Source organism: Micromonospora sp. NPDC023869 (genome assembly GCF_055559695.1).
Genome location: NZ_JBVHKD010000007.1, coordinates 57672 through 284755, shown reverse-complemented (window position 1 = coordinate 284755; position 227084 = coordinate 57672). Strand labels below are relative to the sequence as shown.

Sequence of the window (227084 nt, the reverse complement as noted above, 5' to 3'; positions counted from 1 at the left end):
CACCGCGCCCCGTTGTGCCCGGCCCCGACCCCGGCCCGGGGGTCCCCCCGGCCGCACCCCCCCCGCCCCCCCTGGGGCACGCGGGGGGGCGGGGGGCCGGCCGCCCCCCCGCGACGTCGGGACGACGATCAGCTGCCGAAGAAGACCTCGGCCTCGGCGTACCGCTCCAGCGGCACGGTCTTCAGCTCGCGGGTGGCGTCGGCGAGCGGGACGCGGACGATGTCCGTGCTCTGCATCGCGACCATCTTGCCCCAGTCGCCCTCGTGCACGGCGTCGATCGCCTGCAGGCCGAGCCGGGTGGCGAGCACCCGGTCGAACGCGGTCGGGGTGCCGCCGCGCTGGATGTGCCCGAGCACGACGGTGCGGGCCTCCTTGCCGGTCTTGGCCTCCAGCTGCTCGGCCAGCCACTGGCCGATGCCGCCGAGCCGGACGTGACCGAACGAGTCCAGCTCCTGGTTCTGCAGGACCATCTGGCCCTCCAGCGGCTGGGCGCCCTCGGCGACCACGACGATCGGGGCGTACTGGTGCTGGAAGCGCTTCTCGACGTAGCCGGCGACCTGCTCGACGTCGAACTGCCGCTCCGGCAGCAGGATCACGTTGGCGCCACCGGCCAGCCCGGCGTGCAGGGCGATCCAGCCGGCGTGCCGGCCCATCACCTCGACGACCAGGGTGCGGTGGTGGCTCTCGGCGGTGGTGTGCAGCCGGTCGATCGCCTCCATCGCGATGTTCACCGCGGTGTCGAAGCCGAAGGTGTAGTCGGTGGCGCCGAGGTCGTTGTCGATGGTCTTCGGCACGCCGATGACCTTGACGTCCAGCTCGTGCAGCTTGGTGGCGACACCGAGGGTGTCCTCGCCGCCGATGGCGATCAGCGCGTCGACGCCCTGTGCGGCCAGGTTCTCCTTGATCCGCTCGACGCCGTTCTCGATCTTGAAGGGGTTGGTCCGCGAGGAGCCGAGGATGGTGCCGCCGCGCGGCAGGATCCCCCGGACCTCCGCGATGCCCAGCGGACGGGACAGACCCTCCAGCGGGCCCTTCCAGCCGTCCCGGAACCCTACGAACTCATGGCCGTAGCTGGCGACGCCCTTACGGACCACCGCCCGGATGACCGCGTTGAGACCCGGGCAGTCGCCGCCGCCGGTGAGCACGCCGATACGCATGATCCGCTCATCCTCCTGGGAGCAATTCGGTCAAGCCCGATCAAGCCCCAGGATAAGTGTCAGGTCAGACCTCGGCACCGTTGCCGGCCCGGGGCGGGCCGTCCCTCCGAACTGTAGTCGCCGTACCGGCCCACCTCACACCGCGCCCCGGTTACCAGTCAGTAGCCGTCGTCGCCGGTGGACGCCGGGCCACCGCCCGGGGCCGAGCCGCCCCGCCCCAGCAGGGCCACCGGGCGGCCGTCCCCGGCGGCCCAGCACCGGGCCGCGGTGACGTGCACCGCGACCAGCGTCAATCCGCTCGTCGTCACGCCATCCGGGAACCACCCGGCCAACCCCGGGTGCCACAGCCGCTCGGCCCGCGCCCGGTCGTAGTCGTCCCGGGCGGTACCCGACATCGACGCCCAGACCTGCCCGTCCGGGTCGTGGAGGCCCACCTCGACCTCCGCGTTGACCCGCAACTGGCGGACGGTCGACGACCCGGCGTACGCGAAGAACCACAGCTCGCCGTCGAAGTCCGCGCGTTGCAGGACCATCGGGCGGCCGACCAACCGGCCGTCGAGGGAGGTCGTGGTGAGCGTGCCGACACCGACTGCCCTGATCAACTCGGTGATCCGGTGCCGGGCGTCCCGGACGGTCAACACCTCGTCACGCTCCCTCGCCTCGGCACCGTTGGCCACACCGATGCCCGGGGCAGAACGGGTCAAACCACCGATCGACCGCAGCGCGGGGACACCGGCGCTAGGAACCGGTGATCGCCCGCCACCGGGCCAGGTTGTGCCGGGCGTCGACCAGGGCGTCGTGGCGGGCCGCGTCGGCGTTCGGCAGCCGTGGCCGCCCCCGCTCCTCCCAGAGCTGCCGCAGCTCCTTGGTGTAGCGCGGGATCTCCCGGGGCAGGGCCGGCATGGCGCCCCAGAGCTGCGCCAGCGCCACGTGGTCGTACGCGGCGTACCAGGCCCAGAGCTCCAGCTCCTCGCCGGGCCGGTCCCGGATCGGCTCGACCAGGAAGTCGTACAGCTCGTCGCGGATGCGCTCCCGCGAACGCCACGCCCGGTCCGCCGGGGACGGCAGCTTGTCCAGCACGTTGCGGCGTACCCAGGGCACGGCGCGGCTGGCGTCGAACTCGGTCGAGACCGCATAGAACTCGCGGTCGTACTCGTCGACGACGCCGATCGAGACCAGCTCGACGGTCCGGCCGTCCTCGATGAATTCGCAGTCGTAGAAGTAGCGGTAGGCCATCCTCGCCATCCTCGCCGACGCCCGACGGGGCCGTCACGCCGGGTCTCCCACGCCGGGAGCGTTTCCAATCGTCCCGATTGGGAGACATCCGCAGCTCGAAGCTGTCACGGAAGTGATTTGAGGGGTGTACAGCAAGCGACCGGACCGTCATGATCTGATGTGTACCGCTGCCGGACGCCGCACGGGTGTCAGACCACCTCGTCAGGGGCCGCCAGGCTCACCCGGTGAGCGAGTTGGGTCCTTTACCGGGGAGGGGTGGGGCCGTGGAGATGCGCCTGCCGGAGCCGGGCGACGCGCTCACGGGTGTGGAGATGTTCGCCGGGCTGGAGCCGGAGGTGCGTCAGCGGGTCATCGCCGCTGCGGTGCCCCGGACGTACCGCAAGGGTCAGTTGCTGTTCGTGGAGAACGACCCCGGCGAGTCACTGATCGTGCTGCGACGGGGTGCCGTGGCCGTGTTCCGCACCGCGCCGACCGGCGAACGGGCCGTGCTGTCGGTGATCCGACCGCCGGACGTCCTCGGTGAGGTGTCGTTGCTCGACGCCTCCACCCGGTCCGCCTCGGCGGAGGCGATCGAGGACTGCACCGCCCTCGCCCTGTCCCGGGGCGCCTTCATGGAGCTGGTGCACTCCAACCCGCGGATCCTGGACGCGGTGATGCGCTCGTTGGGCGCGCTCATCCGCCGGCTCACCGAGCAGAACGCCGACCACGTCTTCCTCGACCTGCCCGGTCGGGTCGCCAAGACGCTGGTCCGGCTCGCCGGAGAGAGTCAGGCTCCGATGATCACCATCGAGCTGAACCAGAGCCAGCTCGCCGAGATGGCCGGTGGCTCGCGACAGAGCGTCAACCAGGCGATCGGTTCGTTCGCCAACCGGGGCTGGCTGCGTACCGAGGGTCGGCGGATCGTCGTCACCGACGTGCCGGCGTTGCGCCGCCGGGCGGGCATGAGCGACCGCTGACCCAGCGCGACGACGCGGGCACGACAAACGGGCGGGGCCGGGGACGATCGTCCCCGGCCCCGCCCGTTGCACCCGTCCAGGTCAGGGCTTGGTGCTGCCCGGACCGGCCCAGTCCGTACCGCCCGGACCGGCCCAGTCGGTGCCGTCCTTGCCCGACCCCGGCACCTCGCCGACGATGCCCTGCGCCTGCAGGAGCGCGAGGGTGGCGGCGTCCACGTCCACCGAGTCACCGGCGGGGTGGGTGACTCCGTTACCGTCGGTCCAGTCACTCTTCAACATGACGTACACCATGAGGCTGTCCCCCTGCTCAGCGTTGTCCACTAGATCGGCTGCCTGAATCTAGCCGTTCGGCACGCGGCGGACCGCCCGGAGGAGTGTCCACAAGCCAACAGCCCGGTACCCGACAGTCCACCGGGCAGCGATACTCGGACCTGCGCCCCCGGGCGTCGGGGCTCGCCAGTGGAGGGTGTCATCGCCGCACAGTGTGATCGCTGTGGACGCACCGCCGCCGACGGCGACCGCTTCTGCGGTGGCTGCGGTGCGGAGCTCGGCGCCGTCTGCCCGCACTGCCTGAACCCGCTCGCTGCCGACGTGGCCTTCTGCACCTCCTGCGGCACACCCCGGGCCGGCAGCGACCGTCCCGCCACCATCGGCCAGGAGGACCGGCGCCGGGTCAGCGTCCTCTTCGTCGACCTGATCGACTTCACGCCGTACGTCGAGCGGGCCGACCCGGAGCTGGTCCGGGGCATGCAGACCGGCTTCTTCTCCGCCGCCCGCCGGGTGGTCGGGCAGTACGGCGGGGTGGTGGAGAAGTACATCGGCGACGCGGTGATGGCGTTGTTCGGCGCGCCGGTGGCCACCGAGACCGACGCGTTGCGCTGCGTCCGCGCCGGTCTGGAGCTGCAACGGGTGCTGACCCGGTTCACTCCCACCGGCACCGACGGACTGCGCTTCCGGGTCGGCGTGGCGACCGGCGAGGCGCTCGTGGACGTGGCCGCGGCCCGCGACGGCGGGCAGGCGATCGTCGCCGGCGACGTGGTGAACACCGCCTCCCGGTTGCAGTCGGTGGCACCGCCCGGTGGGGTGCTGGTGGACGGGACCACGCATTCGCTCACCCGGGACACCATCCGCTACGACGAGCAGCCCCCGGTCACGCTGCGCGGCCGGTCCGCGCCGACGGAGGTGTGGCTGGCGCTGTCCGCGGTACGCCAGCAGGCCACCGACCGCGAACCGGACACCACGCCGCTGATCGACCGTGAGCACGAGCTGGGCATGCTGGTAAACGCGCTGCACCGCAGCCTGCGCGACCGCCGCCCGCAGGTGGTCACCGTCTTCGGCCGGGCCGGCATCGGCAAGAGCCGGCTGGTACGCGAACTGCACCGGCACACCGGCCGGCTGGTGGACGAGCCGCTGACCTGGCGGATCGGGCGCTGCCCGCCGTTCGGGGAGAATGTCACGTTCGCCGCGCTGGCCGACATCGTCAAGGCCGAGGCGGGCATCCTGGACACCGATCCGGCCACCAGCGCCGCGCAGCGGCTCGCCGGGGCGGTGGCCGAGCTGGTCGGGCCCGGCGAGCGCGACCGGGTCGCCGACGCGCTGCGTCCGCTGGTCGGTCTGGCCGGTACGCCGCTGCCGGCCGAGGAGGCCGAGTCGGCCTGGCGGCGTTTCCTGCTGGCGCTGGCCGCGCGTCGACCGACCGTGCTGGTCTTCGAGGACCTGCACTGGGCCGACGACGCCATGCTGCGCTTCGTGGAGCTGCTCGGCGCGGCGGCCCGGGACGTGCCGCTGCTGCTGCTCTGCACCGCCCGCCCCGAGCTGGTCGACCGCGATCCGAGCTGGGCGGGGACGATCACCGGCTCGGTGACCATCACCCTGCCGCCGCTGCGGGACACCGGCATCGCCGCGTTGTACGCGCACATGTTCGGGCAGGCCGCCTTCTCGGCCGACCTGTTGACCCCGCTGATCGAGGTGGCCGGCGGCAACCCGCTCTACGCGCACGAGTACGTCCGGATGCTCATCGAGCAGGGCGCGTTGCGGCAGTCGGGGCGGGGCTGGTCGCTGGAGAAGCACCTGGACCTGCCGATGCCGGAGAGCGTGCACGCGGTCATCGCCAACCGGGTCGACCTGCTCGACCCGAAGGACCGGGCGGTGCTGCTGGCCGCGGCCGTGGTCGGTGTGCAGTTCTGGCCCGGCGCGGTGGCCGCCGCCGTCGGGCAGCCGGTGGAGGCCGTCGAGCGCGCCCTGCGTCGGCTGGAGCAGCGCGACTTCGTGCACGAGCAGGCCGCGTCCACGATGGCCGGCCAGCCGGAGTACCGCTTCCGACACGTCCTGGTCCGCGACGTGTGCTACCAGCGGCTGCCGCGTACCGAGCGGGTGGCCCGGCACGACCGGACGGCCGACTGGCTGGACACCCTGTCGCAGAGCCGGGACACCGACCTGGCCGAGGTGCTGGCCCACCACCGCTGGGCGGCGCACGAGATCGCCCGGTCACTGGACCTGGAGACCCGTCGCTACGCCGGTCCGGCCCGGGCCGCGCTGCACCGGGCCGCCCGCCGGGCGTACGCGCTGCACGGGTTGGACGCGGCCGCCAGCCACGCGGCCCGCGCGCTCGGTCTGGCCGACGACTCCGACCCGGTCGGCCGGCTGCAACTGGAGCTGCTCAGCACCGAGATCTCGTTCTACCGGGACGGCAACGCGTTCCTCTCCGGCGGCGGGCCGGAGCAGGTGCAGACGCTGGCCGACCGGTTGCTGGCCTGCGGCGACGAGGCGTGCGCGGCCCGGGCCTGGACGCTGCTCGGCCAGGCGGCCTGGCTGCGGGCCGACCGGCAGGCCGCACTGGTCTGCCTGGACCGGGCGGTGCGGTTGTTCGAGCCGCTGCCGGACAGTCCCCAGAAGGCCGACGCCTTCGCCGAGCTGGGCCGGCTGCACATGCTCAACTACGAGCGCGATCCGGCGGTGGCGGCGGCGGCCACCGCCGCCGAGATCGGCGAGCGGCTCGGGCTGACCGAGACCCGCACCAACGCGCGGATCACCGCGGCCACCGCCCGGTACCAGGCCGGTGACCGGGCCGGCCTGGACGAGCTGCACGCGCTGGCCGAGTTCAGTCGCGCCGGCCAACTCCTGGCGCTGCCCCGGGCCACCCAGAACCTCGCGTACGCGGTCCGCGAGGAGGGCGACTGGCTGCGCTCCGACGCACTGCTCTCGGCGGCGCCAGCCCGCACCGCCAGCGGGCAGACGCTGACCACCAGCTACTCGGGCGAGGCGATGCGCGCCTGGTTCGAGGGGGACTTCCCGCGCCTGCTCGCCGCCGCCGAGGCGTTCGTCGACACGCCCACCGGAAGTTGGGACATGCAGGTGCGCGGGCTGCGGTCGTGCCTGCTGGTGCTGCGGGGCCAACCGGTACCGCCCGCCGCCGGACCGCCCGGGCAGCCGGGTGAGGGCGCCGAGGCACCCGGCGACGACGTGGCCGCCGCGCTGGACACCGCCCGACGCAGCGGCTTCCACCGGCTGCACTGGACGATGGTGGCGATGGGCGCGCTGTGCCGGGCGTTGCAGGAGCGCACCGAGGAGGCCGCGGCGCTCGTCGACGAGTTGGCGGAGGCGTGGACGTCGGTGCCCGCGCTGGCCAGCGGCGAGTGGATCGCCGCCGCCGGCTGGGCGGCCACCCTGTCCGGACGCAAGCCGGCGGCCCGGGTCCGCGGCATGCTGGACCAGGTGGGGCACCGTACGCCCTGGTCGGAGGCGGCCCTGCGGACCGTGACCGGTGCGCTGGCCGGTGCCGACGGCGACCACCGACGCGCGGCCGAGCTGCACCTGGCCGCCGCCGAGATCTACGCCGGGATCCCCGACGTGACCGACCGGATGCTGGCGCTGACGTTCGCGGTACGCGAGCTGGCGTCGGCGGACGACCCGGCGGCGACCAGCGGGCCGCTGACCGAGGTACGCGCGTTCGCGCACCGCAACGGCGCACCCGGTCTGCTCCGCCTGGCCCACCCGTCGGAGGCTGGCACCCGGACACTGGCCTCCTGACCACCGCCCGGGTCGGCTCAGGCGGCGACCGAGGCGGCCGGTGCCGGGGTGGGCATGGTCTTGAGCTTCTGCGCGTACACGTCGACGTACTCGCGGCCGGAGAGCTCCATCAGCTCGTACATGATCTCGTCGGTGACGGCGCGCTCGACGAAGCGGTCACCGGACATCCCGGCGTACCGCGAGAAGTCCAGCGGCGGGCCGAAGCGGATCCGGACCCGCGCGAGCTTCGGGACGATCGTGCCCGGCGGCTGGATCTCGTCCAGGTTGAGCATCACCGCCGGCACCACCGGCGCGCCGCTCTCCAACGCCAGCCGGGCCACGCCGGTCTTGCCCCGGTAGAGCCGCCCGTCGGGTGACCGGGTGCCCTCCGGGTAGATGCCCGCGATGCCACCGGCGCGCAGCACGCTGAGTTGGGTGTCCAGCGCGGCGCGGGCGGCCTGCCCGCCGGAGCGGTCCACCGGGATGGTGCCGGTGCCGACGAAGAACATCTTCGTCAGCCAGCCCTTGAGGCCCTTGCCGGTGAAGTACTCGGCCTTCGCCACGAAGGTGACCTTCCGCGGCACGATCAGCGGGGTGAAGATCGAGTCGGAGAAGGAGAGGTGGTTGCTGGCCAGGATCACCGGGCCGGTCGCCGGTACGTGGTGCAGGCCCTCCACCTGCGGCCGGAAGATCACTCTCAGCAGCGGGCCGAGGAACACGTACTTCAAGAGCCAGTACAGCACCGGCGTCCTTTCGGCGAGGCGGTCGTCGTCGCGACGGCACGGCCGCGTGGCAGGAAGCCTACGAAGCTCCACCGCCCGCCACAACGCCCGAGCGGACCGACCGACCCGCCGGGCGGAGCGTGTCGCCGACCGTGTCCCCTGGCACGCTCCGAGCAAGAACGGACATAGGGGTACGGCCGCGACCAGCGGCACGGACACCGACTTCGTACCCCACGCCACAAGGCACTCCCCGAACCGACCCCGGACGTGTCACGATTCAGAGCACGGCGTGCGGGGGTGCGCCGAGGAGCTGGACGCGGGGCGCGCCGGCGGCGCGATGAGGAGGATGGTCCGGTGTCAGCGGGTGGGGCCCGCCGGGGACGGCGGGACAACGGGCTCGACGCCAGCGAGTACGCCATCGCCGGCGACGTCGACCCGCGCGTCGGTGAGCACCTGCTCGACGTGCTGGCCGCCGGCGGCATCGCCGCCTATCTGCAACCCTCGGCCGACCTGAACCCGGTCACCCGCACCACCACGGTCCCGGCCCGGCCGGTCGACCGGCTCTACGTGGACCGCTCACACCTGAGCACCGCTCGGGACTACCTCAGCCAGCTCGCCGACGAGTCCGGCACGGCCCGCCCCGAGGAACCGGACATCGACGCCGAGTGGGAACGGATCGTCGCCGGTTTCCACAACTCGCCGGGCAGCGGGGACCAGCCGTGGCCCGCCGCGGAGAACGTGGACGACCAGGCCGACGGCGGCAGCAGCACGATCACCACCCCTCGGCCGACGCCCGAGGAGCCGACCGGCCCCACCGCCACCGACGTACGCCGGCTGCCCTACGCCGCCGACGTCTCCGGCGTGTCGGTGGGACGCGGGCCGCGTGACGGCGACGGACCGTCGCTGCTGGAGGGCCTGGACACCTTCGGTGCCGACCTGACGGACGACCCCGACGACGACGAGCGCTACGTCCCGCCCCCGCCCCCGCCCCTGCCCCGGGTGTCGAAGTACGCCGTGGCGGGCGTCCTCGCCGTGGTGCTCGGCTTCGTGTTGTTCCTCTTCCCGGACCTGCTCCCCGCCGACCCGAGCATCGTGACGCTGCTCGGCTTCACCGGCATCCTGGCCGGATTCGTCACGCTGGTCTGGCGGCTGCGTCCCGGCGACGCCGAGGACCGGGGGCCGGACGACGGCGCGGTCGTCTGAGCCGACCGGCGTCTGCGTCCACCGCGCACCGTAGCCGCCCGGATACCGGGACGCGCACCGCCCACGCCAGGGGACGTGACAGTGGTGTAACTTACTGTCAGTAGGAATACCGCAGTACGTCACGTCACCCGCCGACTGCCCGGTTGTTCCTTTCCTCGTGGGCGGTCACTCCCCCTGCTGATCGGAATGCCCGAGATGCGACAGAGTTCTCTCGTGGTGGTGGCCAACCGCCTCCCCATCGACGACAACGTGGCGCTCGACGGCGCCTGTGAGTGGCGCCGCAGCCCCGGCGGGCTGGTGAGTGCGCTACACCCGCTGTTACGACACACCCCGGCGACATGGGTCGGTTGGGCGGGCGGCACAGGCCCCGCACCCAGCCTGCCGGACGTCGACGGGGTGCGGATGCACGCCGTGCCGCTGAGCGGCGAGGAACTGCGCGACCACTACGAGGGGTTCGCCAACGCGACCCTCTGGCCGATCTATCACGACGCGGTCGAGCAGCCGGAGCACCACCGGCGCTGGTGGGACGCATACCAACGGGTCAACCAGCGGTTCGCGGAGGCCACCGCCGAGGTCGCGGAGCCCGGTGCGGTGGTCTGGGTGCAGGACTACCACCTGCAACTGGTGCCGGGTCTGCTCCGTACGCTCCGACCCGACCTGCGCATCGGCTTCTTCCTGCACGTGCCGTTCCCGCCGCCGGAGCTGTTCATGCAACTCCCCCGCCGCGCCGAACTGCTGCACGGCATGCTCGGCGCGGACCTGGTCGGCTTCCAGCGGGCGCAGGCCGCGCACAACTTCGCCCAACTGGTCTCCAAGGTGTTGGGCCTGCCGGCCACCGACCGGCGGATCGCGGTCGAGGACCGGGTGGTCCGCATCGGCGCGTTCCCGGTCTCCATCGACACCGCCGAGATGGCCGCGCTGGCCGGCCGCCCGGCGGTGGCGGACCGGGCCCGACGGCTGCGGCACGACCTCGGCAGCCCGGACCACGTGATCCTCAGCGTCGACCGGATGGACTACACCAAGGGCATCGAGCAGCGACTCAAGGCGTACAGCGAGTTGCTGGCCGGTGGGCACGTCAAGGTCCGAGACACCGTGTTGGTGCAGGTGGCGGTGCCCAGCCGGGAGCGGGTCGGCCAGTACCAAATCCTCCGCGACCGGGTCGAACGCGAGGTCGGACGGATCAACGGCGAGTTCGGCCGGGTCGGCGAGCCGGCCATCCACTACCTGACCCAGCCGTTCGACCGGGCCGAACTGGCCGCGCTCTATCGGGTCGCCGACGTGATGGCGGTGACCCCGCTGCGGGACGGGATGAACCTGGTCGCCAAGGAGTACGTCGCCGCCCGGGTGGACGACGCGGGCGCGCTGCTACTCAGCGAGTTCGCCGGAGCGGCGGCCGAGCTGCCGCAGGCGTACCTGGTCAACCCGCACGACCTGGAGGGGCTCAAGCAGGGCCTGCTCGCGGCGCTGCGGGCCGACCCGGCGGACGTCCATGCCCGGATGCGGGCCATGCGCGAGCACCTGCACCAGCACGACATCCGGGCCTGGGCCCGGTCCTACCTGTCCACCCTGGACCAAAGCGGCGACCTGGTCACCCACCTCACCAGCGGCTGAGGTGGGTGGGCCCGGCCCGGGCCCGCACCACGCGGACCGGGCCGGAAGGTCGCGCGTTCCGGGCCGGTCGTCGCGGACTCAGGCGCGGTCGTCGCGGACTCAGGGCCGGTCGTCGCGGGCCGGGCCCTTGTCCAGCCAGTCCAGGATCGCGTCAATCGGCTCCTGCCACCGCGCGTCGAGCATCAGGTCGTGCCCCATGCCGGGAAAGAGCAGCGGTGCCGAGTCGTACCGGCGGGCCGCACCGGTCAGCGCCGACGGCGGCACCACCCGGTCGTCCGGACTGCCCAGCACCAACACCGGCGGACGACCCACCGGCGGCTCCGGCTCGGCCCCGGTCAGCAGCCGCCACTGCGCCCGCCGGGCCGCCCGACCCAGCCGGCCGGTGTAGCGCCGGGCGTCGGCCTCGGGCAACTCGCGGCTGAACAACTGGCGGCGGTGCAGGCGCAGCCCGCCGCCGAAGACCGCCGGGAGAGTGCCGAGCGGGTTGCGCCGTACCGCGGCACCGAACGTCGCCCACCCGCCGAGGACCGGTGCCACCAGCACCGCCGCCCGGGCCGGATACCGGGCCAGGGCGTGCGCGACCACCAGGGCCCCGGCGCCGTGCCCCACCAGCACCGCCTGGCGCGGCAGGCCCGCCGCCACCTGCACCACGTCGTGGGCGTACGCGCGCAGCGTCGCGTCCGGCGCCGGACCGCTGTCGCCGTGCCCCCGCAGGCTCACCGCGTACGCGGGGAAACCGCGCGCGGCGGCGTGCCCGAGCCAGTGCTCGGCGTACACCCAGGCCCCGTGCCCGAAGCCGGGCACGAACAGCAGGGGTGGCCGCCCCTCCTCCAGCTCGGGCGTGGCGCTGAGCACCTCGCGGCGTACCGGACGAACCGGCCGCGCCCACTCCCAGGCCCGCATCACCCGCACCCGGTCGCTCACGCCGCCGCCTCGCTTCGCTCCCCGGCAGCGCGAGACACACCCGCACCGCACCCGATGGTTCGCTCGCTCCGCTCGCTCACGCCGCCGCCTCGCTTCGCTCGCTCACTTGGCCTCCAGGTCGCGCAGCGCGCGTTCCAGCACCCGCAGGTAGTCGGCGTGGCCGACCTCGAACCAGTGCCGGGTCGAGTCCTTGACCTGACCCGAGTAGCGCTCCCCCGCGCCGGCACGAACCCGCGCGGCGAACGCCGTCGCCCGCTCCGGCCGGGTGGTCCGCAGCCGCAGCAGCCGGGCGAAGAGCACCGCCTGCCAGTGCGACAGGGTGAACACACCGGAGTCCGGTTGGAGCAGCCCGGTCACCGCCAGGGTGGGGTGCTCCGGCACGAAGGCGTTGAGCCACAACCGGGGCCGGCCCACGCCCTCGTCGTCGCCGAGGATCTTCGCGTCCAGGAACTCGAAGCGCGGCAGGTAGCCGGTGGCGCAGACGACCACCTCCGGGTCGATCTGCCGGCCGTCGGTCAGCTCCACCGAGTGCGGGTGGAACCGGGTCACGTCCGGCACCGGCGTGATCGCGCCGTGGCCGACGTAGTAGACGAGCTGGCTGTTGGCGATCGGGTGCGTCTCGTACACCCGGTGGTCGGGCCGGGGCAGGCCGAAACGGGTCAGGTCGCCGACGGTCAGCCGCAGCGTGCGGTGATAGAGCCACTGCCGGACCCGCAGCGGCACCCGCAACGCCAACAGGGTGTCGTTGACCTGGTCGGCGGGACGGCCGAAGACGTACTTCGGGGCGTACCAGTAGCCCCGGCGGGTGGAGTGCCAGCAGCGTGCCGCCTGCTGCGCGGCCTCCACCGCGATGTCGCACCCGGTGTTGCCGGCGCCCACCACCAGCACCCGCTTGCCCCGCAACTGGGCCGGGTCCTTGTAGGACGACGCGTGCATCACCTCGCCCCGGAACTGTTCCAGTCCCTCGTAGCGGGGCAGCTTCGGCGACCAGTTGTGTCCGTTGGCGATCACCACGGCCGCGTACCGGGAGGTGCGCTCCGGGCCGTACCCGCCGGTGCTGCGGGTGGTGACGTCCCAGCGGTCGTCGGCGACCGGCTCGACCCGCACCACCTCGGTGCCGAACCAGATGTGCCGGCGCAGGTCGAAGTGGTCGGCGTACCGCTCGAAGTAGGACAGCAACTGGCTGTGGTGCGGGTAGTCGGGCCAGTCGTCGGGCATCGGGAAGTCGGGGAACTGGGTGAACGGCCGCGACGAGATCAGGTGCGTGCTGGCGTACACCGGGCTGCGGTCGTGCCGCCAATTCCAGGCGCCGCCGATGCCCGTCTCGCGCTCGTAACAGTCGACGCCGAAGCCGTGCTCGGCGAGGTTCTTGACGGCGGTCAGGCCGCTGGCGCCGGCGCCGATGACGCAGACGGTGTCGCCGCGGTCGGAGACCGGGCGGCCGTCACTGCTGCGGGCGAGGGGGGTCGTCTCCGGTTCGGACCGACCGTGGTGCGCGGTGGGGGTGGGCACCGGGGTCTCCTTCGTCTCGGCACGGGTGCCGGGTCGCGCGAAATCCTCTCCACAACGGAGCGGGATGTCCAGTCCGCCGGAGCGCCGAAGGTCAGTCGACGGCGGGAATCAGCAGGTCGACCATGATTGGAAAATGATCGCTGGCACGGCGGGTCAGCGGGGTGTCCAGCACGTCGTAGTCGACCACGGTGATCCGGGGGTCGACGAAGAGGGCGTCGATGCGTCGCCGGGGGTTCGCGCAGGAGTAGGTGAGCAGGTCGGCGCGGTCCGCGGCCACCGCCGTGTCGGTCAGCCCCTCCGCCACGGTCCGCCAGGCCGGGTCGCCCGGCTCCTCGTTCAGGTCGGCGGCGGCGATCACCGGGTACGGCGCGGCGGCCAGGTCCCGCCGGAACAGCTCCGCCTGACCGGGCCGCTCGGTCGGATCGGTGGACAGGTGCGAGCCGGCCACGGTGAACCGGGCGGACCGGCCCACCACGCAGTCGGCGTACGCGGCGCCGCGCAGGTGCCGCCCCGGGGTGAGCGGGAACCGTTGGCAGCGCTCGCCGGTCACCCGTACCCGCAGGTCGGTCAGGACCAGGTTGCCCAGAGCGGGCAGCCCACCAGCGGCGACCACCAGGCCGAACGACTCGGCCAGCGCGGCCGACTTCTCCCGCCACCGGAAGCGACGCGGGCCCTCCTGGACCACCACCACGTCCGGCGCCGTGGTGCGGACCACCTCGGCCAGCGCGGCGGTGTCGTCGCGCTGGCCGTGCACGTTGTACGACACGACGCGCAGCGGCACGCCGGGAGCGCTCATCTCAGATCCGTCGGGCGAGGTCGGCCGCGCCGATGACGCCGGCGGAGTTGCCCAGCTCGGCGGGGCGGATGTCGGCCACCGGCAACCGGCTGCGCTGCGCCAGCGCATCGGTGAACGAGCGCCGGGTCGGGCCCATCAGCAGGTCACCGGCGTCGATGACGCCACCGCCGACGACCAGGACCTGCGGGTCGAGGATCTGCGCCATGTCCGCCAGGCTGGTGCCGAGCCAGCGGCCTACCTGGGCGAACGCCTCGGCGGACACCGGGTCACCGCCCTTGGCCGCGGCCGTCACCATCGGGCCGGTGATCGCCTCGGCCTCACCGTCGGCGAGCTCCAGCAGCGCGGTGGCGCGATGCGGCTCCTGCCGGGCGGCGGCGCGGGCGAAACGGACCAGGGCGCTGCCGCTGGCGTACTGCTCGATGCAGCCCAGCCGTCCGCAGCCGCACTGGTGGCCGTCGGGCACGGTGAGCATGTGTCCGAGTTCGGCGGCGATGCCGTTGGCGCCCCGGACCAGTTCACCGCCGAGCACGATGCCGCCGCCGACACCGGTGCCGATGGTGAACATGACCATCGAGTCGTCGGCCTGCCGGGCGGCGCCGTAGCGGAACTCGGCCCAGGCGGCCACGTTCCCGTCGTTCTCCACGATCACCGGCAGCCCGACGGCCGCGCTGACGTACGCGCGCAGCGGCTCGTCGCGCCAGGCCAGGTTGGGGGCGAACAGGACGGTCGAGCGGCCGGCGTCGATCCAGCCCGCCGCGCCGATGCCGACCGCCTGGATCTGGTGTCCGGAGGCGAGCTCGGTGACCAGTTCGATGATGACGTCCCGCGTCTTGCCGACGTCGTCGGCGGGGGTGTCCCGTCGGGTCTGCACGAGAACCCTGCCGGTGTCGTCGACGACACCGCCGGCCACCTTCGTGCCACCGACGTCGACTCCGATGGTCAGCGTCACCGCCGCCACTCCCCTCTGCTGTGCCGCCCCGCGCACCTGCCCTCGCCGGTGGTACGGGTCCTCCCTGGTCAGGCCCCGTCGCCTGGCTCGCCCTGCGGCCTGCCGGGCACGGCCTCCGCCTCCGCTGCGGGCTCGTCACCCGACGCGGGCGCGCCGTCGGGCACCCGCGAGGCGGGCACCACCGGGCGGTCGCCCGGCGTGCGGCGTGCGGTCGGCCCGACCGGCCCGGCGGCGTCGACGGGCGTGGCGACCGGCGCGGCGGGGTCCTCCGCCCGGGTGGCGGCGGACCAGACGTCCCGCTCCGGTGCCGGCTGAGAATCATGCCCGGTACGGGTGGCCTCGCGCCACACGTGATCGCTGTCCGGGCTGCGCCCGGCGGGCGTGGACGGGCCGGCGGTGGACGCCGGGGGGTCGGACGGGGACCCGGCGTGGCCGGGGTCGGGCCGGGGCGGGGCGGAGGGCGGTGCGCTGGGGTCGGAGGGCGGGTCGGTCGGGGTGAAGGCCCGCAGGAAGCTGGCCAGACCGGCGGCGAGGTCCCCGGCGCCGGTGGCCAGCCGCTCGGCGAACTCCGGACTCGGGTCACGCAACGCGGCGATACCTCGACAGACCGGACAGACACAGCATTCTGCGGCACCGGTGGCGAAACCGACGCTGGTCGGTTCGGCGTGACCAGCCCGGCCGCCGGGGGCGTCCTTGTGACCGAGGACACTGGTCACCATCCCACCGAGCGGGCCGAACGGCCCGGCGCCGGGATTGGCGGCGGCCAGCCTGACACCGGCCAGCAGAGTGGCGACCAGCCGCTCCGCCTCTTCCCGGGCCGTACCCGGATCTGTCGCACCCATGCTGGGCTCCTCTACCGTGGCGACCGGGTCGCCGGACGCGTCACTGCGCCGCACCGAGTGCTTCTACCCGGCGCTTGAGCTGCTTCAACGCGGCGTCCATGATCATCTTCTCGGCCTTGCGGCGGAACATCCCGAGCATTCCGACCGCGAGGTCCACCTCCAGCGTGTACGTCACGGTGGTGCCCCCGTCGGCGTCGGCCACCAGGTCGTACGAGCCACGCTGGGACCGCTGCATCTTCGAGGGGGCCACCAGGTGCCACTCGATGTGGGACAGGTCCTCGGAGTAGCCGTACTCGAGCACGTACTCGTCGGCCATCACCCCGGCGTCGAGGACGAACCGGACCTGGCTGGCATAGCCGTCCTCGTACTCCTCGACGACCTCGGCCTGCCGGACCGCGTCGGCCCACTCGGGATAGCTCGGAAAGTCACAGATCACCGCCACCACCCGGTCCGGTGGCGCGCCGATGGTGATCGACTGGGTGGAGGAGTCCGCCATGGGGGGAGGCTACCCGTCCCGAGGCGGGCCCCGCGCCGCGCCGCCCCACCTGCAATGTGCTCGTACGCGGGTCAGACGGTAGGTTTCACTCCAGCCGCCCGGGCGGCAGATCCGGCCAGCGAGCACGAGGGAGTGCAGGTGCGCGAGTTCTCCGTCCCGCCGATCGTCACGGTCGGCGATTCCGCCAACCTCACTGATCCGGTCTGGGACAACGCCGAAGCCGCCCCCGACTCGGTCCAGTTCGTTCGGCGCGACAGCTCCGGCGGGTGGGTCGACGTGACCTGCCGGCAGTTCCGCGACGAGGTGGTGGCGGTGGCCCGGGGCCTGGTCGCGGCCGGGGTCCGCCCCGGTGACCGGGTCGCGCTGATGAGCCGCACGCGGTACGAGTGGACCCTGGTCGACTACGCCATCTGGGCCGCCGGCGCGGTCACCGTGCCGATCTACGAGACCTCCAGCGCCGAGCAGGCCGCCTGGATCCTGGCCGACTCCGGTGCGGTCGGCGTCGTGGTGGAGACCACCGCGCACGCCACCCTGGTGGCCGGCGTCCGCGACGACCTGCCCGACCTGGCGCACCTCTGGCAGATCGACCTCGGCGGGGTGGACGAGCTGGTCGCCGCCGGCCAGGCGGTGGAACCGACCGAGATCGACCGCCGACGCGCGGACCTGCGCTCCTCGGACGTCGCCACGATCATCTACACCAGTGGCACCACCGGCCGACCCAAGGGCTGCGTGCTGACCCACCGCAACATGTACGCCGACATCGCCAACGCGGTCCCGGTGCTGCCGAACCTGTTCCGCCCGAACGCGTCGACGCTGCTGTTCCTGCCGCTGGCGCACTCCTTCGCCCGGCTCATCCAGATCGGCGTGGTGCACGCCCGGGTCACCATGGCGCACTGCGCCGACCCGAAGCACCTGGTCGCCGAGTTGCAGGAGGTCAAGCCGACCTTCGTGCTCTCCGTGCCCCGGGTCTTCGAGAAGGTCTACAACGGCGCGAAGCAGAAGGCCGAGGCCGCCGGCAAGGGCAAGATCTTCGCTCGGGCCGAGGCGGTCGCCATCGCGTACAGCGAAGCGCTGGAGACCTCGACGGGTCCGGGCCTGGGCCTGCGCGTGCAGCACGCGCTCTTCGACCGGCTGGTCTACGGCAAGCTGCGGGCCGCGCTGGGCGGCCGGTGCCGGGACGCGATCTCCGGCGGCGCCCCGCTCGGCGCGCGGCTGGGGCACTTCTTCCGGGGCGTCGGCGTCACCGTCTGCGAGGGGTACGGCCTGACCGAGACCTCCCCCGCCGCCTCGGCGAACCTGCCGGACTTCACCCGGATCGGCACCGTCGGTCGCCCGCTGCCCGGCGTGACCATCCGGATCGCCGACGACGGCGAGGTCCTCATCGCCGGTGACCTGATCTTCCAGGGGTACTGGCACAACGACGCGGCCACCGCCGAGGCGATCACCGCGGACGGCTGGTTCCACACCGGTGACCTCGGCTCGCTGGACGGTGACGGCTACCTGACCATCACCGGCCGGAAGAAGGAGATCATCGTGACGGCCGGCGGCAAGAACGTCGCCCCGGCCGTGCTGGAGGACCAGGTCCGGGCGCACCGCCTGGTCAGCCAGTGCCTGGTGGTCGGCGACCGGCAGCCGTTCATCGCCGCGCTGGTCACCCTCGACGAGGAGGCGCTGCCGGCCTGGCTGGAGTCGGCCGGGCTGCCGGCCGGGACCGACGTCGAGGCGCTGCGCGAGAACGAGGCGCTGCGGGCGGAGATCCAGGCCGCGGTGGACAAGGCCAACCAGTCGGTCTCGAAGGCCGAGGCGATCAAGGTGTTCCGGATCCTGCCCCGCGACTTTACCGAGGCCACCGGTGAGCTGACCCCGTCGATGAAGGTCAAGCGTCAGGTCGTCCACAAGACGTACGCGGCGGAGATCGCCGACATCTACGGCGCCTGACTACGATCCGTCACGTGCCCGCCTCGACATCGGCTCTCGCCCGCTCCCACCCGCTCGCCGCGGCGGCGCGGGTGGTCGTCCTCGCGCTGGTCGCCGTCCTCACCCTGCTGGCCACCCGCGACGTGGCGCAGCTGTGGTGGATCGCCCTGCTGGCGGTCGCCGGACTGCCCGCGCTGCTGGCGCCCCAGCACCGCCTGGTCGGGCCGCTGAGCCGGGTGGCCGAGGTGATGGTGCTCGGCCTGGCCGCGAGCCAGGTCGCGGCGGTCGCCACCGTCGGCGGCCACGTCGGCGGGCTGGGCGCCTCCGCGGTGCTGCCCTACCTCGCCGTGCCGGTCACCGTGACCGCGCTGCGGCGGCGCTTCCGCGAGGGCGCCACGCTGATCGCGGTCGTCGCCGGGACCCTGCTGGTCGCCGGGGCGCTGACCGAGGTCGGCGGGGTACGCCAGCTCAGCCAGCCCGGTTACCTGGCGGTCTGTGCCCAGTGGCTGATCCTGGCCGCGCTCGGCCTGTACGCGGCCAGCACCCTGCACCGGGTGATGCAGGTCCGGCAGGAGGGCAAACCGCAGCCGTACGCCGAGGCGACCCGCCTGCTCACCCAGCTCCGGACGGTGGCCCGGCAGTTGCCCGGGGCGACCCTCGACCCGGGCGGCATCTCCGAGCACCTGCTGGAGGAGTTGCGCACGGTGGCCCGCACCGACCGGGGTGCGGTGCTCTCCGCCAGCGGCGGCGGTCGGCTGGTGGTGCTCGCGCAGATCGGCGCCGACCGGGTCGACTGGGAGACCACGCTCGACGCCGACTCGGCCATCGCCGACGCCTGGGCCAGCCAGCAGCCGCAGACCGCGGCCCGCTCGCAGTCCCGCACGCACCGGGGCAACGACGTCTCCGCGCTGATCGTGCCGCTGGTCGCCGGGCTGCGGACGGTCGGGCTGGTGGTGCTGGAGGCCGACGCCGGGCAGGCGTACCCGCCCTCGGTGGTCTCCCAGGTGACCGCGCTGACCGGCCCGGCGGCGCTGCGGCTGGAGGCGGCGCTGCTCTTCGACGAGGTGCGTTCGCTGGCCACGAACGAGGAACGGCAGCGGCTGGCCCGGGAGATCCACGACGGGGTGGCCCAGGAACTCGTGATGGTCGGCTACGGCATCGACAACGCGCTGGCCACCGTGCACGACGACGCCGAGGAGACCGCCGACTCGCTGCGCACGCTGCGCCAGGAGGTCACCCGGGTGATCACCGAGCTGCGGCTGAGCCTGTTCGAGCTGCGCAGCGAGGTGGATCGGCACGGCGGCCTGGCCGCCGCGATCGCCGAGTACGCGCGGACCGTGGGCGCCTCCGGCGGGCTGCGGGTGCACCTGTCGCTGGACGAGTCCACCGCGCGGCTGCCCGCCGCCACCGAGGCGGAGCTGTTGCGCATCGCCCAGGAGGCGGTCACCAACGCGCGTAAGCACGCCGGAGCGTCCAATCTCTGGGTCACCTGTGAGGTGGATCCCCCGTACGCACAGATCGAAGTGTCGGATGACGGTCACGGCATAGGTGACCAGCGCTCGGACGGGCACTATGGTCTTGCGATCATGGCCGAGAGAGCGGAACGTATCCGAGGCCGGTTGGAGATCAGGCCGCGACAGCCGAGCGGGACGACCGTAGCGGTGGTGGTCGGTTCGTCACCCCGGCGCGATAACGTTCGCGGTAGCGCCGCCGCAGCAGCAGAAGGGGAGTAACCCGAGGATGACCACAAGCCCGACACCGGCCACCCGTACCAAGGTCCTCCTTGTCGACGATCACGACTTGATCCGCAAGGGCCTGCGCCACGCCTTCGAGCGTGACCGGCAGTTCGAGGTCGTCGGCGAGGCGGCGACGGCGGCCGAGGGTGTGCGGCAGGCCGGCGCGTTGCAGCCGGACGTGGTGATCATGGATCTGCGGCTCCCCGACGGCAGTGGTCTGGAGGCCACCCGCGCGCTGCGCAAGTCCAGCGCCACCATGGGCATCGTGGTGCTCACCATGTACGCGGGCGACGACCAGCTCTTCGGCGCCCTGGAGGCCGGGGCCAGCGCGTTCGTGCCGAAGACCGCGCCCGCCGACGAGGTGGTCGCCGCCGCCCGGCACGCCGCCTCCTCCCCCAGCGCCTTCACCGCCGCCGACCTGGCCGAGGCGATGAAGCGGCGGCTCGCCCCGTCCGGCCCGCAGCTCTCCCCCCGCGAGGGTCAGGTGCTGCGCCTGCTCGCCGACGGGATGAGCGTCGCCGGCATCGCCAAGCAGCTCTTCGTCAGCGAGTCCACCGCCAAGACCCACATCTCCAAGCTGTACGAGAAGCTGGGCGCGGCCAACCGGGCCCAGGCGCTGATGACCGCGCTGCGGCTCGGCCTGCTCGAAGCGCCGGACGCCCCGAAGTTCTGACCCATCCGTCGCGGCACCCGGCGTCGAGGCACGTCCTCGCCGCCGGGGCGCCCGGGTACCCGCGACGGGAAAACGCATCTCCGCACGTCAATCGCCATCCCGGTGATCGCGCTATGGCCTCCCGCGCCCAGGCGGGGCAGAATACCGGCCGGGGCGGTGTCGCCCCGGCTGGCGCGAAGGGGTGTGGCATGCAGCGGCCGGACTGGTCACCCGAGACGATCGACGTCGAACGACCCAGCGTCGCCCGCATGTACGACTACTATCTCGGCGGCTCGCACAACTTCGCCGCCGACCGGGCAGCGGCCCGGGCGATGATGGCGCTGGTGCCGGAGGCCCCGCTGATGGCCCAGGCCAACCGCGCGTTCCTGCGCCGGGCCGTGCAATATCTCACCGCCGCCGGAGTCCGGCAGTTCCTGGACATCGGGTCGGGCATCCCGACCGTCGGCAACGTGCACGAGATCGCCCAACGGCACGCTCCCGACTCCCGGGTGGTCTACGTCGACGTCGACCCGGTGGCGGTGGCGCACAGCCGGGAGATCCTGGCCGACACCGAGCGGGCCACCGTTGTGCAGGAGGACTTCCGTCATCCCGAGCGGATCCTCGCGCATCCCGACGTCAACGCCCTGCTGGACTTCTCCCGACCGGTCGCCGTACTGGTGGTCGCCGTGCTGCACTTCGTGCCGGACGACGACCGCCCGGCCGACGTGCTGCGGACGCTGCGCGAGGCGCTGGCGCCCGGCAGCCACCTGGTGCTCTCGCAGGCCAGCGACGACGGCCGGGACGAGGCCCAGCGGGCCGAGGCCGAGGAGGTCTACCAGCGCACCGACAGCCCGCTCTGGGTGCGCAGCCGGGCCGAGCTGACCGCGTTCTTCGACGGTTTCGAGCTGGTCGAGCCCGGGGTGGTGTGGGTGCCGCAGTGGCGTCCGGAGACTCCGGAGAGCGCCGAGAACGCCGAGCAGGCGGTCTTCCTGGGCGGGGTCGGGCGGCTCGGTGGTTGAGCCACCGGACGGCCGGTCCTGCGCCGGCACGTTCGCCCGCGCCTGGGCCAAGGCGGTCTCCGGGACCAGCTACCTGCCGATGCCGCACGCCCAGCTGGAGATGCTGTTGCAGCGGCTCACCGACCAACTCGCCGAGGCGCTGCGGGCGGAGCCGCTCGACCTGCGGGTGGGCCACCGGGTCGCCAACGAGTTGGTCGCCGCGCACGTCGCCTCCGCCGAGGCGCTCGGCCGGACCGTGGAGGTGATCCAGCTCCGGCTGGTCCGCGACCTCGACCTGGTCGCCGACGACATCGAGGACCGGATGGCCCGGCTGCTGGCCGCGATCGCCACCGGTTACGCCCGCGCGCTGCACGACCGGACGCTGGACGAGCAGGAGTCGATCCGCCGGGCCGCGCTGACCGCCCGGGTCGACGCGGAACGGGCGTTGCGGGCCAGCGAGGCCCGGTTCCGCCACCAGGCCACCCACGATCCGCTCACCGGTCTGCCCAACCGCACGCTGTTCGCCGAACGGCTGGTCGCCGCGCTGGACGGCACGGGCGGCGCCGGACGGCGGGTCGGGCTGTGCTTCCTCGACCTGGACCGCTTCAAGCGGGTCAACGACTCGTACGGCCAATCGATCGGCGACCGGGCGCTGGTGGCGGCGGCCCGGCGGCTGTCCCGGGCGGTGGAGCCGCACCTGGTGGCCCGGCTCGGCGGGGACGCGTTCGTGGTGCTGGTGGAGCGCTCCACCGGCACCGGTGACGTGGTCGCGGTGGCCGAGGCGGCCCTCGCCGCGCTCTCCGAGCCGGTGGTGGTCGGCGGGCACGACGTGACGGTCACCGCCAGCGTCGGGATCGTGGAACGGCGGGCCGCCGACACCTCCCCCGACGACCTGCTGCGCGCCGCCGGCAGCACGTTGCACTGGGCCAAGATGGCCGGTGGCGGCGGCTGGGCGCTGTACGACGCCGAACGCGACAGCCGCGAGCAGGCCCGTCAGGCGTTGAGCGCGGCGATCCCCGCCGGCCTGGAGCGCGGCGAGTTCTACCTCGACTACCAGCCGCTGACGTCGCTGCACGACGGCTCGGTGCTCGGCGTGGAGGCGCTGGTGCGCTGGCGTCACCCGGACCTGGGCGTGCTGCGGCCGGACAGCTTCATCGGGCTGGCCGAGGAGACCGGGCTGATCGTGCCGCTGGGCGCCTGGGTCCTCGCCGAGGCGTGCCGGGAGGCGGTCGGCTGGACGGCCGCCACCGGCGAACCGCCGTACGTCAGCGTCAACCTCGCGGTACGCCAGGTCCGCCGGCCCGGCCTGTTGGAGGAGGTACGCGCCCTGCTGCGACGGACCGGACTGCCGCCGCACCGGCTGCAACTGGAGATCACCGAGAGCACCATGATGAGCAGCGCCGAGGAGCCGGTACGCGCCCTGCGCGCCCTGGCCGACCTGGGCGTACGCATCGCCATCGACGACTTCGGCACCGGCTACAGCAACCTGGCGTACCTGCGTGACCTGCCGGTGACGGAGTTGAAGGTGGCCGGTGAGTTCGTCCGGGGGCTGCGCTCACCGGACGACCGGGCCAACGAACGCATCCTCGCCTCACTGGTCTCGTTGGCGCACGCTCTGGACCTGACGGTGACCGCCGAGGGGGTGGAGACCGTCGGGCAGGCCGAGCGGCTGCGCGCGATCGGCTGCGACGCCGGGCAGGGCTGGCACTTCGGCCGTCCCGCCCCCGCCGAGAACATCCTCGCCCGCATCCGCTGACGCGCCACGCCTGGTCCGCCGAGGCACCGCGCCGCGTGCGCTCGGTGTCGCGCCGCGTGCGCTCAAGTGTTAGGAGGGGTCCCCTGCTATACACCAGGCGTTAGCCGGGGACCCTTCCTTACATCGGGGCGGTGAGCAGGTCGGTCAGGCGGCGGGCCTGGGTCTCCCAACGCCACTCCTGTTCCACCCAGGCACGACCGGCCGCCCCGAACTGGCGGGCCAGGTCCCGGTCGGTGAGCAGGGTGACCAGCCGGTCGGTCAGCTCGGCGACGTCGCGACCGTCCACCACGTACCCGGTCTCCCCCTCGCGGACCGCGTCGGGCGCGCCGCCGGAGTCGCCGGCCACCACCGGCAGGCCGGCCGCCGACGCCTCCAGATAGACGATGCCGAGCCCCTCGACGTCCAGTCCCCGGTTACGGGTACGGCAGGGCATCGCGTAGACGTCACCGGCCGCGTAGTGCGCCGGCAGCTCGGCCGCCGGGACCGAACCGGTGAAGACCACGTCCCGCTCCACCCCGGCCTGCCGGGCCAGCCGGGCCAGCGTCGCCCGGTACGGGCCGCCACCGACCACCAGCAGCGCCGCGTCGGGCACCCGGCGGCGGATCAGCGGCAGCGCCCGGATCAGCATGTCCTGCCCCTTGCGCGGCACCAGCCGGGACACGCAGACCACCACCGGCCGGTCGGAGAGCCCCAAGCGGTGCCGCACCCCGCTGCCGTCGACCGCCGGGTGATAGAAGTCCACGTCCACCCCGGGTGCGAGCCGGCGCAGGTCGGTCAGACCGTCCAGCGCCCGCGCCAACCGGGTGCGGGTGTACTCGCCGAGGTACGTCACCACGTCGGCGCCCCGACCGATGCGCCGCAGCGCGGTCCGGGCCACCGGCAGCGCCGCCCAGCCCACCTCGTGCCCGTGGGTGAGAGCGACCACCCGCCGTACCCCGGCCCGCCGCCGCAGCCCGTTGGCGAGCAGGCCGAGCGGTGCCGCCGCGCCGAACCAGATCGTGTCGCAGTCGTACGCGCGGGCCAGCCGGGCCGCCCGTCGGGCGATCAGCGGGGTGGGCAGCAGCACCTTGGTGCGTTCGCGCACCACCTCGTACGGCTGGTCGGCGTCGAACTTCTCGGCGTCGGGCCAACTCGACGCGTAGACCACCACCGAGCCGGCGGGCTGGTGCACCGCGAGGTTGTGCACGAAGGACTGGATCCCACCCGGCCGGGGCGGGAAGTCGTTCGTGATCAACAACGTGCGGCTCATCGGCCGGCCTCTCGGGCGTAGGCGCGGGCGGCGGCGATCCGCTCCACGGTGGACGGGTGCGTGGCGGAGTAGAGGTACTCCCAGCGGGGCGGGTCCGGGTCGCCGAGGTTGATCGAGGAGATGCGGCGTTGCATGGCCTCGAACGCGGCCGGGTCGCCGGTCAGCGCCAGCGCGTGCGCGTCGGCACGCGCCTCCAGTCGCCGTGACATCAGCGCCTGCATCGGCGTGAACACCAGTCCGGCCACCGTGACCAGGGCGAGCAGCAGCGGGAAGGCGCGGGGCTGGGCGACCGAGTCGACCCCGGCCATGCGCAGCAGCGGCGGCCAGGAGCCGATCAGATAGAGCGCCACCACGGCCGCCGCCGCGCCCAACGCGCCGGTGAGCGTGAAGATGGGTACGTCCCGGTCGCGGGCGTGGCCCAGTTCGTGCGCCACCACGGCCTTCACCTCGGCCGGGGTCGCCTCGCGCAGCAGGGTGTCGTAGACCACCACCCGCCGGGTCGGTCCGATCCCCGAGACGTACGCGTTGACCGCGCGGGTGCGGCGGGACGCGTCGGCCACCAGCACGTCGCGCACGGGTACGCCGTCGCGGGCGGCCAGTTCCATCAGCTCGGTCCGCAACGGACCCGGTTCCATCGGGCTGAACCGGTTGAACACCGGCTCGACGAGCACCGGCAGCACGAAGGAGAGCAGCACCACCAGGGTCGCCGCACCGGCCGCGCCGAACGCCCACCACCAGCGGGGCGCCAGCCGGATCACGGTGTAGAAGCCGAGCAGGGCCACCGCGCCGATCACCGCGCTGACCGCGTACGACTTGAGCAGGTCCACGGTCCAGCCACCCCACCCGTTGGTGGCCAGCCCGTAGCGGGTGAGCACGCTGTGCCGCCAGGCGGAGAAGGGCAGCGTCAGCAGGTCAGCGACGAGCACCACGGCCAGCCCGCCGACGATCGCCTGGGCGATCCAGTGCCCGCCGAACGGGCGCCCGCCCAGCTCGACCAGGCGGCTGCCCAGCGGGGTCAGCCCGAGCGCCAGCGCCACCAGCAGGCCGATGCCCAGCGCGGCCCAGCCGCCGGGGCGCAGTGCCGACCGGAACTCCCGGGCCCGCTCGACCTGTTCGGCGGGCAGGTCCCGCAGCGCCGCGAGCTGGTCGGCCCGGGGTGCCGGCGGGCGCTGCCAGGGGATCAGCACCAGCGCGGCCAGCACCACGGCGACGCCGAGGAAGACCAGGGTGAGCAGCGCCCAGCCGCGCGGACTCACCGCGTCACCCCGCCGTCGCCACGGCCGGCACCGGGTCCGACGCCCGCCGTGCGCCTCATCTCGCCGCTCCTGTCGCCATGGGCGCTCATCCTATTGCCCGCCACGACCGGGACCGCGCCCCCGCCGACCGCACCGAGGCCGCCGGGTCCGCGCCACGCCGGGCCGGCGGCGATCACCCCGGCCCGGTCAGGAGCGGGACAGCCGCCGCAGCAGCGAGTCGGCCCCCAGCGGGTACGCGCCGTGGCGGCGTACCCCGTCGGCGACCTCTCGGTCCGAGGAGACCACCACCACCGCCCGGCCGGGCGGCTCGGCGCGTACCAGCCTGCGGATCAGTTCGTCGGCGGTCTCCCCCTTGCGGGAGAACAGCACCCGGACCCCGCGCGGGGTGGGCGGCAGGCCGTGCATGCGTTCGGCCCCGTCGAAGACGACGGTGACCTCGTCACCGGTCTGCGCGGCGATGCCGCCGAGCCCGGTGATCAGGCGCTTGCGCTGCTGTTCCAGGGACATCTCGCCGAAACCGCGCTTGGTCACGTTGTAGCCGTCGACCACCAGGTGGGCCCGGGGCAGCGCGAGCAGTTGGTCCAACCGGCCCGGGTCGTCGGTGTCCTGGGCGCGGGCGGCGGCACCGGCCGGGGTGGCCGCCGACGAGTCGGCGTAGGCGTCCGCGACGAAGTCGGCCGGCAGCTTGTCGACCGGATCCAGGGCCAGCTCGCGGCGCAACCCGAGGGCGGCCTGGCCGATGGTCTCCAGCAGCAGCCACAGCCGCGCGTCGTCGACCGAACGGGCCTCCTTGGCGCTGGACCGGGCCACCCCGGCCGCCGCCTCGGCCTCGGCCAGTCGGGCCCGGGCCCGGCGCAGCTCGGCGTCGGCGTCGGCCGCCGCGCGGGCGGCCCGCCCCCGCTCGGTGGCGAGCAGTTCGGCCGCCCGGCGCTCGCGGGCCTGGGTCTCCCGGAGCGTACGGGCCAGTTGGCGGGCCTCCTCCCGGAGCTGGCCCATCTCCTCGCGGACCCGGGCCACCTCGTCGCGCAGCTTGTCGGCCTCGACCCGGGCCACCGCCCGGTCGTGCTCGGCACGGGTGGCCCGTTGCTCGGCCAGGCGGACCAGTTCGGCGACCACCGCGCTGTCCGCCTCGGCCCGGACCGCCGCGCCGCTGGCGTCGATCAACTCACGCCAGCCCCGGGGCCGGGCCAGGTAGGCCAGGGCCGCCACCTCGACCGGGTCGGCGGCGGCGGGTGCGGTCCCCTCCACCACGGCGGTGCCGAGGTCACCGGCGTCGGCCAGGACCCGGGCGGTGACCCGCTGCCGGAACAGCGGATCGGCCGCGAGCTGGGTGGCGATCACGGGCGCGCCGAGTCGGGCCCGGCGGTTGGGGGCGAACTTGGCGACCCGGCGCAGCGGCACGGGCACCTCGTCGGAGGGCAGGGAGGGCAGCACGGCAGCGGTGAGCGAGACGATCCGTTGGCGGACCGGCTCCGGCAGGCTCGGCTCCGGCTCCGCCGGCTCTCCAGCGGTCGCCGCCCCGTCGGCAGAACCCGCCTCACCAGCAGCCGGCACCGCGACGACCTGCTCCTCCTGCGGGAGATTGTCGTCGGACGGCTCGGTGAGGGGCATGTGGCAAGTCTCCCACCGCGACCGGGCCCACCGCCTGGTGAGTGAGCCGATCTCTCATCCTAGACCGGTGCTGACGCGCGGGGCCGGTGGGACGGCTGGGACCGGAGTGTCGCACCGGCCGGTTAGCGTGCCCGCGATGGCACAACAGGAGTACCTCCAGCCGGCGCTGGCCGGGCTCGACCCGACCGTCGACGGCATCGACCCGGCGCTGCCCCTGTACGCGACGACGTTCGTGGTGGTCGACCTGGAGACCACCGGCGGCGCCCCGGACGGCGGCGGGATCACCGAGATCGGCGCGGTGAAGGTGCGCGGCGGCGAGGAGCTGGGCGTGCTGGGCACGCTGGTCAATCCCGGGGTTCCGATCCCGCCGTTCATCACCGTGCTGACCGGGATCACCCAGGCGATGCTGCTGCCGGCGCCACCGATCGAGCAGGTGCTGCCGAGCTTCCTGGAGTTCGTCTCGGACGCCGTGCTGGTGGCGCACAACGCGCCGTACGACGTCGGTTTCCTCAAGGCCGCCTGTGGCCGGCACGGCTACCGCTGGCCGAACCCCCGGGTGCTGGACACCGCCGCGCTGGCGCGTCGGGTGCTGCTGCGCGACGAGGTGCCCAACCGCAAGCTCGCCACGCTGGCCGCGTACTTCCGGGCCGGCACCCAGCCGACCCACCGGGCGCTGGACGACGCCAGGGCCACCGTGGACGTCCTGCACGGGCTCATCGGTCGGCTCGGCGGTCACCGGGTCGACACCATCGGCGACGCCATCGAGTTCTCCCGCGCGGTCACCCCAACCCAGCGCCGCAAACGTCACCTCGCCGAGGGTCTGCCCCGGTCCCCCGGTGTCTACATCTTCCGGGCCGCCGACGACCGGCCCCTCTACGTGGGGACCTCCCGGGACATCGCCACCCGGGTCCGCAGCTACTTCACCGCCGCCGAGAAACGCGCCCGGATGTCGGAGATGCTGGCCGCGGCCGAACGCGTCGAGGCGGTCGAGTGCGCGCACTCGCTGGAGGCCGAGGTCCGCGAGCTGCGGCTGATCGGGGCACACGCGCCGCCGTACAACCGACGGTCGAAGTTCCCGGAGCGGATGGTCTGGCTGAAGCTGACCGACGGCCCGTACCCCCGGTTGTCGGTGGTCCGGCAGATCTCCCCCGACGACCGCGCCTACCTCGGCCCGTTCACCTCGCGGCGCACGGCGGAGCTGGCCGCCGCCGGCTTCCACGACGCGGTGCCGCTGCGCCAGTGCACCCACCGCCTGTCACTGCGCACGATCACCCCCGCCTGCGCGCTGGCCGAGCTGGGTCGCTGCCCGGCGCCCTGCGAGCACCGGATCACCCCCGAGGAGTACGACGAACGCGCGGTGCAGCCGTTCGCCACCGCCACCACCGGTGACCCACAGCCGGTGGTGGACGCCCTGCTCGCCCGGATCGAGACGCTCGCCGCCGCCCAGCGCTACGAGGAGGCCGCGACGCTGCGGTCCCGGCTGGCCGCGGTGCTGCGGGCCACCGTCCGCATGCAGCGGCTCGCCGCGCTGAGCGGGATCGCCGAGCTGGCCGCCGCCCACCCGGCCGCCGGGGGCGGCTGGGAGTTGGCGCTGGTGCGGCACGGCCGGCTGGCCGGTGCCGGAGTCTCCCCGGCCGGGGTCCACCCTCGACCGACCCTGAGCGTGATCCGGGCCACCGCCGAGACGGTGTCGCCCGGTCACGGTCCGGTCCCGGCGGCCAGCCCGGAGGAGTCGGAACGGATCCTGTCCTGGTTGGAACGGCCGGAGACCCGGCTGGTCGAGATGTCGGACGGTTGGGCCTCTCCGGTGGCCGGCGCGGGCCGGTTCCGCGACCTGCTGGACAAGGCCGAGAGCGGCGCTTCTCACCAACTCTGGTCCGAACGCTCATGAGCAACTGTCCGATCGGACTACGTCGGCTCACTTACTCTGTTAAGGAAGTGCAGTCCTGCCCGTTTCGAGGGTCTGCTCCCGGTTGCCGGTCTCCCGGCGTCTGCGGGGTGGGCGTGAGGGGGTGTCCCAGGTGGACGTCGACGCCGGACATGGCGGCGCCCTGGGCGGTGCGCTCCCGACACAGCCGGGCGAGCTGCCCCTGGCCCGCAGGCTCCGCTCCCTGCTGACCTGGCCCACCGCCGAGACCGAACCGGTCGGTCATCTGGTCCGCACCCACCGGGCCATCCACACCGGTGCCGACCCGGCGGTGCTGCGCCGGGCGTACACCATCGCCGAGAACATGCACCGGGGGCAGTTCCGCAAGAGCGGGGAGCCGTTCATCACGCACCCGCTCGCGGTCGCCGAGATCTGTGCCGACCTCGGCATGGACACCACCACCCTGGTCGCGGCGCTGCTGCACGACACGGTGGAGGACACCCGCTACACGTTGCAGGCGCTGGCCGAGGACTTCGGCCACGAGGTGGCGCACCTGGTCGACGGCGTGACCAAGTTCGACAAGGCGTTCTACGGCAAGGCCGCCGAGGCGGAGACCATCCGCAAGATGATCATCGCGGCCGGCAAGGACGTCCGGGTGCTGGTCATCAAGCTCGCCGACCGCCTGCACAACATGCGTACGCTGGGCGTGCGCTCGGCGGCCTCACGGGAGCGGATCGCCCGCAAGACGCAGGAGGTGCTGGTGCCCCTCTGCGACCGGCTCGGCGTCCAGACCCTGAAGCGCGAGCTGGACGACGTGGTGCTGCTGCACCTGGAGCCGGACGAGCACTCCCGCATCGCCCGGCACGTGCACGACCGCCCCGGATGGGACGGCTACCTCGCCGAGGTGGTGGCCCAGTCCCGGGTGGCGTTGCGCCGGGGTCGGGTGGACGCCACGGTGGCCCCACGCCCCCGCCACCTCTACTCGATCTGGAAGGACACCGTCGCCGGCGGGCACACCGTCCCGTACGACCTGCCCCGGATCACCGTCGTGGTGGACGGCCCGCCCACCGACTGTTACGCCGCCCTCGGCGCGATCCACGGGCTGTGGCGGCCGGTGCCGGGCCGGTTCAAGGACTTCATCGCCTCGCCGAAGAACAACCTCTACCGCTCGCTGCACACCACCGTCTGCGGCCCCAAGAACCGTACGGTCGAGGTGCTGATCCGCACCGAGGAGATGCACCGCTCCGCCGAGTACGGCGTGGTCGCCGACTTCCGCTTCCCGCGCTCGGGCACCGCCCGCGCCGAGCAGCTCGACTGGCTGCGCCGGGTGCTCGACTGGGAGCAGGACGCCGCCGACCCGGCGCAGTTCCTCCAGTCGCTGCGCTGCGACCTGTCCGAGGCGCAGATCCAGGTGGTCGCCGACGGCCGGCAGATCGTGCTGCCCGGCGGGGCCACCCCGGTCGACCTGGCGTACGAGCTCGGCACCGACCGGGGTGACCGGTGCCTGGCCGCCCGGATCAACGGCCGACTGGTGCCGCTCTCCTCCGAGTTGGAGGAGGGCGACGTGGTCGAGATCTTCACCGAGACCGATGCGGAGAGCGGCCTGGACGCCGAGGTGGCTCCGCGCGGCCCTCGCCGGGAGTGGCTCGGCTTCGTCAAGTCGCCGCACGCGCAGATGCAGATCAACCGGTGGTTCGCCGACCACAGCGAGCCCGGCATCTCGATCAGCGACAAGGTGCGCCTCGGCCGGGCCACCATCGGGCTGGCCCTGCGCCAGCACAATCGGGGCCTGGCCAGCGACCTGCCGCTGCTGCGGCTCTCCGAGGAACTCGGCTACCCGGACCTGGAGACCCTGCTGGTCGCGGTCTTCGATCGGGTGATCGAGCCGGACACCGTGGTGCGCCAGCTCATCGACCTGGTCGACCACCGGCAGTGACCGGCCCGCCGTCCCGCGGCGCGCGCCCGGCGTACGGCCACTAGCCTGGAACCATGATCCCCCGCTCGCGCCGCGCCGCACGCGCCGTCGCGTACCAGGTCTTCTACCGGCTGCCACTGCCGGTACGTCGTCAACTGGTCCGGATGGCGGTACCCAAGTACATCGTCGGCGCCGTCACACTGCTGCGCGACAGCGAGGCCGAGGGTGCCGGTCGGCTGCTGCTGCTGCGCCAGCCGCCGGGTCGCGGATGGACGCTTCCCGCCGGGCTGCTGCAACGCGGCGAGAACCCGGCGGTCGGCGCGGCCCGCGAACTGCACGAGGAGACCGGCGTCCGGCTCGCCCCGGCCCGGCTGACCCCGGCCACGCCGAACGCCATCGTGCACGCCAAGGGCTGGGTCGACATGGTCTTCACCGCCGAGGTGCCGGCGTCGACCACCGAGCTGAAGGTGGACGGCGCGGAGGTCTTCGAGGCCGTCTGGCACCCGCTGGACGACCTGCCGAAGCTGACCTGGCCCACCGCCCGGCTGCTCGCCTACTACGGCATCGGTCCGCTGACCGACCGGTTCCCGCCGCCGCTGCCCGACACGGCGCCGTGAGCGGCCCGAACGCCGGCCCAGACACCGGCACACCGGCCGGCGGGATCTGCGCGGTGGTGCTCGCCGCCGGGGAGGGCACCCGGCTGCGCCCGCTGACCGAGCAGGTGCCCAAGGCGCTCTGCCCGGTGGGCAACGTGCCGCTGCTGGACCGGGCCCTGGCCCGACTCGCCGGGCTCGGCCTGACCGGGCCGGAGACGGTCGCCGTCAACGCCAGCTACCTCGGCGAGCAGGTCGTCGAACGGGTCGGTACGCGCGCCCACCTCTCCGTCGAACCAGACGGTCCGCTCGGCACCGCCGGTGGGGTGGGCACGCTGCGGGACTGGATCGCCGGACGGGGCGTCCTGGTCGGCAACGCCGACGCGTACCTGGCCGACCCGGCCGCACCACCCGGGCCGGACATCGCCGCGCTGCTGCGGGACTGGGACGGCGACTCCGTACGCCTGCTCGGCCAACCCGCGCCGGACCCCACCGCACCGGGCACCTTCGACGGCCACGTCTTCACCGGCTTCTCGCTGCTCCCCTGGCGGCTGGTCCGCGACCTGCCGCCGGTCTTCGGCGACCTGGTCCGGGCGGTCTGGCGGCCGGCCGAGGCCGACGGCCGGCTGACCGTGGTCCCCTACCGGGGGACCTTCGTCGACACCGGCACCCCGGCCGACTACCTCGCCGCCAACCTGCACGCGGCGGGCGACGGCAGCCTGGTCGACCCGACCGCCACCGTCACCGGCGGCTGCCACCGCAGCGTGGTCGGCGCGGGCGCCACCGTGGCCGGTGAGGTGACCCGGAGCGTCGTCTGGCCGGGTGCCACGGTCGAGACCGGCGAACGGCTACACGAGGTGATCCGCACCGCCACCGGCCTCACCGTCCCGGCCGCCTGACACCCGGTATCGGCGTACAGGTCCGAGTGCAGAGGTAGGCACGGCTGCAAGTGCACACCGCGCCGAGCTTGGCCTGCGTCCGGCGACTTGGCCCCTCGGCCTGGCGGCGATCCAAGTCGGTGACGTCGCGTGACGGGGTGTTCCTGAGCCCAGCCGTTCCCTCGACATACGGATCTGCCGATGTGAGTAAGTCCGGGCAGGCACATCCCGCTTCATCAGGCAGGCAAGTGACCTTCATGGCGTGCCAAGGTAGGAAGCCGATGCTGGCGCAGGCTGCTGCAGGGGCAGCATGGAGCTTCTATCGAGTGCTCACCACTCTGGAACACAGACACCCAACGTGGAAGGATGCATGCATTGAAGGATAGGACTCGGCACGCTGCAGGAAGCTGAAGAACGAAGGTGGCCAACCTCCGGTGAGCCTAGACTCCCGCACAAGCTCGCCAGACATATCTTCGCCGAGCCGCGCAGATCCCTCACATCCTATCTCCGTCAAGGTACAAAAGTGGATGGTGTTCAGCGTCTTCCTGGCAGGGGTAGGCGTAGGTTCCGACGTTATCGCCACATTGATGAACGGGGAACGACTCTCCGGCGTACAAGTTCTTGGCAAGGGAGAACTGTACATGGTGAGCATCGGAATGCTGCTAAGCGCCAGCGGAGAGCTTCTTTATGATCGCACGCGAATGGAAGCGGCAGCCGCTTGGCACATCAGCACTACCTTCCTCACGATCATCTTTGGCGTCCTCGTGGCCATTATGTACGGATATGCAAAATCGGGTAAGTCTTCGGCAGAGTTCGTGATGAGTTCCTCGCTATTTCTCGTAGGTATCTCTCTGCTTTGGGGGCTATGCGTCGTCATTCTCTCATGCAGGAGCAGGGTGCCAAATGTTTGAGAATCTGGATCGCCTTTCGTTTTTGGCCGCGATCGGGACCGCCATCCTGGGACTGGTGTCAGCGATATACGTTGCCCTTTCAACGCGACCGAAGAGCCAATCTCGCGGGGAACCCCGCACGCAGGCAAGGCAAAGGGTTCGCCGTGACATCGCCATACTTTGGCTGTCCATCGAAGCCGTCATGTTGAGCATGGCGGTCGCGGCAATAACTCAAGCAGACTGGAGCATGCTGGTTTGGTCAATGGCGCTGGCGGTGGCTATTCCGGCTTGGCTTCTAGCTTTCTACGTGCCTACGGTCTGCGGCGTTAAGACCGTACGCGGCAATGCATGCATGAATATGACTCAGGGCTTGCTATTTGGTTGCGGTCGAGCTAATCACACATGGGCGAAATTCTTCGCACGATTTGGTTGGCGTACTCAGCCGAGCCTCGAACCGAGCGAATCGCCAGCGGACGGGACGGCGACGACGGGCTCAAGTTTGGTCCAAGTGCGAATTGCGGAGCCGCGTCAGAACACTATCACCTTTTGGCTCGCGATTGCTGGCACGCTGGTGGGGCTCGTGTCCGCGGTGGTTGACACCACTACATTCCTGGGAAATAGGTGAGGGCACCTCTCGGCTTGCGTGCCACGGAGACGCCCACATTTGTCACAGGTCATCACAGGCATGGATTGCGGGGTTGAACGACCTGGAGCCAGCCTGGCCCGACGCGAACGGTGCTGCCATCCCTTGGATCAGTGACGTGCAGTACCGGCGCCGCGTTGAGCAGGCCGATCGTCCAAGCCTAGAACGCCGAGTGCCCACACAGGGATATCCGCACACGCCGCGATCCGCGCGTTGCGGAGCGTCATGTCAAGCAAATGCACCCGGCGACTCAGATAGCCTCCGAATAGATCGAAGCGGGTTCGACGCCGAGTTCCATATCTGTCAACTCAATTGCATCTAAGGTTGGCTCCTGGTCTTCGAAAAGTGTGACTTCACCTTGAATCCATGCGGCGTAGAAAAAGCTTCGATACTCTGGAGCATCTCCCCATTTATCCTGTCGTGCGTACTGCTCCTCAACCTCAACATCGATACGGATTGTCCCGGATAAAGATCTTGACCATGCGTCATGCTGAACAGCGCCAATTACTTGAGCCGGGCCTGGTCGGACGAGGGTGTTCTGCAATTCCCACTGAGCGTCCGGACCTATGCCAAGGTCAATCTCCCACCAGTTATGGCGGTAGCTGAGGTCGGCAAGGTTGACTAGTTCGGCATCCGACATGTCGGGCCCCGCAAACAATTTGTTAACCATAGTAGCAAATCTGACGCTCTGCGCGTCGTTCGCCTCTGCGGTTTCCTCAAGGAGGTTTCGAATCTCGCCAAGATTTTTAGCGATCCTGGGGAGGTCGATGCCCAAAGAGTCACAGGTCGCAGCTACAGCGCCACTGTCGCCAGTAACAAAGACCAAGCCGTCGCAATCTCCATCGTTGTAATCAATGATCGACCGGATCCAAGCGCTGTCTGCAGCACCTGTCTTGATCTCCTTCTTTCGAGACGCGGGCCCTCGAAGCAACACTTGATCTCGAATGGCGAGAACCGCCGCCTCGCCATCAAGGGGCACTATGGTGGCACCAGCCCGCTCGAGGCGACTAATCACTTCGGCATCGTCTATAGGCGGCGGCTCGGTAGTCGCCGGAAAGCCCCATTTACGCCGCCTAGTGTTGTGTGTTCGAACCTCGCGCTCGATCCGCTCGCATTCCTGCACTACCCGCTGAGCCAATTCCCATGCAACGACCTCAGGAATCCACAACTCGGCTTCGTGCCTTTCACACGCCGCAAACCAGTTATTGATCGTGGCGACACTTGGCTCAACGTTCGCTCCGAAGACATTCGCATCGAAGACGATAGCCCGAATTTTACCGATTCCCTCCACGGCGTGATGTTACCAGGAACATCAACGGACATTTGCGGAGCTTTCGCATAGTGATCAGCGATTTCCTGCGGCGAGCAGTCACCCATATGTCGCCGACAACGCGCGGCGCTTACCCGATTACTCGTCCCCATCTGTACGGAATGCCCTGAACGGCGACCACCGCCCGACGGTGGTCACGTCCTGCGGAGCCGCACCCGCGCGGGACGTTCTCGATCCAGATCGACGACTCCAGCGCGCTCCAGGACGACGGCCACATAGTCCGCTGTCTGCCGTTTGACGAATGTCTTGAGATACCCGTCCAATGTGCCTTGGTTGCTGTGAACATCTCGGTTCGCCCCAACCCGAACCCAGCCGCGTCCGTGCAGGTACCCCGGTATGCCCTCAAGGCAGGACCAGCTGAAGGCCGTTCGAGTCTGTTTCGTCCCGAAGAGCAAGACCAACCCGGCTACGGAAACGTCGTCGACCTCGAAGATGGCGCGACCGGTCGGCGTAGGGAGGCGCGTACCCGCCCCAACCCGAGCTCGAATAGCCGTCTCGACCTGACCTGGCATGACTGCATCGTGCATCCCGCTGGTCTGCGACGCCACGCACCCGCAGACGGCGATGAAGAAGGCAAAGGCGTCGCGGTCCGCTACGATGATCCACTGCAGGCTCATGCCGCGAGTCGGGCCATGTTCGTGGGTCGGTGCGGGTGCGTAGGTCGTATGGCTAGGGTCGCCTCATGATCCTGACGGATGCTGAGGTTGCTGTTGAGGCAGTTCTCGCGGGGGCCGAGGTGGTTGTTCGGGACTACGGTGCGGACCATGTTCGCTTCGCGAGGTCTGCGACTGACTTCGCGACCGGCACGGATCTGGAGGCGGAGGCCGCGATCCTTGGGGTCCTGGCGCGTCATCGTCCCGCCGACTCATGCACCGGCGAGGAGACCGGGGGTTCTGGCACTGGGGCAGGGAGGCGACGCTGGCTCATCGACCCGCTCTGCGGCACGGTGAACTTCGCTGCCACCACACCTCTGTTCGCGGTCAACGTCGCGCTACTGCAAGACGGGACAGTCTCCGCCGCCGCCTGCGCCGACCCGATCGCCGGCGAGGTCTTCTGGACCGACGGGTCGGCTGCCTATCTGCGCGCCGACGGCATGGACCGGCCTTTGGCTCCGTCTGCGGTCTCCGGCCTCATCGAGATCAACTGCGACGGCCCCCTCGATCGGCCGTTCGTCGGCGGACAACTCGTTCATGATCCTCAGGTGCGCGGTGCTTACGGACCCCGCGTCATCTCCTCTACGTTGGGCGTGGCCTGGGTAGCAGCCGGCCGAAGAGCGGCATACGTTTCCGACGGCACCTTCCGCGAGAACCTCCACTTCGCGGCCGGAATCGCCATCGCCGAGGCGGGAGGTTGCACGATCAGCGATCTGGCGGGGAACCCGCTGCACACCGGACGTGGCCTCATAGTCTCGGCCGACGCGGCCACACACCACGCAGTACTGGCCCTCGTCGAGCCCCACCTCGAAGCAGTCATCAAAGCGAGCTAACGCTGCGCCCCTCGTTTCCCGAAACGCGCCCGAGCATGGATCCTGCACTCGTAGCCGTGCCTACAGCCGCCGGTGACGAGGACCAACGAATGTCCGAGACCAACCAGTAATCGAAGCGGTGGCGATACAGCTCATGCCGCACCGAAAGCGGCGGCCTGATGTGCTGCGTTACCGCTTCTGTGCTCGGTACGTCCGGAGCAGCGCCGTGATCTTGGCGTAGTCATGGGCACCGTTCAGCTCATCGAGCAACTCGTCTGGGCAGAGCTCATACAGGTCGCCCCACCATCGACGAGCCCGGTTATCCCAGATCCGGTATCCGCCACCGACGCCCCTCGCCACGTACCTTCGCCTCGCCACCGGCGGCAAGATAGCAATCCCGTCACCTGACTGCTCATGAATCGCGGCCATCCACTTCGCCACGCTCATCTGCCGCCGAGAAGGTGCAGCGCTGGGGGCCTTCGTGGGCTGCCGTTCCTGGCGTGGGGAGCTGGCGGGTGGTTGCGGGCAGAATGCCTGCCAGCGTGATCAGGTGCACGAACCTGGTTAGTGGTTGTTCCGGGCCGTTTGCCACGCTGCGCCGAGTAGCGCGAGTATCCGGTACAGCGCGTACAGCGCCCACCAGGTGGCCAGCGGCAGACCGATGAGGATGACCGCGCCGCCCAGGTAGTGGGTGCTTTCCAGCATCCAGCCACCGGTGAGCAGGACGGAGCCCACGACGACGGCCCAGGCCAGGATGCGGCCGGCTTTGGTCAGCGACATCCACAGACGGGCGTTGTCGGCGCCGTCTGGCTCCGTCGGGTCGCCGACCTGGGACTGCGTGGCGAGGCTGTCGATGTCCCGGGCGGCGGCCCGGTCGGTGGCGTGTGGCGACCCGCGCAGGACGGCGGAAAGGGCGTGCAGGTCGTCGTGGTGGCGAAGCTGTCCGGTCCGTGGATCGCCAAGTAGCGCCACGGCGTGCGGGAACCCGAGCAGCCATGCCTTGCCGTACCCGCGTTTCGCCCCCGGTGGCAGCACCACGACTGTGCCGCCGTGCATGTCGGCGCGGTCAATGCGGTCGCCGATCACCCGTACGAGTTCCGTGCCGGCGATCGTCACCTCAGTGTCGACGAGGGCGGTGGCATGGCTGAACAGCGTGACGAACTGGGCGTACGCGGCGAGGACCGCGAGCAGGCCCAGGACCGCGACCGCGGCACCGAGCAGTTCGTGCAGTTGGGCCGTGACGCCGGTGAGCAGCAGCGCGGGGACGACGGCGAACAGGTACCAGCCGACGAAGAGCAGGAAGCGCCGCCGGTTCAGCCAGCGCCGCGTTCGCGCGCCCCGCGTGCCAGGTGGGAAAGCGGGGAGCGTTTTCCCGCCGTTGCGCCGTTGTCGAGCGTCCTCGCTCAGCAGCATCGCCTTGAGGCGGTGAACCCGAACCTCGAGGCGGTCACCGGCCAGACCAGCCAGGTCGCGGACGAACTGCCTCTCCTCGATCTTCGGGTCGGTCAGGTCGAACAGCAGCACCGCCGGTCGCCCGTCCACGGTGGCCCGCAGGTCACGCGGCGCGTCCAGGCTAACGCCCCGGTCTGGCACCAGGTAGAGCGCGGGAACCGACCGGCGGTGACCCCGCCCCTCGATCTCCCGGTTCTCGATCACCACCGCTGAGATCTCGGCCCACCGCAGATCACGTCGGTACCGGCCGATCCGCACCGCCCAGCCGTCCCGGTCAACATCAACCTGAAAGCGCTGCAACGCGTACCGAAGAAAGCTGACCACCACGAGCAGCACGATCAGCGAGATCCCGCCGACGCAGAGCCGCCCGGACACCGAGCCGCCGACAGTGAACTGCAAACTCACCAGATAAGCGCCGAATCCCACCAGCAACGCCGCGACAACCACCGCGAACACGCGAGAGCCGACTGGACGGCGCAGATACACCCACACATCATCAACGAACCAGGCAACTCCACCACGGCCCCGTCCTCCGTGAACCGCATGGCAGCCCGGCGGCGAAAGCCGAAATAGTCGACCTCACGCCCGAGGTCTTCACTCTCATGCCGCGATCCGGTGCGAGCGCGGCAGACCCTGGCAGTAACGGAGTGTAGTCACCGAGGCGGCCTGCCGCGCGACATGGAGGCCTGCTCGACAGACGTCGTTAAATCCTTCTGGTACGTCGATCTCTGTACGCTCCGACGTACCTACCCGCGCACTCGGGCCGGTACGCCGACACCCGGCGAGGCTCCGGTACTCGGGGGCGGGTCCGGCACTCCGGCGCAGGTCCGGTGGGCAGGCCATAGCATGGGCAACGACGCCGACGAACGGAGAGACCTGCCGTGATCACCGCGATCGTCCTGATCGACTGCGCCACCGACTCGATCCCCGAGGTGGCCGAGGCGCTGGCCGACCTGCCCGGGGTCAGCGAGGTCTACTCGGTGGCCGGGCACGTCGACCTGATCGCCATGGTCCGGGTCCGCGAGTTCGAGGAGATCGCGCAGATCATCGCCGGCAGCATCTCTAAGGTGCCCGGGGTGCTCAACACCGAGTCGCACATCGCGTTCCGCGCGTACTCCCGGCACGACCTGGAGGAGGCGTTCGCGATCGGTCTGGGCGCCACCGACTGAGGCGTCACCACGCCGGTCCCGGCCCCGACGCCGAGGTCCTTCGCGGCCCCTTCGCTCTGGGGAGCCCGAGGTCCTTCGCGGCCCCTTTGCTCTGCTTCAACCCACGCAACGACTCGCGCCGAAAAGCAGTGCGTCGGTTGAAGCAGAGCAAAGGCCGCACAGAGAACTAGCTGGAGTCCTCAGCCGAGGCGAAGTCGAGGCGAAGTCCAGGCGAAGTCCAGGCGAAGTCGAGGGGCGACGACCGGTCGCCCCGGGACTTCGACCAGGGCTCGGTGGGGCGAGGGCACACCCGTGCCCGGTACCGAGGACGCGGTCTGCTTCCTGCCACGACGGGGCGAGCCGGTCCATCCCGTAGGACGGACCGACTCGCCGCGTTCACCGCCGGATCAGCTCTGCTGCGGCACCGGGACCTCGGTGCCACCCGGCACCGGCGACTCGGTGGGGCCACCCGGGGTCTCCTCGGTGACGCCCGGAGCCGGGGTGGTGCCACCCGGGGCCGGCACCGTGCCACCCGGGCCAGGCGTACCGCTGGCGCTGGTCTCCGGGACCGGGATGCCCAGTTCCTCGGCCAGCGTCACCAGAGCGTCGTAGTGCGCCTGCAGCACCGGCAGCGCGGTCTGCGCGAGCTGGACCACCTGCGGCTCGGTACCCTGCGAGATCTCCGTCTGGGTCGCCTGGATGGCCTGCAGGTGGCCGGCCAGACCCTGGGTCACCCAGAGCCGGTCGAACTCCTCACCACTGGCGTTGTTCAGCTGGTCGAGAGCCGTCCGCTGATCAGGGGTGGGCTCGTTCGGCAACTGGACGTTGAGCTGCCCGGCCACGTCCTGCACCGACTGGTCCAGCTCGGTGTGGTCCGTGACGAACTGCTGCGCCAGGTCCTTGACCTGCTGGTTCTGACCCTTCTGCTGGGCCAGCTCACCGGCGGCGATCTCGTACAGGTTGACCTGGTGCACCGCCTGCAGGTACTGCGTGTCCTGTTCCGAAGGCTGCGCCGCCGCCTGCGCTGCCGCAGCGGGCGCGACACCCACCAGCACCAGTGCGGCCAGCAGGCCGAGGCGTTTGATACCCAACATGCTTCCTCCCCGTTGAGACGTTGGACCGCACGGATACCCGGCTGGCCGGGGTTATTCCTGCGATCCGACGACGGGCGGGAAGCCCCGGCGGCGGTCCGGAAGGCCCAGAACGGGCGTGGCGCCCGCCGGAGGACTCCGGCGGGCGCCACGTCACGTGGTGACGGACCTCAGCGGCGGGACTCCCCGCTGCCGATCTCCTCGCGCTCGGCGCGCGGCTCGACGGGCGGGTGACCCGGCGACACCGGCGCCTCGGCCGGCTTCTCGATCGGGTAGAAGAAGCCCCGGATCGCCGGGCCGAGGGCACCGAGCCGGTTCATCTTCTTCGGCACCACCCAGCCCGCGTACTCCAGTTCGGTGTGTCCGTGCTCGTCCGGCGTGGTCAGCGGCTGGTGCACCTCGACGAACCGACCGTCCGGCAGGCGCCGGATGATGCCGGTCTCCACGCCGTGTGCCAACACCTCCCGGTCGTGCTGCTGCAGACCGAGGCAGATCCGGTAGGTCACGTAGTACGCCAGCGGCGGCAGGAGCAGCAGACCGATCCGGCCACCCCAGGTCATCGCGTTCAGGCTGATGTGGAACTTGTCGGCGATGACGTCGTTCGCGCCGGAGAGCGTCAGGATCACGTAGAACGTGATGGCCATGGCGCCCAGGCCGGTGCGGAACGGCACGTCGCGGGGACGCTGGAGCAGGTTGTGGCTCCGGTAGTCCTTCAGGTAGCGGGCCTCCATGAACGGATAGAGCGTGGAGAGCCCGACCAGGATGCCCGGTAGCACCACCGTCGGCCAGAACAGCGGCGGAATCACGTATCCGTCGCCGATGGGTATGTTGATCTCCCAGTCCGGCATCAACCGCGTCGAGCCGTCCAGGAACATCACGTACCAGTCGGGCTGGCTGGCCGCCGAGACCACCCACGCCTCGTACGGGCCGAACAGCCAGAGCGGGTTGATCTGGATCAGGCCACCCATCAGCGCGATCACGCCGAAGACGACCATGAAGAAGCCGCCCTGCTTGATCGCGTACCGGGGGAACATCCGCTCGCCCACGACGTTGTTGTTCGTCCGGCCCGGCCCCGGCCACTGGGTGTGCTTCTGCTTGAAGACCAGCCCCAGGTGGACGCTGATCAACGCGACCAGCAGACCCGGGATGAGCAGCACGTGGGCGATGAAGAACCGGCTGATGATGATCGTGCCGGGGAACTCGCCGTCGAAGACCGCGGCGGTGACCCAGGTGCCGATCACCGGGATGGACAGCATGATCGCCGAGGCGATCCGCAGACCGGTGCCGGAGAGGCCGTCGTCCGGCAGCGAGTAACCGGTGAAGCCGGCCAGGAAGCCCACCCAGAACAGCAGCGAACCGATGATCCAGTTGGTCTCACGCGGCTTGCGGAACGCGCCGGTGAAGAAGATCCGGAGCATGTGCACCACGATCGCCGCCATGAACAGCAGTGCGGCCCAGTGGTGCATCTGCCGCATGATCAGGCCGCCACGGACGTCGAACGAGATGTCCAACGTCGAGGCGTACGCGGCCGACATCGGCGTACCCCGCAGCGGGGCGTAGCTGCCGTTGTAGATGACCTCGGTCATCGTCGGCTCGAAGAAGAAGGTCAGGAAGACACCGGTCAGCAGCAGCACGATGAACGAGAACAGCGCGATCTCGCCCAGCAGGAACGACCAGTGGTCGGGGAAGACCTTGTTGAGCAGCTTGCGCAGGGGGGTGGCCACCTGGAAGCGGTCGTCGACCGCCCGGGCGGTGTTGCCCGGAACCGCTGCTACGTCAAACTTGCGCCGCTTCACGGCCGCTCCCAGAAGTCGGGCCCGACGGGTTCGGTGTAGTCGGACGTCGCCACGAAGTAGCCCTCGGAGTCCACCTCGATCGGCAGCTGCGGCAGCCGCCGGCTGGCCGGACCGAAGATGGGCTTGGCGTTGTCGGTGATCAGGAACTGCGACTGGTGACACGGGCAGAGCAAACGGTTGGTCTGCTGCTCGTAGAGGCTCGCCGGGCAGCCGGCGTGCGTGCAGATCTTCGAGTAGGCGGCGTAGTTGCCCCACATGTAGTCGCCGTGACCCTCGCGCTCGTTGTTGCGGCGCGAGGTCTCGGCGTCGGCGTCACGCAGGTGGATCAGCAGGGTCGGCGAGTCGGCGTACCGGTTGCTGACCCCGTGCTCGATGCCCGGGAAGACGGTGATCTGGCCACCAGCGCTGATGTCGGCGGGGCGGATCGGCCGACCGTCCTCGCGGACCAGCCGGATCTTCTGGCCGTCCTGCGGGGCGAAGCCGGTGGTCATCATCTGGTCGTTCGCGTGCGGGTCGGAGATCAGGCCACCGACCAGCGGCGCTGCGGCGACCGCACCGACCGGCACCAGACCGGCCAGCAGCGACATGCCGAGCAGCGGGCGGCGCTTCACGCCGAGCTCGTCGGCCATGTAGAGCATGGTCTGCCCGGTGATCGTCCGGTCCTCGCTGGCCACCACGCCCTCGTGCCGGTCCTGGATCGACACCTCCTTGGGCAGCAGCTTCTTGCCCCAGGTCAGGATGCCGAAGCCGATGCCCAGCAGGGCGATGCCGAGGGTCGTGCCGAGTAGCGGGGTGAAGTACTTGTCCCCGCCACGGCCCGGCTGGTACTCCCAGGGCCACCAGATGTAGACCGCCAGGAAGGCCGTCGCGGCCAGGCCGGTGACCAGGAACATCGCCGCCACCGTACGGACCAGCCGGCGCTCGGCCTTGCTGCCCGGGGCCACCTGCTCCTCGTAGTGGACGATCTCGATGTCGTCCCGACGGGCGCCCTCGCGGACGATGTCGAACCGGCTCAGCGCCGGGTCGTTCACGTCCACCGTTTCGTGGCCCGGGTGGGCCGGCTGCTCGGTGTGGGTGCTCATTCGCTCGGTCACGACTTGCCCGCAATCCACAGGCTGGCGAAGACGAGCGCGACGATGCCGATCAGGAAGATCGCCACACCCTCGGTGGAGGGTCCGTACCGGCCCAGGTTGAACCCGCCCGGGTCGCCGTCCGACTTCAGCGTCTGCTGGATGTAGGCGATGATGTCGGCCTTCTGCTCCGGCGTGATCTGGTTGTCACCGAAGACCGGCATGTTCTGCGGGCCACTGAGCATCGCGGCGTAGATCTGCCGGTCGGTAGCCGGCGCGAGGCTCGGCGCGTACTTGCCGGAGGAGAGGGCGCCGCCACCGCCGCTGAAGGCGTGGCACTGCGAGCAGTTGATCCGGTACAGCTCGCCGCCGACCGCGATGTTGCCGTCTTCGTGCAGGTTGTCGCCGGCCGGCACGACCGGGCCGCCACCGAGCTCCTGGACGTACGCGGCGAGCTGGTCGATCTCGTCCGGGCTGAACACCGCGGGCTTGCGGGCCGCCTGGGCCTCCTGTCGGGCCATCGGCATCCGGCCCGAGCTGACCTGGAACTCGACCGACGCCGCGCCGACGCCGATGAGGCTCGGCCCACGCCCCTCGACCCCCTGCGCGTTGCGACCGTGACAGGTCACACAGCTCACGTCGAACAGCGCCTTGCCGTCTGCGGCTGCGCTGCTCAGCGGCGGGTTTTCCTGCGCCGACGCGCTCGGGGCGAGGACGGTGTAGGCACCGCCGGCCAGCATCAGCGCGGCGACCAGCCGGACCGCGGCACCCAGCCGGCGGCGGCCCCTGCTGGGCGCCGCGGGCCGCCCGCGCAGCCGCGCGAGCAGGCCGCGTCGGCGGTCGTTGTCAGAAGTCATGACCTGTGTCCTTAACCGGTTGGACCTTGTCTGCGGGGGTAAAGCAGCGGCACGGCGCGAGACGCGCCAAGATCACTGAAGCCAGTAGATCATGGCGTAGAGCCCGATCCAGACCACGTCGACGAAGTGCCAGTAGTACGACACGACGATCGCCGAGGTGGCCTGGGCCGGCGTGAACCGGCCCATGGTGGTGCGGATCATAAAGATCACGAAGGCGACCAGGCCTCCCGCCACGTGCAGGCCGTGGAAGCCGGTGGTCAGGTAGAACATCGACCCGTAACCATCCGCGTTGATCTTGATGCCGTGGTGGACCAGCTCGCGGTACTCGTTGAGCTGACCGAGCAGGAAGATCAGGCCCATCACGAAGGTGATCGTGAACCAGCGCCGCAGCGCGTGCACGTCACCCCGCTCGGCGGCGAAGACGCCGATCTGGCAGGTCACCGAGGACAGCACCAGGATCGTCGTGAACGTCGTCGCGTACGGGATGTTCAAGACCTCGGTGTGCATCGCCCACTGCTCCGGCGCCGCCGCGCGGATGGAGAAGTACATGGCGAAGAGCGCCGCGAAGAACATGAGCTCGCTGGAGAGCCAGACGATCGTCCCGACGCTGACCATGTTGGGCCGCGTCAGAGAGTGGATCCGGCTCTTGTCAATGGCTGGGGCCGCAGTCACGCGGTCATTATTGCCGTTGACCACGGCCGGCGATCAGCGGGGGGTGAAACCCGTGGTCCAAGTGGCCCGATCGGTACCGTCCGGTTCGCCTGACCTAGGCTGATTGGCGTGCTGGAAACCGACCCGATCACGCTGGCCGTGACGGCCGCGCCGCCGCTGACGGCGGGCGCGATCAGCCCGGCGACGGCCCCGGTGACCGGCGGCGCCGGGTGGCTCGCGGCCGACGCCGGCCCGCCGCCCTTCCAGATCACTGCCGTGGTCACCGAGGCCAAGCTGGACAACTGGCTCGCCGTCGTCCTGGTGGTCGCCGCCGCCCTCTACCTCTACGGAGTGCACCGGCTGCGGCTGCGCGGGGACCGCTGGCCGATCGCCCGGACGGTCTTCTTCCTCGGGCCCGGCCTGGGCGGCATCGCCTCGGTCACGGTCAGCGGGCTGCACGCGTACGACACCACGCTGTTGTCGGTGCACATGGTGCAGCACATGGTGCTCTCCATGATCGCGCCGATCTTCCTGGCGCTGGGCGCACCGGTGACGCTGGCCCTGCGTACGCTGCCGACCCGCCCCCGCAAGCGACTGCTGGCGGTGCTGCACAGCAGGGTCGTGCGGATCTGGACGTTCCCGCTGGTGGCGTTCGCCATCTTCGTGGTGAACCCGTTCGCGCTGTACTTCACCGACCTGTACCGCTACACGCTGGAGAACGTCTGGGCGCACGAGGTGGTGCACGCGCACTTCATCATGACCGGCTGCCTGTTCTTCTGGCCGCTGGTCGGCCTGGACCCACTGCCCGGACGCTGGCCGTACCCGGGCCGGGCCCTGCTGATGCTGCTGTCGGTGCCGTTCCACACCGTGCTCGGGCTGACCGTCATGCAGAGCAGCACCCTGTTCGGCGGCGACTGGTACCCCTCCCTCGGGCTGACCTGGGCCGACCCGTGGGACGACCAGGTCCTCGCCGGCGGCATCCTCTGGGCCGGCGGCGAGTTCGTCAGCGTGACGATGCTCGGCGTCCTGGTGGTGCAGTGGATGCGCGCGGCCGAGCGGGAGGCCCGCCGGGTCGACCGCGAGCTGGACCGCCAGGAGGCCCGGCAACGCGCTGCGGAGACCACCACCGGCTCGGCCACCTGAGCCGGTCGGCGGGGCGCGCGGGGCGGCGTGTCCCGGGCGTCGGCACGACCGGTACGATCGGCGGCGCAGCTACGAGGTGGGAGCAAGTCTGACCATGAGCGAGCGCGAGCGAGTCATCGGACTCGGTGCGGTGGTGCCAGCGGACGGCACGGAGCGAAGCGGAGTGTCGGCATGAGTGAGCGTCTGTGCACCGTCCTGCTCTACAGCGACGACCCGCAGGTGCGGGACAGGATGCGGCTCGCCGTGGGCACCCGCCCGGCGTCCGACCTGCGCGTCGAGTTCGTCGAGGCGTCCACCTACGCCGAGTGCGTCCGCGTGGTCGACGACTTCGAGATCGACCTGATGCTGCTCGACGGTGAGGCCAGCCCCGGTGGCGGTCTCGGCATCGCCCGGCAGATCAAGGACGACTACGAGAACTCCCCGCCGACCTGCGTGGTGATCGCCCGTGCCGCCGACCGCTGGCTGGCCGCGTACGCCGAGGTCGACGCCACCCTGGTCCACCCGCTCGACCCGGTGACCACCGCCGCCACGGTGGCCGAGGTCCTGCGCACGCACGCCCCCGCCTGACGCACGCCCGACTCCGGCACCGCCACGGCGCCGGGCGAGCCGGCGCCGGTCCCGTCCCACCCGCACTCGTCTGCTCGGGAGGCCCGTCATGGGCGATCGGACCTGGCCACACCTGCTCACCGCGCTGCTGCGCGGCGAGGAACTCTCCGCCGCCGACACCGCCTGGGCGATGGGCGAGATCATGTCCGGCTCGGCCGCACCGGCCCAGATCGCCGGCTTCGCCGTGGCGCTGCGCGCCAAGGGCGAGACACCGGCCGAGGTGAGCGGGCTGGTGGAGGCGATGCTCGGCCAGGCCGTCCCGGTCGAGCTGCCCGAGGAGGTACGCGCCACCGCCCTGGACGTGGTCGGCACCGGTGGCGACCTGGCGCACACGGTGAACATCTCGACGATGACTGCCCTGGTGGTCGCCGGAACCGGGGTACGCGTCGTCAAGCACGGCAACCGGGCCGCCTCGTCCTCCTGCGGCACCGCCGACCTGCTGGAGTTCCTCGGCATCCCGCTGGACCTCGGTCCGGAGGGGGTGGCCCGCTGCGTCGAGCAGGCCGGCATCGGCTTCTGTTTCGCCGCCCGCTTCCACCCCGGCATGCGGCACGCCGGTCCGGTCCGGCGTGAGTTGGGCGTACCCACCGCCTTCAACTTCCTCGGCCCGCTCACCAACCCGGCCCGTCCCCGCGCCGGTGCGGTCGGCTGCTTCGACTCGACCATGGCACCGGTGATGGCCGCCGTCTTCGCCGCCCGGGGTGACTCGGTGATCGTGATGCGTGGCGAGGACGGCCTCGACGAGTTCACCACCGCCGCGCCCACCCGCTTCTGGATCGCGCAGGACGGCACCGTCAGGGAGACCGTGGTGGACGCCACGGACCTCGGGGTGCCCCGGGCCACCCTCAGTGACCTGCGCGGCGGTGACGCCGCCTACAACGCCGACGTGGCCCGTCGGCTGCTCGCCGGCGAACCCGGCCCGGTACGCGACGCCGTGCTGGTCAACGCTGCCGCCGCCCTGGCCACTCAGGGCCCGCTGGACGGTGACCTGACCGACGCCCTGCGCGCCGGCCTGGCCCGGGCCGCCGAGTCGATCGACTCCGGCTCCGCCGCCCGTACGCTCCACCGCTGGATCGAGGTCGCCACCGCCTGACCCGGCCGTCGGAGGTCGTGGCGGTGGCGCTCAGACGTGTCGGCCCGCCCCCCGTCGAAGGTCCGTCGCCGCTCGCGGATGTGTCGGACAGCCCGTCGGAGGTCGGTCGCCGCTCGCGGATGTGTCGGACGGCCGTGGGAAACTACAGGTGAGTAGTTCCCCACACGGCCGCCGGCCGGCACGCGCGGGAGGAGACGCCCATGTTGGTACGTGAGCTGCACTGTGAGACCTGCGACGGCATTCGCGCCTTCGAGATGCCGCCCTGCCCCGACGGCCACGGTCCGGACTGCCCCGAGCTCCTCTGCACCGGATGCGGCATGGCGATCTTCGTCGCCCCCTACGCCTCGCTCTCGCGGGCCACCCCGCCCGCCCGTCGGGCGCTGCACCCACGCCACGCCGCCTGACGCTGCACCCACGTCACCCCGCCCGACGCCGCACCCACGTGCCAGGTCGCCGTTCAGCGGGCCCTGGGTAGCCACGGCCGCGGCGGCGTTGACCAGCAGGCACTCTGGCCCAGTGCAGCATCCACGCCACGCCCTGCGGCCCGGCACACCGCCCACGCCACGCACTGCGGCCCGGAGTCTCCGCCGAGCTACCCGGCGGAATCCCTGGCGACGGCCGCAGCGCTCCGCGAAACGACCTCCCCGTACCCGGAGCCGTCGGCACCGTGGCACTACTGTGCCCGAGGTATCCCTGCGCACCGGCCGTGGCGGGCGGGGAGGCAGCAACTTCTTGGATATTGCTGCCTTAGACCCGACCTGAGACAGCAATATCCAAGAAGTTGCGCGGATCATGAGGGTGACGGCGATCGAAGCCGTCCGGGGGTGCGGCACCACACGCTACAACCACGTCCCGGCCCGACCCCAGGGAGACAAGGGCGTCCTCCTCACCCTCGCCGCTCCGGTCCAGAGGCACGCGACACCCCTCACCCGCCACTCGACGGCGGACGCGACGCTGGACCGGCCGAGCAACGGCGAGGCCCGGCTGATCTCCGCCACCGCAGACGCAGACGCTGCCGGCCGGCCTGCTCGTCTCCCCGGCCCGCAATACTCGACGTACACATCGCTCCGGTCCCGCAGCACGCGACACCTACCCGCATCCCCGCATCCGCAGGCACGCCGCACCTCCCCGTGTCCCTCAGGCACGCGACACCTGCCCACATTCCCGGATCCGCAGGCACGCGACATCTCCCCGCATCCCCCGTCCGCAGGCACGCGACACACCTCATCCGCCGCGGCGACCGCACGCACGGACACGGACACGGGAAAGCCCGCCTCCCTGAGGGAGGCGGGCTTTCACCAGGTCGGTGCGCCGATCAGTGCTCGGCGGTGCGCCGGGTGCCGCTGTAGTACTCGAACAGCAGGCCGCAGGTGGCGAAGACCACTGCCACCATGCCGGCGACGAGCAGCCAGAGCTGCCAGAACACCAGGCCGAGGCCGGCGATGGCGGCGGCCAGGGCCAGACCGAACGGCCAGTAGCTGCCGGGGCTGAAGAAGCCGATCTCGCCCGCGCCGTCGGCGATCTCACCGTCGGGACGGTCCTCGGGACGCAGGTCGATCCGGCGGGAGACGAACCAGAAGAAGCCGCCGCACATGGAGCAGAGCAGGAACGACAGCAGCAGGGCCACGGTGCCGATCCACTCGACCCGACCGCCCGAGTCGGCGAAGGTCCACCCGCCGTAGAGGGCGGTGGCGAACAGCAGGAACGCGGCGATGATGAGGAAGATGCGCCACTCGGTCTTCATCCGGGGTTACCTCAGTTTCCCGCGCCGGCCGTGGTGCTGGCCTGGTTGAAGTTGTCCTGGGTACGGCGCGTCTCGAACGGCTTGGTGGTGATCGCGTACGGCTCCTCGCCGATCGCGGTCAGCGCGTCCTGGGTCGACGCCCCGTCCTGCTTGGCCGCGAGGAACCGGTCGAAGTTCTCCGGCGAGACGACCCGCAGCTCGAAGTTCATGAAGGCGTGGTAGCTGCCGCACAGCTCGGCGCAGCGGCCCACGTACGCGCCCTCGGACTCCAGCGAGGAGACCTCGAAGACGTTGCGGATGCTGCCCGGCATCACGTCCCGCTTGAACAGCATCTCCGGCACCCAGAAGGAGTGGATGACGTCGCGGCTGGTCTCCTCGAACCGGATGGACCGGTTGCTCGGCAGCACCAGGATCGGGATGACCTCGCTGGTGCCCAGCACGGAGGCGGTGGTGTTGGCGTCCACGCCCTGGCCGTCGCGGTAGTTGAACTGCCAGTTCCACTTGAAGGCGACCACCTCGACGGTCACGTCGGGGTTGTTGGTGGTCTTCACCACGTCGGTCTGCACGACCGCGGTGTAGTAGAAGAGCACGGCCACGACCAGCACCGGCGCGATGGTGTAGAGGAACTCCATCGGCAGGTTGTATCGGGTCTGCACCGGCAGCTCGTTGCCGCGCTTGCGGTAACGCACCACGCACCAGAAGATCAGGCCCCAGACGAAGACGCCGACCACCAGCGCGGCGATGCACGAGGCGATCCACAGGTCGTACATCCGCCGGGATTCCGGCGTGATGCCGCCCTGGGGCCAGCCGAAGCCGCCGAACGCCGCGCCGACGTCACAGCCCGTGAGCAGGACCAGCAGCGCCGCCCCGCCGAAGCCGAGCCCGGCAAGACGCCCGGCGCGACGCCCCCGACGCCCGACGGCTCCTGGGGATGCGCTGCTCCGCACGGCCGTCGGCCGTACCTCCGAACTCCTTGCGACCACCTGGTCCTGCCTCCCTAGCGCGCCGCGGTGCTTCCTCGGTCCGGCCGGCTCCGCCGAGCGGAACCACCACACCAGCGGCAAAGGCGTCACCGACGGTCGCAGATTACTCGACCATGACGGGCTCGACCCGGTTGGGGTCAGTCTCCGCCCTGGACGGGGGATCTTGCGCGGACCGAGGCGATAGCGTGGGCAGACGTGATTCCTTCCCCGGTCTACCTGGACGCGGCCACCGCCGCGCCGCTGCATCCGGTCGCTCGGCAGGCGCTGCTGGTCGCCCTCGACGACGGTTGGGCCGATCCGGATCGGCTCTACACCCAGGCGCGCCGCGCCCGCCAGTTGCTCGACGCCGCCCGCGAGGCGGCGGCGGACACCCTCGGCGTACGCCCCGACGAGCTCTCCTTCACCCCCAGCGGTACGAGCGCGGCGCACGCGGCCGTGCTGGGTGGCCTGGTCGGCCGGCGGCGTGTCGGGGCGGGGCTGGTGCACTCGGCGATCGAGCACTCGGCGGTGTTGCACGCCGCCGAGCAGCACGTGGCGCGGGGCGGCACCACGACCGAGGTGCCGGTCGACCGGTCCGGCCGGCTGGACCTGGACGCCTGGTCGGCGGCGGTGGCGGGGCCCGGGGTGGCGCTGGCCGCGCTGATCGCCGCCAGCCACGAGGTGGGCACCGTGCAGCCGATCGAGGACGCGGCGGCGGCCTGCGCCGAGGCGGGGGTGCCGCTGCACGTCGACGCCGCCCAGGTCGTGGGGCGGGTACCGGTGCCGGCCGGCTGGTCGGTGTTGACCGCGAGCGCCCGCAAGTGGGGCGGTCCCCCGGGCGTCGGGCTGCTGGTGGTCCGCAAGGGCACCCGCTGGGAGTCGCCGTGGCCGTCGGACGAGCACGAGTCGGGGCGTACGCCCGGCACGGTCAACCTGCCGGCGGTGGTCGCGGCGGCGGCAAGCCTGCGCGCGGCGGCGGCCGACGCCGACGCCGAGGCGGCCCGGCTGGCGCCGCTGGTGGACCGGATCCGGGCCCGGGTGGCGGCCGACGTGCCGGACGTCGAGGTGGTGGGCGATCCCGAGCGGCGGCTGCCGCACCTGGTCACCTTCTCCTGTCTCTATGTCGACGGCGAGGCGCTGCTGCACGCGTTGGACCGGCGGGGCTTCGCGGTGTCGTCGGGCTCCTCCTGCACCTCGTCGACGTTGCGCCCGTCACACGTGTTGGAGGCGATGGGGGTGCTGTCCCACGGCAACGTCCGGGTCTCATTGCACCGGGGCACCACCGAGGCGGACGTGGACCGGTTCCTCGCCGAGTTGCCGCAGATCGTGGCCGACCTGCGGGCCGAGGCGGGGGTGGTGGGGCTGTGACGACCCCCGACGAGGTGCTCGACTGTCTCGGCCAGCGGTGCCCGCTGCCGGTGATCGCGCTGGCCCGCCGACTGCCGTCCCTGCCGGTCGGCGCGGTGATCCGCGTCCTCGCCGACGACCCGGCGGCAGCGGTGGACATCCCGGCCTGGTGCCGGATGCGCCAGCAGGAGTTCCTCGGCGCCGCACCCGGCCCCGGCTATGACGTCCGCCGCTCGGCGTGAAGGGCAACATCCGCCGGACGCGGTGAAAGGAAGGGCACCTTATTAACGCCTCGTGCATAGGAAGGGCCCCCTGCTAACACCGCACCTAACACCGCGACGGCGCGTCGACCCAGAGCAGTCGCAGCCGACGACCGGTGCAGGAGAAGATGCGTACGGCGGTCTCCGGGCTCCGGAAGCGCCCGGTGAAGGCACTGTCCTCGCCACAGACCAGGGCACGGCCGTCAGGGAACGCCAGGCCCCAGGCGAAGATGCCGCCGTCGGCGCGGTCGCCGTACTCCTCGCAGATCGCAAACCGTCGTGGCGCGCACTCGTCGACCAGCTCGACCAGCATCAGGTGAAACTCCTCGGGCGAGCCGAGGGATGGTGAGTCGCCCACTGGACCTCCTTCGACAGGCGTTGCTATACGTATAGCTCTTTGCCTTGCCCAATGGAAGCGCCTACGCCATGATGTTCGTGTCGCACGAAGAGAGGCAGGCGATGGCAGCACGTAACGACCCCTCCGCGCTGCGGTGGTTGATTGGCGCGGAGTTGGGCCGATACCGGCGGGAGGCGGCGATGACACTCACCGAGCTGGCCGACCGCACCGGCATCGGCAAGCCGAAGCTCGGCCACATGGAGACCGGGCGCTACCAGCAGTTCCCCGACGACATCGCGGCCGTGTTGAGCGCCTGCGGCGGGGACCAGCCTGCGATCGACCGGCTCACCGCGCTCGCCACCCGGTCGGACGCGAAGACCTGGTGGGCACCGTGGGCCAATGTGATGCCGGACTGGTTCAAGACGTACGTCGGCCTGGAAGGTCTCGCCGACGGCGCGTTCGTCTTCGAGTCGATGGTGATCCCCGGCCTGCTCCAGACAGAGAGTTACGCCCAGGCCCTGACTCTCGGCACCGGCTTCGTCCGTCCCGATCATGCCGAGCGTTTCGTGTCGTTCCGGCAGACGCGGGCGCAGCGGTTGACCGACGACGATCCGCTGACCCTGCACGCGGTGGTCGGCGAGGCCGCGCTACGCCTGCGGGTCAACGGGGACGAGACGCGGCAGGCCCAGCTCGTCCACCTGGCGGCCATGTCGGAGCTGCCGAACGTGACGGTGCAGGTGCTGCGCCCCGAGGACGGCCCGCATGCCGCAACTCCGTTGGGCAAGTTCGTTCTGCTGGACTTCGCCCACGTTCGGCCGATCGCCTACACCGAGGTCCTCGATGGGGCGATGTACGTGCAGGACCCGGACGGCGTACGGACTTATAAAATGGTGGCCGACAACCTGCGCCAGGTCGCCCTCTCGCCCGCCGAGTCGCGCGCATTGATCAGGGAGTTGGCCGGCGCGGCCTAGCCCCGGAGGCCAACCGTGTCCACCCCCGACCTCTCCGCCGCCCGTTGGTTCACCAGCAGCCGCAGCGCCAACAACGGCGACTGCGTCGAGTGCGCGATCCTGCCCGATGCGATGGCGGTACGGGACAGCAAGGATCGCTCCGGCCCGGTGCTCGTCTTCTCGTTCAGACAATGGTCGGTCTTCGTCACCGACCTCAGCACGCGGCGCCGGCCGACCGATCTCGGGTAACCGTCACGACGATCGGCTCTCGATCCCGTCCGCCGTAGCGGAACCGCTCGGGATCGAGAGCCGAGACACCGTGACGGTGCAGTGGTCAGGGCAGCAGGTGCGGGCGGACCTCGTCGGCGGCCTCGTCGCCGTACGACTCGGCGAGGCGCTTGACGAACAGGTCGCGGCGCACCTGGTACTCCTGGGTGCCGACCGTCTCCAGCACCAGGGCGGCCAGCAGCGAGCCGACCTGCGCGGCGCGCTCCAGCCCGACGCCCCAGGAGAGCGCGGTGAAGAAACCGGCACGGAAGCCGTCACCGACGCCGGTGGGGTCGATCGCCTGGGCCTCGCGGGCGATCGGCACGTGGATCGGGGCGAAGTCCCGCCCGGCGATCTCCACTCCGTGCTTGCCCAGCGTGGTGACCCGGATCCGGACCCGGTCCAGCAACTGCGCGTCGCTCAGCCCGGCCTTGCTCTGCAGCAGCGACTTCTCGTAGTCGTTGGTCATCAGGTACTCGGCGCCGTCGATCAGCGACACCACGTCCTCGCCGTCCATCCGGGCGAGCTGCTGGGACGGGTCGGCGGCGAACCGGTAACCGCGCTCGCGGCACTCGGCGGAGTGGCGCAGCATCGCCTCCGGGTCGTTGGCGCCGACCAGGACCAGGTCCAGCCCGCCGAGCCGCTGCGCGACGGGGTGCAGCTCGATGTTGCGCGCCTCGCTCATCGCGCCGGCGTAGAACGAGGCGATCTGGCACATGTCGGTGTCGGTGGTGCAGACGAAGCGGGCGGTGTGCGCCACCTCGCTGATGTGCACCGAGTCGCAGTCCACCCCGTGCCGTTCCAGCCAGGAGCGGTAGTCGGCGAAGTCGGCGCCGACGGCCCCGAGCAGCACCGGACGCAGGCCGAGTTGTCCCATGCCGAACGCGATGTTCGCCGCCACTCCGCCCCGGCGCAGCACCAGATCGTCCACCAGGAAGGAGAGCGAGACCTTGTGCAACTGGTCGGCGATGAGCTGGTCGGCGAACCGGCCCGGGAAGCTCATCAGGTGGTCGGTGGCGATCGAGCCGGTCACGGCGATCTTCATGGCAACCCTCGGGGTCGGGATCAGGGCGCGGTCAGCCTACCGGCAGCACGCCTGCCCAGCGACCAGCCCGCTCAACCTCGCCCACCGCCCACTTACCCACCCACCACCCCAAACCATCCTGCCCCCGGCCAACCCACCAACCACACCCCCGTACCCACCCCGGCCGGCGAGGTTGATCAAGGAGTTTTCGCCCTCCCGGCCGCCTCACGTGACCAAAACCTCTTGATCACCGCCGGCAGGCGGGGGCGGGCGGGAGCGCGGAGCGCGGGTGGGGTGGGGTGGGGTGGGGGTAGGGCGGGGTGGGGGTAGGGCGGGGTGGGAACGCGCGACGGCGGAACGGCCGGGGGGCCGTTCCGCCGTCGGAGGTCGGAGACTCAGCTGAAGGAGTCGCCGCAGGCGCAGGAGTTGCCTGCGTTGGGGTTGTCGATGGTGAAGCCCTGGGCGTCGATCCGGTCGGCGAAGTCGATGGTGGCGCCGGTCAGGTAGGGGGCGCTCATCCGGTCGACGACCACCTCGACACCGTCGTAGTCGGTGACGACGTCACCGTCGAGCGAACGCTCGTCGAAGAAGAGCTGATACCGCAGGCCGGAGCAGCCACCCGGCTGCACGGCGACGCGGAGCCGCAGGTCGTCGCGGCCCTCCTGCTCGATCAGGGCCTTGACCTTCTGCGCCGCGACGTCGGTGAGGACGACGGACGTGGGGGCCTTAGCCTCGGTCGACTCGGTCTGCGCTGGCGTGGTCACGTGGAATTCTCCCTGCGCGCGTTCGAAGAAGTGGTCTTCCCCTGGCCAACGTCGTTCGCCGGTCAGCGATTCCCACAGCGGTCCAGCTTCTGATTGTAGGCCGCCGAGCGCCGGGTGACCCGGCAGCGTGACCGGCCCCTCCGACGCACGCCGGACAGCAGGGCGGTCCGGGGACGACCTGCGGTCAGCGGCTCCACTGCCGGGCCAGTCGGGAGCCAAGCTCCCGCAACCCCTCGGCCGGACGCTCCATCGCCGCCGCCAGCCCGCCGCGCTCCTCGCCGCCGAAGTGCTCCACCAGGCTGTACGCGTCGGTCACGCCGACCGACGCCGCCTCGCGCCGACCGGTGCTGACCTGGCCGGCGAGCACGACGCAGGGTACGCCCCGGTCCCGGGCCGCGCCCGCCACACCGGCCACCACCTTGCCGCGCAGCGACTGGTGGTCGAACTTGCCCTCGCCGGTGACCACCAGATCGACCTCGTCGAGCACGGTCTCCAGCCCGATCGCGCGGCTGACCAGTCCGATGCCGGATTCGCACCGACCGCCGAGGGCGAGCAGTGCGGCACCGACACCGCCGGCAGCGCCGCCCCCGGGCAGCGCGCCGAGCCCGCTGGGGCAGCCCGGCAGGTCGCGTTCGAGCACCTCGGCCCAGCGCCCGAGCGCGGCGTCGAGCAGCAGCACGTCAGCGCGGTCGGCGCCCTTCTGCGGCCCGAAGACGTTGCTCGCGCCGTGCAGCCCGAGCAGCGGGTTGTCGACGTCGGTGGCGGCGATCAGGCGGGCGTCGCGCAGCCGGGGCGCCCCATCGAGCGTGGCGGCGGCGGCCAGCGCGGCACCGCCGTACGGCAGAGCGGCGCCGGTGTCGTCCAGCGGGACGGCACCCAAGGCGGTGATCATCCCGGCGCCGCCGTCGTTGGTGCCGGAGCCTCCCAGCCCGACGACCACCGTCCGGGCGCCCGCCTCGACCGCGGCGGCGATCAACTGGCCCAGCCCGTACGACGTGGTGGCCCTGGGGTTCCGTTCGGCGGGGTCGAGCAGGTGCAGTCCGCACGCCTGGGCGCTCTCCAGCCAGGCGGTCGCGCCGTCGTCGGTGAGCAGGATCTCACCGGTGACGGCACGGCCCAGGGGATCGGTCGTCGGCACCGGCACCCGCCGGCCGGACAGCGCGCCGGCGAGCACGTCGAGGAAGCCCGGCCCGCCGTCGGCCAGCGGCCTGACCAGCAGATCGTCGCCGGGCGCGATCTCCCGCCAGCCGTCGGCCACCGCAGCGGCGACCTCGGGGGCCGGCAGCGTGCCGGCGAACTTGTCCGGACAGAGCAGTACGCGCATGCCTGGCAGTGTGGCAGCCCACACCGGCTCGGGCGGCACGCTGGTCATGCTGTGGGACCATGGTCAGCGTGACGTCGACCTGGGTTGAGCCCTCCAACACCGCGACTGCGCTGCTGCTTCTCGGCCGTGGCAGCGACCCCGCCACCGAACGTGGCGTGGAGTGTCCGGGTGACCTGCCGGCACCGAGCGACCCCGATCTGGTGTCCCGGGCGGCGGCGGCCAAGGCCGCGCTCGGCGACCGGGTCTTCGTGCTGGGGCACCACTACCAGCGCGACGAGGTGATCCAGTTCGCCGACGTGACCGGTGACTCGTTCAAACTGGCCCGCGAGGCGGCCGCCCGGCCGGACGCGGAGTACATCGTCTTCTGCGGTGTGCACTTCATGGCCGAGAGCGCCGACATCCTCACCTCGGACGCGCAGCAGGTGATCCTGCCGGACCTGGCGGCGGGCTGCTCGATGGCGGACATGGCCGCGCTGCCGCAGGTCGAGAGCGCGTGGGACGTCCTGACGGAGCTGGGTATCGCGGCACAGACGGTGCCGGTGACCTACATGAACTCGTCGGCCGACATCAAGGGCTTCGTCGGTCGCAACGGCGGGGTGGTCTGCACCTCGTCGAACGCCAAGCGGGCCCTGGAGTGGGCCTACGAGCAGGGCGAGAAGGTGCTCTTCCTGCCCGACCAGCACCTGGGCCGCAACACGGCCGTGCTGGAAATGGGCTTCTCGCTGGACGACTGTGTGCTCTACGACCCGCACAAGCCGGGCGGTGGGCTGACGCCCGAGCAGCTTCGCGACGCACGGATGATCCTGTGGCGGGGGCACTGTTCGGTGCACGGCCGGTTCACCCTCGACAGCGTCAACGACGTACGCGAGCGGGTGCCGGGCGTGAACGTGCTGGTGCACCCCGAGTGCCGGCACGAGGTGGTCAACGCCGCCGATCTGGTCGGTTCGACGGAGTACATCATCCGTACGATCGAGGCGGCTCCGTCCGGTTCGGCATGGGCGGTCGGCACCGAGCTGAATCTGGTCCGCCGACTCGCGCTGGCGCACCCGGACAAGCAGATCATGTTCTTGGACAAGGCCGTCTGCTATTGCTCGACGATGAACCGCATCGATCTGCCGCACCTGGTGTGGGCGCTGGAAGAGCTGGTCGCGGGTCGGGTGGTCAACCGGATCACCGTCGACGCGGACACCGCGCACCACGCGCGGGTGGCGCTGGACCAGATGCTCGCGCTACCCGGCGCCTGATCACTCTCGGCAACCATTGCCGTACACAAAAGTGCCGGATCACCGATAAATGCCCCCAGGGGTAGTGTGACCGGATCCATTCTCATCACAGAGGGCTATGCTGCCGGGCGGACGAGACACCGCGGGCGTGTGCGTTTGGCCGCGACCGCGCCGTGGGTAGCCACCTGCGGTGACCCAGATCGATACGGCAGCACGCACGCGCTGGAGGTTGCGTTGACCGACGACGTCCTGGTCGTACACGGAGGCACCCCGCTTCAAGGGCGGATCCGCGTGCGCGGTGCGAAGAACCTGGTTTCCAAGGCGATGGTCGCCGCCCTGCTGGGCGACAGCCCGAGCCGGTTGTTCGACGTACCCAAGATTCGCGACGTGGAGGTGGTCCGGGGCCTGCTCGGGCTGCACGGCGTCAAGGTGACCGACGGCCTCGAGGACGGCGAGCTGGTCTTCGACCCCGCCAACGTGGAGAGCGCCAGCACCGACCAGATCAACGTGCACGCCGGTTCCAGCCGCATCCCGATCCTGTTCTGCGGACCGCTGCTGCACCGCCTCGGGCACGCCTTCATCCCGGACCTGGGCGGCTGCCACATCGGCCCCCGGCCGATCGACTTCCACCTCCAGGCGTTGCGGGAGTTCGGTGCCACGGTCGAGAAGACCCCCGAGGGGCTGCACCTGTCCGCCCCGAACGGGCTGCACGGCACCAAGTTCTCGCTGCCCTACCCGAGTGTGGGCGCGACCGAGCAGGTGCTGCTCACCGCCGTGATGGCCGAGGGCGTCACCGAGCTGCGCAACGCCGCCGTGGAGCCGGAGATCATCGACCTGATCTGCATCCTGCAGAAGATGGGCGCGATCATCAAGGTGCACACCGACCGGGTCATCGAGATCCAGGGCGTGCCCCGACTGCACGGCTACACGCACCGGCCGATCCCGGACCGGATCGAGGCGGCGAGTTGGGCCGCGGCGGCCCTGGCCACCCGCGGTCACGTCGAGGTGCTCGGTGCCGAGCAGGCCGACATGATGACCTTCCTGAACGTCTTCCGCTCGGTCGGCGGCGAGTACGAGGTGACCGACGCCCGCCCGCCGAAGCTGGGGCACCCGGGCCAGGAGGGCGGCATCCGGTTCTGGCACCCGGGCGGCGAGCTGAACGCGGTGGCCCTGGAGACCGACGTGCACCCGGGCTTCATGACCGACTGGCAGCAGCCCCTGGTGGTGGCGCTGACCCAGGCGCGGGGCCTGTCGATCGTCCACGAGACGGTCTACGAGCAGCGGCTGGGCTACACCGAGGCGCTCAACACGATGGGCGCGAACATCCAGGTCTACCGGGACTGCCTGGGCGGCACCCCGTGCCGCTTCGGCCGGCGCAACTTCAAGCACTCGGCGGTGATCGCCGGGCCGAGCAAACTGCACGCGGCCGACCTGGTCATCCCCGACCTGCGGGCCGGTTTCAGCCACCTGATCGCCGCGCTGGCCGCCGAGGGCACCTCCCGGGTGTACGGCGTCGACCTGATCAACCGGGGCTATGAGGACTTCGAGGCGAAGCTCGCCGACCTCGGCGCGCACGTCGAGCGACCCTGACCTCGACCGGGGACTCCGGCCCCTCCCGCACGGGTCCGGTGCACCGATGTGCACCGGCCTCGTGGCGTTGGCTACCCTTGCCGCGTGCCGTCGCTGTTTCGTCGTAAGTCCGCCGACCTCGCCGATCCCGTCACCGAGCCGGAGACCCCGGCCGAGGAGGAGTCGGAGTCCACTCGTGCGCGTGGTTACACGCCGGGCAAGGGACGGGAGACGCCCAAGCGGCCCGTCACCGGCCGTCGGCCGGCCGGCGCGACCAAGCCGCTGAGCAAGGACGAGGCCAAGGCGCTGCGTCGCCAGCGGCGCGCCGAGGCGTCGGCGGAGTTCCGGCGCGAGGGCGGTCCGCGCGACCGCGGGCCGGAGCGGCTGCTCGCCCGCAACGTGGTGGACTCCCGACGGACCGTCGGCACCTGGTTCTTCGGCGGCGCGCTGGTCGTGCTGATCGGCTCCAACCAGGCGATGCCCCCGGAGATCCGGCTCGCCTCGAACCTGCTCTGGGGCGCGCTGGCGCTGGGCGTGGTGATCGACTCCGTGCTCATCTCGCGCAAGATCAAGAAGCTGGTCCGGGAACGCTTCCCCCGCACCGACCAGCGGATGGGCTCGCTCTACTTCTACGCGATCATGCGGTCGATCACCTTCCGCAAGCTGCGTACCCCGGAGCCGCGGGTCGCCCTCGGCGACCCGGTCTGACCCGCCGGTCGCCGCCGCGCGGCGGCGACCCTCTCCGGCCCGCGACCGGCACCGGTCACGGCACGCCGAGCAGGCGCAGCACCGCAGCGGTGCCGGCGGCGGCGAGAACCACCACCACGAACGGCGCGCGTCGCCAGGCCAGCGCCACCCCGACCAGCACCCCCGCCGGTCGAGCCCAGCCGGCGAAGCCGCCCGCCTCGGTCAGCGCCGCGGTGGCCGCCAGCGCCGCCAGCAGGGCCGCCGCGCCGACCGGCAGCAACTGCCGCGCCCACGCCGGCAGGTCGAGCCGGTCCCGCAGCAGCACCCCGGCGACCCGGAAGGCGTACGTCCCGACGGCCAGCGCCACGATCGCCGCGATCAGCACGGCTCCTTCTCCCCTCGCCCGGCCGGCACCGGATCGGCCCCCGGCACGTCGACCGTCGGTGTGTCGACCGGCTGCGTAGCGATCTGCGGCCGATTGCCCGACTCGGGTGCCTCCAGCGCGTCGCCCGGCATGGAGTTCTGCGGCGTACCGCCCGGCGCGGCGGTCTGCGCTGCGTCGACCCGCGTCCGGCCGGTCCGGATCCGTTGGACGGCCAGCAGGCCCGGGCCGGCCAGGGCGAGCAGCACCGGCAGGCCGGCGGGGAGCAGCGGCGTGGTGAGTACCGCCACCACGGCACCGGCCAGCGCCATCCGCCGGGTCTCGGGATCACGCAGGCTGGGCAGCAGCAGGGCGATCAGGCCGGCCGGGAAGGCCGCGTCCAGGCCGAGTGCGGCCGGGTCACCGGCCACCCCGCCGGCCAGCACGCCGAGCACGGTGCCGGCGTTCCAGGCCAGGAAGAGCAGCACCCCGGCGAGCCAGAACGCCCGGCGGCGGTCGGCACCGGGCGGCCGGGCCAGGGTGAACGCGGTCGCCTCGTCGGTCATCAGGTGACTGCCGAGCAGACGGTGCCGCAGTCGGCGGCCGATCGTGTCACCGAGGGTCAACCCGAACGGCAGATGCCGGGCGTTGAGCAGCAGCCCGGCGAGGACGGCGGCGACCGGGTTGCCGGCGGCCAGCAACCCGACCGCCATGAACTGCGCGCCGCCGGCGTACACCAGGACCGACATCGTCACGGCGGCCCAGCCGGGAACTCCGGCCGCCACGGCGACCGCGCCGAACGAGGCGCCCACGGCGACCATCGCCGCCGCGATGGCGGCGACGTCCCGGAGTACGCCGGCCCCCGGTGTTCGTTCTGGCGTACGCATGGTTCATCATGATGAACACGCCGCTGATGTTCGTCAAATAGAACAGCATGACCGACGGAGCGAACCATGGCCCCCGAACCCACTCCCCCGTTGGCCACCATCGCCGCCGCCCTCCGCTACGAACGGCAACGGGTGGGCATCTCCCTCACCGAGCTCGCCCGGCGGGCCGGCATCGCCAAGTCGACGCTGTCGCAACTGGAGTCCGGTGTCGGCAACCCGAGTGTGGAGACACTGTGGGCGCTCGGAGTGGCGCTCGACGTGCCGTTCAGCCGGCTGGTCGAGCCGCCGGCCACCACGGTCCGGGTGGTCCGGGCCGGGGACGGCCCCCGCATCCGTTCCGAGCACGCCGACTTCGTCGGCACGCTGCTGACCGCCGGAGCCGCGCACGCCCGCCGGGACGTGTACCTGATCGAGCTGGAGCCGGGCCGGGTACGTACCGCCGACCCACACACCCCGCGCAGCGTGGAGCACGTGGTGGTGGGCGCCGGTCGACTGCGCTGCGGCCCCGAACAGGACCAGGTGGAACTCGGCCCGGGAGACTACGCGACCTTCCCGGGCGACGCCCCGCACCGCTACGAGGCCCTCGCACCGGGTACGTTCGCGGTGCTGGTGATGGAGCATCCCTGACTCGCGACGGGTGCCGCGACGGCGAGTTGACCAAGGGTTGCGGATCGCGGGAAGTCCGACCCGATCAAAGCCCTAAATGTCCTGATCAATAGGATAACGTTTGAGTTCGACGAGGGTGCCGCAGTGGCGGTGAACGAGCCCACGCCGCTACCCTCCATGCGCAGCCATTCGGTGCCGGGACGAGCGACTTCACCGGCCCGCAGGGGTGCCCAGCGCGACCATTTCCGACGAGGTGACATCGGCGTGAGCGAGCGGACGCGAGCCGACCACCGGGGCGCGCCCGTGCACGGGCGGACGTCGGTCCCGTGGTCTGCCGTGACCTTGCCTTCCGGTGTCGCGCCGTCCGTCGGGCCGGCCCGAGACCGCCATGCCGCAGCCGGCGCCGCCACCCGGCGACGTCCCGGCCGCAGCGACGGGCCCTGCGGATGAGTCGCGGCTACGCCGACCGGTGGCCGGGCCCCGCCGATCCGTCCTGGGTCGTCGAACCGACGGCCGAGTGGCAACCCCAGTTCCCGGGCCAGCGATACCCGGGTGACATCGGCCTCGACCACCAGCCGCCACCCGGCCGCAGCCGGTCCAGCGCGGTCGGCCGCGCCGAGGTGCCGCCACTCGCTCCGACCCGGCCGGACGGCACGTACGTGGGCCGGTCCTGGGACGACGAGCCGGACGGTCGGCCGGGACGGCAGGAGATCCCGGAGCCCCGACGCCACGACGGGCCCACCAGCGCGCCACCGTACGACCGGTCGCTCGCCGGTGCGCGTCCGGAGCGACCCGGCCCCGAGGGCCGATGGTCCGAGCGCGAACGGGACGGGATCACCTGGTCCGAGATGGGCGCCCAGGGTGCCGCCGGTACACCGACTCGTCACGACCAGCGCGACCCCGACCGGTACCCGCCGAGGGACCCGGACCGCCGCGACCGGTACGCCCCGCCCGACCCGGACCGCCGCGACCCACGGGAACCCGACCGCTACGCCCGACGCGACCCGGACCGCCGCGACCCACGGGAACCCGACCGGTACGCCCGACGCGACGCCGACCGCCGCGACGCCGACCGCTACGCCCGCCGTGACCCGGACCGACGCGACCCCGACCGACGGGACCCGGACCGACGGGACCGGGACCGTTTCGGCTGGGACGCCCCCGAGCGCGGTGACGCCGACTGGTATGACCGCGATCCGGACCGACGCGACGCCAACCGACGCGACGCAGACAGGCGCGACCCAGACAGGCGCGACGCAGACCGGCCTGCCCCGGACCGGCGCGACGCAGACAGGCGCGCTCCGGACCGGCGCGACCCGGACCGGCGCGACCCGGACGGCCGTGACCCGGACCGGTACGCTCGCCGTGATCCGGACCGACGCGACGACCGAGACCCCGACCGGTACGCCCGCCGTGGGACTGACCCACGCGACCCGGACCGCTTCGCCCGACGCGATCCGGACCGACGCGACGACCGTGACCCGGACCGCTATGCCCGACGCGATCCGGACCGACGCGACGACCGGGATCAGGAGCGCTATGCCCGGCGTGGCCCGGACCGGTGGGACGAGCGCGACCCCGACCGCCACCCCCAGCGCCCACGTCGGTCCGAACCCGTCGGGCGCGACGGCCGCTGGGACCGGGATGCGCCGATCTCCCCGGCCGGACGCGCGGAGCCCGGTTGGGCCGCAGAGCCGGACGACGACCGGCGTCGGCCCTCCGCCGCGCGTCGACCGGCCGAGGACGCCGACCGGCGGCCGACCGGTGAATCCTCCTCACGGCCCCGCTACCAGTGGAGCAGCCACCCTGGCGAGCCGTCGGTCGACGACCGGCCGTCGGTGGAGCGGTACGACTACCGCGAGGACTTCAGCGTGGGCGACCCGGACAGCGCCCCGTACCCGGACGGCTACGTCGACGAGGAGCCGATCCGCACCCGCGACGAGTGGGAGCGTCCCGAACCACCGGAACGGGATGCGGCACCCACGAGCGGGGACCTGCCATGGCCCGCCCCCGGGCCGCTGCGCCCGAGCACCGGACGGGACCACCGCGAGTACCAGCGACCGGCGGCTCCCGAGCCCGGTACCGACCGGCACCGACCGGACGAGCGTCGCCGCGCCGACGAATTCCCGGACCCGGCGGGGCCCGAGCGGTTCGACTCGGACCGCCCGGCCGCCCGACGGCCCGACCTCGACCGACCCGTCTCCGCGGCTCCCGACGACGACGTCCTCCGGACTGGCCGCCCCCATCTGTCGGTGGTCCCCGACCGACCGGTCAGCCCCGCGCCGGACTCGGACCGCCCGGTGTCGCCCGCCGCCGGTCGCGCCCGGCCCGTCTCTCCCGCACCGGAGCGTGGTCGGCCCGACGTCACGCACCGGGACCGGCCGCTCACCGTGGTCCCGGACCGGCCCGACGACACCGACCGCGATCGGACCACCGGCGGTCGCCCAGATCGGGAACGTCCCGACCGTCCGGACCCGAACCGGGACCGGCCCGCCGCAGCCGCCGGGAACCGCACGCCGGCCGGGGACACCGTCCGGCCGGCACCACTGCACCAGCACGAGGTACGCCCGGCTCCGCTGCACGAGCACCAGGTTCGTCCCGCACCCCTGCACGACCAGCCGGTCGTCGCCACCCCGCCGCCGACCCCGGCACCCTCGGTCGCGGCGGCACCACCCGCCGCCGGTCCGTCACCGGTGCGTCCGGTCTCCGCGCCGCCGACGCAGCGCGCCGTTCCGCCGCCACCGGCCCCCGCCACGCCGCCGGTCTCCGCACCCCCGAGCCACCGACCGGTCAGCGCGCCGCCGAGCCACCGACCGGTCGCGACACCGCCACCGACCTCCGCACCACCCAGCCACCGACCGGTCAGCGGACCACCGAGCCACCGACCCGCCGTTGTCCCGCCGCCGGTCTCCGCGCCACCGTTCTCCGCGCCACCGAGTCAGCGTCCAGTCAGCGCACCGCCAGCAGCCTCGGCATCGCCGAGTCACCGCCCGGTCTCCGCACCGCCCACGCACGCGCCGACGACCGCCGGGCCGGCACGCCCGCCACTCGACCGCAGGCCGATCGAACGGCCACCAGCCGACCGCCCACCACTCGACCACACGCCGGTCGAGCGGCCACCGGTCGAACGGTCCGGGTCGGAGAGGTCGGAGCCACGGCCCGCCACCCGGAAGCCGACCCGTTTCCTCCCGCCGCCGGCCGAGCCGGCCGCACACTCGCCGTCCCCGGCACCGACGGAGAGCGGAGCCGGATGGTTCGGGGCAGCCGATCCCGGTCCGGCGGTCACCCCCGACCGGCCCGCCCGTCACGGTTCCCCCGAGGCACCTGAGCCGTCGTGGTTCAGCGCCGGGCCGGCCGAGACGACGGACCGGCCGATCTCGGCACCGCCGACGCCGTCCCTCTCGACGCCGTCGTTCCGCGCCGATGTCGACATGTCGGCACGCCCGGCCTCCGGGCCACCCGCGACACCGGTCTCCGGACCACCCGCACGGCCGATCTCCGGACCGCCGGACCGACCCGTCTCAGGAATCCCGGACCGGCCGGTCTCGGGACCGCCGGCCCGACCGGTGTCCGCGCCCGTGTTCCCGGAGACGTCCGTGGTGTCCGCCGCCGGGCCGTCCGATCCTTACTCGACGGACCCGGTACCGCAGCTCGCCATCCCGGTCTCCGCGCCGCCGGTCCTCGACACCTCGACGCCGGTCTCCGCACCACCCGGACCGCGCCCGGCGGAGCGGGACTTGCCGGCACCGGTCTCCGCACCGCCCGTCGCCCCGGTCTCCGCCGTGCCCGCCGCCCCGTCGGTTCGGACGAGCGTCACGGGCACCTCGCCGGAGACGGAGAGGTTCCCGGACCTCGACGACTCGTCGACGCCCGCCGCGCCGGTGTCCGCACCGCCGCACGACCCGACCACACCGTCGGACACCTCAGCGCCGTCGGATACCTCAGCGCCGTCGGACACCTCAGCGCTGTCGGACGACGCGGCAGCACCGACCACCGGCACCACGCCGTCCAGCGCCGGTACCGCGCCGTCGGACACCGGGATGCCACCGGCGGACACCGACGACATGCTCTCCGGGACCGACCGCCCGGCCACGGACGCCGGCTCGGCCGCATCGGACGACGAGCCGGAGCCCGACGAGGCACCAGAGCCGGAGGACGAGCCCGAGGCACCGGCCGACCCGGAGCAGGTGCTGGCGCACTACCCCTGGCGGCTCGACCCGACGACGCTGCGCGAACTGGTCGACGATCCCGAGGAACTGCGGGAGCTTCGGCAGGGGCTCACCGACAAGCTCGCCTCCGCCCTGGACAACCGTTCCCGCGCCCGGTTGCTGAGCCTGCGGGCGGTGGCGTCGCGCGTACTCGGAGATCTCGACGACGCGGTGGACGACGGCCGGATGGCGCTGACCTACGCGGAGGCGACCGGCGAGCTGCGGCGGTCCGCGCTGGCGCAGGCCCGGTTGGCGCACGTGCTGCGCTGGCGGGGCGAGTTCGCCGAGGCCGACCGGTTGTTCGCGGAGGCCAACTCGGTGGAGCTGCCCGACCGGTTGCGCGCCGCGTTGCACGAACACGCCGCGCGCTCCTGCTATGACCAGGGCCGCCTGATGGAGGCGTGCCACCACTTCGAGCGCGCCCTCGACCTGCGCGGCGAGGGGGACGCCGAGTTGCTGGCCCGGGTACGCGTCGGCCTGGACGCGATCGCGGCGCGCGCCGAGGAGGGCGGCTTCGGGCCGTACCCGCGAAGTTGGGACGAGGTGTTGGAGCGGGAGCGGCCGCCGGTGCCGGCCCGCGACGGCGACGAGGGCCTGTGGGGGTACGCGGACGGCGAGGGTGACCTGGTCGTGCCGGCCCGGTACGCCGAGGCCCAGCCGTTCCGGGAGGGTCTGGCCTGGGTACGCGGCACGCAGAGCGACCGGTGGTCGTTGATCGACCTGACCGGCGAGACAGTGGTCGAGTCGACCTACCTCGCGGCCCGGCCCTTCTCCGACGGGCTGGCCTGGGTGGTGCGCGACGACAGCGGCTGGCTGGCGGTGGACACCGCCGGTGCGGTGGTGGTGCCGCCCGGCTTCGCCGAGGTGCGGCCGTTCCGCCGGGGCGTGGCGGCGGTCCGGCGGGACGGGTGGGGTGCCGTCGACCGCACCGGGCAGATCGTGGTGCCGACCCGCTACCACGGTTTCCACACCACCCTCGCCGACGGCCGGTACGTCGACGGGTTCACCGACGAGGGGCTGGCCGTGGTCGACCTGGCCGGACGCAAGGGTGTGGTGGACCGGACCGGTCAGGTGCTGGTCGCCCCGGCCCACCCGGTGCTGCTGATCCATCCGGTGGCGTTCCTGGCCACCAACGGCGTCGGACAGTGGGGCGCGCTGGACCGGCGCGGCGGGTCTCTGATCGCCCCGGTGTTCCGCAACCCGGACGAGGTCGTCGCCGAGATCGAGGGACTGCTCAGCGACACCAGCCCGATGCTCTGACCTGGACGGACCGCTCGTCGCGACCGAGGTGCGGTGGTCGTCCGCAACCGGCACGCCACCGACGACGGTGGCCACGTCGGCCGGTGCGTCGAGAATCGCCCTGGCCGTTCGTACCCCCGGTGGGGCTAGGGTCGTGGCATGGAATTCCGACACCTGGGCCGCTCCGGCCTGATGGTCAGCGAGATCTCGTACGGCAACTGGATCACCCATGGCTCGCAGGTCGAGGAGGACGCCGCGTTCGCCTGCGTCCGAGCCGCCCTGGACGCCGGCATCACCACCTTCGACACCGCCGACGTGTACGCCGGCACCCGCGCCGAGGACGTCCTCGGCCGGGCGCTGGAGCAGGAGCGGCGCGAGGGCCTGGAGATCTTCACCAAGGTGTACTGGCCCACCGGTCCGGGCCGCAACGACCGGGGCCTGTCCCGCAAGCACATCATGGAGTCGATCAACGGGTCGCTGCGCCGGCTGCGGACCGACTACGTCGACCTGTACCAGGCCCACCGGTACGACTACAGCACGCCGCTGGAAGAGACGATGGAGGCGTTCGCCGACGTCGTGCACTCCGGCAAGGCGCACTACATCGGGGTCTCCGAGTGGAAGGCGTCGCAGATCCGCGAGGCCCACGCCCTCGCCCGGGAGCTGCGTATCCCGCTGGTCTCCAGCCAGCCGCAGTACTCGATGCTCTGGCGGGTCATCGAGAGCGAGGTCGTACCGACCAGTGAGGAACTGGGCATCGGTCAGATCGTCTGGTCCCCGATGGCACAGGGCGTCCTCACCGGCAAGTACCTTCCCGGCCAGCCGCCGCCCGCCGGGTCCCGGGCCACCGACGAGAAGTCCGGCGCCGGCTTCATCGCCAAGTGGCTCACCGACGACGTGCTGACCCGGGTGCAGCAGCTGCGGCCGCTGGCCGACCAGGCCGGGCTGACCATGGCCCAGCTCGCCGTCGCCTGGGTGCTGCAGAACCCGAACGTCTCCTCGGCGATCATCGGCGCGTCCCGCCCCGAGCAGGTGCACGACACCGTCAAGGCGGCCGGGGTCAAGCTCGACGCCGGTCTGCTCAAGGCGATCGACGAGATCGTCGAGCCGGTCACCGAGCGGGACCCGGCGCGTACCGAGTCGCCGGCCGAGCGGCCCTGACCCGGCCCGTCCCCGGCCGAGGCAGGCACGTGCCCCGGCCGGGGACGGCGGTTCAGCTCTGCCAGAAACGGACCAGGTCCAGGCCGGTGGCGTAGAGCCAGGGCGGCAGGCCCAGGACGTCACCGATGGCGAAGACCGCGCCGAAGAACCAGCCGCCGATCGTCGGGTTCCACAGCAGCGCGAACAGCAGGATGAAGCCGTACGGCGCGAAGAGGTCGTACATCTTCCGGTACGGCGGGCTCAGCCACGGCTGCATCATGTTGCCGCCGTCGAGCCCCGGCACCGGGAGCAGGTTGAGCAGGCTGGCGGTGACCTGGAGGAAGGCGAGCAGGGCGACGGCGGCCCAGAACTCCACCGGCCCGCCGCCCGACGAGCCGAGACGCAGCACCGCCACCAGCACCAGCGCGAACACCACGTTGGTGGCCGGGCCGGCGAGGCTGACCAGGGTGTGTCGCAGTCGTCCGGCGATCACGTGCCGGTCCACCCAGACCGCACCGCCGGGCAGTCCGATGCCGCCGAGCAGCACCACCGCCACCGGCAACGCGATGGAGAGCAGCGGGTGGCTGTACTTGAGCGGATTGAGCGTCAGGTAGCCGCGGTGGGCCACCCCCCGGTCACCGAACCGGTACGCGACCACGGCGTGGGCGTACTCGTGCAGGCAGAGCGAGACCAGCCAGCCGGTGACCACGAAGCCGAACACGGCGAGTCGGACGTTGCCCACCCCGTGCCAGGTCAGCAGCGCGCTGGTGACCAGCAACGCGACCAGGGCGAGGAACACCGGGCTGGGCCGGAACGCGGCCCGGGGTACCCCCAGCACCAGCGGCTCGGGGTCCCGGGGTGGCATCACTGGGCCGGAGGTTGGAGGCTCATCCGGTAGTCCACCCGGTCGTCCTCCAGCAACGTGACCGAGGTGACGCCGGACGCCGCGAGCTCCCGCCAGGTCTGGCCGATCCAGGACTCGGCGTCGGCCTGGCTGCCGAACGACTCCCCCGGCCCGTCGACCGACTCGCCGTTCGCGCCCTCGTACCGCCAGCTCCACGCCATGTGCGCGTCTCCCCTCGCCGCTGATGTCCCGCTGGGACGGGACCCCCGCCAGCGTAGTCGCACCGCACCGCCGACCGCCCGGCCACGGGCGTCGATCGAGGGCGGACCGGTGCGCGGTCGGTGGTTGACCGTCGCCGGGCCGGGTATCTCCGGGGGAACCGGATCTTCACGGAGGCGACGATGACGACACCCATCCCGGAGATGGACACGGCACAGCTTCGCGACATGGCGGTACGCGGCGGTATCCAGGGCGCACGGGAGATGGACCGGGAGGAACTGGTCGACGCCCTGGTCGCCCGCCCCGGCGAAGGTGCCTGGCAGGAGGACCCGAAGCCGGCGGACGTCAACCCCAACGACTACATGTACCAGTCCCCCGAGCCTCGGTGAGCTGGCGCGGGAGCGTGGCCCTGCGGTGCCGCTCCCGCCCGGACGGCCGTTAAGGTACGAGCCATGTCCCTAGACGGGTGGAACACGCTCCTGGTGCTCGGCGGCATCCGCTCCGGCAAGTCGGAGTTCGCCGAGGCCCTGGTGGCCGACGCGGTCACGGTCCGGTACGTGGCCACCGCCGCCGGCGGAGGCGACGACGACGCGGAGTGGGCGGCTCGGATCGCCACGCACCGGGAGCGCCGGCCGGCGACCTGGAGCACCGAGGAGACGGCGGACGACCCGCGCCGACTGGCCGACGTGATCGCCAGCGCCCGGCCGGACGAGACGTTGCTCGTCGACGACCTCGGCGGCTGGGTCACGGTGCTGCTCGACCCGGCCCACCAGCCGGCCGACGACACCGCGACCGTCGCCGAGCTGGCCGCCGCCGTCCGGGACTGCCCGGCACGGCTGGTGCTGGTCAGCCCCGAGGTCGGGCTCTCCCTGGTGCCGACCACGCCGCTGGGTCGGGCCTTCACCGACGCGCTGGGCGCGGTCAACCGGGCCGTCGCCGACGCCTGCGACACCGTGGTGCTGGTGGTCGCCGGCCAGCCGGTCCGGCTGAAGCCGGCCACGCCCGAGCCGGCGCCGACCGTCGAGACCTCGCCGAGCCCGTCCGCCGCCGTCAACGGCACGGCGGTGCCCGCACAGGCGGGCCCGATCGGCTCGCGGCCGGCCGACGGTGCCGTGGCGCTGCCCGCGTCGCCTCCGGTGACCACCCCGGAGGTACCAGCCGCACCGGCGCCGGTCCCGGCCGCCGACGACACCGGGTGGACCGCGCCCACCATGACGCTGCCGGTGGCCGACACCGGCCTGGTCATCCAGCCGGGCATGGACCTTCCGATGCCCGACGACTACGCCGGTCCGCAGGCGGTGGACCGGCTGGCCACGCTCGACGTACCCGGCACTGGGCTCGGCGTCTTGGAACAGGTGGTCTCGTTCGCCGCCGCCACCCAGGGCACCCCGACCCCGGCACCCTGGCAGTCGGTCCGGGTGCTGCTGCTGCACGGCGACCACGACGGCGGAAGCTCCGCCGGCACCCGGCCCGGGGAGTCGGCCCGGCGTGCCGAGGCGACCCGCGCCGGTCAGGGTGTGCTCGCCCGGCTGGCCGCCGAGAGCGGGGCGAGCCTGCAGGTGGTGGAGGCGCCCACCGCCGCCGCCATCGAGCACGGCCCGGCGCTCACCGCCGAGCAGGTCGACGCCGCGCTGCGGTACGGCTGGCGGCTGGCCGAGGAGGCCGTGGACTCCGGCGTACAACTGCTGGTGGTGGCGGCGTGCGGCGCCGGTACCGAGGCCGCGGCGGCGGCGGTGCTGGCCGCGACCGCCGGTGCCGAGGCGCCCGCCGTGCTCGGCCGGGTGGTCACCTCCGACGGCGAGATCGACGACGTGGCCTGGATGGCCCGGTGCGCAGCCGTCCGGGACGCCCTGCACCGCACCCGGCGGGCCTCCCGGGACGCCAAGGACGTGCTGGCCCAGCTCGGCGGCGGCGACATCGCCGTGGCCACCGGCCTCCTGCTGGGGGCGACCGCGCGCCGCACGCCGGTGCTGCTGGACGGACCGGTCGGCGTGGCCGCCGGCCTGGTCAGCCGGGACCTGGCCGGGCAGGCGCGGCACTGGTGCATGCTGGCCGACCACGGCGGGCACCCGGCCGTCAAGCTGGCCTCCGACGTGCTCGGCCTGAGCCCGCTCGCGCAGCTACGGCTGGACCTCGGCGAGGGTGCCAACGCGTTGACCGTGCTGCCGCTGCTGCGCTCGGTGCTGGCGCTGGCCGCCGCGCTGCCGCCCCGCCCGTCGCACGACACGGCCGACGACGTGGACGAAGCCGGCGACGGGGACCCGACCGATGAGCCGGAGCCGGTCGAGGAGGACGAGCCGGACTTCCGCGAGCCCGAGCCGGCGGGCCCGGGACCGACCAGCACCGAACCGGCGGAGCAGGGCACGCGTGCCGGCTGAGCCCCGGCTCGGCGACGGGGCGCGGCTGGCCCTGACCACGTTCACCATCCTGCCGGTACGCGCCGGCCGGATCGACCGGACCACGGCCGGTACGGCGATGGCGCTCGCCCCGCTGGTCGGCGCCCTGCTGGCCGTGCCGCTCGGCGCTCTCCTGCTGCTGCTCGACGCGGTCACCGCGCCGCTGGTCGCCGCCGGGGTGACCGTCGCAGCAGGCGCCCTGCTCACCCGGGGTCTGCACCTGGACGGGCTGGCTGACACGGTGGACGCGCTCGGGTCGTACCGGCGGGGGCCGGCCGCGCTGGAGATCATGAAGAAGCCGGACGTCGGGCCGTTCGGCGTGGTCGCCCTGGTGCTCGTCCTGCTGGTGCAGGCCGCGGCGCTGGCGGAGCTGGCCGGCCGGTCCCGGCCGACAACGTTCGCGGCGGTGCTGGCGGCCGTGGCGGCCGGTCGGCTCGGGGTCTCGCTGGCCTGCCGGCGGGGTGTCCCGGCGGCCCGTCCGGACGGGCTCGGCGCACTGGTCGCCGGCACCGTCGGGCCGGTCACGCTGGCCGTGGCGACGGTCGCCGTGGCGCTGGCGGCGGTCCCGGCCGTGCCGGATCGCCCCTGGCAGGGACCGCTCGTCGTGCTCGCCGCGCTGGCCGTCGCGGCCGGGCTGCTGCGACACGTGGTACGCCGCCTCGGCGGCATCACCGGCGACGTGCTCGGCGCCACCGTGGAGCTGGTCACCACGCTGGTCTACCTGGGTCTGGTGCTGTCCGGCTGAGCCGTGCGACCACCGGCGGGTAGCGTTCCTTGTCGACAGCACCGGCGCGGCCACCCTGGGGACGACATGCTCATCACCGACGACTTCCTGCCCGTACCGGTCCCGGAGTCGCTCACCGCGACCTATCTGGTGCCGACGGTGGGGCTGCCGTCGGTGACCGCCCGCACGGCGGTCCGTGGGCTGGCCGGTCGACTGGCCGAGCCGGTGCACGGGCTGGCCGTGCAGATGCTGGACAGCCCGCTGATGAGCGTCGACATCCGCCCGATCGGCGAGTTCCCCGAGCTGCCGCCGGACCTGCTCACCGCGTTCGGCGCCACCGAGGAACAGCTCGGCCGGCTGGCCGCCGCGAGTCACCTGGTGGTGGTGCAGGCCGAGTACCGGCCGGGCTGGCCGCCGGCCCACGAGTGGGCGGCCCGGGCGGTGGCCGCCGCCGTGGCCGAGGAGGTCGGCGGCGACGTGGTCGACGTGTTCGGGTTGCAGTTCCTGGACCCGGCGGCGGCCCTGCGCTCGCTGCCCGACGCCGAGGGCCGGGTCCGGCTGGTCGACTGGGTGCTGGTGCCGTACTCCTCGGACGCCGAGGGGCTCTGGTTCACCACCAAGGGGCTGCGCCGCTTCGGTCTACTGGAGTTGCAGACCCAGGGCGTGCCGGACCACCTCACCCGGGCCTGGGGCGCGGTGATGACCGGCGCCGCCCGCCGACTGCTGCGGGACTGGACCGACGGGCTGGCCGGCGAGGAGGTGCCGGCGTTCGTGCCGCTGCCGGTGCTGGCCACGGTCACCGGGCACGACATCGCGGTCGCGTACGGCAATCCGGAGCAGCACGGCGCGACCGCGCCGGTGCTGCTGCGGCTGGAGCTGGACCCGGCCACCGACCCGGACGCCGACTCGTTCCTGAGCCTGCGGCCCCCGGCCGGGCACCCCGGCCCGGACGGGCGCTACTTCGCCGCCGCCTGCGGCACCCTGTTCGCCGGTATCCAGCCCGACGTGCGGTACGCGCGCTCCGGCGACGCGATGAGCCGGGCGGTGGCCACCGCCCGCGCCGGACTGGGCGACGTCCGGGCCCGGTTCCGCGCCGGAGCGCTCCCGTCGGAGACGCAGCTCGTGGTCAAGTACGGGCTGCCCGGCGACGACGGCCCGGAGTACGTCTGGGCCGGGGTGTCCGCCTGGGACACGCCGGAACGGATCGTCGGCACCAGCGCCAGCGACGCCAACACCGACCCCTCGATCCGGATCGGCTCGCCGGTGCAGGTCGAGACCGCCGACGTCGTCGACTGGGCCGTCCTGGACACCTCCGGCGTCATCGAGGGCGGCTGGACCCAGGCGGTCCTGGACGCCGGGGAGCCGCCCCGCCCCTGAGGTCACCGCACGCGGTCGCCGGTCACTTCACCGAGGGGTCGACGAACGGCGGCCGGGCCAGCCGGACCGGCAGGCGACGACCGCGCACGTCCACCTGGAGTTCGGTGCCGTCGGTCAGGGCCGGGGCGGTGTCGACCAGCGCCAGGGCGATGCCCTGCTTCCGGGTCGGGCTGAACGTGCCGCTGGTGACCGTGCCGACCCGGGTGTCACCGTCGTACACCGCCATGCCGGGGCGCGGGATGGCCCGGTCGACGGCCTCCAGGCCGCGCAGCGTACGCGCCGGACCGGCGGCCTTCTCCGCGAGCAGCGCGTCCCGGCCCCAGAAGGCCGGCTTGTCCCAGCCCACCGCCCAGCCCGAACGGGCCTGCACCGGGCTGATGTCCAGCGACAGGTCCTGCCCGTGCAGCGGGTACCCCATCTCGGTGCGCAGGGTGTCCCGGGCGGCCAGCCCGCAGGCGCGCGGCGCGGGCTCGGCGGCGAACAGCGCGTCCCAGACGGTCACCGCGTCGGCCGCCGGGACCACCAACTCGAAGCCCAGCTCACCGGTGTAGCCGGTGCGGCACACCGTCAGCGCGACGCCGTCGAGGGTGGCCGGCGAGAAGCTCATGTAGCCGTGGTCGGTGGGCAGGCCCAGCCCGGCCAGCAGCGCCGCCGAACGCGGTCCCTGGACCGCCAGCACCGCGTACGCCTCGTGCTCGTCGGTGACCGTGACCTGCTCCGGCGCGGCGGCGCGCAGCCGGCGCACCACCTCGGCGGTGTTCGCGGCGTTCGGGATCAGGAAGACGTGGTCGTCGGCGTACAGGTAGGCGATGATGTCGTCCACCACGCCGCCGGTGGCCTCGTCGCAGCAGAGCGTGTACTGCGCCCGGCCGGGCCCGATCCGCCCCAGGTCGTTGCTGAGGCAGGAGTTCACGAACTCCGCCGCGCCCGGCCCGGTCACCCGCACCTTGCCCAGGTGCGAGACGTCGAACACGCCGACGTCGGTACGCACCGCGGTGTGTTCCCGCAGCACCCCGCCACCGGCGTACTCCAGCGGCATCTCCCAGCCGCCGAACGGGGCGAACTTGGCACCGAGTGCGGAGTGTCGCTCGGCCAGCGGAGAACGACGCAGCCGGGTCTCGGCGGCGTCGGTGGTCACGTCGGTCATGGGTGGGAACTTACCGGGGCGGACCGGTCTGGTTAGCATCGGCGGGACCCACCGGAGGAACCGGCGGGGCAGCACCGACGTCCGACGGGTACCTCATCCGCCGGCACCAACCGAACCGCCGGTACGCCACACGCGGCCGGCCCGGCCCGCCCGGGAGCAGCTTCCGTGACATCGCCCAGCACCACCCTGAGCCTGGTCGACACCGACCCCGCCGAACTCGCCGTCGACGCCATCGTGATCGGCGTGCACAGCACGACCGGTGAACAGGACGCCACCAGCGGCCTCGCCGGCACCCTGCTGCTCGCCAGCGGCGCCGAGAGCATCGCCGCCGCCTTCGACGGCAAGCTGACCGAGACGCTGGCACTGCTCGGCGCGACCGGCGGCCCCGGCGAGGTGATCAAACTGGCCACCCTGGGCACCGTCACCGCCCCGCTGGTCGCCGCCGTCGGCCTCGGCCCGGAGCCCACCGGCGCGGCACCCGCCCCGGAGACCCTGCGGCGGGCGGCGGGGGCCGCCGTACGGGCGCTGGCCGGTGCGTCCCGGGTGGCGCTCGCGCTGCCGCTGCCGGACGACGCCGACGGCCCCGCCGCGCTGCGCGCGGTCGGCGAGGGAGCGCTGCTCGGCGGGTACCGGTTCGCCGGCTACAAGACCCGCCCGCAGCCGACCCGGCGCGAGCCGGTGGCCGAGGTGCTGGTCGCCGTCCCGGACGCCGCGGACGCCGGAGCGCAGGCCGAGGTGACCCGGGCCCGGACGGTGGCCGCCGCGGTCCGGCAGACCCGCGACTGGGTCAACGTGGCGCCGAACGAGCTGCGCCCGCCGGTCTTCGCCGACGCGGTCGCCGAGGCCGGCCGGGCGGCGGGCCTGGAGGTCGAGGTGCTCGACGAGGTCGCCCTGCGCGAGGGCGGCTACGGCGGCATCATCGCGGTCGGTCAGGGCTCGGAGGCCCCGCCGCGCCTGGTCAAGCTGACCTGGACGCCGGAGGGCGGCGGCACCGGCAAGCGGGTGGCGCTGGTCGGCAAGGGCATCACCTTCGACACCGGCGGCATCTCGATCAAGCCGGCGCAGGGCATGTGGGAGATGAAGTCGGACATGGCCGGGGCGGCGGCGGTGGCCGCCACCATGCTGGCCGTCGCGGAGCTGAAGCCGGCGGTGACGGTGACCGCGTACGTGCCGATGGCGGAGAACATGCCGTCCGGGACGTCGTACCGGCCGGGTGACGTGATCACCATGTTCAACGGCAAGCGGGTCGAGGTGCTCAACACCGACGCCGAGGGCCGGATGATCCTCGGTGACGCGATGGCCCGGGCCTGCGCGGACGGCTGCGACTACCTCTTCGAGACCTCCACCCTCACCGGCGGGCAGGTGGTGGCGCTGGGCAAGCGGATCTCCGGTCTGATGGGCACCGCCGAGCTGTGCGAGCGGGTTCGCGACGCCGGTGACGCGGTCGGCGAGCCGGCCTGGCCGATGCCGCTGCCGGACGACGTGCGCAAGGGCATGGACTCGGACGTGGCCGACATCTCGCAGGTCAACGCCGGCATGGACCGGGCCGGTCACATGCTCCAGGGCGGTGTGTTCCTGCGCGAGTTCGTCACCGACGACGTCGCCTGGGCGCACATCGACATCGCCGGTCCGTCGTACCACGCGGGCGAGGCGACCGGTTACTGGACCAAGGGCGGCACCGGGGTCCCGGTCCGCACCCTGCTGCACCTGATCGACGACGTCACCGCGAACGGCTGATCGGGTAGGGATTCGTGCAAGGAGGGGTCCCCTGCTAACGCCTGGTGCATAGCAGGGGCCCCCTCCTAACATCCGAGCAGCGCGGCGTGTGCGGGCGCGGCGCGGTGGGACGGGTCAGTACTGCTCGGGGCGGCGCTTGCGGCGCTCGTTGTAGTCGCGCATCCGCTGCGGGTAGCCCATCAGGGCGATGTCGTAGACGGGGATGCTGACCCGGTACGCGAAGCGGCGCGCCCCGTCCGGCCCGTCGATGCGGCGCCGGGTCCACTCGCCGTCGTCGGCGATCAGGATGACGGTGGTCTCGGTCACCGTGGTGCGGGGTTCGATGAACGCCTCGACACCCTTGCGGGTCCGGACAAAGTTCTCCAAGTGCTCCAGATCGGCGCGATTGGCCGTACGGTCGGAGTCAACCGCGCGTGCCTGCTTGCGTCGCCGGAACAGTCCCACCGAGCCGTCTCCCCACGCGTCCGTCGTCGAAGGCAGTGCCAAGGGTACGTGGCGGCAACGTGTCGTTGGGCACCTCGGTACGCGGCTTCCGCACGGTGGTGACAAGATGGCCGAGGTGGGGTGTGTCCCTGTTACCCCGCCGTGACCCCCGATGCAGCGACGCGACCTGGGAGTTGGACGTGAGCGAGCCGAACGACGCAACCTTCGACATCGTCATCCTCGGAGGTGGCAGTGGCGGCTACGCGACCGCCCTGCGCGCCGCCCAGCTGGGCCTGAACGTCGCGCTGGTCGAGAAGGGCAAGCTGGGCGGCACCTGCCTGCACAACGGCTGCATCCCGACCAAGGCGCTGCTGCACGCGGCCGAGATCGCCGACCAGACCCGCGAGTCGGAGCAGTTCGGCATCAAGGCCGAGCTGGTCGGCATCGACATGGCCGGGGTGAACGCGTACAAGGACGGCGTGATCTCCCGCCTCTACAAGGGCCTGCAGGGCCTGGTCGGCGGCTCCAAGAACATCACCTTCGTGGCCGGGGCCGGCAAGCTGGTCGCCCCGAACGCGGTCGAGGTGGACGGCAAGCGGTACACCGGCCGCAACGTGGTGCTGGCCTCCGGCTCGTACGCCAAGAGCCTGCCGGGCCTGGAGGTCGACGGCGAGCGGGTCATCACCAGCGACCACGCCCTGACCCTGGACCGGGTCCCGAGTTCGGCGATCGTGCTCGGCGGCGGTGTGATCGGCGTCGAGTTCGCCAGCGTCTGGAAGTCCTTCGGGGTGGACGTGACCATCATCGAGGCGCTGCCCCGCCTGGTCGCCGCCGAGGACGAGGAGTCGTCGAAGGCGCTGGAGCGGGCGTTCCGCAAGCGGAAGATCAACTTCAAGGTCGGCAAGCCGTTCGAGAAGGTCGAGAAGACCGACAACGGCGTCAAGGTGACCATCGCCGGCGGCGACACGGTCGAGGCCGAGCTGCTGCTGGTCGCCGTCGGCCGGGGCCCGAACACCGCCGACCTCGGCTACGAGGAGCAGGGCGTCAAGACCGACCGTGGGTACGTGCTGACCGACGAGCGGCTGCGCACCAGCGTGCCGAACGTGTACGCGGTCGGCGACATCGTGCCCGGCCTCCAGCTCGCCCACCGCGGCTTCCAGCAGGGCATCTTCGTCGCCGAGGAGATCGCCGGCCAGAACCCGGCCGTGATCGACGAGGCGGGCATCCCCCGGGTCACCTACTCCGAGCCGGAGCTGGCCTCGGTCGGCCTCACCGAGGCCAAGGCCAAGGAACAGTACGGCGCCGACAAGATCAAGACCTACAACTACAACCTCGGCGGCAACGGCAAGAGCCAGATCCTCAAGACGGCCGGCTTCGTGAAGCTCGTCCGGGTCGACGACGGCCCGGTGGTCGGCGTGCACATGGTCGGCGCTCGGGTCGGTGAGCTGGTCGGCGAGGCGCAGCTGATCTACAACTGGGAGGCGTACCCGGGCGAGGTCGCGCAGCTCGTGCACGCCCACCCGACGCAGAACGAAGCCCTGGGCGAGGCGCACCTGGCCCTCGCCGGCAAGCCGCTGCACGCGCACGCCTGACCACGACAACCCGCGGCGTCCGGCGACGGGCGATGATCCCCCCACCAGGGAAATGAAGGAGTCTGGAGAACATGCCGGTATCGGTCACCATGCCCCGGCTCGGCGAGAGCGTCACCGAGGGCACCGTCACGCGCTGGCTCAAGCAGGAGGGTGAGACCGTCGAGGTCGACGAGCCCCTGCTCGAGGTTTCCACCGACAAGGTCGACACCGAGATCCCGTCGCCCGCGGCCGGCGTGCTGACCCGGATCGTGGTGGGCGAGGACGAGACGGCCGAGGTCGGCAGCGAGCTGGCGGTGATCTCCGGCGAGGGCGAGTCGGCCGGCGGCGAGGCCGCCCCGCAGCAGCAGGAGGCCCCCGCCCAGCAGGCCGCCGAGGCGGCCGAGGAGCCGCAGGCCGAGGCGGAGCAGTCGGCCGTCGAGGAGCCGGCCGAGCAGCCGGCCCAGGCCTCCGCGCCGTCGGGCGAGGGCACTCCGGTGCAGATGCCGGCCCTGGGTGAGAGCGTCACCGAGGGTACGGTCACCCGCTGGCTCAAGCAGGTCGGCGACAGCGTCGAGGTGGACGAGCCGCTGCTGGAGGTCTCCACCGACAAGGTCGACACCGAGATCCCCTCTCCGGTCGCCGGCACCGTCCTGGAGATCAAGGTCCCCGAGGACGAGACCGCCGAGGTCGGCGCCACGCTGGCCGTCGTCGGTGCGGCCGGTGCCGCCCCGGCCGAGGCCAAGCCGGAGCCGAAGCCCGAGCCCAAGGCGGAGCCGAAGGCCGAGGCCAAGCCCGAGCCGAAGCAGGAGGTCTCCGAGCCGACGCCGGGTGCCTCGTACAACGAGCCCGCGCCGGAGGCCGAGCAGGCCCCGGAGCCGGCAAAGGCCGAGCAGGCCGCCCAGCCGGCCACTGCCGCTCCGCAGCGCGCGGCGGCCCCGTCGAACGGCGGCGAGCAGGCGGCCGGCTACGTGACGCCGCTGGTCCGCAAGCTGGCCGGTGAGCACGGCGTCGACCTCGCCTCGGTGAACGGCACCGGTGTCGGCGGGCGGATTCGCAAGCAGGACGTGCTGGACGCGGCCGAGAAGGCCAAGGCCGCCCAGGCCGCGCCCGCCGCGGCGCAGCCGGCCGCCGCCACGGCCCCGGCCAAGCCGGCCGCCAAGCCGCAGCCGAGCGCCAAGCGCGGCACCACCGAGAAGCTGCCCCGGATCCGTTCGGCGATCGCCAAGCGGATGCAGCAGTCGCTGCACGAGATGGCGCAGCTCACCACCGTGATCGAGGTGGACGTCACCAAGATCGCCAAGCTGCGGGCGCAGGCCAAGGACTCGTTCCTGGCCCGGCACGGCGTCAAGCTGTCGTTCCTGCCGTTCTTCGCCCTCGCCGCGATCGAGGCGCTCCAGACGTACCCGATCGTCAACGCCCGGATGGACCTCGACGGCGGGACGATCACGTACCCGGACGCCGAGAACCTCGGCATCGCCGTGGACACCGAGCGCGGCCTGCTGGTGCCGGTCATCCACAACGCCGGTGACCTCAACCTGGGCGGTATCGCCAAGCGGGTGGCCGACCTGGCCGAGCGCACCCGGACCAACAAGATCAGCCCGGACGAGATCGCCGGTGCGACGTTCACGCTGACCAACACCGGCAGCCGGGGCGCGCTGTTCGACACCCCGATCGTGCCGTCGCCGCAGTCGGCGATGCTCGGCACGGGTGCCGTGGTCAAGCGTCCGGTCGTGGTCAACGACGCGGAGCTGGGCGAGGTCGTCGCGGTCCGGTCGATGATCTACCTCGCCCTCTCCTACGACCACCGACTGATCGACGGTGCCGACGCGGCCCGCTTCCTGGTCGCGGTCAAGGAGCGGCTGGAGGGTGGCAACTTCGAGGCCGAGCTGGGCCTGTAACCCCAGTCAGCAGCACGAGAGGGCGCCCCGGTCGACGACCGGGGCGCCCTCGCTCGTCGGGCCTACGGGTTTCAGCCCGCCAGGGTCTGCTCGCTGACCTGCCAGAGCCGCTGGGCGGCCGCCGGGTCGACGGCGTACGCGGCGACGCCGGTGCGGGTACCGGGCTCGTGCGGCCCGGCCTGCTGGTAGTCCTCGAAGTAGCGCCCGCCGACACCGTCGAGCAGCGGCGAGGTGGCCACCAGCACCGACGTGGCGGCGCCCTGCTCGGGCGTCTTCCAGGGGGCGGCCGGGCCGCTGGAGGCGCGCAGGATGCCGTCGTCGGCCCAGCGGCGGCTGGCCTCCACGGCGAAGAGCACGTTCGCGGTCGTGGACTGCCCGTACGCGGTCCACGGCTCGTACCCGCGCCGCGCGAAGTGGATGTCGTCGAAGTCGACGGGTGAGCGCAGGTGCGCCGCCGAGACGACGTGTCCGCATCTCGGGCGAGGCCATCATGCCGGCGTTGTTGACCAGGATGTGCCGGGGTCCGTCCCAGTTCGCCACGAAGGCGGCGACCGAGGCCGGGTCGGCCAGGTCGAGGGCGGCCACCGCGATCCGGTCGTTGCCGGTGGTACGGGTGATCTCCTCGGCCGCACGATGGCCCTGGTCGACTCGGCGTACGGCCAGCGTGACGTCGGCTCAATCGACTACCTGACCACCAAGCGGGAGATGGCCGACGCCCTCCGGCTGGTGATCGCCTGCGGCGCCAACCCGTACGCCCAGAGCTGCGACCGTCGTCGGCGCGATCGGCCTGCTGCTGGAGGCCGGCGCGGCGGCTGGCGCCGTACATACCGACGTCGACCCCACCGACGTACTGGTCGGACTCAGCGGCGTCAGTCTCGCCTCTGGCGGCCGAGACCAGCGTGACCAGTCACGACGGCTGCTGGACCTGCTGATGGACGGATTGCGGTACCGCCCGGCGGGCTGATCCGAAACGCGCCCCTCGCGACCTGCGCCACTGCGAAACTCAGGCCGTGGACGACAGGCGCCGGCGGCAACGGCTGGGACCGGCGGTCGGGATCGCACCGGGCGCCCGGGTCGACAAGTTCGAGATCTTCTTCGACCTGGTCTTCGTCTTCTCCTTCTTCAACATCGCCCGGGCCACCGCCGCCAACATCAGCGACCGGCAACTGCTGCACGCCCTGCTGGTCCTCGCCGTGCTGTGGTGGTGCTGGGTGGTGCACACGGTGGTGGCCACCCGGGTCCGCATCGGCGAGGGCTTCGTACCCGTCCTGATGATCGCCGGGATGGCCGCGCTGTTCTGCTTCGCGCTCGCGCTGCCCCAGGCGTTCATGGACTCCGGCGGCACCGAGGCCGGGCCGATCGTGGTGGCGGTCAGCTACGTGGTCATCCGAGCCGTACACCTGGCGCTGTTCCTGCACGCCGTCCGCGACGACCCGGTGGAACGCCGCCAGTTGGTCCGGTACGCCCCCGAACTGACCCTGAGCACCGCCCTGCTGCTCGTCGCCGCCCTGCTGCCCGGCCACCTACCCGACGACGACATGGCGGCGCTGGTCCGCGACGGCCTGTGGATCAGCGTCGTGCTGCTCCAGTACGGCACCGGACTGCTGGCCCGTACCTGGGGCTGGGGGGTCACCTCGGCCGAGCACTGGACCGAACGGTACGACCTGATCCTGATCATCGCGCTCGGCGAGTCGGTGATCTCCATCGGCCTGGGCAGCAACCTGCTCGGCCAACCGCCCACCCTGCCGGGGGTGACCGCCGCCGTGCTCGGGATCGTCTTCAGCGCCGCCATGTGGTGGATCCACTACGACGTGATCGGCCCGGCCGCGCGGATCGCGCTGCACGCCAGCCAGGGCCGCCCCCGGGTGCTGATGGCCCGGGACGCCTACGCCTACCTCTACCTGCCGATGATCGTCGGCATCCTGCTGTTCGCCCTCGGCGCCGAGGGCATCGTGCACGACATCGCCGAGCCCGGTGTCCCGATCAGCCAGCCGGCACGGGGGCCGGACGTACCGCTGCTGTTCTCCGGGGTGCTCTGCTATCTGGCCGGGAACATGCTGTTCCAGTGGCGCACCCTGCGCACGCTGTCCTGGCTGCGGCTGGGCACCGTGGTCCTGCTCGCGCTCGGCATCCCGATCGCCATACCGCTGCCCGGACTGCTCGCGCTCGGCGTGCTCGCCGTGATCCTGGTCGGCATGATCGTCGTCGAGGTGGTGGTGATGTCCGAGGGACGGCACGCGTTGCGCGCGGTGGTCTTCGAGGAGCGCACCGCCCACGAGGCGGCCGAGGCCGCCTACCGTGCCCGCTGGCACGACAACCCACCCGACCCACACCCGTGACATGCGTAGCACTTTGTAGCACCCATGGCTAGAATGGGTGGGTGGCTGAGCACGCCCATCGGGAGATCACACAGCGAGAGTTGCGCAACGACTCCGGCGCGATCATGCGGGGGGTGGAGCGCGGAGACTCCTACGTCATCACCCGCAACGGCACCCCCATCGGCAAGCTGATCCCGCTTCGGCGGCGCACCTTCGTTCCGCGCGCCGAAGTGATGGCCGCATTCGCCACCGCGCCCCCGCTCGACGCGGAGCGATTCCGCCGAGATCTCGACTCCGCCGTCGATCAGGACCCATTCGATCGTGAGTGGTGAAACCACGGCCCGGGGCCTGATCGACACGAACATCGTGATCCTCCTCGGCGCGCTGGACCCGGACGAACTGCCGGAGGAGATGGTGATCAGCGCCGTGACGCTCGCGGAACTGTCCGCCGGCCCGCACCACGCCGACGATCACGCCGAACGAGCCCGCCGGACCAGCGTGCTCCAACACACCGAGGCCACCTTCGACCCGCTACCGTTCGACGCCGAGGCGGCCCGAGCGTTCGGGATGATCTCCAGCGCCGTCCTCGCCACCGGCCGCACCACCCGCCGTCGGCTCGCGGATCTCATGATCGCCTCGGTGGCCCATGCCAACCGCCTACCGCTCTACACGACCAACCCGAACGACTTCGCCGGTCTGACGGAACTGGTCGACGTCCGGCACGTGCGCCGCCCCTGACCTCGCCCTCCGAAGGCCCCTGTCGGGTCACCCGAGACATCGGCGTGACCGACTCGACCCAGCCGGACGGGTGCGCGTACCCGAAGATGTCTGTATGCGGATCCTGATGGCCGGCGCGTCCGGCTTCCTCGGCACCCGGCTGGTCGACCTGCTCGTGGCCGACGGGCACCAGGTCACCCGGCTGGTCCGGCGACCACCGCGCCGGCCGGACGAGCGGCAGTGGACGCCCTCGGCGGCGCAGCTCGACCCGGCGCTGGTCGCGGAGGCCGACGCGGTGGTCAACCTGGCCGGCGCCGGGGTGGGCGACCGCCGCTGGAACGACCAGTACAAGCAGCTCATCCGCTCCAGCCGGGTGGACACCACCAGCACCCTGGCCATCACCATCGCCGGCCTGCCCGGGGCCGACCGGCCCAAGGTGCTGCTGAACGGCTCGGCGATCGGCTGGTACGGCAACACCGGAGACCGCGTGGTCGAGGAGGACGCGCCGGCCGGTGAGGGCTTCCTGGCCGACGTGGCCCGGGTCTGGGAGGCGGCCACGCGCCCGGCCGAGGACGCCGGGGTACGGGTGGTGCGGCTGCGCACCGGGCTGCCACTGCACCGCGACGGTGGACTGCTCAAGCCTCAACTGCTGCCGTTCAAGCTGGGCATCGCCGGTCGACTCGGCAGCGGACGCCAGTGGATCCCGTGGATCTCGATGACCGACTGGCTGCACGCGGTCACGTTCCTGCTGGCCCACGACGACCTGAGCGGCCCGGTGAACGTGGTCGGCCCGGCACCGGTCACCAACGCCGAGTTCACCCGGGAACTGGCCCGCCAGTTGCGCCGTCCGGCGATCATTCCGATCCCGGCGTTGGCCCTGAAGGCGGTCCTCGGCGGCTTCGCCCAGGAGGCGCTGACCAGTACGCGGGTCCTGCCCGGCGTACTCAACCGGGCTGCCTTCACCTTCCGTCACCCGGACCTGCCCACCGCTCTGCACGCCGCCCTGCACGACTGATTCTCGCTTCCCCGCCGCCACCCCGTCCGGCCGTCGTGCCTTGCTGAGGTGTTAGGAAGGGTCCCTTTACATGCACCAGGCGTTAGCAGGGGACCCTTCCTTACAAACGACGGGTCTGACCTGAGGTGTCCGGTGAGGTTGGTAACGTCCGCTAGGTGCCCAGCTCCCCGTCCTCGGCGTCCGTGACCACCTCGCCGCCGCGCGTCACCCGTGACCGCCGCGCCGACCTGATCGTGGCGTTGATCGCGCTGGCGCTCGCCGTCTGGGTGACCAGCGGGCTGTGGCGGGACCCGAACGGCCGCGCGATCACGGTCAACTCCAGCGACCAGGCGCTGTTCGAGTGGCTGCTGGCCTTCGGCGGGCACACGGTCAGCCACGGGGAGAACCCGTTCTTCACGTACCTGATCAACGTGCCGGACGGCGTCAACCTCGCGGTCAACACCTCGATCACCGTGTACGCGGTGGTCTTCGCCCCGCTGACGTACCTGATCGGGCCGCCGGCCACGTTCCTGGTGATCCTCACGCTGAACCTGGCCGCCACCGCCGTCGCCTGGTACTGGCTGCTCTCCCGGCACCTCGTCGGCAGCCGACTCGCCGCCGCCGTCGGCGGACTGTTCATCGGCTTCTCCCCCGGCATGGTCTCGCACGCCAACGCCCACCTGAACTGGACCGCCGGCTGGCTGGTGCCGCTGCTGGTGTGGCGGCTGTTCGTGCTGCGTCGGTCGGCGCACCCGCTGCGTGACGGCGCGATCCTCGGCGTACTCGTGGCGATCGCCTTCTCCATCGCCGCCGAGGGGCTGTTCTTCACCGCGTTGGGGCTCGGCCTCTTCGTCGCCGTCTGGGCACTGCACCCGGCCAACCGGGTCGAGGCCCGATCCGTGCTGCCGTCGTTCCTGCGCGGTCTCGCGGTGACCACCGTGGTCGCCGGGGTGCTGCTGGCGTACCCGCTCTGGCTGCACTTCGCCGGACCGCAACGCTTCCACGGCACCGGATTCGACTCGGTGATCCACTCCGAGGACATCGCCGCGTACGCCGCCTACCCGCGCCGCTCGCTGGCCGGCGAGGCCGGGCTGGGCACCTCGCTGGCGCCGAACCCGACCGAGGAGAACTCCTTCTTCGGGCTGCCCCTGCTGCTGCTCACCGTCGCCTGCTTCGTCCTGCTGTGGCGGTCGGCCACGCCACGACGCCGGGCCACGCTGTGGGGGCTGGGCGTCCTCGCGGTGGTCTTCGCCGCCCTCTCCTTCGGGCCGGTGGCGAAGGTCAACGGCCACCGCACCGATTTGCCCATGCCGTTCGACCTGCTCGGGCATCTGCCCGTCGTGAACGCCGCGCTGCCGGCCCGACTCGCGCTGGTGGTGACGCCGGTGATCGGGCTGCTGCTGGCGTTCGCGGTGGACCGGCTCCGCCAGCACCGCCCGGGTCGGGCGGCGGCGGTGGCCTGGACGGCCGCCTTCGCGATCGCGCTGGTGCCGCTGGTCCCGACGCCGCTGCTCACCATCGAACGGGAGCCGATCCCGCGCTTCATCACCTCCGGCGCGTGGCGGGACTACGTCTCCCCGGGCGGGGTGCTGACCCCGGCGCCGCTGGCCCTCGACGTCTATCCGGACGGCCAGCGCTGGCAGGCGTACGCGCTGGCGAACCGGCAGGGTGAGTTCGCCATCCCGTCCGGCTTCTTCCTCGGCCCCGGCGGGCCCGACGGCCGTGGCCGGATCGGGCCGGTGCCGCGTCCGTTCGGCGCGCTGCTCGACCAGGCGGCGCGCAGCGGCCTGCCGCCGATCGTCACCGAGGGCACCCGCGAGGAGGTACGCGCCGACCTGGAGCACTGGCGGATCGAGACGGTGGTGCTCCCCGACGAGGTGCACGGCGCCAAGTGGCCGGTCGACGAGGAGGCGGTACGCCGGACGTTGACGCTTCTCTTCGGCGAGCCGGAACGGGTCGAGGACGTCTGGCTGTGGCGGGTCGGGCAGCGGTGAGCCGCCCGGCCCGTGAGCCGGCTCACCGGAGGTGACCAGCGAGTACGGGTCTAGGCTGGTGAGCGTGACCGCGACGACCTCCGGCCTGACGGCCGTACGTGCCGGCGTCCTCGACTACACCGCCGCCTGGGACGAGCAGCGCCGCCTGCACGAGACCGTGGTCGCCGGGGAGCAGGGCGACACGGTGCTGCTGCTGGAGCACCCCAGCGTCTATACCGCCGGCAAGCGCACCGAGCCGTGGGACCGGCCAATGGACGGCACTCCGGTGGTGGACGTGGATCGTGGCGGCAAGATCACTTGGCACGGTCCGGGGCAACTGGTCGGCTACCCGATCCTGCGCCTGCCCGACCCGGTCGACGTGGTCGCGTACGTCCGGCGGGTCGAGCAGTTGCTGATCGACGTGTGCGCCGAGCTCGGCCTGACCGCCTCCCGTGTCGACGGTCGCAGCGGCGTCTGGGTGCCGGCCGACGGGCGGGGGCCGGACCGCAAGGTGGCCGCCATCGGCATCCGGGTCGCCCGGGGCGTCACCCTGCACGGATTCTCGATCAACTGCGACTGTGACCTGACGTACTTCGACCGGATCGTGCCGTGCGGCATCCGGGACGCCGGAGTCACCTCGCTCTCGGCCGAGTTGGGCCGCCCGGTCACCGTGGCCGAGGTGCTCCCCGTCGTCGAGCGCCACCTGCCGACCATCGTCACCACCTGACCGCCGGAGCCGTCGCACACCGGCGGACTTCCCCACACCCCCTCTTGAGCGACTGCTTAAACTCGGCTACCTTTAAGCAGTCGCTCAAAACGGGGGTAGGCATGCGGTCCGTCTATGTCGAGACGCTGGTCGACGCGCCGATCGAGCAGGTCTGGCGGGTGACCCAGGATCCTGCGGAGCATCGCCGGTGGGACCTGCGCTTCAGCCGGATCGACCCGGTGCCGGGCACCCGACCCGCCCGATTCCGGTACGCCACCACCCTCCTGCCCGGGCTCACCGTGCGCGGATGGGGTGTCCACGCCGGTGAGCGGCAGCGTCCCGACGGCACCCGCACCTCGGCACTGCGGTTCGGCTCCGACGACCCCCGGTCACTGGTCGCCGCCGGCTCCGGCCACTGGCGCTACCTGCCCGGGCCGCACGGCGTCCGGTTCCTGACCGGCTACTCGTACACCCCTCGGTGGGGTCTCCTCGGTCGGCTCGCCGACCTCGCCTTCCGGCCGCTGTTCGGCTGGGCCACCGCGTGGTCCTTCGACCGGCTGCGGCTCTGGCTGACGGCCGGCGTACCACCGGAACGGGCCCGGGCCAACGCGATGCGCGACGTCGCCCTCCGGCTGCTCGCGGTGGTCGCGGTCACCGTGGCGGCCGGGGCCGCAGGCCGGACACCGGCCGCGCTGGCGTTGGTCGTCGCCGCAGCGGTCGCCTGCCTGGTACCCCCGCATCCGCACACTCCGGCGGCCCGACGCTGCCGGCGTCGCCCACCGGACCGCCTCGCCGCCCGGCCACCCCGCCTCCTGGAGCACCTGTGACCTCCGTCTTCCAGCATGCCCTCGGTGCCGACTTCGACCGTCTGCACCCGCACCTGCGCCGCCGCTTCGCGGTCGACGGCGACACCGACCTCGGCTGCGTCGGCACCGGGACGATGGACCGCGTGTGGCGCGGCGGCGCCTTCACGTGGCCGTTCCTGCGCCTCGGCAGCCTGCGTCACATCCTGTTCCCGGAGACCGGCCGGCAGATCCCGTTCACCATCGAGAACTACGCCTACACCGACACGTACGGCCGCCCCACGCTGACCTTCGTCCGTACCTTCCAGGTCACCCCGCACCGGCGGCGACGCTTCGACGCCACGATGGTCTGGAGCGCCCGTCGCGGGGTCCTGGTCGACTATCTCGGTACGCACCAACACCTCGCCGTCGACCTGCACCTCTCCGTCGACGCCGCCGGTGGGCTGACCATCCGCAGCGGGCTCCAACGGTTCCCGAACGGGCTGACCTGCCCCGCCGCGCTGACCGGCGAGGCACGCGTACGCGAGTGGTACGACGACCGGGCCGACCGGTTCCGCATCGAGGTCAGGGTCACCAACCGCCGGTTCGGTCCGCTCTTCGGCTACGAGGGCAGCTTCACCGTCGACCACGTCCCGTCGCACCGGGCACCGGTGCCCGCCGCCGTACGGCCGCTGCGCGAGAATCCCCGGGAGTAGACGAGAGGACATCATGGCCACCCGGGACAAACTGATCGACGGTGCCATCGCCGCGATCCGTGAGCACGGCATCGCCGGCGTGTCGGCGCGTACGATCGCGGCCACGGCCGGAGTCAACCAGGCCCTGGTCTTCTATCACTTCGGCAGCGTGGACGACCTGCTGGCCGAGGCGTGCCGGAGCGTCACCGCCGCCCGGGTGGCCGTGTACCGGGCCCGCCTCGCCGACGTGTCGTCCCTGCGCGAGCTGCTCGACGTCGGGCGCACCCTGCACCGCCAGGAACAGGCCGAGGGCAACCTGGCGGTGCTGGCCCAACTGCTGGCCGGCGCACAGAACGACCCCACGCTCGCCGAGTCCACCGCAGCGGCCCTGCGGATCTGGACGGTGGAGATCGAGTCGGTGCTGCACCGGCTGCTCGACGGCTCGCCGATCGCCCCGGTCGTCGACCCCGCCGGGCTGGCCCGGGCCGTCAGCGCCGCCTTCATCGGCCTGGAACTCTATGACGGCGTCGACCCGGAGGGCGCCAGCGCCGCCTTCGACGCCCTGGAACGGCTCGCCGTACTGGTCGAGGTGATCGACGACCTCGGCCCTCTCGCCCGCCGCGCCGCCCGCGCCAAACTCCGCCACCTCACCTGACCAACCCGCCGCTCGCCCGCCGCCTGGTCCGTCTCCCGGCTGGGCCGCTGCCCCTCCCCCGCGATCATGGAGTTGTGGTCGGAGCAAAACGGAATTACATCCGCGATTCCAGTGCCACAACTCCATGATCGACGCGATCGGGCGGCGGGCGGGTCAGGAGGGTGGGGCGGTCAGGGAGTGAGGCGGTGGAGGTCGCGGGGGAAGGCGGTGACCTCGCGGACGTTGGCGGCTCCGGTCAGCCGGGCGACGAAGCGTTCCAGACCGATGGCGAAGCCACCGTGCGGCGGCATGCCGTGCCGGAAGGCGTCGACGTATCCGGCGTACGGCTCGACCGGCTCGCCCCGGTCGGCGAGTGCGGCCAGGTAGTCGGCGTGCCGGTGCAGCCGCTGCCCGCCGGTCACCAGTTCCAGGCCGCGAAAGAGCAGGTCGAAGCCGTTCGAGTAGTCCGGCCGGTCCGGGTCGGGGTGGGTGTAGAAGGGCCGCTTCGCCATCGGGTACCCGGTGACGAAGACGAAGTCCGACCCGTGCTCCCGGCGTGCCCACTCGCCCAGCGCCCGTTCGTGCGCGGGCGCCAGGTCCGGTTCGTCGGCGGGCGCCCCGGCGATCCGCAGCGCCTCGGTGAAGTGCACGTCCGGGATCTGCGTCGGCACGTCCGGCGGTCGTACGCCGAGGGTGGCCAGCGCCGCCCCGGCCCGGTCGTCGACCGTCGCCATCATGCCGGCCAGGGTGTCCCGCAGCACCGCCATCACGTCCCGGTGGTCGGTGACGAAGCCCAGTTCGGCGTCGAGAGAGGTGTACTGCGCCAGGTGCCGTACGGTGTCGTGCGGCTCGGCGCGGAACACCGGCCCGACCTCGTAGACCCGCTCGAAGACACCGACCATGAGCTGCTTGTAGAACTGCGGCGACTGGGCCAGGTACGCCGGGCGGCCGAACCAGTCGAGCGCGAAGACGTTCGCCCCGCTCTCGGTGGAGGAGCCGACGACCTTCGGGGTATGGATCTCGACGAACCGCTGGGCGTCCAGCGTGGCCCGGAAACCGGCCACCGCCGCCGCCGAGATGCGCAGTGCCGCCGAACGGCTCGGGTGGCGCAGCGCGACGGGTGCGTGGTCGAGCTGGGTGGGCAGGCTGGCGGTGAGCGTCGGCCGGTACAGGTCGAAGGGCGGCGGCACGGCGGGCGGCCCGAGCGGGCGTACCACCGGGTCGGTCAGCTCGACCCCGGCGGGCGCGGTGGCGTTGGCGACCACCGTGCCGTCGACGGAGACGACGCTCTCTTCGGGCAGCGCCTCGATCTCGGCGCGGACCGCCGGGTCGGTGACCACCACCTGGGTGAGACCGGCGGCGTCCCGGACGATCAGGAAGGCCACCGACTTGAGCAGTCGGCGGCGGTGGACCCAGCCGGCGATCCGGACGGTACGGCCGGTGTGCGGGGTGAGTCGGTCGGACAGGATGCGTTGCACGGTTACCTCCTCGTCAATCGCAACGCGATCCCCGGGAGGTGTGGGCGAGCGGGAACCTCGCGGTGCCACCACACCTTCGCCCCCGTCGAGACGGGGGCCTCATTCGTCGCCTTTTCACCGGGGCCAGCCGGGCGGGCTCTACTAGGCGCGGATGTTAGGCGGGGTCCCCTGCTCTACCGCAGGCGTTAACAGGGGGCCCTTCCTTACACATCGCACGCCGTTCTTCCCGCAGCTCGGGAGGGTCTTCACGGCCCGACGCCAGACCGCCTCGCAGCAACCGGCGGCTCTCTTCAACTGGCGGATCGGGGCGCTACTCGGCTCCGTCGTCGCTCTCGAACGGCAACGCTAGCACTCGACGAGGCCGTCCTGTGACGCGTAATTTCCGCCCTCGGTGTCCGGCGTCACAGGATTTCCCAGGTGACGGCGGTCGCCCGCAGTTCATCGACGGCCACCATCCGGCGTAGGCTCGTTTTGTGACGATCGAGCACTCCGCGCCGACGACCGGCCAGGCCGCGCGTACCGCGACGCCCGCCCCCGAGGGGCGGCGACTGCTGCGTATCGAGGCCCGCAACGCCGAGACGCCGATCGAGCGCAAACCCCCGTGGATCAAGGTCAAGGCCAAGATGGGCCCGGAGTACACCCAGTTGCGCGGGCTGGTCTCGCGCGAGGGGCTGCACACCGTGTGCCAGGAGGCCGGGTGCCCCAACATCTACGAGTGTTGGGAGGACCGGGAGGCCACCTTCCTCATCGGCGGCGACCAGTGCACCCGCCGCTGTGACTTCTGCCAGATCGACACCGGCAAGCCGGCCGAGTTCGACGCCGACGAGCCGCGCCGGGTCGCCGAGTCGGTGGTCTCGATGGGTCTGCGGTACGCGACCATCACCGGCGTCGCCCGGGACGACCTGCCCGACGGTGGTGCCTGGCTGTACGCGGAGACCGTCCGGCAGATCCACGCCCTGCAACCGGGCTGCGGCGTCGAGCTGTTGATCCCCGACTTCAACGCGGTCCCCGAGCAGCTCGCCGAGGTGTTCGGTGCTCGGCCCGAGGTGCTGGCGCACAACGTCGAGACGGTGCCACGGATCTTCAAGCGGATCCGGCCGGCGTTCCGCTACGAGCGCTCGCTGGACGTCATCAGCCAGGCTCGCGCCGCCGGCCTGGTCACCAAGAGCAACCTGATCCTGGGGATGGGCGAGGAGCGCGCCGAGGTCTCCCAGGCGCTGCGCGACCTGCACTCCGCCGGCTGTGAGCTGATCACCATCACGCAGTACCTTCGCCCCTCCCCCCGACACCACCCGGTGGAGCGCTGGGTCAAGCCGGAGGAGTTCGTCGAGCTGCGCGAGGAGGCCGAGGAGATCGGCTTCGCCGGCGTGATGAGCGGGCCGCTGGTGCGCTCGTCCTACCGCGCCGGCCGCCTCTACCAGCAGGCCCTGGCCGCCCGGGAAAGCGTCGCCGTCGCGAGCTGAGCTTGACCTCAGCCGGGTCGCCGGCCGAGCCTGCGGCCGGTCCCAGGGAATCGCCGGCTGCGCCTGCGGCCGGTCCCAGGAAGTCGCCGGCTGCGCCTGCGGCCGGTCCCAGGGAATCGCCGGTTGGGCCTGCGGCCGGTCCCAGGAAGTCGCCGGCTTGCCGGCGGGCGACCGCACGGACCGAGGTCAGGACGGGTCGGCGAGCAGCGCTCGACGGGCAGGACCGGACGGGGATCAACCGCACGGCGGGCGACCACTAGACTTGCCCGCATGGCAAAGCCCCAGGAGAAGGTCTCGTTCGGCCAGCGGCTGAAGCAGATCGGGTTGGTGTTCCGGTTCACCGCCAAGCAGGACAAGTGGTTCGCGCCACTGGCGGCCGGCGCGGTGCTGATCCCGCTCGCGCTGACCGTGGTCGCGGTCATGATCTGGGGCTGGCTCTGGTTGCCGCTGGGCATCCTCTTCGCCCTGCTCGCCCTGCTGATCGTGCTCAACCTGCGGTCGAACCGGGCGATGATGAACGCCGCCGAGGGGCAGCCGGGCGCCGCCGCGCAGATCATGGAGAACATGCGGGGCGACTGGCGGGTCTCCCCCGCGGTCAGCTCGACCACCCAGATGGACATGGTCCACCTGGTGATCGGCAAGCCGGGCGTGATCCTGCTGGCCGAGGGCAACCCGCAGCGGGTACGCGGGCTGCTCGGCCAGGAGAAGCGCCGGCTCGCCAAGGTGATCGGCAACGCACCGCTCTACGACTACGTCATCGGCCAGGACGAGGGCGAGCTGCCGATCCGCAAGCTGCGGATGACGCTGATGCGGCTGCCGCGCAACCTCAGCGGCAAGGACGTCAACTCGCTGGACAAGCGGCTCAAGGCGCTCACTTCCGCCAAGCCGCAGATGCCCAAGGGCGCCATCCCGAAGAACCTGCGCCCGCCGCGCGGTGCCTTCCGGCAGAGCCGGGGCCGCTGAGGTCGGGTCGGGCGGTCAGCGCCCAGCGCGTACGGCAGGGACGACGACCGCACCACTCAGGCGGTCGTGCAGGCCCCGACGGTGCTGGTCCATCACCAGCGCCGGGACGACAAACGCCAGCAGTACGCCGCGCAGCAGCGCCCGGACCAGGCCGATCCGTCCGCCGTCGGCCCAGGCGACGCAGCGGATCCTGGTGATGAACATGCCGGGCGTCTGCGCGAACAGGCCGAGGAAGAAGCCGTACATCACGATCAGCACGACGACAGGTGCCCACGGGTCGCCGGTGGGGCTGGCGAACAGGCCCGACGCGAGTAGGCAGAGCACCCAGTCGATGACCAGTGCCCCGAACCGGCGGCCCAGGTCGGCCGGGACGAAGGTGGGGTCGGTGGCGGGCGGCGGCGCGTGGTGTGGCTCGGTCGTCACAGCGGACAAGACTAGCCAGCACGCTGGTGCGGGCCCGGCGCAGGTCCGGCACGTGATACCGAAAAGGGTCAATAGCAGCAATCTTCACTACACTGGCACCGCCGGACCAGTCCGTCGCGTATCGGGTCCGTCCCACCAGGGAACATGACACAACGCGAGGGACGTAACACGGCAGAAACACTGGAGACATGGCCGGGCAACCGCACGGCCATAGCGTCGCCAGGAGCCTAGCTACCCCGTGGACGTGCCAGGAGGACGAGTGTTCGCCAATCCCGAGGAACTCCTGCGTTACCTCAAGAACGAGGACGTGAAGTTCGTCGACGTACGTTTCTGTGACCTGCCCGGTGTGATGCAGCACTTCAATCTGCCGGTGGAGTCTGTCGACGACAACTTCTTCACTGATGGTCTCGCGTTCGACGGGTCGTCGATCCGGGGCTTCCAGGCGATCCACGAGTCGGACATGCTCCTGCTCCCGGACGTCGCCACCGCCTTCATCGACCCGTTCCGGGCCCAGAAGACCCTCGCGTTGAACTTCTTCATCCACGACCCGTTCACCCGCGAGGCCTACTCCCGCGACCCCCGCAACGTCGCCAAGAAGGCCGAGGCCTACCTCGCCGCGTCCGGCATCGCCGACACCGCCTACTTCGGCGCCGAGGCCGAGTTCTACATCTTCGACTCCATCCGTCACGAGACGTCCGCGCACCAGTCGTTCTACTACATCGACTCGATCGAGGGCGCCTGGAACACCGGCCGTGAGGAAGAGGGCGGCAACCGGGGTTACAAGACCCCCTACAAGGGCGGCTACTTCCCCGTCCCCCCGGTCGACCACTACGCCGACCTACGCGACAGCATCGTCCGCCGGCTCATCGACACCGGCTTCACCGTGGAACGCTCCCACCACGAGGTCGGCACCGCCGGCCAAGCCGAGATCAACTACAAGTTCTCCACCCTGCTGCACGCCGGCGACCAACTCCAACTCTTCAAGTACATCGTGAAGAACGAGGCCTGGGCCAACGGCAAAACCGCCACGTTCATGCCCAAGCCGCTGTTCGGCGACAACGGCTCCGGCATGCACACCCACCAAAGCCTCTGGCTCGGCGGCGAACCCCTGTTCTACGACGAGACCGGCTACGCCGGCCTGTCCGACACCGCCCGCTGGTACATCGGCGGCCTCCTGCACCACGCCCCGTCGCTGCTGGCGTTCACCAACCCGACGGTCAACTCCTACCGCCGGCTGGTGCCCGGCTACGAGGCGCCGGTGAACCTGGTCTACTCCCAGCGCAACCGCTCCGCCTGCACCCGCATCCCCGTCACCGGCAGCAACCCGAAGGCCAAGCGGGTGGAGTTCCGGGTGCCGGACCCGTCGGCGAACGTCTACCTCGCCTTCTCCGCCATGATGATGGCCGGCCTCGACGGCATCAAGAGCAAGATGGAACCGCCGGCGCCGATCGACAAGGACCTCTACGACCTCCCGCCCGAGGAGTGGGGCGACGTCAAGCAGGTCCCCGGCTCGCTGCCCGCCGTCCTCGACTCGCTTGAGGCCGACCACGACTACCTCCTCGAAGGCGGCGTCTTCACCCCCGACCTCATCTCCACCTGGATCGACTGGAAGCGCGCCAACGAGGTCGACCCGGTACGCCTACGCCCGACCCCACACGAATTCGCCATGTACTTCGACTGCTGATACCGGCCAACGCCGGTCGGGCCGGCTCCGCTACCGCGGAGCCGGCCCGACCGTGTTGCGGGCAACGGCATACCTTCGCGTCCGATATATTCACGGAAATCGTCGGCACGTACCTCGACCTCGCCGATCCGGGACGGCGCTGGCCGTCCGTCGCGGACGCCGCTGACCTCGTGCGGGGTGGCCTCCGCCAGCGCCTCCGGGCCGCCGGGGCCGGCGAGGTGGTCCCCGGCGTACGTCTCGCCGCCCTGCTCGCCCTGGCCACCGCCGCCTTCCTCGCCGCCTTCTGGACGCTCGCCGAGGTGCAACCACCACCGGCCGCGTGGGGTGTCCCGAGCTTCGGGCCGTTCGTCTCGGTCGGCATCGTCGCGTGGCTCGCCTGGCTGGTCGCCGCCGCCTCGCTGCTGCTCGTCGCTCCGGGCCGACCCGCCCGGCTCGGGATCACCGTGGCGGTGCTGGCGACCACGGCGGTGCCGGTGGCGAGCCTGGTCGCCGACGTCGGTCGGCCCCCGTTGTACGTGCTGGTGCCGCAGCTCGCCCTCGGGGCACTGGCACTCGCGGCGGACACCCGGTCGCCGCTGCCGGCGCGGGCGCTGCCGACCGTGGCGGCGCTCGGCGGTGCCGCCACCGCCTCCGTCATGGTCGGACAGTCCTACTGGGGCTGGTACGGCTGGACGGCCGAGCAACTCCTGCCGGCCACCGGCGGCGTGCTGCTGGCGGTCGCCGTGCTGCTCGCCGTCGGGCTGACCATGCGCCAGGACCGGCGAGGCCAGTGGGCGGTGGTGGCCCTGTTCACCCCGATTGGCCTGCTCAACGTGCACATCCTGGCCGGCATGGTGGACGGTCTCGGCGGTGCGCCGCGCCCGACCCACCCGACCATGGTCGCCACGGCCCTGGTCGTCGGCCTCCTCGGACCGGCCCTGCTGCCGATCATGGTCGCCCTGCGCCGCCATCGCACCCCCGCGCTTGCGGCGTCCTGCCCGACCTGCGGCGCACACGGCTGACCCCTGCCCGCCTTCTCTGTCCGCACCCTCCGCCCCCTGCGCCCTCCGCCTCTGCGCCCGTGCGTGCCACGCAGGGCGGCGTTGGTGCGCGGGCTGGTTTGCCGGCCTGGGTAGAGATGGTGGCCCGATGGTGGCCGGTCTGGGCCGAGCCTGGGCCGTGGCCGCGCCGCGCCGTGCGGGGGCCGCGCCGTGCGGGGGCCGCGCCGTGCGGGGGCCGCGCCGTGCGGGGGCCGCGCCGTGCGGGGGCCGCGCCGTGCCGTCGTCAGAGATTGCGGCGCGGCCGGTGGGGCTGACGTTGTCCGCAGGGGCAGGTGGGTAGATCTGTTGTCGCTGGAGCGACAACAGATCTACCCACCTGCGGCCGCCGAGTGGCGTGCGGCTCGGGTTCGCGGCAACTGGGCTCAGCGCGACTCGCGGTTCCGGTGCATCCGGGACAGGAACCGGACCGCCAGGACGACCACCAACAGGGTCATCGCCACCGCGCCGGGCGCCTTCACCAGCCGGGCCACGTTGGTGCCGTCCGGCAGGGCGAGGAAGGACGCCGCCGCGACGGGCACCAGGAACCAGGTGGTCCGAGTCGCCGCCAGCGCGAGCAGCGCCAGCGGCCAGGTCGCGTACCAGGGATGGAACACCGGCGCGAGGACGACGGTGAGGGCCAGCGCCAACCCCGCGCCGAGCAGCACCGAACGGTGACGGCTCACCCCCGCGCTCACCGTCGACGGGCCGACACCGACCGCAGCAGGCGGGCCGTTGCCGGTCGCACTGGCAGCAGGCGGGCCGGATGAAGCGGCGTCGCGGGAGCCACCCAGCGTCCCCGCCGGCGCGGCGTCACGGAAGCCGCCCAGCGTCTCCGGCGGCGCGGTGACGCGGGAGCCGTGCAGCGTCGACCAGGTACGCCACCAGAGCAGCACCAGCAGCACCGCCAGCAGGATCAGCGCCACGATCCGGGCCACCGGCACACCGACGGGCGGCAGCCCGACCGCTTCGCCGAGGTAGTCCACGAGCATGCCGACGGCAGTCGGCGGCGACGTCCACTGCACGGTGTCGCCGCTGCTGCCCAGTCCACCGATCCAGCCCAGCCCGAGACCGGACACCAACGAGGACACCAGCAGCGCGCCCAGCACACCGGCGGCGAGCAGACCGCCGTCGCGCAGCAGGGCCGCGACCGTGTACCGGCCACGGACCGCCGCCAGCGCCGCGAACGGCAGCACCACCACGGCGGTCGCCTTCACCGAGACCGCCAGGCCGAGCAGCACCCCGGCGACCAGCAGAGCTCCGACCGCAGGCCACCCCGCGACGCCCGCCGAAAGCCCGCCGCCCGGCGACCCAGCGACGCCCGGCGACACCCTGCCGGTCGACGGCTGACCCACGCCGGACGTCCCCCCGCCGGTCGACGGCCGATGCGCGCCGGACGTCACCTCGCCGGTCGACGGCCCAGCACCGCCGGGCAGAGCAGCGACCCCCGACGTCCCAGCGACCCCCGACGACCCAGCGACGCGCGGTGATACGCCAGCGGCCGACGTCGGGCGGCGGACGAGCAGCAGGAGGCCGAGCAGGAGCAGGCCGAGCATCACCGCGTCGTTGTGGGCGCCGGAGACCAGGTGCACGCCGACCAGTGGGCAGGCGAGCACCAGCCAGGTCGCCCGGGCGGGTGGTACCCCGGCCGCCCGCGCCAGGCCGGGCAGGCAGAGCGCGGCCAGCAGCAGCGCGGACACCGCCAGCACCCGCAACAGCACCAGCGTGCCGGCCATGCTGCCGCCGAGGACCACCGCGAGCGCGGCGAGGAGGACGAAGAACGGGCCGTACGGTGCGGCGGTGTCCCGCCACACCGGGGCGACCGCGTCCAGCCATGGACAGCCCGCCTCGGCCACACCGGTGGCGTACGGGTCACCGCCCTCGGCGTACACCCAGCCCTGACAGGCGTACGAGTAGACGTCCCGGCTGCCCAGCGGCACGCTGAACAGCAGCGGCACGGTCCACAGGGCGGCGGTGCGCACCGCCCACCCGGTCGACGGGGCGCCACCACGCAGCGTCCACCAGGCGCCCACCATGGCGGTGGTGCCGAGCAGCCAGAGCAGCACGGTCGGCACGGGGTGCCAGAGCCGGGCGGTGGCGTCGGGCAGGGCGCCGCCGGCGTACGCGGAGACGGTGAGGGCCACCGCCCCCAGCAGGCCGACGTACCGGACGCGACGGTCACGGGTGGAGGCGGGTCGGACGCCGGTCTCGGTCACCGGCGTGCCTCTCCTCAGTCGACGGGTACCGGGCGGCGGGCCGCCCGAGCCGACCGTACCAAGCGGACCGCCACCCAGATCACGAACAGCGTCATCAGCGGCGCCCCCACCGTCTTGGTGTACCGGGGCAGGCCGGTGCCGTCGGCCAGCACCTGGAACGCGGCGAACACCGTCACCGCGCTGAACCACCAGGTGCGGTGGGCGGTGGCGGCGAGCAGCGCCAGCGGCCAGAACCAGTACCAGGGGTGGAACAGCGGCGCCAACGCGACCGTGGCGGTCAACGCCAGCGCGGCGTGCCAGAGCGGCTCGCGGTGACGCGCCCGGAACCACAGCCACACCAGCAGCGCCGCCAGCACGGCCATGCCGATCGCCCGGGTCACCGGCAGCGCGTCGACATGCAGGCCGAACGGCAGCAGCACGTACCCGACGGTCTGCCCGACGGCGGTCGGCGGCGAGGTCCAGGCGATCACCTCGTTGCCGTGCGACAGCCCGGTGATCCAGCCGAGGTTCAGCCCGGCGCCGAGGGTCACCGCGATCAGCGTCGCCACCGCCCCGCCGACCACGGGGGTGCCATGCCGCAGCAGCCCGCGCAGGGAGAACCCGCCACCGATCGCGAGCAGCGCCGCGAACGGGACCACCACCAGCGCGGTCACCTTGATCCCGGCGGCCATGCCGAGCACGATCCCACCGGCCAGCAGCGGCCACGGCCGGGCCGGTCGGCTGACCACGATGGCCAGGCCGGCCACCATGAACCCGACCATCAGCGCGTCGTTGTGCACCCCGGAGATCAGGTGTACGCCCACCAGCGGGCCGGCCAGCGCCAGCCAGAGTGCCCGGCCGACCGGTACCCCGCAGTGGCGGGCCAGCACCGGCAGGCTCACCGCCGTCAGCAGCACACCGGCGACCGCGAGTACGCGGAACAACGCGATGCTGGCGATCAGCGATCCGGTCGCGGCGACGATCGCGCCGGAGAGCACCACGAACAGCGGCCCGTACGGCGCCGGGGTGTCCCGCCAGATGAAGGACATGGTGTCCAGCCACGGACACGGCAACGTGGAGACGCCGTACTCGTAGGGGCTGATGCCGTTGGCGAAGCTCGCCCCCTGACAGGCGTACGCGTAGGCGTCCCGGCTGCCCAGCGGCGGCGTGAACAGGAACGGCACGAGCCAGAGCCCGGCGGTGACCAGCGCCCAGCGCGCCGACGGCACCCGGTCCCGCAACGTCCACCACGCGACGGCCATGGCGGCCGTGCCGAACAGCCACAACGCGATGATCAGCGGCCCGTACGGCCCCTGCCAGATGCGCAGCGGAGTGGGCCGCAGATCGCCGTCGGGCAGGGCGCCGCCGAGGAACGCCGCCACGGCGAGCATGATCGATCCGGCCAGTCCGGTCCAGCGCACGAGGTGATGGGGCACGTCCGACATGCTGCCAGTACCGTGAGCGCGGTACGGAGGTGGGCAGGTTTGTCGGACGATCACCGGACTAACAGTGGTCGGACGGTGTCAGGCTGCTGGTGACCCTGAACGTGCCCGGCGTGCGCACCTGGACCATGGCCCAGTCGTCTGCACCACGGCGTAGGCATCCGTCCCCTTCCGCCAACGACAGCCAGCGGGACCAGCGAACCCGGACGAGCACGTCGGCCGGAGTATCGGCCGTGAAGCGGACCCCCCCGGTGTCGGACGCGTCCAGCCGTGCCGGCGCGGAGACCAGGGGCTCGGGGTCGCGCACCTCGTAGAGCCGCCACTGTCCGGGGCTGCCGATCTCCCGCAGGTACGGCTGACCGGCCAGCACCAGCGTCGCCTCGTCCCTGCCGTAGCGATCGAGCGCGGCGTCAGGGGCCACCGCGACGTAGTCGACCGCGTTCTGGCGTAACCAGTCGCCGTACCTCTCGGCGTCGAGACGGTCGCGGTAGAACAGGTCGTTGCGTCCCACGTCGGTCTGACGCTCCCAACCACGGGCCAGCGGTACGGCAGCCGCCACGTACACGCTCTCCCAGTGGTCGCGCAGCGGCACCACCTCAACCCTGCCCACCGGTGCCCGCCGGTCGAGTTCGTCCAGCAGCGGTCGATAGAAGGCGGCGTACGCGGGTGCCGAGCCGCGACGGGCGATGTCGTTGGTCATCACCGGGGACTGCCACCAGAACAGCGCTACCAGCAGCCCAGCGAGCCAACGCCGGGACAGCACAACGTACGCGGCGACGATCGGAAGGGCGAAGAGCATCGGTAGGCGCAGCGCGTTCGAACCGATCGGACTGGGCACGTGATAGGCCACGACCAGGAGGACGCCAGCGAGTGCCGCACCGATCCGCAGTGCCCGGAACGGGACGAGTACGAGCACCATCACGGCGAGAGCGAGGTTGATCCGCATTGACTCCGCGCTGAACGGCTGTCGGCCACCGTTACCGAAGAGCACCGCCATCGGCGCCACCGTCACCAGCGGCGCCAGACACAGGACGAGGGCGGCAGCGCCGGGCCGCCGGTCCCGCCAGAGGTCGAGGACCAGAAGTGCGCCTCCGGCGAGGCCGGTGAAGAGCCCCGCGACCGGACTGGCGGCGGTCGCGAGCACCGCAGCCGCGCCTGCCGCCGAGAGCCACACCCAGCGCGGCCCGCGAGGAACGGCCACCGCGCAGAGCGCCAACAGTCCCCACATCAGCCCGACGGCGAAGGTGATACGGCCGCTGGCCAGGTTGCCGACGAGCACGATCGCGCCCAGCAGAGCGCCGAGCAACGGCCGACGAGCACCGGTGACCACGAGGAGCCATGCGAACGCCGCAGCCGAGACGACCGCTGCCAGGGCACCTGTCGGCCGTACTCCGACGAGGGCGCCGAGCCACTGCGTGTAGAGGCTGTAACCAAATTGGTTGACCCCGCCGTACCAGGAGAAGTCGAGCGGGGCGAACCCGTTGCGCTCGGCGAAGGCCGCGCGGGCCACCTGTGCGGAAAGATCGGTTCCCATCGGCGGAGCCAGCAGGAACGCTACGGCCAGCAACAGCGACGCCACCAGCGCGCCGAGCACCGGCCGGGTCCAGCCACACCGACCGTCGGCTGAGGGTTCCGCGGCACCACACTGGTCCGAGGCTAGGGTACGGCGGGATGTCGGCACCGAGCAGTCGTACCACGCTGGTGGACCGGCAGTGGTTCCGGGTGCCGTCGAAGGCAGGGGTCTAGCCGAGGAGCCTGTCGAGCTGAGAGCGAAGACGGGTCACGCGCTCGGCCGGACCACGCGCCACCTTCCGATGCGTTTCCGCCGTCAGCTCGACAGCGCCCGTAGGTGCCCCCTGGCCGCTGAGCCGGCCTGCATCGCCCGGTACGCCGACGCAACGACCTGCTCACCGGCGCCGGCACGTACACCCTGGTAGTTGATCGGGCGCTGCGGTCGTCGGGTGTTAATAAGGGGCCCTTGCTCTACCGGAGGCGTTAATAAGGTGCCCTTCCTTACATCTCCAGGACGCGTTCCATGGCGGTGCGGGAGCGGCGGCCGGTGCGGAGGTACTCGTCGAGGAACTCGCCCGGGTCGTCGCGGCCGAGCAGCCGGACCACGCCGGCCAGTTCCACGCCGTGTCGGGGCAGTTGGTCGCCGGCCCGGCCCCGGACCAGCATGAGGGCGTTGCGGACCTGGGCGGCCAGGGTCCAGCCGGCCGTCATCGCCTCGGCGTCCGCCGGGTCGATCAGGCCGGCGTCGCGGGCGGCGGAGAGGGCGTCGAGGGTACGGGTGCCGCGCAGCGACTCGTGGGCACCAGCGTGCTGCAACTGGAGCAGCTGCACCGCCCACTCGACGTCGGCGAGGCCGCCCCGGCCCAGTTTGGTGTGGGTGGCCGGGTCGGCGCCCCGGGGCAGTCGTTCGGTCTCCACCCGGGCCTTGATCCGACGGATCTCGATGATTTGTTCCCGGGTGAGGCCGTCGGCCGGGTACCGGACCGGGTCGACGAGTTGCTCGAACCGGGTGCCCAGGTCGGCGTCGCCGCAGACGCAGCGGGCCCGCAGCAGCGCCTGTGCCTCCCACACCCGCGACCAGCGGGCGTAGTACTGCTGGTAGGCGGCGAGACTGCGGACCAGCGGCCCCTGCCGGCCCTCGGGGCGCAGGTCGGCGTCGACGCCGAGGGCCGGGTCGGGTGCCGGCATGCCGAGCAGGCGGCGCAGTTCCTCGGCGATGGCGTGGGCAGCGGCGCTCGCCGCGCTCTCGGCGACGCCCTCGGGGGCCTCGTAGACGAAGAGGACGTCGGCGTCGGAGAGGTAGTTCGACTCGTACCCGCCGAGGCGGCCCATGCCGATCACCGCGAACTTCAGGTCGGGCATGGTCGGCTGTGCGGCGCGGGCGGTCCGCAGCGCGGCGGCTAGCGTGGCGTCGGTGACGGCGGCCAGTGCGGTGCCGACGGTGATGATGTCGCCGAGCGTCGAGCGATCCGTGTCGGGGCGGGTGGGGGTCAGCGAACCGGCGTGGCTGAGCACGTCGGCGCAGGCGAGCCGGAGCAGTTCCCGGCGGCGCAGCGCGCGGACCGCCCGGATCGCCTCGACCGGGTCGGTGTGGCGGGCGGCCGCGGCGGCGAACCCGTCGCCGAGCACCTCGCGGGGCCGGGGGGTCAGCTCGCTCTCCTCGGCCAGCAGACGCAGCGACTCGGGTTCCCGGCTCAGCAGGTCGGCGACGTACCGCGAGGAGGAGAGCACCCGGGCCAGCCGGCGGGCCACCGGGCCGGAGTCGCGCAGCAGGCGCAGATACCAGGGGGTGCTGCCGAGGGAGTCGGAGACCTGGCGGTAGTTGAGCAGGCCACGGTCCGGTTCCGGGGCGTCGGCGAACTCGCTGAGCAGCACCGGCAGCAGGGTGCGCTGGATGGCGGCGGTGCGGCTCACCCCGCCGGTGAGGGCCTGGAGGTGACGCAGGGCCCCGGCCGGGTCGGCGAATCCGAGGATCTCCAGCCGGTTGCGGGCCGCCTCCGGGGTCAGCCGCAGGCCGTCGGCGGGTACCCGGGCCACCGACTCCAGCAGCGGCCGGTAGAGCAGTTTGGCGTGCAGTCGGCGTACCTCGGTGGCGTGGGTGACCCACTCGGCGCGGAACTCCTCGACGGCGCTGCGTCCCGGCGTGGCGGTGTAGCCGAGCGCGGTGGCGAGCCAGCGCAGCGCGCCCGGCTCGGTCGGCACGGTGTGGGTGCGCCGCAGGCCCTGGAGTTGCAGGCGGTGCTCGACGCCGCGCAGGAAGCGGTAGCCGCGCAGCAGCGCCTCCCCGTCGGCCCGGCCGACGTAGCCGCCGGTGACCAACGCCCGCAGGGTGGGGATGGTGCCGGGTGCGCGCAGGGACTCGTCGCCCCGGCCGTGCACCAGTTGCAGCAACTGCACCGCGAACTCGATGTCGCGCAGGCCGCCGGGGCCGCGCTTGATCTCGCGTTCCTGCTCCTTGGGCGGGATGTTGTCGATGATCTTCCGACGCATGGCCCGGACGTCCTCGACCGCCTCGGGCCGCTCGGCGGCGTGCCAGAGCAGCGGCGCCAGCTCGTCGATCCACTCCCGGCCGAGCGCCAGGTCACCGGCGGCCGGACGGGCCTTGAGCAGCGCCTGGAACTCCCAGGTGCGGGCCCAGCGCCGGTAGTACGCCAGGTGGCTGGCGAGGGTACGCACCAGCGGCCCCCGGTTGCCCTCGGGACGCAGCGCGGCGTCGACCGGCCAGGCGACCAGCCCGCAGATGTGGATCAGCCGGGTGGCGACGGTGGTGGCCGCCGCCAGGTCGTCGTCCTCGGCGGCCACGAAGATCACGTCGACGTCCGAGACGTAGTTCAGCTCGCCGCCGCCGCACTTGCCCATCGCCACCACGCCCAGGCGGGGCTTGCGGGTGCCTTCGGGCAGCTCGGCCACGGCGGTCGCGTAGGCGGCGGAGAGGGTGGCGTCGGCCAGCGTGGAGAGCGCCGCCATGGTCTGCTCCAGGCCGCGTCCGCCGGTCAGGTCGGCCGCCGCGACCCGCAGCAACGCCAGCCGGTACGCACGGCGCAGCACCGCCACCGGGTTGCCCTCGCCGGTCAGGTCCAGCCGCCCGTCGGCGGTCGGGGCGAGCCCGTCCGCCTCGGTACGCAGCACCGACCACTGGTCCGGGTTGGCGACGAGGTGGTCGCCCAGCGCCGAGGAGGCGCCCAGCACGGCGATCAGTCGACGGCGCAGCCCCGGGTCGTCGTGCAGCGCGCCCAGCAGCTGCGACCCGACGCCGATGCCACCGGTCGGTGCGGCGACGGCCGGGCCACCATCGCTGGTGGCGGTGGCTCGTCCCGGTCCGGCGCCGCGTTGGCGTACCGCCGCACCGGTGCCGCCGTTCGGGTCGGCCACGGCACGGCGCTCGGCCTCCACCATCCGGTGCAGTTGGCGCAGCGCCAGGTCCGGGTCGGCGGCCCGGGACAGCGCGGTGAGCAGCTCCCGGGCCTGGTCGCCGGCGGGTTCCTGGTTCTGCGGGCGCCACAGGTCGAGCCCGTCCGGGCCGAGCAGGTCTGCGGCGCGGGCACCGGCGTCGTCGTCGGTGATGCCGAAGCCGTACCGGGCGAGCCGGCCGGTGGCGTTGCTCGGGCGGCCCATCAGTGCCCGAGCAGCGGCAGGCTGCGGCGCGACCCGCTGTCGTCCAGTTCACCCAGGGCCAGGGCGGCGAACCTGGCGGCGAAGGGCTGCCAGACGTCCTCGATGTCGGCCAGCACCGCGGCGCAGGCGGCGACGACCAGCTCCGGGTCGTAGTCGAGCTCGGCCAGCACCGCCGAGTCGGTCGCCCACTCGGCGATCATGTCGGCGTCGCACTCGATGTGGAACTGCAGGCCCCAGGCCCGGTCGCCGAGGCGGAACGCCTGGTGCGGGAAGCGGGTGGAGGCGGCCAGCAGCGTCGCGCCGGCCGGTAGTTCGGTGATCTCGTCGGTGTGCCACTGGAGCACGTCGGGGATCAGCGGGACGTACCGGAACAACGGGTCGTTCTCGGCGGCGTCGCGCCGGCCGACCACGGCGGGGCCCACCTCCGGCCCGGATGTGCTGCGCTCGACGGTGCCGGCGTGCGCGGTGGCGAGCAGTTGCGCACCGAGGCAGACCCCGAGTGTCGGGACGCGGTGCCGGACGGCCTTGCGGAGCAGCCCCTCCACCGCCGGCAGCCAGGGCGCGCCGGGCTTGCCGTCCGGGTACGGGTAGGCCTGCTGGTCGCCGCCGAGCACCACCAGCGCGGCGTACCCGTCGAGGTCGGCGGGGAGCGGGTCGCCCGCGTGCGGGCGGGTCACCGACAGCTCCAGACCGGCCTCGGTCAGCCACTCGCCGAGCCGTCGCGCATCGTCGGTCGGGTCGTTCTCGATCACCAACGCGGTTGCCACGCCGTCGAGGCTATCCGGTCCCGCCGACGGACCCGGCGCGCGGGACTAGGCTCTGCCGCTGTGTCCCACCACACCGCACCCGATCACGTCGTACGCCCGCCGGCGCTGCGTCCCGGCGACACCGTGATGCTGGTCTCGCCGTCCGGGCCGACCCGTCCGGAACGGGTGGCCCGGGGCATCGAGCTGCTCACCGGCTGGGGCCTGCGGCCGGTGCTCGCCCCGCACGTCTATGCGCGGCAGGGCTATCTGGCCGGCACCGACGCGCTGCGGGCCGCCGACCTGAACACCGCCTTCGGCGACCCGACGGTACGCGGGGTGATCTGCACCCGGGGCGGGTACGGCGCGCAGCGGGTGGTGGACGCGATCGACATGGCGGCGGTACGTCGCGATCCCAAGGTGGTGGCCGGGTTCTCCGACATCACCGCGCTGCAACTGGCGCTGTGGCGAGGTGCCCGACTGGCCGGGGTGCACGGGCCGGGGGCGGCCTGGCGGGACGAACGCACGCCGTTGGCCTCGGCCGAGTCCCTGCACGCGGCGCTGACCACCACCGCACCGGTCACCGTGCGCGCGGTCGAGAGCGAGGACACCTTCCCGGTACGCACGTCGGGCCGGGCCGTCGGCCGACTGCTGGGCGGCAACCTCTGCCTGGTGGTGGCCTCGGTGGGCACCCCGGACATGCCGGACCTGACCGGGGCGGTGCTGTTGCTGGAGGACGTGCAGGAGCCGCCGTACAAGGTCGACCGGATGTTGACCCAGTTGCGTCGGGCGGGCGCGTTGGACGGGCTGGCCGGGGTGGCGGTGGGTCAGTTCACCGACTGCGCGGACGGCTGGCCGGTGGGGGTCGCCGACGTGCTCACCGAACGCCTCGGCGATCTGGGCGTACCGGTGCTGGGCGGGCTGCCGATCGGGCACGGGCCCGGTCAGCTCAGCGTGCCGGTGGGCACCCGGGCCGTCCTCGATGCCGACGCCGGCACGTTGACCGTCGACCCTGCCGTCCACTGACCCGCCCGGATACCCGGTTTGGCCGGAATTCGGGCTGACATTGCCAGCTCGCTGACAGGTTCGCCACGGCTCGACCTCAGCCAGGCTGGTCACTGTCGGTGACGTCATCGCATCACCGACCAGTTGGAGGACCGATGTCCCGCACGATCTCGAAGAAGCACCTGCTGGCCGGACTGGCCGCCGCAGGTGTCCTCGGCGTGGGGATCGCCGCCCCCACGGTGGCGCTCGCCGACGACAAGGCCACTCCGAGCGCCAGCGCGAGCGCCGAGCAGCAGGACGAGAAGCGGCCGGAGCTGGGCGCGCACCGGACGCAGTTCGCCGAGGCCCTGGCCGAGGAGCTGGGCGTACCCACCGAGCAGGTGACCGAGGCGCTGGAGAAGCTCCGCGAGCAGCGCAAGCAGGATCGCCCGGACGGCGAGGGTCGCGAGCGTCCCGACGGGGACCGTGGCCCGAAGGGTTCCGCCGAGGACCGCAAGGAGGCGCTGGCCGAGCGGTTGGCCAAGGCGGTCGAGGACGGCAAGCTCACCCAGGAGCAGGCCGACGCGATCACCACGGCCGTGGAGGCCGGCGTGTTCGGCGGGCCGGGCGGCTGGGCCGGCCGGGGCGGCCCCGCAGGGACCCCCGGGAAGTGACACCGCGCGGGGCGGCATCCATCCGGATGCCGCCCCGCGGTCGTACGGGTCGGCTCAGGCGATACAGGCGCAGACGATCAGCGCGGCGCCGAAGTGGGTGGCGGCGCTGACCTTGGCGACCGGGTGCGGCTCGTCGGAGCAGATCACCTCACCCAGCTTGCCGGGGGTGAGCAGGTCCAGCACGAAGAAGGCCAGCGCCATGATGCCCAGGCCGATCACTCCGAACAGGACGGTCGAGGCCAGCCCCTTGGCGAAGTCGCTGTAGCTGGTCAGGATCGCGGTGAAGACGATCCCGGCGACGCCGAGCTGGTTGGCGGCGAGCAGCAGGCCGGCGTTGGCGTTGCGGCGTATCCAGATCAGGTCCCGCAGCTTGCCCGGGGTCAGCAGGTCGACCAGGACGAAACCGGCGGCCATCAGCCCGACGCCGACCACCCCGAACACCACGCTCTGCCAGGCTCCGCTGAGCAGATCCTCCAGCACCGACTGCCTCCCCACCGTCTGCGGCCGGCGGGCGCCGGCACGGTGATCGAGACGATAGCGGCACCGCGCAACGCCCGCCGGAGGCGGTGGTGACGGCCCTACAGCGACAGGTACCGCTGGCGCTCGTACGGGGTGACCTCGCGGCGGTACTGCTCCCACTCGGCGCGCTTGTTGCGCAGGAAGAAGTCGAAGACGTGCTCGCCGAGCACCTCGGCGACCAGCTCGGAGCCGGCCATCACGTCGATCGCCTCGGCGAGGTTCTCCGGCAGCGGCTCGTACCCCATGGCGCGGCGTTCGGCGCTGGTCAGCGACCAGACGTCGTCCTCGGCGCCCGGCGGCAGCTCGTACCCCTCCTCGATGCCCTTCATACCCGCGCCGAGCAGCACCGCGAAGGCGAGGTACGGGTTGGCGGCCGAGTCGGGCGAGCGGACCTCCACCCGGGCCGAGTTCGGCTTGCCGTACGCCGGGACGCGGACCAGCGCGGAGCGGTTCAGGTGCCCCCAGCACACGTACGCCGGGCTCTCGGTGACCCGGTCCGGCAGCGCCTGCGGGAAGAGCCGCTTGTAGGAGTTGACCCACTGGTTGGTGACCGCCGTGTACTCGCGGGCGTGCACCAGCAGCCCGGCGATGAAGGCCCGGGCCACCTTGGAGAGCTTCATCGGGTCGCCCGCGTCGTGGAACGCGTTGCGCTCCCCCTCGAACAGCGACAGGTGGGTGTGCATGCCGCTGCCGGGCTGGTCGGTGAAGGGCTTGGGCATGAAGGTGGCCTGCACGCCGGTGGAGAGCGCCACCTCCTTGACGACGTGCCGGAAGGTCATGATGTTGTCGGCGGTGGTCAGGGCGTCGGCGTAGCGCAGGTCGATCTCCTGCTGGCCGGGGGCGACCTCGTGGTGGCTGAACTCGACCGAGATGCCGATCCGCTCCAGCGACAGCACCGCCTGGCGGCGGAAGTCACGGGCCACCGCGTGCGTGGTGTGCTCGAAGTAGCCGCCGCTGTCCACCGGCACCGGCACGCTGCCGTCCATCGGGCCGTTCTCCAGCAGAAAGAACTCGATCTCCGGGTGGGTGTAGAAGGTGAAGCCCTTCTCCGCCGCCCGGGACAGCGCCCGGCGCAGCACGTGCCGAGGGTCGGCCCAGGAGGGCCCGCCGTCGGGGAGCAGGATGTCGCAGAACATCCGGGCGCTCTCGCCGCTGACCCCGCCCTCGAACGGGAAGACCTGGAAGGTGGTCGGGTCGGGCATGGCGACCATGTCCGACTCGAAGACCCGGGCGAAGCCCTCGATCGCCGAGCCGTCGAACCCGATGCCCTCCTCGAAGGCGGCCTCCAGCTCGGCAGGGGCGACGGACACGCTCTTGAGCGTGCCGAGCACGTCGGTGAACCACAGCCGGACGAAACGGATGTCCCGCTCTTCGAGCGTGCGGAGGACGAACTCCTGCTGACGGTCCACTGCCCCAACCTTCCGCGACACGCTATGTCCGGCTTCGGACGGTGATTACCCGACCTGACCGACCAGTCTCCACCGACCCGATTACGCAGACGTTAACCGACCCACGGCCACTGCGTCCCGCCCAGTCCCGACCCACGGTCGCCGGGTGGCGTGGTCTGCGCGGACACCACGTGTCGAGGCCGCCCGCCGTGGGCAAGATGAGGACATGCCCACCCTGCGTCTCGCCCTGTGCCAGGTCAACCCCCGGGTCGGCGACATCGCCGGCAACGCGGAGATGATCCGCTCGTGGACCCGGAGATCCGCCGACGCCGATGCCCGACTCGTGATCTTCCCGGAGCTAGCGCTGACCGGCTACCCGGTCGAGGACCTGGTGTTCCGGCGGTCCTTCGTCGCGGCGTCGCAGGCGGCGCTGCACCGCCTCGCCGCCGACCTGGCCGCCGACGGGCTGGGCGACCTGCCGGTCGTGGTCGGCTACCTCGACGCCGACGGTCCGCCCCAGGTCAGCCCGGACGCCGAGCCCGGCCGGGGCGCCCGCAACGCCGCCGCGCTGCTGCACCGGGGCGAGGTGGTGGTCACCTACTTCAAGCACCACCTGCCCAACTACGGCGTCTTCGACGAGGACCGCTACTTCGTGCCCGGCGACACGCTGACCGTCGTCCGGCTCGGCGGGGTGGACGTGGCGCTGACCATCTGCGAGGACCTGTGGCAGGCCGGCGGCCCGTTCGCCGCCGCCCGCGACGCCGGGGTCGGGCTGGTGGTCAGCATCAACGGCTCGCCGTACGAGCTGAACAAGGACGACCTGCGGCTGCCGGTGGTCCGCCGCCGCGCCGCCGAGGCCGAGGCGACCATCGCGTACGTCAACATGGTCGGCGGCCAGGACGAACTGGTCTTCGAGGGCGACTCCTTGATCGTCGCGGCGGACGGCACGCTGCTGGCCCGCGCACCGCAGTTCGTGGAGCACCTGCTCGTGCACGACGTGGAGTTGCCGGAGACGGGCAGCGGTCCGGGCGCCACCCTCGGGGGCGCCCGCGACGGCGCGGAACTCACCGGCGGGCTGCGGATGGTGCGGCGCGCGATCGACGGCCTGCCCCCGGCACCGGACGGCCCGCCGGCGCACGGCGGGATCATCGAGCCGGTCGCCGACGAGGCCGAGGTCTGGCAGGCCCTGGTGCTGGGGCTGCGCGACTACGTCGACAAGAACGGCTTCCCCTCGGTGGTGCTCGGGCTCTCCGGCGGCATCGACTCGGCGGTGGTGGCCGCCATCGCGGTGGACGCGCTCGGTCCCGACCGGGTGGTCGCCCTCTCCATGCCCAGCCAGCACTCCTCCGAGCACAGCCGCGACGACGCCGCCGACCTGGCCAAGCGCACCGGTCTGGACTACCGGATCGAGCCCATCCAACCGATGGTCGACACCTTCCTGGCGAACATGTCGCTGTCCGGGGTGGCGGTGGAGAACCTCCAGGCCCGGGTACGCGCCGTCATCCTGATGGCCCTGTCCAACCAGGAGGGCCACCTGGTGCTCACCACCGGCAACAAGAGCGAACTGGCGGTCGGCTACTCCACCCTCTACGGCGACTCGGTCGGCGGCTTCAACCCGATCAAGGACGTCTGGAAGACGCTGGTCTGGCGGCTGGCCACCTGGCGCAACGCCGAGGCGACCCGGCGGGGCGGCACGCCGCCGATCCCGGAGAACTCGATCGGCAAGCCGCCCAGCGCCGAGCTGAGCCCCGGCCAGCTCGACAGCGACGCGCTGCCCGACTACGACGTACTCGACCCGATCCTGATCGGCTACATCGACGGCGACCTGGGCCGCGACGGCCTGGTCGCCTCCGGGCACGACCCTGCGGTGGTGGACAAGGTGCTCCGGCTGGTGGATACCGCCGAGTTCAAGCGCCGCCAGTCCGCTCCCGGGGCGAAGATCTCGATGAAGGCGTTCGGGCGGGACCGCCGGCTGCCGATCACCAACCGATGGCGCGAGGACGGCTGACCACCGGCGAGTGACATCCTCCACTGCGCCCTGCCGCGACCGGGGCCGCCGGTGCGACGATCGCGGCAGAGCCCGGGGACCGCGTACGCGGCCTCGAGGAAGGAGACAGTCATGGTGGAGTCCACCCCGGCCGAGGTGACCGCCCTCTACGGCGGCCCGGTCACCCGGCGGGTCCGCACCCGCGACCTGATCGCCGCCAAGGAGCGCGGCGAGAAGTGGCCCATGCTCACCTCGTACGACCAGTACAGCGCCTCGATCTTCGACGCCGCCGGCATCCCGGTGCTGCTGGTCGGCGACTCGGCCGCCAACAACGTGTTCGGCTACGAGACCACCCTGCCGGTGACCGCCGAGGAGTTGCTGCCGCTGGTCCGGGCGGTCGTCCGGGCCACCCGGCAGGCACTGGTCGTCGGCGACCTGCCGTTCGGCTCGTACGAGGAGGGGCCCACCCAGGCCCTGCGCACCGCCGTCCGGTTCATGAAGGAGGGCGGCTGCCACGCGGTGAAGTTGGAGGGCGGCCGGCGCTGCGCCGACCAGATCGCCGCCATCGTCGGCGCCGGCATCCCGGTGATGGCGCACATCGGGTTCACGCCGCAGAGCGAGCACACCATCGGCGGCTACCGGGTGCAGGGCCGGGGCGACACCGCCGAGGACGTGCTCGCCGACGCGCGGGCGGTGGCCGAGGCGGGCGCCTTCGCGGTGGTGCTGGAGATGGTGCCCGGTGAGGTCGCCAAGCGGATCACCGCCGAGCTGAGCATCCCGACCGTGGGCATCGGCGCCGGTCCGGAGACCGACGCCCAGGTGCTGGTCTGGCAGGACATGGCGGGGCTGCGTACCGGCCGGACGCCCCGGTTCGTCAAGCGCTACGCCGACCTCGCGGGCGTGCTCGGCGAGGCCACCCGGCGCTTCGCCGACGAGGTACGCGGCGGCGAGTTCCCCGGTGCCGAACACACCTTCTGAGCAGGACGCCGGTGCGCGTCACGGCCTGTGACGCGCACCGGCCCTGCGGCGGCACCTCCTCGGAACCGGGCAGCGGGATCCCGGGAAGGCGGCTAACGTACCGGCCCGTGAAGCGAATGCACACCTCCGTCCTGACCCTGGCGTGCGCCTGCCTGCTGGCGCTTTCCGCCTGCGGCGGGGACTCGGCCGACACCGCCGCCGACACCGCCCCGTCCGCCGTACCGCCCTCCTCGGCCACCTCCGCCGCACCCGACGCCTCCGCGCCGTCCACGGCCAGCGCCGCCGACGTGGTCGGCGACAAGAAGCTGTGCCAGTCGGCGCAGGTGGCCAGCGACGAGATGCGGGTGGCCTTCGTGAAGGCCGTCCAGTCCGGCGACACCTCGGCGGCCACGATGAAGAAGATCCTGGGCGGGCTTGAGGAGAAGATGACCGAGCTGGCGTCGCAGGGCGGCGGCGACAGCAAGGTGGCCGCCGCGCTCGGGAAGTTCAGCACCGAGGCGGGGCGGGCGGCAGCCGCCAAGGATCCGGCCGCCGCCGCCGACAACCCGACCTTCGCCAAGGCCGGCGTCGACCTGACCGCCGCCTGCAAGACGGCCGGCGTCAGCGTCACCTTCTGACCTCTGCGTACGCCAGCGGCCCGCCGGAACTCCGGCGGGCCGCTGCTTCGTGCGGTCGCTCAGACGTCGGTGACGCGGACGCCCGCGTGCGCCTTGTAGCGCTTGTTGATCGCGATCAGGTTGGCGGTGAACGCCTCGATCTGGTGCGCGTTGCGCAGCCGACCGGCGTAGATGCCCCGCATGCCGGGGATGCGGGCGGCGAGCGCGCCGACGATCCCGACCAGCTCCCGTTCCTCGGTGCAGATCAGCACGTCCAGCTCGATCCGGTCGATCTCCGGGTCGGCCAGCAGCGGCGCGCTGACGTGGTTGAACGCCGCGCAGACCCGGGAGTCGGGCAGCAGCGCGGCGGCCTGCTGGACGGCGCTGCCCTCCGCCACCGGCAGCGCGTACGGGCCCTGCTTGTCGAAGCCGAGCGGATTCACGCAGTCGACCACGATCTTGCCGGCGAGCGGTGCGGCGAGCGCGGCGACGATGGCGGCGTGCCCGTCCCACGGCACCGCGATGATGACCACGTCGCTGCGGCGGGCCACCTCCTCGTTGTCCGCCCCGGTCACGCTGCCCTCGGCCGGTACCCCCGGCAGGGCGGCGATCTCCGCCGCCGACTCGGCCGCGCGCTGCGCGGAACGGGATCCGATGAGCACCGTCTGACCGGCCCGGGCGAACCGGTAGGCGAGCCCCCGGCCCTGGTCACCGGTGCCACCGATGATGCCGACGGTGAGCCCGGAAACGTCGGGCAGGTCGCTCGCGTCATATGCCATGGTCGCCATCCTCGCAAATCCAGCGGCCGCGCAGCAGCGCCCTGAGCTGTGACAAACCCCCTTGGGTGGGTCCGTCGGCGACCGCGCGCAGCGACTCGACCACGCACCGCCGCACCTTCGACGGCCGGGTCGGGTACAGGTGGTCCAGGGTGGCGGGGAGCCGCTCCCGTAGCGGGTCGGCTCCGCGCCGGGCCGGTTCTCGTGGCGGGTCGGCTCCGCGCCGGGCCGGTTCTCGTGGCGGGTCGGTCAGGCGAGGTCGAACGTGACCGTGCGGGTGGTCGGGTCGGCCGTGACCAGCCGGACCCGGACCCGGGTGCCGGGCGTCAACTCACCGGTGCACCGGGCCCGTACCGGCGGATCGTCGAGGGCCACCGCACCACCGGGTGGACGGTTCGCGCGCCCCTTGCCGTTCGGCGGCGCGTCGACGTCGAGCACCGCCGCGTCGAACGTCTCCCCCACCCGATGCGCCAACAACACCGCCTCGGCCAGGTCGATCGCACCTCGGCTGGCCGCCGACGCGGCCCGGTCCGTCGTCGACATCACCGCCGGCAACCGGGGCAACGCCTCCCGAGCCCAGTCCGGCACCGCGCGGCCGTCGTGCAGGGCCAGACAGACCTCCGTGGCGTACCGGTCGGCCAGCCGACGCAGCGGCGCCGTCACATGCGCGTACGCGGCCGCCACCCCACCGTGCGCCGGCTGCTCCGGGACCTCGCCGTCGAACGCCGTGTACGCCGCCGACCGCATCAGCTCCGCCGCCTGGTCGACGAAGGCGGCGGCCCTCGGTTGCGCCGGGTCCAGCCCCAGCAGCAACTCCCCGACACTCATCCCCTCCGGCCAGTCCACGCCCAGCGGCCCCGCCGCCGCCCGCAGCCGCTGTACCGCCTCCGGCTTCGGCGCCGGCATCGTCCGCAACAGGCCGATCCCGCCGGCCAGCATCAGGTCCGCCGCCGCCATCCCGGTGAGCAGCGAGATCTGCGCGTTGTGCTCCTCCATCGGCACCGGCGCCCGCAGCACCAACCGCCACCCGTCGCCGTCGGCCTCCACGTCCTGCTCCGGGATCGGCAGGTTGATCGCACCCCGACGCAGACCCCGGGCGGTCAACAGCGCACCGATCTCCGGCAACAACGCGATCGGCTCCGGCAACCGACCCGCATCCGCGTCGGCCTGCACACTCGGATAATCCAACTGGGCCCGGCTGCGCACCAGCGCCCGCTCCAGCGAGACAGCCGTGGTCGCGCCGTCCGCGTCCAGGTCGATGGTCCACAGCACCGCCGCCCGGTCCACGTCCGGCAGCAGGCTCGCCGCCCCCTCGCCGAGACTGTGCGGATGCAACGGCACGTTGCCGTCGGGCAGGTAGACCGTCTGCCCCCGCCGCCAGGTCTCCTCCTCCAGCGCACCACCCGGGCGTACGTGCGAGGCCACGTCCGCGATCGCGTACCGCACCCGGAACCCGCCACCCGTACGGCGGCTGAGGTGCATCGCCTGGTCCAGATCCCGCGACCCCGGCGGGTCCACCGTGACCAGCGGAACGTCCGTCCGGTCCACCGCCGGTCGGGGCGGCGCGGCAACCGCCTCGTCGGCCTCCCGCTGCGCCTGCTCGGGGTACGCCTCAGGCAGCCCCAACTCACGACGTAGCCCACCGAAGTCGATGCGAGGTGCGACAACCCGTCGGATGACCATGGGCCAATCCTGACAGCCTCCCGCACACCCCGCCCTCCCCCGACCGACCCCCCGCCACTACACGTCCGCGGCGGGTCCGGCGAGCCGCCTGGCGCAGACGCCGACCAGGGGTGGGCGGGCAGCCCTCCATGCCCCGCGGTGTCCGCCCGACCGGCCGCCCGCACCTGCCCGACCCTGCTCACCTGTGCAGCTCGGGCCGCGAAGATCCGCACAACATCCTTGATACTGCTGCCTCAACTGGGCCGCGAGGCAGCAGTATCAGGGATATTGCTGCCTCGCACGTGGCCACAGCCCTCCGACGGCACCCGAAGGGACCAACTCACAGCCCAGGACAAGCCTCCTCCGAGCGCACCCCGTGAAGACGACCCGCCGACGCCGTGGCCCCCACACGCCGTAGCCCACACACGCCGTAGCCCGCACACGCCGTAGCCCGCACACGCCGTAGCCCGCACACGCCGTAGCCCGCACACGCCGTAGCCCGCACACGCCGTAGCCCGCACACGCCGATCATGGAGTTGTGGCTGTCGCTCTGTCCACTTTCATGGCTTTCGCGGGGGCCACAACTCCATGATCGTGCGTCGGTGACCGGCCGGGGTGGGCGGGCAGGGAGACCTGCTCAGCGGAGGACGCTGGAGGCTGGGTCGAGGTCGGCTACTTGGCGGGGGTGGCCTTGCGGGCCGAGGTCGCCGAGGTCGTCGTCCGCTTTGCGGTGGACTTGGCCACCGGACCAGTGGACTTGCGGGCACGACTCGCGGCGCTCGTCGTGGCCTTCTTCGCCGGGGCCGTGGACTTGCGGGCCGCCGCCCTGGTCGTCGCGCTCGCCCTGGTCGTCGCGCTCGCCGTGGACTTCCGGGCCGGGGCGGTGGACTTCTTCGCCGGGGCGGTGGACTTCCGGGCCGCCGTACCGCTGCTCGTGGCCTTCGCCGCGGACTTCTTGGCCGGTGCGGACTTGCGCGCCGCTGTGGCCCGGGTCGTCGTCTTCTTCGCTGCGGTCGCCGTCTTGCGTGTCGCGGCCGGCCGGGTCGCGGTCGCCTTCTTCGCCGGAGCGGTCTTCCGCGCGGGAGCGACGCGACCAGTCGCCGCCTTCTTCGCCGGATTGGCCTTGCGGGCGGAAACGGTCCGACCGGCCGTCGTCTTCTTCGCCGGAGCGGCCTTGCGCGCCGGAGCGCCCCGACCAGTCGAGGCCTTCTTGGCGGGAGCGGTCTTACGGGCCGGAGCGGCCCGACCCGTTGCCGTCTTCTTGGCGGGAGCGGCCTTGCGGGCGGAGACGGTCCGAGCAGCCGTCGTCTTCTTCGCCGGGGCGGCGCGACCCGTGGACGCCTTCTTCGCCGGGGCCTTCTTCGCGGGTGCCTTCGCCGCCGTCGTACGGGCGGGGGTCCGGGTCGACGCCGTGGTGGTCTTGCGCGCGGGGGTGCGGGTCGACGCCGTGGTGGTCTTGCGCGCGGGGGCCTTGCCGGCCGCTGCGGTGGTCTTCGTGGCCGGGGCCTTGCGCGCGGCGGTGGCCCGCGCCGTCGTCGTCTTCCGCGCGGGAGCGGTCTTACGCGCGGCGGAAGCGGCCTTGCGCGCAGGAGCGGTCTTGCCCGCAGCAGAAGCAGCCTTCCGCGCCGGCGCAGTCTTGGAGGCAGCAGAAGCAGCCTTACGGGCCGGCGCAGTCTTAGACGCAGCAGAAGCAGCCTTGCGCGCGGGAGCGGTCTTGCGCGTCGGGGTCGCCGCGCTCCTGGACGCCTTGGCGGCCGTGGTGCGCGCCGCCGTGCTTCGGGCCGCTGCACTGCCGGCCGCCGCACTCCGAGTGGTCGTGCTCCGGGTACCCGTGCTGCGCGCCGCCGTGGTCCGGGCTGCTGTCGCCGTCGCTGTCGTGGCCTTGGCCGGTGCCCGCTTGGCCGCCGTCGTCGTGCGCGCCGGAACCGTCCGACCCTCGCTCGATCCGGCCCGCGCCGAGGTGGTCTTCCTCGCCGCACCGGCAGCGGCAGCCGTCGTCTTCGCCGCAGCGGTGGCGGCCTTCCGGTCGGCAGCAGCAGTGGTCTTCCTCGCCGCAGCGGTGGTGGCGGTGGCGGCGGCGGTGGACTTCGCACCAACGGCACGCGCAGACTTCGCACCGGCAGGCGCAGACTTCACACCGGCGGCAGGTGTGGACTTTGTGCCGACGGCAGCCGCAGCGGACCCGGGCGCGGTCTTCCGACCGGCAGCCGCAGGGGTCGCTGCGGTGATCTGGCTGGCGGGGGCCTTCACGGCGGCGCGCTTGCGCGCCGGGGCGGTCATGCCATCTGACGCGGTCGCCTGCGGGGCCGGGGTCGCCGTGGTGGTGCTCCTGGTGGCCGGGGTCGTGGCGGTGGTGCGCTTGGAGGCCGGGGCCCGGCCGGCACCACCGGACGCGGTACGGGTGGCCGGGGCGGTGCCGTTCGCGCGACGTGTGGTCGGCGTACGGGTGAGGCCGGCGGTGCGATCCGTGGCGGCAGTCTGCCGGGCAGGTGTACGCGTCGCGGCCGGTCGGGTGGCCTGTTGTGCTTCGGCCATCTCGGTTCCTCCTTGGGGACGTGCCACCGCCCTCGCGGCGCACGTGGTGTCGCGACGCGAGGTCGTCCCGCGTCGGCTACTTCTCCTCCCCGTCCTCCTCGGCCCTACGGGCGTCCTCGGCCTCCCATGCTTCGTTGCGCTCCCGCACCTTCTGCAGGGCGTTCTCCGCGTCGGCTGCCGAGGCGTACGGGCCGAGGACGTGCCGGGCAGGGCACACGTCGGCTTCGTGCTCGACCCGGTGGTGCCGCGTACACCAGAAGTAGCGCCCATGTCCGATGTCGTTCATGGGATCACTGTGCATCGGGATGCGACCGCCCGCCACCGGAACACTGCAAGTCACCAGGCTTTTCCACAGTAGACCTGCATGTGGCTTTACGTGCGAAAACAGCGAAAGACACAAAATGTCGCAGCAGGCCTATCACTCTCCGTACACGAATGAATGTCACTGCGACGACGGACGCGGACGCCTGCCGCGCGAATGTCGGCGCGCCGCGACGGTGCGCGCACCGAGCGCGTCCGAGTAGTCGAAATCCAACTCTGCCAGGGGAATCGGGTCACTCGTCACTTCGTCCTGACCGGATGCAAGGGCCGATCGGCACCCGGCTAAGGTCGCCGGATGGGCGTACCGGAATACATCCTGCGGATGCGTGAACACGTCGGACACGAGCTGATTTGGCTACCCAGCGTCAGCGCGGTGGTCCGAAACGACGCGGGCGAGCTGTTGCTCTCCCGACTCGCCTACGACGGGCGATGGTCGGTGGTGAGTGGCTTCGTCGAGCCGGAGGAGCAGCCGGCGAGCGCGGTGGTGCGCGCGGTGCTGGAGGAGACCGGCCTGGAGGTCGAGCCGCTGCGCCTGAGCAGCGCGGTGACGCACCCGCGCACGTACCCGAACGGGGACCGCTGCGAGTACCTCAACCTCGGCTTCCGCTGCCGTCTGCTCGGCGGCGACCTGCGGGTCGACGACGACGGGTCGCCGGACGTGCGGTGGTTCGCCCCGGGGCAACTGCCCGACCTCGACGAGCACGCCCGAATGGTGATCCGGCACGCGCTGGGCACCGAGGTCTCGGCGTACTTCCTGCCCGCCGGGATGCGCTGGGGAGCGCCGGGCGAACTCGAACATGCCTGACGCGCCGCTGCGCTACCTGACCGATCTGGTCGCCGCCGCCCGCGAGGTGCTCGGCGAGGACCTGGGCGGGGCGTACGCGGCGGGCTCGGTGGGGTTGGGCGCGTACCAGCCGGGGCGCAGTGACGTGGACGTGGCGCTGGTCTGCGGCGGCCCGCTGGACCGCGCGGTGGCCGGTGAGCTGGTGGCGCGGCTGCGGCACGAGGCGCTGCCCTGCCCGGCGCGCGGGCTGGAACTGGTGGTGTACCGGTGGGAGGTGGCCCGATCGGGCACGCCCGAGCCGGGGTTCGAGGTGGAGCTGAACACCGGCGCGGCAATGGACTTCCGGGTGTCGTACGGCCCGGCGGACCGGCCGCCCGCCGACGGCCTGTTCTGGTACGGCCTGGACCGCAGCATCCTGCACCAGAGCGGGCGGGCCCTTCTCGGCCCGCCCGCCGCCGACGTCTTCGCCGACCTGTCCCCCGACGACCTGCGGCGGCTCGTGGCGGAGGCGCTGCGCTGGTGGCTGGCGCTGCCGCTACCGGCCGGCGACGTGCCCGCACCCGGAGCGGAGGACGCCGTGCTCGGCGCGTGCCGGTCCTGGGTACGCCTGCACCACGGGGTGTGGCTGCCCAAGGTGGCCGCCGGCCGGCGGCTGCTGGACGGGGCCGGACCGCTCGTCGACGCCGCGACCACCGACCTGGTGACCCGGTCAATCGCCGCCCGCGACGGCGGCCCACCCCCGTCCGGCCCGCAGGCCCGCGCCTTCCAGCGCAGGGTGTTGGCCGACCTCACCGGTACGCCGACCTGAGCCGTCAGGCCGCGACCGGCTCCACCGGGATCCACAGCTCCGCGTCGGCACGGCTGCCGTCGGCCGAGATCCGGGTACGGGAGATCTCCGGCCCGGGCCGGGACCGGTACGGGTTGGACGGGAACCACTGCGTGAACACGTCCCGCCACAGGTCCTGCACCGCCTCCGGAACGGTCCCGGAGCTCTCGAAGACCGCCCAGGTGCCCGCCGGCACCGGCATGGCGTCCAGGTCGTCGGGCGCGTCGGCGCCGGTGACCACGCCGTACCAGTAGTCCAGTTCGGTGCCCTCGGCGCGGCTGTCGGCGAGGCCGTCGCCGACGTTGACCACACCCGCCGGCTCCTGGTCGGACAACGCCTCGATCCGGTCCCGGGTCGCCGGTTCGATGCTCTTGACGAACGCCACGATGGCCGGGTTCATGCCCTCGTGCACCAGCGGCACCCGGGCCTTCCGACCGACGAGCCGGAACGGCTCCTTCTGCACGATGCGGTATCGCATGCTGCTGCTCCCTTCGACGATCAGTCGGAAGGACATCCGGGGCTGGGCCTGCAACAGCGCGCCGGTACGCCGGGCCTCGCCGGGCCCGACCCCGTGCACCGCCTTGAACGCGCGGGCGAACGCCTCGGCCGAGCCGTACCCCCAGCGGACCGCGATGTCGAGCAGCGTCCGCTCCCCCGCGACCACCTCCGCGCCCGCCACGGTGAGCCGGCGACGCCGCACGTACTCGGAGAGCGGAACGCCGGCCAACGCGGAGAACAGCCGCCGGAAGTGGTACTCCGACGTGACCGCGATCCGCGCCAGCTCACCGGCGTCCACCGGCCGGTCGAGATGCCGCTCGATGTGCTCCATGGCCTGGTTGAGTCGCTCCAGCACCCGGTGCCTCCTTCCTTTGCGCCACCCAAACTATGGGCGCGACGGCACCCGGCACCCGACATGCTGTGCCCGGTGCGGTCGGGTGGTGAGCGGTGGTACTCCATGCTCGCGCCCGGATACCCGCCACCGCCCCGGAATGAGGTCGACCGGCCAGGGATGCCCAGGTCGCGGACTGAGTAGCAGACGACATCGGGACCGAGACATCAGCCGCAGCGACGAACTCGTCCGGCCCGCCGGTCACCGAGCGTGGCCCGCTCAGTCCGATCGCGCTGCCCCGGGTGCACAGCACGTGTCGCGTGTGCCACCCTCGTCCGAGATTTCCTCACCCGGGGCCCGGCCCCCGGTGACGACCACGAGCTGGCGCGGACTCGGACGCCAGTCGAACCTGGAGGCACCATGGCCAACCTCGACACCGCCCTCAAGGACGCCATGACGATCGACGGCGCGATCGGCGTCGCGCTCGTCGACTACACCAGCGGGATGACACTCGGCGTCGCGGGCGGCACACCGGAGATCGACCTGACCGTCGCCGCCGCCGGCAACACCGACGTGGTACGCGCCAAGATGCGGACCATCGAGATGCTCAAGCTCAACGACGAGATCGAGGACATGCTGATCACCCTCGGCGGTCAGTACCACATCATCCGGCCGCTGAACGGCGCCAACGGCAAGGGCCTGTTCCTCTATCTGATGCTGAGCAAGACCCGCTCGAACCTGGCTCTGGCCCGGCACCAGTTGCGCAGCATCGAGGAGCGCCTCGAACTGTGAGCGAGACCTTCTTACCGCGCCGCACCGCGCAACGCCCGGCCGCCCCACCACCGCCCCGGCTCCCCCCGTCGCTGGCCGGCAACCCGAAACTGCCGTACCCGGCCATCGGCACCGAACTCGCCGAGCTGCGCCTCCAGATCCCCGGCGTACAGGGAAGCGTCCTCGGCGGCGTGGACGGCCTGCTCATCACCCACGACGTACCACCAGGGCTGGACCCCGACGACCTGGCCGCGATGGCGGCGGCGACCTTCGGCCTCGGCCGGCAGGTCAGCCTCCGACTCGGCCAGGGCGAGTTCCAGCAGTCCACCGTCCGCAACCAGGGCGGCTACTTCTCCGTGTACGCCGTCGGCCCGCAGGCCCTGCTCTCCGTGGTCGGCGCCGACGCGATCAACGTAGCCCGCCTCCACCTGCACGCCCCACCCGTGGCGGAACGCCTCGCCGCCCTGCTCGCGCAGGTCTGACCCCGGTTGCCCGCCCAGGTCTGACGTTCTGCCGCAAGCCGGGCTCACCGCCATCGTGTGCGCCACGCGCCGCGCGTGATTCCTCGCCACACGATGGCGGTGAGCCCACCACCCTAGCCACCCGTCGCGTTCATCGCCCGACGACGATCGTCCCGCCCGCGCGGAGTCCGCACCCACAGCGGAGCGCCGATCAGCACCCGGTCGACCGACGCCCGTTCGGTCCACCAATCCGGGACGAGCACCACGTCGCTGTAGATCTCAGCGAACCACTCCGAGTCGGTCACCTGGTCGAAGCTGAACTCTGGCTGCTCCCGGTCACGCCGCGACGGCCTGCCGCCGCCCGCACCGTTGCCGAACGCGACGGCCACGGCTTCGCGCGAGACCGACTGCGAGTCGACCGGCCCGGACCAGTCCTTCGGGAACCCGCTCACCAGCCAACCGCTGATCGACGACTCCGACGAACTGCCCCCTCCACGGTGGCCGGCGTGCTGCTCACCCGCGCTCACGAAGCCGGCGAGGTTGTCCGTACTGCCGAAGAGGCAGACGGCGACGCGGCTACCGTCGGACGCCACCGACCGGACGCCGACGACGACGCGCGGCGGCTTGCAGCCGACCAGACGCGTGAACTCGACCTGGCCCCGCCCCTTGGCGAAGCGGACCGTCGGCGGTGTCACGAAGTCCTCCACCGCCAGATCCCCGATCCCGCGCTCGATCCGGTCCGCGATCTCGTTCCGAAAGAGCGCACGAGGCTCCCGCCCGAACTCGGCAGTGGAGCTGAGTAGCGACACCGAGAGGGCCACCTTCGACCACCACCGTGGCCTGAGGTCGATCCCACCGTCCTCGGCGATGGACCGCACCCGCCGCTCCGACCAGTACGCGTACCGGGTGAGGTCGCCTCTCTCGCCCATCCCGCCAACCCTCCACCAGTCCCGCACCTCGGCACGGAAAGCCCACTCGCGTCCGTCGAACTGTCTACCGCACGAACGCCAGCAGCCGCCGCCCTCAGCACGCGGAGCAGGCGTAGTTTCATGCGTCGGACTCGCGTCACGTCACGTCGGTGGCCATTCTCAGACCGGCGACGAGGACAAACACCGACCGCCGCTCGACGGCCACGCCTCGTTTGTCGAGCTGGTAGCCCTCAAGCCAGATCCAGCCGTCGAACGTCGTCCAGTCGAGAACCTTGATCAGTCGGAAGTGGATCGGTCTGTGGAACTGCGGACTGGCCGCCCGGGTGAGGTAGAGCAGTTCTCCCGACCGAGGTACGCCAGGCGTTGACGGTCGCTGCGGCGTCTTCGAGCCTCGGGCAGGCGGTGTGCGGCTGACAGCGCGTACAGACGCCCTTGTGGTGGGCGTCGATGACCGACCACGCGAGTTCGACACGGAACGGGACCTCAGGCCGGGTCATCGGCAGAGCCGTCCGGCCTCTCGCCAGAACCTGGACGGTGGTAGGGACGCTGGCTCGTCGGCCCGCTGCGCGCCAGTCCAGCTCGGACGCGCTCTTGATCGACCGAGGTCACCTGCCAGACGACGTCGATGGGCTCGTCCGGCCTATGGAACCACTTCGACCGTGTCACGGGCTGCCTCCGGAAGTCGTAGGGGGCAACCGACACGGACACCTACCCCTAGGTCACTCTCCGTGCCGGTTGCATCGCAACACTAAACCCGTCCAGTCAGCCTGTCTAGACAGGCTCGCCGAGGGGTGCGGCGCAGAAGAGACTCCGGAAGATCGGCGGTACGGTGGCGGACGTGCCTACCCCGCACCCAGAGCCACCCCGATACCGGTTGATGGCGGAAGAACTGCGCCGCCGGATCATGTCCGGCGCGATTCCGCCCGGGGCGCTCCTGCCGAGCGAATCGACCCTGATGGCCGAGTTCTCCGTGGCGCGCGGAACGGCCAGGGAGGCGCTCGCCCTGCTGCGCGCCGAAGGCCTGGTGGTCACCGAGATGGGACGCGGGACGTACGCGCGGCCCACTCTGCCCGTACGGCGTCTCGGCTCCGACCGCTATCGCAAAGAACTCGACCAGGTCCGCTCTGGCGAACTGGGTACGTCGTTCACGGCGGACCAGCAGATCCCGTGGTCGGCGTACACCCTGGACAAGACCTTCCAGGAGACGCCCGCGAGCGAGACGATCGCTGACCTCTTCGGCGTCGAGCCGGGCACGATGCTGCTCGAACGCCGCTTCGTCTTCCGGACACACGGCACGCCGCAGCAGATGTCGATCTCATACCTGTTGTTGGAGATGGTGGCCGGTACGCCTGTGGCCGACCCCGCCAACGAGCCGTGGCCTGGTGGCAACACCGCGCAACTTCACAGCCTGGGCCACACGATCACCTCGGTGCGGGAGCAGGTCCGGGCGAGGATGCCCGCACCCGACGAGGTCGACACCCTGCGGATTCCCGGCGGCGTGCCGGTGGTCGTCGTCACCCGGCAGACCTACGCCGGAGAGCGGGTGCTTGAGGTCGCGGACATCACCATCCCCGCCGACAGGGTCAGCCTGGACTATCGAATCGACCTGGGTTAGGTCGCTGCTGGATGCCGGCGGAGTATTTCACCGGCACCTACCGCCACGAACGAGAATGCTCGCCGACCGCCAGCGCGAGCCGCCCTCCATGGTTCGAGGCGAGGGGCAGCGCTTTGGCCATATCGGCTCACCGTGGCCAGCGGTGAATGCGGTGGTGTCGGTCGCGGGCGGCTCGGTACTGTCCGGGCTCACGATCGACGGGAGCGGCGGGGTCGAGATGAGCAGTGGCGTGGGTACGACGGTGTTGTGGCGCCCGACCGGGCCGCAGGAGCTGGAGCTTGTCCGCGCCTCGGGGTGGCGGCAGTGGCCGCCGCGCCTGCCAGATCAGCCGATCTTCTACCCGGTGTTGAACGAGGACTACGCGATCAAAATCGCCCGGGACTGGAACGTGCCCGCGTCCGGTTCGGGGTACGTGACCCGCTTCCACGTCGAGACGGACTTCCTGAGCCGCTACCCCATCCGCCAGGTCGGTGGCGACACCATCTTGGAGTTGTGGGTACCCGCCGAGGAACTGGACGAGTTCAACATGCACATCGTCGGTGCGATCGAGATCGTCCACGAGTTCCGGTCGCAGTGATCAGCAGGGACGGCGGTTAGCGGACGTCCCATCCTGCATCGCATCGAAGCCACTCGTCACATCGGTTGAGAACGGCTCTCGGAGCCAGCTCAGAGCCTCAACTAGAGCTGGTAGGCGACGGACGAGTCGACCTGTATGCCGGATTATGACGGTGAAACGCCCACTGACCTGGGGCCAAGCCGAACAAAGACTACTTAATGGAAGGACTTCACCAAGGCTGCCAACTGTCTTCCTTCCACCGCCATCTTCGATGAGCCCGAACGAACAAAAGCCTGGTCCCGCACGAATGAGATTTCCTTTTGAGCCGGAACACGCACGCGGATGACCGACAGCCCGCGATAGTCAATCGTATCAATACTGGCTAGCAGTCCAGTGCTCAGCGGTTCGCTAAGTCCGGAATTACGGAACCAGCTCACGATTTTTTCGACATATGCCTCGACAGATATTCCTTTAGCCCTAGCTTCCCGGTCGATGCCTACAACGTGATAGCTGCCGACCACCTTGGTCGCCACCTTATCTAGGCTTTCGATTCGCCGCGCGTCCTTTTCAGTGTCAGCCACTCCGATTAAGAGGTACCCATCAGAATGAGGATTGGTATTCGCAATCGCGCAGACCGTCTCTGCCAGCCGGTCAGGCAATGACTCCTCCCAATCACGGGCATGATCAAGCCCGAGAACGCCTTGCTTGAACTCATACTTCGCGGTCTCGATCTTTGACCGACGAAGAGCATTTTCGAAATCCATCGCAAGGCCAGGCCCATGACCGAACACCGGTGGAACCTTGTGGGCAAAGAACTCTTCAATCAAGCCCACCACAAGCTTGATGTTCTTCTTCCTGTCGTCAACGGAGACGTAGTGCCTGCCGGTGGTAAGGCGTCCACTTACGTTCGAGAGCGCGTTAACGATGCCCGAGTAATCAGCCGGAGCCTTTTCCTGCTCAACAATCAGTTTATAGAATGCCATAAATATGGCATAGAAAGGCGTCTTGATTGGGTTCGAGCCCGACCCCCGAACAAGATTTCGCAGGCCGTTCTGCCCAGGAAGAGCGGTCTCAAGGACGTCACTTAGAACCGAAAATACGGCCTCAAGCTCACCCGACAGCTTCTCCGGCCCATGCGCAGCAAGGCGCGTCAGAAGTCGCTCATACTCCGCAGATTCCGGATTATACAGGTCATCCAAAAGTTCCTTGCTAACCGCCAGCGGTTCACCAAAGAGCACAGATGCAGCAATATCTGCGATCATCTGCTCGTCTTCGCCCTCCCGAAGCTGCTTCACCGCCAATACGCCCTGCTGACACCAAAGCGTTTCATCCGCCTTGACGCCGTACTGCTGCCGCTCTCGCACGGAGTCAATTGACACAGAAGGCATCTGGCGCAGCAAGAGAAGGTCTGCTGAGACGTCACCGCGCAGACTACTCGCAATGCCCCTGACGAGCTCCGTAAATGGGTTGATCACTCCCGCTTGACGCTTTTCTTGCGCGCTAAGCTGACGCCCGCTAGCGTTGATTCGACTAAAGACTTGGGTGATCTGCTGCTCGATAGAAGCCGGATAAACAGTAACAGCAAGCTGATAATCCAGGATGTCGGCACACTCTTTCGGACTCAGCGTATGAGCTAATAATTGAGGCGAAAATCCCCCCTCTTCCGCCGTCTGCTTCGCCCTGGCGTTCTGCTCAACATCGAAGTATCGCCCCCTGAACGCGAACCTTTGTTCTATAAACGAGAAGATCGCATCGAGGCGCTGCATGCCGTCGATAATCGCATACTTCCCTTTGCCGTGACTCTCGGGGCGCTCAGCAAACAGGATCAGTGGGATCGGGTAACCTTCAAGGATGCTCTGAATGAGGAGTTCCTTCTCAGACACTGTCCATACGAGCTTGCGCTGATAGCGACGGTCGACAAGAAGAACGTCATCTCGGAAAAGCCGGTAAGCTTCTTGAACACTCATGCCTCTTGGCGTAATGCTCAATCCATCCACCCCATCTGCTACCCCAGAATCCCCACGTGCACAGGCAATCGATCGTGCATTTTGTACGCCGTTGAAGCAAGTTTGACACGACAGATTTTCAGTTGCTGCCCACCGGGCCCGGAGGCTTGCCGAGTCTTGCCTGACGCTGACACTCGCCTTGCCGCGTCACTGCCGAATCCTTCTATTTGATCAAGGCGTCGCGCTCCGTGCGGTGCGGGGCGTCGGCGATGAGCCACCGACGGCCGCCGGGACACCGCCCCACCGCACAGGAGGAACCAGCCCCAGCGAGGCCATGACGGAAGCCGGCGGGTCGGCCTGACCGAGTAGTTGGGGCTTCCGCCTGCCGCGCCAAGAGGTACCCGGCTCCTTCCCCCACGTCGCCCGCCGTTGATGAAGACTAGGCCGCCGCAGAGCCCCACCAAGGCCACCGCCAAGGATCGGAGAGTCAGCGTTTTCCGGGCCGTCTCTGGGCCATCAGACGTCGCCAACGATGACCAAGGTCAATCAACGGCACCAGATAAACGACCAGCTCAGAGCCTTGATCGGGGCTCTGAACTGGTGGGCGACGGACGAGTCGACCTGTACGCCGGATTCTGTGCGCGGCACGTACCCCTCTTGCGGGGGTTCGCACCGGCGGCGGCCATCCATCTCGGCCTGCCGTCGCCGACAGGCTCGTGCGGCCTACCCGCAGACATCGGGCGGGCAGCCCTCAAGCGTCTGCGCAGGTCGTCATCTTGCGGTGACGGCCCTACTTGGCCTTGCTCCGGGTGGGGTTTACCGAGCCACCCCGGTCACCCGGGGTGCTGGTGGGCTCTTACCCCACCGTTTCACCCTTACCGTCCCCGTTGGGGGTCGGCGGTCTGTTTTCTGTGGCACTGTCCCGCGGGTCGCCCCGGGTTGCCGTTAACAACCACCCTGCCCTGTGGAGTCCGGACGTTCCTCGGCGGCGGGCCGCAGCCCGCCGACGCGACCGCCCGGTCGACTCGTCCGTCGCACGCTCATCCTAACGACACCGGGTCGCCGCCTATTGCGCCGGCAGGACCGCAGGCCGGTCGTCCGGGGGTACGCATAATGGGCCGATGACGACGCTGCCGCCGTTTCCCGAGCCTACGGTCCCGGCCGACGGACGGGCTGAGGTGTTCCTGCGCTACCTCGACTATTTCCGGGAGAGCGTGCTGACGAAGGTGTCGGCGCTGCCCGAGGCGGAGGTGCGGGCGAGCCGGTTGCCGTCGGGCTGGACTCCGCTGGAGCTGCTGCGGCATCTGCGCTTCGTCGAGCTGCGCTGGATCGAGTGGGGCTTCCAGGGGCAACCGGTGCCGGAGCCGTGGGGCGACTGGCGGAACGAGCGCTGGCACGTACCGCCGGAGACGGGTCTGGCGGAGCTGGCGGACGAGTTGCGCGCGCAGGGCACCCACACCCGCACGGTGGTGCAGAGCGCCGACCTGACCGCCGTCGGCGCCCCCGGCCCCCGCTGGAACGGCGCAGACCCGGCCTCCCTGGAGCGGGTGCTGTTCCATTTGGTCCAGGAGTACGCCCGCCACCTAGGCCACCTGGACATCGTCACCGAACTAGCCAACGGCCCCCTCGGCGAGTAACACTCCCACCCCCCGTACCCCCTGGGGTTGATCAAGAGGTTTGGTGGTGATTCACCGGCGAACGGTGACCCAAAGCTCTTGATCAACCGCGCAGGCCGACCCCGGCTGGTTAGGGGAGGTAGGGGGTTTCGTTGACGGAGCGGACGGCTATGCCGCCGTCGGGCCAGCGGTCGAGGATGGAGATGCCGGCGGCGTCGAGGTAGAGGCGGTGCAGGAAGGCGTCGGTAGCGGCGAGCGCGTCGCGCAGCATCAGCTTGATCGGCGAGACGTGCGAGACCACGACCACGGTCTCACCGGGGTACGCGGCGAGCAGTCGCTCCACCACCCGCGTGCAGCGTTGGGCGACCTCGTCGAAGGACTCGCCGTCGGGTGGGGCGATCCGGGGCGAGGCCAGCCAGGCGTCGAGTTCACCGCCCCACTGTTCGCGTACCTCGGCGAAGGTCCGGCCCTCCCAGGCGCCGAAGTCGCACTCGATCAGCTCGTCGTCGCGGCGTACCGGGATGTCGCCGATCGCGGCGGCGATGGCCTCGGCGGTCGCCGTGCAGCGGGACAGCGGTGAGCTGACCACGGCGGCGGTGTCGGGGGCGAGCGCGGCGACCCGGGCGGCGGTGGCCCGCACCTGGTCCTTGCCCTTCGCGGAGAGCGGGATGTCGCCGCGTCCGGAGTAGCGGCCCTGTTCGGTGTACTCGGTCTCGCCGTGCCGGACCAGGATCAGCCGGGTTGCGGTGAAGCTGGGACGCGGCTCCCAGGAGACCGGGGCGCTGCTCGGGTCGGTGCCGGGCGACTCGGCGCGGGCGGCGACCTGCCTCGCGCCGCCGCCGGCCGGTTCCGGACCGCCGAGGCGGCGCGGTGACTCGACGGTACGCGGTGGCGTGACGCTCGGTGTGGCGGTGCCCGACGTGGCGGCGGCGTCCATGGCGGCGTTGGCCAGCCGGTCGGCGTGGGTGTTGCGGTCCCGGGGGATCCAGGTGAAGCGGACCGCGTCGAACCGGCTGACGATCTGGGCGGCCTGGGCGGCGAGCGGACGCAGCCCGGGGTGCTTGATCTGCCAGCGGCCGGACATCTGCTCGACGACCAGCTTGGAGTCCATCCGGATCTCGACCTCGCGGGCGCCCAGTTCGGCGGCGGCGGTCAGACCGGCGATCATGCCCTGGTACTCGGCGACGTTGTTGGTGGCGGTGCCGATCGACTCGCTGCACTCGGCCAGCACCTCGCCGGTCGCCTGGTCACGGACGACCGCGCCGTAGCCGGCCGGGCCGGGGTTGCCCCGGGAGCCGCCGTCGGCCTCGACCAGCACGGTACGCGGTGCCACCGGCTACAGCCCGGACTCGTTGGTGCGGACCATGATCCGGCGGCAGTCCTCGCAGCGGACCACCTCGTCGGGGTCGGTCTTGCGGATCCGGGCCAGGTCGGCGCCGGAGAGGTCCAGGCGGCACCCGCCGCAGCGGCCGGCGGTCAACAGCGCGGCACCCAGCCCGGTGTCGGTGCGGATCTTGTCGTAGAGCTGCACCAGATCGGCGGGGAGATCACCGGCGAGCGGCTGCCGGGCGGAGCGCTTGAACTCCTCCTCGCGGCCGATCTCGGCCAGGGCCTCGTCGCGGCGCTGCTCGGTGGCGGCCCGCCGCTCGCGCACCTCGGCCAGCCGCTGCTCCACCCCGTCGAGCGTCGACTGGGCGGTCTCCCGCTGCTCCATCAGCTCCAGCTCGGCGTCCTCCAGGTCGCTCTGCCGGCGGTTCAACGAGACCAGCTCGTGCTGGAGCGCCTCCAGCTCGCGGGCCGGACCGCCACCGGCGGCGAGGCGGTCCTCGTTCTTCTTCTTGCGCGCGCGGACCTGGTCGACGTCCTTCTCCAACCGGGCGATGTCACGGTCCAGGTCGTCCACGGCCACCTGGGCGCGGACCCGCTCGTCCTCCAGCGACGACAGCTCCCGGGCGAGGGCCTCCAGTTCGGCGCGCTCGGGCAGCGCCCGGCGGCGGTGGGCGAGCTGGGCGAGGGCGGTGTCGATCGCCTGGAGGTCGAGCAGGCGGCGCTGGACCTGGGGGTCAGCCTTCACGGTCGGGGCTCCTTGTCGTCCGCTGCGGATCGCTCCGGGGCGGCGGGTGAGGCGGCGTGTACGGTCCACGGGTCGGTGTCCAGGTCGGACACCAGGGTCTCGACGCCCGGCAGCGTGGCGCGCAACCCGGTGGCCAGGTCGTCGAGCCAGGGCCGTTCGGTGGCCCAGTGGGTGGCGTCGAGCAGCGCCGGTCCACCGGTGGCGAGGTGTTCGCCGGTCGGGTGGTGACGCAGGTCTGCGGTGAGGTACGCGTCCACCCCGGCGGCGGTCGCGTCGGCCAGGAAACTGTCCCCCGCACCGCCGCAGACTGCCAGCGTACGCACCGTGCGGTCCGGGTCGCCTGCGGCGCGTACGCCGATGGCGGTGGCCGGCAGCACGGCGGCGGCGTGCCGGGCCAGCTCGGCCAGGGTCAGCGGCTGCGGCAGCTCGCCGATGCGCCCGGCGCCTCGGCCCTCACCGGCGGCGGGGCTGCCCGGCCGGGACGGTTGCAGCGGGCGCAGGTCGGTCAGGCCGAGCCGGTCGGCGAGGGCGTCGGAGACTCCGGGTACGGCGACGTCGGCGTTGGTGTGGGCGACGTAGAGCGCGACGTCGGCCTTGATCAGTTGGTGGATGATCCGACCCTTGTACGTGGTCGGCGCCACCGACGAGACGCCGCGTAGCAACAGCGGGTGGTGCGCGATGATCATGTCGGCGCGGGCGGCGAGGGCCTCGGCGACGGTCTCCGGGACCACGTCGACGACGCAGAGGATCCGGCGGACCGGGGCGTCGGGCTCGCCGAGCACCAGCCCGACCTTGTCCCACTCCTCGGCCCAGGTGGTCGGATAGCGCCGCTCCAGCTCGGCCACGACGTCGGCGACGGTCGGCACGGCTGCGGTTGTGCTCACGGCGCGCCAGCTTACCGGCGTCGGCGGCGCTCCGGGACGTCACCCGGCCGACCCCGGACATCTCACCCGCCTCCGCAGGCACTACCGGCGTCGGCGTCTCGGCGGGCGCGTTCCCGGCGGGGTGTCGTCGGGGACGCGCCCGGGCCGTGGCGGTGGCCACGGCCCGGGCTGCGGGGTTGCAGGTTGCGGCATCCGGGGTGGTGGGGTGATTGCAGGGGACCCCTGTACTACCGGAGGCGTTAATAAGGTGCCCTTCCTTTCACCAGGCCCACCCGGCGTGCCGCCCGAGGTTCACCCGGTCCGGCAGAGCTGGTCGCGCAGGGCGGTCAGCGGCAGGGCCCAGGGGAAGGCGTGCTGGTGGCGTTCTCCGGTCCCGGGCGGGTGCAGGGGGAAGACGTCGTCACCGAAGAGCACGGTCACCCCCCACTCCGCCAGTCGGGCGATCCCGGTGCGGAAGGCCGGGTGGGCGGCCATCGCCGCGTTGGTGTACGGCACGGCGACCAGTGGCACACCCCGTCCCTGTGCCTCCACCAGCAACCCGAGGGCGAGGGTGTCGGCGATGCCGGCCACCCACTTGTTGACCGTGTTGACGGTGGCCGGGCAGACGATGATGGCGTCGGCCGACGGCAGGACGTCCGGGTCCCCCGGGTTCTTGTAGTGCGTACGCACCGGGTGGCCGGTCTGGCGGGCCAGCGAGGTGCGGTCGACGAACTTGGCGCCGTCCGGCGTGGTGATCACGCAGACGTCCCAGCCGTCCTGTTGGGCCAGCTCCACGAGCCGGCCCACGTCTCGGGCCAACGGCGAACCGCAGGCGATGATGTACAGCACCTCTTGGTGCCCGTCGTGGCGGTGCGAACCGGTCATGCCGGCTCCGAGTTCATACTCCTACTCCCATGTGCTCAGCCAACTCCGCGATCGGAGAAGGCGGCGCACCCCGTGTGCGACGCAGGACCTCGGACATGACCTCGTGGGCGATCGGCCGGCAGCGGATCTCCGACGCCGCCAGCCGGTCACCGCGCAGCAGCATCTCCCCGGCGTTGGCCATGTCGCCCATCTGGTTGTAGGCGCGGGCCTGGTCGAGCAGGTGATGGGCGCGGCGTTCGGGCAGCATGGCGTCGAACGGCAGGTTGACGATCCTGGTGCGGTGGATCTCGACGGCCCGCCCGCCGTCGCCCAGCTCGACGGCGGCCGCCGCCCGGTGCAGCTCGACGTTGGTCGGCCCGAACGACGTCCAGTAGTGGTTCTGGTCGCTGCCGAGTTCGAGGGCGGCCTCGCGGGCGCCGGCGAGCAGGTCCGCGCAGGTGGAGGTGTCGCCGGTACGCGCCGCGGCCATCGCGCCCTGCAACAGCAACATCCCGTAGACCGAGACTCGGTCGGCCTTGCTGTCGTTGCCGCCGCCCGGCGCGATCCGGTCGGCGATGCGGACGTTGAGTTCCAGCGCGGAGCGGGGACGCCCCATGGCGAGCAGGGCGTTGCAGACCCGGGTGGTGGCGATCCCGGCGAGCAGTTGGTCGTCGGCGCGTTGGGCGACCGCGATGGAGCGGTCGGCGGCCAGCCAGGACAGGTCGCACTCCCCCAGCTTGCGCAGCACCGAGGAGGCGATCTGATAGACCTGCCCGAGCAGGTTCGCGGCGCGTCGGGCCTGTTCACCGCCGTACGCGGCGTCAGCCGCCTGGGCGTCGCGCAGCAGCTTCGGCAGCGCCCGGGTCAGCATGCCGTAGCGGCCGTACTGGTAGGTGAGCCAGGCGTGGGTGACGGCCTTGCCCATGTCGGCGAGCGGCGGCGGGTCCGGCTTCGCGTCGAAGTAGGCGCTGATCGAGTCGTACCGCTCCAGGGCGGCCCGGATCTCCTCGACCTCGACCTGGTCGATGCAGTTCATCGTGTCGGTACGCCGCTCCGGGTCCTTGCCGAGCAGCAGTTGCACGTCGATCTGGAGGATGTCGGCGATCTCGTAGAGCACGGAGAACTTGTCCAGCCGCCGCACGCCGCGCTCGATCTTGTCGACCCAGCTCTTGGACTTGCCCAGTCGGTCGGCGAAGACCTGTTGCGACATCTTGCGCCGCCCACGCCAGTAGGCCACCCGCCGCCCGATGGGCAGTTCGTCCATGTCGCCAGTCCTCCCCTTGCTGCTGGAGCCCTGGCCAGGAGCCGGGGGCTGATCCGCGGGTGCGGCCATCCATCCGTACGTCAGGTTTTCGCTGGTCGCACTGCTTGTGCGTCAGCCGTACGGCCGATCCTCGTACTTTTCGTGCAAGTTGCATCGGCCACTTTGTCAAATAAACGATCGCAGACCACGGCAGTGACGCTGTTCGACGTATGTGCTGGTGCCGGTCGGCCCGGCGAGGGGAGATGGCACCAATGTGGGGGAATGTCGCACCGAGCGTGGCACGACTGTCGCCGTTGGAGCGGGTCCGGCTGCGCCGCGTCGCGGTGCGGTACGCGCTGCACGGCTGGGAGGTGACCCCCGGCGCCTGCCTGGCGCGCAGTCGCTTCGTCTGCGGCCGGGCCGGTTGCCCGACGGTCGGCTGCCACCCGGCGTTGGAGGACTGGGAGCACGCGGCCAGCGCCGACCCGGCCCGGGTGGCCACCTGGTGGCGGTCCCGCCCGCACGGCATCCTGCTGCCCACCGGCCGCGCGTTCGACGTGCTGGAGGTCGCCGCCCACCTGGGCCGCCGGGTGCTCGACGCGGTCCGGTCGCACCCGGTCGGTCCCGGCGTACGCGGACCGGTGCTGGTCACCCCGATCGGACGCTGGATGTTCCTGGTGCGCCCCGGTGACCCGCTGCGCCCCGAGCTGGAGCACTGTTTCCACGTGGTGCGGCACGGGCCCGGATCGTGGGTGCCGGCACCACCCACCCGGCTGCCCGAGGGGCCGGTCCGCTGGGCGGTCGCGCCGGAGCAGGCCCGCTGGCAGCTCCCCGACTCGTACCTGGTGCAGAACACGCTCGTCGACGAGTTGCGGGCCAGCGGCGTCACGCTGACCTCCGCGCTGGTCCCGGGCCACCTGCCGCTGCCCCGACGCGGCCGCTGAGCCACCTGACGACTCGGTGGGGTACCCGACAGCGACGCCCGACGGGAATTGCTCGTTGAGCACCACGACGGCGCGCCCGCGCCGGGAGCGGGGATCCGATGTCCACCGACCACACGGAGCAGCACCAGGGCGGGGCCGAACCGCCTCGCCGGCACCGGCCCGGACGCCGCTGGGCGGCCACCCGACCACCGGGCTCGCGTCCCGGGCGTCCCCGGCCGCTCGGCTCCCGGCCCGCGATCCTGCACCGACCGGCCCGCTGGCCCTGATCGCCCGTCCCACCGGTCAGTCGGCCAGCGGCAGGTCGGTGGAGCGCAGGCAGCGGGCGTCCTCGGTGACCACCGCGTGCCGGTGCCCCGGCAAACGGTCCACCCAGCCGATGCCGGTCACCCCCATGGCCAGGGCGGCGGTCGAGTACGCGTCGGCCAGCCCCAGGTCGTGTCCGACCACGGTCACCGACCGCAGCCCCTTCGCCGGTGCGCCCCGCCGGGGGTCGCGCACGTGGTGACCGCGTTCGTAGACGCCGGAGGTGGCCACCGCCAGGTCGGTGCCGGCCAGCACCAGGCAGACCGCCGACGGGTCCCACGGGTGCCGCACCCCGATCCGCCACGGTCGCCCGGTCGACGAGTGGCCGCGTACCCGCACGTCCCCACCGGCGTTCACGCAGTGGTTGACGGCACCGGCGGCGAGCAGCCGGTCGGAGGCCACCTGGGCGGCCCAGCCCTTGACGTACCCGGACGGGTCGAGCCCGCCGGTGGCGTACGCGTCGAAGAAGCCGTCGGTGTCGCCCCACAGGTCGGCGCAGCGTTCCAGCACCCGCCGCAGGTCCGCCGACGCCTCGGAGAGCAGCAGCTCACCCCGGTCGAAGCGGCACACCTCGCTGTCCGGGAGGTACGTGCTGAATCGCGCGTCCACCTCGCGCAGCCAGCCGAACACCTCGTCGGCGAGGCGGGTCAGCTCGGCGGCGGGCAGGTCGTCGGCGATGTCCAGGCTGATCGGCGTACCCATGACGTGCTCGACCCGGCGCAGGCCGGGGCGGGTCGCGGTGCCGGCGGCCATCAGCGGGCCCGGTCGATCGCGGCCTGTAGGGACTGCCGGTAGGACTGGCTCGTCGCGGTCGCCCCGGAGACAGTGTCCAGGTCGGCGCTCTGCCGCGCGACCACCAGTCCCGCGACACCGCTGTACCGGCTGTCGACCAGGTCGCTGCGGTGCTCGGACTGGGCGGTCCGTTCCGGCAGTTCCAGCGCGACCGCGTCGGTGATACGGCTGCCGGTGAGCGTGATGCGCACCTGCACGTTGCCGAACTCGTTGCCGACCACCGGCCCGGTGACGGTCCGGGTGGTGGGCCTTGGGGCGGCGGTGGTGGTGCGGGGGGCCGAAGGGGTCCGGGGTGCCTCGGACGAGTCCGTGCGGCGCGCCGGGGCCTCGGGGCTGCGCGCGGGCTTCGGTGACCGGGAGGCGCGGGGTTCACGGCTCGGTGCCGCCGACTCCTCGGCGTCCACCGGGGGCGTCGGCCCGTCCGTGGTCGGTGCCGTGCCGGGCGGTGGCTCCTGGGCGACCTGACCGGTGCCCGGGGCGGCCTTGAGCACCACCATCGCGGTGGTGCTGGCGGCCAGGCCGGTGATCGCGAACAACGCGCGACGCATCGGGGCGGTACTCCTCTGCCTAGAGCTCGAAGGTGCCGGCGTGGATCTGGCGGCGGGGCACGCCGACCCGGCGCAGCAGCCGACGGCTCTGCGCGACCAGGCCCGGCGGGCCGCAGAGGTAGACGTCGCGGCGGGCCACGTCCGGCACGAGCCGGCGCAACCCGTCCGGCGACATCACCTGACGCGGGCCGGGGTCGTTGCGGGAACCGACGACGTACCAGATCCGGACGCCCCGGGCCTGGGCCAGCCAGTCCAGTTCCCGGTGCAGCAGCACGTCGGCCGGGGTGCGGGCCCGGTAGATCAGCGCCGCGCCGGGCGGCAACTCCTCCAGCATCGCCCGCAGCGGGGTGATGCCGCTGCCACCGGCGATCAGCAGCGCCTGATCGCGGACCCGGTGCGCGGCGGTGAAGGTGCCCGACGGCCCCGCCGCCCAGACCCGTACGCCGGGGTCGAGGTCACGCAGGTCCCGGGTGTACGCACCGACCACCTTGACGGTCAGCCGCAGCCAGCGGCCGTTGGCGGCGGCGGAGACCGAGAACGGGTGCGACTGCCACCAGCAGCCCCGGGTCAGGAAACGCCAGCGGAAGAACTGTCCGCCGAGCAGGTCCAGCCGGTCCAGCCGGGTGCCGGTCAGATAGATCGAGACGGTGTCCGGGCTCTCCGCCACCACCTCGGCGACCCGCAGCCGGTGCCGCAGGTTGAACACCATCGGCCCGACCAGCCGCCCCCACACCAGGGCGGCGACCACCAGCCCGTAGCAGGCGATCCAGCCGGTGCGGACCGGGCCGGGGCGGAACAACTGGGTGCCGTTGCTGAACTGGTGCGCGAACCCGAGCAGCAGGACCGCGTACCCGGCCAGGTGGGTGGCGTGCCACAGCTCGTAGGGCAACGCCCGGCGTACCGCCCGGACGCTGGTCAGCCCGACCAGCACCAGCAGACCGGCGGCGGCGAACGCGGAGACCATGTCCTGGTACTCGCGCAGCATCACCCCGGCCTGGTCCCACGGCGAGCGGCCGGTCAGGCCGCCGTAGCCGACCAGGACGAAGGCGGTGTGCGCGAGCACCGCGACCAGCAGGGTGACCCCGAGGTCCCGGTGCCACGCCGCGATCCGCTCGCCGCCGGCCACCCGTTCCAGCACCGGCAACCGGCTCATCATCAGCACCTGCACCAGCAGCAGGTAGCCGGCGAGCAGGCCGGTGATCTGACCGGCGGCGGTGGTCATCGCGGTGGCGTCGGTGAGCGAACCGGCCGGGGTGTCGAGCCACCAGGGCAACACGCTGGCGACCAGGCCGACCAGGAACAACCCGGTCAGCAACCGCCGGCCGGCGGGCCCGCGCCGGGCCACCACGGGCGGCGACGGCGCGGGCGGACGACCGTCGGCGCGCGGGCGCTCGGACCGGCGGTCGGCGTACGCGTGACGGGTCACGCGTACAGCTTCATCGGGGCGTACTTCATCCGGGGGAAGATCTTGTCCACCTCCGCGTTGGTGAGCCCGAACCGGCCCTGGGCCACCGAGCCGTAGACGTTGAACATGTTGTTGTACTCGGGGACGTCTCCGGAGTCGAGTGCGTTCAATCCGTTCCAGGTGCCGAGCAGCGGACCGGCGAGCTTGCGGCCGGACAGGATGGTCACCACCCCGCCGTGCCCGTGGTCGGTGCCGCCGCTGTTGGAGGCGACCCGCCGCCCGAACTCGCTGGACACCATGACGGTCACGTCGTCGGCGGCGTCACCGAGGTCGGTGAAGAACGCGGCCAGCGCGGCGGCCAGTTCGTTGAGCCGTCGATAGAGCTGCCCGCCGTCACGGGTGCCCTGGTTCTCGTGGGTGTCGTACCCACCCATGCCGACGGTGGCCACCCGGACGTTCGCGCCGCCCTTGATGAGCTGCGCGAGCTGCTGGAAGGCGAAGCCGACGCCCCGGTACTCCACGCCTTCGGCCGGCCGGTACGGCTCGGCGGAGAGCCGGCGCGCGGTGGCCAGCGCACCGAGCCCGGAGCGCACCGCCTCCTCGACCGGGTGGTTGATGCCGGTGAACAGGCCCCGGATCGCCTTCTCGGTGGCCTCCCGGTACCGCTCGTCACCGGCGAGGCGCAACGAGCCGACACTGTTCAGCGAGATGGCCCCGTTGTTGCCGACCAGCGAGCGGGGCAGCGTGCTGCCGACACCGACGCTGCGGAACGCGGTGCCCTTGCCGAGCGCGTCGACCAGGCTGTCCAACCAGCCCCGCCCGCCGGTCTCGCCGGGCAGCCCGCCGAGGTTGCAGGCGTCGGCGGCCTGGAAGTGGCTGCGGGACAGCCGCTCGTCGGAGACGCCCGGGACGAAACCGAGCTGCCCGGCGCGCAGCCACCGCTCCAGCGGCCGGAACGCGCTGGTCAGCTTGAAGCCCCGGCCGAGCGCCAGCGAGTCGTCGGGCAGCAGCAGGTCCGGGCGGGCCCGGTCGAGCACCGGGTCGTCGTTCGGCGCGACCAGGCTGAGCCCGTCCAGGCCGCCGTAGAGGAAGACGTGCACGAGCGTGCCGGTCTTGGTGGCCGCGAACGACGCCGAGGTGGTGACGAACTGGGCGGTGGCCAGCGCGGTGGCGGTGGCGGCGGCACCGGCGACGAAGGTCCGCCGGGTCACCCCGCGTCCGTCCTGCTGGGCCTCCTCCAGCTCCTCCAGCCGCCGGTAGCGGTCCGCCTCGGCGGCGTTCTCGGCGGCCACCACGTCGGCCTCGGCCCGTAGCAGGGCCTCGGCCGGGTTGTCGGCCAGTCGCCGTACGTCGGGGCATTCCGGGTGCAGGGGGTACGAGTACACGGGCTCCTCCATCGGGTGCCTCAGCGGAGGTGGTGCTGGGGGGAGGCGAGGATCGCCCGCGCGACGGCGGTGATCGCCCCGTCGAAGTTCGCGTCGACCCTCGTGCCGGCGGAGACCCCGGCCACGTCGAGGATCAGCGCCCGTTCCCGGTCGGACAGCTTCTGCCGGACCAGCCGTCGGGCCAGCGCGTCCACGTACGCCCCGGCGGTGGCGGGCGGGTCGGCCACCAGCTTCTCCGGCCGGGTGTGGGTGAACACGGTGCGGTTGGCGGCGAGCAGTTCGTTCGCCTCGTTCCAGCCGTTGACCATCGTGCCCGCCGACGTCCAGGCCACGTAGACGTCCGGGTAGCCGTCCGGGGTGGGCTGACCCATCGGGTGGTGGCCCAGCTCGCGCAGCTTGTCGGAGACCTGCCGCAGGCCGCGCGCGTACGGGGTGCGGCGGTTGTCGCCGTTGGCGTGGCCCGGTGCCGCGTCCGGGGAGACGCCGAGGGTGCGGTACGTGGCGACCAGGTACTCCAGTGGGCGGCGCACCTTCTGCCCCACCGCCGCCCAGAACTCCGAGGAGCTGAACAGCGTCATCAGCACCGGCTTGATCTGGCCGTGGTTCGCGGCGTAGGTCTTGGCCAGCCGGTCCACCAGGGACTTCGGTGGGGTGTCCGAGACGAACCGGACGGCCAGGTTCTGTGCCACGTACTTCGCGGTGGACGGGTGCAACGCGATGTGGGTGAGGTACGCGTCGATCGCCGCCTCGGCCCGCTTCGGGTCCGCCGAGTCGTTGGCGTGGCGGAAGCCGAGGATCTTGACCTTGCCGACGTAGTGGCGCTCGGGGCGGAAGACGTACGCGCCGTCCTGGACGCCCCGGCCGGTCTGGAGCAGCGCGGCCTGGCGGACGTCGGCCTCGGTGTAGCCGCCGTCGACCCCGACCGAGTACAGCTCCAGGTTCTCCCGGGCCAGGTTCTCGTTGACCGCGTCCGCCCGGGAGTCCACCTGGTTGAGATAGAGCAGCAGGGCCGGGTGCCGGTTGGCGGCCAGCAGCATCTGCGGGTAGCTGCCCAGCGCGTGTTTGCGCACCACGTCCCGGTCGAACGAGTTGCGGTACACCTCGCCGCCGTCGAACTCGGCGGCCACGTGCAGGAAGTCGTTCCAGAAGTCGACCATCACCTCGAGGAGCTGGCGGTCCGACCAGATCTGCCGGGCGACGGTGGCGTCCACCATCTCCCGCTCCGGTTGGGCGCCCCGCTCGTTGAGCTGGTCCCGCTGCTCGCGCAGTTCCTCGACGGAGAGCTTCAGGGTGGGCAGTTCGGCGAGCTTGAGTTCCGCCCGGGTCGGGGCGATCTTCTCCGGCTCCAGTTGCCAGCGCACCCAGCCGTCGATGCCGCGCTGTTTGATCTCGGCGAGCACGGCGGCGGTCGGCCCGAAGGTCAACCGGCGGGCCAGGTGCGTCGCCGGGTCCTTGCTGAGCACCGTCTTGACGGTCACCTTGGTCTCCGCCGCAGCCTGCGCCGGACCGGAGTAGACGCGACCGCCGGTGGGGGCGTTCTTCTTCAGCACCTCACCGGCGCGGGAGCCCATGTAGCTCTCGTTCTGCTCGGTGTAGGTGCGGACCGTACTCGGCCGCTGCCCGCTGGGACGGGCCGGCGTACCGTCGGTCGTGGTGGTCCCGGTGGCGTCGCCGGCGACCGCCGCGCCGTCGCCGAAGAGGCCGCGCACCTGCGGCGTCATCGCCAGGGCCGCGCCACCGGCGACCACGGCGGCGGTACCGCCCAGCGCGGCCAGCGCCCGACGCCGGCCGACCCGGCGACCATCGTCGTCGTCACCGTCCGCATCGGGCGGTCCGCCCACCGGCATCGGCGGCACCCCGTGCCCGTCCGGCCCGATCCACTGCGGGCGACCGTCATGGCCGTACGGGTCCACCTGGTACTGCTGCCGGGGTGCGGCGTAGGGGTCGGCCGGGTGCGGCCCGGGCCGGGGGTACGGGTCGACCTGGTGCGGCCGGGGTGCGGGGTGCGGGTGGGGCTGGCGGGATCGGGGGTACGGGCGGGGGTCGTGTCCGCGTTCGTCGCGGCGGGGTGGCACATGCTGGTCTGCCATACCGTTCCCGTTTCTACCCAGCGTCGCGCTCACGGCCGAGCGGGGGTGGTGAGGTGCGACGACTGCTGCCGGAGGGGGTTGCCCCGGCAAGGTAGTCAGCGGCATGTGACCCGACAAGACAGGCCGTCCCGCCCGCCCGGGGCGACTTAAGGCAACGCTCAACGCGAACGGAGATCGCCTACCGCACCAGTCACCCGGGTACGCACCTCGCGAGCAGCACGGACGACCCGAGCCACCGACCGCAGGTGACAATCCCACCTGCCCGGTCGAGGTCGGACCGGTTCGACCCCACAGGCAGATTTAAGGCAGGACTAAGGCGGCGCTCAGGCGTCCGGACGCGCTACCGCCGCCGTTGTTTCGCGCTTGCGCCGCGCTCCCGCCGGTGCGGGCGACCGGACCGGCCAAAGTAGGACCAGCAGGAGAGCGTGAGCCGTCTCCGCAGTGGGTATTCCGCCGCGCCGTTGCTGAACGCGTGAGGGGAAGGCACATGCTCAGCAAAGAGGACCAGCGCCGTTTCGAGCAGATCACCCGCAATCTCCGGGAGAGCGATCCGGCGTTCTTCGCCCGGCTCGACAACCGCTCCCGGATGCGACGCGGCCGGATGCTGCTGTTGATGACCATCGTGTTGTGGGCGGCCCTGCCGGCCACGACCGTACTCGCCGGCCGACTGGCCGGGGCGGTGTACGCCGTCCTGCTGGTCGTCAACACCGCCCTGATGTGGCGGTACCGGCACCGCTGGGTCTGACCGGCGGTCCGTTCACTCGCCGAGCTGCCGGTACGCCTGGCGCAGACGCTCGGCCAGACCCGGCCCGCCGATCGCCGGTGCGGGTGCGCCGAGTTGCCGCAACAACAGGTCCGGCCGGCTCGCCAGGCTCGGCGGGCGGTCCGGCAGCGGCACCGGCGGCAACCAGAACCGGTCGACCGTCTCGGCGAGCGGCGGGGCCGGCAGATCGGTGAGGACCCGTGCCGCACCGGCCGCCGGGAGACCCACGTCGCCGCCGGACGACCGGTCGGCAGCACCGTTCGCTGCCGGGCCGCCTGCCGGCTGTGCGCCTGCTGTCGGGCCGTCTGCTTGTGGGGCGGCGTCGGTGGCCACGGATGGTGGGCCGACGTGGACGGACCCGGTCGGGGTGCCGCGCAGCTCGCGCAGTCGGGCGAGCAGGTCGTCCCGGCTGCGGCCCCGCCAGTGCAGCAGGGCGAACGGGTCCGCGTCGAACGCCTCGGCCAGCAGATAGAACGTGGCCGCGAGGTGTTTGCAGGGCACCGCCGCGTCCGGGCAGGAGCAGTGCTGTTCCAGGTCGCTCACCGCAGCGGGGAACAGCGGTGCGCCGAGCGTGGCGAGCAGCTCCTCCAGCTCGGCCGGCAGGTCACCGGCGAGCAGCCGGGCGCTGAAGAACGCCTGGGCGGCCAACTCCGTCTCGATCCGGGTCCAGAGGTCGGCCGGGAACGGCGGCAACGCCACCCGGACCTGGTACGGCCGGGGTCGTGAACCCTGCACCACCGCGTCCACGCGTCCGGGGTGGACGTCGAGGCGTACCACCTGGCCGGCCCGTGCGTACGCCCGGCCCCGGGTCAGCCGGGTGCCGAGCGCGAACGACTCCAGCACCTCCAGGAACCGCCGCGACCACCAGGACACCCCGATGGCGCCCCGGGTGCTGCGGGCGCGCAGCCCGCCGTCGACCCGACGCGGCGGACCGTAGTCGGCGAACCTGCCCTCGGTCACTCGGCCACCGCCCCGGCCTCCAACGCGAACAGCTCCCGCAACTGGGTGGTGGACAACTCGGTGATCCACTGCTCACCGGTGCCGACGACCGAGGCGGCCAGGCCGCGCTTCTCGGCGATCAGCGCGGCGACCTTCTCCTCCACCGTGCCAGCGCAGACGAACTTGCGGACCTGGACCCGGCGACGCTGCCCGATCCGGAACGCCCGGTCGGTGGCCTGGTCCTCCACCGCCGGATTCCACCACCGGTCGACGTGCACCACGTGGTTGGCGGCGGTCAGCGTCAGGCCCGTCCCGCCGGCCTTGAGGGAGAGCACGAACAGGGCGGGTCCGTCGTCGGACTGGAAGCGGGCCACCATCTCGTCCCGCTCGGCCTTGCCGACCCCGCCGTGCAGGAACAGCACCTCCCGGCCGAACCGGGCCGCAAGGTGACCGCGCAGCATCCCGCCGAACTCGGCGTACTGGGTGAACAGCAGCGCCTTCTCCCCCGCCGCCAGGACCTCGTCGAGAATCTCCGCCAACCGGGCCAGCTTGCCGGAGCGTCCGTCCAACGGGGAACCGTCGCGCAGCAACTGCGCCGGATGGTTGCAGACCTGCTTGAGCCGGGTCATCGTGGCCAGCACCAGACCCCGCCGCTCGATGCCCTCGGAGGACTCGATCCGGGCCAGCATGTCGTCGACCACCACCCGGTAGAGCGCCGCCTGCTCGGCGGTGAGGTTGCAGACGACCTCCATCTCCAGCTTCTCCGGCAGGTCCGAGATGATCGACGCGTCCGTCTTGAGCCGACGCAGCACGAACGGGCCGGTGATCCGGCGCAGCCGCTCGGCGGTGTCGGCGTCGCCGTGCCGCTCGATCGGCTCGGCGAACCGCTTACGGAAGGTCGCGGCCGGACCGAGCAGCCCCGGATTGGCGAACTGCATGATGGACCAGAGGTCGGCGAGCCGGTTCTCCACCGGCGTACCGGTCACCGCCAGCCGGTGCCGGGCGGGCAGCAACCGCACCGCCTCGGCCTGCCGGGTGGCGGCGTTCTTGATCGCCTGCGCCTCGTCCAGCACGACCCGGTGCCAGTCCACCCCGGCCAGGTCCACCGCGTCTCGCGCCGCCACCGAGTACGTGGTGAGCACCAGGTCCACCTCCTGCGCGGCGGCACCGACGTCGTCACCCCGCGCCCGCTGCGCGCCGTGGTGCACGTGCACACGCAGCTCCGGGGCGAACCGGGCCGCCTCCCGCTGCCAGTTGCCGACCAGCGACATCGGGCAGACCAGCAGGGTCGGCCCGGCCTCGGCCGGGTCACCGGCCAGCAGGGCCAGCAACTGCACCGTCTTGCCCAGCCCCATGTCGTCGGCGAGCACCCCGCCGAGCCCCAGCGACTGGAGGAACGCCAGCCAGGCCAGCCCCCGCCGCTGGTACGGCCGCAGCGTGCCGTGGAACGACGGCGGCGGGTCCAGCGGCGTGAGCCGACGCTCCACCGACCCGGCGAGCAGGTCACCCAACGCCCCGTCGGCGGTCACCTCCAGCACCGGCAGGGCGTCCGGTTGCGTACCGTCGGCGAGCCCGAGCCGCAGCAGGTCGGCGACGGTCAGCTCGCCGGTGGACCGCAACAGGCGCAGACCGGCGGCGAGCCGCTTCGGGTCCAGCTCGACCCACTGTCCACGCAGCCGCACCAGCGGCGTCTTCACCTCGACCAGCCGGGCCAACTCCTCCTCGGTCAACGGATGGTCGCCGAGCGCCACCTCCCACCGGTAGTCGACCAGGGCGTCCAACCCGACCCGGTCGGTCGGTCCGCTGACCGTGCCGGGCGCGGCCCGCGAGCCCGCGCGCAGCCGCGCGCCCAACCGCGACGCGGGCCGCTGCCACCACGACGGCAGCAGCACCGTGAACCCGGCGGCGTGCAGCATCGGCGCGCCCTCGCGCAGGAACCGGTGTGCCCCGTCGGCGTCCAGCTCCAGCGCCTCCGGGGTGGCGGTCCGCAGCGCCGTGTCCAGCTCCGGCCAGAGGCGGCTGGCCCGGCCCAGCTCAGCCAGCAACGTCTCCTGCGGCTGGGCACCCGCGACGGCGCCGCCCTCGCCACGCCACACCTGACCGGCGTCGACGTGCAGACCCGACTCGTCGGCCGCGCGCAACCCGAACTCCACCCGCCACCCGCCCGGGTCCGCCACCGCCGCGTCCAGGTCGAGCGGCACCACCGTCACCGGGCCGGGCACCTCCTCGGTCGGCGGTTCCACCAGCCGGAAGCTCGCCCGTACCGTCCCGCCCGCGGCGTCCCGCTGCCAGGCGTCCAGCTCGGACCGGAGCAGGTCCAGCGCCGCCGGCTCGGCCGTGAACTCACGGTGCGGCCCGGTCAGCGCGCCGAGCCAGGACGCCACCGCCGTGCCCGGGCGTACGCCCTTGGCCAGCGCGGTCTCCGGCAGCGCCGCCCGCACCGCCGCGTCGGTCACCACATCCAGCGCATCCCCCACCACCCCACCCGGACGTAAGGAAGGGCCCCCTGTTAACGCCTCAGGTAGAGCAGGGGACCCCTGTTCACTTTCACGCCGGGCGGTGCGCGCCGAGCCGCTCGTCCGGCGCGCCGGGGAACCGACGACACTGCCGGGCGTCGGCAGGGCGGGCAGGTCCGTCTCGACCACCGCGCGGGCGACCGGCGGCAGGGCCAGCGCCAACGACCGCGCCCAGGCCGCGTCGGTGCCGGTGAGCAGTGGACGCCACACCGCACGCGCGGGCACGCCGTCTCCCGGTCGCCCGGTGCCGGCCGCCGTCGACCGGGTCCGGGCACTGGACCGTCGTTTGGGCTGGTGGGTCTGGTGGGCCTGGTGGGCCAGGTGGGCCAGGTGGGCCGGGGAGGCCGGGTGAGGGGTCGGCGGGGCGGCGAGGCCGGGCAGGACGCGGCCCCGGCCGGCCAGGTCGACGGCGAAGGCGGCCACCTCGGCCAGGTGTCGCAGGGCGGCACCCGGCACGGCGGACACGCCGTCGAGGCCGCGGAGCAGCACCAGGGCGGCGTCCGGACCGTACGCCAGCACGGGCACCCGCCAACCGGCCAGGGTGACCCGGCCCCGGGCCGGTGCCACGACGCTGGTCCGGACCAGTTCCGGCGAGTCCACCGGCGCGCCGCCCCGGGTGGGCAGGCTCAGCAACACGGTGCCGAGGTCGGCCGGTTCGGCGGCCTCGCCCGCCACGGCGGTCAGCGCGGCGTGGTCGGCGGCGAACGGGTGTGGCCGTTCCCGGGGTGCCCGCCCCGGTCGGCGCGGCGTCTCCGGGTCCCGGGTGCTGTCCTCGGCCCAGACGGCGAGACCGCGACCAGGCAGCCACACCCCGTGCACGACCAGCACGCCACGCCCCCTCGTCGAGTAAGGAGGGACCCCTGCTAACGCCTCCGGTAGAGGAGGGGTCCCCTGCTAACAACCGGGTCAGCTTAGGCGGCACCGCACGGCTACCGTCGACGCCATGTACGACCTTCTGGTGATCGGTGGACTCGGTGTCGACGTACGGGTGCGGGTGCCCGGATTGCCGCTGCCGGTTCTCGACTCGGTCACCGTCGACCCGATCGACCTGCGGATCGGCAACACGGGTGCCGGGGTGCTGCTCGCCGCGCACGCGCTCGGGCTGCGGGTGGCAGTGATCGACACGATCGGTGCCGACCCGGCCGGGGACGTGGTGCGCGCCGCGCTGGCCCGGGCCGGCGTCCACGCCGAGCTGGCCGAGGACCCGGCCGGTACCCGCCGCTCGGTGAACCTGGTCGATCCCACCGGACGCCGGATGGCGCTGTACGACCCCCGGGCCTCGGACGGTCCCGCGCCGTTCCGCATCGAGCGGCTGGCGGCGCTGGTCGAGGACGCCACCCACGTCCACCTGTCGATCATGAGTTGGGTCCGGGACCTGCTGCCCGCCCTCGCCGGCATACTCGCCGAGAGGGTGAGCAGCTCCACCGACCTGCACGACTGGGACGGGCGCAACCCCTATCACCGGCCCTTCGCCGAGATCGCCGAGCTGGTCCTGGTCAGTGGCGCGGCGCTGGGCGACCGGGCGGCGGCGACAGCCGCCACGTTCGCACCGGGCCCGGTTCTGGTGACGCGGGGCGCGGACGGCGCGGAGCTGCACCTCGGCGGCCGCGTCCACCGGGTGCCGGCCGCCGTGCCGCCCGGCCCGGTGGTCGACAGCAACGGCGCCGGGGACGCCTTCGCCGCCGGGGTCGTCGCGGCCCGATCACGCGGCGCGACCTGGGCAGAGGCTGCCGGGTACGCGGCCGGGGTGGCCGCCGCCGCCTGCACCCACGACGGCATGGAGTACCCGCCGGGGCTGCTCCCCCTGCCCTGACGGCCGCCCGGCCGTCGATGCCGCGCGCGTCGTCCGACCGCGGGCGACGGTCAGAGGGCGCCGGTGGTGCCGTCGGTCAGTTCCCGAAGGATGTCGGCGTGCCCGACGTGCCGTGCGGTCTCCTCGATCATGTGCACCAGGATCCAGCGCAGCGACACCTCACCGAGCTGCGGTTGCGGCACCACGTGGTCCAGGTCGAAGCGGGCCGCGATCTCCCGCGACCGATCACACGTCCGCTCGTAGTCGACGGCCAGGCTCTCCACCGTGTCCGCCTCGTCCAGGGTGAAGCTGGCCAGCGCCGCCTCCTCCGAGGTGGGGAACACCTCGCCCGGTGCCGGATCGAGCAGGAAGTGGAACCAGTTGCGTTCGATCTCGGTGAGGTGTTTGACCAGCCCGGCGACCGTGGTCGCCGAGGGCAGCAGCCGACGGGCCGCGTCGGCGTCGGAGAGGCCGCGCAGCTTGCGCAGCAGCACCGCCCGGTGGAAATCGAGGAACGATTCGAGGATCTCCCGTTCGCCGGCCACCCGGTTGACGACCGGGCCGAGCGTCGGGTCTATCGCGATCTCCGCCATGACCGGAGATTAGCCCCTTTCCGACCCATCGGCTGTCCCCCGTGCCCCGGCTATCCACTGCACGGCGGCGGCGGGCGGGGCAGGATGGGCGCATGGCATCCTCGGTTGAGATCCCGCTGGTAGGTGGCGAGGCGGACGGACAGCAGGTCACCGTCGAGCTGGACCCCAACGGCCGTCCCCCACTGACCCACCACCATCTGGGCTCGGGCGGCCTGGCCGGGGCAGACATCTACGAGCTGGAGTCGGTCGACGCCCAGAGCCAGCAGTGGCGCTACTGCTGGCGCGGCCCGGCCGTCTGATCCGCCCGACGCGCGACGCGGCCCACCGACCGAGCACACAGGTCAGGCGCCGACCTCGACCAGGGACCGGGTGCGCAGGTTCTCCAGCACCGACCGGGTGACCTGCGAGGTGCCCCGGGCCTCCTCGCAGACCTGGGCGACCCGCTGGGCGGTGGTCTCCCGCCGCTGGTCACGCTCGTCCCACAGTTGGTCGACCTCGGCCAGCAGCGGCCCCTCCACCTCCCGCTCCACGCCGCGCAGCGCCGGCACCCCGAGTCGCTGGGCCAGGTCGAAGACCTTTCCGGCGTACGGCAGGGGCAGGAACGGCGTACCCATCATCGCGGCGAAGATCAGGAAGTGCAGCCGCATGCCGACGGCCAGGTCGAAGTGGCGCATCAGCCCGAGTACCTGTTGCGGCGAGTAGGTGCCGTGCAGGATGCGGCCGCGCTCGGCAGCGATCATGTGCGAGAGCACCCCGTGCGAGTGCCGGATGTCGTCGCGCTCCATCGGAACGAACAGCACGTGCGCGTCGATCCGGTGCACCAGGAAGTCGCCGATCTGGGCCAGCAGCCGGTGGTAGCCGTCGACGTCGAGCCGTTCGGCGGCCCGGCCGGGTTCCCGTACGCTCATGCCGACCAGCCGCTTGCCCGCCGGGACGCCCTCCTCGCGCAGCAGTTCCGCCGGGAAGTCCTCCGGTTCCAGCAGGAACGCCGGGTCGGCGGTGACGGTGATCGGGTTGAGCAGTCCGGCCTCCTCCAGCACCATCCGCGACTCCTGGTCGCGGACGGTCACCTGGGTGGCGCCGGCCAGCGTCTCCCGCACCATCCCGGTGTCGACCATCTCGCTGAGCGGCCCCACCCCCACCGCGTACGTCAGCAGTGGCAGGCCGCGTTCCTGGGCGACCCGCACCACGCGTAGGTAGCGGCGGGCCTCCTTGTCGTAGAGGATGCCGCCGCCGCCGAGGATGAGCAGGTCGAGCTGCGACAACACCAGGGCGGAGTCGGTACGGCTGACCCCCTCCCACGGCACCGCCTCGACGTCCGGGTGCGCCGCCGCAGTGTGCGCCGGGTTCCGTGAGAAGACGATGATCCGGGCGTTCGGCTCCTGTTCCCGCAGGTCGGCCAGCAGGCCGGTGAGGATGGCCTCGTCACCGAGGTTGCGCCCGCCGTACGAGCCGAGCACGCCGATGGTCAGTCCGGCACGCGTCATCCGTCGCTCCTCCCCAGGTGCGTCCGCATCGACGTCTTCCCGCTGCACCGGCGAACAGTCCTCGCCGCGCCGGGGGCACCGCCCGAGCGGCGATCGGGGTTCAGGAGGGCTCGGCGGACAACCGGGACACCAGGGCGACGACCACGTCGTCGGGGTCGAACCCGGCGTCGATCGAGGGGGTGAGCAGGTCGAGCAGCAGCCCGTCCACGGCGTACCGCAGCAGGGTCACCTCGAACGCGCCACCGGGCAGGCCGGCGGCCAATTGGTGCGCGACGTCGTCGCGGTAGCCCTGCCGCAGGGTGGCGCCGAGGATCCGGGCCAGGTCGGGACGGCGGGTCGCCTCCAGGCGCAACTCGATCAGGGCGCGGGTGAGTTCCGGCTGCCGGGTGGTCCGCTCGACGATGTACCGGACGTAGTCGGTCAGCAGGGCCGTGGAGGGTTCCCGGGCGGCCAGTCCGGCCAGCACCGTCTCGTCGGGGGCGAACCGCTCGAAGATCCGCTCGCCGAGCGCGCCGAGCAGGGCGTCCCGGGAGCGGAAGTAGTTGGAGGCGGTGCCGACCGGTACGCCCGCCTCGGTGTCGACGGCCCGGTGGGTGAGCCCCCGCGCGCCCTGCGCCGCCAGTACCCGCAGCCCGGCGTCTGCCAGGGCCGCTCGTCGCTCGGGGTTGCGTGCCATGGGGAGCACCCTAGCAACAACCACGACAGGTGTTGTAGTTTAAGGTCAACCACAACATCCGTAGTGATTGGAGTACCGCTTGCGATCCCTCGTCTACTACGTCGCCAGCACGATCGACGGCTTCATCGCCGCCCCCGACGGGGCGTTCGACTTCTTCGGCCCCGACCCCGAGGTGGCGCAACACCTCGCCACGCACTGGCCGCAGACCTTCCCGACCTTCGCCCACGCACAGCTCGGCATCGACCGCCCGCAGGGCCGGTTCGACGCCGTCCTGATGGGCCGGGCCACCTACGAACCCGCCCTGAAACTCGGTATCGCCAGCCCGTACGCCCACCTGAAGCAGTACGTCTTCGCCCGCTCGCTGCCGCCGTCGGAGGATCCGGCGGTGGAGATCGTCTCCGACGACGCGGTCGCCTTCGTCCGCGACCTCAAGCAACAGTCCGGCGGCGACATCTGGCTCTGCGGCGGCGGCCAGCTCGCCGGCCAACTGCTGCCCGAGGTGGACGAACTGATGGTCAAGGTCAACCCGATCGTCGCGGGCAGCGGCATCCCGCTCGCCGACCGCTCGTTCGACCTACAGCACTTCGCCCTGGCCGACGCCACCCCCATCGGCGCGGGCGTGGTCATGCTGCACTACACCCGATAGACAGGGCTCGCCGGGCAAGTCGGCGAGGTGTCGGCGGCGCGGTCAGTCGGGGGTGTTCAGGGTGTGGGTGAGGAACGGGAGCACCACCGTCGGCAGGGCGGGCGAGTCCACGATGTCGTAGTGGGTGAGCCCGGGCAGGACGGCCAGACGGGCGTCCGGCCGGTCCGCACCGTCCCAACCGGCGTCCCGGTGGCCGCCGCCGAGCAGGCCGAAGAACTCCACCATGTGCGCGGGACGGATCGAGTCGGCGTCGGCGAAGACCAGCAGGGTGGGGGTGGTCAGCGCGGCCACCTCCGCGGACCAGTCGTACTCGCGGCGCAACAGCTCACCGGTCCGGGCCCAGAGCTTGGGCCAGTCGTCGGGGCGGGGCGCGACCTGCCGATAGAGCTCGTACGCGGGGATGCCCCGCATCCGCTCGCCGGCCGCCTCGTCGGGCTCCGGCATCCCGGCGAGTACCTCGGGGAACCAGCCCTGACGTCGGCACGGCGCGGAGACCACCACCAGCCGGCGGAGCAGGTGCCGGTGCTGGACCGCCAGCCGCAGGCCGACCCCGCCACCGAGGGAGAAGCCCAGCACGTCGACCGGCCCCAGACCCAGGTGGTCGATGAACGCGGCCACGTCGTCGGCCATCGACTCGTACCGCATCGGACGGTCGACGTCGGCGGTGCGTCCGTGACCCGGCAGGTCGACGCTGATCACCCGGCGGCGCTGCGCCAGCGCGGGCCGGATCGCGGCGAAGGTCTCCACCGCGCCGAACCCGCCGTGCAGCAGCACCAACGGCCGCCCGGTGCCGTGTGTCTCGTACCAGAACCGCACGTCGGCGACCTCGGCGTAGCCCACTCGCGCACCTCCCCGTCCGCGTCGGCATCGACCCGACGACGACGGTACGCGGCACCCGTCCGACTCGGCTCCGATTGCCCGAGACCGCACCCCTGTCATCACGCGGTCGATGAGGGTGGCCCGGCCCGTGCCCGATTGGCGCTCGGGACCTGGCCGACAGCACGGTGGGCGCCTGTCGAGCTGAGAGCGTTGACGGATCGCGTGGGATGGTCCCGGCCTGCGGCGCCCCGTGCCCGGAGGTGCGACAGCGCCGACGGTTCAGCTCGACAGGCGCCGAACTAGGAACCAAGGAGGTCGCCGCCGACGTGCATTTTCGTACCCGAACCGCACGTCGGCGACCTCGACGTCTGCCTAACCACCCCAGCGCTCTGCCGGTCTGTAGTCGAAGCGCCGGGTTCGCCGTAGACGACGCGCGATACGGACTCGGCCCGGAGAAGTGGTCTCCGGGCCGTCGTTGGATCTGGTGGGCGCGGCAGGTTTCGAACCTGCGACCCCTCGCTTGTAAGGCGAGTGCTCTCCCGCTGAGCTACGCGCCCGGGACACCGTCCGGCCGAGCCGGCGGTTGGCAAGCCTACCCTGCCGCCCACCGGCCCAACCGGACGGTTACCACCGTTCGGGACGGGTCAGGCGCTGGCCTCGGCCAGGGCCTTGCGCCACCCGTGCTGGTCGCGCGGTTCGCCCGGCATGTTCATCTCGGCGAACCGGACCACGCCGTTCTTGTCGATGACGAAGGTGCCCCGGTTGGCGATGCCGGCGACCTCGTTGAAGACGCCGTACGCCTGAGCGACGGCACCGTGCGGCCAGAAGTCCGACAGCAGCGGGAACTGGTATCCCTCGCGGTCCGCCCAGATCTTGTGGGCGTACACCGAGTCGACGCTGACGGTGAGCACCTGGACGTCGTCGCTGACGTACTCGTCGAGGTTGTCCCGCACCTCGCACAGCTCGCCCTGGCAGATGCCGGTGAAGGCCAGCGGGTAGAAGACCAGCAGGACGGTACGCCGGTCACGGAAGTCGGCGAGCCGTACCTCCTGGTTGTTCTGGTCCTTCAGCACGAAGTCCGGCGCCTCGGCACCAACCTCGATCGGCATGCGAGCTCCTTCGGGAGTCAGGTCGGGTCGGCCTCAGCCTGTCACACCGCTGAGCAGGGTCACTTCTTGCCCTTGGCGCCCCGGCGCAGCACGAGACGGGCCCCGCTCCAGTCCTTGCCGGCGTTGATGGTGGAGGTCTGTTGCAGGCCGGCGGTGGGTGCCGACTCGGCGACCTCGCTCGGCTCCACGTGCCCGTCACGGCCGGCCTTGGGCGTCAACAGCCACACGACCCCGTTGTCGGCCAGGGGGCCGAGGGCGTCGACGAGGAGTTCGAAGAGATCACCGTCGCCGTCGCGGTACCACACCAGCACCGCGTCGACCACCTCGTCGGTGTCCTCGTCGACCAGATCACCACAACGGTCCGTCAGGGCGTCTCGGAGATCGGAGTCGACGTCGTCGTCGTAACCCATCTCCATGACGACCATCCCCGGCTCGATGCCGAACCGGTCCGCCAGGCTGCGTACCCCGTCGGCAGCCTGACCAGCGGTCGCGCTCACTGTCGCGTGCCTCCTCATCTCGTGGCGAGTTCGCGGCGTCCCCTCCGAACGCCGTCAGGCAAAGTCCACACAGTTGTGCCCTCCGGCGCAAGTGGCGCACCGGGTGGAACGAAATTTACCGTGCCAGCAGCGTACGGGCACCCTGGGTGATGGCCTCCTCGGACACTAGGACCTGACGGGCAGCCGGACCTAATGGTACAAATGAGTCAACTGCTGCCACCCGTCGTGCCGCACCGACATAACCGGCATCGACCAGGGCAGCCAGCACTCCCTCACCCACCCCGCCGGAGCGCCGGGTCTCGTCCACCACCAGCACCCGGCCGGTCGCGGTGGCCTCCCGGATGAGATCGGCCACCGGCAGCGGAGCCAGCCACCGCAGGTCCACCACCCGGGTGCCGACGCCCTCGTCGGCCAGCGCCGACGCGGCCCGCAACGACATGCGTACGCCGTTACCGAACGTGATGATGGTGACGTCCTCGGCCGAGCCGACGCCGTACACCCGGGCCCGCCCGACCGGCACGTGCGCGCCCGCCCAGGCGCCCGGCTCGGCGTACCCGGCCAGCCACTCCCCGTCGCCGTCGGTGTAGAGGTCGCGGGTGTGGTAGAGCCCGATCGGCTCCAGGAACACACAGACACTGCCGTCCACCGCCGCGCTCGCCAGGCAGGTCCGCAGCATCGCCGCCGCGTCGTCCGGTCGCGCGGGTACGGCGACCACCAGCCCGGGCACGTCCCGCAGCACCGCCACCGAGTTCTCGTTGTGGAAGTGCCCGCCGAAACCCTCCTGGTACGCCAGCCCGGCCACCCGCACCACCATCGGGTTACGCAACGCGCCCTGCGAGAAGAACCTCATGGTGGCCGCCTCGCCACGCAACTGGTCCTCGGCGTTGTGCAGGTACGCCAGATATTGGATCTCAGGCACCGGCAGCATCCCGGCCAGCCCGGCACCGAGCCCCAGGCCGAGGATCGAGGTCTCGTCGAGCAACGTATCGAAGACCCGGGCGACACCGAACCGGTCCCGCAGGCCCTTCGTCACCCCGTACACCCCGCCCTTGGCGGCGACGTCCTCGCCGAAGACGGCCATCTGCGGATGGTCGAGCAGCCCGTCGGTGAGCGCGGCGTTGATGCTCTGCGCCAGCGTCAGCGGGCCGACCAGCTCCGGCGGCTTGCCGCCGAACGCCTCGACCCGCGCGCCCGCGCCCGGACCGGCCGCCCGGTCGCCCGCCTCGGCCACCGCACGGGCCACCCGCAGCGGTCGGCGGGGCGCCAGCGGGGCGACCACCTCGGCCGGGCTGGCCAGCTTCGGCTCGTCGAGCACCCCCTCGGCCAGCCGACGGATCCGCCAGCCGACCTCGTCGTAGCGGTCCAGCAGCTCCGCGCCGCTGGCCAGGCCCGCCTCGACCAACCGCCGGGCGGTGGCCACCAGCGGATCCCGGTCCAGGTCGGCACGGATCTCCCCGGCCGACCGGTACGCGCTCTCGGCGTCCGCGCCTGCGTGCCCCATCAACCGCACCGTGGTCAGGTGCAGGACGGCCGGACGCCGGTGCCGACGTACCCAGGCCGCCGCCTCGACCGCCACCTCGTACGTCTCGACCAGGTCCGTGCCGTCGGCAGCGAAGTACCGCACCCCCGGCTTCGACCGCAGCGCCGTCGCCACCCAGCCCTGCGGGGATCGCAGGCTCAGTCCCAGGCCGTTGTCCTCGCACACGAACAGCACCGGGATGCGCAGGCCGGTGTGGTCGTACCAGCCGGCGGTGTTGAAGGCGGCGGTGGCGCTGGCGTGGTTGATCGAGGCGTCCCCGAACGAGCAGACCACGATCGCGTCGGGTGCCCACGTCGCCGCCGGTGTCTCTCCCGGCCGGGTCGGCTCCTGCCGCGTCTCCAGCCGACGCAGCCGCTCCACCGCGAGACCCATGCCGACCGCCCGGGGCAGGTGCGAGGCGACCGTCGAGGTGGTCGGCACCACGGCGAGGTCGGCCCGGCCGAAGACCTTGTGCCGGCCTCCGGCGATCGGCTCCTCCCGCGAGGCCACCATCCCGCGCAGCACGTCCCGGGCCGCGTCCGCGTACCCCGGGTCCACCGCCCGCGCGCCAACCGACCCGCCACCCGCCGTCCCCGGCACCGCAGCGCCCTCGGCGGGTTCGGCACCGTCGGCCGGTTCGACATCATCCGCGGGCGCTTCGCCCTCCTCAGCCGGTTCGACATCGTCCTGGGTCGGTTCGGCGTCCTCGGCCGGACCCGGATCGCCGCCCACGGGTGTGGTGTTCTCGGCGCGTTCGGACTCCCCCGTCATCCCGACGATCGACGGAGGCGGTGTGGCGAACGCGTTCGAGGGTTCGCCGTCGCCTCCGGGCGGGTCCGCGTCGGACTCCCGGCCGGTGTCGGGCTCCGCGTTGCGGGCGGCCTGAGCGGCCCGTACGCAGTAGAACGCGCCGGAGCGGTAGTGCAGCAGGGCCGGGTCGGTGGGGCGCAGCGCTGCGGCGACCCCGGCGTTGCCTTCGTGCCCGGCCGAGCCGATCGTGTAGTAGCCCTCACCGAAGCTGCGGAGCCAGCGCCCGGCGAGGTCGAGTTGGCGGCTGGTGACCTGGGCGTCGAAGAGGTCCAACAGCTCTGCGCCGGTCAGCGTGGCACCGTCGGCCACCGGCTGTGCCGGGTCGGCGCGGCGCCCCGGCGCGGCGAGGGCGGCCAGGGCCTCCCGGAACCGGTCGTCGAGATCCTGCGGGGTGGTCACGTCCGACAGCATTACCGACCGAGGCACGCCTCGCCCACCTGAGCACGTTTCACGCACCTGGGACGGCGCGGCGCATCGGACCGTACGGCCCAGGTGGTGGCACCCACCAGGGGTGGGCCGTCCGTCGGGTGGAGGATGCCCGGCCCACCGTTGGCCCGAGTGACCGGCCTCAGACGCCGAACTGCTCAGGGCAGCCGCCGTCGGAGACCTTCCAGACCAGCTTGCCGAGGACCACCAACTCCTCCGTGCTGAGCCCGGCCAGCAGTCGTGAGTCGGACAGCACCTCGTGGACGCGGTCCCGCATCCGCCGACCCGCCTCGGTCACCACCAGCGTCCGCTGCCGCCGGTCGGCCGGGTCGGCGCGGCGCTCCACCAGCCCGGCCCGCTCCAGCTTGTCGACCAGCGCGGTCACGTTGGACCGGTCGCAGCGCAACTGCTCGGCCAGCTCGCGGGCGGGCAGCGGGCGATCCGGGTCCAGCTCGTAGAGCGCGCGGGCGACCGCCGGGGTCAGCCCCAGTGCGGCGATCTCGGTGTCCTGGTGGTGCCGCAGGGCGCCGGCCACGTGCATGATCCGCCGGACCGTGTCGCCGGCCACCCGGGACCGGTCGGCCCGACCCGGGCCGACCAGGGTGACGGGTGGTCGCAGCATGCTCGGATTCTACGTTCCGGCCGGATTCGGGCAGCTCCGCCGTTACGCCGGTGTGGTGGTCAGCCGGGCAGGAAGGAGAAGCGGACCTGCCGGCTGGTGTTGTCGCCGTTGGTGTCGACCAGGCAGACCGACTGCCAGGTGCCGAGGGCGAGCCGGCCGCCGAGCACGGGCAGCGTCGCGTACGGGGCGACGAAGGCGGGCAGCACGTGGTCGCGGCCGTGCCCGGGCGACCCGTGCCGGTGCTGCCACCGGTCGTCGGTGGGCAGCAGGGCGTCCAGCGCGGTGAGCAGGTCGTCGTCGGAGCCTGCACCGGTCTCGATGATGGCCACCCCGGCGGTGGCGTGCGGCACGAACACGTGCAGCAGTCCGTCGCCCTGCCCGGCGAGGAACTGCTCGGCCTCGGCGGTGATGTCCCGGACGGTCGGCCGGGAACCGGTCCGGATGCTGATCACCTCACTACGCATACCCCTCATTCTGCCCGGTTACGAGATCTTGTACCGGCGCGCTCGGTGGCGTTTCCTGGCAAGATCGTCTACGACCCGTCGCAGCCTGCGCGACGACCTGAAGTTACTGGTCGGTACGTGTGTCGCGCGTCGCCCTTGGGCCGGGTGGACGTGACGGCGAGTGCCGCGACGGGGCAGGATGGCGCTAGAGACCTATCCCACACACAACCGAGGGAACGCCTGTGGCTACGGAACGCAAGCGCCCGGTGATCACGGCCGGACTGCCGAGCCAGCTTCCGGACATCGACCCTGAAGAGACCAGCGAATGGGTCGAGTCGCTCGACGGTGTCATCGATGATCGTGGCACCAAGCGGGCGCGTTACGTGATGCTGCGCCTGTTGGAGCGCGCCCGTGAGCGCCAGGTCGGCGTACCGTCGCTGACCACCACCGACTACCTCAACACGATCCCGCCGGAGCGCGAACCCTGGTTCCCGGGTGACGAGCACATCGAGCGCCGGATCCGGGCGTACGTGCGGTGGAACGCGGCGATGCTGGTGCACCGGGCGCAGCGTCCCGAGATCGGCGTCGGTGGGCACATCTCCACCTTCGCCAGCTCGGCCTCGCTGTACGAGGTGGGCTTCAACCACTTCTTCCGGGGCAAGAACCACCCGGGTGGCGGCGATCAGCTCTTCTACCAGGGGCACGCCTCCCCCGGTATGTACGCTCGCGCGTTCCTTGAGGGCCGACTGAGCGAGAACCAGCTCGACGGCTTCCGGCAGGAGCTGTCGCACCCCGGCGGCGGTCTGCCGTCGTACCCGCACCCCCGGCTGATGCCGGACTTCTGGGAGTTCCCCACCGTCTCGATGGGGCTCGGCGGACTGAACGCCATCTACCAGGCCCGGTTCAACCGCTACCTCCAGCACCGGGGCATCAAGGACACCTCCGACCAGCACGTCTGGGCCTTCCTCGGCGACGGCGAGATGGACGAGCCGGAGACCCTGGGCGCGATCGGCGTGGCCGCCCGGGAGGAGCTGGACAACCTCACCTTCGTGATCAACTGCAACCTCCAGCGCCTGGACGGTCCGGTCCGCGGCAACGGCAAGGTGATGCAGGAGCTGGAGGCGTTCTTCCGGGGCGCCGGCTGGAACGTCATCAAGGTGGTCTGGGGCCGGGAGTGGGACCCGCTGCTCGCCGCCGACACCGACGGCGCGCTGGTCAACCTGATGAACACCACGCCGGACGGCGACTACCAGACCTACAAGGCAGAGTCCGGCGCGTACGTCCGGGAGCACTTCTTCGGTCGGGACGCGCGGACCCGCAAGATGGTCGACGGCCTGAGCGACGACGAGATCTGGAACCTCAAGCGGGGCGGGCACGACTACCGCAAGCTCTACGCGGCCTACAAGGCGGCGACGGAGCACACCGGGCAACCGACGGTGATCCTGGCCAAGACGATCAAGGGCTGGACGCTCGGTCAGCACTTCGAGGGCCGCAACGCCACGCACCAGATGAAGAAGCTGACGCTGGACGACCTCAAGATGTTCCGCGACCGGCTCTACCTGGACATCCCGGACTCGGCGCTGGAGGACAACCCGTACCTGCCGCCGTACTACCGGCCGGACGAGAAGTCCGACGAGATGCAGTACCTGCACGAGCGGCGCAAGCAGCTCGGCGGCTACCTGCCGAGCCGGCGGACCAAGGCCAAGACCCTGGCCATTCCCGGCAGCGAGCGCTTCGCCGACGTCAAGCGGGGTTCGGGCAAGCAGAAGGTGGCCACCACGATGGCCTTCGTCCGGCTGCTCAAGGACCTGATGAAGGACAAGCAGTTCGGCAAGCGCTGGGTGCCGATCATCCCGGACGAGGCGCGCACCTTCGGCCTGGACTCCATCTTCCCGACCGCCAAGATCTACTCGCCGCACGGCCAGCGGTACACCTCGGTCGACCGGGAGCTGTTCCTGTCGTACAAGGAGTCCACCACCGGTCAGATCCTGCACGAGGGCATCAACGAGGCCGGTTCGGTCGCCTCGTTCACCGCCGCCGGCTCGTCGTACGCCACGCACGACGAGCCGATGATCCCGATGTACATCTTCTACTCGATGTTCGGGTTCCAGCGCACCGGCGACGGTTTCTGGGCGGCGGCCGACCAGATGGCCCGCGGCTTCGTGCTCGGCGCCACCGCCGGTCGCACCACGCTCAACGGTGAGGGCCTCCAGCACGAGGACGGCCACTCGCTGCTGCTCGCGGCCACGAACCCGGCCGTCGTCGCGTACGACCCGGCGTTCGCGTTCGAGATCGCGCACATCGTGGAGAACGGCCTGCACCGGATGTACGGCGAGGAGCAGGAGAACGTCTTCTACTACCTCACCATCTACAACGAGCCGATCCACCAGCCGGCCGAGCCGGAGGGTGTGGACGCCGAGGGCATCGTCAAGGGCATCTACCGCTACGCGGCGGCCCCGACGGTGGAGGGTGACGCCCCCCGGGCCAACGTGCTCGCCTCCGGCACCGGCATGCAGTGGGCGCTCAAGGCGCAGGAGCTGCTCGCCCAGGACTGGGGGGTGGCCGCCGACGTCTGGTCGGTGACCTCCTGGACCGAGCTGCGGCGGGACGCGGTCGAGTGCGAGGCGTACAACCTCCTGCACCCGGGCGCGGAGCAGCGGGTGCCGTACATCCAGCAGAAGCTGGCCGACGCCGACGGGCCGAAGGTCGCGGTCAGCGACTGGATGCGCGCGGTGCCGGACCTGATCTCCCGCTGGGTGCCGGGCGACTGGACCTCGCTGGGCACCGACGGCTTCGGCCTGTCGGACACCCGGCACGCGCTGCGCCGGCACTTCCGCGTCGACGCCGAGTCGATCGCGGTCGCCACGCTGCGGCAGCTCGCGCTGCGTGGCGTCGTACCGGCGCACGTACCGGCCGAGGCGGCCAAGAAGTACGCCATCGACGACGTGAACGCCGCCCCGGTCGGCGAGACCGGCGGCGACAGCTAGTACCGCACGCACTGAGAGAGGGCCTGGCGCATCGCGCCGGGCCCTCTGGCGTGTCGGTATGACACAGGCGATATCGGGAGGCGACTTCCCCCCGCAACATCACCAATCCACAATCGTCGATAGGCATCCGGCTTCCGCACGGGCACCACGCCGGCCCGGTGGACTCCCCTGTCGCGCCGTCCTCCGCCGGCTCGGACGCCGTCCGCCCCCGCGCGACGAGAGGGAGCACAGATGCGAATCGTCCGGATCGGCCTGGCCCTGGCCGTCGGCGCCCTGGTGGTGTCGACGCTGGGGCCGGGCTCGCCCTCGGTGGCACACGACCCCGCCACCCCCGCCGGGCGGGCCTCGGCCCAGGAGTTCATGGCACAGCGTGAACCGACCCAGCAGTTGGTCGCCGCCGCCGCGACGGCCTGCACGAACGGCCAGGCGGCGGGTTACCCGTGCCGCAACGTCGACCTGCTGTCGTTCCTGCCGCTGACGAGCATCGGCGGCAGCCAGGCGAACGACATCTGGGGCTGGACCGACCCCCAGACCCGCAAGGAGTACGCGATCGTCGGTCGTCGCAACGGCACCTCCTTCGTGGACATCTCGAACCCGACCGCGCCGATCTATCTCGGCAACCTGCCCGCATACCAGAACCGCACGGCGGTCTGGCGGGACATCAAGGTCTACCGCGACCACGCGTACGTGGTGGCGGACGTGTCCGGGCACGGCATGCAGGTGTTCGACCTGACCCGGTTGCGCGGCGTCACCACGCCGCAGACCTGGACGACCAACGCGCAGTACAACCAGTTCGGCAACTCGCACAACATCGCCATCAACGAGCAGACCGGCTTCGCGTACGCGGTCGGCACCAACACCTGCAGCGGCGGCCTGCACATGGTCGACATCCGGACCCCGAAGTCCCCGACATACGCCGGCTGCGTCAGCAACGACGGATACACCCACGACACCCAGTGCGTGGTGTACCGGGGTCCCGACACCGCCCACACCGGCCGGGAGATCTGTGTCAGCTCCAACGAGGACACCGTCACCGTGGTGGACGTGACCAGCAAGTCCGCTCCGCGGCAGTTGGCCCGCATCGGGTACACCGGCCGGGCGTACACCCACCAGGGCTGGTTCACCGAGGACCAGCGGTACTTCCTGCTCGACGACGAGCTGGACGAGTCCCGGCGCGGGGTCAACACCCAGACCTACATCTGGGACCTGGCCGACCTGGACGCACCCCGGCACATCGGCACCTACAGCGCGCCCTCCGGTGTCGCCGCCACCGACCACAACCAGTACGTCAAGGGGAGGTACAGCTACCAGGCCAACTACCGGGCCGGGTTGCGCATCCTGGACCTCACCGATGTGGCCGCCGGTCGGGCCACCGAGGCCGGCTTCTTCGACGTCTACCCGTCCAGCAACAGCTCCTCGATGAACGGGGCCTGGAGCACCTACCCGTACTTCCCGAGCGGTGTCGTCGTGGTCAGCGGCATCGAACAGGGGCTGTTCGTGTTGCAGCCCCGGCTGCCGTGACGACGACCAGCCAGGGGCCGACGGCGAACGCCGTCGGCCCCGTCGACGTGCCGCCCGATCCGGAGTACGCGGCCGGTCCCGGCGTCCCGGTGCCGACGGCCGGCCCGGGGACCCGTTACGCGGCGATCGCGCTGGTGCTCGCGCTGTCCCTGACGGTCGGCTTCTTCGCCGGCCGGGCCGGTGGTCCGAGCGGCGGTCCGGCCCGGCCGACCGCCGCCATGGCGGGCGGGCACGCGGGCCACGGTCCGGGTGGGCTGGAGGTCTCGCGGGACGGCTGGACGCTGACGCTGCACACGCCGGCCCTGACCGTCGGCGAGCCGACCGAACTGGCCTTCCAGATCACCGACCAGACCGGTGTCGCGCTGACCGCGTTCCAGGAGAACCACGAGCGCCGGATGCACCTGATCCTCGTCGGGCGTGACCTCTCCGGATATCAGCACCTGCACCCGGAGATGTCGCCCGACGGCACCTGGCGGGTGCGGGTGACACCGTCGGCACCCGGCCCGTTGCGGGTGATCGCCGACTTCTGGCCGCTCGGCGCCCAGGCGGGGGTCACCCTCGGGACCGACGTGCCGGTTCCCGGCCGGTACGCGGTCCGGCCGCTCGATCCGCCCGAGGAGACGGTCCTGGTCGACGACTACACGGTCACGCTGGACGGCGGCCTGCGTGCCGGCGAATCCCACCAGGTGCTGGTCTGGCTCGGTCGCCTCGGGCAACCGGTGAACGACCTGCAACCACATCTGGGCGCGTACGGGCACCTGGTCGCGTTGCGTCAGGGCGACGTGGCGTACCTGCACGTCCATCCGGCGGCGGCGAGCCAGGCCAGTTCGGTGGTGGCGTTCGGCATCACCGTGCCGTCGACGGGCACCTACCGATTGTTCTTCGAGTTCCGGCACCTCGACCAGGTACGCGTGGCGGCCTTCACCGTGTTCGTGTAGGGGGCGTCGAAAACGGTGGCGGCCCGGGTGCACCTGGTCGGGACACCGGGGCCGCCACCGCATCGTGGGTGACGCCAGGAGGTGGTCGGTCAGCCGACGGCGGCCAGGTCGGTCAGCCGAGCCAGCGAGTCCTCCAGATCGGCGCCGACCCTCCGCAGGCCGAGCCGGAGCAGCGCGGCCTTGACCGGGCCGGCCGGCCAGCGTACGACGATGAGCCGCACGACCGTCCCACCCTCGTCCTCGTCCGGGGTGAGCTGGACGTATATCTCGGTGCGCGCCTCCGCTCGGGCACCGGCGCCCTTGGCGCGTTCCCGCCAGCCGATCAGGGTCGGCTCCTGGTAGGCGATCACTTCGGCCTCATGTGCGGCACCGCGCCCGGCCTGGACCAGTTGCCGTCTGCCGAAGCCCTCTCCTGAGAGGACCTCGGCCGCACGGACGCCGGCCAGCCAGGCCGGCAACTGTTCAGCGCGCTGAACCACGTCCCAGACCGCGTTCACCGGTGCCGACACGTGCGCGCTGCGTTCCACGAGGATCATTTCCGTCTTCCTCCAGTGAGGACATCCCACAATATTCGGAACTGTATGCGCAAAAACGGACGTATGTGGACGGGTTTGACGAAGACACGCCGAAAGGTATTGCCATCGACGCCTCGGCACCCTATGGCGCAGCGCTCCCACGACCCCTAGAGTTCCGAACACGTTTCGCGTTTCGCCGGGAGGGCGCATGCAGACCGCTCCGATGCCCGACTTCCCCACCGGATTCCGCTGGGGCGTCTCCACCTCCGCCTACCAGATCGAGGGCGCCGCCGACGCGGACGGTCGCGGACCCTCCATCTGGGACACCTTCGCCCACTCCCCCGGACGCATCCTCGACGGCAGCACCGGCGACGTGGCCTGCGACCACTACCACCGCTACGCCGAGGACGTCGCGCTGATGGCCGGGCTCGGGGTGACCGCGTACCGCTTCTCGGTGTCCTGGCCCCGCGTGCTGCCCACCGGCACCGGTCCGGTCAACGCCGCCGGGCTGGACTTCTATGAGCGGCTGGTGGACGAGTTGCTCGACCACGGCATCGACCCGGTCGCCACGCTGTTCCACTGGGACCTGCCGCAGCCGCTCCAGGACGCCGGCGGCTGGCTGCACCGCGACACCGCGCACCGCTTCGCCGAGTACGCCGACGTGCTGGCCGCCCGCCTCGGCGACCGGGTCAAGCTCTGGATCACCCTCAACGAACCGTTCATCCACATGAGCCTCGGTCACGGCACCGGTGAGCACGCACCCGGCAAGGCGCTGCTCTTCGACGCCTTCCCGGTCGCCCACCACCAACTGCTCGGCCACGGTCTCGCGGTCGCCGCGCTGCGCGCCCGCAGCAACAGCCCGGTCGCCATCGCCAACAACTACTCGCCGGTACGCGTGCTCGGCGACGACCCGGCCGACGCCGCCGCCGGGTACGCCTACGACGCGCTGCACAACCGGCTCTTCACCGATCCGCTGCTCGGCCGCGGCTACCCGACCGAGCTGGGCTTCGACACCAGCGTGGTCCGCGACGGCGACCTCGACGTCATCGCTGCCCCGCTGGACGTGCTGGGCGTCAACTACTACAACCCGACCGGCGTACGCGCCCCCGAGGAGGGCTCGCCGCTGCCGTTCGAGCTGGTGCCGCTCACCGGGTACCCGCGTACCGCCTTCGACTGGCCGGTGGCGCCGGACGGGCTCCGGGACCTGCTCGGCTGGCTGCACCGGCAGTACGGGTCGCACCTGCCCCCGATCCAGATCACCGAGAGCGGCTGCGCGTACGACGACACCCCGGACGCCGAGGGCCGGGTGCCGGACCCGGACCGGATCGCCTATCTGGACGGTCACCTGCGCGCGGTGCACGCGGCGATGGCCGACGGGGTCGACGTGACCGGGTACTTCGTCTGGTCCCTGCTGGACAACTGGGAGTGGGCCGAGGGCTTCACCAAACGCTTCGGGCTGGTGCACGTCGACTTCGCCACCGGAGCGCGTACGCCCAAGTCGTCGTACTCCTGGCTGCGCGAGGTCATCGCGGCGGCCCGCCGGGAACCTCCCCGGTGACCACCATCGACCCGACGCCGACCTCGCTGCCGGCGGCGCTGGCGGAGCCGACGGTCCCGGTGCGGCGCGGCTGGATCGCGCTGCTCTTCGCCGCGAACCTCGGCGTCTGGATGGCGTTCTTCACGCCGATCCAGGTGCTGCTGCCGCAGCAGCTCGGGCAGATCGCCCCGACCAACAAGGAGACCATGCTGGCAGTGGTCACCGGCCTCGGCGCGTTGGCTGCGGTGATCGTCAACCCGGTGGTCGGGGCGCTGTCGGACCGGACCTGCCTGCGGATCGGCGGCCGGGAGTTCGGTCGCCGGCACGTCTGGACCCTCGGCGGCGCGGTGCTCGGCGCGCTGTCGCTGGCGCTGCTCGCCCAGGCGCAGACCGTGCTCGGCGTGGTCGTCGGCTGGATCGCGGCACAGACCTGCTTCAACGCGATGCTGGCCAGCCTGACCGCCGCCGTACCGGACCGGGTCCCGGTCGCCCAACGCGGCGGCGTCTCCGGCTGGGTCGGCATCCCGCAGGCGCTCGGGCTGGTGCTCGGCGTCGTGCTGGTCACCGCCGTGGTCACCGGCAACGCCGCCGGGTACCTGGCGATCGCCGCCGCGGTGCTGCTGTTCGCGCTGCCGTTCGCCCTGCGCACCACGGACGACCCGCTGCCGCGTACGCACCGACCGGCGCTGCGGGGACTGCTGGCCGGCATGTGGGTGTCGCCGCGCCGGCACCCCGACTTCGGCTGGGCCTGGATCACCCGGTTCCTGGTCCAGCTCGGCAACGCCTTCGGCACCCTCTACCTGCTGTACTTCCTCACCGACGAGGTCCGGGTGGCCGACCCCGAGGGCGGCCTGCTGGTGCTGATCCTGCTCTACACCGCCGGGCTGATGGCCACCACGGTGGTCGCCGGGCGGCTGTCGGACCGCTCGGGCAAACGCAAGATCTTCGTGATCGTCGCCGGGATGGTGATCGCGGTCGCGGCCCTGCTGCTGGCCGTCGCCCCCACCTGGCCGATGGCGATCGTCGCCGCGCTGCTGCTCGGTGCCGGTTACGGGGTGTACCTGTCGGTGGACGCCGCCCTGATCACCCAGGTGCTGCCGAGGGCCACCGACCGGGCCAAGGACCTCGGCGTGATCAACATCGCCAACTCCGCGCCGCAGGTGCTCGGACCGGCCATCTCCGCCCCGATCGTGGTCTACCTGGGCGGCTACCCCGCCCTGTACGCCACCACCGCCGTGGTGACCGTCCTCGGCAGCGTCCTGGTGCTGAAGATCCGCTCCGTCCCCTGACCCGCTGTGATGTAAGGAGGGGACCCCTGTACAACACCAGCCGATAGCAGGGGACCCCTCCTAACATCTGTACGCTGGGGGCCGTGACGGTACGTGTGCGATTCGCCCCCTCCCCGACCGGTATGTTCCACGTCGGCGGTGCCCGCTCGGCGCTGCAGAACTGGATCTTCGCCAAGCAGCAGGGCGGGGTGTTCGTGCTGCGCATCGAGGACACCGACGCCGCACGCAACAAGCCGGAGTGGACCGAGGGCATCCTGTCGGCGCTGGACTGGATCGGCATCGAGCGGGGCAGCTACGAGGGCCCCTGGTTCCAGTCCTCGTACGCCGACGAGCACCGCGCCGCCGCCCGCCGGCTGCACGACACGGGTCGCGCGTACTACTGCGACTGCACCCGCGAGGCGGTGCAGGCCCGGACCGGCAACCAGTACACCGGTTACGACGGCCACTGCCGCGACCGTGGCCTGCCGCCCGGCGAGGGTCGCGCGCTGCGCTTCCGTACGCCCGACGAGGGCACCACGGTGGTCGTGGACCTGATCCGGGGCGAGCCGACCTTCGAGAACAAGCTCATCGAGGACTTCGTGATCGCCCGGGGCGACGGGTCCCCGGTCTTCCTGCTGGCCAACGTCGTCGACGACATGACGATGGGCATCACCCACGTCATCCGGGCCGAGGAGCACCTGCCCAACACCCCGAAGCAGCAGTTGCTCTGGGACGCCCTCGGGGTGAAGCCGCCGATCTGGGCGCACGTTCCCGTGGTCGTCAACGAGAAGCGACAGAAGCTCTCCAAGCGACGGGACAAGGTCGCGCTGGAGGCGTACCGGGACGAGGGTTACCTCGCCGCCGCGATGCGCAACTACCTGATGCTGCTCGGTTGGGCGCCCTCCAACGACCGGGAGATCGTGCCCTGGTCGGTGATCGAGGACGAGTTCCGGCTGGACGAGGTGAACCCGTCGCCGGCCTTCTTCGACGAGAAGAAGCTGCGGGCGTTCAACGGCGAGTACATCCGGGCGTTGTCGGTCGAGGAGTTCGTCGAGGTCTGCGGGCCGTGGCTGACCGGTACCGGCAGCATCCCGCCGCCGCCGTGGCAGCCCGACGAGTTCGACCCGGCGACGTTCGCCGCGGTGGCGCCGCTGGCCCAGACCCGCATCGCGGTGCTCAGCGAGATCGTCGCGAACGTCGACTTCCTCTTCCTCGCCTCCCCGCTGATCGACGAGGCGGCCTGGGCCAAGGCGATGAAGGAGGGCGCGGCCGAGCTGCTGGACGACGCCATCGCCGCCTACGCGGCGGTGACCTCGTGGGACGCGGCGACGCTGAAGACCACCCTGGAGGAGGTCGGCGCGGCGCGCGGTCTCAAGCTCGGCAAGGCGCAGGCGCCGGTACGCGTCGCGGTCACCGGCCGGACGGTCGGGTTGCCGCTGTTCGAGTCGCTGGAGTTGCTCGGCGCCGAGCGCACCCTGACCCGGCTCCGCGCCGCCCGCGCCCGCCTGTTCTAAGGCTGTCGGATGTAAGGAGGGGTCCCCTGCTAACGCCTGGTGCATAGCAGGGGACCCCTCCTTACATCCGTGGACGGCGAGAGGCACGCCGGCGGATCAGGCGGACGGCGACCAGCACGACGAGCAGCACCAGGGCGACGATGCCCGCCCACCAGCCGGCGCCCGACGAGTCGCCGGACCGGGGCATCGGGGTGGCCACCAGCGGACCGGACCTGCTCGGGGTGGGCGTGACCTCCGTCGGTGCCGGGGTGGTCGGTACCGCGGTGGTGGCCCCCTCGGCGGGGGCAGCCGTCGTCGCCGAGGAGGTCGGATCGGCGGGCGTACCGGTGGTCAGCGTGAACCGGACCTCGCCCGAGATCGGGTGGCCGTCGCCGGAGACGATCTCGTACCCGATCACGTACAGGCCGGCCCGGCCGGGGGTGAACGGCGCGCTGATCCGGTTGCCGGAGACCCTGGCCGGCCCGCCGAGCGCGTCCACGTCGTCCGGTCCGGTGACCGTGAGTGTGGTGCTCTCCTCGTCGAGCCGAGCGAGGAAACGCAACTCGACCCGCTCGGGCGCGGTCGCGACGCGGGCGCCGTCGCGGGGGTTGCTGCTGGTCAGTTGGTTGTGCGCGGCGGCCGGCGTCACCGGCAGCAGCAACGACACACCGAGCGCCACGCCGAACACCACTGTCCAGGACCGCGTCGTACGCGCTACCCTGCCCCCCATCACGGCCTCCGCACCGGTAAGATCCGCCCCGCGTGTCCACGGCTGATCATTGGTCGATTCGCGATCGCAGATAGTTCCAATTAGTGTTTCACCAGCTGCAACCGATCGTCGTTCCACGGAGTCTTTGTGGTGGGTACCCGTCCTGTGGGCACGGTCACCGCCGTCGGCCCTCCAACGCGTGACCCCTGCAGCACAGCCGACCATCGACGGGGCGAGGAGGCGGCATGGTCCGACGGATGAGGCGACTGGCCACGATAGCGGTCGGTGGAGTCGCCGCGGTGTTGTTGTCGCTGGCCTTCGTCGAGCCGGCCAAGGCCGCGCCGAAGGCGCCGCCGGCCGGCGTCGACATCACCGGAGACGGGTTGGCCGAGCCGTTGCGCCTGCGCCACGACACCAGCCCGGAGCAGGTGACCGCCGTCATCGACCAGGTGAGCCGATCCCTGGCGCGGGCGAGCGCGCCCAAAAAGGCCGACCTCGGTCCGAAGTACACCGTGGTGGTGCTGGCCGGTGACACTCCGAAGCAGACCTACGACCTCTATCCGAAGGCCGTCGGCGGACCGCGCGTCTATCGGCCGGCCAAGCAGCCGGACGCCCGCAAGACCACCGCGGCCTGGTTCCTCGGGCGGATGACCATGTCGGAGACGCTGCGCACCGTCGGGGTGCCGCTGGAGCGGACCTACGAGGCGGTCAGCGGCGGAGTCGGTGGCGGCGAACGGATCATTCCGGAGGACGCGCTCAACCCCGCTCAGGACATCAACGAGGCCTTCAGCGATCTGCGCCGCCTGCTCCTGCTGAACGTCGCGGTGATGCTGGTGATCACCCTCGGGCTGGCCGGGATCGCGCTGCTGGTCCGCCGCCGGACCCGCTGAACCTCCGCACCAGCACCGCCGGACCGAAGCCTCAGCACCAGCACGACCGGACCCGGGTGCGCCTCAGCACCAGCGGCGCGGGGGCCGTTCCCGGCGTACCGACCGCAGGGCCGGGCGGACCGGGCCGTGCCGGTGGGCGCCGGCCCAGCCGGGCAGGTCGCTGCGACAGCCGCCGGTGACCGGCTCCGGCACGGCGGTCTCGCCCGTACGCTGACGCGGCACCACGGGGTCGACGGGGCGCGGGCGTACCGGAGCGACGTCCTCCTCGAGACGCTCGGCCGACCGTCCCGGCGCGGCTTCGCCCGGGTGGACCAGACCGATGAGCCGGCGGTGGTGTTTGGCGGGGAACGGCTGCTCGTGCGACCCCGGTCGGCAAGGTTCTCCCTGGGCGCAGCCGTGCTCAGCCTCCCCGTGCGCCATCGGTGTCTCCTCACGCTCGCCCTCACCCGCCGGTGCCCACCCGACGTGCCTCGTTACCGTACTGGCCGGCCCCGACGGCCCGTGCAGCGCGTACCGGGTGGGTGCTGTCGGTCCCGCCGACGCCTGCCGGCGAGGTCCAGCTCAGGACATGTCAGGCTAGGCGGGTGAGCGAGTCGGGCGGGACGGACCTGTCGGCAACGCTGCGCCGGATCGAGCGGGCCGCCGGTGCGCTGGCCACCGACAGCGTGGCCCGGATGGACGACACCCTGCCCTGGTTCCGGGAACTACCCGCCGACCAGCGGTCCTGGGTCATGCTGGTGGCGCAGGCCGGCGCGCGCTCCCTGGTGCAGTGGTTGCGCTCCGACGGCGGCCCCAACAAGGGCACCCAGGAGGTCTCCGACGAGGTGTTCGCCACCGCGCCGCAGGCGCTGGCCCGGTCGATCACCCTCCAGCAGACCGTCGCCCTGATCAAGGTGACCATCGACGTGGTCGAGGAGCAGGTCGACGACCTGGCCGCCCCGGGCGAGGCGGCGCAGTTGCGCGAGGCGGTGCTGCGCTACTCCCGGGAGATCGCCTTTGCCGCGGCCCGGGTGTACGCCCGGGCCGCCGAGTCGCGCGGTTCGTGGGACGCCCGCCTCCAGGCCCTGCTGGTCGACGCGTTGCTGCGGGGCGACTCCCCGGACGTGCTGGCCAGCCGGGCCGCCGCGCTCGGCTGGACGGACGCGCCGCCGGTCGCGGTGGCGGTCGGCCCCTCCCCCGGCGGCGAGGTCGCCGCCGTGCTGCACACCGTCTACCGGCAGGCCCGGCGGGTCGGGGTCGAGGTGATCGGCGGTGTGCACGGTGACCGTCTGGTGATCGTGCTGGGTGGGGCGGCGGACCCGGTGGCGGCCACCGCCGAGCTGCTCTCCGCCTTCGGTGACGGCCCGGTGGTCGTCGGCCCCTCGGTGCCGAGCCTGGACGAGGCCACCGAGTCGGCCCGGGCCGCGTTGGCCGGTTACCGGGCGGCCCCGGCGTGGCCGGCCGCGCCCCGGCCGGTCTACGCCGGTGACCTGCTGCCCGAACGGTCCCTGGCCGGCGACGCGGAGGCCCGGCGGCGGCTGCGGCACGACGTGTACGCGGTGCTGGTGCGGGCCGGCGGTGAGCTGCTGGAGACGCTGGACGCCTTCTTCGCCGCGGGCGGCACGCTGGAGAGCGCGGCCCGGGCCCTGTTCGTGCACCCGAACACGGTGCGTTACCGGCTACGGCGGATCTCCGACGTCACCGGGTTCAGTCCGTTGTCGCCCCGGGACGCCTTCGCGTTGCGGGTGGCGCTGACCGTGGGTCGGTTGGATCCGGTGGTGCCGACCCCGACATTGGCCCCACCGACCGGTAAAAGATCACAGGTCGGCGATGATCAGCACCAATCTTTGTAGGATCTCTCCAAAGGTCCTAGTGCGGTTTGGTACCGGTCGGCACAGCGCAACCGGTGGGTATCCGGGAGAGTCATAGACGTGCTCGCCGTACTCTGCCCCGGCCAGGGTTCTCAGAAACCCGGCTTCCTGACTCCCTGGCTCGACCTGCCCGGCGCCGAGGCGCGGTTGCGTCACTGGTCCGCGCTGGCCGGCGTCGACCTGGTGCACCTGGGCACCGAGGCCGACGCCGACGAGATCCGGGACACCGCCCGCACCCAGCCGCTGCTGGTGGCCGCGGCCCTGCTCGCCGCCGAACACCTGCCGATGCAGGACGTGGCGCTGACCGCCGGGCACAGCGTCGGCGAGCTCGGTGCGGCGGCGCTGGCCGGCGCGCTGCCGGCGGACGCCGCGATCTCCCTCGCTGGGGTACGCGGCCGGGAGATGGCCGCCGCCTGCGCGCTGAAACCGACCGGCATGGCTGCGGTCCTCGGCGGCGATCCGGACGAGGTGCTCGCCGCGATCGAGGGGCACGGGCTGCACGCCGCGAACCGCAACGGCGCCGGGCAGGTCGTCGCCGCCGGTGCGGTCGACGACCTGGAGAAGCTGGCCGCCGAGCCGCCGGCCCAGGCGCGGGTCATCCGGCTCCAGGTGGCGGGTGCCTTCCACACCCCGTACATGGCTCCTGCGGAGGCGGCGCTGGCCACGGTGGCGGCCGACGTCACCACCGCCGACCCGACGCGGATCCTGCTCTCCAACCTCGACGGCACCGCCGTCGGACAGGGCGCGGAGATGCTCCAGCGGCTGGTCCGGCAGGTCACCGCCCCGGTCCGCTGGGACCTGTGCATGGCCACCCTCGCCGACCTCGGGGTGACCGGCGTGATCGAGCTGCCGCCCGCCGGTACGCTCTCCGGCCTGGTCAAGCGCGAGCTCAAGGGCCCCGGCCTGCCGGAGATCGTGACCCTGAACACCCCGGACAAGCTGCCCGCCGCCCGCGACCTGATCGCCCGCGTCGCCGGAGGGCAGGCGTGAGCGCCGTCCGCCTCAGTCCGTCCGACTCCCGTGCCGAGATCGACCGTAGGAAGGGCTCGTCATGAGCGGCAGTCGCATCCTGTCCCTGGGGCACTACCAGCCGTCCCGGGTGGTGACCAACGACGAGATCGCCCAGTTGGTGGAGACCAACGACGCGTGGATCCGGGACCGGGTCGGCATCGCCAGCCGGCGGATCGCCGGTGACGAGACGGTCGCCGACATGGCCGCCGCCGCCGCGGACAAGGCGCTGGCCAACTCGGGGCTGACCGCCTCCGACATCGACCTGGTCGTGGTGGCGACCTGCACCTCGATCGACCGCAGCCCGAACGTGGCCTGCCGGGTCGCGGCCAAGCTGGGCATCGACGCCCCGGGGGCGTTCGACCTGAACACGGCCTGCTCCGGGTTCGCGTACGCGCTGGGCACCGTGGACCACGCGGTCCGCGCCGGTGCCAGCCGCAACGCCATCGTGATCGGCGCGGAGAAGCTGTCCGACTTCATCGACTGGAACGACCGTTCCACCTGCATCATCTTCGGCGACGGGGCGGGCGCCGCGGTGGTCACCGCCGCACCCGAGGGCGAGCCGGCCGGTATCGGCCCGGTGGTCTGGGGCTCGGTGCCGGAACGCGGCGACGCGGTACGCATCGAGGGCTGGCGCCCGTACGTCGCGCAGGAGGGTCAGACGGTGTTCCGCTGGGCCACCACCGCCCTGGCGCCGCTGGCCCTACAGGCTTGCGAGCGGGCCGGGGTCGACCCGTCGGAGCTGGCCGCGTTCGTTCCGCACCAGGCCAACACGCGGATCATCGACGGCATCGCGAAGCGGCTGAAGATCCCGCAGGCGATCATCGCGAAGGACCTGATCGAGTCCGGCAACACCTCGGCGGCCAGCATCCCGCTGGCCCTGTCGAAGCTGGTGGAGCGCCGCGAGGTGCCCTCCGGCGCGCCGGTGCTGCTGTTCGGTTTCGGCGGTGGCCTGACCTACGCCGGTCAGGTCGTCCGCTGCCCCTGAGACCCCCTCGGCGCGCAGGCGCAGAGGTGTGACGGACGGCGTCGCCGCCCGTCGAGAAATTCCGATGAGAGGAACCCACCGCAATGACCCGTGACGAGATCACCACCGGCCTCGCCGAGATCCTCGAAGAGGTTGCCGGGGTGAACCCGGACGACGTGGCCGAGGGGAAGTCCTTCACCGACGACCTGGACGTCGACTCGCTCTCCATGGTGGAGGTCGTGGTGGCGGCCGAGGAGAAGTTCGGCGTCAAGATCCCGGACAACGAGGTCCAGAACCTCAAGACGGTCGGGGACGCCGTGAGCTACATCGAGGCGCAGTCCTGATCATGAGTCGTCCTGACGTCGTCGTCACCGGGCTCGGCGCGACCACCCCGCTGGGCGGGGACGTCGCGTCGACCTGGGACGCCATGCTCGCCGGCCGCTCCGGGGTGAGTGCGCTCACCCAGGAGTGGGCCGGTCAGTTGCCGGTCCGGATCGCCGCCCAACTGGCGGTCGATCCCTCCACCGTCCTGGACCGGGTGAAGCTGCGCCGGCTGGACCGCTCCGAGGCGATCGCGTTGATCGCCGCCCACCAGGCTTGGGCCGACGCCGGCCTGGTCGACGCCGGAGCGGACCCGGAACGGATCGGGGTCAGCATCGGCTCCGGTATCGGTGGCGCGGTCACCCTGCTCAACCAGGACGACATCCTGGAGGCGTCCGGTCCCCGGCGGGTCTCCCCGCACACCGTGCCCATGCTGATGCCCAACGGTCCCGCCGCGTGGGTGGGTCTGGAACTCGGCGCCCAGGCCGGTGTGCACTCGGTGGCCAGTGCCTGCGCGACCGGCGCGGAGGCGATCGCGCTGGGTCTGGACATGATCCGGGCCGGTCGGGCCGACGTGGTGGTGGCCGGTGGCACCGAAGCGGTGATCCACGCGCTGCCGATCGCCGGTTTCGCCTCGATGCGGGCCATGTCGACCCGCAACGACGAGCCCGAGCGGGCCTCCCGGCCGTGGGACAAGGGCCGGGACGGCTTCGTCCTCGGCGAGGGCGCCGGCATCGTGGTGCTGGAGCGCGCCGAGCACGCCGCCGCCCGGGGCGCCCGGGTGTACGCGCGGCTGGCCGGTACCGGTATCACCTCCGACGGCTACGACATCGTCCAGCCGCACCCGGAGGGCGCCGGCGCGATCCGGGCCATCGCGAAGGCGATCGCCGACGCGGACGTGGAGCGGGCCGACATCAGCCACGTCAACGCCCACGCCACGTCCACCCCGGTGGGCGACATCGCCGAAATCAAGGCACTGCACGCGGCACTCGGCGACCACCCGGTGCTGACCGCCACCAAGTCGATGTCCGGGCACCTGCTCGGCGCGGCCGGTGCGCTGGAGTCGATCGCCACGATCCTGGCGATCCGCGACAGCGTGGTGCCGCCGACGATCAACCTGGACGACCCGGACGACGGCCTCGACCTCGATGTCGCCGCCGGCAAGGCCCGCCACATGGACATCCCCGCCGCGCTGAACAACTCGTTCGGCTTCGGCGGTCACAACGTGGCGCTCGTCTTCACCCGGGCCTGAGCCACCCCGGCAGCACCGCCCCGGCCCCGCCGACGCACCACGCGTCGGCGGGGCCGAGGCGTGTTCCGGCCGGTCGTCGGCGGGTCAGCCGCAGGTGGTGGCGGGCAGTCCGGAGACCTTCACCGGGGACCGTCCGCGCGGGGCGGCCTTGCCGGCGAGTACGTCGGCGAGCGCCGTCATCGAGGCCCGGCTCGACGAGTACGTGGCCAGCAGCGTCGGCGAGTTCGCCTGCGCCAGCACGTACGGGGTGTCCATGGCGACGGTGACGGCGGCTCCGGAGCGCAGGTCGCCGGCCCCGTCGCCGTACCCGACGAGGTGCACGACCGTGCCGCCGCTGGGCACCACCTCGACCCCGGCGGCGGTGAGTGCCTCGGTCAGCGCGGTCCGGGTGTGCGCCCGCCCGCCGGAGGAGGTGACGGTGACCGGGCCCTTGACCCCGCTGGTGTCGCACCGGCCCTTCAACACGGTCACCGCGGCGGCGGCCAGGTCACCGGCGGCCTCGAGATGCGCCGGAGCCCGCAACGTGGACATCTCCAGCACCGGCTTGTCGGCCAGAGTCAGTTTCATGGTCAGTACGCGGGTGGCCGCCTCCACCAGTCGGGCCCGGGGCAGCGAGCCGTCCCGCAGCGCCGTCAGCAGCCCGTCGTACGCCTGACCGACGTGCGGCGGCATGAGGATCAGGTCGTTACCGGCCTTGAGGGCGCGTACCGCCGCCTCACCCGGCCCCCAGCGGCGGGCCGGCGGCATGTTCATCCCGTCGGTGATGACCACGCCCTGGAATCCGAGTTCGCCGCGCAGCACGTCGGTGAGCAGTTTGCGGGAGAAGGTGGCGGCCACTCCCGGATCGATCTCCGCCACGTCGAGGTGGGCGGACATCACGGCCAGGGCGCCCGCCTCGATGCCGGCGCTGAACGGGGGCCATGCCTCGGCGGCGAGCTTCTTGCGCGACTGCGTGAGCACCGGCAGGTCCTCGTGCGAGTCGACGGCGCTGTGCCCGTGCCCGGGGAAGTGCTTGACGGTGGCCGCGACACCGGACGCCTGAAGCCCCCGGACCGCACCGCCGACCTGTCCGGCAGCGCGGGTCGGGTCCGCGCCGAACGACCGGGACCCGATCACCGTGCTGCGCTTGACCAGCACGTCGGCGACCGGCGCGAAGTCGAGGTTGATCCCCATCGCGGCCAGCTCGGTGCCGGCGGCCCGCCAGGCGGCCTCGGTCAACGCCGGATCGTCGGCGGCACCGGCGGCGAGCGCGCTGGGCAGCATGGTCACCCCGTCGGTGATCCGGGTGACCACGCCGTACTCCTGGTCGGTGCCGATCAGGAACGGCGCCGTGCCGGCGGGCAGCTTGTCGGCGGCCTCCCGCAGGCCGGTGGTGAGCTGGCGGACCTGCTTCGGGTTGTCGACGTTGGTGGTCGGCTGGTTGCCCTGGGTGGGGTCGTCGGCGCTGAAACCGACCAGGATCAGGCCACCGAGCCGGTACTTCTCGATCATCTCGGCCGGGGTGTCCACGCCGCCGAGGTTCCGGTTGCCGGCGGCTGAGCCGGCCGAGACCTTGGTGGCCTGGTCGCCGTAGGCGTACGGCATCAGCACCTGGCCGACCAGGTCCTCGTCGGCGAGTTCGGCGACCAGCGCGGCGGCCCGGGTGGCCGGGTCGTCCGGCGGTGCGCTCGACGGGGGCGCCGGTTCTGTCGCCGGGGCCGACGACGGGGCGGCCCCCGGTCGCTGCCCGGCTCCCGAACAGCCGGTGACGAGTAACGCGGTCACGGCGACGAACGCGGCGACGACGCGCCGAGGGGTAGTCGACACGCGGCCCAGTCCACCAGCTCACCGCGTATCGGGGCAACTCGACCGTCAACCAGTGGACGGGCGTGCCGGTACGCCCCCGGAGGTGGCGGGCCTCGGGTCCGGCCGCTCAGCCGACCCGGGTGAGCAGGGTCACCGGCGCGCCGTCACCGGCGTAGCGGTACGGCTCCAGCTCGGCGTCCCAGGCGGTGCCGAGCGCCTTGTCCAGCGCGTGCGCGAGCGCCTCCGGTCCCCGCGCGGCGGCCATGATGCTGCGCAGCCGGTCCTCGCCGAGCTGGATGTCACCGGCGGCACCGACCGTGGCCCGGAACAGCCCGCGTCCCGGCACGTACATGAAACGCTCGCCGTCGGCGCCCGGACTGGGTTCCTCGGTCACCTCGAAACGGATCATGGGCCACTGCCGGAGGGCAGCAGCCAGTTCGGCGCCCGTCCCCGGGCGACCGGACCACCCGCACTCGGCCCGGCGGGCGCCGGGATCGACGGGTTGAGCCGTCCATTGCAGGTTGACCGGCGCGACAAGGACGCGCGCGATCGCCCACTCGACGTGTGAACACACGGCGAGCGGGGTCGAATGGACGTATACGACGCCACGCGTTGGCACGGTGACCTCCCGGAGAGCGAGGTGCGTCTTCCCCTACGACCTCGACCCGGACCGGGTACGTTGCTGGAACACATGATGACTCCTGTGACGGATGGTGCGCCAGCGAATCGGGAAATCCGCCGGTCGGAATACCCGGACAGGTGACTGCGGTTCCACCTCGTGACGCCGCGGTGACCAGCCGGGATCGTGGCTCGTGTACAGTTCCATCGGCGGCCTGTGCCGCGTACAGCCTCTGCGGGTCACCCATTCGGTACCGCCCGCATCAGCCCCCGGACGTTTCCCCGTCCTCCGTACGTCTTGCAAGGAGTACCTCCGTGGCGAGCAACACCTCTAAGACCGCGCGCGCGTCAGTCCGGGCCGGCCAGGCTGGCCAGGGTGGCGCACTCAGCGTGCTGGGCGAGTTCAAGTACCTGATCCCGCTCAACGGCGGCAAGCACGCCTACGTGCGGAACCTCACCAACGGCAAGACCGCGCACCTGCGTACCGACTCCGAGGCCTTCGTCGAGGAGATCCGGGTGCTGGCCGCCGCCGGGCACGCCACCAAGATCCGGGCGGAGATCAACGGTCTCAACGCCGCCCACCCGGGCGACGGCTGGGACGCCACCGAGAAGCGCCTGGTCGAGGCCGGCGTCTTCGAGGGCTGAGCACCGCCCCACCCGCACCACCACGAACGCCCGCCGGGCTCACCCGGCGGGCGTTCGCGCGTCTCCACCCGCCCCACCCCGCCGATCATGGAGTTGTGGCGGCGACAAAGACCCTCATATCGCACCTAAACGCGTTCCACAACTCCATGATCGCGCGCGACAGGCCCGACAGCGGGGCCAGGGCACCCGCAGTCAAGGCGTGGGAGGCAGGAGGGAGACCTCGCCGGTGGTGAGGGTGTAGAGCGCGCCGGTCACCGCGACCCGGCCGGAGGCGACCGCGGGTGCCAGGAGCGGGTCGGCGCGCAGGGTGGTGACGGTGCGCCGGACGTGACGGCGTACGGCCAGGGGCTGCACCTGCGGGTCGTCCAGCCCCACCTCGGTCACCGCGGGCGCGATCCGGTCGATCAGGTGGGCCAGGGCCCCGGCCGGGCGTCGACCGGTACGCAGCGTGTCGACCGTCGCGGCCACCGCGCCGCAGCGTTCGTGCCCGAGCACCATCACCAGTGGTACGCCCAGCACGTCCACGACGTACTCGATCGAGCCGAGGACCGCGCGGTCCAGCACGTGGCCGCCCGTGCGGATGACGCAGATCGAGCCGAAGGTCTGGTCGAAGATCGCTTCGAGCGGTACCCGCGAGTCGATGCAGCCGAGCAGGACGGCGTACGGCTGCTGGTCGCCGGAGGCGCTCGCGGCGGCGGCGGTGACGTCGTGTCCGTGCACCGGCTGGCCGCTGACGAAGCGCCGGTTGCCGGCGAGCAGTTCGGCCAGCGCGGCGCGTGGGGTCCCGCCGGCCGCCCGGTCGTCCGGTCGTGGATCGGCCGTCCGTGGCATCGCCATGGTCTCAGCTTGGCCGGATCGTCCCGCCGACGTCACCGGTTCCGGGATCTTCTCAGCACCCCGATTCGCGTGGTCTCATGACGGGTAGCCGGTGTTACCACCGGGTATCCCCGGTGTTACGCATCCGCGTGTGCCTGGGGAGGTGGCGATGCCAGATCCGGTCGAGGTGCGACTGGGCGACGACGTGAGCCTGCACGTGGACACCGACGGCCCGGCGGACGCCGAGGTCACGGCGGTGCTGCTACACGGCTGGACGCTTGACGCGCGCAGTTGGCACCGGCAGGTGACGGCGCTGCGCAAGGCGTACCGGTCGGTACGGGTGGTCAGTTACGACGCACGTGGCCACGGTCGGTCCAGCTGCATGACGCTGCCCACGGCGACGCTGGCCCAGCTCGGCGACGACCTGGCCGCAGTGCTGGACACGGTGGTACCGACCGGACGGGTGGTGCTGGTCGGGCACTCCATGGGCGGGATGACGATCATGGAGTACGCGCACCGGCACCCCGGGCACTTCGCCCGCCGGGTGGCCGGGCTGGTCTTCGTCTCGACCACCGCCGAGGGGCACACGCACACGGTCTACGGGTTGTCGCCCCGGATCGCCCGGATCATCCGGCTGGCCGAGACCACCGGGGCGGGAGTGCTCGCCCGTTGCGGGGCCTGGCGTCCGCCCCGGGCCCTGTTGCGCGCGCTCCGCCCCAGCATCCGCTGGATGCTTTTCGGCGACCGCTGCGACCCGACCGACATCCGCCTGGTCACCTCGGCGGTGGCGCGCGCCTCGCTGCGCTCGATCGGCGGGTTCCGGGCCTCCTTCGGCGCCCAGCACCGGCTGGAGACGTTGGCCACGCTGGCGGATCTGCCGGCGGCGGCGTTGGTCGGGGACCGGGACCGGCTCACCCCGCCTCCGTGCGCGGAGTCGATCGCCGCCGCGCTGCCCGCCACCGAGCTGACCGTCTGCCCCGGCGCCGGGCACATGTTGATGATGGAGCGTCCCGAGGAGGTCACCGCGGCCCTCTCCGGCGTGCTGCGTCAGGTGCTCGCCGACGCCCGCCGCGCCGGTGGTCGGGCCGCCGCCGGCCGCACCCGCCGCCGCTAGGCCCGGTGCCTCCGCACGCCCGCGAGGTGGGGCGTAATCTCGTGCGGTTGGCCGGGCCGGGTGACGAGGAGAACGAAGCGGTGGACCAGAGCACCCTGGACCAGGAGATCGCCGTCGAGCAGCGGCATCTCGACCGGGTGTACGCACGACTGGCCGAGCTGCGCCGGGCGGCGGTCCGTGCCGAGCGGGACGGCTACCGGCTGGCCCGGGTCGGCAACTTCGGCGCGCTGGTGGAGCGGGACGCGATGGTGTTCCACGCCGCGCAGCGCCGTCACGTGCTCGACGCCGAGTACGAGGGGCTGGTCTTCGGCCGTCTGGACCTGCGCGACGGGCAGGTGTTCCACGTCGGACGGCTGGGCATCCGCGACGAGGACGCCGCGACGCTGGTGGTCGACTGGCGTGCCCCGGCCGCCGCCCCGTTCTATCAGGCCACCCCGGCCGAGCCGCTCGGCGTGGTACGCCGCCGGACGATCCAGTCCAGCCGGGAGCGGGTCACCCGGATCGAGGACGACCTGCTCGACCCGGACGCCGCACCGGCGGAGATGGCAGTGGTCGGCGACGGCGCGCTGCTGGCCAACCTGTCCCGGACCACCGGTCGGGGCATGCGCGACATCGTGGCGACCATCCAGCGCGAGCAGGACGAGGCGATCCGCTCCCCCGGTTCCGGGGTGACGCTGGTCTCGGGCGGGCCGGGCACCGGCAAGACGGCGGTGGCGCTGCACCGTGCCGCGTACCTGCTCTACTCCGACCGCAGCCGGTACGCCGGGGGCGGCATCCTGGTGGTCGGCCCCTCCTCGGTCTTCGTCGAGTACATCGCCTCGGTGCTGCCGTCCCTGGGTGAGGAGACCGCCACCCTGCACTCGCTGGGCACCCTCTTCCCCGGACTGGTCGCCACCCGCACCGACCCGGTCGAGGTGGCCGCGGTCAAGGGGTCGCTGCGGATGCGCCGGTTGCTGGAGCGGGCGGCCCGGGACGGCGTACCCGACTCCCCGGCCGAGCTGCGGCTGCTCTACCGGGGGCAGTTGCTGCGGCTGGAGCGGGCCGAGCTGGACGCCATCCGGGACCGGGCGTTGGCCCGGGGCGCGCGACGCAACGAGGTACGCCGGGCCGGCTTCGACGGTGTCCTGGCGGCGCTCTGGGCGCAGGCCCGCCGGTTGGGCATCGCCCGGCTGCCCGAGCAGCGGGCCTTCGAGGACGAGCTGATCGACCGGACGGACTTCCGGGACTTCCTCAAGGCGTGGTGGCCCCGGCTGCATCCCCGGCACGTGCTCGGCTGGCTGGCCGATCCGGAGCGGCTGCGCCGGTACGCCGCCGGGCTGCTGTCCCGGGCCGAGATCCGGCTGCTGGAGCAGGCGTACCGGGGGCTGGGCGCCGAGGGGCCGACCGTCGCCGACGTGGCGCTGCTCGACGAGCTGGACGCGCTGCTCGGCAAGCCGGTGCGTCCGGCCCGCGCGAAGCGCGACCCGTTTCAGCTCGCCGGCGGGGTACGCGAGCTGAGCACGTACGCCGACCGGCAGCGGGCCGCCCGCCAGGCGGCCCGGGAGCGGCCCGAGGACTACCGCGACTACGCGCACGTGGTGGTGGACGAGTCGCAGGACGTGTCACCGATGCAGTGGCGGATGATCGGCCGGCGCGGTCGGTTGGCCTCGTGGACGGTGGTGGGTGACCCGGCCCAGACCGCGTGGACGGGGGATCCGCAGGAGCTGTCCCGGGCCCGGGACCAGGCGTTGGGTCGTCGTCGGCGGCACCGGTTCACGCTCACCACCAACTACCGCAACTCGGCGGAGATCTTCGCGGTGGCGGCGGCCGAGATCCGGCGGGCGTACCCGGACCTGGCCCTGCCCACCGCGGTGCGGACCACCGGGGTCGACCCGGTGGCACTGGTGGTGCCGGCGGCGGAGCTGGAGACCAGCGTGCTGACCGCCGCGAGCGCGCTGCTCGGCGAGGTCGAGGGCACCGTCGGGGTGATCACGCCGGTGCCGCGCCGGGACGAGGTCGCGGCCTGGCTGGGCGGGCTCGGCGGCGAGCGCCTCCAGGTGGTGACCAGCCTGGAGGCCAAGGGCATGGAGTACGACGGCGTGGTGCTGGTCGCCCCCGGTGAGATCCGTGCCGATCCGGGCTCCGGCGTGCGTACGCTCTACGTCGCCCTGTCCCGGGCCACCCAGCGGCTGACCACGATCGACCCGACCGGCTGAGCGCGCACATATAGCAATGTCGGCATAGATCCGTCCCCGGCGGGGCGCAGCACGCAAGGTGTCTGCGTGGGCGCGGGCCACGACCACCACCACGCTTCGGTGTCGAACGCCGCACACCGCCACTCCGGCCGGCTGTGGGCGGCGTTCGTGCTGCTCGCCGTCCTGATGGTGGTGGAGGCGGTGACCGCTCTGTGGACCGGCTCGCTGGCTCTGCTCTCCGACGCCGGGCACATGTTCACCGACGTGCTCGGCATCGGGATGGCGCTCGCGGCGGTGACCGCCACCCGACGCGTGGACACGCATCCACAGCGCACCTTCGGCCTCTATCGGCTGGAGGTGCTCGCCGCGTTGGCCAACGCCGTGCTGCTCGTCGGCGTCGCCGGTTACGTGCTGGTGGAGGCGGTACGCCGGTTCGGCGACCCACCGGAGGTGCGTACCGGGCCGGTGCTGGTGGTGGCCACGCTCGGCCTACTCGCCAACCTGGTCGCGTTCGCGCTGCTGCGACCCGGGGCACGGGAGAGCATCAACCTGCGCGGGGCGTACCTGGAGGTGCTGGCCGACCTGCTCGGCTCGCTGGGGGTGATCGCGGCGGCGGCGCTGATCGCGCTGACCGGCTGGTGGTGGGCGGACCCGCTGGTGGCGGTCGCGATCGGCGCGTTCATCCTGCCGCGTACCTGGCGTCTGGGCCGGGCGGCGGTCCGCATCCTGGTGCAGGCCGCCCCGGAGCACCTCCAGGTCACTGCGGTGCATGACCGGCTGGCCGCGGTGCCCGGCGTGGCCGGCGTCCACGACCTGCACGTCTGGACGCTCACCTCCGGGATGGAGGTGGCCTCGGCCCACCTGACCACCGCCGAGGGCGTCGAGGTCGGCACGGTGCTCCGCGCGGCCCGTACGGCACTGCGCGAGGACTTCGACATCGCGCACGCCACGTTGCAGATCGAGCCCGGGACGAGCGCAGGTGCCTGTGGGACGGTGGAGTGGTAGCGGGACGAGGAATGCGAAAGGCAACAATAATCCCATTTGTCTGGTTTACTGGTGATCAGGGGAACACCAGGAGTCACACCGGCTGCACCAGCCCCACCAGCACCGGTAGGCTCGGACCCGGTCTCCGCCAGGCGGCACTCGACGGTGCCGGCGGTGACCGCCGCCTAATCGCCCGCCAGGGCGAACCGGGGAACCATGTTCCAGGGGTGCATCCGCGTCCAGCGGTAGGGATCTTCCGTCCCGAACCCGTCAGCTAACCCGGTCGGCGGCTGACGGAAGGACATGTGCATGCCAGCAGTGGCAACCGTGAGACCGGCCGCCCGTACGGCGGCCCTGATCGCTGCGGGGCTCGCCCTCGCCCTGGGCGCCGCGCTCGCTCCGTTCAGCGCTGCCTCCGCAGCCCCCGGTGACGTCGGCGACGAGGGCGGCACACCGGCGCTGCGCGCCCAGTTGGAGGCGGCCAGCAAGGGCTACCTCGACGCCAAGACCGCCCTGGACCGCTCGGTCGTCCGGCAGAAGAAGCTGGCCGAGCAGCTCACCACGACCGAGGGTCAGCTCACCGAACGCAGCGACAAGGTAGCCGAGATCGCCGCGCAGGCGTATCGCGGCGGCCGGCTCGGTGCCGCGTCGGCGCTGCTCAACAGCGGTTCCCCGGCCGGCTTCATGGACCGTGCGGCGGCGCTGGACGCGGTGGCGGCCAACGAGGAACGCGCGCTGCGGGACCTGCGGACCACCCGGGACGAGGTCAGCAAGACCAAGCAGGCCCTCGACGTCGAGGTGCAGGAGCAGCGCAAGCAGGTGGCCGTGATGGCCAAGCGCAAGGAGCAGGCCGAGCGCTCGCTGACCGTGGCCGAGGAGCGCGCCGAGCGGGCCGAGCGGGCTGCGGCACAGGAGCGGGCCAACCGGACCCCGGCACGTGGCGGCGGTTCCAGCAGCGCCACCGCCAAGCCGGCACCGCGCAACTCCAACGGCTCCTGGCCGGCCGAGTCGTGCAGCGTCAACGATCCCACCCCGGCCAACGGCTGCATCACGCCCCGCACCCTGCACGCGCTCAACCAGGCCAAGGCGGCCGGCTTCACCCGGTACGTCTCCTGCTACCGCGCGGGCGGCTCGGGTGAGCACCCGAAGGGTCGGGCCTGCGACTTCGCGGCGCAGAAGAACGGTTTCGGCGGGGTCGCCACCGGCGGCGACCGGACGTACGGCAACAACCTGGCGGCGTTCTACGTCAACAACGCCGACCGTCTCGCCGTGCTCTACGTGATCTGGTACAAGCAGATCTGGCTGCCGAGCAGCGGCTGGCGGACGTACAGCGGCGCGCGGGGCGACCCGTCCAGCGACCACACCAACCACGTGCACCTGTCGGTGTACTGATCCACACGGCACGCCGGGTGGCCGCCCTCGCGGGTGGTCCACCCGGCGTCGTCGTTCCCGCACTCCGAGGCGGCTGCCTCGGTTCCGCCCCGCCCGTCGCCGCGCGCTCTGCGGCCACCTTGGTTACCGTCGACATCGAAGCGGACATTTCGTGGCGACCGGGAGGAACGGTTATGAGCGGACCGCAGCGGACCCAGTGCGACGGTGCGTCGTGAGCGCGGCGACCGGACATGTGATGGTCTTCGCGCCGACCCCACTGCTCACGGTCACGATCGACCAGCCCAACGAGACTCCGGAGCTGCACCTGCACCCCGGCGGTCAGGGCGTCTGGCAGGCCCGGATGGTGCTGTCGCACGGCGTCGACGTGGTGCTCTGCACCGCGCTCGGCGGCGAGATCGGGCAGGTGCTGGAGCCCCTGCTGGTCAGCGAGGGCGTCGACCTCAAGGTGGTGGCCCGGGACTCCGGCGGCAGCGGCGGGTACGTGCACGACCGCCGCGAGGGCACCCGGCAGGAGATCGTCGACGTGACCGGGCAGCCGCTGAGTCGACACGAGTTGGACGAGCTCTACAACCTGTCGCTGGGCGAGGGGCTGCGGGCGGCGGTGAGCATCCTGAGCGGCCCGAACGACCCGTCGCTGGTCCCCGCCGACCTCTACCGGCGCTTCGCCGCCGACCTCGGCGCGAACGGCAGCCGGGTGGTGGTGGACCTCTGCGGCGACCACCTCACCGCCGTGCTGGACAGCGGGGTGTTCTTCGTCAAGGTCAGCCACGAGGAGCTGATCGCCGACGGCCGCGCGGCCGACGACGACGAGGAGCAGCTCACCCGGGCGATGTACGAGCTGCACGCCACCGGCGCCGAGAACGTGGTGGTCAGCCGTGCCGACAAGCCGGCGCTGGCCCTCGTCGACGGCGAGGTCTTCGAGGTGCAGATGCCCCGCCTGGAGGCGGCCGACCCGCGCGGTGCGGGAGACTCGATGACCGCCAGCGTGGCCGCCGTGGTGGCGCGCGGCGGTGACGTACGCACCGCGATCCGGACCGGCGCGGCGGCCGGCGCGCTGAACGTCACCCGGCACGGGCTGGGCACCGGGCGGCTGGACTCGATCACCGGCCTGGTGGACCGGGTACGCCTGGAGCCGGCCGGCGTCCGCCGGCAGGAACGCACCACCCCCGACGAGTTGGCCCACCGGGTGGGTGGCGCATGACCCTGCGAGTGTTGATCACCAACGACGACGGGATCGCCGCGCCGGGCATCCATGCGCTGGCCCGGGCGGCGGTCGACCGAGGGCTGGACGTGGTGGTCGCGGCACCGTTGGAGGAGGCGAGCGGCACCAGCGCCGCGATGAGTGCCGTGGAGCAGGACGGGCAGGTGGTGGTCCGTGAGCATCCGCTGCCGGATCTGGCCGGGGTACCGGCCTTCGGGGTCGGCGGCTCACCCGGCTTCATCGCGTTGATCGCCGTGCACGGCGCGTTCGGGCCGCCGCCGTCGGTGCTGCTCTCCGGCATCAACCGGGGGGCGAACGCGGGCCGGGCGGTGTTGCACTCCGGCACGGTGGGTGCGGCGTTCACCGCAGCCGCCAACGGCTGCCGGGCGTTGGCGGTGTCACTGGACGTGCTCTCCGTCGGGGAGGCGACCGCCGTCAGCGGAGGTGCCGCGGTGGCCGCCGCGGCCCGGGTACGCGACGCCGAACGGAACTGGGCCACCGCCGCTCACGTGGCCCTGGACCTGCTCCCCCGGCTGACCGCCGGTCCGGTGGAGAGCGTGCTCAACGTCAACTCGCCGGACGTGCCGCTGGACCGGCTGCGCGGCGTACGCCGGGCGGGGCTGGCCACCTTCGGTCAGGTGCAGATGACCGTCGCCGAGGCCGGCCACGGTTTCGTGCGGACCGCACTGGAGGAGCCCGGTCAGGCGGTGCAGCCCGGGACCGACCTGGCATGGCTCGCCGATGGGTACGCCTCGGTGACGGCGGTCCGCGCCGTCACCGAGGTGTCGGACGTGAACCTGTCCGGTCTCGACGGCGACTGACGGTCAGCCGCCAGGAAGGACCTCGGGAGTGGCGGCGGCACCGGCGTAGTACGGCTCCGGCGCGCCGAAGAGACCGAGCAGCCCGGTCACCCAGAGCTGTCGGTGCACGAACCGACTGGGTTCGGTGACGATCAGCTTGACGCCACTGACCTCAGCCGTCTGGAAGCCGGCGACCATCGCGCTGATGCCCACCGAGTCGATGAAGGTGACCAGCCGCATGTTGAGCTCGATCCGGGCCGGCCGCCCCTTGGCCAGCACTTCGGCGATGGCCTCTTTCACCTCGTACGCGGTGTCGACGTCGATCTCGCCCCGAGGGGCGATCTCGATGACACCACCGGGCCGAACCGTCTGCAGGATCGACAGGCTCACGCGAGCACCTCCACTCGCCCGTACGACGGGCGCCTCATCAGTACGCGGGCCGCGACCGAGAGTATTCCTCCGACGGCCTCGGTCGCCACCCCTCGGGATGAGCAATTCGCGGACATCGGCGCGTCAAATCGCCCATATCCGGACTTATTACGTCCTATCACTCGGAGCAAGCCGAGGCTCGCACCGACGAACCAGGGTAGCGGGCCGCGGCTCGCCCGTCCGATATCCGGGACCCCGGCGTGCCCCCGCCGGCCGACGGCCTGACCTGCGACCAGCCGGTGCCGGTGGCGGAGTGTGCCTAGCATCACCGATGACGACCACGACGAAGGGACGACGCGATGCTTCGCAGGCTTGCCGGTCTGGCCGGTGTCAGCGCCCTGCTCGCCCTCCTGCTCGCCTGCGGGTTCGGCGGCGGGGGCGATGACGACGACGATGACGACGACGACTTCGCCCGCGCGGCGTTCGTCGCGGTGGTGTCCCAGGGGTGATCCGGTACGCCGGCCGGCGACACCCGGCGCCCGGTGCGCGGGCGACGTCCACGCGGCCGGCACCGACCACGCGGGCACGGTGTTTGCGGTGGCGTCCGGCGGGGCACAGCCTCGGTGGCGAACCGCCGACGTCCGAGGTCTGCCCGGCCACCGGCTTCGGCACTGTCGAGGAGGGAACCACATGTTCGGAAGCAACCTGCTGGACCGTCGCAGCAAGCCGGAACAGATCACGGACCAGGCGTGGCAACACCTCGTCTCGGCGGGTGACAGCATCCGGGACGCCGCCCGCTCGGCGCGGCACACCTCGGCCGGTTTCGCCGACGACGCCGGTGACCTGGTCGGATCGGCGGCCGAGGAGGCGCGGCACCGGGCCAGCGTGGCCTTCGACGCGCTCGCCGGACGCCGTCCCGCGCTGCCCTGGACCCTGCTGATCGGCGCGGCCCTGGTCGGCGCCGCGATCGGCTGGGCCGCCGGCAGCGCCGCGCGGGCCGCCGGCAGCCGGGACCGGGCCGCCGACGACATCGAGTTCGTGGACGTCGAGCGCCCGGACTCCCCCGCCGGTCCACTGACCTGACGGCATGTAAGGAAGGGTCCCCTGCTAACGCCTCGTGCATAGCAGGGGACCCTTCCTTACATCTGTGCGCGGCGTCTCGCCCGAACATCTGTCGTCTCGCCCGAACATCTGTATGCGGCGTCTCGCCCGACGCGGGTGAGGCCGGATCACCCGCTCCTCGACCAGGCTCGGTCCCGGCGGACCGGTTCCGGTCCGCAGCCGCCGCCGCGAGAGGAGCGAGGAGATGGTCGGCATCTCGACGATCCAGCGCACCGACGAGCACATCCGGACCGCGGTGCTGGACGAACTCGACTGGGAGCCCCGGGTCCGGCCGCACGAGATCGGGGTGAGCGTCGCGGAGGGCGTGGTGACCCTGACCGGACGGGTGGACGGCTACGCCAAGAAGTGGGCGGCGGAACGGGCCGCCCACCGGGTGGCCCAGGTCCGGGCCGTCGCCAACGACCTCGCCGTGCACACGGCCACCGGCGCGGAGCGTACCGACCCGGAGATCGCCGCCGCCGTGACGCACGCCCTCCAGTGGCACGCGTTCGTGCCGGTCGAGCAGATCGACGTGACGGTCTCGCAGGGCTGGGTCACCCTGCACGGCGAGGTCGAGTGGGAGTACCAGCGCCGGGCCGCCCAGCAGGCGGTCGCCGGGCTCGGCGGCGTACGCGGGGTCAGCGACGGTCTCGTCGTCCGGCCCTCGGTACGCCCCGACGGCGCCGTGCTGGCCCAGCGGATCGTCGACGCGCTGGCCCGCAACCAGGCCACCGAGGCCGAGCAGGTGACGGTACGCGTACACGGCGACACGGTGCTGCTGGGCGGGTTGGTGCACTCGATGCCCGAGCGCGCCGAGGTCGAACGGGTCGTCTGGTCCGCTCCCGGCATCCGCGAGGTGCGCAACCACATCGCGGTGGCCCCGGTGCTGGGCTGAGCCGTCCCGGCCCGACCACCCCGGCCGGGTGACCCCGCCTCACCCGGCCGGACAGCAGACTGGCGGGTATGACCGATCGGCTGACCACGCCATTGCAGGTCACTGCGCGGCTCCGCACACCCGTCACGGAGCACGACCACGTCCGGGGCCCGGTGGACGCGCCGGTGACGATCGTCGAGTACGGCGACTTCCAGTGCCCGTTCTGCGGGACGGCCCACCGCAACCTCCAGGAGGTCCAGCGGCAGCGGGCCGACACCGTCCGCCTCGTCTACCGACACTTCCCCATCGCCAACATCCACCCCTACGCGGAGCGGGCCGCCGAGGCGGCGGAGGCCGCCGGTCGGCGCGGACGGTTCTGGGAGATGCACGACTGGCTCTACGAGCACCAGGACCAGCTCGACCCGGTGCACCTGACGCTCGGCATCGAGCAGCTCGGCCTGCCGGTCGACGAGGTGGACGCGGAGATCGGGCGGCACGCCGGTGGTGACCGTATCCGGCAGGACTTCGTCGGCGCGATCCGCAGCGGCGTGGACGCCAGCCCCACCCTGTTCGTCAACGGCGACCGCCACGACGGCGACGTCGACCCGGGCACCCTCCTGACCGTGGTCGACGACGCCGCCGGCTGACCAGCGGCCGGGCGGTGGCGACGGTGGCGGGTGAGCACCTCACCCGCCACTGTCGCGCACCCGGATCAGATGAGACGCAGTTGGCGGGCCCGGCGTACCGCGTCCCGACGGCGGGTCGCGTCCAGCTTGCGATAGATGTTGCGGACGTGCGTCTTGACGGTGTTGACCGAGACGGACAGCTCGGCCGCGATCTCGACGTTGGACAGGATGCTCTGCAGGTACCGCAGGATGGTCAGCTCCCGCTCGGTCAACGGCTCGTCGAGTGCCGCCGACGACGCGCCGACCGGACCCCGCCCGTCCGGCACCTCGACGGCACGGACCAGGTCACTGACCGTCGGCCAGTGCGCCGTGCCGGAGTCCAGGTGGGCGGCGAGCAAATCCCGCAGGCCCGGCTCGGCCCGGGTGAACGGCCGCCGGTACCCGTCCGGGGCCGCCAGGTCGAGCGCCTGCTCCACCGTCCGGCCGGCCCGCCGCCCGTCCCCGCTCCGGGCCGCGAGCACCGCGTCGAGCAGCGCGGCGTCCAGGCGTACCGGCAGCGGCCAGTCGGCCGACGACGACGCCGACCAGTCCGGCAGCAGGCGGGCGGCGGCGCGCAGGTCACCGGCCCGCAGCTCGACCCGGGCGGCGGCCACCGCCAGCGGGGGCGCGGGCGTGCTCGGGTGGCCGTTGGCCAGGTCCCGGGCCGTCGGCACGTCACCCCGGGCGCTGTGCAGGTCCGCCTCGGCCGCCCGCAGCCGCGCATCCAGCTCGCCGCCCCGGCCGGACCAACGGCTTCGGGCCTCCACCAGCAGCCGGTGGGCCACCGCGAGGTCACCCTCGTCGCCGCGCAGGTACGCCCGGCACCAGACCGCCACCGCGCCGGCCGCCGCCTCCTCGTTCGCCGGTGCCGCCAGGGTCAGGTTCGCCTCGGCCTCCGCGGGCTGGTCCCGATGCAGCGCCACCAGCGCCAACGCCAGATAGGCGTACCCGCAGTCGAGCTGCGCCGACCAGCCCTGGCAGGGCGGCAGGGCCAGCGCCGCGCGGGCCGCCTCCTCGGCCGCGCGCAGCTCGCCGCGCAGCGCCGCGAGCAGGGCCCACCGGCTGGCGCAGACCAGTTCGGTGCGCGGCCGACCGGCCGACCGCGCCGCCGCCAGCGCCGCCGCGAACCCGCTCGCCGCACCGGCCAGGTCACCGGCGTCGAGGGCGAGCAGGGCCGAGGCGGTACCGGCCACCGCCCGCACGTCGGCGTCGTCCCCGGTGCCGGCCCGTGGGTCGTCGGCGCGGGCCGTCGCGCCCCCGTCCGGAGCGACGAGGGCGTGCCGCCCCGCAGTGGCCTGCACGGCGGTGGGCTCCGCGACGGCGGTGGGCTCCGCGACGGCGGTGGGCTCCGCGACGGCAGGCGATGCGACGGCGGGCGATGCGACGGCGGGGCGGGTGGCGAGCAGGCGGGCGGCGGTGGCGCGTACCGCATCGGGGTCGCCGGCCAGCCGGGCCAGGGTGAGTTCGACGGCGGCGACCAGCCGGGCGAACCGGCTGCGGCGCGGTTCCGGCAGGGCGCGGGCGTGCCCGGCGGCCAGCCGTAGGTGCTGGTGCGCGGCGTCGGCGTCGCCGTCGAGGGCCCGCTGAGCGGCGCAGGCCAGCGCCAGTTCCGGGTCCCGCGACACCGCCTCCGCCGGGGGCGGCGCGGGCACCGGCCCGGTCGGGCCACCCCGGTCGTACGCCAACTCCGGCCAGCCGGTCACGAACAGGTCGGTCGCCCTCGTCCAGTCGCCGCCGACGAGCGCGTGCCGCAGCGCGTCGGCCGGTCGGCTGTTGCCGGCATACCAAACCGCCGCCCGCAGGTGCAGGTCACGCTGTTCCTCGGCGGGCAACCGGGCCAGTTCGCGGTGCAGCAGGTCGGCCAGGAGCGGATGGCACCTGTACCAGACCGGACGGCCACCGTCGGGGTGCAGCAGCCCGACGTCCTCGGCGAGCGCGCCGAGCCGCCCCTCCGCGTCGGTGTCGCCGGTCAGCGCCACCGCCAGCCCGGCGCAGACGGTGTCGGTGACCGCCGCGCGGCGCAGCAGGTCCCGATCCGCCGCCTCCAGCCCGGCGAGCACTTCCTCGCGCAGGTAGCCGGCGATCTCCGGCTGGTCCGCGCCGAGCTGGGTGATCCACCGGTCCGGGTCCGGCTGCCCGTGCAGCGCGAGCGCGGTGATCCGCAGGGCCGCCGCCCAGCCCTCGGTACGTCCGCGCAGCCGCTCGACGGCGGCGGCCGGCACCGCCACCCCGTGCGCGGTCAGCAGGTCGGCCACCTCGTCGGCGGTGAAGGCCAGGTCACCCGGACCGATCTCGGTCAGTTCACCGGCCAGCCGTAGCCGGTGCACCGCCAACGGCAGGCCGGCCCGCCCGGCCGCCACCACCCGCAACCGCTGCTCGGTGTGCCGCAGCAGGAACTCCAGCCCTGCCAGGGCGGCCGGATCGGTGACGCGGTGCAGGTCGTCCAGGATCAGCACCACGGGTCGCTCCCGGGCGGCCAGGGCGGCGGCGAGCACCTCCAGCTCGTCCGGGCGCGGGGCGCGGTCGGGCATCGGGGTCGCGGCCGGGTCCCCACCCGGGTCCGCGACCGATCGCAGCGCCGCCGCCAGGTACGACCAGAGGCGGTCGCTGTCGTCGCCCGCCTCCACCGAGATCCAGGCCGGTGCCGGGGCGTCCGGGTCGGCCTCGGTCACGGCCTGCCGCCACGACGCGAGCAGCGTGGTCTTGCCCCACCCGGCGGGCGCACGGACCAGCGTGACCGGGGACGCCACCCCCGCGTCCAGCAGTCGGGCCAGCCGGGGACGCAGCACCACCGGTCTCGGCAGCACGGCAGGCGTCAGCCGCGACGCCAGCAGGGGCGGGCCGGCCGGTGCGCCGACCGCCCCGGCGGTCCGTACGGTGCTGCGGTCATCCGGCATCCGGCCCACCCCCACGGACGCGTATCCCTCCCCCGGTCCTGCGGCGGGCGGTTACCCCACCGGCAGCGGTTCACCCCTTCGGGGCGAGTCGGGTTCACCTGACCCCGGGCGACCGTGGAGAGGTTCCCGTCCGCTGGTCGGGGCCGCCGATGGCCGCCGATCCGGACGATCGGGGCGGACACGGATCCGGAGGTGCGAGTGGGACGGGTCAGGACGGTCGTCGCGGTGGCCGGCGTCCTCGGTGGGGCGGCGGCGCGTACCGCCCGGTCGGTGGTCGCCCGCCGGTGGGCCACACGCCGCCGGGGACCCGACGGCGCCCACACCGGGCGCTGGCAGGTGGTGACCGTCGACCGCCCGGCGGAGGAGGTCCTGCCGGCACGCGGCTGGCCCGAGCCGCTGCGTCGGCTCGACGGCGCGGTCGACGTCACGCTGCGCGCCGCGCCCGGCGACCGGGGCGTCGAACTGGCCGCCCGACCACGGCCCCACGCCACCCCGCCAGGGTTCGCCGCCCACCTGGTCGGCGACGACCCGAAGCTCCTGGTGCGCCAGGCGTTGTGGCAGGTCAAGCAGCTTGTCGAGGCCGGTGAGGTGTTGCGCGCCGACCGTCCGTCCACCGACCGACCGGCGCGCCCGTCGGGATGAGGGCGCTGTGTTGGACCTCCGGCGGGGACCTGGCCGTGCGCCAGGTCCCGGACCCGGAGCTGCGCAACGACCAGGACATGATCGTCCGGGTACGCCGCAGCGCCACCTGCGGCGCCGACCTGTCGCTGCTCGCCGGGCGGACACCCGGCCTGTCCGCTGGCGACGTGCTCGGCCACGAGTTCCTCGGCGACGTGCTGGAGGTGGGTCCGGCGGTCCGCCGCCACCGGGTCGGCGACCGGGTGGTGGTCTGCGCCTCGGTGGCCTGCGGTGCCTGCTGGTACTGCCGGCGCGGGCTGCCGGCCTGCTGCGACAACGGCAGCACCGAGCCGGCCGCCGGGGAGGCGGAGTGGGGGCACCCGGTGGCCGGCTGCTTCGGCCAGCCCCGGGCCGCCGGAGGCTTCGCCGGCAGCCACGCCGAGTACGTGCGGGTGCCGTACGCCGACGTCGGGGCGTTCACCGTGCCGGAGTCCGTCGGCGACGACCGGGCCCTGTTCGCCTCGGACGCCGCCCCGGCCGGCTGGATGGGCGCCGACCTGGGCGCGGTCCGCCCCGGGGACGTGGTGGCCGTCTGGGGCGCCGGGGCGGTGGGGCAACTGACCGCCCGGGCGGCCGGGTTGCTCGGCGCCGACCGGGTGGTGGTCGTCGACCGGCACCCCGGCCGGCTGCTGATGGCCCGGCAGCACACCGGCGCGGAAACCCTCGACCTGCGCCACACCGACGTGCTGGCGGAACTGCGCGACCTCAGCGGCGGACGGGGGCCGGACGTCTGTGTGGAGGCGGTCGGCGGCGCGGCCGAGGAACCCCGGTCCCTGGCGGAGCGTTTCACCGGACGCCGCCGCGCGCCCGAGGCGCTGCGCGAGGCGGTGCACGCCTGCCGCAAGGGCGGCACGGTCTTCGTGCTCAACGGCGGCGCGCGCCTCGTCGACGCGTTCCCGACCGGCGCGGTGGTGCACAAGGGGCTCACCGTGCGCGGAGCGCGCCAGCACGGCCAGCGCTACATCCCGATGCTGCTGGACCGGATGGCCCGCGACGAACTGCGGACCGAACACCTGGCCACGCACCACTTCCCGCTGGAGCGGGCGGCCCAGGGGTACGCGCTGTTCCGCGACCGCCCCGACGACTGTCTGCGGGCCGTGTTCACCCCGCACGAGCCGCTATCGATCGACGGTCGGCCTGGTGGATGACATCATCGCGGGATGGCTGCGGAGCGAACGTACGACGTCGTGCTGTTCGGGGCGACCGGGTTCACCGGTGAGCTGACCGCGCAGTACCTGGCCCGGCACGCGCCGGCCGGACTGCGCTGGGCGATCGCCGGGCGCAACCCCGACAAACTGGCTGCGGTCCGGGACCGGCTGGCCGCGATCGCGCCGACCCTGGCGGACCTGCCGCTGCTCACCGCCGACGTCACCGACCCGGCGTCGCTGCGGAAGGTCGCCGAGCGGGCCCGGGTGGTGGCCAGCACCGTCGGCCCGTACGTGCACCACGGGGAACCGCTGGTCGCGGCGTGTGCGGCAGCCGGCACCGACTACCTCGACATCACCGGCGAACCCGAGTTCGTCGACCAGATGTACCTGCGGCACCACGCCGAGGCGACCCGCACCGGGGCCCGGCTGGTGCACGCCTGCGGCTTCGACTCGATCCCGCACGACCTGGGCGTCTGGTTCACCGTCAAGCACCTCCCGGCCGACGTACCGATCACCGTCGACGGTTACGTACGAGCCGGCGGCCGGTTCTCCGGCGGCACGTACCACTCCGCGCTGACCGCCTTCTCCCGGCGGGCCGAGACGTCCCGGGTGGCCCGCGAACGGCGCGCGGCCGAACCGCGACCCACCGACCGGCGGGTCCGGGCCGTACCGGGCAAGCTGGCCCGGTCGCGCGACCTGCCGGTCTGGGCGGTGCCGCTGCCGACCATCGACCCGCAGGTGGTGCGCCGCTCGGCCGCCGCCCGCCCCGAGTACGGGCCGGACTTCCGCTACCGGCACTTCGCGGCGGTCAAACGCCTGCCCACCGTGCTGGTGGCGGGTGCCGGCCTGGGCGCGCTGGCCGGACTCACCCGGCTGCCCCCGGCCCGGCGCTGGCTCCTCGGCCGACTCTCCTCCGGCCAGGGCCCGAGCGCCGAGCAGCGGGCCACGTCGTGGTTCCGGGTCCGTTTCGTGGGCACCGGCGGCGGTCAGCGGGTGATCACCGAGGTGGCCGGCGGCGACCCCGGCTACGACGAGACCGCCAAGATGCTCGCCGAGTCCGCCCTCTGCCTGGCCCTCGACGACCTGCCTGCCACATCCGGCCAGGTCACGCCGGTGACCGCCATGGGCGACGCACTCCTGACCCGCCTCACCACCGCCGGCCTCACCTTCCGCGTCCTCGCCTGAACGGTTCCGGCTGAACGGTGCTGGGTGAACGGTCTTTGGTGAAAGGAAGGGACCCTTTCTAACGCCTCGTGTATAGGAAGGGACCCCTCCTAACATCCACCCGGCACTCGGCGCCCGGCGCCCGGCGCCCGGTTGACCCTCGACTTGGTCGAGGCGGCAGGATCTGCGGGGTGGAGCGTGACCTACGCAGCATCGGCGAGGTGGCCCGGGACAGCGGGCTGACCGTGAGTGCCCTGCGGTTCTACGACGCCGCCGGGGTCCTGGTGCCGGCCCTGGTGGACCCGGTGACCGGGTACCGCCGCTACACCGACGACCAGGTCGCCTCGGCCCGGCTCGTCGCCGGGCTGCGCCGGGTCGGCCTGCCGGTGGCCGAGATCGCCCAGGCGGTACGCGCCGAACCGGCCGTCGTGCACCGGCTGCTCGACACCCAACTCCGCCGGTTGGCCGACGGGCTGGCCGACGCGCGCCGCGAGGTGTCCCGGATCCGGGCACTGCTGCCGGTCGAGGAGTCGAGCGCCGCCACCCGGCTCACCCTGGACCGGGCGGGACTCGCCGCCGCCGTGGACGCGGTCCGCTTCGCCGTCGGGACCGACCCGGAACTGCCGGCGCTCACCGGTGTCCTGTTCGACGTGACCGACACCGGCGTACGGCTGGTGGCCACCGACCGGCACCGGCTGGCGGTGGCGACCGCCGACGCGACGGTGGACGGCCCGGCGGTGCGTACGCTGCTGCCGCTGGCGGCGGTGGACAGGTTGAGCCGACTGGTGACCGACCCGGACGGCGACGCGCACGAGGTACGGCTGACGCTGACCACGTCCCGGCTGCACGCCGACGTGGCCGGGCGGGAGCTGCACGCCACGGCGCTGCCGGACGACTTCCCCGACTACCACGTGCTGCTGCCCCGCGCGGGCGAGCACGGGTCGCCCCGCCGCATCTCGGTGGACGCCGAGTGGCTGGCTGGCGCGCTGCGGGCGGGCGGTCCCACGCTGACCCGCGAGTACGCCGGTGCTCCGCTGCCGGTGACCGTACTCGGGTTGGGGACGGGCGACGGGCTGCGCCTGCTCGGCCCCGACGATCTGCACCACGCCGACGACCTGCGGGTCGGGGTGAACGGCGCGTACCTGCTCGACGCGCTGGACGCGGCCGGGAGCGGCCGGCTGGTGCTCGAACTCGACAGCCCGGTCACCCCGCTGGCGATCCGCCGCCCGGACGACGAGGGCGCCTTCTCCATCCTGATGCCGATCCGTCTCTGCCCGAACGCGCCGCTGGGCAGGATCGGTCCGCCGGGTGCGGGAGTCGGGGCGATCCGGGCGCGGCGGTAGCATCTGGTAGTCCACCCGACTTCCGGACGGAGGCGTACGGAGCAGCATGCTCGACATGGAGTTGATCCGGAAGGATCGCGACGCGGTGGCGACCGCGCTGGCGAAGCGGCTGGAGGCCGCCGAGGTCGACCGGGCGCTGGACGACATCCAGCAGCTCGACCGGGAGCGTCGCCGGTTGATCAGTGAGATCGACGGGGAACGCCAGCGTCGCAAGGCCGAGGCCCGGGCGTACGCGCAGGCGAAGCGGGCCGGTGTCGAGCCGGAGGCGACCTCCGAGGTCGGCCGCAAGCAGATCGCCGAGTTGGAGAGCGAACTCGACGAGGTGCAGGCACGGCTGCGTACCGCGATGAGCGAGCTGCCCAACCTGCCCGCCGACGACGTGGTCCCCGGCGGCAAGGAGGCCAACCGGGTGGTGAAGACCTTCGGCGCGCCTCCGGCGATCGAGAAGGTCCGTGACCACGTCGAGTTGAGCCGGGCGCTGGGCCTGGTCGACCACGAGCGCGGCGTCAAGCTGGGCGGGTCGGGCTTCTGGATGTACACCGGCCTGGGTGCCCGCCTGGAGTGGGCGCTGGTCAACTGGCTGATCGAGAGCAACATCGAGGCCGGGTACGAGTTCCTGCTCCCGCCGCACCTGCTGCTGGACACCGCCGGCTTCGCCGCCGGCCAGTTCCCGAAGTTCTACGACGACGTCTACCACCTGGACAAGCAGTCCGCCCCGCGTGGGCAGTTCCTGCTGCCGACGGCGGAGACGGCGATCCTCGGCGCATACCAGGACGAGATCCTGGAGACCGCGAAGCTGCCGCTGCGGGTGTTCGCGTACACCCCCTGCTACCGCCGCGAGGCGGCGGGCTCGCACTCCGACGAGCGCGGCACCGTGCGGGGCCACCAGTTCAACAAGGTGGAGATCTTCCAGTTCACCCTGCCCGAACAGGCCGACGCCGCGCTGGAACAGATGGTCGCCCACGCGGAGAGCCTGGTCGAGGGGTTGGGCCTGCACTACCAGCGCAGCCTGCTGGCGGCCGGCGACTCCAGCGCCTCGATGCGCAAGACGCTGGACATCGAGGTGTGGATGCCCAGCACCGGCAAGTACAAGGAGGTCTCGTCGGTCTCCTGGGGCGGTGACTACCAGGCCCGACGGGCGGCGATCCGCTACCGCGAGCCGGGCGGCAAGCAGACCCGGTTCGTACACACGCTGAACGGCTCGGCGCTGGCGACCAGCCGGCTGCTGCCGGCGATCCTGGAGCAGTTCCAGCAGGCCGACGGTTCGGTGCTGGTGCCGGAGGTGCTCCGCGACCGGATCGGCACCGACCGACTCATCCCGCGCTGACCGGTTCGTCGGGGGTCGCCGCGTGCGGCCCTCGACGCTCCGACCCGCTGCCCGGTACGCCGACCGGCGCGCTGCCGATCCGTGCGGTATCGACCGGTGCGGCATCGACCGGTGGTGCGGTGCCGCTCGGTGCAGTGCCGCTCGGTGCAGTGCCGCTCGGTGCAGTGCCGCTCGGTGCAGTGCCGCTCGGTGCAGTGCCGCTTCGTGCGCTCGCGTCCGACGGCTCGCGGCGGGGTGCGGTGTTAGCAGGGGACCCCTGCTCTACCGCAGGCGTTAATAAGGGGCCCTTCCTTCGCAGCAAGCCGGCGAGCAGCAGCACGCCGACAACCGCGACGAGCACCGCCGGACCCGCGCTGTCCAGAGCCGCCGCCAGCGAACGCTGGACACCGGCGACGGCGCTCACCACCGGATCGGCGAGCGCCTCGCGACGACCGGCGGCCAGCCGCGCCTCGTACCAGCCGTACCAGGCGACGTAACCGCCGGCGAGCAGCAGCACCAGGCCACTGACCCGGGGTGCCCATGCGCCGGCGCCCCGCAGCCGGGCCACCACCTCGCCGCGCAGCAGCGCCACGCCGAGCGCGGCCACCGCGACCACCAACCCCATCCCCAGGGCGTACGCCCCGAACAGCGCCAGCCCGCGTCCGGTCGACCCGGCCTGGAGGCTGGTCACCACGATCGCCAGGAACGGCGCGATGGCGCAGCCCAGCGAGGCGGTCGCGTACGCCATGCCGAACAGCACCATCGACGGCCAACTGCGGGTCAGCCGGGGGGCCCGGGTCAGCGGGCGCAGGCTGGGCAGCCGTCGTCCGGCGAGCAGCCAGCAGCCGAGCAGCAGGAGCAGCAGTCCCAGCCCGACGGTGAACCACGGCAGCCGGGGACGCAGCCACCCGGCGAACGGGGCCAGTGCCAGGCCGAAGGCACCGAACACCAGCACGTACCCGCAGGTGAGCGCGGCGGCGGCGGTGAGTGCCCGGCCGACGGCGCCCCGGGTGTCGGTGGCCCCGGCGACCAGCAGCGACAGGTACGCCGGCAGCATCGCGAAGCCGCACGGGTTGACCGCGCCGAGCATGCCCGCGGTCAGCGCGAGCAGGAGCGGCGCCTCCATCAGGCGGCCAGGGCGGTGACCCGCCGGGTGAGGTCCTCCCCGTCCAGCCACCCCTTGTGCGCGACCTTGCCCTCCCGATCGATGATCACGAAGGTGCTCTGCTCGACGACCCCGAACCGCTTCCAGAGCGTGCCCTGCCGGTCGTCGATCTGCGGCATCGGGCCGAGTTCGAACTCGGTGACGAAGTCGGTCATCGCCTTGCGTTCGCCGAGCCCGGCGACGCCGACGATCGGCACGGTGTCCCGGAAGCCGGGTTCGATCTCGGCGATGGTCCACGCCTGGCTGGCGCAGGTGGCGCACCAGGGCGCCCAGAACCAGAGCACCACCGGACGACCGGCCAGGGCGGCGGCGTCGAAGTCCGTACCGGCCAGGGTCTGCCCGGTGAACTTCAGAGTGTCGGGCACCGGCACCGGGGTGGTGGGACCGGGCGTCGGTCCGGCGGGCTCCGCGGACGCCGAGGCGGGTGCGGGCGCGGCGGCGGACTCCGGTACGGCCGCGGCCTCCTCGACCGAGCCCGCGGCACCGCAGCCGCCGGCCGCAAGCGCGGCGGCGAGCAGGACGGCGACCGCACCGATGGCACGTCGCGCCTGTCGGACCGGCCTCATCGGTGTCTCCTTCGGTTCGCTGGTACGGCCACCGGCCGCCCGCCCGGTCCCGCTTCGGTCATGGCACACGCACGCACTCCCGCTTCGGTCACCGCACGCGTACACACTCCCGCTTCGGTCGCGGCACGCCTGCGCGGTGCCGGCTTCGGTCGCGGCACGCTCAGGCCTTGGTCAACCGCAGCGCCAGCTCGGGGCAGACCTTGACCGCCTTCGACGCGCCCTCCCGCAGCCAGGTCGGCACCGGGGTGGGCGGGAAGGCGGGGTAGCCGTTCTGGTCGAGCCGGATGAAGTCCGGCACCACGTGGGCGCAGAGGCCGTGGCCGTCGCACCGGGACCAGTCCAGGACCAGCTTCTGCGGATCCGGGTCGGGGGCGCCGGGCAGGCCCATCATGCCCTTGACCCGCCGGCCGCAGCCCTCACCGGTGGTGTGCTTCTTGAGGTCGTCGGCGAAGACCTCCATCGCCGACAGCGCGAAGCGGGACGTACCGTCGGGGTGGCTGCACGCGCCGCGCCCCTTGACGTCGCCGGCGGCGGCCCGGACCACCTCCACCGGCGCGCTGCCGGAGACCGCCAGGTCGACCGCGCGGGCCAGGTCGGGCAGGCCGCGCTTGCACGGCCCGCACTGCCCGGCCGACTCGCCGGCCAGGTAGCGCACCACCTGAGCGGCCTCGCCGAGCGGGCAGGTGTCGTTCGCGAGCGGCACGATGATGCCGGCACCGAGGGTGCCGCCGACCGCGGCGAGTCCCTTGCGGGAGACCTCGGCCTTCTCCGCCGCCTCCCTGGTGATCCACTTGCCGTGGTAGCCGCCCATCAGGATGCCCGGCCCGTCGGGCACCTCACAGAGTTCGAGGATCTCCCGCAGCGGGGTGCCCGCCGCGCACTCCACCACCGCGTGCCGCTTGGCCGCGCCGGTCACGCTGAGCAGCACGGTGCCCGGCTCGTCGTCGGTGCCGAGCGCCGCGTACTCGTACGGGCCGAGGCGGGCGGCCACCGCGAGCTGCGAGTACGTCTCGGCGTTGGAGAGCAGGGTGGGCAGGTTGCTGACGCCGGAGTCGCTGGAGCGCTTCTTGGTGCCGGGCGGGATGTGCGGCAGCCCGTTGATCCCGTTGACCAGCGCGCCGCCCTCCCCGCTGATGAACCGGTGCGGCACCGTCACCACGCTGGTCGGCACCGGCATCCGCCGCTCGTCCAGCGCCTCCATCAGGGAGTCCCGGCCGACCAGGTCGTCGGCCACGCAGAGCACGATCTCCTCGGCGTCCAACGCGAAGGCGGCCAGCGCCGCGCCGTCCAGGATCAGGTGCGGGGCCCGGGTGAGGATCACCTTGTCCTTCCAGCTCGCCGGCTCCCCCTCGGTGGCGTTGACCACCACCACCGGCGGCAGGTCCTGGCGTTCGCAGGACTCCAGCACCGCCCGCAGCTTCCTGGCGAACGGGAACCCGGCGCCGCCCTTGCCCTTGAGCTGGATGCCCTCCGCGAGACGCAGCAGGTTGGACGGCTCCATCGGGCTGATCGGGCCGTGCACCATCTCGTGGGCCTGCAGGTCGAGCCGGCCGAACTCGGCGAACCCGGCGGTGAGCCGGGGCTCACCGACACAGGCCACCGGCGGGACTACGGCACGCTCCGTCACTTGGCCTCCCCTCGCAGCCCGGCCCAGTAGGCGCCGTCCACCTTCTCCGGGTCGGCCCGGCGGCGCCGGCTGTCCGACGCCCGGCGGGCGCGCCGGGAGGCGAGGTCGACCAGGGTCGGGGTGTCGTCGTCCACGTCGTCCTCCGCCGCGTACCGGGCCGGAGGCCGCCAGTAGTCGTTCTCCGCCTCCGGCACGTCGTCCTCCACGCTGTGCCGCCCGCCTCCGCTGCGCGGCTCGGCGGAGATGGGCGTACCGGAGATCGGCGAACCCGAGATGGGCGCACCGGAGATCGGACCGGCCGAGATCGGGGTGTTCGACTCCCAGCGACGTGGGCTGTCCCACGGCTCCTCCGGCTCGTCGGCGCGGCGGCGGGGCGGGGACGAGTAGCGGGTACCGGCGTCGTCGTCCACCCGGGAGCGGCGGTACCGGGCGGTCTCCTCGTCGTCGCGGCGGCGTCGGCCACCCGGCTCGCGCTCGTACTCCGACTCCTCCTCGCGGCGGCGCGCGGAGCGTCGGCCCACCGACTCGCGTTCCTCCTCGCGGCGGGAGGCACGGCGCCGGACCGGCTCCTCGTCCTCGCGGACCCGGCGGCCCACCGGCTCCAGCTCCTCCTCGTCCCGGCGGTACGCGCGCCGCCCGGTGGACTCCAGCTCGTCGTCGCGGCGGACGGTACGCCGGCCGACCGGTTCCTCGTCACGCCGTCGGGACACCGGTTCCATCAGCTCGGTCTCCCGGCGGATGGCCCGCTCGAACTCCTCCTCCTCGCGACGCGAGGGCCGCCGCACCACCGGCTCCAGGTCCTCGTCGAGGCGGTCCCGGCCGGGACGTACCGGCTCGCGCAGGCTGCCCGGCTCGGGGACCACCGGCACGGTGAAGCGCTCCGGGTCGTTGCGCCGGATCGTCGGGCTGGCCCAGGTGCCGGAGGTGCTCTCGGCCCAGCTCATGTCGCGGCGGACCCGCTTCTCGCGGCCGTCCTCGCCCTCGGCGCGCCGGCCGGTGAGGGTGCCGAGCAGGCCCTTGCCCCGGGTCTCCTCGGTGGACTTGCTGCCGGTCATCGCCTCGTTGAGCGCGGCGGCCTGGTGCTGCTCGCGACTGCGGCGCTGGAGGCTGACCGAGAGGCGGACCAGCAGCGCCACCACCACCAGCACCACGCAGAGCCAGTAGCTGAGGGTGACCCAGGTGGCCGGCGCGCGCCCGGCGCCGAGGCCGTGGAAGATGCCGAAGGGCCAGGACAGGTACGCCATCGAATGCAGGCCGCGCCACAGCCACTTGGGACCGACGTCGGCGAACCGGGCCCGGATGATGCCGGTCCAGAGCACACCCACCATGAGCAGCGCGGCGATGGTGCCCAGACCGACGTAGAGCCCCCGGCCCCCGACGAACGGCACCGCCATGTCGGTCACCCCGGCCCGACCGCTGGCGATCTTCGTGATGACGTGGAAGACCAGGCCGGCGACGCCGAGGATGCCGGTGGCCCGGTGCGCCGACTGCAACAGCACCCGGTGCCGGATCAGCAGCACCAGCCGGTCGGTGGCGAGCAGCCCCATCATCACGGTCAGACTCAACGCGACCAGGGCGATCACACCGGCGAAGAACTCGGTGAAGAAGAAGCCCATGGCGTACGCCCGCTGGCCGACGTTGGTGAGCATCATCAGCGCCCACAGCGCCGCGATCCCGGACGCGGACAGCGCCAGGATCTGGCCGCGGGACCGTACCCGGATGCCTCTGGTGCTGGTGCTGGTACGGACGGCAGGCGCCTTCTCGTTCTGCGTAGCCCGGGCCATTAGCTCCTCGATCGTCTCGCGGCGGCGCACCGCCGGCCGACCCTGTTCCCCCCACCAGTACGTCCGTAGCGTTCAGTCGGATTAGCTCCAGCCGAAAATTTCTCGACGAGTTGTCGAACCGTCTCCCCGCCCGGCGCGTGTAACGGCTCCGCCACCCTGTCGGGGACAGTCACGGACGTCCATGCATTGACAGGCGATGAAATGCGCTTGTAACCTTGCCGAAATTTTCAGCCCTAGTTGCAAGATCCGGTCAACCGCACCGCAGCCCCCGTCCTCCGGCACCCCCAGGAGCACCCGATGCGTCGACGTCGACTCCGCCCGGCGATCATCGCTCTCGCCGTGATCGCCAGCCTCCTCGCACCCGGCACCGTGGCCACACCCCCGGCCGCCGCCGCCCCGACCGGCGGCAAGAAGGTCATCGCCAACCTCTTCGAGTGGAACTGGCCCTCGGTGGCCGCCGAGTGCACGAGCACACTCGGCCCCAAGGGCTACGGCTACGTCCAGGTCTCACCCCCGCAGGAACACGTACGCGGCAACCAGTGGTGGGTCGCCTACCAGCCGGTCAGCTACCGGATCGAGTCCCGCAAGGGCACCCGCGAGCAGTTCCGGTCCATGGTGGCCACCTGCCAGGCGGCCGGCGTCAAGGTGATCGTCGACGCCGTCGTCAACCACATGTCCGGCCAGACCAACGGCGGCACCGGCTGGGCCGGCTCGTCCTACCAGCACCACGTCTACCCCGGCATCTACCAGGCGCAGGACTTCCACTACTGCGGCCGCAACGGCAACAACGACATCGTCAACTACCTGGACCGGTACGAGGTGCAGAACTGCGAGCTGGTCAACCTCGCCGACCTCAAGACCGGCTCCGAGTACGTCCGGTCCCGGCTGGCCGGGTACCTCAACGACCTGCTGTCACTGGGCGTGGACGGCTTCCGGCTGGACGCCAGCAAGCACATGCCCGCCGCCGACATCGCCGACATCCTGCGCCGCCTGAACCGCCCCGCGTACGTGGTGCAGGAGGTCATCTACGGTCCCGGCGAACCGATCCGGCCCGAGGAGTACACCGGCAACGGTGACGTGCACGAGTTCCGCTACGGCAAGGACCTGGCCCGGGTCTTCCGCTCCGAACGGCTCGCCTACCTGCGCAACTTCGGTGCGGGCTGGGGGCACCTGCCCAGCTCGGTGGCGTCGGTCTTCGTCGACAACCACGACACCCAGCGCGACGACGGCGGGGTGCTCACCTATCGCGACCGCGGCACGTACGCGCTGGCCAACGCCTTCATGCTGGCCTGGCCGTACGGTTCGGCGACGGTGATGTCCAGCTACACCATCACCAACCGCGACGCCGGCCCGCCCTCGGACGGCAACAACAGGACGCTGAACACCACCTGCTACTCCGGCTGGGAGTGCGAGCACCGCTGGCCGGTGATCGCCAACATGGTCGGCTTCCGCAACGCCACCGAGGGCACCGGGGTCAGCAACTGGTACGACAACGGCTACCAGCACATCGCCTTCAGCCGCACCGGTCGGGGCTTCGTCACCATCAACGACGAGGACTTCCCGATCACCGGCCGCTCGTACCAGACCGGCCTGCCCGCCGGCCGCTACTGCGACGTCATCCACGGCACCTTCGCCAACGGCACCTGCAGCGGTCCGGTCATCACCGTCGACACCAACGGCTGGTTCGCCGCCACCGTCCCCGCCCACGACGCCATAGCCCTCCACACAAACGCCCGCCTCCCCTAACCCCCCACTCCCGCCCCCCGTCCCTCCCCCGTCCCTCCCCCAGCCCACCCGCCTCACCCGCCCCACCCGACCCCGCCCGCCCCGCCCCGCCCCGCCGTGTTGATCAAGGAGTTTGCGCCAAGATCCCGCCCGATCTCGACGCAAACTCCTTGATCACCGGCACTCCCGGCCAGCCGCACACAGCGGCGCACCGCGCCCGCCGCTACGGGGTGATCAAGAGGTTTGCGTCCGGATTCCAGCTCCGGCGTGACGCGAACTTCTTGATCAACGCGGTCTAAGAGCGGGGGTGGGGTGGGTGGGCGTGGGGAAATGGGGTTTTTGGGGTTGTTGGGTTGTTAGGGTTAGTTGTGCGGATTGGGGATTGGGGCAGAGGGCGACGGGGAGTCGTCGCGGCGGTCGGGGTCGCCGCGTTGCTGGGCGGGTCGACGTACGCGGGCTGGGCACTGACACCGTCGCCGGAGCCGGCACCGATCGCACCGCCGAGCGACCGGGCGGAGATGCCGAGTACGACGCCGCCACCGCTCGACGAGATCGTCGCGTCCGCCGCACCGGCACCGGACGACCTGCCCGAGATCGACTACGACCCGGCGCCGACCGGCTTCCCCGACGATCCGGACACCCTGGACACCACCCCGTTGACCGAGGGGCTGCGGCCGACCCGACGACTGGCCGCGTACGACGGGCCGGGCGGGCGACCGGTCGCCTTCCTGATGCCCACCATCAGCGAGGTGCCGCTCACCGTGCCGATCGCCCGACGCGAGCAGGGCTGGACCGCCGTCCTGTTGCCGTCGGCCAACCGCAAGCTGGCCTGGCTGCCGCCCGGTGGCTTCCGAACCGTCGCACTGCGGGACCAGATCGTGGTGGAACGGGTGCCGTACCGCCTCACCTGGTACCGCGACGGGGTCGCCCGCCGCACCTGGCAGGTCAGCCTGGGCCAGCGCGGCCAGGAGACACCACTGGGCCGCACCTTCGTCCTGGGCCGCACCCCACCGCCGGAGAGCGTCTACGGCGGGGTGGACATCTACGCCCTCGGCTCGGTCCCCGACGACCCGGACTCGGTGCCGGCCGGGCTGCGCGGCGCCCACATCGGCATCCACACCTGGTACCACGACGGCGAACTGGGTCGGCAGACCACCAACGGCTGCATCCGGCTCACCCCCGGCGGGCAGCGCCTGCTGCTCAAGGAGGTGCCCGAGGGCAGCCCCGTGGTGGTCGTCGACGAACTACCCGCCGCACCGGCCACCGCCTGAGCAGACGCCGACCACACGGCAGGGCCGCCGCACCCGGCTCAGCCGACGATCGGGACCAGGTAGCCGCGAAGCACCTTCTTCAGCTCGCGTACCTCGATCTCCCGTTCGCCCTCGGGCGCGGCGACGACGATCGGCAGCATCCCCTTGAAGACCTGTACCAGCGTGCGCGCCGCCCGGATGCGATCCTGCGCCGCCAGGTCGGGCACGCGGGCGGCGAGAACGGCCTCGACCCTGCCCAGCAGGGCGGCCTGGATCGGCGCCGCCGCCTGGGTGAGTCCGGCCGGCATGTCGGGCCGGGCGAACAGCGCCTTGAATCCCGGGTTGTCGAGGTTGAAGGCCAGGATCGGGTCGACCACCCGGTCGAGCAGGCCGTCGAGGTCCATCGTGGCGAACTCGGCACCGTCGAACGCGCCCTGGTGCGCCTCGCGCATCCGGCTGACGAACCGGTCGGCCAGCGCCTGCGCGATCGCCTCCTTGTTCGGGAAGAACTGGTACAGCGAGCCGGGTGAGATGCCGGCCGCGGTGGCGATGGCGTTGGTTGTCGCCTTCTCGTAGCCCGACTCCCCGAAGACGGATGCGGCCGCGTCGAGGATGTCGGCGATCCGCCGCTCGCCGCGCGCCTGTCGACGCCGTGGCCGATCCTCCGTCGCCTCCACTGTCGAGCCCTCCCTTGAAAAATACGAGCGATGACTCGTATCGTGGTCAACGAACACGAGCGGCGACTCGCAAAACCGTTCAGCGGGAGATTACCGTGCCCGGCGCTCACCGGCGGCAGGGCCTCCTGCGATCGCACTCCACGCCGTCGTCCGCACCGGGCCCGTCGACGAGACCCCGCGCCAGGACGACCCGGCACCCCGACAAGGAGTCCAGCCATGCCCGACCACCGATCCGTCGACCGACGTACCCTGCTCACCGGCACGGCCGCAGCCGTCGCCGCCACCGGCGTCCTGGCCGGCAGCGCGGCCCCCTCCGGCGCCGCCGCCACTCCGGCCCGCCAGCGCCGGTACGCGGGGAAGGTCGTCCTCATCACCGGCGCCACCTCCGGCATCGGCCGGGCCGCCGCCCTCGCCTTCGCCGCCGAAGGTGCCAAGGTCGGCTTCTGCGGCCGACGCGAGCACCTGGGACGCGAGGTGCAACGGAAGATCCGGGCGGCCGGCGGTGAGGCGACCTACCTGCGGGCCGACGTCCGACAGCCGGCCGAGGTGAAGACCTTCGTGGACCGGATCGCGCAGCGCTACGGCGGCCTGGACGTGGCGTTCAACAACGCCGGCATCCAGGAACCGTGGACCCCCCTGGAGCAGACGAGCGTGGCCGGCTGGGACGCGCACGCGGAGACCAACACCCGGGGCGTCTTCCTCTCCATCAAGTACCAGATCCGGCACATGAAGGCCAAGGGCGGCGTCATCCTGGTCACCGGCTCCGCCAACGAGTTCACCACCCGGTACGGCCTGTCCGCGTACTCGTCGAGCAAGAGCGCGGTCACCGGGATCGTCCGTACCGCCGCCATCGAGCTCGGCCAGTACGGCATCCGGGTCGTGTCGCTCGCCCCCGGCACCACCGAGACCGCGCTGGTGGAGGCGCAACGGCCGCCGGGCATCACCGACGAGCAGTGGGCGGCCGGAAAGGCCGAATGGGGCCGCGTCAACGTCGACGGCCTACGCCGGATGGCCAAGCCGGAGGAGATGGCCGCCGCCGCGCTCAACCTCGCCTCGGCCGAGATGAGCTTCCTGACCGGTACGAGCGTCGTGGTCGACGGTGGCATGCTCAGCGGCACCAGCGGCGGCGAGATCCCGGACCTGTGATCGGCCGCCCTCCGGTCACCACGTCGGCGAGTCAGTGAGGAGACCGGATGACCCCATCGGCTGCGGTGCCGACCGTCACCCGACAGGCCCGGCTCTGGGGGCCGGTACTCGTGGGCGGCGGGGTCCTCGGTCTGTTCGCCTTCGTCGGCGACGAAGTGCCGGGCGTGGTGGGACTCGTCATCCTCACGCTGACCAGCACCGGCTTCGTCTGGGGCACGGCAGCCCTGCTGGCCGGGTACGCGTCGCACACCCCTTGGAGCGCCGCCCGCAACGCCACCACGCTGCTGCTCGTCGCCACCGTCGCGCACTACGGGCTCATCCTGGTGCACGGGCGGCGCTGGCACTCCGGGCAGTCGGCGGACGGCAGTTCGGCCGCCATGTCCGGCCTGGCCTCGGTGGGCCGCCACTCCGCGCTCTGGCTCGTCGCCTCCGTCGCCGCCGGGGTGACACTCGGCTGGCTGGGTTCGACCGTCCGGCGTGGGACACGACTGCGAGCCTCGCTCGCCGCCGGGGCGGCGGTGGGCCTGCTCGCCGGCCAGGGGCTGCACCTCGTGGCCACCTTCCAGGCATGGCACGTCCTGGACGACCCCTTCTTCCTGGGCAACCTCGTCGCTGCCGGGGCGAGCGTCGCGCTCGCCACGGTAAGCGTCACCGTTCTCCTTGCTCACCGCAGGGCCACAAGGTCCTGGCCGACGTTCGTCGCGGCGTCCGTGGTGGCCAGCGTGGCCGGAGCACTGCTCTGGAGTCAGATCGATTTGATTCGATCAACCATGTAGACGCACCAGCCAGACGCCACGTCGACCGGAGGTCGAACCGCCTGCGCCATCAGCTCGACAGCGACCCAGACAGCGACAGACGGTGCAGGCGCCTCCGGCAACGGCCCTTTTCAAGTTCCGCCAGCGGCCTGGCCGTGAAGATTCGCGCCAGCCATCAATACACTCAGCACTTGAACAAGTACGTTCGGTTTCCATAGACTCGCGGTCACGCGCTTTCCCGTCCCCTCCGGGAGGTCGCCTTGGGCACGTCGACCCGTCTACCCGGCCCGACCACAGGCGGCTGGACCAGCGCCAAGCGCCGCCTGGGCGGCTGGACACCTGATCCGGAGAGCCAGCCGGATGAACTCGCCACGACCGACCAGCGCTTCCTCGAAGAGACCGCAGCACACCTCCGACGGACACTGCGCGACGCGCTCCGGAAGGATCCGGACCGGTTCGGCCTCCAGGAGGCGGCCCGGGCAGGTGGCGAGCGTCTGGTCACCGTCCTGGACGACCTGCGCCGCCCCGATCCGGCACTGCTCCGAGACATCACGGATCAGGGCGCGATCACACCTGAGGACGAGTTCGTCCGGCGGTTCGTCGACGAGGTCGGCGGCGACGGTCGACTGATCGTCGACGCGGTCACCCGCCGCACGGCGCGACGGGTAGCCGAACGCCTCGTGGAGGTGGACGGCGGCGTTCTCGCCGGTACGCGGACGAACGGCATCAGCGGCGAGCTGTTCTGCGATCTCTACCGGCTGTTCTTCGGCGGCATGGTCGGCGAGTTCGTGCACGTCCTGATCGCCGAGCACGTCAAGCTCGCCGTGCCCGTACTGGCGCTCGATCCCACGAATACCGTGGCCGGCCTCGTCGCCGACCAGGTGGTGAAGATCCTCCCCGATCCCTGCGCGGTGGCCGCCGTGCGAGAACCCGAACGGCCCCGCCTCGCCGACGTCGCCCGGGATCTGCTCGTGGAGACGGTCGCCGAAGCGGTCGGTCTCGGCGACCACGGACTGGACCTGGCCGCATGAGACCAGCCACCTATGCGTACGACTATCCGACCTCCCGGGACGAGAACGGCCGGGAGAGAATCGGCCGGCACTACCTCGAAGCCGCCCCCGAGACGCTCTGCACCCTCAGCGAGGTGCCGTGGCGTCGTCCCGCCTGGGCGGAGGACCTACTGCGCATCGCTCGGGCGGTGTATCTCGCCGACAAGCTCTCCCGCCGCGACACGGCGGACGACCGTTGGACCCGACAGGTCGACCTTCGGGTCCAGGTGACGAACGTGGACGTCTGGCACGGACACGCGCTCGACCTGTTCTCGTCGCTGGTCGGGGCTCTCACTGCGGACCGCTGGCGGATCAGCGTCCGCCCCGGTGCACCGCCCCTGCCGCATCAGGGCAGAAGCCACTACGACACCTCGATCGAGGAGGTCGCCCTCTTCTCCGGCGGTCTCGACTCCACCGCGTACGCGGCGGAGCGGTCCCTGGTGTCGGCAGGTGACCTGCTTCTCGTCTCCTACTTCGAGCCCAAGTGGAAGTCGCCGCAGGATGCCGTGTTCGGTGCGATCGATCGTTCACGGCGCCGAGGGCTACGGCGGTTCGTGTCGTCACAGCAGGTACGCGCCGGGCGTCCCCGGCTGGAGAAGTCGGCGCGTACCCGCGGACTGCTCTACGCGGCGACCGCCGTCTTCTTCGCCGCCACCCACCGGGTGGCACAGGTAGCCGTCCCGGAGAACGGCCAGTTGGCGCTGAATCCGGCACTGACGCCGGCCCGGGTGGCGGCCTGTTCCACCCGATCGGTGCACCCCTTCACGCTGGGGCTTCTCAACGAGGTGATCCGGCAGGTCGGTGGCGCCGTCGAGGTGGTCAATCCGTACCTGCACCTCACGAAGGGTGAGGTGTGTCATCGCGCACTGAACGCGGGTCTGACGCCGACGACGTTGACCCGGCACACGGTGAGTTGTGGTCGCGCTTCCAGTAGTCGCCCGAGGTTGCACTGCGGCTACTGCTATCCGTGCCTGATGCGGCACTCCGGGCTCCTCGCGGCGCTCGGAGACGACGACACGCCGTACTCGAAGCGGGTGTGGGACCTACCGGACCACGACCGGAAGATTGAAGACCGCCGCGCGTTGCATCGCTGGTTGCAGCGGCCGTTCGTGGTTCGCGACCTCGTCACCGACATGCCGGTCCCGGCCGGCATCGACCTGGCCCCGCTCGTCGCCGTGGTGGATCGGGGGCGGGCAGAGCTGTCCGCCATGTTCGACCGTCATCGGAAAACCGGCAGGTAGCCGCAGTGGTGACGTTCCGGACTGGCATGGAAACGACCTGCGGGGGTATCAGCGACACATGAGGGCGAGTTTCCGGCTCGGCCGGATCGTGGGCGTACCCGTCGGGGTCAACTGGAGCGTCCTGGTCATCTTCGCGCTGATCTGGTGGGGGCTGTCGGCCAACCTGTTCCCCGTGTCGTACCCGGACCGGTCGGTGGTCGCGTACGTGCTGGCGGGGCTGGCGGCGGCCATCGTGTTCTTCCTGGGCCTGCTGGCGCACGAGGTGTCGCACGCGGTGGTGGCCAAGCGCAACGGGTTGGGCGTCGGCGGGATCACCCTCTGGCTGTTCGGCGGGGTGGCGGAGTTGCGCGGCGAGGCGCGTACGCCCGGTGCCGAGCTGCGGATCGCCGGGGTGGGGCCGCTGGTCAGCCTGATCATCGGCGCCTTCTTCGGGGTGCTCGCGATGCTGCTCAGCGTCGCCGGGGTGCACGGGCTGTGGCTGGGTGTGATGGCCTGGCTGGGCGGGATCAACCTGCTGCTGGCGGTCTTCAACATCCTGCCGGCCGCCCCGCTCGACGGTGGGCGGCTGCTGCGGGCGGCGGTGTGGAAGGCCACCGGGGACCGGACCCGGGCGACGGTGGTGGCGGCCCGGGCCGGGTGGGTGCTGGGTCTGGCGTTGATCGGTTTCGGGTTGTTCCGGTTCCTCACCGGCGCCGGTGTGGGCGGGCTCTGGCTGGCCCTGATCGGCTGGTTCCTGATCGGCGCGGCCAGTCTGGAGGAGCGGCAGGCGCGGGTGGGCTCGGCACTGCGCGGGATCCGGGTGGCCGACGTGATGACCCCGCAGCCGCAGACCGCTTCGGGCGAGATGACGGTGGCCGACTTCGTGGACAACTACCTGTTCGCGTACCGGCACACCGCGCTGCCGTTGACCGAGGACGGCCGACCGGTCGGCCTGGTCACCCTCGACCGGGTACGCGGTGTGCCGAGTGACGCACGGGGCAGCACCACGCTGGAGTCGGTGGCCTGCCGTTCCGACGAGTTGGTGCTCGCCTCCCCCGACGAGCAGCTCACCGACCTGCTCCCCCGGCTCAGCGACTGCGCCGACGGGCGGGCGCTGGTGGTCACCGACGGTCGCCTGGTCGGCATCGTCTCGCCCAGCGACATCAGCCGGGCCGTGCAACGCGGCAGCATGCGGGACCAGGTCACCGCCGGCCGCTGACAGGTCAGCGGGGGAAGAGGTGGTCCAGTTCCTCGGTGCGGAACCTGCCGGTCGGGTCCAGCCGGGTGAGCAGCGCGGCGAAGTCCGCCCAGCGGGGGTAGGTGGCCGCGATCGTCTCGGGCGGCAGGGTGAAGACCTTGCCCCAGTGCGGGCGCGGGGCGAACGGGGCCAGGGCGCGTTCCACCTCGGCGAGCACCGGCAGCACCCTGGTGGTGTCGGCGATCCAGGTGAAGTGGATCGCGAGGGTGTCCCGGTCGTACTGCGGGCTCAGCCACAGCGTGTCGGCCGCGATGGTCCGCAGCTCACTGGTCTGCGACACCGGGGCGATCAGGTGGGCCACCTCGTCGAGCGCGGCCAGTGCCTCTCCGGCGTCGGCGCGCGGCAGGTGGTACTCGGACTGCAACTCGTCGCCGCTGCTCGGGGTGAAGCCCAGCCGGAAGTGCGGCAACCGCTCGTGCCACGGCCCGGCCACTCCGAGCTGCTCGGTGCAGTTGACCGTGGGCATGCCGGGCACCGGGTGCCAGGGCCGGTCGGCCGCCGTGGTGCCCAGCCAGTCGGCGGGCGGTGGCGGCTGGTCGGCGAGCTGCTTGCGCCAGACCTGGGTGCCGAGGGTGGAGCGCCAGTCGGTGAAGACACTGACGCTGTACGCGGCGGCGAGCGCCTCGTCCAGCGCGGCGCGGGGCAGGTCCAGCCGGACGTACTGCCGGACATCGTAGGTGGGCACCACGTCCAGGGTGACCCGGGTGACCACGCCGAGGGCCCCGAGGGCGACGACCGTACCGGCGAAGTCGGCCGAGTCCCGGTCGACGGTGTGCAGGTCGCCAGTGCCGGTGACCAGTTCGAGTCCGGCGACGGCGGTGGCCAGGTTGCCGACGGTGACACCGGAACCGTGGGTGCCGGTGGCGACCGCGCCGGCCACCGAGATGTGCGGCAGGGAGGCCAGGTTGGCCAGCGCGTACCCCCGCTGGTGCAGCCAGGTGGCCAGGTCGCCGTAGCGGATCGCGGCCGGGACGTCGACGGTCCGGCACTGCGCGTCGAGCCGGATCGTGTCCGGCAACCCGGACAGGTCGACCAGGTCGCCGGTGGTGTCACCGAGCCGGTTGAAGGAGTGCCCGCTGCCCACCGCCCGGATGTGCTCGCTGCCGGCGACCAGCTCGCGCAGCTCGTCCACGGACGACGGCCGGTGATACGCCCGCGCGGAGTACCGGATGTTGCCCGCCCAGTTGCGCTGCGTCGACACGCGACCTCCCCCTACCCTGCCGACGGTTACCGTCGGCTCCGTCGGGGAACCCTACGCCGATGAGCAGCTACCGTGATCCCGCCCCTCGTGGCGACGTGTACCCCTCCGAGGAGGAGATCGACCCGACCGGCAGCGGGGTGTTCCCGGCCAGCGCGCCGACCGGTGCGTACCCGGCGGGCCAGCCCACCCCGCAGCCGTCACCCGCGCCGGGACCGGCGCCGTCGCCGGTGCCGACCCCGGGCCCGCCGCCCCGGATCGAGGGTGGCGCCCGGTCGATCGTCAGCCGGCACCTGGACGGTTCGGTCGCGGTGGTCACCGACTTCGACGGCGACGGTGTGGCCGACGTGGTGCAGTACGACCTCGACGGCGACGGGATCCCGGACGTCACCTACCTCGACAACGACCGCGACGGGCGGCTGGAGACCGTGCTGCGGACCCCGACCCGCTGACGGGCCGGGGTCGACGCCGCACCGCCGAAACCAGCCGCACCACCCAGAGCAGCCGCACCGCTCACAGCTGCGGCAGCACCTCCGAGGCGACCAGGTCCAGGTGGTCCAGATCGCCCAGGTCGAGCACCTGGAGGTAGGCCCGCTGGCTGCCCACCGCGGCGTACCGGCCGAGCTTGTCGACCACCTCGGCGGGCGTGCCGGCCAGCCCGTTCTCGCGCAGCTCGTCCGCCTCCCGGCCGATCGCGGCGGCCCGCCGGGCCACCTCGGCGTCGTCCTTGCCGCAGCAGAGCACCAGCGCGTTGGACCAGGTCAACTCGTCCGGGTTCCGGCCGATCTCCTGGCAGGCGGCACGCACCCGACCGAACTGGGTGACCGTGTCGTCGATCGAGACGAACGGCAGGTTGAACTCGTCGGCGTACCTGGCGGTGAGCTGCGGGGTCCGCTTCGCGCCCATGCCGCCGAGCAGGATCGGCGGGTGCGGCTGCTGCACCGGCTTGGGCAGCGCCGGTGAGTCGCTGACCTGGTAGTGGCGGCCGGTGAAGGCGAACGTCTCCCCCGGCGGGGTACGCCACAGACCGGTGATCACGGCGAGCTGCTCGTCCAGCCGGTCGAAGCGCTCCTTGAGCGCCGGGAACGGGATCCCGTACGCGCTGTGCTCGGCGTCGTACCACCCGGTGCCGATGCCCAGTTCGACCCGGCCGCCGCTCATCTGGTCGACCTGCGCGACGGTGATGGCCAGCGGGCCGGGCAGCCGGAACGTCGCGGCGGTCATCAGCGTGCCGAGCCGGATCGAGCGGGTGTCCCGGGCCAGCCCGGCCAGGGTCGTCCAGGCGTCGGTGGGGCCCGGCTCGCCGCTGACCGACCCCATCTTGAGGTAGTGGTCCGAGCGGAAGAAGGCGCCGAAGCCGGTCTCCTCGGCGCGGCGGGCCACGGCCAGCAGGTCGTCGTAGGTCGCACCCTGCTGAGGTTCGGTGAAGATCCGCAGTTCCATGGACCGAGCATAGAAAGCCCAGCGCCGTACCGCCCGACTTGTGCCACCCATCTAGGGTGGTGCGGTGGGTGAACCGGTCGTCGCCGTCGCGGACCTGCACGTCACGTTCGGCAGCGTGACCGTGGTGCGGGACGTCGACTTCGACCTGCCGGCGGGCGGCGCGCTCTGCCTGGTCGGCGAGAACGGTGCGGGCAAGTCCACCGTGTTGCGCTGCGTCACCGGCCTGACCGACCCGAGCGCGGGCCGGGTCCGGGTGTTCGGGGCCGCGCCGGACGGCTCGGCCGCGTTCTGGCGCCGGGTGGTGGCCACCGTCGAGCAGCCGAGCTGGTACGCCGGACTGACCGTGCGGGAACACGTCGAGCTGGTCCGGCTGGCCGGTGGCGACGACCCGGCCGACGGTCGGGTGGACGAACTGCTGTCCGTGTTGGGCCTGCGCGACCTCGGCGACGGCACCCCGGATCGGCTCTCCTCGGGCGAGCGGCAACGGCTGTTGCTGGCCGCCGCCCTGGCCCGTCCGGCGGAGCTGCTGGTGCTGGACGAGCCGGAACAGCGGCTGGACGCGGTGATCCGGCCGGTGGTGGCCGGTCTGCTCGGCGACCACCTGGCCGCCGGTGGGAGCCTGCTGTTCGCCAGTCACGATCCGGTCTTCGTGGCCGCCCTCGACTGTCCGGTCCTCCGGCTGCACACCGGGTCACCGACGTCCGACGCGAGCACCTGGTCACCGGCGTCCGACGCGGGCACATGACGCGGGTGGCCGAGGCGCCGACCCGCCGGGAGCCGGTGCCGCCGACCGCCCGCCGGCTGCGCCGCTGGGTGCGCCGACGGCGGGCCGAACGCGCCCCCTCGCTCTCGCTGGAGAGCGCGTACCTGCTGGTGCTGACGGTGGCGATGGCGGTCGGGCTGTTCGGTCCGGGGGTCGGGTCGGCGATGTGGCCGGCGGCGGGGGCGGCCCCGCCGGACCGGCTCGTGGTGCTGGTGCTGCTGAGTGCGGGTGCTGTCGGCCTGATGCTGCTGTTGCGTCAGACCGGCCCGTTGGTCCTGGGGCGCGGTGAGCTGACCTGGCTGCTGCCGGCGCCGGTGCCCCGACGTGGCCTGCTGCTACCGGCGCTGGTGCGGGCGCTGGCGGTCGGTGCGGTCATCGGCGCGTTGCTGGCGTTGGCCGGTGCCGCCCGCCTGGCGGTCCGCCCGGTCGCCGGGTCCGCCCTGGCCGGTTGGCTCGCCCTGGGTGCGGCCGTCGGTGCGCTCCTGGCACTGCTCGCGACGGCCGCGCAGCGACGGCCGGGGTACGCCCGGGTGCTGGACGCCGCGCTGCCGGCGCTGCTGGTGGCGCTGGGCGCGACGGTGCTGCTCACCCGGGTACGACCGATGCCGACGCTGCCCGGCGTCGACGCGCCGCCGCTCCCGCTCACCCTCGGCGTCCTGCTCCTCGTCGCGGGCCTCACCGCCCTTGCCGTCCGCGACCTGGCGCGCTTACCCGACGTCCGGCTGCACGAGCCGTCGCTGACCGTCGGCACGTACCTGGACGCCGCGTACGCCGTCGAGCCGTCGTTCCTCGCCGACCTGCGTGAGCGACGGTACTGGCGGCGGCGGACCCTACGCTCCCGGCCGCTGCGTCCCCGGTTCGGCCGGCTGGTGCCGCTGCAACAGGACCTGCTGGTGCTGCGCCGACGCGGTTGGCGGCTGGGCTGGCTGGCCCTGGCGACTCCACTGCCGGCGTTGCTCACCGCCGGTGCCGGCTGGCTGCCGGCGACCGCCCTGGTGCTGGGGGCGGTCACCACCGCCGGGGTCACCCTCGACGCGCTGCGCCGCGACGCGGCCCATCCGGCGCTGCTACGGCTGCTCGGGCTGACCGGCCGGCGGGCGGTCGCGATCCGGCTGGTCGTGCCGACGGTGCTGGCCACGGCGTGGTCCGGACTGGCCGTGGCGGTGCTGGCGTGGCTCGGTGACCTGCCGCCGGGCCCCTGGTGGGCGCTCGGGTTGGCGTTCGGCCCGACGGCCGCGATGATGGCCGTCCGGCGGGCGCAGGCCGGTCGGATCGACCACTCCCTTCCGCTGGTCGTCACCCCGATGGGTGCCTTCTCGCCCGGCCCGGTGCTGTGGCTACTCAACGGGACGGACGTGCTGCTGTTCGCGACGCCGACCCTGGTCGCCCTGCTCGGGCCGGTCCGGCCAGGCTGGGGTTGGGTCGCCGTCCAGGCGGTGTGCGCGGTGCTGGCGGTGCTGGCCTATCTGCGTTTCGGCACGGACGGACGTCGCCCTCGGGTGTGAGCCACCGACTGTTCCGGCCGAGGTGGACGCAAATTCTTGCAGCGTTTTCAGCCATCCGCAAGAGGCTGCTCGCAGTTGGGTCGACGGGTGAATCAGAGGTTCCCAAGCATCGACGCCACTGTTACGGTCACGCCATCACCGCAACTTCTTGCATAGCTTGCAGGAACCTGTGCTGTCACCACGTCTGCCTGACCGTCCCCCGAGGAGGGCCCGTGCGAATCCCCCGTCCCCGCGCCGCGATACCCGCGGCCCTGGCCGCGACACTTGTCGCGGCCGGTCTCACCGTCGTCGCCGCCGGCACCGCGCCGGCCAGCGCAGCCGACGTACGCGCCAACGGCGACGCGATCGTCCACCTGTTCCAGTGGCGGTGGGACTCCGTCGCGCAGGAGTGCGAGAGCACCCTCGGGCCCCAGGGTTGGGGCGGCGTGCAGGTCTCACCGCCGCAGGAGCACGTGGTGCTGCCCAGCGCCGAGGGCGCCACGTACCCGTGGTGGCAGGACTACCAGCCGGTGTCGTACCGGCTGGACTCGACCCGGCGCGGCACCAAGGCCCAGTTCGTCGACATGGTCGAGCGCTGCCGCGCCCAGGGCGTGAAGATCTATGTGGACATGGTGCTCAACCACATGAGCGGCACCGGTTCGGCGGGCAGCGGCCCGGGCAGCGCCGGCACCGTCTACGGCAAGTACAGCTACCCCAACCTGTTCGACGACGGTTCCGGCGACAGCTACGGATACGGCGACTTCGCGCCCTGCTACCGGCGGATCAGCAACTGGGGCAACAAGCAGGAGGTCCAGGACTGCGAACTGCTCGACCTGGCCGACCTGAACACCGCCGACCCCGAGGTGCGGCGCAAGATCGCCAAGTACATGAACGCGGTGATCGACCTGGGCGTGGCCGGCTTCCGGGTGGACGCGGCCAAGCACGTGCAGGAGGCGCACCTGGGCGACATCATCACCCGGTTGCGGGACGTACCCGGGTTCGGCGGTCGGCCTGACCTGTTCCACGAGGTGTACGGCGACGGGACGATCCCCTACACCGCGTACGCGCCGTACGGCGGGGTGACCAACTTCGACTACCAGCGCGCCGTCTCGTCGGCGTTCCGCGACGGCACCATCGCCCAGTTGGGCAACCTGCCCAACTACGGCGGGCTCACCGCCGCACAGGCGGTCGTCTTCGTCGACAACCACGACACCCAGCGCGAGAACCCGACGCTGACCTACAAGAGCGGCGCCCGCTACTACCTGGCGGACACGTTCATGATGGCCCACCCGTACGGTCGGCCCCAGCTCATGTCGAGCTACGCGTTCGGTTCCGTGCACGGGCAGGGCCCGCCCAGTTCGTCCAACGGCACCACGCTGGCCGCCGACTGCACCGGCAGCGCCTGGATCTGCGAGCACCGCAACCCGGGAGTGGCGGGCATGCCGAGCTTCCGCAACGCGGTCGCCGGCACCGGCATCGGGTCGGTGGTCACCGACGGCAACGGGCGGTTGGCCTTCGCCCGGGGCAACCGGGGGTACGCCGCCTTCAACGCCACCACCAGCGCCTGGAGCCGCAGCTTCGCCACCTCGTTGCCGGACGGCCGCTACTGCAACGTCGGTCGCGGCGCGTACGACCGGTCCACCGGAGCCTGCCCGGGTGGTGCGGTGACCGTCTCCGGTGGCACCTTCACCGCGTCGATCGCCGCCGACCAGGCGGTCGCCCTGCACGTCGAGGCCCGTCTGGACGGTGCCACGCCGACCCCGACAGCGACTCCGACCGGCTCGCCGACCCCGACCGCCAGCCCGTCCGTCCCGGCCGGGTCGACGCGGTTCACCGCGACCGTCTCCACCAACCCCGGCCAGGAGGTGTACGTCGTCGGCTCGATCCCCGCGCTCGGCTCCTGGAACCCGGTGAACGGCGTCAAGCTCTCCACCACGTCCGGCAGCTACCCGACCTGGACCGGGTCGGTGTCGGTGCCGGCGGGCACCACCTTCGAGTGGAAGCTGGTCAAGGTCGGCAACGGCTCGGTGCAGTGGGAGAACGACCCCAACCGCACCGGCACCGCCGGCACCGCCCTGACCGCCACCTGGAACCAACCGGTCAGCACCCCGCCGGCCGCCACCACGGTCTCCTTCCGGGCCACCGCCACCACGACGCCCGGCCAGAACGTCTATGTCGTCGGTGACCTGCCCGCGCTCGGCGGCTGGGACCCGACCAAGGGGGTCCGGCTGTCGCCGACCGCCTACCCGGTCTGGACCGGAGGGCTGGGCGTGCCGGCCGGCACCACGTTCTCCTACAAGTACGTCAAGCGCACCGACTCCGGTCAGGTGGTCTGGGAGTCGGGCGGGAACCGCACCGCCACCGCCACCGGTTCGGTGACCCTGACCGACACCTGGCGCTGACCGCGATCGACCGCATGCGGCCCCTCCCGACGTCGTGTCGGGAGGGGCCGCCCCCGTTGCGCCCGGTCAACCGAGTCGGGCGTCGTCACCGGCGGGTCGACGGTCAGGGGGTCGCGCGCCGGATGATCAGATAGCTGGCGACCGCGAGCGGCAACGTGAACAGCGCCGGCCAGCCGACGAGCAGGGCGGCACCGGACTGGTCGGCGTACCAGTCACCGATCGCCGACCACCAGCCGCGCCAGGTCGCCAGGACCACGGCCCCGCCGATCACGACCAGCGCCGCGGTACTCAGGGTGAGCATGCCGTTGACGCCCCACCGCTTGAACACCAGGGCGATGGCGATCCCCAGGAACCCGAGCAGCAGGAACGGGATCGCGAAGCCGAGGAACCGCAGCACCGGGTTCTCCACCCAGAGGAACGGGATGCCGAAGAAGGTCAGGCCGACGCCCCAGCCGTCGGTCGCCTCCTCGATGACGGCGAGCAGGTAGAGCAGCCCCGCATAGACGACCGCCTGGGCACCGAAGGAGAGCACGTTGCCGAGGTAGAAGCTGCGACGCGAGATGCCCAGCCCGATCGCGAACGGGAAGTCCTGGGTGATCACGTTGATGCAGGCGATGAACATCATCACGTAGATGCTGGCCAGACCACCGGTGGTCTGCTCGATGTCCCGCCCTTCCATGGAGGCGAAGAAGGCCAGATTGATGAGGAAGCTGAGGGAGAGGATCGCCACGGGCCAGCCGACCACGCTGGGCCAGGCGACGAACTGCAACCGGGGGACCGTCAGGGCACGGTTCATCGGACGGCCTCCTTGCTGGTGGCGCCGGCGGCCTGCCCGTCGGCCGAGGTGGTCAGACGCACGACGGTGTCCTGCAACGACGAGGCCTCCAGGGCCAGGCCCAGGGAGCGGGCCCGCTCCTGGTCCGCCGGGCCGAAGTCACCGCGTACGGTGGCGCGGGCCGTGCCGCCGAGCAGCACCCGGTGCAGTTCGGTGGCGCTACGGCTGAACTCGTCCACCGCCGCGACCGGGCCGGCGACGGTGAGCACCTGGCCGCGCAGGACCTCCGCCTCCTCGTCCAGCAGCAGCCGTCCGGCGTCGATCAGCAGCACGTGCTCGATCAGGTCGCTGACCTCGTCGATGAGGTGGGTCGAGAGCACGATCGTGCGGGGGTGTTCGGTGTAGTCGGCCAGCAGCCGGTCGTAGAAGACCTGCCGGGCCACCGCGTCCAGGCCGAGGTAGGGCTCGTCGAAGAAGGTCAACGGTGCCCGCGTGGCCAGCCCGACGATGATCCCCAGTGCCGAGAGCATGCCCCGGGAGAGCTTGCGGACGTTGCGTCGCGGCGGCAGCCGGAAGTCCTCGACCAACTGCTGCGCGAACGCCTCGTCCCACCCGGGGTGGACCAGGGCGGCGGCCCGCAGCACGTGCCGCACCTGGAGGTTCGACGGGTAGGTCTGGCTCTCCTTGATGAACGAGATCCGGGACAGCACGCCCTCGTTCTCGTACGGGTGCTGCCCGAAGACCGCGACCTCGCCGGAGGTGGCGAAGTTCTGCGCGGTGAGGATCTGCATCAGCGTGGTCTTGCCGGCGCCGTTGCGTCCCAGCAGGCCATAGATCCGGTTCCCGGCGAGCGAGAAGCTGACCCGGTCCAGCGCCGTGACGCCCCGGTACCGCTTGGTCAGGTCGGTGACGGTGACGACGGGGCTCATCGCTCCCCCTCCCAGGTGTCGATCATGCTCTTGAGTTCCGCCGGGTCGATGCCGAGCTTGCGTGCCTCGGCGACCAGCGGTTGCACGTACTGCCGGGCGAACTCGTCACGGCGTCGACCGCGCAGCTTGGCGCGGGCACCGGAGGAGACGAACATCCCGATTCCTCGTTTCTTGTAGAGCGTTCCGTCGTCGACGAGCTTGTTGACCCCTTTGGCGGCGGTCGCCGGGTTGATCCGGTGGAAGGCCGCCAGCTCGTTCGTGGACGGCACCTGCTCCTCCTCGGCCAGCGTCCCGTCCAGGATCGAGTTCTCCAGCAGCTCCGCGATCTGGAGAAAGATCGGTCGGCCGTCCTCCATCACGTCCGCCACCCTGGTCCGCCACCCTGGTTGGCCGGTTCACTACTCATGTAACTAACCATGCAACCGGAGCGGTGTCGCTGTCAAGCCGGGGTGCGGGCCGTTAACCTTCCGACCCGGTCCGCGCGTCTACGTACCGGGAGGTGCGCATGACCGACGGACACCCGGCGCCGCCGGAGGGCTTCGCCGAGTTCGTGGCGACCCGGTCCCCCGCGCTGCTGCGGTCGGCCTGGCTGCTGACGGGCGACGCCGGGCGGGCCGAGGACCTGTTGCAGACCGTGCTCGCCGCCGCGTGGCAGCGCTGGTCGACGGTGTCCGCCGGACATCCCGAGGCGTACCTGCGACGTGCCCTGTTCACCACGTACGTGTCATGGTGGCGACGCCGGTGGCGGGCCGAGGTCCCGTCCGCCGCGCCACCCGAGCGGGCCGTCCCGGACGACCCGGCCCGCGAGTCGGCCGACCGGGACGCGCTCCGCCGGGCGCTGGCCCGACTCAGCCGCCAACAGCGGGCGATCGTGGTGCTGCGCTACGCCGAGGACCTCTCCGTCGAGCGGACCGCCGAGGTGCTGGGCTGCTCGACGAACACGGTGAAGGTGCAGTCGTCCCGTGCCCTGCGCAGCCTGCGTACCGATCCGAACCTGGACCTGTTCACCCAACGGAAGGTCGTGTCGTGACCCGTGACGACGAGGACATCCGCCGACTGTTCGACGACGCCGTCCCCCCGCTGCCCGCCCCGCGCGACCGCATCGCCGAGGTCGGGACCCGGGTACGCCGGCACCGCCGCCGGGTGGTCACCGGCACGGCGGCGGCCGTGACCCTGGTCGTGGCGCTCGGCGTCGGCCTGCCGGCGCTGTGGACGCCGGACCGGACCGGCCCACCGGTGACGACCACCGACCCGATCGGCGAGGTCGTCTGCCCGACCAGCCTCGCCGAGCGGCCCGACCTGGACGCCGTGCGCTACGGCAACGACAAGCCACTCGTCCCACCCGGCGCGGTCGAGATCACCAACTGCCAGGTACAGGTCGACCCTCCGGGCATCGGGCAGGAGCATCCTGGGCCACGCGTTCTCACCACCGGGGTGGACCAGATCGTCCGGTTGCTCAACGCCCAGCCGCCCGGACCGGCAGACGGAAACGGCCGGCCGCTGCCGGCCGGGCAGCTCATGTGCACTAATCCAGGGGTCGACGGGGAGACGGTGCTGATGTTGCGCTACCCCGACCGCGAGCCGGTCACGGTCTGGATGGACCGCGCCTGCCGGGTGGCGGTCACCGCCACCCACGGAAGGGGAGCCGACTTCGAGGTCTTCTCGACCTTCCTCGACCGGTACCGGGAGCAGCTCGCCGTGACCACCGACCCGGCCACGATCACCACCCCGGACTGCCCGGCCACGATCCCCGCCGACCGGGTACGGAGCAAGCCGTCCAACCCCGGGCCGCCGGACCGGATCCAACTCAACAACAGCGACCGTTACGTGACAGTCCTGCCGACCCCGCTGGTCGAGGTCACCGCCTGCCGGTACGAGGTGGCCGATGGCACCGCCGAACTGGTCCGGCAGGAGCGGCGGCGCGCGGGAGCCGACGACCTGCGCCCGGTGCTCAACGACACGTTCGACCGAAAGGCCAAGAGCAGCGACTGCGGCGAGTGGCCGGGCTATCCCGCGCCCACCGCGTTCGACACGCTGACCGTGGCCGACGCGACCGGTGCCACGGCCGAATTCTGGGTCCGGCACACCCCGTGCCAAAGCGCCCGGCGTCTCTGGAGCGTCAACACCCAGGTCACCGCGCCGCTGCTCGACGCGCTCACCGATCTGCTCGGCCCGCCGCCCGCCGGGTGACGGTCAGGCGTACGGAGGACGGGCGTACGCGGCCCGGAGGGCGGCCAGTCCGGCCGCCTTCGGGCTGAGCGTGCCCCAGCCCGAGTTGAAGTAGTTGGTCCGGACGATGAACGGGCCCCGCTCGGCGTTGAGCCGGGCGATGGCGGCCGGCACCGTGGCGATCCAGGCCGGCTGGTCGGGGATCTCGGCGACGCGTACGCCCCACTCGGCGATGAGTACCGGGCGGGCCAGGGCCACCGGGCCGAGGTCGGCCACGGCCCAGTCCTTGGTCCGACGGAACCGGTCCAACGCGGTGTGCGAGGCACTCGTGGCATAGACGTTCCACTGGAGGAAGTCGAGCCGCGACATCAGCGACTCCGGGTGGGTGCGCTGGAAACAGGGCCGGTCGAAGCCGCCGAGACCGACCGAGAAGGTGGTGCCCTGCGGCAGCGACTTGGCCCGGAACCAGTTCACGATGTACGTCATCGCCTGCACCGCGCGGGCGTCCGACTCCGCCCAGGTGTACGCCCGGCCGGACTCGGTGGTGCCGAACTCGTGGTCGGTGTCCAACTCGGAGGCGAGCTGAATGTTCACCCCGAACCCCATCGTCCGGTACTGCGACAGCGCCCGGGCGAAGAGTCCGTCGCACTGCCCGGCGAGCACCTGGCCGTAGCCGTACGCCTTGGGCCAGACCGCGCCGGGACGCTGTTGGATGGTCATCGCCGGGGCGGGCACGACGTAGCGCACCCCGTCGACGGTGAACGTCTGCGCACCGGCGTCGGCCGCCCCGTAGTGCTTGAGCTCCAGCACCATGTTGATCTGGATCCCGCCACGGCCGAGGGTGACCAGCCACGGCCGGTTGTACCCGGGGAAGACGTAGCTGTCGGCGAAGCTGCGGTACTGGGTCAGCGACCGGAAGTTGCCGCCGGCCATGTCGGCGGTCGGGTCGGCGTTCCCGGCCAGGTAGTAGCCGCCGAGCACCGGCGGCGTGATCGCGTAGTCGACGGCGGCGCTGACGGCCTGACCGGTGGAGTCGCGCACGGTGACGGTGACCCGGGCCATCACGCCACCGCCCGGTACACGGCCACCGCGCCGTTGTCCGACACCCGTGTCCAGGTGCGCCCGGAGTCGTCGGTGACGGTGACGGTGAGCGGGTCGATGACGGCGGTGACCTTGGCCGGTGCGCTGCTGTTGCCCTGCGCGTCGGTGACCACGACGGTGACGGTGAGCGTCTTCGTGTCCGGATCGCCGTAGGTGACGGTGAGCAGCATCTGCGCCCCGGGGGCGTAGGTGCTGGCGTTGAGGGCGGCGGTGACGGTGGGAGCGGCCATGGCAGCTCCTTCCTGGCTCGATCGCGGTGACCGGCGGGCTGCCCCGTCGGCCGGTGGGAGGTGCGGCGACGGCCGGAGCGGGCAGGTGCCCGTCCGGTGGAGAATTCGGCGTGATGACGGTGGCGACGTCGCTGTCGGGCGGGGCGGGCATCCGCCCGGTCCACCGGGCGGTCCAGTCGGACGTGGTCCGCCGTCCGCAGCCTCTCCACCTGCTACAACAGTGCGTCAGGAGAGGACCCATTGTCCTGTCTATTTACGGACATATCGATCATTATGAGGATGGCGCATGAAGTACCTAATGTTGATCTACGGCAACGACGAGGTCTGGGGCAGCCTGCCGGACGGCGACCTGGCCACGCTGATCGGCGAGGTGGACGCCTTCAACCAGGCGCTGCGCGACTCCGGTGAACTGGTGGACTCGCAGGGCCTGGAAACCCGCCCCCGGGCGGTCCGCATGGTCGACGCCGCGCCGGTCGTGACCGACGGGCCGTACCTGGAGGCCAAGGAGTACGTCGGGTCGTACTTCGTGGTCGACGTGGACAGTGAGCAGCGCGCGCTGGAGATCGCCCGGTCGTATCCGGGGCTGCGGATGGGCACCGGGATCGGTGGCGGCCTGGAGGTCTGGCCGCTGATGACCCAGGACGGGGCCGGGAGCTGAGCCTGGACGAGGCCACCGTCGACCTGCTGCGCCGCCTCGCCCCGCAGGTGCTGGGCACCCTGGTGCGCCGCTACGGCGACTTCGCCACCGCCGAGGACGCGGTCCAGGAGGCGCTGGTCGCGGCCGTCGAGGCGTGGCCGCGCGAGGGCGTACCGGAGCATCCGTCGGGCTGGCTGCACACCGTGGCCGCCCGCCGGTACGTCGACCAGGTCCGCGCCGAGGCGGCCCGGACCCGCCGGGAGCGGGCCGCCCACGACGCCCTGCCGCGGGACGCGCTCGTCACGCCGCCACCGGATGCCACCGCACCGCCCCACGACGACCTGCTGGAGTTGTTCCTGCTCTGCTGCCACCCGGCGCTGCCGGCACCGGCGCAGCTCGCGCTCACCCTGCGGGCCGTCGGCGGGCTCACCACCGCCGAGGTGGCCGCCGCCTTCCTGGTGCCGGAGAAGACCATGGGGCAGCGGATCGTGCGGGCCAAACAGCGGCTGCGCGAGGCGGGCGCACGGTTCGCCCCGCCGCAGGCGGCGGAACAGGGCCGTCGGCTGGCCGTGGTCCGGCAGGTGCTGTACCTGATGTTCAACGAGGGATACAGCGCCAGCAGCGGCCCCGAGCTGCGCCGGGCCGACCTGACCCGGCAGGCGCTGCGGCTGACCCGGCGGTTGCACGAGCGGTTGCCGGACGACGGCGAGACCGCCGGGCTGCTCGCGTTGATGCTGTTGACCGAGGCGCGAGCGGCGGCCCGGGTCGGCCCCGACGGCGACCTGGTGCCGCTGGCCGAGCAGGACCGTCGGCGGTGGGACCGGGCGGCGATCGCCGAGGGCTGCGCGCTGGTCGCGCACAGCCTCGCCACCTCGCCGCTGGGCCCGTACCAGGTGCAGGCCGCCATCGCCGCGGTGCACGCCGAGGCACCGCACACCGAGGAGACCGACTGGCCGCAGGTCCTCGCCCTCTATGAGGTGCTGGAGCGGATGGCGCCCAACCCGGTGGCGACGCTGAACCGGGCGGTGGCGGTGGGCATGGTGCGCGGGCCCGAGGCCGGGTTGGCGCTGCTGGCCGAGGTGGAGTCGGGCCTGCTCGCCGGCCATCACCGGCGGTACGCGGTCCGCGCCCACCTGCTGGAGCTGGCCGGCGACCGGAGCGCCGCGGCGGTGGCCTGGCGTCGGGCGGCCGACCTCGCCGGCAACGACGCCGAACGGCGGCACCTGCTGCGCCGCGCCGCCCGCTGCGAGAGTGACCCAGGACACAGCGACGATCGGTAGAAGTGACCGGTCCGGCTCCGATCCACCGGTGAGCGGCGGGTGCCCGCCGCAGACTGCGGAGGTACGGAGATGACCAAGGTGACCGCGCAACTGTCGGTGTCGCTGGACGGCTGCTACGCCGGCCCACGGCACGACGGGACCGGCGACTGGATGCACTCGGCGGAGAGCCACGGCTTCTTCCGGGTCACCCGCTGGGTCACCGCCGCGATGTCGTGGCGCGAACGGCAGGGCTTCGCCGGTGGCGAGCACGACGTCAACTCGGAGATCGTCGCCGAGTCGTTCGGCGCGGCCGGCGCGTACGTGATGGGGCGGCGGATGGCCGACGGCGGTGAGGTGCCGTGGGGCGACGAGCCGCCGTTCCGGGCCCCGGTCTTCGTGGTGACCCACCGGCCCCGTCCGACGCTGCGGCGCCAGGGCGGCACCAGCTTCACCTACGTCACCGACGGGGTGGCCGCCGCCGTGGCACAGGCCCGCGAGGCGGCCGGCGACAGGGACGTGGCGGTGGCCGGCGGCGGCAGCCTGGTCCGGCAGGTGCTGCGG

202 protein-coding genes, 1 tRNA gene, 1 other RNA gene, 4 pseudogenes and 1 riboswitch (1 of these 209 only partly in view) are annotated in these 227084 nt (G+C 72.2%); of the genes and pseudogenes, 114 read left to right on the top strand and 94 right to left on the bottom strand.

All coding sequences use genetic code 11. The features are described 5' to 3' along the window. Nucleotides 1-128: 128 nt before the first annotated feature. From ACZ31C_RS21010 to ACZ31C_RS21000, 3 genes are all read right to left on the bottom strand, one after another. Entirely contained in the window at nucleotides 129-1157 is a 1029-nt protein-coding gene (locus ACZ31C_RS21010; RefSeq protein WP_117228420.1) for a 6-phosphofructokinase, read from the bottom strand. 158 nt (nucleotides 1158-1315) lie between these two features. Further along, nucleotides 1316-1861 carry a pyridoxamine 5'-phosphate oxidase family protein gene (locus ACZ31C_RS21005; protein WP_465796710.1) on the bottom strand — a complete coding sequence of 182 codons (546 nt, stop codon included), beginning with the start codon at nucleotides 1859-1861 and terminating at the stop codon, nucleotides 1316-1318. Nucleotides 1862-1895: 34 nt separating this feature from the next. Further along, nucleotides 1896-2393: a polyadenylate-specific 3'-exoribonuclease AS gene (locus ACZ31C_RS21000; protein WP_465796709.1), complete on the bottom strand. Its 498-nt coding sequence runs from the start codon at nucleotides 2391-2393 to the stop codon at nucleotides 1896-1898. A gap of 263 nt (nucleotides 2394-2656) precedes the next feature. Between ACZ31C_RS21000 and ACZ31C_RS20995 the strand changes: the two genes are divergently transcribed. After that, nucleotides 2657-3349, top strand: coding sequence for a Crp/Fnr family transcriptional regulator (locus ACZ31C_RS20995; protein WP_013735136.1), 693 nt, complete (start codon nucleotides 2657-2659; stop codon nucleotides 3347-3349). Nucleotides 3350-3430: 81 nt separating this feature from the next. Here ACZ31C_RS20995 and ACZ31C_RS20990 read toward each other — a convergent pair whose 3' ends face one another. Continuing rightward, nucleotides 3431-3628, bottom strand: coding sequence for a hypothetical protein (locus ACZ31C_RS20990; protein ID WP_236146062.1), 198 nt, complete (start codon nucleotides 3626-3628; stop codon nucleotides 3431-3433). A gap of 180 nt (nucleotides 3629-3808) precedes the next feature. Between ACZ31C_RS20990 and ACZ31C_RS20985 the strand changes: the two genes are divergently transcribed. Beyond that, on the top strand, nucleotides 3809-7378 hold the full coding sequence (locus tag ACZ31C_RS20985; protein ID WP_465796708.1) for an ATP-binding protein: 3570 nt from the start codon (nucleotides 3809-3811) through the stop codon (nucleotides 7376-7378). A 17-nt stretch (nucleotides 7379-7395) separates the two neighbouring features. Here the strand turns inward: ACZ31C_RS20985 and ACZ31C_RS20980 are convergent, their stop codons facing one another. After that, nucleotides 7396-8100, bottom strand: coding sequence for a lysophospholipid acyltransferase family protein (locus tag ACZ31C_RS20980; RefSeq protein WP_465796707.1), 705 nt, complete (start codon nucleotides 8098-8100; stop codon nucleotides 7396-7398). 333 nt (nucleotides 8101-8433) lie between these two features. On the opposite strand from ACZ31C_RS20980, the gene ACZ31C_RS20975 reads away from it, so the two are divergent. Together ACZ31C_RS20975 and ACZ31C_RS20970 are read left to right on the top strand one after the other, a co-directional pair. Then, on the top strand, nucleotides 8434-9282 hold the full coding sequence (locus ACZ31C_RS20975; protein WP_465796706.1) for a DUF308 domain-containing protein: 849 nt from the start codon (nucleotides 8434-8436) through the stop codon (nucleotides 9280-9282). 195 nt (nucleotides 9283-9477) lie between these two features. Then, complete coding sequence (locus ACZ31C_RS20970; RefSeq protein ID WP_465796705.1) at nucleotides 9478-10893, top strand: alpha,alpha-trehalose-phosphate synthase (UDP-forming); 1416 nt, start codon at nucleotides 9478-9480, stop codon at nucleotides 10891-10893. Nucleotides 10894-10992: 99 nt separating this feature from the next. On the opposite strand, the gene ACZ31C_RS20965 is transcribed toward ACZ31C_RS20970, so the two are convergent. The 6 genes from ACZ31C_RS20965 to ACZ31C_RS20940 all read right to left on the bottom strand — a co-directional run bounded on the left by ACZ31C_RS20965 (nucleotide 10993) and on the right by ACZ31C_RS20940 (nucleotide 16412). Then, complete coding sequence (locus ACZ31C_RS20965; protein ID WP_396743260.1) at nucleotides 10993-11796, bottom strand: alpha/beta hydrolase; 804 nt, start codon at nucleotides 11794-11796, stop codon at nucleotides 10993-10995. Nucleotides 11797-11919: 123 nt separating this feature from the next. Next, nucleotides 11920-13329 (bottom strand): flavin-containing monooxygenase, encoded by a 1410-nt coding sequence (locus ACZ31C_RS20960; protein ID WP_465796704.1) that lies wholly within the window; start codon nucleotides 13327-13329, stop codon nucleotides 11920-11922. Nucleotides 13330-13420: 91 nt separating this feature from the next. After that, nucleotides 13421-14125, bottom strand: coding sequence for an endonuclease/exonuclease/phosphatase family protein (locus tag ACZ31C_RS20955; RefSeq protein WP_465796703.1), 705 nt, complete (start codon nucleotides 14123-14125; stop codon nucleotides 13421-13423). Nucleotide 14126: 1 nt separating this feature from the next. Next, nucleotides 14127-15074 carry an ROK family glucokinase gene (locus ACZ31C_RS20950; RefSeq protein ID WP_396742530.1) on the bottom strand — a complete coding sequence of 316 codons (948 nt, stop codon included), beginning with the start codon at nucleotides 15072-15074 and terminating at the stop codon, nucleotides 14127-14129. A 68-nt stretch (nucleotides 15075-15142) separates the two neighbouring features. Then, entirely contained in the window at nucleotides 15143-15916 is a 774-nt protein-coding gene (locus tag ACZ31C_RS20945; protein WP_465796702.1) for a hypothetical protein, read from the bottom strand. Between the two features lie 40 nt (nucleotides 15917-15956). Next, nucleotides 15957-16412, bottom strand: coding sequence for an SRPBCC family protein (locus ACZ31C_RS20940; protein ID WP_465796701.1), 456 nt, complete (start codon nucleotides 16410-16412; stop codon nucleotides 15957-15959). A gap of 138 nt (nucleotides 16413-16550) precedes the next feature. Between ACZ31C_RS20940 and ACZ31C_RS20935 the strand changes: the two genes are divergently transcribed. From ACZ31C_RS20935 to ACZ31C_RS20915, 5 genes are all read left to right on the top strand, one after another. After that, a complete protein-coding gene (locus tag ACZ31C_RS20935; protein ID WP_465796700.1) occupies nucleotides 16551-18350 on the top strand; it encodes an AMP-dependent synthetase/ligase in 1800 nt (599 codons plus the stop codon). Nucleotides 18351-18364: 14 nt separating this feature from the next. Continuing rightward, nucleotides 18365-20062, top strand: a complete 1698-nt coding sequence (locus tag ACZ31C_RS20930) for a sensor histidine kinase (protein WP_465796699.1) — start codon at nucleotides 18365-18367, stop codon at nucleotides 20060-20062. A gap of 7 nt (nucleotides 20063-20069) precedes the next feature. Continuing rightward, the gene (locus ACZ31C_RS20925; protein WP_088972416.1) at nucleotides 20070-20738 is read left to right on the top strand and encodes a response regulator transcription factor; all 669 of its coding nucleotides are present in this window, start codon (nucleotides 20070-20072) and stop codon (nucleotides 20736-20738) included. A gap of 188 nt (nucleotides 20739-20926) precedes the next feature. After that, the gene (locus ACZ31C_RS20920; protein ID WP_449955801.1) at nucleotides 20927-21736 is read left to right on the top strand and encodes an SAM-dependent methyltransferase; all 810 of its coding nucleotides are present in this window, start codon (nucleotides 20927-20929) and stop codon (nucleotides 21734-21736) included. Nucleotides 21737-21815: 79 nt separating this feature from the next. After that, nucleotides 21816-23471, top strand: a complete 1656-nt coding sequence (locus tag ACZ31C_RS20915; protein WP_396743257.1) for a putative bifunctional diguanylate cyclase/phosphodiesterase — start codon at nucleotides 21816-21818, stop codon at nucleotides 23469-23471. 118 nt (nucleotides 23472-23589) lie between these two features. On the opposite strand, the gene ACZ31C_RS20910 is transcribed toward ACZ31C_RS20915, so the two are convergent. The 3 genes from ACZ31C_RS20910 to ACZ31C_RS20900 form a co-directional block, all read right to left on the bottom strand. After that, nucleotides 23590-24720 carry a glycosyltransferase family 4 protein gene (locus tag ACZ31C_RS20910; RefSeq protein ID WP_465796698.1) on the bottom strand — a complete coding sequence of 377 codons (1131 nt, stop codon included), beginning with the start codon at nucleotides 24718-24720 and terminating at the stop codon, nucleotides 23590-23592. After that, nucleotides 24717-25976 carry a M48 family metallopeptidase gene (locus tag ACZ31C_RS20905; RefSeq protein WP_465796697.1) on the bottom strand — a complete coding sequence of 420 codons (1260 nt, stop codon included), beginning with the start codon at nucleotides 25974-25976 and terminating at the stop codon, nucleotides 24717-24719. The genes ACZ31C_RS20910 and ACZ31C_RS20905 overlap by 4 nt, the downstream gene beginning before the upstream one ends. 186 nt (nucleotides 25977-26162) lie before the next feature. Further along, on the bottom strand, nucleotides 26163-27587 hold the full coding sequence (locus ACZ31C_RS20900) for an NYN domain-containing protein (RefSeq protein WP_465796696.1): 1425 nt from the start codon (nucleotides 27585-27587) through the stop codon (nucleotides 26163-26165). A gap of 136 nt (nucleotides 27588-27723) precedes the next feature. Between ACZ31C_RS20900 and ACZ31C_RS20895 the strand changes: the two genes are divergently transcribed. The 6 genes from ACZ31C_RS20895 (at nucleotide 27724) to ACZ31C_RS20870 (ending at nucleotide 34355) form a co-directional block, all read left to right on the top strand. Further along, nucleotides 27724-29478: a DEDD exonuclease domain-containing protein gene (locus ACZ31C_RS20895; protein WP_465796695.1), complete on the top strand. Its 1755-nt coding sequence runs from the start codon at nucleotides 27724-27726 to the stop codon at nucleotides 29476-29478. A gap of 130 nt (nucleotides 29479-29608) precedes the next feature. Further along, nucleotides 29609-31390, top strand: a complete 1782-nt coding sequence (locus tag ACZ31C_RS20890) for a RelA/SpoT family protein (protein ID WP_465796694.1) — start codon at nucleotides 29609-29611, stop codon at nucleotides 31388-31390. A gap of 53 nt (nucleotides 31391-31443) precedes the next feature. Then, nucleotides 31444-31986, top strand: coding sequence for an NUDIX hydrolase (locus ACZ31C_RS20885; protein WP_465796693.1), 543 nt, complete (start codon nucleotides 31444-31446; stop codon nucleotides 31984-31986). Further along, on the top strand, nucleotides 31983-32861 hold the full coding sequence (locus tag ACZ31C_RS20880) for a nucleotidyltransferase family protein (protein WP_465796692.1): 879 nt from the start codon (nucleotides 31983-31985) through the stop codon (nucleotides 32859-32861). The genes ACZ31C_RS20885 and ACZ31C_RS20880 overlap by 4 nt, the downstream gene beginning before the upstream one ends. A gap of 506 nt (nucleotides 32862-33367) precedes the next feature. After that, entirely contained in the window at nucleotides 33368-33751 is a 384-nt protein-coding gene (locus tag ACZ31C_RS20875) for a hypothetical protein (protein WP_465796691.1), read from the top strand. Next, complete coding sequence (locus tag ACZ31C_RS20870; RefSeq protein ID WP_465796690.1) at nucleotides 33744-34355, top strand: hypothetical protein; 612 nt, start codon at nucleotides 33744-33746, stop codon at nucleotides 34353-34355. Before ACZ31C_RS20875 ends, ACZ31C_RS20870 begins: the two co-directional genes overlap by 8 nt. Nucleotides 34356-34623: 268 nt before the next feature. Here ACZ31C_RS20870 and ACZ31C_RS20865 read toward each other — a convergent pair whose 3' ends face one another. Continuing rightward, nucleotides 34624-35664, bottom strand: coding sequence for a hypothetical protein (locus ACZ31C_RS20865; protein ID WP_465796689.1), 1041 nt, complete (start codon nucleotides 35662-35664; stop codon nucleotides 34624-34626). Nucleotides 35665-35837: 173 nt separating this feature from the next. Next, nucleotides 35838-36320 (bottom strand): hypothetical protein, encoded by a 483-nt coding sequence (locus tag ACZ31C_RS20860; protein WP_465796688.1) that lies wholly within the window; start codon nucleotides 36318-36320, stop codon nucleotides 35838-35840. A 65-nt stretch (nucleotides 36321-36385) separates the two neighbouring features. Here ACZ31C_RS20860 and ACZ31C_RS20855 point away from each other — a divergent pair, with 65 nt between their 5' ends. Further along, nucleotides 36386-37189: an inositol monophosphatase family protein gene (locus ACZ31C_RS20855; protein ID WP_465796687.1), complete on the top strand. Its 804-nt coding sequence runs from the start codon at nucleotides 36386-36388 to the stop codon at nucleotides 37187-37189. Between the two features lie 543 nt (nucleotides 37190-37732). Here the strand turns inward: ACZ31C_RS20855 and ACZ31C_RS20850 are convergent. Further along, entirely contained in the window at nucleotides 37733-39076 is a 1344-nt protein-coding gene (locus ACZ31C_RS20850) for a hypothetical protein (protein ID WP_465796686.1), read from the bottom strand. 425 nt (nucleotides 39077-39501) lie between these two features. Between ACZ31C_RS20850 and ACZ31C_RS20845 the strand changes: the two genes are divergently transcribed. Beyond that, nucleotides 39502-39789 carry an Lrp/AsnC family transcriptional regulator gene (locus ACZ31C_RS20845; RefSeq protein ID WP_117228404.1) on the top strand — a complete coding sequence of 96 codons (288 nt, stop codon included), beginning with the start codon at nucleotides 39502-39504 and terminating at the stop codon, nucleotides 39787-39789. Between the two features lie 386 nt (nucleotides 39790-40175). Here the strand turns inward: ACZ31C_RS20845 and ACZ31C_RS20840 are convergent, their stop codons facing one another. The 5 genes from ACZ31C_RS20840 to ctaE form a co-directional block, all read right to left on the bottom strand. Then, entirely contained in the window at nucleotides 40176-40862 is a 687-nt protein-coding gene (locus tag ACZ31C_RS20840) for a DUF4142 domain-containing protein (protein WP_449954011.1), read from the bottom strand. A gap of 167 nt (nucleotides 40863-41029) precedes the next feature. Next, a complete protein-coding gene (gene qcrB / locus ACZ31C_RS20835) occupies nucleotides 41030-42655 on the bottom strand; it encodes a cytochrome bc1 complex cytochrome b subunit (protein WP_350696252.1) in 1626 nt (541 codons plus the stop codon). Then, complete coding sequence (gene qcrA / locus ACZ31C_RS20830; protein ID WP_350696772.1) at nucleotides 42652-43737, bottom strand: cytochrome bc1 complex Rieske iron-sulfur subunit; 1086 nt, start codon at nucleotides 43735-43737, stop codon at nucleotides 42652-42654. Before qcrA ends, qcrB begins: the two co-directional genes overlap by 4 nt. Before the next feature lie 8 nt (nucleotides 43738-43745). Continuing rightward, nucleotides 43746-44582 (bottom strand): cytochrome bc1 complex diheme cytochrome c subunit, encoded by an 837-nt coding sequence (qcrC, locus tag ACZ31C_RS20825; RefSeq protein WP_396742500.1) that lies wholly within the window; start codon nucleotides 44580-44582, stop codon nucleotides 43746-43748. 72 nt (nucleotides 44583-44654) lie between these two features. Continuing rightward, the gene (ctaE, locus tag ACZ31C_RS20820; protein ID WP_162854382.1) at nucleotides 44655-45254 is read right to left on the bottom strand and encodes an aa3-type cytochrome oxidase subunit III; all 600 of its coding nucleotides are present in this window, start codon (nucleotides 45252-45254) and stop codon (nucleotides 44655-44657) included. A gap of 108 nt (nucleotides 45255-45362) precedes the next feature. Between ctaE and ACZ31C_RS20815 the strand changes: the two genes are divergently transcribed. The 4 genes from ACZ31C_RS20815 (at nucleotide 45363) to ACZ31C_RS20800 (ending at nucleotide 48479) form a co-directional block, all read left to right on the top strand. Next, a complete protein-coding gene (locus ACZ31C_RS20815) occupies nucleotides 45363-46376 on the top strand; it encodes a cytochrome c oxidase assembly protein (protein ID WP_465796685.1) in 1014 nt (337 codons plus the stop codon). A gap of 171 nt (nucleotides 46377-46547) precedes the next feature. Continuing rightward, entirely contained in the window at nucleotides 46548-46943 is a 396-nt protein-coding gene (locus ACZ31C_RS20810; protein WP_131055539.1) for a response regulator, read from the top strand. An 88-nt stretch (nucleotides 46944-47031) separates the two neighbouring features. After that, nucleotides 47032-48075: an anthranilate phosphoribosyltransferase gene (gene trpD, locus ACZ31C_RS20805; protein ID WP_465796684.1), complete on the top strand. Its 1044-nt coding sequence runs from the start codon at nucleotides 47032-47034 to the stop codon at nucleotides 48073-48075. 200 nt (nucleotides 48076-48275) lie between these two features. Next, nucleotides 48276-48479, top strand: a complete 204-nt coding sequence (locus ACZ31C_RS20800) for a hypothetical protein (RefSeq protein WP_465796683.1) — start codon at nucleotides 48276-48278, stop codon at nucleotides 48477-48479. A 911-nt stretch (nucleotides 48480-49390) separates the two neighbouring features. Here ACZ31C_RS20800 and ACZ31C_RS20795 read toward each other — a convergent pair. Beyond that, on the bottom strand, nucleotides 49391-49819 hold the full coding sequence (locus ACZ31C_RS20795) for a cytochrome c oxidase subunit 4 (protein WP_396752363.1): 429 nt from the start codon (nucleotides 49817-49819) through the stop codon (nucleotides 49391-49393). 11 nt (nucleotides 49820-49830) lie between these two features. Next, the gene (gene ctaC / locus ACZ31C_RS20790) at nucleotides 49831-50802 is read right to left on the bottom strand and encodes an aa3-type cytochrome oxidase subunit II (RefSeq protein WP_350696240.1); all 972 of its coding nucleotides are present in this window, start codon (nucleotides 50800-50802) and stop codon (nucleotides 49831-49833) included. Nucleotides 50803-50997: 195 nt separating this feature from the next. Here ctaC and ACZ31C_RS20785 point away from each other — a divergent pair, with 195 nt between their 5' ends. Next, complete coding sequence (locus ACZ31C_RS20785; protein ID WP_465796682.1) at nucleotides 50998-52149, top strand: cysteine desulfurase family protein; 1152 nt, start codon at nucleotides 50998-51000, stop codon at nucleotides 52147-52149. Further along, nucleotides 52146-52370, top strand: a complete 225-nt coding sequence (locus ACZ31C_RS20780; protein ID WP_131057789.1) for a sulfurtransferase TusA family protein — start codon at nucleotides 52146-52148, stop codon at nucleotides 52368-52370. The genes ACZ31C_RS20785 and ACZ31C_RS20780 overlap by 4 nt, the downstream gene beginning before the upstream one ends. An 85-nt stretch (nucleotides 52371-52455) precedes the next feature. Here the strand turns inward: ACZ31C_RS20780 and ACZ31C_RS20775 are convergent, their stop codons facing one another. Next, nucleotides 52456-52746, bottom strand: a complete 291-nt coding sequence (locus ACZ31C_RS20775) for a hypothetical protein (RefSeq protein ID WP_465796681.1) — start codon at nucleotides 52744-52746, stop codon at nucleotides 52456-52458. Between the two features lie 101 nt (nucleotides 52747-52847). Between ACZ31C_RS20775 and ACZ31C_RS20770 the strand changes: the two genes are divergently transcribed. After that, nucleotides 52848-53696 carry a helix-turn-helix domain-containing protein gene (locus tag ACZ31C_RS20770; protein WP_465796680.1) on the top strand — a complete coding sequence of 283 codons (849 nt, stop codon included), beginning with the start codon at nucleotides 52848-52850 and terminating at the stop codon, nucleotides 53694-53696. A 15-nt stretch (nucleotides 53697-53711) separates the two neighbouring features. After that, on the top strand, nucleotides 53712-53924 hold the full coding sequence (locus ACZ31C_RS20765) for a DUF397 domain-containing protein (protein WP_465796679.1): 213 nt from the start codon (nucleotides 53712-53714) through the stop codon (nucleotides 53922-53924). An 85-nt stretch (nucleotides 53925-54009) separates the two neighbouring features. On the opposite strand, the gene ACZ31C_RS20760 is transcribed toward ACZ31C_RS20765, so the two are convergent. The 3 genes from ACZ31C_RS20760 to ACZ31C_RS20750 all read right to left on the bottom strand — a co-directional run bounded on the left by ACZ31C_RS20760 (nucleotide 54010) and on the right by ACZ31C_RS20750 (nucleotide 57054). Beyond that, nucleotides 54010-54987, bottom strand: a complete 978-nt coding sequence (locus ACZ31C_RS20760; RefSeq protein WP_449954037.1) for a carbohydrate kinase family protein — start codon at nucleotides 54985-54987, stop codon at nucleotides 54010-54012. 374 nt (nucleotides 54988-55361) lie between these two features. Further along, complete coding sequence (erpA, locus tag ACZ31C_RS20755; protein WP_007072244.1) at nucleotides 55362-55730, bottom strand: iron-sulfur cluster insertion protein ErpA; 369 nt, start codon at nucleotides 55728-55730, stop codon at nucleotides 55362-55364. A gap of 184 nt (nucleotides 55731-55914) precedes the next feature. Then, nucleotides 55915-57054, bottom strand: a complete 1140-nt coding sequence (locus ACZ31C_RS20750; protein WP_465796678.1) for a glycerate kinase family protein — start codon at nucleotides 57052-57054, stop codon at nucleotides 55915-55917. A gap of 68 nt (nucleotides 57055-57122) precedes the next feature. Here ACZ31C_RS20750 and nadA point away from each other — a divergent pair, with 68 nt between their 5' ends. The 3 genes from nadA to ACZ31C_RS20735 all read left to right on the top strand — a co-directional run bounded on the left by nadA (nucleotide 57123) and on the right by ACZ31C_RS20735 (nucleotide 60554). Then, nucleotides 57123-58298, top strand: a complete 1176-nt coding sequence (gene nadA / locus ACZ31C_RS20745; protein ID WP_465796677.1) for a quinolinate synthase NadA — start codon at nucleotides 57123-57125, stop codon at nucleotides 58296-58298. 213 nt (nucleotides 58299-58511) lie between these two features. Beyond that, nucleotides 58512-59867, top strand: a complete 1356-nt coding sequence (gene murA / locus ACZ31C_RS20740; protein WP_465796676.1) for a UDP-N-acetylglucosamine 1-carboxyvinyltransferase — start codon at nucleotides 58512-58514, stop codon at nucleotides 59865-59867. An 84-nt stretch (nucleotides 59868-59951) separates the two neighbouring features. Next, nucleotides 59952-60554 carry a DUF3043 domain-containing protein gene (locus tag ACZ31C_RS20735; RefSeq protein ID WP_465796675.1) on the top strand — a complete coding sequence of 201 codons (603 nt, stop codon included), beginning with the start codon at nucleotides 59952-59954 and terminating at the stop codon, nucleotides 60552-60554. 55 nt (nucleotides 60555-60609) lie between these two features. On the opposite strand, the gene ACZ31C_RS20730 is transcribed toward ACZ31C_RS20735, so the two are convergent. Together ACZ31C_RS20730 and ACZ31C_RS20725 are read right to left on the bottom strand one after the other, a co-directional pair. Continuing rightward, a complete protein-coding gene (locus ACZ31C_RS20730; RefSeq protein ID WP_176094924.1) occupies nucleotides 60610-60918 on the bottom strand; it encodes an AzlD domain-containing protein in 309 nt (102 codons plus the stop codon). Then, nucleotides 60912-61781 (bottom strand): AzlC family ABC transporter permease, encoded by an 870-nt coding sequence (locus ACZ31C_RS20725; RefSeq protein ID WP_465796674.1) that lies wholly within the window; start codon nucleotides 61779-61781, stop codon nucleotides 60912-60914. Before ACZ31C_RS20725 ends, ACZ31C_RS20730 begins: the two co-directional genes overlap by 7 nt. Nucleotides 61782-61847: 66 nt before the next feature. Here ACZ31C_RS20725 and ACZ31C_RS20720 point away from each other — a divergent pair, with 66 nt between their 5' ends. The 3 genes from ACZ31C_RS20720 (at nucleotide 61848) to ACZ31C_RS20710 (ending at nucleotide 68992) form a co-directional block, all read left to right on the top strand. Then, nucleotides 61848-62408 (top strand): helix-turn-helix domain-containing protein, encoded by a 561-nt coding sequence (locus ACZ31C_RS20720; RefSeq protein ID WP_396752347.1) that lies wholly within the window; start codon nucleotides 61848-61850, stop codon nucleotides 62406-62408. Nucleotides 62409-62833: 425 nt separating this feature from the next. Continuing rightward, on the top strand, nucleotides 62834-67855 hold the full coding sequence (locus ACZ31C_RS20715) for a WG repeat-containing protein (RefSeq protein WP_465796673.1): 5022 nt from the start codon (nucleotides 62834-62836) through the stop codon (nucleotides 67853-67855). A 138-nt stretch (nucleotides 67856-67993) separates the two neighbouring features. After that, nucleotides 67994-68992: an aldo/keto reductase family protein gene (locus tag ACZ31C_RS20710; protein ID WP_449954056.1), complete on the top strand. Its 999-nt coding sequence runs from the start codon at nucleotides 67994-67996 to the stop codon at nucleotides 68990-68992. Between the two features lie 52 nt (nucleotides 68993-69044). On the opposite strand, the gene ACZ31C_RS20705 is transcribed toward ACZ31C_RS20710, so the two are convergent. Together ACZ31C_RS20705 and ACZ31C_RS20700 are read right to left on the bottom strand one after the other, a co-directional pair. Continuing rightward, nucleotides 69045-69836 (bottom strand): site-2 protease family protein, encoded by a 792-nt coding sequence (locus tag ACZ31C_RS20705; protein WP_465796777.1) that lies wholly within the window; start codon nucleotides 69834-69836, stop codon nucleotides 69045-69047. Next, nucleotides 69836-70036, bottom strand: coding sequence for a hypothetical protein (locus ACZ31C_RS20700; RefSeq protein WP_350696218.1), 201 nt, complete (start codon nucleotides 70034-70036; stop codon nucleotides 69836-69838). Before ACZ31C_RS20700 ends, ACZ31C_RS20705 begins: the two co-directional genes overlap by 1 nt. Nucleotides 70037-70216: 180 nt before the next feature. On the opposite strand from ACZ31C_RS20700, the gene ACZ31C_RS20695 reads away from it, so the two are divergent. The 4 genes from ACZ31C_RS20695 (at nucleotide 70217) to ACZ31C_RS20680 (ending at nucleotide 74531) form a co-directional block, all read left to right on the top strand. Further along, complete coding sequence (locus ACZ31C_RS20695) at nucleotides 70217-70423, top strand: hypothetical protein (protein WP_131057367.1); 207 nt, start codon at nucleotides 70217-70219, stop codon at nucleotides 70421-70423. A 63-nt stretch (nucleotides 70424-70486) separates the two neighbouring features. Next, entirely contained in the window at nucleotides 70487-72412 is a 1926-nt protein-coding gene (cobU, locus tag ACZ31C_RS20690) for a bifunctional adenosylcobinamide kinase/adenosylcobinamide-phosphate guanylyltransferase (RefSeq protein ID WP_465796672.1), read from the top strand. Next, a complete protein-coding gene (locus ACZ31C_RS20685; RefSeq protein ID WP_465796671.1) occupies nucleotides 72402-73175 on the top strand; it encodes an adenosylcobinamide-GDP ribazoletransferase in 774 nt (257 codons plus the stop codon). The genes cobU and ACZ31C_RS20685 overlap by 11 nt, the downstream gene beginning before the upstream one ends. A gap of 66 nt (nucleotides 73176-73241) precedes the next feature. Further along, nucleotides 73242-74531 (top strand): DUF2314 domain-containing protein, encoded by a 1290-nt coding sequence (locus tag ACZ31C_RS20680; RefSeq protein ID WP_465796670.1) that lies wholly within the window; start codon nucleotides 73242-73244, stop codon nucleotides 74529-74531. 22 nt (nucleotides 74532-74553) lie between these two features. On the opposite strand, the gene gcvT is transcribed toward ACZ31C_RS20680, so the two are convergent. Beyond that, a complete protein-coding gene (gene gcvT / locus ACZ31C_RS20675) occupies nucleotides 74554-75678 on the bottom strand; it encodes a glycine cleavage system aminomethyltransferase GcvT (protein WP_465796669.1) in 1125 nt (374 codons plus the stop codon). A gap of 165 nt (nucleotides 75679-75843) precedes the next feature. Here gcvT and ACZ31C_RS20670 point away from each other — a divergent pair, with 165 nt between their 5' ends. Then, a complete protein-coding gene (locus ACZ31C_RS20670) occupies nucleotides 75844-77415 on the top strand; it encodes a leucyl aminopeptidase (protein ID WP_396752333.1) in 1572 nt (523 codons plus the stop codon). A gap of 114 nt (nucleotides 77416-77529) precedes the next feature. On the opposite strand, the gene ACZ31C_RS20665 is transcribed toward ACZ31C_RS20670, so the two are convergent. Beyond that, the gene (locus ACZ31C_RS20665; RefSeq protein ID WP_117228376.1) at nucleotides 77530-77859 is read right to left on the bottom strand and encodes a hypothetical protein; all 330 of its coding nucleotides are present in this window, start codon (nucleotides 77857-77859) and stop codon (nucleotides 77530-77532) included. 179 nt (nucleotides 77860-78038) lie between these two features. Here ACZ31C_RS20665 and lpdA point away from each other — a divergent pair, with 179 nt between their 5' ends. Both lpdA and sucB read left to right on the top strand, forming a co-directional pair. Continuing rightward, on the top strand, nucleotides 78039-79430 hold the full coding sequence (gene lpdA / locus ACZ31C_RS20660) for a dihydrolipoyl dehydrogenase (RefSeq protein WP_465796668.1): 1392 nt from the start codon (nucleotides 78039-78041) through the stop codon (nucleotides 79428-79430). A gap of 71 nt (nucleotides 79431-79501) precedes the next feature. After that, complete coding sequence (sucB, locus tag ACZ31C_RS20655) at nucleotides 79502-81307, top strand: 2-oxoglutarate dehydrogenase, E2 component, dihydrolipoamide succinyltransferase (RefSeq protein WP_465796667.1); 1806 nt, start codon at nucleotides 79502-79504, stop codon at nucleotides 81305-81307. A gap of 71 nt (nucleotides 81308-81378) precedes the next feature. Here the strand turns inward: sucB and ACZ31C_RS20650 are convergent, their stop codons facing one another. Then, nucleotides 81379-81663 carry a hypothetical protein gene (locus ACZ31C_RS20650; protein WP_465796666.1) on the bottom strand — a complete coding sequence of 95 codons (285 nt, stop codon included), beginning with the start codon at nucleotides 81661-81663 and terminating at the stop codon, nucleotides 81379-81381. A gap of 425 nt (nucleotides 81664-82088) precedes the next feature. Here ACZ31C_RS20650 and ACZ31C_RS20645 point away from each other — a divergent pair, with 425 nt between their 5' ends. The 10 genes from ACZ31C_RS20645 (at nucleotide 82089) to ACZ31C_RS20600 (ending at nucleotide 90147) form a co-directional block, all read left to right on the top strand. After that, on the top strand, nucleotides 82089-82271 hold the full coding sequence (locus tag ACZ31C_RS20645) for an SbtR family transcriptional regulator (protein ID WP_465796776.1): 183 nt from the start codon (nucleotides 82089-82091) through the stop codon (nucleotides 82269-82271). Nucleotides 82272-82317: 46 nt separating this feature from the next. After that, the gene (locus ACZ31C_RS20640) at nucleotides 82318-83646 is read left to right on the top strand and encodes a low temperature requirement protein A (protein WP_396752320.1); all 1329 of its coding nucleotides are present in this window, start codon (nucleotides 82318-82320) and stop codon (nucleotides 83644-83646) included. Nucleotides 83647-83687: 41 nt separating this feature from the next. After that, nucleotides 83688-83957 (top strand): type II toxin-antitoxin system Phd/YefM family antitoxin, encoded by a 270-nt coding sequence (locus ACZ31C_RS20635; RefSeq protein WP_176094937.1) that lies wholly within the window; start codon nucleotides 83688-83690, stop codon nucleotides 83955-83957. Continuing rightward, entirely contained in the window at nucleotides 83947-84363 is a 417-nt protein-coding gene (locus ACZ31C_RS20630; RefSeq protein ID WP_176094938.1) for a type II toxin-antitoxin system VapC family toxin, read from the top strand. The genes ACZ31C_RS20635 and ACZ31C_RS20630 overlap by 11 nt, the downstream gene beginning before the upstream one ends. 94 nt (nucleotides 84364-84457) lie before the next feature. Continuing rightward, the gene (locus ACZ31C_RS20625) at nucleotides 84458-85357 is read left to right on the top strand and encodes a TIGR01777 family oxidoreductase (RefSeq protein ID WP_396752315.1); all 900 of its coding nucleotides are present in this window, start codon (nucleotides 84458-84460) and stop codon (nucleotides 85355-85357) included. A 155-nt stretch (nucleotides 85358-85512) separates the two neighbouring features. Further along, nucleotides 85513-87330 (top strand): DUF6311 domain-containing protein, encoded by a 1818-nt coding sequence (locus ACZ31C_RS20620; RefSeq protein ID WP_465796665.1) that lies wholly within the window; start codon nucleotides 85513-85515, stop codon nucleotides 87328-87330. 64 nt (nucleotides 87331-87394) lie between these two features. Next, nucleotides 87395-88036, top strand: coding sequence for a lipoyl(octanoyl) transferase LipB (gene lipB / locus ACZ31C_RS20615; RefSeq protein ID WP_465796664.1), 642 nt, complete (start codon nucleotides 87395-87397; stop codon nucleotides 88034-88036). Between the two features lie 101 nt (nucleotides 88037-88137). Further along, nucleotides 88138-88842 carry an SRPBCC family protein gene (locus ACZ31C_RS20610; RefSeq protein WP_465796663.1) on the top strand — a complete coding sequence of 235 codons (705 nt, stop codon included), beginning with the start codon at nucleotides 88138-88140 and terminating at the stop codon, nucleotides 88840-88842. Further along, nucleotides 88839-89513 carry a DUF4166 domain-containing protein gene (locus tag ACZ31C_RS20605; RefSeq protein WP_465796662.1) on the top strand — a complete coding sequence of 225 codons (675 nt, stop codon included), beginning with the start codon at nucleotides 88839-88841 and terminating at the stop codon, nucleotides 89511-89513. The genes ACZ31C_RS20610 and ACZ31C_RS20605 overlap by 4 nt, the downstream gene beginning before the upstream one ends. A gap of 10 nt (nucleotides 89514-89523) precedes the next feature. Then, on the top strand, nucleotides 89524-90147 hold the full coding sequence (locus ACZ31C_RS20600) for a TetR/AcrR family transcriptional regulator (RefSeq protein WP_449954118.1): 624 nt from the start codon (nucleotides 89524-89526) through the stop codon (nucleotides 90145-90147). A gap of 170 nt (nucleotides 90148-90317) precedes the next feature. Here ACZ31C_RS20600 and aspS read toward each other — a convergent pair whose 3' ends face one another. Beyond that, the gene (aspS, locus tag ACZ31C_RS20595) at nucleotides 90318-91604 is read right to left on the bottom strand and encodes an aspartate--tRNA(Asn) ligase (RefSeq protein ID WP_396752302.1); all 1287 of its coding nucleotides are present in this window, start codon (nucleotides 91602-91604) and stop codon (nucleotides 90318-90320) included. Nucleotides 91605-92077: 473 nt separating this feature from the next. On the opposite strand from aspS, the gene lipA reads away from it, so the two are divergent. Next, the gene (gene lipA / locus ACZ31C_RS20590; RefSeq protein ID WP_465796661.1) at nucleotides 92078-93067 is read left to right on the top strand and encodes a lipoyl synthase; all 990 of its coding nucleotides are present in this window, start codon (nucleotides 92078-92080) and stop codon (nucleotides 93065-93067) included. 270 nt (nucleotides 93068-93337) lie between these two features. Next, nucleotides 93338-94030 (top strand): DUF4191 domain-containing protein, encoded by a 693-nt coding sequence (locus ACZ31C_RS20585; protein ID WP_465796660.1) that lies wholly within the window; start codon nucleotides 93338-93340, stop codon nucleotides 94028-94030. Nucleotides 94031-94045: 15 nt separating this feature from the next. Here ACZ31C_RS20585 and ACZ31C_RS20580 read toward each other — a convergent pair whose 3' ends face one another. Continuing rightward, nucleotides 94046-94453, bottom strand: coding sequence for an RDD family protein (locus ACZ31C_RS20580; protein WP_465796659.1), 408 nt, complete (start codon nucleotides 94451-94453; stop codon nucleotides 94046-94048). 259 nt (nucleotides 94454-94712) lie between these two features. Here ACZ31C_RS20580 and glnA (ACZ31C_RS20575) point away from each other — a divergent pair, with 259 nt between their 5' ends. Together glnA (ACZ31C_RS20575) and ACZ31C_RS20570 are read left to right on the top strand one after the other, a co-directional pair. Continuing rightward, complete coding sequence (glnA, locus tag ACZ31C_RS20575) at nucleotides 94713-96137, top strand: type I glutamate--ammonia ligase (RefSeq protein ID WP_465796658.1); 1425 nt, start codon at nucleotides 94713-94715, stop codon at nucleotides 96135-96137. A 170-nt stretch (nucleotides 96138-96307) separates the two neighbouring features. Then, nucleotides 96308-97138: a hypothetical protein gene (locus tag ACZ31C_RS20570; RefSeq protein WP_465796657.1), complete on the top strand. Its 831-nt coding sequence runs from the start codon at nucleotides 96308-96310 to the stop codon at nucleotides 97136-97138. A gap of 401 nt (nucleotides 97139-97539) precedes the next feature. Here the strand turns inward: ACZ31C_RS20570 and mptB (ACZ31C_RS20565) are convergent, their stop codons facing one another. From mptB (ACZ31C_RS20565) to ACZ31C_RS20545, 5 genes are all read right to left on the bottom strand, one after another. Next, nucleotides 97540-99369: a polyprenol phosphomannose-dependent alpha 1,6 mannosyltransferase MptB gene (gene mptB, locus ACZ31C_RS20565; protein ID WP_465796656.1), complete on the bottom strand. Its 1830-nt coding sequence runs from the start codon at nucleotides 99367-99369 to the stop codon at nucleotides 97540-97542. 14 nt (nucleotides 99370-99383) lie between these two features. Further along, nucleotides 99384-100784 carry a polyprenol phosphomannose-dependent alpha 1,6 mannosyltransferase MptB gene (gene mptB / locus ACZ31C_RS20560; protein WP_465796655.1) on the bottom strand — a complete coding sequence of 467 codons (1401 nt, stop codon included), beginning with the start codon at nucleotides 100782-100784 and terminating at the stop codon, nucleotides 99384-99386. Between the two features lie 67 nt (nucleotides 100785-100851). Further along, a complete protein-coding gene (locus ACZ31C_RS20555) occupies nucleotides 100852-102384 on the bottom strand; it encodes a hypothetical protein (protein ID WP_465796654.1) in 1533 nt (510 codons plus the stop codon). A 419-nt stretch (nucleotides 102385-102803) separates the two neighbouring features. Further along, nucleotides 102804-105917 (bottom strand): bifunctional [glutamine synthetase] adenylyltransferase/[glutamine synthetase]-adenylyl-L-tyrosine phosphorylase, encoded by a 3114-nt coding sequence (locus ACZ31C_RS20550; protein ID WP_465796653.1) that lies wholly within the window; start codon nucleotides 105915-105917, stop codon nucleotides 102804-102806. Beyond that, the gene (locus ACZ31C_RS20545) at nucleotides 105917-106684 is read right to left on the bottom strand and encodes a type 1 glutamine amidotransferase (RefSeq protein WP_350700664.1); all 768 of its coding nucleotides are present in this window, start codon (nucleotides 106682-106684) and stop codon (nucleotides 105917-105919) included. The genes ACZ31C_RS20550 and ACZ31C_RS20545 overlap by 1 nt, the downstream gene beginning before the upstream one ends. A gap of 126 nt (nucleotides 106685-106810) precedes the next feature. On the opposite strand from ACZ31C_RS20545, the gene ACZ31C_RS20540 reads away from it, so the two are divergent. Both ACZ31C_RS20540 and ACZ31C_RS20535 read left to right on the top strand, forming a co-directional pair. Continuing rightward, entirely contained in the window at nucleotides 106811-107686 is an 876-nt protein-coding gene (locus tag ACZ31C_RS20540; protein WP_465796775.1) for a S66 peptidase family protein, read from the top strand. Nucleotides 107687-107820: 134 nt separating this feature from the next. Continuing rightward, a complete protein-coding gene (locus ACZ31C_RS20535; protein ID WP_465796652.1) occupies nucleotides 107821-108318 on the top strand; it encodes a hypothetical protein in 498 nt (165 codons plus the stop codon). Nucleotides 108319-108372: 54 nt separating this feature from the next. Here ACZ31C_RS20535 and ACZ31C_RS20530 read toward each other — a convergent pair whose 3' ends face one another. Further along, nucleotides 108373-108798, bottom strand: coding sequence for a DUF350 domain-containing protein (locus ACZ31C_RS20530; RefSeq protein WP_350698551.1), 426 nt, complete (start codon nucleotides 108796-108798; stop codon nucleotides 108373-108375). 98 nt (nucleotides 108799-108896) lie between these two features. Beyond that, nucleotides 108897-110246 carry a type I glutamate--ammonia ligase gene (gene glnA, locus ACZ31C_RS20525; RefSeq protein WP_131054872.1) on the bottom strand — a complete coding sequence of 450 codons (1350 nt, stop codon included), beginning with the start codon at nucleotides 110244-110246 and terminating at the stop codon, nucleotides 108897-108899. Between the two features lie 205 nt (nucleotides 110247-110451). On the opposite strand from glnA (ACZ31C_RS20525), the gene ACZ31C_RS20520 reads away from it, so the two are divergent. The 3 genes from ACZ31C_RS20520 to ACZ31C_RS20510 all read left to right on the top strand — a co-directional run bounded on the left by ACZ31C_RS20520 (nucleotide 110452) and on the right by ACZ31C_RS20510 (nucleotide 113807). Beyond that, complete coding sequence (locus ACZ31C_RS20520; RefSeq protein WP_465796651.1) at nucleotides 110452-112233, top strand: NAD+ synthase; 1782 nt, start codon at nucleotides 110452-110454, stop codon at nucleotides 112231-112233. Nucleotides 112234-112344: 111 nt separating this feature from the next. After that, nucleotides 112345-113190, top strand: a complete 846-nt coding sequence (panB, locus tag ACZ31C_RS20515) for a 3-methyl-2-oxobutanoate hydroxymethyltransferase (RefSeq protein WP_465796650.1) — start codon at nucleotides 112345-112347, stop codon at nucleotides 113188-113190. 107 nt (nucleotides 113191-113297) lie between these two features. After that, the gene (locus tag ACZ31C_RS20510; protein WP_465796649.1) at nucleotides 113298-113807 is read left to right on the top strand and encodes a hypothetical protein; all 510 of its coding nucleotides are present in this window, start codon (nucleotides 113298-113300) and stop codon (nucleotides 113805-113807) included. A gap of 59 nt (nucleotides 113808-113866) precedes the next feature. Here the strand turns inward: ACZ31C_RS20510 and npdG are convergent, their stop codons facing one another. Both npdG and ACZ31C_RS20500 read right to left on the bottom strand, forming a co-directional pair. Then, a complete protein-coding gene (npdG, locus tag ACZ31C_RS20505) occupies nucleotides 113867-114565 on the bottom strand; it encodes an NADPH-dependent F420 reductase (RefSeq protein WP_350698541.1) in 699 nt (232 codons plus the stop codon). 246 nt (nucleotides 114566-114811) lie between these two features. Beyond that, nucleotides 114812-116245 carry an RNB domain-containing ribonuclease gene (locus ACZ31C_RS20500; protein ID WP_465796648.1) on the bottom strand — a complete coding sequence of 478 codons (1434 nt, stop codon included), beginning with the start codon at nucleotides 116243-116245 and terminating at the stop codon, nucleotides 114812-114814. A 655-nt stretch (nucleotides 116246-116900) separates the two neighbouring features. Here ACZ31C_RS20500 and ACZ31C_RS20495 point away from each other — a divergent pair. From ACZ31C_RS20495 to ACZ31C_RS20485, 3 genes are all read left to right on the top strand, one after another. Next, nucleotides 116901-119117 (top strand): hypothetical protein, encoded by a 2217-nt coding sequence (locus tag ACZ31C_RS20495; protein WP_465796647.1) that lies wholly within the window; start codon nucleotides 116901-116903, stop codon nucleotides 119115-119117. 258 nt (nucleotides 119118-119375) lie between these two features. Next, nucleotides 119376-119885, top strand: coding sequence for an NUDIX hydrolase (locus ACZ31C_RS20490; RefSeq protein ID WP_465796646.1), 510 nt, complete (start codon nucleotides 119376-119378; stop codon nucleotides 119883-119885). Next, nucleotides 119878-120672 carry a nucleotidyltransferase domain-containing protein gene (locus ACZ31C_RS20485; RefSeq protein ID WP_465796645.1) on the top strand — a complete coding sequence of 265 codons (795 nt, stop codon included), beginning with the start codon at nucleotides 119878-119880 and terminating at the stop codon, nucleotides 120670-120672. Before ACZ31C_RS20490 ends, ACZ31C_RS20485 begins: the two co-directional genes overlap by 8 nt. Nucleotides 120673-120676: 4 nt before the next feature. On the opposite strand, the gene ACZ31C_RS20480 is transcribed toward ACZ31C_RS20485, so the two are convergent. Next, nucleotides 120677-121543 (bottom strand): AraC family transcriptional regulator, encoded by an 867-nt coding sequence (locus ACZ31C_RS20480; RefSeq protein WP_465796644.1) that lies wholly within the window; start codon nucleotides 121541-121543, stop codon nucleotides 120677-120679. Nucleotides 121544-121939: 396 nt separating this feature from the next. On the opposite strand from ACZ31C_RS20480, the gene ACZ31C_RS20475 reads away from it, so the two are divergent. Further along, nucleotides 121940-122311: a hypothetical protein gene (locus tag ACZ31C_RS20475; protein ID WP_431727568.1), complete on the top strand. Its 372-nt coding sequence runs from the start codon at nucleotides 121940-121942 to the stop codon at nucleotides 122309-122311. After that, nucleotides 122308-122772, top strand: coding sequence for a roadblock/LC7 domain-containing protein (locus tag ACZ31C_RS20470; protein ID WP_465796643.1), 465 nt, complete (start codon nucleotides 122308-122310; stop codon nucleotides 122770-122772). The genes ACZ31C_RS20475 and ACZ31C_RS20470 overlap by 4 nt, the downstream gene beginning before the upstream one ends. Nucleotides 122773-122885: 113 nt before the next feature. Here ACZ31C_RS20470 and ACZ31C_RS20465 read toward each other — a convergent pair whose 3' ends face one another. Further along, nucleotides 122886-123680 (bottom strand): hypothetical protein, encoded by a 795-nt coding sequence (locus ACZ31C_RS20465; RefSeq protein WP_465796642.1) that lies wholly within the window; start codon nucleotides 123678-123680, stop codon nucleotides 122886-122888. Between the two features lie 136 nt (nucleotides 123681-123816). Next, on the bottom strand, nucleotides 123817-124017 hold the full coding sequence (locus tag ACZ31C_RS20460) for a hypothetical protein (RefSeq protein ID WP_465796774.1): 201 nt from the start codon (nucleotides 124015-124017) through the stop codon (nucleotides 123817-123819). 501 nt (nucleotides 124018-124518) lie between these two features. On the opposite strand from ACZ31C_RS20460, the gene ACZ31C_RS20455 reads away from it, so the two are divergent. Beyond that, nucleotides 124519-125295, top strand: a complete 777-nt coding sequence (locus tag ACZ31C_RS20455; protein WP_465796641.1) for a GntR family transcriptional regulator — start codon at nucleotides 124519-124521, stop codon at nucleotides 125293-125295. 217 nt (nucleotides 125296-125512) lie between these two features. Beyond that, nucleotides 125513-125872, top strand: a complete 360-nt coding sequence (locus ACZ31C_RS20450) for a hypothetical protein (RefSeq protein WP_465796773.1) — start codon at nucleotides 125513-125515, stop codon at nucleotides 125870-125872. 194 nt (nucleotides 125873-126066) lie between these two features. Here ACZ31C_RS20450 and ACZ31C_RS20445 read toward each other — a convergent pair whose 3' ends face one another. Together ACZ31C_RS20445 and rnpB are read right to left on the bottom strand one after the other, a co-directional pair. Next, on the bottom strand, nucleotides 126067-127818 hold the full coding sequence (locus tag ACZ31C_RS20445; protein ID WP_465796640.1) for a GmrSD restriction endonuclease domain-containing protein: 1752 nt from the start codon (nucleotides 127816-127818) through the stop codon (nucleotides 126067-126069). A 587-nt stretch (nucleotides 127819-128405) separates the two neighbouring features. Then, nucleotides 128406-128825: RNase P RNA component class A (gene rnpB / locus ACZ31C_RS20440), an RNA gene on the bottom strand. A 93-nt stretch (nucleotides 128826-128918) separates the two neighbouring features. Between rnpB and ACZ31C_RS20435 the strand changes: the two genes are divergently transcribed. Further along, nucleotides 128919-129434 carry a mycothiol transferase gene (locus ACZ31C_RS20435; RefSeq protein ID WP_465796639.1) on the top strand — a complete coding sequence of 172 codons (516 nt, stop codon included), beginning with the start codon at nucleotides 128919-128921 and terminating at the stop codon, nucleotides 129432-129434. A gap of 109 nt (nucleotides 129435-129543) precedes the next feature. Here ACZ31C_RS20435 and ACZ31C_RS20430 read toward each other — a convergent pair whose 3' ends face one another. The 5 genes from ACZ31C_RS20430 to ACZ31C_RS20410 all read right to left on the bottom strand — a co-directional run bounded on the left by ACZ31C_RS20430 (nucleotide 129544) and on the right by ACZ31C_RS20410 (nucleotide 134478). Further along, nucleotides 129544-130746: a bifunctional RNase H/acid phosphatase gene (locus ACZ31C_RS20430; protein ID WP_465796638.1), complete on the bottom strand. Its 1203-nt coding sequence runs from the start codon at nucleotides 130744-130746 to the stop codon at nucleotides 129544-129546. 3 nt (nucleotides 130747-130749) lie between these two features. Further along, complete coding sequence (locus tag ACZ31C_RS20425) at nucleotides 130750-131487, bottom strand: zinc ribbon domain-containing protein (protein ID WP_465796637.1); 738 nt, start codon at nucleotides 131485-131487, stop codon at nucleotides 130750-130752. Next, the gene (locus ACZ31C_RS20420; protein ID WP_465796636.1) at nucleotides 131484-132371 is read right to left on the bottom strand and encodes a Nif3-like dinuclear metal center hexameric protein; all 888 of its coding nucleotides are present in this window, start codon (nucleotides 132369-132371) and stop codon (nucleotides 131484-131486) included. The genes ACZ31C_RS20425 and ACZ31C_RS20420 overlap by 4 nt, the downstream gene beginning before the upstream one ends. Nucleotides 132372-132662: 291 nt before the next feature. Next, nucleotides 132663-133235, bottom strand: a complete 573-nt coding sequence (locus ACZ31C_RS20415) for a flavoprotein (protein ID WP_396693296.1) — start codon at nucleotides 133233-133235, stop codon at nucleotides 132663-132665. Nucleotides 133236-133248: 13 nt separating this feature from the next. Further along, nucleotides 133249-134478, bottom strand: a complete 1230-nt coding sequence (locus tag ACZ31C_RS20410) for a helix-turn-helix domain-containing protein (RefSeq protein WP_465796635.1) — start codon at nucleotides 134476-134478, stop codon at nucleotides 133249-133251. 251 nt (nucleotides 134479-134729) lie between these two features. Between ACZ31C_RS20410 and ACZ31C_RS20405 the strand changes: the two genes are divergently transcribed. Next, the gene (locus ACZ31C_RS20405; RefSeq protein WP_396752092.1) at nucleotides 134730-135401 is read left to right on the top strand and encodes a bifunctional DNA primase/polymerase; all 672 of its coding nucleotides are present in this window, start codon (nucleotides 134730-134732) and stop codon (nucleotides 135399-135401) included. A gap of 282 nt (nucleotides 135402-135683) precedes the next feature. On the opposite strand, the gene ACZ31C_RS20400 is transcribed toward ACZ31C_RS20405, so the two are convergent. From ACZ31C_RS20400 to ACZ31C_RS20380, 5 genes are read right to left on the bottom strand one after another with little or no spacing between them, the layout of a single operon-like run. Next, nucleotides 135684-136406, bottom strand: coding sequence for an FAD:protein FMN transferase (locus ACZ31C_RS20400; RefSeq protein WP_465796772.1), 723 nt, complete (start codon nucleotides 136404-136406; stop codon nucleotides 135684-135686). 50 nt (nucleotides 136407-136456) lie between these two features. Beyond that, on the bottom strand, nucleotides 136457-137044 hold the full coding sequence (locus ACZ31C_RS20395; protein WP_465796634.1) for an FMN-binding protein: 588 nt from the start codon (nucleotides 137042-137044) through the stop codon (nucleotides 136457-136459). A 19-nt stretch (nucleotides 137045-137063) separates the two neighbouring features. Beyond that, a complete protein-coding gene (locus tag ACZ31C_RS20390; protein ID WP_465796633.1) occupies nucleotides 137064-138470 on the bottom strand; it encodes a ferredoxin reductase family protein in 1407 nt (468 codons plus the stop codon). After that, nucleotides 138467-139834: a DUF1501 domain-containing protein gene (locus tag ACZ31C_RS20385; protein WP_350698477.1), complete on the bottom strand. Its 1368-nt coding sequence runs from the start codon at nucleotides 139832-139834 to the stop codon at nucleotides 138467-138469. Before ACZ31C_RS20385 ends, ACZ31C_RS20390 begins: the two co-directional genes overlap by 4 nt. Before the next feature lie 20 nt (nucleotides 139835-139854). Next, on the bottom strand, nucleotides 139855-141924 hold the full coding sequence (locus ACZ31C_RS20380; RefSeq protein WP_465796632.1) for a DUF1800 domain-containing protein: 2070 nt from the start codon (nucleotides 141922-141924) through the stop codon (nucleotides 139855-139857). 487 nt (nucleotides 141925-142411) lie between these two features. Between ACZ31C_RS20380 and ACZ31C_RS20375 the strand changes: the two genes are divergently transcribed. Next, nucleotides 142412-142669, top strand: a complete 258-nt coding sequence (locus tag ACZ31C_RS20375) for a DUF3040 domain-containing protein (RefSeq protein ID WP_131056949.1) — start codon at nucleotides 142412-142414, stop codon at nucleotides 142667-142669. A 12-nt stretch (nucleotides 142670-142681) separates the two neighbouring features. Here the strand turns inward: ACZ31C_RS20375 and ACZ31C_RS20370 are convergent, their stop codons facing one another. From ACZ31C_RS20370 to ACZ31C_RS20360, 3 genes and pseudogenes are all read right to left on the bottom strand, one after another. Continuing rightward, nucleotides 142682-143647: an SWIM zinc finger family protein gene (locus tag ACZ31C_RS20370; RefSeq protein WP_465796631.1), complete on the bottom strand. Its 966-nt coding sequence runs from the start codon at nucleotides 143645-143647 to the stop codon at nucleotides 142682-142684. Then, nucleotides 143644-146361, bottom strand: a pseudogene (locus tag ACZ31C_RS20365) (DEAD/DEAH box helicase); the annotation flags it as partial. The gene ACZ31C_RS20370 and the pseudogene ACZ31C_RS20365, both read right to left, overlap by 4 nt. Before the next feature lie 150 nt (nucleotides 146362-146511). Continuing rightward, nucleotides 146512-146970, bottom strand: a pseudogene (locus tag ACZ31C_RS20360) (ATP-dependent helicase); the annotation flags it as partial. Nucleotides 146971-147085: 115 nt separating this feature from the next. On the opposite strand from ACZ31C_RS20360, the gene ACZ31C_RS20355 reads away from it, so the two are divergent. Beyond that, nucleotides 147086-147955: a carbohydrate kinase family protein gene (locus tag ACZ31C_RS20355; RefSeq protein WP_465796630.1), complete on the top strand. Its 870-nt coding sequence runs from the start codon at nucleotides 147086-147088 to the stop codon at nucleotides 147953-147955. A 50-nt stretch (nucleotides 147956-148005) separates the two neighbouring features. On the opposite strand, the gene ACZ31C_RS20350 is transcribed toward ACZ31C_RS20355, so the two are convergent. Continuing rightward, nucleotides 148006-148527 carry a DinB family protein gene (locus ACZ31C_RS20350; RefSeq protein WP_465796629.1) on the bottom strand — a complete coding sequence of 174 codons (522 nt, stop codon included), beginning with the start codon at nucleotides 148525-148527 and terminating at the stop codon, nucleotides 148006-148008. A 92-nt stretch (nucleotides 148528-148619) separates the two neighbouring features. Here ACZ31C_RS20350 and ACZ31C_RS20345 point away from each other — a divergent pair, with 92 nt between their 5' ends. Beyond that, nucleotides 148620-148826: a hypothetical protein gene (locus tag ACZ31C_RS20345; RefSeq protein WP_350698462.1), complete on the top strand. Its 207-nt coding sequence runs from the start codon at nucleotides 148620-148622 to the stop codon at nucleotides 148824-148826. A 42-nt stretch (nucleotides 148827-148868) separates the two neighbouring features. Here ACZ31C_RS20345 and ACZ31C_RS20340 read toward each other — a convergent pair whose 3' ends face one another. Together ACZ31C_RS20340 and ACZ31C_RS20335 are read right to left on the bottom strand one after the other, a co-directional pair. Further along, the gene (locus ACZ31C_RS20340; protein WP_465796628.1) at nucleotides 148869-150014 is read right to left on the bottom strand and encodes a polysaccharide pyruvyl transferase family protein; all 1146 of its coding nucleotides are present in this window, start codon (nucleotides 150012-150014) and stop codon (nucleotides 148869-148871) included. A 100-nt stretch (nucleotides 150015-150114) separates the two neighbouring features. Further along, nucleotides 150115-150690, bottom strand: coding sequence for a TetR/AcrR family transcriptional regulator (locus tag ACZ31C_RS20335; protein ID WP_465796627.1), 576 nt, complete (start codon nucleotides 150688-150690; stop codon nucleotides 150115-150117). A gap of 79 nt (nucleotides 150691-150769) precedes the next feature. Here ACZ31C_RS20335 and ACZ31C_RS20330 point away from each other — a divergent pair, with 79 nt between their 5' ends. Continuing rightward, nucleotides 150770-151336: a dihydrofolate reductase family protein gene (locus tag ACZ31C_RS20330; protein ID WP_465796626.1), complete on the top strand. Its 567-nt coding sequence runs from the start codon at nucleotides 150770-150772 to the stop codon at nucleotides 151334-151336. 42 nt (nucleotides 151337-151378) lie between these two features. Here ACZ31C_RS20330 and ACZ31C_RS20325 read toward each other — a convergent pair whose 3' ends face one another. The 7 genes from ACZ31C_RS20325 to ACZ31C_RS20295 all read right to left on the bottom strand — a co-directional run bounded on the left by ACZ31C_RS20325 (nucleotide 151379) and on the right by ACZ31C_RS20295 (nucleotide 157602). Then, the gene (locus ACZ31C_RS20325; RefSeq protein ID WP_465796625.1) at nucleotides 151379-152176 is read right to left on the bottom strand and encodes an alpha/beta fold hydrolase; all 798 of its coding nucleotides are present in this window, start codon (nucleotides 152174-152176) and stop codon (nucleotides 151379-151381) included. A gap of 461 nt (nucleotides 152177-152637) precedes the next feature. Next, nucleotides 152638-152712: transfer RNA gene (locus ACZ31C_RS20320), tRNA-Val, on the bottom strand. A gap of 87 nt (nucleotides 152713-152799) precedes the next feature. After that, complete coding sequence (locus ACZ31C_RS20315; protein WP_396750360.1) at nucleotides 152800-153264, bottom strand: peroxiredoxin; 465 nt, start codon at nucleotides 153262-153264, stop codon at nucleotides 152800-152802. Nucleotides 153265-153323: 59 nt separating this feature from the next. After that, on the bottom strand, nucleotides 153324-153761 hold the full coding sequence (locus tag ACZ31C_RS20310) for a DUF3052 domain-containing protein (protein WP_350698451.1): 438 nt from the start codon (nucleotides 153759-153761) through the stop codon (nucleotides 153324-153326). Nucleotides 153762-153876: 115 nt separating this feature from the next. Beyond that, nucleotides 153877-156276, bottom strand: coding sequence for a thiamine pyrophosphate-dependent enzyme (locus ACZ31C_RS20305; protein ID WP_465796771.1), 2400 nt, complete (start codon nucleotides 156274-156276; stop codon nucleotides 153877-153879). 382 nt (nucleotides 156277-156658) lie between these two features. Beyond that, nucleotides 156659-157138: a MarR family winged helix-turn-helix transcriptional regulator gene (locus tag ACZ31C_RS20300; RefSeq protein WP_465796624.1), complete on the bottom strand. Its 480-nt coding sequence runs from the start codon at nucleotides 157136-157138 to the stop codon at nucleotides 156659-156661. A 59-nt stretch (nucleotides 157139-157197) separates the two neighbouring features. Beyond that, a complete protein-coding gene (locus ACZ31C_RS20295) occupies nucleotides 157198-157602 on the bottom strand; it encodes a YjbQ family protein (RefSeq protein WP_396750364.1) in 405 nt (134 codons plus the stop codon). Nucleotides 157603-157823: 221 nt separating this feature from the next. On the opposite strand from ACZ31C_RS20295, the gene aceE reads away from it, so the two are divergent. From aceE to ACZ31C_RS20280, 3 genes are all read left to right on the top strand, one after another. Continuing rightward, nucleotides 157824-160568, top strand: coding sequence for a pyruvate dehydrogenase (acetyl-transferring), homodimeric type (gene aceE / locus ACZ31C_RS20290; protein WP_465796623.1), 2745 nt, complete (start codon nucleotides 157824-157826; stop codon nucleotides 160566-160568). Nucleotides 160569-160799: 231 nt separating this feature from the next. Next, the gene (locus ACZ31C_RS20285; protein ID WP_465796622.1) at nucleotides 160800-162089 is read left to right on the top strand and encodes a choice-of-anchor B family protein; all 1290 of its coding nucleotides are present in this window, start codon (nucleotides 160800-160802) and stop codon (nucleotides 162087-162089) included. After that, complete coding sequence (locus ACZ31C_RS20280; protein ID WP_465796621.1) at nucleotides 162086-163027, top strand: hypothetical protein; 942 nt, start codon at nucleotides 162086-162088, stop codon at nucleotides 163025-163027. Before ACZ31C_RS20285 ends, ACZ31C_RS20280 begins: the two co-directional genes overlap by 4 nt. A gap of 89 nt (nucleotides 163028-163116) precedes the next feature. Here the strand turns inward: ACZ31C_RS20280 and ACZ31C_RS20275 are convergent, their stop codons facing one another. Continuing rightward, entirely contained in the window at nucleotides 163117-163563 is a 447-nt protein-coding gene (locus tag ACZ31C_RS20275) for an SRPBCC family protein (RefSeq protein WP_396750372.1), read from the bottom strand. A 187-nt stretch (nucleotides 163564-163750) separates the two neighbouring features. On the opposite strand from ACZ31C_RS20275, the gene ACZ31C_RS20270 reads away from it, so the two are divergent. From ACZ31C_RS20270 to gltX, 3 genes are all read left to right on the top strand, one after another. Continuing rightward, nucleotides 163751-165100: a GH1 family beta-glucosidase gene (locus ACZ31C_RS20270; RefSeq protein ID WP_465796620.1), complete on the top strand. Its 1350-nt coding sequence runs from the start codon at nucleotides 163751-163753 to the stop codon at nucleotides 165098-165100. Next, complete coding sequence (locus ACZ31C_RS20265) at nucleotides 165097-166368, top strand: MFS transporter (RefSeq protein WP_465796619.1); 1272 nt, start codon at nucleotides 165097-165099, stop codon at nucleotides 166366-166368. Before ACZ31C_RS20270 ends, ACZ31C_RS20265 begins: the two co-directional genes overlap by 4 nt. An 83-nt stretch (nucleotides 166369-166451) precedes the next feature. Then, nucleotides 166452-167861, top strand: a complete 1410-nt coding sequence (gene gltX, locus ACZ31C_RS20260; protein WP_465796618.1) for a glutamate--tRNA ligase — start codon at nucleotides 166452-166454, stop codon at nucleotides 167859-167861. 61 nt (nucleotides 167862-167922) lie between these two features. Here gltX and ACZ31C_RS20255 read toward each other — a convergent pair whose 3' ends face one another. Further along, nucleotides 167923-168570 (bottom strand): copper resistance CopC family protein, encoded by a 648-nt coding sequence (locus ACZ31C_RS20255; protein ID WP_465796617.1) that lies wholly within the window; start codon nucleotides 168568-168570, stop codon nucleotides 167923-167925. A 224-nt stretch (nucleotides 168571-168794) separates the two neighbouring features. On the opposite strand from ACZ31C_RS20255, the gene ACZ31C_RS20250 reads away from it, so the two are divergent. Continuing rightward, nucleotides 168795-169439 carry a hypothetical protein gene (locus ACZ31C_RS20250; protein WP_396750382.1) on the top strand — a complete coding sequence of 215 codons (645 nt, stop codon included), beginning with the start codon at nucleotides 168795-168797 and terminating at the stop codon, nucleotides 169437-169439. 63 nt (nucleotides 169440-169502) lie between these two features. Here the strand turns inward: ACZ31C_RS20250 and ACZ31C_RS20245 are convergent, their stop codons facing one another. Then, nucleotides 169503-169859, bottom strand: coding sequence for a hypothetical protein (locus ACZ31C_RS20245; RefSeq protein ID WP_465796616.1), 357 nt, complete (start codon nucleotides 169857-169859; stop codon nucleotides 169503-169505). Between the two features lie 101 nt (nucleotides 169860-169960). Here ACZ31C_RS20245 and ACZ31C_RS20240 point away from each other — a divergent pair, with 101 nt between their 5' ends. The 5 genes and pseudogenes from ACZ31C_RS20240 (at nucleotide 169961) to fabF (ending at nucleotide 174837) form a co-directional block, all read left to right on the top strand. Next, entirely contained in the window at nucleotides 169961-171271 is a 1311-nt protein-coding gene (locus ACZ31C_RS20240; RefSeq protein ID WP_396750386.1) for a PucR family transcriptional regulator, read from the top strand. Nucleotides 171272-171349: 78 nt separating this feature from the next. Beyond that, nucleotides 171350-172267, top strand: a pseudogene (locus ACZ31C_RS20235) (ACP S-malonyltransferase); the annotation flags it as partial. Between the two features lie 73 nt (nucleotides 172268-172340). Then, nucleotides 172341-173285: a beta-ketoacyl-ACP synthase III gene (locus ACZ31C_RS20230; RefSeq protein ID WP_396750388.1), complete on the top strand. Its 945-nt coding sequence runs from the start codon at nucleotides 172341-172343 to the stop codon at nucleotides 173283-173285. Between the two features lie 83 nt (nucleotides 173286-173368). Next, nucleotides 173369-173608 (top strand): acyl carrier protein, encoded by a 240-nt coding sequence (locus ACZ31C_RS20225; RefSeq protein ID WP_053653162.1) that lies wholly within the window; start codon nucleotides 173369-173371, stop codon nucleotides 173606-173608. A gap of 2 nt (nucleotides 173609-173610) precedes the next feature. Then, on the top strand, nucleotides 173611-174837 hold the full coding sequence (gene fabF / locus ACZ31C_RS20220; RefSeq protein ID WP_465796615.1) for a beta-ketoacyl-ACP synthase II: 1227 nt from the start codon (nucleotides 173611-173613) through the stop codon (nucleotides 174835-174837). A gap of 84 nt (nucleotides 174838-174921) precedes the next feature. Here fabF and ACZ31C_RS20215 read toward each other — a convergent pair whose 3' ends face one another. Both ACZ31C_RS20215 and ACZ31C_RS20210 read right to left on the bottom strand, forming a co-directional pair. Then, complete coding sequence (locus tag ACZ31C_RS20215) at nucleotides 174922-176652, bottom strand: glycoside hydrolase family 3 protein (protein WP_465796770.1); 1731 nt, start codon at nucleotides 176650-176652, stop codon at nucleotides 174922-174924. 97 nt (nucleotides 176653-176749) lie between these two features. Next, nucleotides 176750-177241, bottom strand: coding sequence for a DUF3145 domain-containing protein (locus ACZ31C_RS20210; RefSeq protein ID WP_396750392.1), 492 nt, complete (start codon nucleotides 177239-177241; stop codon nucleotides 176750-176752). Between the two features lie 314 nt (nucleotides 177242-177555). On the opposite strand from ACZ31C_RS20210, the gene ACZ31C_RS20205 reads away from it, so the two are divergent. Continuing rightward, the gene (locus ACZ31C_RS20205) at nucleotides 177556-177885 is read left to right on the top strand and encodes a hypothetical protein (RefSeq protein ID WP_117229745.1); all 330 of its coding nucleotides are present in this window, start codon (nucleotides 177556-177558) and stop codon (nucleotides 177883-177885) included. Between the two features lie 192 nt (nucleotides 177886-178077). On the opposite strand, the gene ACZ31C_RS20200 is transcribed toward ACZ31C_RS20205, so the two are convergent. Then, nucleotides 178078-178722, bottom strand: a complete 645-nt coding sequence (locus ACZ31C_RS20200) for a carbonic anhydrase (protein ID WP_465796614.1) — start codon at nucleotides 178720-178722, stop codon at nucleotides 178078-178080. A gap of 148 nt (nucleotides 178723-178870) precedes the next feature. Here ACZ31C_RS20200 and ACZ31C_RS20195 point away from each other — a divergent pair, with 148 nt between their 5' ends. The 6 genes from ACZ31C_RS20195 (at nucleotide 178871) to surE (ending at nucleotide 186387) form a co-directional block, all read left to right on the top strand. Further along, on the top strand, nucleotides 178871-179815 hold the full coding sequence (locus tag ACZ31C_RS20195; protein ID WP_465796613.1) for an alpha/beta fold hydrolase: 945 nt from the start codon (nucleotides 178871-178873) through the stop codon (nucleotides 179813-179815). 80 nt (nucleotides 179816-179895) lie between these two features. Continuing rightward, entirely contained in the window at nucleotides 179896-182010 is a 2115-nt protein-coding gene (locus ACZ31C_RS20190) for a HelD family protein (protein ID WP_465796769.1), read from the top strand. A gap of 66 nt (nucleotides 182011-182076) precedes the next feature. Continuing rightward, complete coding sequence (locus tag ACZ31C_RS20185) at nucleotides 182077-182994, top strand: cation diffusion facilitator family transporter (RefSeq protein ID WP_465796612.1); 918 nt, start codon at nucleotides 182077-182079, stop codon at nucleotides 182992-182994. A gap of 151 nt (nucleotides 182995-183145) precedes the next feature. After that, nucleotides 183146-183278: riboswitch (cyclic di-AMP (ydaO/yuaA leader) on the top strand. Between the two features lie 4 nt (nucleotides 183279-183282). After that, a complete protein-coding gene (locus ACZ31C_RS20180; protein WP_465796611.1) occupies nucleotides 183283-184365 on the top strand; it encodes a coiled-coil domain-containing protein in 1083 nt (360 codons plus the stop codon). 235 nt (nucleotides 184366-184600) lie between these two features. Continuing rightward, nucleotides 184601-185566, top strand: a complete 966-nt coding sequence (locus ACZ31C_RS20175) for a 1-phosphofructokinase family hexose kinase (protein WP_396750544.1) — start codon at nucleotides 184601-184603, stop codon at nucleotides 185564-185566. Beyond that, complete coding sequence (gene surE, locus ACZ31C_RS20170; protein WP_465796610.1) at nucleotides 185563-186387, top strand: 5'/3'-nucleotidase SurE; 825 nt, start codon at nucleotides 185563-185565, stop codon at nucleotides 186385-186387. Before ACZ31C_RS20175 ends, surE begins: the two co-directional genes overlap by 4 nt. A 3-nt stretch (nucleotides 186388-186390) precedes the next feature. Here the strand turns inward: surE and ACZ31C_RS20165 are convergent, their stop codons facing one another. After that, nucleotides 186391-186756, bottom strand: coding sequence for an STAS domain-containing protein (locus ACZ31C_RS20165; protein WP_131054395.1), 366 nt, complete (start codon nucleotides 186754-186756; stop codon nucleotides 186391-186393). A gap of 338 nt (nucleotides 186757-187094) precedes the next feature. Here ACZ31C_RS20165 and ACZ31C_RS20160 point away from each other — a divergent pair, with 338 nt between their 5' ends. From ACZ31C_RS20160 to ACZ31C_RS20145, 4 genes are all read left to right on the top strand, one after another. Further along, the gene (locus ACZ31C_RS20160) at nucleotides 187095-187244 is read left to right on the top strand and encodes a hypothetical protein (RefSeq protein WP_465796609.1); all 150 of its coding nucleotides are present in this window, start codon (nucleotides 187095-187097) and stop codon (nucleotides 187242-187244) included. A 181-nt stretch (nucleotides 187245-187425) separates the two neighbouring features. Next, a complete protein-coding gene (locus ACZ31C_RS20155) occupies nucleotides 187426-187818 on the top strand; it encodes a hypothetical protein (RefSeq protein WP_396750404.1) in 393 nt (130 codons plus the stop codon). A 223-nt stretch (nucleotides 187819-188041) separates the two neighbouring features. Beyond that, nucleotides 188042-188731 carry a BON domain-containing protein gene (locus ACZ31C_RS20150; RefSeq protein WP_396750406.1) on the top strand — a complete coding sequence of 230 codons (690 nt, stop codon included), beginning with the start codon at nucleotides 188042-188044 and terminating at the stop codon, nucleotides 188729-188731. An 80-nt stretch (nucleotides 188732-188811) separates the two neighbouring features. Then, nucleotides 188812-189357 carry a DsbA family protein gene (locus tag ACZ31C_RS20145; protein ID WP_449951773.1) on the top strand — a complete coding sequence of 182 codons (546 nt, stop codon included), beginning with the start codon at nucleotides 188812-188814 and terminating at the stop codon, nucleotides 189355-189357. Nucleotides 189358-189422: 65 nt separating this feature from the next. Here ACZ31C_RS20145 and ACZ31C_RS20140 read toward each other — a convergent pair whose 3' ends face one another. Continuing rightward, nucleotides 189423-192272 carry a winged helix-turn-helix domain-containing protein gene (locus ACZ31C_RS20140; protein ID WP_465796608.1) on the bottom strand — a complete coding sequence of 950 codons (2850 nt, stop codon included), beginning with the start codon at nucleotides 192270-192272 and terminating at the stop codon, nucleotides 189423-189425. Nucleotides 192273-192470: 198 nt separating this feature from the next. Between ACZ31C_RS20140 and ACZ31C_RS20135 the strand changes: the two genes are divergently transcribed. The 5 genes from ACZ31C_RS20135 to serS all read left to right on the top strand — a co-directional run bounded on the left by ACZ31C_RS20135 (nucleotide 192471) and on the right by serS (nucleotide 197932). After that, the gene (locus tag ACZ31C_RS20135; protein WP_465796607.1) at nucleotides 192471-192914 is read left to right on the top strand and encodes a hypothetical protein; all 444 of its coding nucleotides are present in this window, start codon (nucleotides 192471-192473) and stop codon (nucleotides 192912-192914) included. After that, a complete protein-coding gene (locus tag ACZ31C_RS20130) occupies nucleotides 192911-194098 on the top strand; it encodes an alcohol dehydrogenase catalytic domain-containing protein (RefSeq protein ID WP_465796606.1) in 1188 nt (395 codons plus the stop codon). Before ACZ31C_RS20135 ends, ACZ31C_RS20130 begins: the two co-directional genes overlap by 4 nt. Before the next feature lie 12 nt (nucleotides 194099-194110). Then, nucleotides 194111-195283, top strand: a complete 1173-nt coding sequence (locus tag ACZ31C_RS20125) for a saccharopine dehydrogenase family protein (protein WP_465796605.1) — start codon at nucleotides 194111-194113, stop codon at nucleotides 195281-195283. A 170-nt stretch (nucleotides 195284-195453) separates the two neighbouring features. Then, nucleotides 195454-196605 carry a DNA polymerase III subunit beta family protein gene (locus tag ACZ31C_RS20120; protein WP_465796604.1) on the top strand — a complete coding sequence of 384 codons (1152 nt, stop codon included), beginning with the start codon at nucleotides 195454-195456 and terminating at the stop codon, nucleotides 196603-196605. Between the two features lie 46 nt (nucleotides 196606-196651). Next, nucleotides 196652-197932, top strand: a complete 1281-nt coding sequence (serS, locus tag ACZ31C_RS20115; RefSeq protein ID WP_465796603.1) for a serine--tRNA ligase — start codon at nucleotides 196652-196654, stop codon at nucleotides 197930-197932. A gap of 280 nt (nucleotides 197933-198212) precedes the next feature. Here the strand turns inward: serS and ACZ31C_RS20110 are convergent. From ACZ31C_RS20110 to ACZ31C_RS20095, 4 genes and pseudogenes are all read right to left on the bottom strand, one after another. Next, nucleotides 198213-199037 (bottom strand): annotated as a pseudogene (locus tag ACZ31C_RS20110) (cytochrome c biogenesis CcdA family protein); the annotation flags it as partial. After that, a complete protein-coding gene (locus ACZ31C_RS20105; protein ID WP_465796602.1) occupies nucleotides 199037-199642 on the bottom strand; it encodes a redoxin domain-containing protein in 606 nt (201 codons plus the stop codon). The pseudogene ACZ31C_RS20110 and the gene ACZ31C_RS20105, both read right to left, overlap by 1 nt. A gap of 160 nt (nucleotides 199643-199802) precedes the next feature. Beyond that, nucleotides 199803-201269 carry an NADH-ubiquinone oxidoreductase-F iron-sulfur binding region domain-containing protein gene (locus tag ACZ31C_RS20100; protein WP_350698391.1) on the bottom strand — a complete coding sequence of 489 codons (1467 nt, stop codon included), beginning with the start codon at nucleotides 201267-201269 and terminating at the stop codon, nucleotides 199803-199805. Next, complete coding sequence (locus tag ACZ31C_RS20095; protein ID WP_465796601.1) at nucleotides 201266-203083, bottom strand: hypothetical protein; 1818 nt, start codon at nucleotides 203081-203083, stop codon at nucleotides 201266-201268. Before ACZ31C_RS20095 ends, ACZ31C_RS20100 begins: the two co-directional genes overlap by 4 nt. Before the next feature lie 267 nt (nucleotides 203084-203350). On the opposite strand from ACZ31C_RS20095, the gene ACZ31C_RS20090 reads away from it, so the two are divergent. Both ACZ31C_RS20090 and ACZ31C_RS20085 read left to right on the top strand, forming a co-directional pair. Further along, a complete protein-coding gene (locus tag ACZ31C_RS20090; RefSeq protein WP_465796600.1) occupies nucleotides 203351-204799 on the top strand; it encodes an alpha-amylase in 1449 nt (482 codons plus the stop codon). A gap of 347 nt (nucleotides 204800-205146) precedes the next feature. Continuing rightward, nucleotides 205147-206049, top strand: a complete 903-nt coding sequence (locus ACZ31C_RS20085) for a L,D-transpeptidase (RefSeq protein WP_465796599.1) — start codon at nucleotides 205147-205149, stop codon at nucleotides 206047-206049. A gap of 38 nt (nucleotides 206050-206087) precedes the next feature. On the opposite strand, the gene ACZ31C_RS20080 is transcribed toward ACZ31C_RS20085, so the two are convergent. Then, the gene (locus ACZ31C_RS20080) at nucleotides 206088-206705 is read right to left on the bottom strand and encodes a TetR family transcriptional regulator (protein WP_465796598.1); all 618 of its coding nucleotides are present in this window, start codon (nucleotides 206703-206705) and stop codon (nucleotides 206088-206090) included. Between the two features lie 216 nt (nucleotides 206706-206921). Here ACZ31C_RS20080 and ACZ31C_RS20075 point away from each other — a divergent pair, with 216 nt between their 5' ends. The 5 genes from ACZ31C_RS20075 (at nucleotide 206922) to ACZ31C_RS20055 (ending at nucleotide 212094) form a co-directional block, all read left to right on the top strand. Continuing rightward, nucleotides 206922-207851 carry an SDR family NAD(P)-dependent oxidoreductase gene (locus tag ACZ31C_RS20075; RefSeq protein ID WP_465796597.1) on the top strand — a complete coding sequence of 310 codons (930 nt, stop codon included), beginning with the start codon at nucleotides 206922-206924 and terminating at the stop codon, nucleotides 207849-207851. Between the two features lie 47 nt (nucleotides 207852-207898). Beyond that, nucleotides 207899-208627, top strand: a complete 729-nt coding sequence (locus tag ACZ31C_RS20070) for a hypothetical protein (RefSeq protein ID WP_465796596.1) — start codon at nucleotides 207899-207901, stop codon at nucleotides 208625-208627. Between the two features lie 239 nt (nucleotides 208628-208866). After that, nucleotides 208867-209637 (top strand): hypothetical protein, encoded by a 771-nt coding sequence (locus ACZ31C_RS20065; RefSeq protein WP_465796595.1) that lies wholly within the window; start codon nucleotides 208867-208869, stop codon nucleotides 209635-209637. Beyond that, on the top strand, nucleotides 209634-210896 hold the full coding sequence (locus ACZ31C_RS20060; protein WP_465796594.1) for a 7-cyano-7-deazaguanine synthase: 1263 nt from the start codon (nucleotides 209634-209636) through the stop codon (nucleotides 210894-210896). The genes ACZ31C_RS20065 and ACZ31C_RS20060 overlap by 4 nt, the downstream gene beginning before the upstream one ends. 58 nt (nucleotides 210897-210954) lie before the next feature. Further along, nucleotides 210955-212094, top strand: a complete 1140-nt coding sequence (locus tag ACZ31C_RS20055; protein WP_396750432.1) for a site-2 protease family protein — start codon at nucleotides 210955-210957, stop codon at nucleotides 212092-212094. Nucleotides 212095-212098: 4 nt separating this feature from the next. Here ACZ31C_RS20055 and ACZ31C_RS20050 read toward each other — a convergent pair whose 3' ends face one another. Then, the gene (locus ACZ31C_RS20050) at nucleotides 212099-213334 is read right to left on the bottom strand and encodes a D-arabinono-1,4-lactone oxidase (protein ID WP_465796593.1); all 1236 of its coding nucleotides are present in this window, start codon (nucleotides 213332-213334) and stop codon (nucleotides 212099-212101) included. A gap of 59 nt (nucleotides 213335-213393) precedes the next feature. Between ACZ31C_RS20050 and ACZ31C_RS20045 the strand changes: the two genes are divergently transcribed. Further along, a complete protein-coding gene (locus ACZ31C_RS20045) occupies nucleotides 213394-213783 on the top strand; it encodes a thrombospondin type 3 repeat-containing protein (RefSeq protein ID WP_396693401.1) in 390 nt (129 codons plus the stop codon). 61 nt (nucleotides 213784-213844) lie between these two features. On the opposite strand, the gene ACZ31C_RS20040 is transcribed toward ACZ31C_RS20045, so the two are convergent. Further along, nucleotides 213845-214774, bottom strand: a complete 930-nt coding sequence (locus ACZ31C_RS20040; protein ID WP_465796592.1) for an LLM class F420-dependent oxidoreductase — start codon at nucleotides 214772-214774, stop codon at nucleotides 213845-213847. Nucleotides 214775-214838: 64 nt separating this feature from the next. On the opposite strand from ACZ31C_RS20040, the gene ACZ31C_RS20035 reads away from it, so the two are divergent. The 3 genes from ACZ31C_RS20035 to ACZ31C_RS20025 all read left to right on the top strand — a co-directional run bounded on the left by ACZ31C_RS20035 (nucleotide 214839) and on the right by ACZ31C_RS20025 (nucleotide 219423). Beyond that, nucleotides 214839-215519: an ABC transporter ATP-binding protein gene (locus tag ACZ31C_RS20035; RefSeq protein WP_465796591.1), complete on the top strand. Its 681-nt coding sequence runs from the start codon at nucleotides 214839-214841 to the stop codon at nucleotides 215517-215519. Then, a complete protein-coding gene (locus tag ACZ31C_RS20030) occupies nucleotides 215516-217042 on the top strand; it encodes a DUF6297 family protein (protein ID WP_465796590.1) in 1527 nt (508 codons plus the stop codon). Before ACZ31C_RS20035 ends, ACZ31C_RS20030 begins: the two co-directional genes overlap by 4 nt. Nucleotides 217043-217254: 212 nt before the next feature. Further along, a complete protein-coding gene (locus tag ACZ31C_RS20025) occupies nucleotides 217255-219423 on the top strand; it encodes a carbohydrate-binding module family 20 domain-containing protein (protein WP_465796589.1) in 2169 nt (722 codons plus the stop codon). Nucleotides 219424-219526: 103 nt separating this feature from the next. Here the strand turns inward: ACZ31C_RS20025 and ACZ31C_RS20020 are convergent, their stop codons facing one another. From ACZ31C_RS20020 to ACZ31C_RS20010, 3 genes are read right to left on the bottom strand one after another with little or no spacing between them, the layout of a single operon-like run. Next, entirely contained in the window at nucleotides 219527-220219 is a 693-nt protein-coding gene (locus ACZ31C_RS20020; protein WP_465796588.1) for an ABC transporter permease, read from the bottom strand. After that, entirely contained in the window at nucleotides 220216-221127 is a 912-nt protein-coding gene (locus tag ACZ31C_RS20015; RefSeq protein ID WP_465796587.1) for an ABC transporter ATP-binding protein, read from the bottom strand. Before ACZ31C_RS20015 ends, ACZ31C_RS20020 begins: the two co-directional genes overlap by 4 nt. Then, nucleotides 221124-221495: a GntR family transcriptional regulator gene (locus ACZ31C_RS20010; RefSeq protein ID WP_465796586.1), complete on the bottom strand. Its 372-nt coding sequence runs from the start codon at nucleotides 221493-221495 to the stop codon at nucleotides 221124-221126. The genes ACZ31C_RS20015 and ACZ31C_RS20010 overlap by 4 nt, the downstream gene beginning before the upstream one ends. Before the next feature lie 137 nt (nucleotides 221496-221632). On the opposite strand from ACZ31C_RS20010, the gene ACZ31C_RS20005 reads away from it, so the two are divergent. Continuing rightward, complete coding sequence (locus ACZ31C_RS20005) at nucleotides 221633-222157, top strand: SigE family RNA polymerase sigma factor (RefSeq protein WP_465796585.1); 525 nt, start codon at nucleotides 221633-221635, stop codon at nucleotides 222155-222157. Then, a complete protein-coding gene (locus tag ACZ31C_RS20000; protein ID WP_465796584.1) occupies nucleotides 222154-223317 on the top strand; it encodes a hypothetical protein in 1164 nt (387 codons plus the stop codon). Before ACZ31C_RS20005 ends, ACZ31C_RS20000 begins: the two co-directional genes overlap by 4 nt. 3 nt (nucleotides 223318-223320) lie before the next feature. On the opposite strand, the gene ACZ31C_RS19995 is transcribed toward ACZ31C_RS20000, so the two are convergent. Next, entirely contained in the window at nucleotides 223321-224358 is a 1038-nt protein-coding gene (locus ACZ31C_RS19995) for a hypothetical protein (protein ID WP_465796583.1), read from the bottom strand. Continuing rightward, nucleotides 224358-224627 (bottom strand): hypothetical protein, encoded by a 270-nt coding sequence (locus tag ACZ31C_RS19990; protein ID WP_465796582.1) that lies wholly within the window; start codon nucleotides 224625-224627, stop codon nucleotides 224358-224360. The genes ACZ31C_RS19995 and ACZ31C_RS19990 overlap by 1 nt, the downstream gene beginning before the upstream one ends. A gap of 286 nt (nucleotides 224628-224913) precedes the next feature. Between ACZ31C_RS19990 and ACZ31C_RS19985 the strand changes: the two genes are divergently transcribed. The 3 genes from ACZ31C_RS19985 to ACZ31C_RS19975 all read left to right on the top strand — a co-directional run. Then, on the top strand, nucleotides 224914-225285 hold the full coding sequence (locus ACZ31C_RS19985) for a YciI family protein (RefSeq protein ID WP_465796581.1): 372 nt from the start codon (nucleotides 224914-224916) through the stop codon (nucleotides 225283-225285). Between the two features lie 2 nt (nucleotides 225286-225287). Then, a complete protein-coding gene (locus tag ACZ31C_RS19980; RefSeq protein WP_465796768.1) occupies nucleotides 225288-226544 on the top strand; it encodes an RNA polymerase sigma factor in 1257 nt (418 codons plus the stop codon). A 69-nt stretch (nucleotides 226545-226613) separates the two neighbouring features. After that, a protein-coding gene (locus ACZ31C_RS19975) for a dihydrofolate reductase family protein (protein WP_465796580.1) crosses the window boundary here: on the top strand, nucleotides 226614-227084 show its 5' portion. It continues 225 nt past the right edge of the window; the window shows 471 of its 696 coding nt (coding positions 1-471); the start codon lies at nucleotides 226614-226616; its stop codon lies off the right edge, out of view.

What these genes read in the sequence shown, in the direction of transcription:
- ACZ31C_RS21010 (WP_117228420.1), bottom strand. Translation starts at nt 1,157, where the DNA reads ATGCGTATCGGCGTGCTCACCGGCGGCGGCGACTGCCCGGGTCTCAAC.
- ACZ31C_RS21000 (WP_465796709.1), bottom strand. Translation starts at nt 2,393, where the DNA reads ATGGCCTACCGCTACTTCTACGACTGCGAATTCATCGAGGACGGCCGG.
- ACZ31C_RS20990 (WP_236146062.1), bottom strand. Translation starts at nt 3,628, where the DNA reads ATGTTGAAGAGTGACTGGACCGACGGTAACGGAGTCACCCACCCCGCC.
- ACZ31C_RS20970 (WP_465796705.1), top strand. Translation starts at nt 9,478, where the DNA reads ATGCGACAGAGTTCTCTCGTGGTGGTGGCCAACCGCCTCCCCATCGAC.
- ACZ31C_RS20965 (WP_396743260.1), bottom strand. Translation starts at nt 11,796, where the DNA reads ATGCGGGCCTGGGAGTGGGCGCGGCCGGTTCGTCCGGTACGCCGCGAG.
- ACZ31C_RS20955 (WP_465796703.1), bottom strand. Translation starts at nt 14,125, where the DNA reads ATGAGCGCTCCCGGCGTGCCGCTGCGCGTCGTGTCGTACAACGTGCAC.
- ACZ31C_RS20945 (WP_465796702.1), bottom strand. Translation starts at nt 15,916, where the DNA reads ATGGGTGCGACAGATCCGGGTACGGCCCGGGAAGAGGCGGAGCGGCTG.
- ACZ31C_RS20940 (WP_465796701.1), bottom strand. Translation starts at nt 16,412, where the DNA reads ATGGCGGACTCCTCCACCCAGTCGATCACCATCGGCGCGCCACCGGAC.
- ACZ31C_RS20925 (WP_088972416.1), top strand. Translation starts at nt 20,070, where the DNA reads ATGACCACAAGCCCGACACCGGCCACCCGTACCAAGGTCCTCCTTGTC.
- ACZ31C_RS20920 (WP_449955801.1), top strand. Translation starts at nt 20,927, where the DNA reads ATGCAGCGGCCGGACTGGTCACCCGAGACGATCGACGTCGAACGACCC.
- ACZ31C_RS20915 (WP_396743257.1), top strand. Translation starts at nt 21,816, where the DNA reads ATGCCGCACGCCCAGCTGGAGATGCTGTTGCAGCGGCTCACCGACCAA.
- ACZ31C_RS20910 (WP_465796698.1), bottom strand. Translation starts at nt 24,720, where the DNA reads ATGAGCCGCACGTTGTTGATCACGAACGACTTCCCGCCCCGGCCGGGT.
- ACZ31C_RS20900 (WP_465796696.1), bottom strand. Translation starts at nt 27,587, where the DNA reads ATGCCCCTCACCGAGCCGTCCGACGACAATCTCCCGCAGGAGGAGCAG.
- ACZ31C_RS20895 (WP_465796695.1), top strand. Translation starts at nt 27,724, where the DNA reads ATGGCACAACAGGAGTACCTCCAGCCGGCGCTGGCCGGGCTCGACCCG.
- ACZ31C_RS20885 (WP_465796693.1), top strand. Translation starts at nt 31,444, where the DNA reads ATGATCCCCCGCTCGCGCCGCGCCGCACGCGCCGTCGCGTACCAGGTC.
- ACZ31C_RS20875 (WP_465796691.1), top strand. Translation starts at nt 33,368, where the DNA reads ATGGTGTTCAGCGTCTTCCTGGCAGGGGTAGGCGTAGGTTCCGACGTT.
- ACZ31C_RS20870 (WP_465796690.1), top strand. Translation starts at nt 33,744, where the DNA reads ATGTTTGAGAATCTGGATCGCCTTTCGTTTTTGGCCGCGATCGGGACC.
- ACZ31C_RS20860 (WP_465796688.1), bottom strand. Translation starts at nt 36,320, where the DNA reads ATGAGCCTGCAGTGGATCATCGTAGCGGACCGCGACGCCTTTGCCTTC.
- ACZ31C_RS20855 (WP_465796687.1), top strand. Translation starts at nt 36,386, where the DNA reads ATGATCCTGACGGATGCTGAGGTTGCTGTTGAGGCAGTTCTCGCGGGG.
- ACZ31C_RS20840 (WP_449954011.1), bottom strand. Translation starts at nt 40,862, where the DNA reads ATGTTGGGTATCAAACGCCTCGGCCTGCTGGCCGCACTGGTGCTGGTG.
- qcrA (WP_350696772.1), bottom strand. Translation starts at nt 43,737, where the DNA reads ATGAGCACCCACACCGAGCAGCCGGCCCACCCGGGCCACGAAACGGTG.
- qcrC (WP_396742500.1), bottom strand. Translation starts at nt 44,582, where the DNA reads ATGACTTCTGACAACGACCGCCGACGCGGCCTGCTCGCGCGGCTGCGC.
- ACZ31C_RS20810 (WP_131055539.1), top strand. Translation starts at nt 46,548, where the DNA reads ATGAGTGAGCGTCTGTGCACCGTCCTGCTCTACAGCGACGACCCGCAG.
- trpD (WP_465796684.1), top strand. Translation starts at nt 47,032, where the DNA reads ATGGGCGATCGGACCTGGCCACACCTGCTCACCGCGCTGCTGCGCGGC.
- ACZ31C_RS20800 (WP_465796683.1), top strand. Translation starts at nt 48,276, where the DNA reads ATGTTGGTACGTGAGCTGCACTGTGAGACCTGCGACGGCATTCGCGCC.
- ACZ31C_RS20795 (WP_396752363.1), bottom strand. Translation starts at nt 49,819, where the DNA reads ATGAAGACCGAGTGGCGCATCTTCCTCATCATCGCCGCGTTCCTGCTG.
- ACZ31C_RS20770 (WP_465796680.1), top strand. Translation starts at nt 52,848, where the DNA reads ATGGCAGCACGTAACGACCCCTCCGCGCTGCGGTGGTTGATTGGCGCG.
- ACZ31C_RS20760 (WP_449954037.1), bottom strand. Translation starts at nt 54,987, where the DNA reads ATGAAGATCGCCGTGACCGGCTCGATCGCCACCGACCACCTGATGAGC.
- ACZ31C_RS20750 (WP_465796678.1), bottom strand. Translation starts at nt 57,054, where the DNA reads ATGCGCGTACTGCTCTGTCCGGACAAGTTCGCCGGCACGCTGCCGGCC.
- ACZ31C_RS20725 (WP_465796674.1), bottom strand. Translation starts at nt 61,781, where the DNA reads ATGCGTACGCCAGAACGAACACCGGGGGCCGGCGTACTCCGGGACGTC.
- ACZ31C_RS20720 (WP_396752347.1), top strand. Translation starts at nt 61,848, where the DNA reads ATGGCCCCCGAACCCACTCCCCCGTTGGCCACCATCGCCGCCGCCCTC.
- ACZ31C_RS20715 (WP_465796673.1), top strand. Translation starts at nt 62,834, where the DNA reads ATGAGTCGCGGCTACGCCGACCGGTGGCCGGGCCCCGCCGATCCGTCC.
- ACZ31C_RS20710 (WP_449954056.1), top strand. Translation starts at nt 67,994, where the DNA reads ATGGAATTCCGACACCTGGGCCGCTCCGGCCTGATGGTCAGCGAGATC.
- ACZ31C_RS20705 (WP_465796777.1), bottom strand. Translation starts at nt 69,836, where the DNA reads ATGCCACCCCGGGACCCCGAGCCGCTGGTGCTGGGGGTACCCCGGGCC.
- ACZ31C_RS20700 (WP_350696218.1), bottom strand. Translation starts at nt 70,036, where the DNA reads ATGGCGTGGAGCTGGCGGTACGAGGGCGCGAACGGCGAGTCGGTCGAC.
- ACZ31C_RS20695 (WP_131057367.1), top strand. Translation starts at nt 70,217, where the DNA reads ATGACGACACCCATCCCGGAGATGGACACGGCACAGCTTCGCGACATG.
- cobU (WP_465796672.1), top strand. Translation starts at nt 70,487, where the DNA reads ATGTCCCTAGACGGGTGGAACACGCTCCTGGTGCTCGGCGGCATCCGC.
- ACZ31C_RS20680 (WP_465796670.1), top strand. Translation starts at nt 73,242, where the DNA reads ATGCTCATCACCGACGACTTCCTGCCCGTACCGGTCCCGGAGTCGCTC.
- gcvT (WP_465796669.1), bottom strand. Translation starts at nt 75,678, where the DNA reads ATGACCGACGTGACCACCGACGCCGCCGAGACCCGGCTGCGTCGTTCT.
- sucB (WP_465796667.1), top strand. Translation starts at nt 79,502, where the DNA reads ATGCCGGTATCGGTCACCATGCCCCGGCTCGGCGAGAGCGTCACCGAG.
- ACZ31C_RS20625 (WP_396752315.1), top strand. Translation starts at nt 84,458, where the DNA reads ATGCGGATCCTGATGGCCGGCGCGTCCGGCTTCCTCGGCACCCGGCTG.
- ACZ31C_RS20610 (WP_465796663.1), top strand. Translation starts at nt 88,138, where the DNA reads ATGCGGTCCGTCTATGTCGAGACGCTGGTCGACGCGCCGATCGAGCAG.
- ACZ31C_RS20585 (WP_465796660.1), top strand. Translation starts at nt 93,338, where the DNA reads ATGGCAAAGCCCCAGGAGAAGGTCTCGTTCGGCCAGCGGCTGAAGCAG.
- ACZ31C_RS20550 (WP_465796653.1), bottom strand. Translation starts at nt 105,917, where the DNA reads ATGGGCCGCCCGAGCAACGCCACCGGCCGGCTCGCCCGGTACGGCTTC.
- ACZ31C_RS20540 (WP_465796775.1), top strand. Translation starts at nt 106,811, where the DNA reads ATGCTGGTCTCGCCGTCCGGGCCGACCCGTCCGGAACGGGTGGCCCGG.
- ACZ31C_RS20535 (WP_465796652.1), top strand. Translation starts at nt 107,821, where the DNA reads ATGTCCCGCACGATCTCGAAGAAGCACCTGCTGGCCGGACTGGCCGCC.
- ACZ31C_RS20520 (WP_465796651.1), top strand. Translation starts at nt 110,452, where the DNA reads ATGCCCACCCTGCGTCTCGCCCTGTGCCAGGTCAACCCCCGGGTCGGC.
- panB (WP_465796650.1), top strand. Translation starts at nt 112,345, where the DNA reads ATGGTGGAGTCCACCCCGGCCGAGGTGACCGCCCTCTACGGCGGCCCG.
- npdG (WP_350698541.1), bottom strand. Translation starts at nt 114,565, where the DNA reads ATGGCATATGACGCGAGCGACCTGCCCGACGTTTCCGGGCTCACCGTC.
- ACZ31C_RS20500 (WP_465796648.1), bottom strand. Translation starts at nt 116,245, where the DNA reads ATGGTCATCCGACGGGTTGTCGCACCTCGCATCGACTTCGGTGGGCTA.
- ACZ31C_RS20490 (WP_465796646.1), top strand. Translation starts at nt 119,376, where the DNA reads ATGGGCGTACCGGAATACATCCTGCGGATGCGTGAACACGTCGGACAC.
- ACZ31C_RS20485 (WP_465796645.1), top strand. Translation starts at nt 119,878, where the DNA reads ATGCCTGACGCGCCGCTGCGCTACCTGACCGATCTGGTCGCCGCCGCC.
- ACZ31C_RS20475 (WP_431727568.1), top strand. Translation starts at nt 121,940, where the DNA reads ATGGCCAACCTCGACACCGCCCTCAAGGACGCCATGACGATCGACGGC.
- ACZ31C_RS20465 (WP_465796642.1), bottom strand. Translation starts at nt 123,680, where the DNA reads ATGGGCGAGAGAGGCGACCTCACCCGGTACGCGTACTGGTCGGAGCGG.
- ACZ31C_RS20450 (WP_465796773.1), top strand. Translation starts at nt 125,513, where the DNA reads ATGAGCAGTGGCGTGGGTACGACGGTGTTGTGGCGCCCGACCGGGCCG.
- ACZ31C_RS20445 (WP_465796640.1), bottom strand. Translation starts at nt 127,818, where the DNA reads ATGAGTGTTCAAGAAGCTTACCGGCTTTTCCGAGATGACGTTCTTCTT.
- ACZ31C_RS20435 (WP_465796639.1), top strand. Translation starts at nt 128,919, where the DNA reads ATGACGACGCTGCCGCCGTTTCCCGAGCCTACGGTCCCGGCCGACGGA.
- ACZ31C_RS20415 (WP_396693296.1), bottom strand. Translation starts at nt 133,235, where the DNA reads ATGACCGGTTCGCACCGCCACGACGGGCACCAAGAGGTGCTGTACATC.
- ACZ31C_RS20410 (WP_465796635.1), bottom strand. Translation starts at nt 134,478, where the DNA reads ATGGACGAACTGCCCATCGGGCGGCGGGTGGCCTACTGGCGTGGGCGG.
- ACZ31C_RS20405 (WP_396752092.1), top strand. Translation starts at nt 134,730, where the DNA reads ATGTGGGGGAATGTCGCACCGAGCGTGGCACGACTGTCGCCGTTGGAG.
- ACZ31C_RS20400 (WP_465796772.1), bottom strand. Translation starts at nt 136,406, where the DNA reads ATGGGTACGCCGATCAGCCTGGACATCGCCGACGACCTGCCCGCCGCC.
- ACZ31C_RS20395 (WP_465796634.1), bottom strand. Translation starts at nt 137,044, where the DNA reads ATGCGTCGCGCGTTGTTCGCGATCACCGGCCTGGCCGCCAGCACCACC.
- ACZ31C_RS20380 (WP_465796632.1), bottom strand. Translation starts at nt 141,924, where the DNA reads ATGGCAGACCAGCATGTGCCACCCCGCCGCGACGAACGCGGACACGAC.
- ACZ31C_RS20375 (WP_131056949.1), top strand. Translation starts at nt 142,412, where the DNA reads ATGCTCAGCAAAGAGGACCAGCGCCGTTTCGAGCAGATCACCCGCAAT.
- ACZ31C_RS20355 (WP_465796630.1), top strand. Translation starts at nt 147,086, where the DNA reads ATGTACGACCTTCTGGTGATCGGTGGACTCGGTGTCGACGTACGGGTG.
- ACZ31C_RS20350 (WP_465796629.1), bottom strand. Translation starts at nt 148,527, where the DNA reads ATGGCGGAGATCGCGATAGACCCGACGCTCGGCCCGGTCGTCAACCGG.
- ACZ31C_RS20345 (WP_350698462.1), top strand. Translation starts at nt 148,620, where the DNA reads ATGGCATCCTCGGTTGAGATCCCGCTGGTAGGTGGCGAGGCGGACGGA.
- ACZ31C_RS20340 (WP_465796628.1), bottom strand. Translation starts at nt 150,014, where the DNA reads ATGACGCGTGCCGGACTGACCATCGGCGTGCTCGGCTCGTACGGCGGG.
- ACZ31C_RS20335 (WP_465796627.1), bottom strand. Translation starts at nt 150,690, where the DNA reads ATGGCACGCAACCCCGAGCGACGAGCGGCCCTGGCAGACGCCGGGCTG.
- ACZ31C_RS20315 (WP_396750360.1), bottom strand. Translation starts at nt 153,264, where the DNA reads ATGCCGATCGAGGTTGGTGCCGAGGCGCCGGACTTCGTGCTGAAGGAC.
- ACZ31C_RS20300 (WP_465796624.1), bottom strand. Translation starts at nt 157,138, where the DNA reads ATGCTGCGACCACCCGTCACCCTGGTCGGCCCGGGTCGGGCCGACCGG.
- ACZ31C_RS20295 (WP_396750364.1), bottom strand. Translation starts at nt 157,602, where the DNA reads ATGCGTAGTGAGGTGATCAGCATCCGGACCGGTTCCCGGCCGACCGTC.
- ACZ31C_RS20285 (WP_465796622.1), top strand. Translation starts at nt 160,800, where the DNA reads ATGCGAATCGTCCGGATCGGCCTGGCCCTGGCCGTCGGCGCCCTGGTG.
- ACZ31C_RS20275 (WP_396750372.1), bottom strand. Translation starts at nt 163,563, where the DNA reads ATGATCCTCGTGGAACGCAGCGCGCACGTGTCGGCACCGGTGAACGCG.
- ACZ31C_RS20270 (WP_465796620.1), top strand. Translation starts at nt 163,751, where the DNA reads ATGCAGACCGCTCCGATGCCCGACTTCCCCACCGGATTCCGCTGGGGC.
- ACZ31C_RS20255 (WP_465796617.1), bottom strand. Translation starts at nt 168,570, where the DNA reads ATGGGGGGCAGGGTAGCGCGTACGACGCGGTCCTGGACAGTGGTGTTC.
- ACZ31C_RS20250 (WP_396750382.1), top strand. Translation starts at nt 168,795, where the DNA reads ATGGTCCGACGGATGAGGCGACTGGCCACGATAGCGGTCGGTGGAGTC.
- ACZ31C_RS20245 (WP_465796616.1), bottom strand. Translation starts at nt 169,859, where the DNA reads ATGGCGCACGGGGAGGCTGAGCACGGCTGCGCCCAGGGAGAACCTTGC.
- ACZ31C_RS20230 (WP_396750388.1), top strand. Translation starts at nt 172,341, where the DNA reads ATGAGCGGCAGTCGCATCCTGTCCCTGGGGCACTACCAGCCGTCCCGG.
- ACZ31C_RS20225 (WP_053653162.1), top strand. Translation starts at nt 173,369, where the DNA reads ATGACCCGTGACGAGATCACCACCGGCCTCGCCGAGATCCTCGAAGAG.
- fabF (WP_465796615.1), top strand. Translation starts at nt 173,611, where the DNA reads ATGAGTCGTCCTGACGTCGTCGTCACCGGGCTCGGCGCGACCACCCCG.
- ACZ31C_RS20200 (WP_465796614.1), bottom strand. Translation starts at nt 178,722, where the DNA reads ATGGCGATGCCACGGACGGCCGATCCACGACCGGACGACCGGGCGGCC.
- ACZ31C_RS20195 (WP_465796613.1), top strand. Translation starts at nt 178,871, where the DNA reads ATGCCAGATCCGGTCGAGGTGCGACTGGGCGACGACGTGAGCCTGCAC.
- ACZ31C_RS20180 (WP_465796611.1), top strand. Translation starts at nt 183,283, where the DNA reads ATGCCAGCAGTGGCAACCGTGAGACCGGCCGCCCGTACGGCGGCCCTG.
- ACZ31C_RS20175 (WP_396750544.1), top strand. Translation starts at nt 184,601, where the DNA reads ATGGTCTTCGCGCCGACCCCACTGCTCACGGTCACGATCGACCAGCCC.
- surE (WP_465796610.1), top strand. Translation starts at nt 185,563, where the DNA reads ATGACCCTGCGAGTGTTGATCACCAACGACGACGGGATCGCCGCGCCG.
- ACZ31C_RS20160 (WP_465796609.1), top strand. Translation starts at nt 187,095, where the DNA reads ATGCTTCGCAGGCTTGCCGGTCTGGCCGGTGTCAGCGCCCTGCTCGCC.
- ACZ31C_RS20155 (WP_396750404.1), top strand. Translation starts at nt 187,426, where the DNA reads ATGTTCGGAAGCAACCTGCTGGACCGTCGCAGCAAGCCGGAACAGATC.
- ACZ31C_RS20150 (WP_396750406.1), top strand. Translation starts at nt 188,042, where the DNA reads ATGGTCGGCATCTCGACGATCCAGCGCACCGACGAGCACATCCGGACC.
- ACZ31C_RS20140 (WP_465796608.1), bottom strand. Translation starts at nt 192,272, where the DNA reads ATGCCGGATGACCGCAGCACCGTACGGACCGCCGGGGCGGTCGGCGCA.
- ACZ31C_RS20130 (WP_465796606.1), top strand. Translation starts at nt 192,911, where the DNA reads ATGAGGGCGCTGTGTTGGACCTCCGGCGGGGACCTGGCCGTGCGCCAG.
- ACZ31C_RS20125 (WP_465796605.1), top strand. Translation starts at nt 194,111, where the DNA reads ATGGCTGCGGAGCGAACGTACGACGTCGTGCTGTTCGGGGCGACCGGG.
- serS (WP_465796603.1), top strand. Translation starts at nt 196,652, where the DNA reads ATGCTCGACATGGAGTTGATCCGGAAGGATCGCGACGCGGTGGCGACC.
- ACZ31C_RS20105 (WP_465796602.1), bottom strand. Translation starts at nt 199,642, where the DNA reads ATGAGGCCGGTCCGACAGGCGCGACGTGCCATCGGTGCGGTCGCCGTC.
- ACZ31C_RS20090 (WP_465796600.1), top strand. Translation starts at nt 203,351, where the DNA reads ATGCGTCGACGTCGACTCCGCCCGGCGATCATCGCTCTCGCCGTGATC.
- ACZ31C_RS20075 (WP_465796597.1), top strand. Translation starts at nt 206,922, where the DNA reads ATGCCCGACCACCGATCCGTCGACCGACGTACCCTGCTCACCGGCACG.
- ACZ31C_RS20070 (WP_465796596.1), top strand. Translation starts at nt 207,899, where the DNA reads ATGACCCCATCGGCTGCGGTGCCGACCGTCACCCGACAGGCCCGGCTC.
- ACZ31C_RS20060 (WP_465796594.1), top strand. Translation starts at nt 209,634, where the DNA reads ATGAGACCAGCCACCTATGCGTACGACTATCCGACCTCCCGGGACGAG.
- ACZ31C_RS20055 (WP_396750432.1), top strand. Translation starts at nt 210,955, where the DNA reads ATGAGGGCGAGTTTCCGGCTCGGCCGGATCGTGGGCGTACCCGTCGGG.
- ACZ31C_RS20045 (WP_396693401.1), top strand. Translation starts at nt 213,394, where the DNA reads ATGAGCAGCTACCGTGATCCCGCCCCTCGTGGCGACGTGTACCCCTCC.
- ACZ31C_RS20040 (WP_465796592.1), bottom strand. Translation starts at nt 214,774, where the DNA reads ATGGAACTGCGGATCTTCACCGAACCTCAGCAGGGTGCGACCTACGAC.
- ACZ31C_RS20030 (WP_465796590.1), top strand. Translation starts at nt 215,516, where the DNA reads ATGACGCGGGTGGCCGAGGCGCCGACCCGCCGGGAGCCGGTGCCGCCG.
- ACZ31C_RS20020 (WP_465796588.1), bottom strand. Translation starts at nt 220,219, where the DNA reads ATGAACCGTGCCCTGACGGTCCCCCGGTTGCAGTTCGTCGCCTGGCCC.
- ACZ31C_RS20015 (WP_465796587.1), bottom strand. Translation starts at nt 221,127, where the DNA reads ATGAGCCCCGTCGTCACCGTCACCGACCTGACCAAGCGGTACCGGGGC.
- ACZ31C_RS20005 (WP_465796585.1), top strand. Translation starts at nt 221,633, where the DNA reads ATGACCGACGGACACCCGGCGCCGCCGGAGGGCTTCGCCGAGTTCGTG.
- ACZ31C_RS19995 (WP_465796583.1), bottom strand. Translation starts at nt 224,358, where the DNA reads ATGGCCCGGGTCACCGTCACCGTGCGCGACTCCACCGGTCAGGCCGTC.
- ACZ31C_RS19990 (WP_465796582.1), bottom strand. Translation starts at nt 224,627, where the DNA reads ATGGCCGCTCCCACCGTCACCGCCGCCCTCAACGCCAGCACCTACGCC.
- ACZ31C_RS19985 (WP_465796581.1), top strand. Translation starts at nt 224,914, where the DNA reads ATGAAGTACCTAATGTTGATCTACGGCAACGACGAGGTCTGGGGCAGC.